We start from the raw sequence: 225,763 nt of genomic DNA on the forward strand, positions 1-225,763 counted from the left end.
AGGGATCGATGGGAGGGGTGGTTCCGGCAAGTCGACGCTGGCCGCACTGTTATCGGCAAACTGTACAGGGACGGTCATCGTGCACACAGATGACATCGCGTGCAGTCGAACATTTTTTGGCTGGGATACCTTGCTCGCCAAGGAATTACTGGAACCTATCCGGCGAAATGGGCTTCCATTCACCTTCCAGCCGAACCACGACAAGCCTCGCGATATCGCTGTCCCTGACCAGACGACGTTGCTTCTCGTGGAAGGTGCCGGGTCGATCCGCCGTTCATTGCGGATGTTGTACGACGCGACAGTGTGGGTCGACACCGCACCGGAGACAGCGCGACAACGATTGGTCGAGCTCGGCGAGGATCCACAGGGCTATCACGACGACAGGATGATCGAAGAGAATTCGTTGCTGAACGCGGACCGCCCTTGGGCGCACGCAATGTTTCACGTGTCTGGAACCAACTCTGCGACCAACGGCACAGTCCTGGTGCGCCGAACATAACCCCGTCGACCTCGAACGGCATTGGCATCACGAGTCGTCCACGGGGTTGTCTACGACGGGTCGCTGCCCAGTTGCGGCATATTCTCCTGTACAGAGCGTCGGTGTCTTGTCATGTACATGGCGTCGGTGTCGCCAGCGATCGCGCGGCCCGATTCTGTACGAGTAGCAACCTGGATCAATCCGAGCCGAAACACACTACCGGGCACGGCGAGCCGCGACGAAGGGTGAGATCGAGTCTCTCGGCGATATCGTGAGGCGCGAAAAGGGCCGAACCAGAATAGCTCTCGATCTCTTCCAGACTCCACCATCTGAAACCGTGTAGGTGCTCATCGCGAAATTCTGCGTCGGTCAGTGCCCCTCGTGGTTCGAATTCATGAACTCGAACCAGGAAATAGAAGTTGTCGACGCCGCTGAATCCGGGAAAGTGCTCTGGATCGATGATCGTTTGGCGCCAGACGAGCGGCTGCGTCGTGCGTAGTTCGAGCCCTACCTCTTCTCGAAGCTCTCGCTCGAGTGTGCCGCGTGGGGTCTCACGTTCCTCACAACGGCCACCGGGCGTGATCCAATAGGTTTCATCGGATCTAGATCGAAACTTGCACAACAGTATTCGATACGAATGATCCACGATCAGCGCTCGCGCAGAACGTCTGATCGACTCCGAAGGTCCGCCGGTGCTCATGTTTCTTCCTCAAATCCCGAACAGAATTTCCTTCCGTTCGGTGACACCAGTGCGAGTACACCGGATTTCGATGTACTCGCACGTGGGCCACTGCTTGTTCGACCTCAGTGGGAGACCGTGTGATGCTCCGGCTTCGGAGCATTTCCCGTACGTTCAGTTTCCGAGTATCGCGGAACGGTTTTCATCAATACAGGACCGCCGACGGCGATGAGCAGGAGCAAGATTGCCGGCAGCGCCGGCATCCAGCCGATTCCGAATCCGTCGACGATGAGCGTGATCGCAGCCGGCCCGGCGAGCATGCCGACGTAGCCGATCGCATTGACAATTCCGATGTTTCTTCCGGCGTTCTCGGGGTCACGACGGCCGGCAGCAGAGAGCATCAGCGGAGCCATGCATGCCAGCCCGAGCCCCAGGAGAACGAATCCCACCAGGGCGAACGGAGCTGACGCACCCCCGATCGCGAGCAAGGCACCGACGAATCCGATCACACCACTGACGGCCACGATGACGCGCGCACCGAAGTACTCGGCGAGCCGGTCGCCGAAGAGGCGCCCCACGAATTGTGCGCCGGAGTAGAAGGTCACAGCTGTCGCAGCCATACCTGCGCTGGTATCGGCATGGCGCCGGACGAACTCCTGTCCCCAGTCCAGAATTGCGCCTTCGCTGAGCATCGATGCCAGCATCAAGAGGCCGAATCCGGCCATGATCAGCAAAGTCGTCGTCGACGCCGATCTCTCGGTTGTCGATTGCTTCTCGATCGCGACTGCGGCAGCCGGGGGAAGCAGCTCATCGCGAGTCAACAGCCAGCGACCGAACACAGCTCCGAGAACCGACATCGTGACACCGATCGAGATGTAGGCCACGGCGGGGCTCTCGACATAGTGACGGGCGATTGCACTGGCCACCAGGCCGATGACGAATCCGCCTGCCGGATAGGCCGCGTGGAACGCAGACATGATGGGCCTGCCGTAGTAACGCTCCACCTGCACACCGTGTGTGTTGAAGGCGGTATCGAAGGCACCTCTCAACAGGCCGATCATCACGCCGAGGAACATTGCGCTGGCAATACCCTGCAAGAACGCGAACGGGATATACATCAACGGGTAGATGATCATCGTCGGCATACAGGTGGCTCGCGGACCGTACCTGTCGACGAACGGCCCGATGAGGAAGCAGCCGACTGCAGCGCCGACGCCGATCGCCAGTGCCACCAGCCCGAAATTCGAGTCTCCGCCCTCCCCCGACCACCCCAGGTGAGCACGGAGCGCAGTGGTGTTCGTCGACCACGTGAGCATGACCGCTCCCAATTGCGCGAATCCGAAGAATGTCGCAACCCGGGCGAGCCGAATTCGCTGGAGGCTCAGCGCCGGCCGGTCTTCCGAAATGTTCGTAGTCATTGTGAGTCCTCAATCTGCACACGCGTGCCCCTCAATAGGGTTGCGAGGCACGTCATGTACTGCAATCAGCGTTGTCCAAATCACGTTACGGAGTCGCCATCACAACAACGATGCGCAGTGCGAGAACTAATTCACCATAAATATGCACATATCGCGCACATCCTAGGCCAAACAGTCCCCGCAGCCGCACGCCCGCCAGGTCGACACTGCGCACTGCATCATTGCGCGTAACGACACCGGGGGATAACATTCACCATTCTCGTGCGGTTAAACGTATCACCGCACGTGGAAGAGTCAATAGGGCAAGAATCAGCGCACTGGTAATTGATCGACCGAGCCGTGTGCCCGAAGGTGAGCCTCGTGCCGGTGTAAAAGTAGCTACAGCGAGCCTGCACTGTTTTGCAACGACGCGTGGACGGTCACCCGCGAGACCGCACTCGCAAGCCTCCTGGCCGGCGCTGACCGCCTACTGATCCCCGGCGGCGATGAAGTCGCCACTGTTGCAAAGTCGTTGGCCGCCGCGGCCGTCCGGAATCCGATAGCTGGAGAACGCCTTCGCAACGCAGCAAACCGTGTCCGCGCGCTGGTCAATGCGACCGACCTACGCGATTTCCCAGGCAAACAAAAGCGAGGTTGAACGCGTCGTGGCCGACACCAAACGCTGGCGACCGCCTTCCGCGACACTGCACACAGCAGTTACTCCCCCACCCGCTTCGCCCGCACAGTCACTCCCCCACCCGCTTCGCCCCCACAGTCACTCCCCCACCCGCTTCGCCCCCACCATGCGCCTCGCTATCTCCAAATACCTCTCCACCAACTCGTCCGGAGACAACTCACCGTCCGGTCGGTACCAGACCGCGACGGCGACGCACATCGTCACCACGGCTCGGCTGGCGTCCTCGGGATGGTCGGCCTCGAACACTCCCGAAGCGACGCCGTCGAGGACGATCCGGTCCACCTGCTTCTGCTGTTCGTCGCGCTGGGCGATGTAACCAGCCCGGCTGTCGGGCTCCATGCTGCGGATCTCCGAGGAGGCGACGAACGACTGCTCGCGTCGAAACATGTGGAACCGCAACAGAGATTCGATCACCGCGTCGAAGCGATCGGAGGGATCGTCCCCGGCATCGAGTTCGGCGGCGCGGCTTCGCTCCAACAACTCCGTCATCACAACGGTCGCCAGACCGATCAGCAGAGCTTGCTTGGACGGGTAGTGGTGGTAGAGCCCCGGCACCGACAGCCCGGACCGCGACGCGACGTCACGGATCGAAGTCCCGTGATAGCCCTGCTCGACGAACGCCTCCAACGCCGCAGCGAGCGGTTTCGGTAGTCCCAGGTCTTCGTAATCGCGCCAGGACCCGCGTACCGGAAGCTCGTTCGTCATACCGATACCGTAGATCGCTCTTGCGCCGCCGCCGAACACGTCGGAGCCATTGGTTAGAGTCGGTGTTCACCGAAAGACAGGGACCAGTCATGATCCATGTTCGCCACACCGCGGTTGCTGCCGTGCCGGTTGATGTCGCCTTCGACTACATCGACGACTACCGCAATGTCCCGACGTGGATGTTCGGTGTTTCCGAGTTCACCCCGTTCGGAGAGTTCGATCAGGGACTCGGCGCCACGTTCGACGCGGCCATGCAGATCGGGCCGAGCACGTTGCGCTCCAAACTCGAGGTCACCGAGTGGGAGAAGAATCGGATCATCAAGCTGTCCTCGCTCGGCGGTGTATCCAACTCGTCCACGTGGGAGTTCGCCGCGATCGACGATTCCAAGACCGAGCTTTCCGTCGACTTCGCCTACAAACTGCCCGGCGGCATTGCCGGCAAGGCACTCGGCCGATTGATCGGGCCGTTCGTCGAAAACGCTGTCAAGAACAGCGAGGAAACACTGCGCCACAGCCTCGAGGAGCAGTTCGCGGCCCGCGGCGAAGGCTGAAACTACCCGCGGTCGCCTTCGAGTCCCAGCGCGTTGGCCCACACCTGAGTAGCCGTCTTGACGACGTCCTCGAACGGGACGGGGTTGCCGTCGGCGCCAGGTTCCTCGGAGACGAATGAACTGTAGGCAAGACGGCTCACCATCGCCGACAGTGCTCGGGAAGCCAGCAGCGGGTCCAACGAGGCGTCTGCCTTGCCAGCTGCTTGCAAGCGTTCGATGGCTCGGGCATTGCGAGAAATGAAGGTCTCGGCTCGGTCCCGACGCAGTTTCGCGAAGGCCGGGTCGATGTGCGATACCTGCTCGAGTAGGCCCATGAGTTTGGCGTTGCGGCGAAAAGCCGTCAGGTAGGCACGGTTGCTCGATTCGAGGACCGCATACGGATTGTCGACGTCGCGGACCCGTCCCATGCCTGGGTGCAGCATGTCTTCCTGCGCGACGTCGAGAACTGCGGCGAAGATCTGCTCTTTGTTGTCGAAGTAGGTGTAGAACGTGCCGGTGGAGCAGTTCGCTTCCTTGGTGATGTCCGTGAGACGGGCGTCGAGATACCCTGCGCGCTCGAACACCGTTCGAGCCGCTGCGACCAGAGAAGCCCTGGTCCGGACGCCGCGGGCAGTCACCGGCAGGTCACGCAGAAGCTCCGTCGCAGCCATGGATGGTGGCGGACGGTCTTCCCAGTTCTCCTGAGGTTCGGCGCGAGAGGTCACCAGCTACTTATACGGCAAAGCCGGCGACATCTCGGCATCGGCGTCAGGTGATGGTGATTCCTCCGTCGACGGCGATGGTCTGACCGGTGACGTATCCGCCGGCCTCGGACGCGAGCCACACCATGGTGGCCGCGAGCTCTTCCGGATCGCCCATGCGGCCGAGGATCAGGCGCGGAGCCATCGCGTCCAAGTAACCGTCGTTGTATTGGTCTGTCATTTCCGACTTGAAGAAGCCGGGCGCGATCGCGTTGACGCGAATGCCCTTGCGCGTTCCCCACTGCTGTGCGAGGTCGCGGGTCAATCCGACGACGCCTGCCTTGCTCGCCGCATAGGCGGCCTGCGGGAGTCCGGCGGTCGTCAATCCGAGAATGCTCGAGATGTTGACGATGGAGCTGCCCGGGAGCATGACGCGGCCGCAGGCCTGCGCTGCCCAGTAGGACCCGTTGAGGTTGATGTCGATGACGGCGCGGAACTGGTCCGGGGTCTCGCGGGTCGCCGGAACGGCAGTTCCGACGCCGGCGTTGTTGACCAGCACGTCCACGCGGCCGAACTTCTCCATCGCGGCGTCGACCATGTTCTGAGCCTGAGCCGGATCGACGATGTCGGTGGCCACGCACAATGCTTCGCGGCCTGCGTCACGCACGAGCTTGGCCGTGTCTTCGAGCTTGTCGACGCGGCGAGCAGCGAGGACGACGTCCGCGCCGGCCTCTGCTGCGGCTTTCGCAAACGCCACCCCGAGGCCCGACGACGCACCGGTCACGATGACCACTCGATCGGTCAGAGAGAACTTGTCGAGAACAGACATGCGCGGTGATGCTCCTGTGTCGTCGGGTTCGGGAAGTGGCGGTTGCAGTGACGTATCGACTGCAGTTGCGAAATTACAGGCCGAGATCGCGGCCGATGAGTTCCTTCATGATCTCGTTGGATCCGGCCCAGATCTTGGTGACGCGGGCGTCCATCCACGCGCGAGCGGCGCGGTACTCGGTCATGAAGCCGTAGCCACCGTGCAACTGAACGCAGTGATCGAGGACCTCGTTCTGCACCTGCGCGGTCCACCACTTAGCCTTGGCGGCGTCGATGGCGGTCAGCTCGCCGGCAGCGTGTGCCGCGACGCAGTTGTCGACGTAGGCCTGGGTGACCTCGATGCGGGTGACGAGATCCGCGAGAAGGAATTTGTTCCACTGCAGCGAGCCGATCGGCTGACCGAAAGCCTTGCGGTCCTTGGCATATTGCAGCGTCTCTTCGAGGATCGGAGCGGCGTGCGCGATGTTGGACACCGCAGCGCCGACGCGCTCCTGCGGCAGCATTTCCATCATGTGGATGAAGCCGCGGTCGATCTCACCGATGATGTTGGTGGACGGCACGCGAACGTTCTCGAAGAACAGTTCGGCGGTATCGGACTCGTGCTGGCCGACCTTGTCGAGCTTGCGTCCGCGCTCGAAGCCTTCCATGCCGGTCTCGACGGCAAAGAGGGTGATGCCCTTGGACTTCTTCTCGGGACTGGTCCGAGCCGCCACGATCACGAGGTCGGCGTTGTAGCCGTTGGTGATGAAGGTCTTGGAGCCGTTGATGATCCAGTCGTCGCCGTCCTTGACCGCAGTGGTCTTGAGCGAGGCGAGGTCGGATCCACCGGAAGGCTCGGTCATGCCGATGGCCGTCAGCATCTCACCGGTGCAGAACTTGGGCAGCCAACGCTGCTTCTGCTCTTCGGTGGTGAGCTGAACGAGGTAGGGAGCAACGACGTCGGCGTGAATGCCGAAGCTCGAGGCAACAGCTGCACTGGCGCGCGAGAGCTCTTCGGCCAGAACCGCGTTGAAGCGGTAGTCGCCGGCTTCGCTTCCGCCGTACGCCTCCGGAACCTCGAGTCCGAGGAAGCCGTTGCGTCCCGCTTCGAGCCAGATTTCACGATCGATGAAGCGCTGGTCGATCAGCTTCTCTGCGACCGGAAGGATGTTCCGGTTGACGAATTCGCGAGCAGATTCGCGAAATGCCTCGTGATCGGGTCCGTACAGAGTGCGACGCATGACGAGTTGCTTCCTTTCGGCGTGGCAAAGCCACACGTAACGATGTTCCTAAGCATTCGCTTAGAATCTAAGCACCTGCTTATGGTGAATCGAGAGCGGGATATTGTCAACATCGAAATCCGTCACACATGGAGGAAACCGTGAGCGATTCACCTGACGTGGTGATCAGCCCCTCCAAAGCTGCGGCCCGTATCCGCGCGGCAGCCGTGGACGCTTTTGCCTCCGCGGGCTACGGCGGCACCACCACCCGTGACATCGCCGCGCGACTCGACATGAGTCCCGCCGCCATGTACCCGCACTACCGCTCGAAAGAAGAGCTGCTTTTCGCGATCAGCTTCGAAGGCCACACCGAAGCGTTGAAGGTGGTCGAGGGCGCCGACCGACCTGGTGAAGAACCGTCCGTTCGCTTGCAGGAACTGATCAGCACCTTCGCCAGTTGGCAGGCCGGGCACCACTCACTCGCTCGCGTCGTCCAGTACGAACTCACTGCCCTCACACCAGAGCACTACCGAACCGTCGTCGCTCTTCGCCGCAGCACGACGCGGGTGGTTCGGGAGGTTGTCGACGCCGGCGTCCGGTCGGGCGACTTCACGATCCCTGATGCCGAAGGCGTCACCCTCGCCCTGATGTCCCTGTGCGTCGACGTGTGCCGCTGGTTCCCAGCCGGCAATTACACGAATCCGGAAGACATCGGAAAACTGTACGGAGACCTGGCATTGAGGATGGTGGGCGCCGCCCGAATCAGGTGACGCCGACCGCAGAAAGGACTCGGCCAGTGGCCAACCGCACCTATCTCTACTCGACTCCTGTTGCTCCGCATGAGAATCCGGCTGCCGCTCGCGCCCGAGGTCTCACCGGTATCTCCGAGTGGTCGTACGCGATACCGCTGGTCCCGAGGATCCTTGTGTCCGTGAATCCCTTCGCCCAACAGTCGATCATCTGGGACGACACCCCCGACCTGATCGCGGTCACCGCGCCCTGTGGTCCTGGTATCGCCCGGCTCGAAGACTTCCTCGGCCGAATCGATCACCCCGAACTCGGCACGATGGCCGGCGATGCGCTGCGTTTCCTGCGCAGCCACACCGAACCCGACCACTACTTCGTCCTCGAGTGCGGCGAGATCTTCGACATGGACGACGAACCGTTCGCCGAACAGGGCACGGCCCTGATGACCGGTCTGGCGGACATCGACGCCGAGATGGAGGCGGCGCTGGCCACACTCGCACCCGCCAAGCCGCGCTTCTGGGAGCGACTGTTCACGCCGACTCAGGAGAGCGTCGAGGAACCGCTACGCGAACTCGGCCTCGGTTACTGGTCCGAGACCCTGTACTTCGATCTCGACGTCCCGCGATAGGCGAACCGAGCATCCATCAGTTTCAGACCAGTTGGTCCGCAAACAGGTACCCTCGGATTTCGTGTCCGACTACGCCACCGATCTGCCAACCGCTGCGTCCACCGTCCTCGGCGGTTGGGGTCGCACAGCCCGAACTACCTCGCATGTCGTTTCGACTCCTGATGTAGAGGCGATCGCAAAGGCCGTCGCCCGCGTCGCAGAAGACAACGCGGACAAGCCGTTGCACCTCCGACGTGGAGTCATCGCTCGTGGTCTGGGCCGGTCTTACGGAGACAACGCGCAGAACACCGGCGGCTTGGTCATCGACATGACCGCCTTCCGTCGAATTCACAAGATCGATGCCGAGTCCCGTCTCGTGGAGATGGACGCGGGAGTCTCTCTCGATCAGCTGATGCGCGCGGCGCTACCATTCGGTCTCTGGGTACCGGTACTCCCCGGAACACGCCAGGTAACCATCGGCGGAGCGATCGCCTGCGATATTCACGGCAAGAACCACCACACCGAGGGCAGCTTCGGAAATCATGTCCGCTCGATGGATCTGCTCACTGCTGACGGCAGTATCCGAACACTGGAGCCGCAAGGCCCGACATCCGAACTCTTCTGGGCTACCGTCGGCGGGATCGGACTGACCGGGATCATCCTGCGCGTCACCCTCGAGATGACACCGACCGAAACGGCATACTTCGTCAACGACGGCGCACTGACCGCAGGCCTGGACGAAACCGTCGCTTTTCACAGCGACGGCAGCGAAGCCGACTACACGTATTCGAGCGCCTGGTTCGATGCAGTCAGTGCGCCGCCGAAGCTCGGCCGGGCCTCGATTACGCGTGGTTCGTTGGCGACCGTCGACCAGCTTCCGCTGAAATTGCAGAAGAATCCGTTGAAATTCGATGCACCACAACTGTTCACGACACCGGATGTTTTCCCCAACGGCTTGATGAACAAGCTATCGGCGTCAGCGATCGGCGAGTTCTACTACCGCACTGGTGGCAACTACATCGGGAAGGTGCAGAACCTGACGCAGTTCTACCATCCGCTCGACCTCATCGGTGAGTGGAACCGTGCCTACGGGTCCAAGGGATTCCTGCAATACCAGTTCGTGGTGCCCGTCGACGCGGTGGACGAATTCAAGAGCATCATCCGCGATATCCAGCGTTCGGGACACTACTCAGCTCTCAACGTCTTCAAACTTTTCGGCGAGGGAAACGCAGCGCCACTGAGCTTTCCGATGTCCGGGTGGAACGTCGCCTTCGACTTCCCGATCAAGTCAGGCCTGGGTGAGTTCGTCGCCTCCCTCGACAAACGGGTACTCGAATTCGGCGGTCGCCTCTACACCGCCAAGGACTCTCGGACTACCGCAGCAAGCTTCCACTCGATGTATCCGCGAATCGACGAGTGGATCCAGATACGCAGAAATATCGATCCGACAGGTGTTTTCGTGTCCGACATGGCCCGAAGACTCGAATTGGTCTGAGGCGCCGATCAGTCGGAGATCTCACCCAACCGACGCTCCAGGTAGGCCCGCTCCGGTTCCGTACCAACGAGTTTCAGAGCTTGTCGGTACGCGGATGCCGCTGCGTCGGTGCGCCCCAACCGAGCAAGTAGTTCGGCTCGTGCAAGGTGATACGGATGGTAGTCGGCAAGTTTGGGCTCCGCTGCCAGTTCCTCCAGCGCAGTCAGCCCGACTTCCTCGCCGTCGCGCATCGCCAACGCTACTGCCCGATTGACGGCCACGACCGGCGACGGAGTCAGCGTGAGGAGCACTCCGTAGAGAGCGCAGATCTGTGGCCAGTCGGTGCTCTCCACATCGGCGGCCTCGTCGTGCAATGCGGCGATAGCGGCCTGCACCCCGTACGGCCCCGGCGCTCCCCCGGTCAACGCGACTACGACGAGGTCGCTGCCTTCCTCGATCATCGGCTGGTCCCAGCACCCGCGATCCTGATCTTCGAGGAGGACGATCCCGCCGGCGGCGTCGGTACGGGCATCCCGACGCGCGTGGACGAGAAGCATCAATGCAAGCAACCCGGCGATCTCGCGCTCATCGGGAAGCAATGCGCGCAAGATCCTCGCCAGCCTGATCGCCTCCACCGCCAGGTCGACGCGTTGCAGATCCGGACCCGAACTCGCTGCGTACCCCTCGGTGAACACCGAGTAGATCACCTGCAGAACACCGGGCAAACGTTCCGGGAGTTCTTCGGCGCTGGGAGTGCGGAAGGGAATCCGAGCCTGACGGATTTTCTTCTTCGCGCGCACGATCCGCTGCGCCATCGTCGCCGAAGGAACGAGGAAGGCCCGAGCGACTTCGGGCGTCGTCAACCCGCCGAGGCAACGCAAGGTGAGTGCGATTCGGTCGTCCTCGGCCAGCGCTGGGTGCGAGCAGGTGAAGAACAGCTGCAACCGCTCGTCGGGAAGTTCTCCGTCGACCGTGGGCGGCGCCGGGTCGGCACGATCGGCGTCCACCTGCATCACCGCCAATCGCGCCGCATAGGCCTGATCACGACGAAGCCTGTCGACGGCTTTACGACGCGCCGTGGTCAGCAGCCAGGCGCCGGGTTTAGCCGGCACTCCGTCCACGGGCCAGTGCACCAACGCGGCCTCGACGGCTTCGGAGGTGACTTCCTCGGCCAGATCCAGATCACCGAAGCGGCGGACGAGCGAGGCCAAGAGTCGTCCGCGTTCCTCCCGGAACACTGACTCGATGGAGTTCTCGGCCTGCTCGTCCACGGCGAATCAGTCCCCGAACCCGGCCAGTGGACGCACCTCGACGCTGCCGCCGTCGCGCGCGCCGGGGCACCGCGCGGCCCAGGCCAGCGCCGCATCCAGATCAGGGACGTCGATGACGTCGTAGCCGCCGAGGATCTCACGGGTTTCAGCGAAGGGTCCGTCAGTGACGGTCTTTTCTCCGGACTGCGAGACCCGAACCGTCGTCGTAGTCGTCAGATCGGCGAGGGCATCGCCGGACACCCAGATCCCGGCATCCTTCATTTCCTTGTCGTATTGCTGCCAGTCCTCGAACGTGCACTGGGGTTCGGTGTCTCCGCCGGGTGCGGTGTAGATGAGCAACATGTACTTCATGACTGACTCCTTGGTCTGTTGTTTTTCTTGCGGCTTTCCTGCCTTACAACATGACGACGAACGGTTCTCCCCGGAATCGACAGGCGACTCGAAAAAACTTTTGGCGGGTTCGTCCGAGGCGCTGCCGTTAGGCTGAGTGTATGACCGAACGCGACCGGGACGCCGCTGGGAAACCCCTCAATTCGCGGCCCCGTGACGGACTCGGACGTCCACTGCCACGCGACGCAGCGGGCGGTGTCCCGCGCATTCCGGACGATGTACGCCTGCCACCAGACGAGTCGATCACCGAGGCGCAGCGCCTCCTCGACCACGGCATGCCTTTCCACGCACACGAGATTCTCGAAGGAACGTGGAAAAGCGCGCCGCCCGAGGAACGTGACCTGTGGCAGGGACTGGCTCAGTTGGCCGTCGGGCTCACCCATCTGCTTCGGGGCAACAACACCGGCGCCGTCTCACTCCTCGGCCAGGGTCACGACCGCATCAGGCACTACGAGGTCGAGAGTCCGCACGGCCTCGATATCCCCGGTCTACTGACGTGGTCCGAGCACCTGCTCGCCGAAATCGATCGCCCCGGCGATTTCCCCGCCCCTCCGATTCCGAGGTTGAGAATCCCCTGATGCCCATCTTCCCCATGTTTCCGCTCGGCTCCGCTTTGCTACCGGGTGAGGTGTTGCCCCTGAACATCTTCGAACCTCGGTATCGCGCACTGGTCGAGAACGTTCTCGAAGCTGCCGACGGCCCACTGTTCGGAGTAGTGCTCATCGCTCGTGGCCACGAGGTCGGTGGCGGCGAATCACGTCACGACGTCGGCACTCTGGCTCGGATCGAGTCTCATGTCGCCATGGGTGCCGGGCGGTATCAGTTGTATTGCCGGACCGAAGACCGCATCCGGGTCAATCGATGGCTGCCGGACGATCCCTACCCACTTGCCGAGGTCGAATTGTGGCCTGACGAGAACAACGGAACACCAGTCACTGCTTACGAATACGACTCGCTCCTCGAGCGCATCGAGTTCATGTACGGAATGTTGGGAAAGCTCGCACTTCGGGCCGGCGAACAGACTCCGCGAATGCCCGTCCCACCGGATCCCTTGGATCCGCTGGGTTCTCGGCTGTATGCCCTCGCCAGGAGCATTCCGATGGGTGACGCCGATCGCCTGGCGATTTTGACCGCGCCAGGCGCCGACGAACGTATTCGCACACTATCGGAGGCAGTCGAGAACACCATCGAGGTCGCGCAGTTCAATCTCCTCTGAGCGCAACTACGCCATCGTCTGACCCATGTCGATGACGATCTTCGTCCCGGTGACCGCGCGGGAGAGGTCCGTCGCGAGGTAGACGACGGCGTTGGAGATGTCCTCGACGGTGGTGCGCGGGACGGACGTGAGCGGCCACTTGTACGAGTTCATGTACTCCGGATGAGTAGTGAGTACCTTACCGACGTTGGGATCGTTGCCCATCTCGGTCTCCACCGCGCCAGGGTGGATGGTGTTGACTCGAATGTCGAAGCTTCCCAATTCTGTTGCAGCAGTGCGAGCCAAACCCACGAGGCCGTGCTTGGCCGCCGAGTAGTGCGCGCAGCCGGGCGCTTCGGCGACGCCGGCAGCACTGCTCACAATCACGATGGAACCACCGTTGCCGGCTTCGATCATTGCAGGAACCGCAGCTGTCATCGTGCGCCAGACACCATTGAGATTGATGTCCACCAGCGTCGACCACTGTTCTTCAGGCATCTCCCAGAAACGGTTCCACGTAGCGATGCCCGCATTGGCAATCACGACGTCGAGGCGACCGAACTTGTCGACGCCCGACGCCACCGCCGCCCGCAGCGCCTCGAGGTCACGGACGTCCGCTACAGCGGTGACGATCTCGCGCCCCTCCGCTCGCACGAGACGAGCCGTTTCTTCGAGGTCGGCTTCAGTCGCGGCCGCGTAACCCACGTCTTCGGACACCGACGCGCACACGTCGACAGCGATGACGTCTGCACCTTCCTGCGCGAGTCGAATCGCGTGATTGCGTCCCTGACCCCGCGCTGCACCGGTGATGAAAACGACCTTGCCTGCCAACAGTTGTGTCATGGCCGGGACGTTAGACGCTGATGAGGCCGCCTGCCTGTGAGTTCCCGCTCGACGGGAATCAACCGTCGACGATGACGACGTGAAGATTCCTCGGACCATGGACACCTTCGACGCGCTCGAGTTCGATGTCGGAGGTCGCCGACGGGCCGCTGATCATGGTGGTGGGGCGCTCCGGTGTCAGCTTCGCAATCGCCTCCGGCACTCCCACTTCCACACTGCTGCGATACACGACGCAGATGTGTGTGTCCGGTACCAGTGTCAACGCACGGCGTCCCTGCGATGGACCGGCGTCGAGGAAGATGGTGCCGGTTTCGGCGCACGATACCTTCGAGCCGGTGACAACGGCGTCGAGGTTCTCGAGTTCAGGAGCCGGTACGTCCGGGCTGTCCACCACCAGCGTTCCGTCGAATCCGGCTACCCATGATCGGTCGAGGCCGGCGGGGATCCCCAGAGTGTGTAGTCCGTGCTCTCTCAGTATTCCGGCGACGGCCTCGGCGATTTCTGTTGCAGCGCAATGGTGAACGTGCGCCTTGTAGTCCACCAGACGGTCGACGAACAAATCGATGAGTTCCTCGTCGGACATGGTTCTGCCAGTCCGGTAGTTTCGCGGTATCTCGCCTTCGCGGGCGGGCGCCAAGGTGATGGCATCACGAATGCGTCCGAGCACCACGTCACGTGAATTCATCTGTCTGCCTTCCCGTCACGACGAGCCTCGTCCAATGCCGCGCGGCCTTCGTCGGAGTCCCACCAGGATCGGAAGGTCTGCTTGGGCGGTGCGGGAATGTCTCTGGCAGCTGTCCAACCGTTCAATGGAGGTGGCAACGTAGAGATCTTCCCTTTCCTGCCGGCCACGACGCGTCCGAGCCCGGCAGCTTTCTGAGCCAACGTCCACCGGCCCTCGGTCGACATCGCCAGAGAGGCGGCTTTCATCGCCAAAGACTCTGCCGTGACACCGGATTGCTCGACCTTCTGGTGCCGCAATTCGACGAGCAGCGAGGGTATGTCGATCTTGACCGGGCAGGCGTCGAAGCACGCACCGCACAGACTCGAGGCAAAGGGAAGCGTCGAGTTGGGATCGTCTTTGCCATGCATGCCCGCGAGCTGCGGAGTCAGCACCGCGCCGATCGGTCCCGGATAGGTCGATCCGTAGGCGTGACCGCCGGTGCGCTCGTAGACCGGGCACACGTTCAGACACGCCGAGCACCGTATGCAGCTCAGGGCTTCCCTCCCGATCTTGTCGGCAAGCGCGGCAGTCCGACCGTTGTCGAGGAGGACCAGGTGGAACTCCTGTGGACCGTCGTCGGGCGTGACGCCGGTCCACATGGAGGTGTACGGGTTCATCCGCTCCCCCGTCGAGGACCGCGGCAGCAGTTGCAGGAAGACCTCCAGATCCTGATACGTCGGCAGAATCTTCTCGATGCCCATCACGGTGATCAGTGTTTTCGGCAGGGTCAGGCACATTCGCCCGTTGCCCTCCGACTCCACGACGGTCAGAGTGCCCGTGTCCGCGATGCCGAAATTGGCGCCGGAGACGGCGACCGGCGTCGTCATGAACTTGTGGCGCAGAAACTTTCGTGCAGCAGCGGCAAGTTCGGCCGGGTTCTCCCCGAGGTTGGGGTCGACATCTGGCATCTCACGAAGGAATATCTCCCGAATCTCGGACCTGTTGCGATGGATCGCGGGAACCAGGATGTGCGACGGTTTGTCGTGGCCGAGTTGGACGATCAATTCCGCGAGATCGGTCTCGTAGGCGGTGATTCCGTGGGCTTCGAGATGCTCGTTGAGACCGATCTCCTGCGTGGCCATCGACTTGACCTTGATGACCTCGTCGGAGCCGGTGGCTTTGACAAGTTCGGTCACAATGGCGTTGGCCTCGTTGGCATCCGCCGCCCAATGCACATGCCCACCGCGCGCGATGACTGCAGCCTCGAACTGTTCGAGCAGTTCCGGCAACCGCGCCATGACGTCGGCCTTGATCGCCGAACCCGCGTCACGCAGCTCTTCCCAATCGGGCAGCTCTCCAGTCACGTTGATGCGCTTGGCACGGATGGTGTGCGTCGCCTTGCCGATATTGCGTCGCAGTTGCGCGTTGGCCAGCTCGTGATGTGCTGCGACGGGGAATTTCTCAGTACCTCGCAGGAACCCTGCACCCTCGGGCGACCTCGGCGGGAAGCTGGGCAGACCCAGCGTCACAGCGCTCATGCGTGCACCCGGCTTTCCACCGACGCCAGAATCTCCGCGAGGTGAATGGTCTTGGCGCCCATCTGCAGTCGTGACATACCGCCGCCGATGTGCATGAGGCAGGACGAGTCTCCGGCGCTGCAGAATTCGGCGCCGGTGTCCGCAACGTGGCGAATCTTGTCCGCGAGCATGGCCGTCGAAGTCTCCGCATTCTTGATGGCGAAGGTGCCGCCGAATCCACAGCAGGAATCTGCTTCGGGGAGTTCGACCAGATCGATGTCGCGGACGTTGCGCAGCAACTGAAGTGGCTTGTCCCCCACCCTCAACATGCGCAGTGAGTGACAGGTCGGGTGATAGGTGACCCGGTGCGGGAAGTACGCGCCCACATCGGTGACCCCGAGAACGTCCACGAGGAATTCGGAAAGCTCGTACGTCTTTGCCTTCACGGTCTGCACCTGTCCACACAGCGACGCGGTGCCGTAGCGCTCGGCGACGATCTCGTGTTGATGACGGACCGAACCGACGCACGACCCCGATGGTGCGACAACCGCGTCGATCGACGCATCACCGAAGGTGTCGGCGTAGTTCGCGACCAGCGGTAGTGCGCCCGGCTGATAGCCGGTATTGACGTGCATCTGCCCGCAGCAAGTCTGCCCGGACGGAAACACGACGTCGTGCCCGAGACGGGTGAGCAGGAGGGCGGTGGCCTTGACGGCGTCGGGAAACATCGTGTCCCCGATGCAGGTGGCGAACAGCGCTACTCGCATGTGGTTCCCCGCAATCTGTCGGTGTGGTCTGACCACAGTAATACATCCCCGTACAGGCCACCCCATAAACGGCGTCCACCCGGTTATGCTCTTGCCTCATGCCGACCGAGCCGAGCCCGCGAGCGTGGGAACAAGTACTGAGCCACCTCGAACGTCGGCTCGTTTCAGGCGAGGTGTCTCCTGGCCAGCGCCTGCCGGGAGAGAGAATTCTGGCAGCAGAGTTGGGCGTCGGACGGTCATCGGTCCGAGAAGCGTTGCGGGTCATGGAAGCACTCGGCCTCCTCAAGGCGCAGACTGGCTCCGGCCCGACGTCCGGCGCGATGATCGTGGCCAAACCGACCGGCGGTATGACCATGCTGATGCGGATGCAGGTTGCAGCACAGGGCTTTCCGGTCTCGGATGTGGTGAAGACACGACTCGTTCTCGAATCCGAGGTGATGCAGTCCCTGGCATCGCGGACCCCGGCACCCGACCTCCGCGCGGCCGTCGAACTGCTCGACTCGATGGAGGACGCAGCTCTCTCGGCCGGGGAATTCTTGCTACTCGACGCACAGTTCCACGTGGCGCTCGCCGACGCGGCGGGCAATCAGGTGATCGCAGCCATGATGACCGGCCTGCGCGAGTCCATCGAGGCCTACGTTCTCGCGGGCGTCCAGATCGACAGCTGGCCGAGCACCTGCAGGCGACTGCGTGACGAACACCGAGGATTGGTGGATGCGGTCAACGCGGGTGACGGCGAACTCGCACGTCAGCGCATAGTCGGACACATCCGCGGTTACTACTCGGAAAGCGCGCACTCCAGCCGGTGACAGGGGGTGGTAATTGCGCCTCCAGAAGTCGTGTACTGTTGGTTTCACACCGACGCGGGGTGGAGCAGCTCGGTAGCTCGCTGGGCTCATAACCCAGAGGTCGCAGGTTCAAATCCTGTCCCCGCTACAAAGAAGAGGCCCGTAGGTTGCGAAAGCGACCTACGGGCCTTTTGCTGTGCGCCTTTATTAACCGCCGGGGGTTAATAAAGGCGCACAGCAGTACCTCACACCACCACGTTGTGAAAATCGATCTCTGCGACCAGCATGCCCGAGAACCACCGATCCAGGTCCTCGTCGGTGACGGACTCGGGCATGGCGTCCACCTCGCACGCCAGCACCGCCACCTGAGACACGAACGGCGGAGCGACATGCATGTCCACCCAGTCCTGCAACGCTGGTTCGCGATCTACCTTCACTGCCGCCGCCTCCCGGCACCACGACAGATACAGGGTTTCCGCGGCGTACATGCCCACCAGCGCCGCCGCCCTGCCCTCTTCGCGAGCGAGAGTCAAGGCGTGCGTCGACAGCACGGCCGACTCCTCGACCAGCGCCGCTGCGTCACCCTCGTACGGGAAGCGGGAACGCAACTGCGCGAAATACTCGCGCTGCTCGCCCACCAGGTTCGACATCGACGTCACGTGGTCGAGCGCGTCGTCGAGCGTCGGGGATTCGGCGACCACCAACCCCAACACCTTGACGGCCGTCAGTACGAATGCCTCTTCGATCACGAGGTACCGGCGGAATCCCTCATCACTCAACGTCCCGCCGATGGTGTCCTCGATGAATGGAACCGCCCGCGCGGCAGCGAGATTACTCTGCTGCCGCGCGAGCAGGTCTGAGGAGCGACTCATTCGCCGGCGACCCAACTGATCAAGCCGTCGAACAGGTCGGTGTATCCGGGCCACTGCTCACAGAACTCCGGCGGAGCCCAGTGCGGCGAGCAGTCCGAGGTGAAGACGATCGACCGTCCGGCGCCGTATTCACCGGCAGCGACAAGCGGATCGCCGTTGATGGTGGCGGGAACCACGGCACCGTCCTTCGCGACGACGCGGTTGTATCCCAGGAGCGCCGGCCAGGAATCGCCGGCACCACCGAGAGCCGGGTGAGCAGCATCGACGACGGTGGGAACGATCCCAGCCGGTGTCTCGACGCGATCGTCTTCGGCCAGCATCGTCACGGGCAGTACCTCGGCGATCGCGGTCTGGCGGAAAGCTGCTCGCGCCTGGAACCCGGAGAACGAGAGGTAACCACCGATCATCATCAGTGAGCCGCCGGCGTTCACCCAGTCACGAAGCGCGACAAGGCGATCCTCGCCGGCGCGGAACTGGTCGAACACGCCGGGAGCCAGCTGCAGCGAGTTCGCTCCGATGTCGGAGAGAACGACGACGTCGAACTGCGACAGTGCTTCTGCGGTACCGGGGAACTGCGTCGGCACCAGGTGTGCGGGCATGTGTGTCACGTCGTGGCCACGTGAGGTGAGCGCATCCCGAAGCGGGCCGACTCCCTCGACGTAGGAATGGACACTGAACTCGTCGACGCCCTTGACGTGCGTCGACGTCGTCATCCAGCTCTCGCCGGCGATCAGTACTCGTTTACCCATGACTGCTTCTGTTTCCTTTCGCGGCCTGCTCGAAGAGCGACCTCGGGTTGTCTCGCATCAATGCGGACACTTGCTGGGGATCTACGCCTGCGCGCACCAATCGGGCGGCGAAGGCGAGTGGTACGTAGGAGAATCCGTTTCCGCCGTGCTTTCTGAGCATTGATTTGAGGAAGAGGTCGTGACTGAGCAGGAGCTGTGATGCGTGACCGGAGGTGACCAATCCGGCTACCGCAGTGGCTGTTTCCGCCGGATGCGGAGAAAGACCCTCGCCGGGGAAATCGAAAGGCATCCCGATCATGTCGAACTCGAGAAAGACACCGCGGTCGGCGAGCGATCGTTGGTAGTCGGCGTCGTGTCCGGACGGGTCCATGTGGCACAGGACCACTGCTTGCGGATCGACGCCCATCTCGTCGACCACGATGTCGACGACGTGATGTCCCACGCGCTGCCAGCCCGGAAGGTGGACGAACAGGGGCACGTCCACCTCGCGCTGGGCGATGCATGCCGCCCGCAACGCTTTCGCCTCGTTCTGAGTGAAGAGCGGGGAGACTCCGATCTCCCCGATCACGCCAGGAGCCAATTCCTTTGCCGGATCGAACTCCTCGACGAGCGAACCTGCCAGATCGTCGACACCGAGTTCGTGGACCTCGACCGGATGGGTCGTCTCGAGGTACCACCCTGAACCCATGATCACTCGCACGTCTGACTTTCGCGAGAACTCCGCCAGCTTCTCCGGTGCCCGGCCCAGTCCCGGCGGTGTCAGATCGACGATCGTCCGACCACCGAGGCGGGCGAAGTCCGCAAGGTCTTCCACCACGGCCGATCCGTCGTCGACTCGACAATTGTCGAGACTGTAATACGGATTGTCGTGAAGAAGCCAGGCATCCTCGGCGCGTACCGGACCGGCCAACCGCTGTGCCACAACCGGATCCGGGGCCTCGGTGTACGCACCGGTGACGTCGTTGTGCAGATGTTCGTGTGGGAGAACCAGTCCGAGTTCCGAGCTGTCCACGGTTCCCGTGACAGTACGAACCTTGCTCATGAGCGTGCAGGCCCCGACGGTGCGGACTGCAGGTGTCGCCACAGCGCGCTCAGTGTATGTCCGCGCATGTTGATCCAGATGGCCAGTAGCAGAACGACACCGGTGATGATCGGCGTCAGGAACGGGCTCACGCCGAGCAGGGTCAATCCGTTGGCGATGATTCCGGTCAGGACGGCGCCGATGACGGTACCGATCACGGTGCCGCGACCGCCGAAGAGATTGGTGCCACCGAGAACCACCGCGGTGATCACGGTGAGCTCGAATCCCGTTGCGGAGTTGGCCGAACCCGAGCCCAGTCGAGCCGCGATCAGCAGTCCCGCGATACCGGCAGCCAAGCCGGTGAAGACGAGCGTCATCATGAGCACACGACGCGTGTTGACGCCGGACCGTCGCACGGATTCGACGTTGGAGCCGATACCGGTGACATAGCGCCCGAAGCGCATGCGGTTGAGCGCAATTGCTCCGATGACCACGACGACGAGAGCAATCCAGGCGCTGGCGGAGAACCCGAGGAACTCAGCAGTTCCGAGCTTCGCGAAGTAAGTGTCGGCAGGAACCGGAACGGAGAATCCTTCGGTCCGATACAGCGCGATACCGCGAATGACGGACATCGTCGCCAGAGTCACGATGAACGGCGGAATACCCTGATAGGCAGCGAGCCATCCGTTGACCAGGCCCCAGGCCGCACCCATCACCGGGGCGGCGACGAAGACCAGGGACGAATCGACGCCGGCCTGGATAAGCTCGGCACTCATCGCCGCGACGAACGCGACGATCGCACCGACGGACAGGTCGATCTGACCTGCCGTGATCACGAAAGTCATCGCCACCGCGATGATCAGAACCGGAGCGATCTGGGTTGCCAGGTTCGACAGGTTCGTGAATGTCAGGAACGACGACGTGGTCGCCGAGAAGACGGCTGCGACAGCAACTGTCACCGCCAGCATCGCGAGGGTGGGCTTGTTGACGCTGTCCCACAAGGAGGGTTTCGCGGCGAGCTTGCGCTCGATCGGCGCCTGGGTCTTCTCGAGAGTGGTCATGCCGTGGCTCCCTGTGTTGCTGCCGATGTCCGTTGCGGCACCGGAGTTCGAGTGATGAGTCCGACGAGGGACTCGATGTTGAGGTCGCCGATCGGAACGTCGTCGACACTCTGCCCCTCGTACATGACCGTGATTCGGTCACACACGCGGAACAGGTCCTGCAGGCGGTGTGTCACGAGAATGACGCCCACGCCGGCCGCTGCGACGTCCGTGATCAGCTTGAGCACCGACTCGACCTCGGCGACGGCAAGCGCTGCGGTGGGCTCGTCGAGGATCAGTACGTCTGGGCGGAAGGAGACTGCGCGGGCGATCGCGACGGTTTGCCGCTGTCCGCCGGACAGTTGCCCGATCTCCTGGTAGGTCGACTTCACCTTGACATGCAGGTCGGCGAGAATGTGAGCCGCCTTCTCGTGCATGGCATGCCGGTCGAGGAAGGGGCCTTTTCGCGGTTCTCTGCCGAGGAACAGATTGCTGGCGACGTCCAGCGTGTCGCACAGAGCCAGATCCTGGTAGACGATTCCGATCTTCTTCTGCTGGGCGTCGAGAGGCGTCGAAAAGCGCACTGGTTCACCGTTGACGCGCATTTCGCCGCCGTCGTGCTGAACCGCACCGGCGAGAATCTTCATCAGAGTGGACTTACCGGCGCCGTTGTCGCCGACCACTCCGAGTACTTCACCCTTCGCCAGCCGAAGGTCCACTCCTTGAAGGGACTTCACCGGTCCGTACGACTTGGTGATGCCCGAGAGTTCGATCAGTGGAGGTGCCATGATTACTTCTCCAAGTAGTACATGTAGTCGGCCACGTTCTCCGGGGTCACGATCTGGGTGGGAACCGGGATGTTTGCCGGAGCGCCGCGTCCGCAAGCCAGGTCGATTGCCGAATTCATTGCCTCATGGCCGAATTCGAAGGTGTTCTGCTGGACCACGCCTTTAAGCCAACCGGCTTTGAGTCCGCCTACCGCCTGATCCGAAAGATCCCAACCGACTGCTTCGATGCGATCCTGCGCCTTCTGACTGTTGACCGCCGCGACGAGACCGATCAGTGCCGGCTCACCGGTTGCGTAGACGTACTTCATGTCGCCACCGCCGGTCAGCAGGTTCTCCGCTGCGGTCTGTGCGTTCTCCTGAATGTTACGTCCGTCCACGACGGTGCCGACGGTCATTCCGCGGCCGGTCACGGTCTCCGTGAAGCCCTTCTGCCGCTCCAACTGGACAGTACTGTTGAGCGCGCCGACGATACCGACCGTTCCGGTGTTGTTCGCGACGTCGGCCAAGGTGTTTCCGATCTTGGCGCCACCCTCGGCGTTGGCCGTACCGACCTGAGTCGACAGTGCCGGATCGTCGATGGTCGCGTCGACCGCGACGACGGGGATGCCCGCGTTCTTGGCCTTGACCACCGACGGCTTGATTCCGTCCGTGTCGATTGCATCGACGATGATCGCGTCGACTCCGGCGGCGATCAGATTGTCGAAGGCGTTGGCCTGCGCGACGGAATCGTCGTTGCCGCTGATGATCTGCAGGTCGACGCCTGCCTTGTCCGCGACGTTCTTCGCGGCATTGTTGATCTGGTTGAAGTACAGCGCCTGGAGGTTGATGGTCACCAGACCGACCTTGAGCTTGCCGTTCGTCCCGTCACAGCTTTCGGCGACCCGGGTCGGCTGCGGGATGGACGAGCCCCCCGATGCGTCCTTCGAGTCACTCGACGAAGCCGAGTCACAAGCGGTGAGCGTGAGCGCGACTGCAGCTCCCAGCGCCAGAGGCAATGCACGTTTCATCATCGAGTCTCCAAAAGGGTGTGAGGGGTCAATGTTGCTGTGAAGCTGTCCAATTCATCTCGGGTGGGGCATCCGCGGGGGCCTGCGGTGGCGCAAGCCAATGCAGCCGATGCCCCGGCGAGTCGTGCGGCGTCCACCGGTGATCGCCCGGCGTCGACAAAAGCGATGTACGTACCGCCGAAGCAATCACCGGCCCCGACTGCATCGACGACGTCGACCGCTACTGCCGGTTCGCACGTCACCTCGCCGTCCGGTGTGGCCAGTGTCCAACCTCGCGAGCCGTCGGTCACCAGCAGATGGGTGTGGTGCTCGGCGGCCAGAGTCTGCCACTGGTCGAAACCGATCCCGAACTCGCCTTCCCACAGGGCACGCCCTACGACGACGTGGTCGGCCAGAGCGAACGCGCGCAGTGCCGCGGCTTTGTTTTCACAACCGTCCAGATCGATTACCAGACTTACGCTTCCCGGTAGTTCATCCGGGAGGAAGACCGCACGGTATCCGTCGAGGAACAGTCGTCCACCGCCGGCAGCGGCCAATCGGGTGACGACAACTCCGATGCGTTCGGCATCGTTCGGGTCGTCCTGGCTGATGATGGAGCGATCGCCGTCCTGCGCGATGAGAACAACTGCCGTCGACAGGAACGCATCTCGCGGCGACCAACTGGTGTCGACGCCGTCTGCCTCGAGGGCTTCGAGAAACTCGGTGGACCGCGCGTCCGGGCCCACGGCACCGGCAAAGATCACTTGCGCGCCCATTCTGGCCGCGGATACCGCAGCATTTGCATTCATTCCACCGTCGATCTGACTGATGGCCGTTGCCTGAACGCGCTCACCGAGTACCGGTACGTGTGGGACATGTACCGTCACATCGTTGTTGGCGTATCCACAAAATACAATCATGGTTACTTTCCTGCGGCCCGGGACAGTTCGCGGACCTTCTCGCCTGCGACCCGTCCCCACCAGCGTCCATTGTCCTTCACCGAGGATGCAACTATCGCGCCGTCGCATTCCTTCATCAGCGCTGCGACATTGGCAGCCGTGATGCCGGAGCCGATGATCACCGGAAGAACGGTGTTGTCTCGGATCACGGAAACCTCGTCGACCGAAGCGGCGTCACCGGTGCGCGAACCCGTCGCGATCAGAACATCTGCGTCGAAGAACTCGGCGTCTTCGGTCTGTTCCGCGACAGTGCGGTCCGCGACAATGGCATGCGCACCGTGTTTGACGTGCACGTCAGCGAAGATCCGGACCGGGTCGGCGCCGATGCGATGGCGGAAGCGCGTCGTCTTGGCGGCCTGGCCCTCGATGAAGCCCTCATTGGCAATGTAGGCATTTGCCCACTGATTGACGCGCACAAAACTCGCGCCTGCCGCCCACGCTGCGGCCACTCCGCACTCGCCGGCGTTGGACAGGATGCTGACGCCGACAGCCTTGCCGAACTCGCCGACCACCGCTGCCGTGATGACTCCCATGCTCGCGGCGGTTTCGTATCCGTGTTCGCCGGGCTTGAGGAACGGTATGTCCCAGTGATTTTCGACGATCACACCGTCGAAACCGTTGTCGACATACGCGTGTGCTTCCTCGACGGCGAAGCGAGCAATTTCCGAAACCGGCTGCCCGGTGTAGTGCGGGCTGCCCGGCAGGGCCGGGAGGTGAATGGCCCCGATGAGAGATGGCGTGCCAGTGAACATCTCTGCCAGCGCCGAGGGCTTGGGCGGAAAGACTCCGAGCGGTGATGCGGTCACTTCAGCTACCCCATTCCATGCGCAAGATTTGCGCTGTATGTCCATGCACAAGATCTGCACACGATGTAATCGATTGCCTTGATGAATTAGCAGGTTATGCGATCAACACCGGGTTGTGTCAAGGATTTCACAATTCGAATTTGTAAACGATTGCCTCAATCGCGTTACATGCGGGACACTGGACCGCGCGGTTCGATAACCTCGGACCCGAATCGAGCAGAAAACGGGGGACGCATGCGCAAGGCGACCATTCGCGATGTCGCGGAACTGGCCGGGGTGTCGACGGCCACCGTGTCGCGGGCACTGTCCGGATCCCGCCCTGTCTCGGACGAGCTTGCAGCGACGATCAAACGAGCCGCGGATTCTCTCGGATACTCGGGAAACATCATCGCCAGCTCGCTGCGTCGTAATCGGACGGACACTGTCGGAATGGTGGTTCCGAGTATCGCGAACCCCTTCTTCACTTCGCTGGTGGTCAACGTCGAACACGTCCTCGCTCGGCGCGGACTACAACTGTTCCTGTGCGATTCTCGTTCCGATCCCGACGTGGAAGCGCAGCGACTCAAGTCGCTCGTCTCCCGGCAAGTGGACGGAATCATCATCAGCCCGTGCCACGGCGAACTGAGTGCCGAGGCCGTCCGAGCCAGCGCGGCAACGCTTCCGGTCGTTCAACTGGACCGGTTTGCAATGGATACCCAGACGGACTGGGTCGGCGTCGACGACGACGCCGCTCAATCCCTGGTGATGGAGCATCTGTCGGAGCGTGGCGCGCAATCAGCCGCCTTCATCAGTTCCGAGCTGACCAATTCGTCAACAGAACTTCGCCGGGCCGGCTTCTTCCGCCACGCGGATCGAATGGGCATCGAAACTCGTGACGAGTGGACACAACTCGGCGAGTACTCGATCGAGTGGGGGCGCACGGCATCCAACATCATCCTGACCGGCAAAACTCGCCCCGACGCCCTGGTCTGCGCCGACGACTTGATCGCACTTGGCGTGTTGCAGACGTGTCACACATTGGGCATCGACGTTCCCGGCGACGTTCTGGTCACCGGTTTCGACAACATCCCATTCTCCGAATTGTGCAACCCACCGTTGACCACCGTCGGGCAGCCGCAGGAAAGAATCGCGGAAGAAGCTGTGCGACTTCTGGATCAGGCGATGAACAACTCTTCCGAGTCGACAGCCCACATCGCGCTTGCTCCTGAACTGATTGTCCGTCAGTCCACCGTCGGCCAAGCGGCGGCAACCGCACCGTAAGCAGCGTTCGCATCGTCCAGTTCGGAAACCTTGACGCTTTCGTTGGCCGCATGCATCAGCGAGGGAGTGCCAGGGCCCCAGATCACGACGGGAGCACCAGGGGCGGCGGCGGCCAGTACCGAAGCGTCGGTGAAGTACGAAACCGGTTCGGTTGCAACAGGGATAGGCAGGGTGGCCAACCACGGGTCCGACGCGTCGGTACGCACACCTCCCAGATGAATCGACGTCTCCACCGAGTCGACTTCTGGTTGGGCTCGCCACCACGCGAGCAGGTCGGCGCCGTCTCCCACCGTGCGGTGATCGATCACCGCACGTGCACTGTCCGGCACGATGTTCGGAGCCGAACCCCCGCCGACCAAGCCGAGGTTCCAGGTTTCGGCACCCAGAAACGCGTCGGACGACAGCGGAAGCTCACGCCGGGCTCGGTCGACGACGTCAAGCAGTTTGAGGACGGCGTTGGTTCCTCGCTGCGGTGTACTCCCGTGCGCGGCTTTTCCTTTGACGGACACTTCGAGCCACAGTGCGCCGCGGTGCCCCAGGTTGATTCGGTTGCCCGTCGCCTCGGGAACGATGACGGCCCCGACCTCGAGATTCGCCACGGCGTCGGCCGAACGAACAGCCCCGAGCGATCCGATTTCCTCGTCGCTCGTCAGCAACAGCGCGACCGGGACTCCACGTTCGAAGGCTTCGACAACCGCGGCAGTAGCGGCAACAAGGCCGGCCTTCATATCCGATGTCCCTCTGCCGAGGAACAATTCGCCGTCGACCTGTGCGGCGTACGGGTCGAACTCCCAGTCGGAGACAGTGCCCACTGGCACCGTGTCCACGTGGCAGGCGAACAGGAGTCTGGCTGCCGAGGGTGCAGCTTCGTTGGTGATCAAGGCCCAGGGATGATTGCCGGTCAGGTCTGACTCCACCTTCGCCTGTGGCGCACGTGAGAGAACCAACGAGACAATCGAATCCATCGCCCGCCGTTGAGGAGCGGCCTCCCCGAGACCGTGTCGAGAGCTACCAGTTCCGAGAGAAGTCCGAGGGAATCCATGTACCTATTCTTGCACTGCCACGGATTCAGTGCGCTGCCAGCTGGGCGATGACAACGTAATTGTCGTCGGTCGACTCTCCTTCGACGACATCACAATTGGCGAGGATCAGCCGTCCCGGAACCGATTCGCGCAACTCGTGAGCGCCCAGCAGCGAACCTTTGTGCAGCGGCCCGACTGTTTCGACGTCATACTCGAGTGTGCCGTTCGGTGTACCCAGGAGAATTCGATCGCCCGGCTCCACTACCCGGAGCGCCCGGAACGGTGCTTCGCGAGTGGTGTAGTTGTGGCCGACCACCACAACTGTTTGTGTGGTCGACGTTCCCGGCATTCCGCTTTCACCCCACCACACCGGCAGTTCGTCGACGGGATTCAGTTGCTGCCCACTCTCGCCGCCGCGCATCAGTTTCTCCGAGTGCAACGGACTGCTCAGGTACGTGACCCCGGACGCAGACCTCAACTCGACCCTTTCGGGTTCTGCCGGATCGACGGTCACCGAAGCCGGTGCAGCCGCGATATGCGACTGCACCGGCGAGCGGTCAGGTAGCGATCCCGCGTTCTCGCCCGAACATCCGGATACGAGGAGGGCGAGGATCGCTACCGCCGAGAGGCCGGCGCTACGCAGACGTGTTGCCCGGGCCGTCATGACGCTTGCGACGAACAACCACCGTCGTAGCTGCTGCGGCGGCAGCGCCTACGACACCGACGCCGATCAGTACAGCCGGCAGGTTGGAGTTGCTGCTACCGCTGGTGCTGCTTGCAGTGTCGCCGAGAGCAAGGTCGACCGGGGGCAGGCTTCCGGCGAGCGCCGGATCGCCGTCGGCATCGGTGACGTAGTAGTCGACGACGTCGAAGGCTCCCTTGTTGTTGTAGTAGCCGACCAGCTTGACGCCGGTCTTGTTCACTACAGCGGTGGTCTCGTCGACCTTCGTGACCCCGGAGCCGTCGTCAGTGTGCTCACCGATGATCACTTCACCGCCGACGCCTGTTCCGTTGTCGATCTCCTTCTCGCCCTTTGCCTTGAGCTCGTCGACGATCTTCTGCGCTGCATCCGCTTCGGCCTTTGCGGCGGCTGCAGCGGCCTGAGCTTCCTTGGCCTTTGCTGCCGCGGCGTCGGCTGCGGCCTTCGCGTCTTCGGCGGCCAGGTAGAGATCCTGCGCTTTCTTGCTCGCCGCTTCGGCAGCTTCGGCCTTCTTGGCGGCTTCGGCAGCCTTTTCGTCGGCGATGGCTCGCTTGTCGGTGGCAGCCTCGCCCGCAGCATCGGCTTCGGCCTGGGCCGTCTCCGCGGCCTTCTGCGCAGCGTCGGCATCCTTCTGCGCGGAAGCCGCAGTAGCCGCCGCTTCATCTGCGGCCTTACGGGCGGCGGTAGCAGCTTCTACCTCGGTGGCAGCTGCGGACTCGGCTGCCTTGGCCGTGGTTTCAGCGGCGGTGGCCACCTTCTGAGTTTCCTTGACGGTGATCGCGAGCTGCTTGGCGTTCCAAGCCGCGGCCAGCGCCTGAGCCTTAGCGACGGCTGCCTTCGCGAAATCCCAGTTCTTGAAGGCTTCCTCGGCTTCCTTGTTCTTGTCCGCAACCAGCTTGGCGTTTGCATCCGCGGCAGCCTTCGCCTCATCGGCCTTGGCCTGCAGAGCATTAGCCTCGGCGCGCGCCTTTGCTGCCTCTTCGGTCTTGGGCCCCGAACCGGCGGCCTTCGCAGCCTCCTCGAGTTCCGCAGCCTTGGCTGCGGCCGCGTCGGCTTCTGCCTGAGCTGTTTTTGCTACCTCCTTGGCATCGGCCGCCGCGGACTCCGCAACCTTGGCCGCCTCTTCGGCTTCCTTGGCAGACTGTTCCGCGGCCCCGGCCTCCGCCTTGGCCTTGGTCGATTCGACCGCCGCCTTGGTTGCCTCGACGCTCGCCTGGGTCATTGCCTCGGTCGCCTTCACCGAAGTGTCTGTCGCTGCGGACGAGTCGACCCCTGCCGTCGCGGCTGCTTCGGCGGCCTTCGCTGCCGCGTCGGCAGCTGCCTTGGCTTTTGCTTCGGCTTCCGCCAGTGCTGCAGCGTCCGTACCAGCGGTTTCGGCACTGCCCGTGCCGGCGACCCCGGCTTCAACCTTCTCCGGCGTGGTCTCGGTGCTCGTCGCCGCGTCGGCGTCGGTGGTGGCAGCTGCCTCTTCCTCGGCGCAGGTCACCAGCGGATCAGCGCTCGGGGTACACACGGTTTCCGGCTCTGCCGATGCAATTCCCGTGCCGCCCACCGCCAATCCGAGAGCTAGTACGGCACCGGCGGCCGCAGAGCGGACCCTCCGAGAATGGGCGATGGACTTCTCCGACATAGCGCTCAACCTTTCGGCCTTCTTTACGAAGACGGCAATTCCGGCGTGGACAGCCTTTACTTCGTCGGCTGACTTCCAGACGTTACGACCGGTCGGTCCGAAAAATTGAGAGCTGCTGCTCTACCCGCAAGAATCAGGACCGCGGAACGCGCCCCATCAGGTAGAACTCCGGATTGGGCAGCATGCCGGAGAAACTCGCCATGCGATTGCTGAGCCCGAAGAATGCAGTGATCGCGGCGATGTCCCACGCGTCCTCGTCGCCGAAGCCGTGCACACGAAGGGCGTCGAAGTCGGCGTCGGCGATTTCGTGTGAGGCGGAGTTCACCTTGGTGGCGAAGTCGAGCATCGCGCGCTGACGATCGGAGATCTCTGCGGTGCGATAGTTGACCGCAACCTGGTCGGCAACCAACGGCTTCTTCTCGTAGATACGCAGAATTGCGCCGTGCGCGACAACGCAGTACGTACATTTGTTGGCCGCAGAGATCGTGGTGACGATCATTTCTCGATCACCCTTGGTGAGTGCGGAATCTTCCTTGAGCATGATCGCGTCGTGGTATGCGAAGAATGCCCGGAACTCGGCTGGGCGCCGAGCGAACATCAGAAAGACGTTGGGCACGAACCCCGACTTCTCCTGGATCTCGAGAATCTTGGCGGCGATGTCCTCGGGCACCTCGGTCAATTCAGCCTGCGGAAAACGGATGCTCACTGTGCCTCCTGGTCAACCATCGATGTTCGATTCAAGATAATGATGATTAACTGAGTTGTCCAGATGCATTTCCTGCCCTACTTTTTCGGGCACGGATAGTCGGGTACGGCCCAAGTGATCTGCGTAGCGTGAAACCCGTGAACAGGAAGACACGATGATCGACGGACTGAACCGCGCGCTCGACTACATCGAAAGCAATCTGAGCGGCGAGATCGAGACAGCCGAGATGGCAAGGCTGGCAACCACCTCGGAGTATCACTTTCGGAGGATGTTCTCGGCCCTGGCCGGCATTCCCGTATCCGAATACATCCGTCGACGTCGACTCACCCTGGCTGGTGCCGAGTTGTCCGTCAGCAGATCAGGAGTGTTGGAGACCGCCGTGAAGTACGGCTACTCGTCCGCGGAGGCCTTCACACGAGCGTTCACCGCATTTCACGGCGTGAGCCCCGGCGCGGTCAAACGCGCTCCCGCCGTTCTCAAATCCCAACAGAAACTTGTCATTCACGTGACACTGGAAGGAGCCACACCGATGGACTACATGCTTGTGGACAAACCTGCCCTGACGGTAGTCGGGTTCAAGACCCGGGTTCCATTGGTTCACGAAGGTCCCAATTCTGCGATCGAAGATTTCACCCGCTCCGTGGACAAGGTTGCGTTGCGAGGGTTGCGCGAGCTCTCCGATCAGGACCCGGCGGGAATCGTCAGTGTCGTCGACAATTTGGCGCATCCCAGAACCGAAGGCACAGAACTGGATTACTACCTGGGAGTGGTCACCGGCAAACCTTCACCCACGGGTTTCGATGTGCTGACGGTCGACGCACACACGTGGGCCGTCTTCACCGCCGACGGGTCGGAAATCGAATCTGTGCAGTATTTGTGGCGAGATATCTACACGGAATGGTTCCCTGCCAACCCTTTTCGCTCCGTACCTGGTCCCGAGATCATGCGTACCGAATACAACGACGATTTCACCGTCGCACGGTTCGAGCTCTGGATTCCGGTCGAGAGCGAGCTGAGCGACGTCGGGGCGTAAAACAGCCGCCAGGTCGGATGGAAGTCACGACCCGGCGGCTGAGCCATCAGATGAAACAGACTGTCAAAGAATCAGTTTCGCTCCGGTAGCAGCAACCACGTCCTCGACGCTGATGCCCGGCGCCGTCTCCACCAGGCGGAGACCGTCGTCAGTCACGTCGATCACGGCCATGTCGGTGATGATTCGCTGGACGCAGCCCTTACCGGTCAGCGGAAGCGAGCACTCCTCGACGATCTTGTGCTCACCCTTCTTCGAGACGTGCTCCATCATCACGATGACGCGCTTTGCGCCGTGGACCAGATCCATCGCGCCGCCCATGCCTTTGACCATGTGGCCAGGGATCATCCAGTTCGCGAGGTCTCCGGTGGCACTGACCTGCATGGCACCGAGCACGGCAACGTCGACCTGGCCGCCGCGGATCATGCCGAACGACGCTGAGGAGTCGAAGAACGACGCACCGGGGAGAACGGTGATGGTCTCCTTGCCCGCATTGATCAGCTCGGGATCGAGTTCGTCCTCGGTCGGGTACGGCCCCACGCCCAGAACGCCGTTCTCCGAGTGCAATACAACGGTGATATCGGTCGGGAGGTAGTTCGGAACCAGCGTCGGCATACCGATGCCGAGGTTCACGTACTGCCCGTCCTCGAGTTCGCGCGCGACGCGGGCCGCCATCTCTTCGCGGGTAAGTTTGGTGGGTAGTACAGAAGTCATGCTCGTACCGTCCGATTCTCGATGCCGACCGTCACGGGGCCGACGTGGACAACACGCTGAACGTGAATGCCCGGCGTGTGGATCTCGGCGGGGTCGAGCTCACCCGGCTCTACGAGGTGCTCGACCTGCGCAATGGTGATGCGCCCCGACGTTGCTGCAGCCGGATTGAAGTTCTGGGTACTCGCGCGGTAGACGAGGTTGCCATGCCGGTCACCTTTCCAGGCATGGACCAGTGCATAGTCGGCGACGATGCCGCGCTCCATCACGTAGGTGACGCCGTCGAAGTCACGAGTTTCCTTGGGCGGACTGGCAACTGCGATGCCGCCGCTGCCGTCGTAACGCAGTGGCAGGCCGCCGTCGGCGACCTGGGTGCCGACGCCGGCCGGGGTGAAGAACGCGGGGATGCCCGCTCCCCCGGCGCGCATGCGCTCGGCGAGCGTGCCCTGCGGCGTGAGTTCTACTTCCAGCTCACCAGAAAGGTACTGACGCGCGAACTCCTTGTTGGAGCCGACGTACGAGCTGACAGTACGACGGATACGCCCCTTCTCCAGAAGCACTCCGAGCCCGAACCCGTCGGTGCCGCAGTTGTTGCTCACCGTTTCGAGTGATGTCGCGCCCTGCTCGAGGAGCGCATCGATGAGGATTTCCGGCACTCCGACGAGCCCGAAACCTCCGACAGCGATCGTGACGCCGTCCGGCACGTCGGCGACGGCCTCGGCAGCAGTGGGAATGACTTTGTCCATCATGTCGATCACAGTAGCGCGACCCGTACGTATTGTGAACCCCCGTCCGCATAACGAACATTTTTCGCCCCCGGCATTGCCTGGGTCACATCTACGAACTATTCTGTTCGCAGAGCGCAACACATGTACACATTGCGAACAACTTCACGTAACCGAACGACGAGGTTCCCTATGCTGCATCTACCGCCGAGGTACCAGCGGCCGACTGGCGTCAACGCCCCGGCCGATTTCGCGGACTACAAGACGACTTCCCTTCGCCACCCGAAGCAGCCGCTGAAGCTGCTCCCCCAGCGGCTCACGGAGCTCACCGGGCCGGTATTCGGCGAAGATCGCGTCGGCGCCGGCGAAAACGACCTGACCATTGCCAACGGCGGCGAAGCACAGGGACAGCGCATCGTCGTTCACGGCCGCGTACTCGACGGCGACGGAAAACCCGTCCCCCACACACTGCTCGAGGTGTGGCAGGCCAACGCCGGTGGACGCTACCGCCACACCGGCGACAACTGGCCCGCGCCGCTGGATCCGTTCTTCAACGGCCTGGGTCGCTGCGTCACCGACGCGAACGGCCACTACAGCTTCACCACGATCAAGCCGGGCGCCTACCCGTGGATGAACCACGACAACGCCTGGCGACCGGCACACATCCATTTCTCGCTGTTCGGCACGGCATTCACGCAGCGCCTCGTGACGCAGATGTACTTCCCCGACGATCCGATGTTCTTCCAGGACCCGATCTACAACGCGGTACCCGAAGCAGCACGTCACCGCATGGTCAGCGTCTTCGACTACGACGCCACAGTCCCCAACTGGGCTCTCGGGTTCCGCTTCGACATCGTCCTGCGCGGCCGTAACGCCTCCGTATTCGAGAACGAGGAAGACCACGATGACTGATCACACCGCGAAGCCCGCACCCACTTATCCGGTCGTCCCCGGCGACTTCACCACCACCCCCTTCGGTGTCACGCCCTCTCAGACCGTCGGGCCGTACTGGCACATCGGCCTCCCCTGGACGGACGGCCCCGACGCCGCTCCCGCCGATGCCCCCGGACGAATCACGCTGGCCATCACGGTGATCGACGGCGCCCGTACACCCGTCGCCGACGCGATGATCGAAACATGGCAGGCCGATACGCTCGGACGCTTCAACCATCCGGACGATCCCCGTGGCGCAGTGGAGCTCACTCCGGCTGGTTTTCGCGGATTCGCCCGCAGCGCAGCGGATCCCACGGGCACTGCACTGGTCCACACTGTCAAGCCCGGTGCGCAGCCCACTGAAACGGATGCGGACGAGGCCCCACACGTGAACGTGTCGGTCTTCGCTCGCGGCATGCTCGACCGCCTGGTCACCCGCTTGTACTTCCCCGAAGACGCCGACGCACACGCAACAGATCCGGTGCTGTCCTCACTGAGCGAAACCGAACGCGCGAAGCTGGTTGCAACCAAGGTCGACGGTGGGTACTCCTGGACGGTCTATGTTCAGGACGAGGACGCGAACGGCGTCGAGACGCCCTTCTTCGAGCTGTAAGAGGAGTACACATGCCCACTCGCGGCGCACTGTTCGACCCGGTGTTCGGGGCCACCCGCGTATCGGAGCACCTGTCCGACCAGGCGTGGGTCACCGCGTTGCTCGACGTGGAGGCCGCACTGAGTTGTGCGATGGCCACCGTCGGATTGGCGGACGGGGAACATTGCGCCGCGGTGGCTGCTGCCGCGGCCGAACTCTCACAACCGGGCGGTCTGGACATCGTGGCGCTCGGCCGCGCGTCGGCCGCCGGCGGAAATCCCGTCATTCCGCTGGTGAAGATGCTGCGCGAAAGGGTGGGACAGGAAGGTGTGCCTGCCTCCGTGGTGCACCCGGGCGCCACCAGTCAGGACATCATGGACTGTGCGCTGATGCTGTTGACGCGACGCGCGGGCGCGGTGGTTCTGGCCGACCTGACCCGCGCCGCCGATTCCGCCGCCCACCTCGCCCGCATCCATCGCTCTACTCCGATGGTCGCGAGAACCCTAGGACAACAAGCACTTCCGACCACCTTCGGGCTACTGGCATCGAGTTGGTTCACGGCACTCGACGCCGCAGCGATTCGCCTCGAGATCGTGCTGTCCACGTTGCCGGTTCAATTCGGCGGCGCCGCAGGCACACTCGCTGCGTTGTATCCCGACGGGCTCAGGATCGCCGATGCACTGGCAGACGAACTCGGCCTGGCCAGGCAGGTTGCTCCCTGGCACACCGACCGCGTGACCATCGCAGAACTCGCGACCACGCTCGGTATCGTCGCCGGCGCCGTTTCCAAGCCCGCCACCGACATCACCGTCATGGCGTCCACCGAACTCTCCGAGGTCGCCGAAAGCGCTCCGGGCGGCTCATCGGCCATGCCGCACAAGCAGAATCCCGTCGCGGCCATCACCGCCCGCGCAGCAGCGCGACGTGCTCCCGCACTGGTCGCCACAGCCCTGTCTAACATGGATCACGAATTCGCCCGCGCCGCAGGCCCCTGGCACGCCGAGTGGGAAACCGTCACCGATCTCCTGCGTCTGGCAGGCGGAGCGGCGCACCAGCTTTCCGTGAGCCTCACCGGCCTGCAAGTACACACCGAGTCAATGGCTCGCAATCTCGACATCACCGGTGGCCTGATTCTCGCCGAGCGTGTCACCAAGGCCCTGTCCGCACACACTGATCGAGCGCGCGACATCGTCACCGCGGCAGCCACTTCCGGAACCAGATTGGATCGTGATCCCGCCATCGCAGAGCACCTGAGCGAAACCGAGATCGCCGAACTACTCGACCCCGCACACTATCTGGGCCACGCCACCGATCTGGTCGACCGCGCCCTCGCCGAACGCCCCACAGGAGGATCTCGATGAGCGTCGCGCTCAACTTTCAACAGACCGGCAATCTCGATGCCCCGGCAGTGGTTCTCCTGGGTTCACTCGGATCCGATCTGTCCATGTGGCAGCCGCAGATTCACGCGCTGTCGAATCGCTACCGCGTCATCGCCGTCGACCATCGCGGCCACGGCAAGTCACCGGTGCCTGCGGGCCCCTACTCCATTGCCGATCTCGCCGGCGATGTCATCGCTCTCCTCGATTCGCTCGAACTCGAGTCCGTACATCTCGTCGGGCTCTCCCTCGGCGGCGCTGTCAGCCAGTGGATCGCCGCACACCACCCCACTCGCGTCGAGACGTTGACCTTGATGTGCACGTCCTCGCAGTTCGCCCCTGCTCAGCCGTGGATCGATCGTGCTCGGGCTGTCCGTGCGGACGGTATCGCGTCCATCGCGGCCGCCGTCGTCGGACGCTGGTTCACGCCGGGACTGGCCGAGAATGATCCGGAGCTTGTCGCCCGTCACGTCGCGATGGTCGAAGCCACACCCGACGAGGGCTATGCCGCCTGCTGCGAGGCGCTTTCGACGTGGGACGGCCGCGACGACCTGGCCCGCATCGTCGCTCCGACGCTCCTCGTCGCGGGCGAGCAGGATCCGGCGACGCCTCCGTCGACGTTGGGTGCGATCGCCGACGGCATCGCCGATGCGGTACTGCACGTGGTCGATCCGGGCGCACACCTGGCCAACGTCGAACAAGCCGGGCACGTCACCAAACTACTTGCAACGCATATTGCCTCGCACACATCTGCGCTCGCCCAACGTAGCGCCGCGGTGTCGGCCGGCATGACCGTACGACGCCAGGTGCTCGGCGACGCCCACGTCGACCGTTCCATTGCCGGTGCCACCGAGTTCACCGCCCCTTTCCAGGACTTCATCACTCGCACGGCGTGGGGTGACATCTGGTCGCGCCCCGGCCTCGATCACCACACCCGCAGGCTCCTCACTCTCGCGATCCTCACCGCCGTCGGCAACGAACACGAACTCGACATGCACATTCGCGCTGCGCTGCGTGCCGGGATCGATCCCGACGAACTCGTGGAAGTATTTCTCCATACCGCGGTCTATGCGGGTGTGCCGAACAGCAACTTGGCTTTTGCGCTGGGAAAGCAAGCACTCGCGGACCTCTCGGCCGAACCTGAGGAGAACGAGACAACATGAGTGAGAACAGCAGCGAGCAGGCGCCGGGACCGTCCCCGGACTACGTGCAGTCGCTGGCCCGTGGGCTTTCCGTCATCAAGGCTTTCGACGGTGAGCACCCGCGTCGCACCCTCAGCGAGGTTGCCAGGCACACCGATCTCACGCGTGCGACCGCTCGCCGCTTCCTGCTCACACTCGTCGAACTCGAATACGTACGTACTGACGGTTCGGTGTTCTGGTTGACGCCTCGCGTCCTCGAACTCGGCTACAGCTACCTGTCCAGTCTGTCTCTCCCCGAGATTGCCGGGCCGCATCTGGAAGCTTTGTCCGCCAAGGTCCGTGAATCCACGTCCGTGTCGATCCTCGACGGTGACGACGTCGTCTACGTGGCTCGTGTTCCGGTCAGCCGCATCATGACGGTGTCCATCACCATCGGCACGCGCTTTCCCGCCTATGCGACGTCCATGGGCAGGGTCCTGCTCGCGGGCCTACCCGACGACGCATTAAACGCATACCTCGCCCGAGTGTCCTTCGCCCGCCTGACCGGCAAGACCATCTCCACGGCCGACGGACTACGCACCGAACTCGAGAAGATTCGCGCCGACGGATTCGCGATAGTCGATCAAGAACTCGAAGAGGGTCTGCGCTCTCTTGCCGCACCCATCCGGGACGCAACCGGTGACGTGGTCGCGGCCGTCAACATCTCCACCCAAGCCGCCCGCTACAGCGCCGAAGCTGTTCGCGGTGAACTGGTTCCGGCCGCAGTCGCCACTGCGGACGCCATCTCCGTCGATCTCGGACGTACTCAGTCGTCCAACAATCACTCGGCTGCCACCCGCTGACCGAGCAGACCCAAGGAAGAACCAATGCCTGACGTTGTCATCTGTGAACCGCTCCGTACCCCTGTCGGCCGCTTCGGCGGTGTCTTCCGTGACGTAGCCCCGGAAGATCTCGCCTCGACGCTGATCACCGAACTCGTCACGCGTACCGGCATTTCCGGCACGGAGATCGACGACGTCATTCTCGGCCAGGCTTCGCCGAACGGTGAGGCTCCGGCGATCGGACGCATCGCGGCGCTCAACGCGGGTCTGGGCATCGATGTTCCCGGCATGCAGGTGGATCGCCGGTGCGGGTCGGGATTACAGGCAGTCATCCAGGCCGTCATGCAGGTTCAGTCCGGTGGCAGTGACCTGGTCCTCGCGGGCGGTGCCGAGTCGATGAGCCAGGCCGAGTTCTACGCAACCGGAATGCGTTGGGGCGTCAAGGGTGAAGGAGTTGCGCTCAGCGATCGTCTCGCGCGCGCCCGCGTCACAGCCGGCGGACGTGACTTCCCGGTTCCCGGCGGAATGATCGAAACGGCAGAGAACCTGCGCGCCGAGTTCTCCATCAGCCGCGAGGATCAAGATGCACTCGCGGTTCAGTCCCATCAGCGTGCCGTCGCAGCACAGAAGAACGGCGTCTTCGCCGAAGAAATCGTTCCGGTATCCGTTCCGCAGCGCAAGGGCGAGGCCCTGCTCGTCGACACCGACGAGCATCCACGCGCCGACACCTCGATGGAATCGCTTGCGCGCCTTCGTCCCATGCGCGCAAAGATCGACCCCGACTCCACCGTGACTGCAGGTAATGCCAGCGGTCAGAACGACGGCGCAGCACTGGCGATCGTCACCACCGCCGACAAAGCTCGTACCCTCGGACTGCGACCGCTCGCACGCCTCGCGAGTTGGAGCGTTGCGGGCGTTCCGCCGCGCACCATGGGCATCGGCCCCGTACCGGCGTCGGAGAAGGCACTCGGCCGCCTCGGGCTGTCCCTGGCGGACATGGACGTCATCGAACTCAACGAAGCCTTTGCGGCACAAGCACTTGCAGTCCTGCAGAGTTGGAATCTCGAGGCCGACGACCCACGCATCAACCCCAACGGCTCCGGCATCTCCCTCGGACATCCGGTCGGAGCCACGGGTGGACGAATCCTGGCCACCCTGTTGCGCGAGATGGACCGTCGCGAAGCGCGTTACGGCCTCGAGACGATGTGCATCGGCGGCGGGCAGGGCCTGGCTGCGGTCTTCGAGCGCCTGTCCTGATCAAGCCCCGACGTGCGCGACGCCGGAGTCACCGAGTTCGCCGCGTAGGCCGTCGAGAAAGACACGCAGCAGTTCGGTGAGTTCGGCCTGCTGCTGCTCGGTGAGAATCGACGTCAGTTCGGCTTCACGGCCGAGAACTCGGTCCACCAATTGCTCCACCAGCTCGTGACCGGCGGCAGTGAGGGTCACGAGCACTATTCGTGACCCTTGCGCGGCGGAGGACCTCTCCACCAGACCCGCGTTCTCCGCGCGTGCGAGTCGCTGCGAGATCGCACCGGCCGTGACTCCGGTCTGCTCGGTGATCTGGCGAGTCGTCAACTGATACGGCTCGCCGGATCGCCGCAGGACACTGAGTAGGTCCAGCGTGGCTGTGTCCGCACCGGCCGAGGCGAGTACCCGTCGGCGATCCTCACCGAGCAGCTTGGCGCACATCCACAGCCTGGTGACGATGCCGATACCCTCCACGGGCGTGCCCGGCCTTTCGCGAAGCCACGCCAAGGCAACCGCGTCCACCGCGTCGTCCGGGTTGTAGTCGCCCACCACTGCACACCTCGTTTAGCTCTAAATGATACGTTCTTCGTATAGGTCTAAACGTAGCTCACGGAGGTAGGCATGACACGCACAGTTCTGGTAACCGGCGGCGGAACAGGGATCGGGCGCGCAGTTGCAGCGGCGTTCGCCCGGGACGGAGACACCGTTTTTGTCACCGGCCGACGCACGGAACCACTCGAAAAGACCGCGGAGGAGTTGGGCGATAATGTTCACGCCTTGACTTGTGACAACTCCGACCCGAAAGACCTGAAGCGGCTGCAGGATTCGCTTCCGGGAACCATCGACGTCGTGGCGCACTGCGCCGGCGGTAACACGGACTTCGATCGTGAAGCGCCGTCAGATCTGGAATCCCTGGCCGCCGGGTGGCGGGCCAATCTGGACTCCAATCTGATCTCGGCAGTGTTGACCACAGCAGCAGTTCGAGATCGAATCCCCAGTGGCGGTGCCGTCATCACCATCGGATCGATTGCCGCCGACAAGGGAGCTGGAGCGTACGGCGCTGCCAAAGCAGCAGTTGCGACGTGGAATGTCGATCTGGCCGCCGAACTGGGCCCAGAAGGCATCACGGCGAACATCGTCTCCCCCGGTTACATCGCCGACACCGAGTTCTTCCGGGACTTTCTGACGGACGAGCGTCGCGCGATGCTGATCGAATCCACCAGCACCAAGCGCGCCGGAACCCCGGACGACATCGCATCAGCCGTCCATTTCTTGGCCTCACCGGGTGCCCGGCAGATCACCGGTCAGGTATTGGCAGTCAACGGCGGCGAGAGAACCAGTCGCTGATCACGCCAGGTGGCGCTCGAAGAACGAGTCGATTCGCTTCCAGGCATCCTGCGCTGCAACAGGATCGGGACCGATTCCGAGAATGCGCTCCAAAGGACGAAGCACCTTGGGTCCGGCCTCCGCGTCGTTGAGGAACGCGTGGCCGGCGGTGGGGTACTCCTTGACGTCGTTCTCGATACCGGCATTGCTGAGCGCCGTCTCCAGCTTCGCTGCAGCACCCCGGAGCGAGAAGTCCTTGCCTCCGAAACTCCCGACGATCGGGCACGCATCCACCACGGCCTCATCGAGTTTGCGTGGAAGCTGACCGTAATTGACCGAGGCAGCGTCGAAATCTCCGGCGCTGACCATCGCGAAGCCGCCGCCCATGCAGAATCCGATGACACCGATCTTTCCGGTGCAGTCCCGGGATTCCACCAGCCAACTGCGAGCGACTTCGATGTCGGTGAACGCCTTGCCGTGTCCTCGAAGCATCGACGTCATGGTGGGCACGAGGCACCGCTTCGCCCCGCCCGCGCTGTAGAGGTCGACAGCAAGCGTCAAAAACCCCGCAGCGGCCAGCCGCTTGGCTTGCCGCTGCATCACCTCCTCGAGCCCGAAGGCCTCGTGAATCATCACTACCCCCGGCCACGGGCCGGGGGTAGTGGGGGTTTCGAGTATCGCTCGCAGCGGTTGTGATCCGCCGACTACTGCGGCGCGGCCCGTCAGATCTATGTCCACCATGTTTCGATGCTAGGCCGACGCAGGGTCCGTACGCTCGGAAGCGAGGTCAGGGGAGTTGTTTTCCCTGGCCCGCCGCAAGCCCGGTCAAGACCTCGGCGAGCTGCGGCAAGGCGTACGGTGCGCTCAGTGGACCGAAATTGTCGACAAAGGCATTCGAGAGCAGAAGTTCGACCGGCGCATAGGCTCGCGCCTTCACCGCGGGGAGGTTCTGGAAAACTGCGAAGTTCTCCAACCTCGTCGTCGCTTCCTGATCAGAAGCGAGGCTGAGCAAAATGTCTGCGGGTGCGAGTACCTCCGCCTGCTCCATCGACAGCGCAGTCATCTGCTCGGCGTTGTATCCGCGATAGTCGAGTCCGAGTTCGCGCAGCAGAACCCCGGGCGCACTGGCATCCCCCTGCACATACAACTGATCGCCGTACATCGAGCCGATCATGATCGTCTTGCCACCCAAGCCGTTCAGGGAAGCTGCGGTGTCGGAGATCAGAGCGTCGGTCCGGGCGATCGCTGCAGCAGCAGCCTCGTCGACAAAAGCGGCCTGCCCGACCGTGGCGACGCCGTCACGCCACGAGGTGGTCCAGTCCAGCGCGATAACCGGCGCGATCTGACTGAGCCTCTCGGCTGCCGGTTCGAGATAAGTCTTCATTCCGATGATGAGGTCCGGCGAGTAGCGCGCGATGATTTCCGGGTTGATTTCGCCTGTGGTGCCGAAGCTTTCGAGGTCGGCTATTCCCGCGGTGCTCTGCCACGGCAGTGCACCGCGGTCCCACGATCCTGTGTTGCCGTAGGCGACTGGGTGAACGCCGAGCGAGAGCAGGAATTCCAGATCCGTGAAGTCGCTGGCAACAACGATCCTTTCCGGCTTTCCCGAGATCGTGGTGGTTCCGAGCGCATTGATCACCTCACGTTGTTCGCCGGCATCAGAAGCATCTGATGTAGTCGAACACCCCGCAAGGATGGCGGCCGCTGCCACTGCGCCGACCCCGAAGAACCCACGGCGACTGAGCTGGTCCACAAGTTCAGACGTCGTGGATTCACAAATCGTTCCGTACATGTATGCACTCTCCTTCTCGGCGACTGCTGCGCGCGCCGAGGGCACAGCGAAAGAGAGGTTAGCCCACCCTCATCTTCCATAGGGTTCCTACGTTTGCGATTCCGAGAGATCGGAGCGATAAAGATGGACCGTTCTCGAGCGGACAAGTACATTCCCGCTGATCTATCACCGCAGGCAGTTGGGCGAGCCACCAGTCCCTGCCTTCGGCGATCGGGTCGCTCCAGCGTCGAAAATCAGTCGAAGGTCAGTTGCCATTCCCTCCTCGAAAGCTTCCGAATTACCGTCTTTTGCACGTCGCCCACCGTTCGACTTGCGCGGCGTGGGAGGATAGACATATCGAGATCGGGACTTCGATGTGAGGGCCCGGATCGAGTTTGTAGGGAGTATCGGTATGGCACAGGGCATCGTGAAGTGGTTCAACGGCGAAAAGGGCTTTGGTTTCATCGCTCCCGACGACGGAACACCGGACGTGTTCGTTCATTACTCTGAAATCTCGGGCAACGGCTACAAGTCGCTCGACGAGAACCAGCGTGTGGAGTTCGAGGTTGGCCAGGGCCAGAAGGGTCCTCAGGCCACCAATGTGCGCGCTGTCTGATCAGTGACACAAGAAGAGGGCCGCACCCGCAAGGGTGCGGCCCTCTTCTGCATCGGATTCACCTCTGAATCACTGATCCTGAATGACGGCCAACGCTCCAACGATGTTCGACTCCGCCACCGACTTCGAGATTCCGAGGTCAGCCAGAACCCCTGATCCGTCTTCGAGTTCGAGCAGTGCCAGCAGGATGTGCTCGGTGCCGATGTAGTTGTGGCCCAGGCGAAGAGCCTCACGGAACGTCAGTTCCAAAACCTTGCGCGCACGAGCGTCGTACGGAATAAGTTCTGGTAGTTCGGAAGTCGGAGCCGGTAGTACACCGGCCACCGCGTCCCGAACGGAGCCAAGCTCCACCCCCTGCGCGACTATCGCCTTCGCAGCCAACCCGGCAGGCTCCTCGACAAGCCCCAGGAGCAGGTGCTCAGGCTGGATCTCTGCGTTGCCGGCAGCGCGGGCTTCGTTCTGCGAGGCCATGACGACGTTCTTCGCCCGGGGAGTGAACCGGTTGAACCCTTCGTTCGGATCCATCGGCTTCTGATCACTCGGCGCCTTGGGAACAAAACGCTTCTGCGCAGCCTGCTTCGAGACACCCATGCTCGCGCCGATCTCCGTCCACGACGCTCCCGACCTGCGCGCCTGGTCGACGAAGTGGCCGATCAGATGGTCTGCAACTTCACCGAGATGATCAGCGGCGATCACGGCGTCGGACAGTTGGTCGAGCGCATCGGTGTGCACCTTTTTGATCGCGTCGATGAGGTCGTCGAGCCGGACCTTGTTGGTCAATTCCACTGGTTTGCTCATGCGTCAACCATAGGTTGACGCACTCGAAAACGTCAACCCTAGATTGACGCTCTAGAAACGCCGGGACTTTCTCCCCTTCTTGCGAGTAACTCACCATTTTCGCCAGTTCCACGACGTAGCGCTCGCATCTCGGGGTGGTCGCCTACGAGTTTCGGACGAGAACGCAGCCTCGAACTTCGAAGGTCGTCAGCTGATTCGAGACCGGATCGCGAGCCGGAACTTGCTACGGGCGCATGGCTTCCACGGACCGCAAACCCCCATCCCAAAACGTCCGGCAGATACGTGGAGCAACGCCCGCCTGCCTGCCTCACACCAGCAACCCCAGCGGGCTGGATCAAACTGTTCGAGGCCTACCGACTGATCGACTACATCAGCTCGAAAACGGCGTCGGCGGACATCACGTCAGCTGAAATGGGCAACACCATAAACCGAATCACCCGTCGAGTTGAGTATTTCTACGGTTACGAGTTATTGCTCTTCGCGAGCACAATAGGTCCCACCAACAGCCGACCGTTCTCACAATCCAACGTACGAAGAAAATTCAGACTGAGCACAGAAGGCGACACGATGGCGACGCAAGATTCACCGAGGCCAATCCCCTTAAGCATCGTGACGGTCCACGGTATCGGCCGACAGCGCGAGCACGAGACCGCACAGAGCGTCGCCAGGTGCCTGCATCTGGGGGCCACCGCATCCAGAGGGACGATGGTTCAGCGAAGCCGCGGCGGTGACGACCTAAGCAGCGCGCTCTGGACGCTGAGTATTCCGAATCTTCCTGACATCGATCTGGAAATTCGAGACGCTTGGTGGGACCAAGTTTCCCAACCTCCCTCCGTTCGAACCGTATTCTGGTGGGTCACCAAATCCTTGCCCATAATCATCGCTGCAGCATCAGCGCTATGGATCATGCGTTTCCTGACTCTGAACGAAAAGAAAACGCACAAAAGTGCTCTCGAATACCTGATCGGCCAGTTCTACATCATATTTGTAAGCGTTTCCGTCTCGCTTTTCTCCGCGATGGTGGCAATCATCTCCATCCCGTTCTTACTCGTCGCGTCGATATCTCTGATATTCAGACGAGTACGAAAATTCTCCCATTATCTATTTCAGGAAGTAATTGGAGACGCCTGGCTCTACGTCCACCAATCCGATGACATTCGCGCCCATGTGGCAGAAAAATACGCTCATTTCACTGCCGGTTACGAATGCACGCTCCTGATCGGGCACTCGCAGGGTGCCGAGATCGTCCGGCGACTCATTCGAACCGAACTGTCACCGGCATTCACAGTGCTCGTGGGATCCGGAGAAGGACTGCTCAGCTACCTACGAACCGTCCGACGGCATCCATGGCTGACTTGGCCACAGTGGCTAATGGCTGGCGGGTTTCCTGCACTTTTTTACTGGCTGACTCCGGATTTCGGACCCATCCTCACCGACTTCAACAGGGCGTGGCGCGATCTGACGGCCTGCGTGGATAGCGGTGGACAGCATTGCGTCACAACACCCCCTGAACTCGCAAGTCTTGATTCCATTTTCCGCGACGACGTACCTATAACTGTCACAGTTGTCGCGATCCTTCTCGCCTGCTTCTTCGTCTCCAGAAAGATTCGCCATCCAGCGGACATGATCGATAGTGAGGGTGTACCCGAAGCGATGGTTATCCGCAGCCCACTCGACCCAGTCGCCTTCGGCACCGGAATAGGAACCGGCAACTTTCAACGCAACCTTCCCGCAGTCTGGAAACCACGCGAAGTATTAAATGCTCACACCCGCTACTGGGATAGTCCCATGACAGGTCTGTACCTCATCCAAGCCATACACGGCCACGACAACTTCAAGGTCCAAGAACCCCCAGCACCGAAACGGAAAACGCAGATTCTCGTCCATACCGCCGGCATCGCAATAGCCTCGGCCTGCGCGATCGCTTTGTACTACATCGGCTACGCCCAACTCACACTGCTAGGAGTCAGTTAACCGACGGCATGTATCCCGCTTTAAAGTAACTCGCAGCTCCCGAGCAAGCCGAGAAGACAATTCGGTCTCTACGCACCCACTCTGCGGCGGCTGGATCCCAAGACTCGCGGGCGACCCGATTCGACAAAATGAGATCATGGCAACGGCCTGCCACCGTCAACGCCGAATCGAGAGTCAATGCAGTACCAGACAACCTCAACACAGTTCGAGCAGTCGAGTCATAACCGGCAGCCCACCTTGAGGAAGGCGCAGACGTTACCGACGGCAGAACCAATCTACAACGCTCTGACTCCTGAGAATGGCCTCCACTTCATGTCACTGTGAACACTTGCGATCTTCCGCGGGAATCGACTGAAATATTCGGCGAATGACAAGTCGGCCTCACCAACTCCAATTGCTGAACCCCGCCATCCAACGCAGTACGATCGCCTTGCGCGAAACCGCGCGCCTTGCGCACCACGATCTCGGCCTGCTTTATCCCTTTTTTCCAAGGCTCTTAACGTCGCGACATGCTGAGCAATTAGCCGGAAAAGAACTCACGCAGAGCCGGGAGAATGGCGTCATCAGAGACGCCGTGACCCTGGCCGGGGATCTCCAAAGTCTTTGTCCCCGAAACTTTTGCGGCGATTCGCATTGCCGAAGCAGGCGCCCATTGACCACTATCGCCGCCGTACATAACCAACGTGGGGACGGTAATCGAGGCCAGCCAGTCGAGCGACTCGCAGCCGTGGTCACACACAGCGACGTCATAGGGCAAGGTGTGCGCGATGGCGCACATGTCGGGCCAATCGGCACTCCGCTTGATCTCGTCGACCATCTCCGCGGATGCACCGGTCAGATCCAGAAAACGCGTCACAGCACCTTCACTGTCGCCGCCCGCAATCAATCGCTCCAGGTCACTTTGGGCAGTCTCGTCACGCTGGTCGTCGTCCATGTACGGCGCCTCGTAGACGGCGAGCTTACGCATCGGAACGGCCTGCGCAGCGGCTTCCAAAGCCAGCGCGGCACCCGACGACAATCCGTAAACGAGCGGTGTTTCGCCGGCGGCAGCGACGACCGCTCGCAAGTCCTCCACCTCGGCGTCGATCGAGAACGCGCGACTGTCACCGCTGTCCCCGCGTCCGCGCCTGTCGTACGAGTACACCGCGAAGTCCGCCGCCAACGCAGCAGCGAGAGAATCGAACCATCCTCGATCGCAGAACGCTCCGGCGACCAGAACCACTGCTGGTCCGGCACCGGAGCGTTCGTATGCGATGGTCGTACCGTCGCGGGATTGCACTACCGCTGGGGATTGCTCTGTTTGCACGTCGATCTCCTCAGGTCTGGTCAATGCCTACCTGATTAGACCGCCCGCGTTACCTAAACTCATCGGTCCGGTCGGCAGAGGCTTCAGCTGATCTTGTTGTACAGGGCATCCCAACCCTGTGCCACGTACGAAATCGTGTAGATCGAACCGTAGAACGTAGAGCCACCCAGACTGGTGACGTTGCCCGCCTGCACTGCCGGGAGTCGCTGCCACAGCTTGCTCGCCACCAATGCCTGGTACGCCGCACTGTCCTCGTTTTCGGTGATCATGAAGCCGTCGACGCCGGCCAGCACGTCGAGGCCTTCGAGGCTGACGCCGCCCTCGGGATCGAGCCCCTCCGAGGTGGCGGTTTTGCCACCGATGTCGCCGAGCGTCATGTCGCTGGGCTTGTCGCCCTTCTCGGAGGTACGGATGCTCGTGACGTACAGCGTGTTCGTGTCCGGCATGAACGAGACACTGGCGACGGTCTTGGACGCAATCTTCTCAGCATGACGACTGCGGATGTCGGAAATCAGATTGTCATAGTCGAGCGTCAATCGATCGAGTGTGGCCGTTCGACCGAGCCAGCCCGACAACCGCGAGAGGTTTGTGCGCCAGTCGTCGGTGAACTCTGTCGTCAGAACCGGTGCGATGGTGGACATCTCGGCCACCGGCCACCACTCGCTCTCGTAGTTCAGGCACACGATCAGGTCGGGCTCGAGCGCCAAGATCTGCTCGCGGTTGGGGATCTCCGACAGGAACGGTACCGACGAATCGATAGGCACCCACGGTGTCGCCTGGGCGTACGTGTAGCCGACGAGCGGAAGTTCCAGAGCTACAGCAGGTTCCAGATCGAGCCGCGAGTCGATCGCGACAACCCTCTTCGGATTGACAGGAATGTCGTACGTTCCGAGAGGTGTCGTCACAGAACGCATTTCGGTTTCACCCGAACTGCTCCCGCTGTCACCGCAGGCCGCCAGGAACGCGCCCAGCCCGGCGATCCCGGCACCGAAGCCGAACTGCCGACGTGTGAGGTCCGAAACGAGGCGGTTGTCGGAGTAGCCCTCGGGAAGCAAGAGCGTGGATTGAGCGGGCATGCGTGTCGAACCTCCAAAAGAAATGAATCATCCACTGTTGCGAGCGGATAAGGATGCCCTAACAGCGTACGCAGGGAGGGTCGTCGCGATCGGCCCAGAAATAGTCGAATCAGGCCAATTCGCACCCCTTACTTGTCGAGTTTGCGCATCTCGACGAAGTAGACCGCACTGAACGCGAGGTAGGTGCCGACGATTCCGAGGACCGAGATGATCAGGACGAGAGCGAGAAACATAGCCATGATGGTCTCCACTGACACGGGTTGTTCACGATGTCGATCGAGAGAAAATGGCTTCGAACTGCGGCGCTGCGACTCGAAGCGGTGCCGAAACTTTGAGTTACACACACCACGCTAGCCCCAGGCGTCTCGAGTTTTGATGAACTCGAGGTGAACTCTCCTACGGCTACGTCACACTTTTCTGTCGGACGGTCAGTTCGGTCCGAGCACCTGTCCGGACCATTCGACCAAAGGCGTCAGTGCGCGCCACGCTGTGCGAACTTCCTTCAATGTCCTGGCGCTGTCCAGCCACGACGGGCTTGGGTAACTACGACCAGCAGTCAGCGACTTGTGACGCAGCAATTCGATCCGCGGGTGATCGACCGTGTATCCGCGAGGCGCCGTCTTGAGCTTGTCGCCGCCGATCGTGAATCCGGCCTTCTCGACGGAGGCCAGGATCTTCTCGAGCTCCGGGCCTCGAACGTCGTCGTCGACAGCCGCACGATAACGCGCGATGGTCTCCGAACTGCTGGCGTAGAAACCACCGGCCACCATCAACCCTGCCGCGTCGATCTGCACGTAGTAGCCACAGCTCTCGGCGAGACCGACGAACGCTCCCTGGTGCGTCTTGTACGGGATCTTGTCCTTCGAGAATCGAACGTCACGATACGGCCGAAAGAGCTTGGCCGTGCCGAATTCGTCCTCCAACGCCGCGGTCAACGACGCCATCGGACGACGAACCACTTCGTCGTACGTCTCCTTGTGCGCTGCCCACCAGGTCTTGCTGTTGTCGGCCTCCAAGTCTTCGTAGAAGTCGAGTGCAGCAACGGGTATGCCAGTGAACGCAGCCATGGCGTAAGCCTAGCCCGGGCTGACAAGCACCACCGACGTGTCATCCGAATGGACTCTTGCCGTGCCCGCGAATTGCCCGAAATATGGCCAGGTGGAACAACAATTACTCACAGGGGGGAATACATGACACCGAGACTGTCGGCATTCACGGATCTACTGGCCCAGGAAGTCTTCCAACCAACCCCGGTAGTCGTGGAAGCCCCATTGAACATTCCCGTTCTCATCGCCGTCATCGCGTTGGTGACTGCGATAGCAGCACTTGCTGTGGCACTTTCGGCTCGCATGCGCGCCACGCCCACACCGCGATCCGCCGCGGCTCAGCAACACGGCTCAGTGCAAGCTTCACAGAGCCCTCCACCAGCACCACCCGCAGGCTGGCACTCACAGCTATAGAGCACAACTGAGTGAACCGCGTACCTCTGGCATCAACGAGGTGCTGCCCTGCACCGATGCCCGGATCGGCCCGAATCCGTAGACTGCATGGAGATGATTTCCGAAATACAAGCATGGGAACTGACCGATACCAACCGAGACTGGTTGATTCACCGACCCGTCGAGATCGCGATCTACGTGGCACTCGCAGTCGTTCTGCGCTTCGCACTGCACCGCGGGATCGATCGAATGTCGAAGCCTCGCAAGTCTCCGAACGCCAAGGTGAACGAGCGCCGATCGCAGCGAGCCCGGACCATCGGTTCGGTACTCAAATCGACGGTGTCCATCGTCATCCTCGTCTGGTGTGTGCTGCAGATCCTCGGCATCCTCGGGATCAACGTCGCGCCGTTCATCGCATCCGCCGGCGTCATCGGTCTTGCCATCGGTTTCGGTGCACAAAACCTGGTGCGTGACTTCCTCTCCGGCATCTTCATGTTGCTGGAAGATCAGTACGGTGTCGGCGACGTCGTCGATCTCGGCGACGCGGTCGGCACCGTCGAAACAGTGGGCCTGCGCGTCACCACGATTCGAGATGTGAACGGCACCTTGTGGTATTGCCGCAACGGCGAAATCCTGCGAGTGGGCAACATGAGTCAGGGTTACGCCACTGCAGTTCTCGATCTCCCCATCGCCCACAATGCGAACGTGCACAAAGCGTGTGAGGTGGCGACGCGAGCTGTCCTCGAGGCGGCAGAGTCCGAACCGATCAGGGCGGACATGATCGACAAGCCGGAGATGCTGGGAGTCAATTCGGTTACTGCCGAGGCAATTACCATTCGAGTGACGGCGCAGGTCAAGCCTGGGCGCCAATGGGCAGTCCAGCGCGCATTTGCGCGCTCGGCTCTGACTGCGTTCGAAGAGCAGGGTATCGAGGCACCGTACCTGCCTGTTCTGCGATGACGGTTGAGACGGAAGCGTCTGCCCTTTCTATCAAGTGCGCGAGCCCCCGGCGCGGTCGATACCGCCGGGGGCTCGCTGGTGCCTGAAGCATGATTCAGACGGTGGAGGTCGAGACCTCCCGATCTGCCGATCTGTTGCCAAACGCCTTGTGCAGGAACATCGTCAGTGCAATGGCTACCACGATTCCGATCAGCGGCGGGATTCCCACCTCGAACTCACCGGAAAGCCAAGCGAGGAACGCTGCGACGGCATAGACGGCGAGGTTGCGCCAGTGGACCGGCTGCGGGGTGTACCCCTCGGGGATGCCTCGCCGCCACCGGCACAGGAAGTCAGCGATGATCACGCCGCCCAATGGCGGGATGAAAGTTCCGAGCAGACTCAGGTAGTCGACCAGATGGTTGTGCACACCGGTCAGAGCGAGCGCCGTGCCGATCACACATCCACCGATGACGAACGGGGTCTTGCGAGGCTTTCTGAACAGTTCGGCACCGGCCACTCCGAAGGCGTATGCGGTGTCTGCGTTGCTCTTCCAGAGGTTTCCGAACAGCAAGACCAGGCCCCAGCCGACAAGCCCGAGGTTGTAGAGGATCAACACGAAGTCACCCTCGTGGAACGTGATGGCTCCGATGGCGCCGAACAGGATCATCAATCCGTTTCCGAGGAGGAACCCGATAACGCAGGCCCACACCGCTTGTGATCCGGAACGGGCAAACCTGGTCCAATTGGGCGCTTGCGTTCCCGCCGATACGAACGTGCCGACGACAGTGGTGATTGCGAGCGCGATCGTCATGGTCGTCTGCGGTTGAACCGAGACCAGGCCGGAGAATCCACCGACCTCTTCGAGGGACCGGAACACGACCCAGCAGGCCAACGCCAGGATCAAGGGCGTCGAGACGAGCGAAACCCAGTACATTCCGCGGTAGCCGTAGCAGGCGGTGACGCACATCAAGATGCTCGCCGCGATCATCACCGACGCCCGCGCGAGATAGGACTCCCAGCCCAATGCCTGCGCGGTGAGATCACCGATCGTGCCGATGATGACTCCGTACCAGCCGATCTGAGTACCGCCCAGCAGGATCGAAGCGAGCTTGGACCCGCGAGTGCCGAAACTGTAGCGCGCCATCACAACTGTAGTCAGTCCGGTTCGGGCTCCGACGAACCCCATCATGGCGACGTAAACCCCCAAGATGGCGGATCCGGCGGCGATCACCACCATCAGTTTCCAGAACGAGAACGCGGTACCGAGCGCTGCTCCGGCCAACATCGTCGGTGTGAAGATGGTGAACCCCAACAACACCACCGCGAGCGAGAAGAACGGCTTTCGTGCATGAAGCGGAACCGGAGTAACGGGATAGTCAGGATCGACCGGGGGGCCTGCGCTCTCCGAATCGCCTGCGACCGTGGCAGGTTCGACGGCGCTGCTCATACAACTTCGCCGATGTCTTCGAGCCACAAGCTCGGGCGCTCGGCCAGCATGCGGTCCATCAGTGCCACACACTCCGCGTCGTCGACGACGTCGACCTGAATTCCGCTGCTGCGCAACCATTCCTCCGATGCCTCGAAGGAACGATTTTCGCCGACCACGATTCGAGGGATCTCGTACAGGCGCGCCGTTCCGGCGCACATGAAGCACGGCGACAAAGTCGTGTAGAGGACACACTCGCGATACACCGAGGCCGGCAGTCGTCCGGCGCGCTCGATGCAGTCGGTCTCTCCATGACGGATGGCGCTGTTCATCTGGACCCGACGGTTACGTCCGACTGCGAGAACCTCGCCCCGGTGAATCAGCGCCGCGCCGATCGGCACGCCGCCCTCCTCCCAACCGATCTTCGCCTGTTCGATCGCAAGTCCGAGAAAATACTCATCGGTGTGTGCCGGATGATTCATGTGCGCTCCTGGAGTCTGACCAAAATCGTCGATTGTGGCTCGTGTCACAATCCGACCACGGTGGTAACAGCCCGACAAGGGACAACCTGTCAGTTCGGCAGAACTAGCTCTATGACGAAGTGCCCCCTCGGCGGACGATATAGAAATGCTCCCGACTCTGCGACAAGTTCTTGCGATGCCCTCGTTCAAGGCCGCCGCGATCGAGGTGCTCGCGGGCGACGTCGATACCGCGGTGGTCCGCTGGGTCCATTCGTCCGAGGTGTACGAGATGGGTGGGCTGCTGTCCGGAGGTGAGGTCCTTCTGACCACGGGCCTCGGTCTGCACGGGCGATCTCCCGAGCAGCTCACCGCCTACATCGACCAATTGGCGGACGCGGGATGCGTCGCACTCGCGATGGAAGTCGGGCGCTCGTTCCTCACGGCCCCTCCCGAACTCGTCGAAGCTTCGCGCCGACGGGGACTCGCGTTCTTGGCCCTGCACGCAGTAGTGCCCTTCGAGCGGATGGTCGAAGACTTTCACGACCTCATGCTCCGCCGCACTCTCGGTTCGGCGCAAGCGGGCGAGCCTGTCTGGCAAGAACTTCTGAGTCTCGTGGTTGCAGGCCAGGGCATGACCGCGCTGCTCGACAAGGTGTCACGACTCGCGGGGTGCGGCGTCGATCTGCTCGACGCGGATGGCAGAACCGTCGAGCGCAGCACAACCGGCGCAGAGCGATCCGAGACCGAACGCACTATCCACGACGTACGCGGCCCGACGAACTCACTCGGTCGACTTGTCCTGTGCGGGCCGGCAACCACACGCCGAACCGCCGTCGCAAACTGCGCCGCCGTCGCGGTAGCTCTGGAACTCGGCCGTCACGGCGATCTCGGCCCAAGACAGTCACTCGCCCAATCGGTGATCACCGACGTGGTGGGCGGTGTGCTCACATCGCACGGCGACTTGTCCGAGCGACTGACAGCGGCCGGGTGGACGCCGTTGTCGGAGGGGCACCACGTCCTCGTCGCCGCTGTCGACATCGATCGGCAAACCCCGGTTCGAGAGCTCGCTGACCAAGTACGCGACGCCGTGCGGGCCGTGCTCGGCTCCTGTGTCGTCGGGACTGCGGCCAATCACGTCATCGTGCTCGCGCACGGGTGGGCGTCCGCATCCCCCGCTCGAGTGCGGACTGCGTTCACCGAAGCCGACGAGCTGCTACGCCGCGGGCCGGGCGGTTCCGCGGTACGCACGCTCGGAGTGGCGACGCCGGTCGCGGATCTGTCGGGCGTCGGGGCTGCGGTCGCGCAAGCTCGCGAAGTCGTCCAGATCGCGCGGCGCTTCGGCTCCCGGACCGGAGTGATCCTCGCGAGGGACGTCGGCGTCCAGCGACTGCTCGCCGCCGGAACGACACCCGCTTCGCTGTCCGTGTTCGTAACCGAGCAACTCGGTTCGCTGATCGCATACGACACAGCACATTCCGCCGATCTCGTCCGAACGCTCGACGCGTACCTCGCACATCGGGGCGGCAAGGCGAGAACCGCGGATTTCCTCGGCATTCGGCGTCAGTCGCTTTATGCACGGCTCACGCGTATCGAGAAGCTGATGGGTGTTTCCCTCGACGATCCGGCACAGGTGGTGTGTCTCGGACTTGCCCTGACCGCATGGCGCATGCGCACCGGCCTTGATCCGCAGGCCGCGTTCGAGCGTCTTCCCGGGTGAGCGCCTACCTCTGCGATGATGGACGTATGACCGGAGCAGCGGAGTTGATGATCGAGATCCCTGCCGGGGAGGTGCATCTTCGGGACGACCGCAAGGGCACTGCGTGGACCTCGAGAGTCGAATCCTTCCGCCTCGCGCGCCATCTCACCACCAGGGCGCTGCTTCACGGAGATTCGTCGGACGATTCGAGCAAACCAGCGGTCGACCTTTCATGGAAGGACGCCATCGCAACCTGCAACACACTTTCGGTCGCGGACGGTCTGACACCCGCATATCGAGACGTCGACACCGATTCTCCGCAGTGGGACCGGGGCGCAACTGGCTACCGGCTCGCCACCGAGGCCGAGTGGCAGTACGCATGCAAGGCCGGCACCTCCGGCTACCGCTACGGCGAGATCGACGAGATTGCCTGGTACAGCGACAATTCAGAGGGCAGAGCGCATCCCGTCGGAACCAAGACACCCAACAACTGGGGCCTGTACGACATGATCGGCAATGTCTGGGAATGGTGCTGGGATCTCTACGACCCCGAGGTTTACGGCACGTACCGGATCTTTCGCGGCGGCAGTTGGGCCGAAAGCGAGCGCGGTTGCGGCGCTACCGTGAGGCGGCGAAGCCATCCGACGTTTGCAATCGACGACCTGGGATTTCGCCTAGCTCAAACGATCTGAGGGCAGACGGCTGAGGACTTCGAGCACAGCCTCGATCTCTTCTCGACCGCGAAGCCGAACTATCGGCAACGACGGCACATCGACAAGAACCGTGGCCATTCGCTCGGCGTTGCGTCCATCGCTTCGCCAGGCCCACCGAACCACATGATCCGGATCGAAGAGAATGGTGTGCAGAGGCGGTTCCATGTTGCGGTTCCACAACACCTCTCGCTGCAGACGCCGACGTACGGTTCGTGTGATCACCTGGCGCATCACCGTCCGCCGAGGCAAATCCAACCACAGCATCAGGTCCGCACGCTCGGCCAGAAGCTCACGCACCGCACCGTACTGCCACTCGGTCACCCAGGTCGGCTCACTGGAAAAGCGTCGTACTTCGGTTTCGAAACTGTCGAGCGGAATCCAGTCGGGCCCGTGGAACAGCGAGTCCAGCTCAGTGTGTTCGATCTCGAGAAGCCGCCCGATTCGACCGGCGAGAGTCGTCTTTCCGGCACCGGAAGTCCCCGCGACAAGGATCTTCTGCGGACGAATCGTCAGCGCGGTGGGGTCTACGAAAGGCACCGATACACCCTAGGGGCCTTACACTTCGCAGTCCACCCATTCGATGTAACCGGTGCCGTTGATCGACGCACCGTCGAAGCTTCCCCGGTAGGTGTACGCGCCGACGTATCCCTTGCCGTGACCGTAGCGCCACTCCGAGTCGATCTCCGCCTCGAACTCCACGACCGTCCTACCGTAATCGCGCACCTGCCAACGCAGTACGCGCGGCACACGCATCTCGCGACCCTGTGGGTCGACGTGCAATGCGTCGGCGTACTCGAGCACGTCGAACTCGACGTCGTCGAAGACCTTCGCACTACCGTCGACAGTCCGAATGTAGGCGAGCTTGCACGCCGTAACGCCTGACGCTCGAACATCGGTGAGCAACAACTGATGCCGGTCGTCCAGTTGAACGATCTGGTAGGTGAAAAAGTCAGCCGGGAGCTTCCACGACTCGGGAAGGGCGCGGCGAGTCAAAGATTGTGGTGTCATGCACCGCGCGTATTCAACGGTGCACGGAGCCGAAATGCTCACCGCTCCATCCGGACTCGAGATCGTCCCCGAACACTGCGCCAGGAGACTGACGTGGTCGTAGACCGGATTGCGCACGAACCACGACGCTTGGTCCGTTGCCACGATCTCGAGATCGACGTCGAATGAGTCGTATCGCCCGGTGACACGGAAGTTCGGATAGCTGTTCTCGATGATCAGGTTGTCACCGAAGGCGATTCGCGAACCATCTTCTTCGAATGCACACTCATCGGCAGCGTCGTACGCCCGGTAGAAGTGATGGCCCGGCGCTGCGGTGGAACTCAGCACGGTTGCGGTGTTTCGCGCGTCGGGTGCAGCGAGATAGTCGTTGTCGAACACCACCGTCCCGGTTGCACCGATCAACGTCATGGTGTTGAGGTAACGGAAAGGCCCTGGCAGCCGGGGAACGAAGATCCCGTAGTGCGTCCACGCGAACTTCCGCGAAGCCAGGTGCGGACGCATCATGTCGGGCCGATCGAACGGGCGAACCGATTCCGCCGTTCGCTTGTCGATCAGCGGTAGCGCGCCGTCCAGCAAGGCCCGAACCGCGGGTCGCCACAATCGGCGCGAGCGGGTGGCGGGAACAGGGTCGGAACGATCAACGGTTTGTCCGGTCACGCCCCTAAGTTAATGTAACCAGACGTAACAAACAAGTGTCGAATTTTCCTCGACGACCTCACACCCTGAACACCCGCGCCCTGCGCACGCGGCGAATAGCATGTGAGAATCCGCGTACCGGAACCGGTCGCAGAGAGGGCGCAACAATGCAGCACGAAGAGTCGTCGTTCACCGGAGTGGCCGGCACCAAGATCGTCTACGACGTGTGGACACCGGACCGCGAACCCACCGGGGTTCTCGTCCTGTGCCACGGACTCGGCGAACATGCGAGGCGCTACGACCACGTGGCTGCGCGACTCGGGGAACTCGGGCTCATCGTGTACGCACCCGACCATCGCGGGCACGGACGCTCTGGCGGCAAGCGCGTTCACCTCAAGGAATTCTCCGACTTCACCGACGACGTCCACACGTTGTTCTCGATCGTGACGGCGGCACATCCCGGCAAGGACAAGTTCCTGCTCGGGCACAGCATGGGCGGCGCGATCGCCCTTTCCTACGCCCTCGACCATCAGGCCGATCTCAAAGCCCTCGCCCTGTCCGGACCTGCGGTGGTCATCGCAACCGGCACTCCGAAGATCGTGATGCAGCTGGGCAAGATCGTCGGCAAATACCTCCCGGACGTGCCCGTCGAGAACCTGGAAGCTGCTGCCGTATCGCGTGATCAGAAGGTCGTCGACAAGTACAACGCCGACCCGCTGGTTCACCACGGCAAGGTTCCCGCCGGCATCGCGCGCGGCATGATCACCGCCGCGGAAGGCTTCCCGGCGCGGCTGCCCTCGCTCACCATTCCCGTACTGCTTCAACACGGCTCGGACGACCGTTTGACGGACCCGGCCGGCAGCAAGCTCGTCGCAGATCTGGCCGGCTCTTCGGATGTCACCTTGAAGGTGTACGACGGCCTGTACCACGAGATCTTCAACGAGCCTGAGCAGGAAGAAGTTCTGAACGATCTGATCGAGTGGCTGCGTCCGCGGGTCACCGGAGCATAGTCATGTCTACGTGCGGGATCCTGCTGGCGGCAGGGGCCGGATCCCGCATGGGCAAACCCAAAGCGCTCGTCACAAACACCGAGGGTCAGTCTTGGCTCCACCACGGGGTGACGACACTGCAGTCCGCAGGCCTCTCACCGGTCATCGTGGTGCTCGGCGCGCAGGCAGAGGACGCCCTCGAACTACTGCCCACCACCGATGTCATTGTGGTGATATCGGATTGGCAACACGGAATGAGCGCGTCACTGCGCTGCGGACTCGAAGCCGCCATGCGAATCGACGACGCAGATGCGGCAGCGATCTCTCTGGTCGACGTCCCGGACCTCAACGCCGACACCGTGACGCGGATCGTGCGTCAGATTTCCCCATCACGAAACATACTGCGAAGAGCTGTCTTTCACGGAAGACCCGGCCATCCCGTCCTGATCGGACGCGACCACTGGCCGACGCTTGCAAAGTCACTCACCGGGGACGGCGGCGCCAACACCTACCTACGCAAGAACGGGGTCGAGTTGGTGGAGTGCAGCGACCTCAGCAGCGGCGTCGACGTCGACTACCCCGAAGCCTGATCGCACGTCACAATCCTCCCAGGTGGTGGGTGTCCGTATTCGGTGTAAAGATGGCCCGATGAAACGTACCGTCGCCGCCCTGCTCGACATCGAGATCGACGAGGCGACCAACCTGGAGTTCAAGATCGCGGTGACGCGCGCGCCGGGTGTCGAACTGCTGGAAACGATGTCGTTCGTCCATGACGGCAATCCGCTCGAACCCCGCGAGATCACCGCCGAACACGGTACCCGGATTCACCTACTCGACTGTGCCCCAGGCAAACTGATCGTCAGCTACGACGCAACCGTCATCGGCCGCGAAGAACCGGCGTCGGTCAGCGACTACGACGTGTCGAAATATCTGCGCCCCAGCCGGTATGCCGAGGCCGACAAGTTCTTCGGTTTTGTCGCCGGGCAATTCGATCTCGCCACTCCCCCGGCCGAACTCCTCCTCGAAGTCACTCGCTGGGTGAGTACACATTTGAGTTATGTTCCCGGCACCAGTCGCGGCACCGACAGTGCGGTCGACACCTTGCTCGCCGGCGCCGGAGTGTGCCGCGACTACTCGCACCTGACCATCTCACTGCTGCGCGCCGTGGGGATTCCCGCTCGACTGGTGGCCGTCTACGCGCCGGGCTGCGATCCGATGGATTTTCACGCCGTAGTCGAAGCCAATATCGACCACGTCTGGCGCGTGGTCGATGCAACGCAATTGGCGCCGCGCAGCAATCTTGTGCGCATCTCGACCGGCCGAGATGCCGCAGACACAGCCTTCCTCGACAATCACGGCGGTTCGATCACGTTGCACGCCTCGGAAGTTCGCGCAGTCGTCGACGGCGTTCTCGACAACGACGACTACGCAACACTCACATCGATCGGCTGAAAAGCAGCGTCAGGCGCTGATCTGGTTCTGCGATGCCATCGTTCGCTCGAGGAACTTGATCGTGAGATCGACGATCGCCTTCCCCTCCCGAAGAGCTTTCCCGATCACCGGGAAAGCATGGATCTGCCCACTCCAGATGTGCGTCTCGACGGCTTGTCCTGCCTTGATCAAGTTTTCGGTCATGATCTCGACGTCCGGACGCATCAGTTCGTATTCGGCGGACACCAGGAACGACGGCGGAATCAGACTGGCGTCGGCGTTGATCGGCGACTGCGCACCAGGAATCTCGTCCGGACCCTCGAGCCACCGGTCCTTGAGCTTTTCCACCTGTGACATCGGTAGGTAGGCATCACGTTTCATGAAATCGGGATCATGGTCCTCGAGGTTCACGTTGAGAAGAGGGGAATATCCCACCACGGCAGCGGGCCGCGTGATTCCGCGCAGTGCGGCAATTTCGGCGACCTTCATGGCCAGGTATCCGCCCGCCGAGTCACCGGCAACCACAATCTTGTTCGGGTCTTCGGCTGTCTCGAGCAACGCGGTGTACGCGGCCATTGCGTCCTTGACCGAGGTGCCGATGGAACCTTCCGGCAGCTGTCGGTAGCGCACGGAGATCACCGGTACGCCGGCCTTCGCAGAGAGCAAACCGCACAGTGCCCGGTGCGTTGCCAGACCGCAGAAGACGAATCCCCCTCCGTGGAAGTAGAGGATCGTGGCGCCGGCCAACTCGCCCTGCGCTTTGCGTGGATGCTGCACCTTCTCGCTGGGCACACCCCCCAGCGTGAAAGGCTCGATATCGAGGTTCTTCGGCTTCGGCAGTTTGTCCGCCATCGCATCGAGTCGCTCGAGTTGGCGGATACCACGTTCGGTGGTCGGCCAGAGGGTGAACATCGGCTTCACGAACGTCCTGGTCAGGCAGAAGATAACCCGCGCTCGCGGACTCACGTTCCAATGCCATACCGTCGAATCTCGCGTCCGCATAGCGTCCTCCCAGGTCAAGCCGTTTTGTGCATTTGAGTTACACATACTTGTCGGCTGCTGATGTGAACGATAACTGACGCTGCGTCAAAATGACACGACGGGTATGGATCAATTGCTCGAGCGTGTGCAAGTTCTGGTCGCGATCACGGCCGGGAGAGATATGCGCACAGTCCGCGGTGCCCTCCACGCATCATCGCTTCATGATTCCACTCGAACAGCGGCTTCGCGACCTTCGCGGCCAGACCAAGCGCTCCGGACACCGCTACCTGTTGCCGAAATTCGGCTGTGCAACCAGATCCAGCGGGGCGCACCGCCCAGCTACTCCACCCGGTCATTGCGCCGGTGAGACGCACTTTCAGAAAGCGGTCAACTGAGTCTTCCACCTCGCGTCGCCCGAAGACCAGCAGCGTCAGAGGGACAGCGCTGCGGATGGACATGGAGCCTGAATGCTCGTCGATCGTCCAGACTCGGCGTATCTGAGGCCACCACTGCGAATACCGTTCGGCATCCGCGAGAACCTCGTAGACGCGGTCAGCAGAGGCAGGAAGCGTCCAGACGCTGTGGAAGTCGAAGTCGGTCACGGCGTCCGAGCTAGCCGGTACGCACGGTGAGATCGCCGAACAACGAATACGCGACGACACGAATAACCGGTGCACCTGGGCCGGGATCCTGTCGACCCCCGTCGAATTCCCGATCTCCGAAAAGGTCGAAGCCACCCAACTCGACTGAAACACCCTCCGGAACCCGCAGCCTCGTGTCCCCGAAGATCGACACGATGGTGATCGTCGAGGAGGACGCTGTGATGGTTGCCGATCGCAGATCGAACTTGACGTCCCCGAACAACAGCAGAGCGAGTGTCTTTTTCGCCAAAGACCAACGGCCGGAGCGCTTCGTGTCACCGAAGACACCGACGATCGTTGCTTGCGGCGGCGACACCACAGCAGGTGGTGCCGCACTGAACGGCACGATCTGCTCGAGCTGCCCTCGATCTGCGGTGGGCGACCACACCACTGCCGCCTTGTCCGAGTACTCCTCGAGGGTCAAACGCCCCTCACCCACCGCGACTTCCAGACGCGCTTGGGCATCGACACGCAATTGATCGACGTCGTGGCCTTCTTCAGCAGCAGTCACCCAAGCACCGTAACCCGAACCTCGGGTGCTTACACGCCGGGCTTGCTCAGTATTCGAATGTCTCCACGCGTCGCAGGATCTCCTCCGCGATCTTGGCGGGACTCCCGCCCACGTCGACGACGATGGCCTGTTCGTCCGGGTCGACGGCCTCGAGTGTCGAGATCTGGGAGTCGAGCAGCGAGGCGGGCATGTAGTGATCGAGGCGAGCGGTCAATCGCTGGCCGATCTGATCCCGCGAACCGGCGAGGTGCACGAACACGACGTGCTCACCGCGAAGCACGTCGCGGTAGCTGCGCTTGAGTGCCGAACACGTGACGATGCCCGGCTGACCGGCGTCGGTATGGCTCTTGATCCAGACGGCGATCTTGTCGAGCCAGGGCCAGCGGTCTTCGTCGTTCAACGGATGCCCGGTCGCCATCTTGTCGATGTTCGCCTGCGGGTGGAGATCGTCGCCTTCTTGAAGGTCCCAACCCATCGCTCCGGCGAGCATGCCGCCGACCGTCGACTTTCCCGAACCCGAGACACCCATCAGGACGAGCACGGGATACTGCTTCTGCTGTGCCGCTTCGCTGTTCATGTGCTCGCCTACCTAGATGAATGCGCTCAACACGAGCACTCCGGCCAGGCCCGATACCGAGATGATGCATTCCATCACGGTCCAGGTCTTGAGGTTCTGTACCACGCTGACGCCCAGATACTCCTTCACCAACCAGAATCCGGCGTCGTTGACGTGCGAGAGGAAGAGCGAGCCCGCACCGATCGCCAAGACCATCAGCGAGACATGTGCGGACGAGAGGTCTGCCGCAACCGGAGCGAGGATGCCCGACGCCGTCACCGTTGCCACCGTTGCCGAACCCGTTGCGACGCGGATCAATACCGCTACCAGCCAGGCCAGGAACAGCACGGGGAGGCTGCTGCCCTTGATCGCGTCGGCGATCACTCCGGCGATACCGGTGTCGATCAGGACCTGCTTGAAACCGCCACCGGCGCCGACGATCAACAAGATGCCTGCGATGGGAGGTAGGGAACTCTCGAGTGACTTCGAGATGGCCTTGCGGTCCATTCCGCCGCCGCGACCCAACAGCACCATTCCAACCAGAACCGCGAGACCCAAAGCCACAACGGGTGTTCCGAGGAAGTCGAGGACGGACTTGGGTAGTGCCTCGGAATCGGGTGCGATCACGTCTGCAAATGCCTTGCCCAGCATGAGAACAACCGGCAGGAGGATCGCTGCGAGAGTAGCCGCGAACGAGGGACGCTGCTTCTTCTCTTCCTCGCCTCGATCTTCGCCTGTGACAAAAAGATCCGGGACCTTCACGTCGACCCACCGCGCGGCGTACTTACTGAAGACCGGTCCGGCGAGAACAACAGTGGGGATCGCGACGAGGACACCGAGCGCGAGGGTGAGGCCGAGGTTTGCGTTCAAAGCCGAGACTGCAACCAGCGGCCCTGGGTGCGGGGGAACCAACCCGTGCATGGCCGAGAGGCCGGCGAGGGTGGGGATCGCGATGCGCATCAGGGACAAGCCGGAACGCCGCGCGACGAGGATGATGACCGGCATCAACAGGACGAGACCGATTTCGAAGAACATCGGCAGACCGATCACTGCGCCGACCAGAGCCATGGTCCACGGAAGCGCCTTGGTGCTGGAGCGGCCGACCAGCGTGTCGACCACTCGGTCGGCACCGCCGGAATCGGCGAGGAGTTTGCCGAACATCGCGCCGAAACCGATCAGGATTCCGACGCTTCCCATGGTCGACCCGAAGCCGGTGGCGAACGCCGCGACCGACTCGGCCGATCCGAGGCCGGCCGCCAGACCGACACCAACCGCACCGATGGACAGTGCGAGGAAGGGGTGCAGGTCGAGCCAGGTGATCAGCGCGATGATAACCGCGACGCCGGCGACTGCAGCGATGATCAATCGTGCGTCGCTACCAGCGGGGACGACCTCGGCCGCCAGCAATGCTGTGGTGTTCATAGGGACTCCCAGTCCGATGAGTGATTGAGGTCACTGTTCCTTAATTAACCTACAATTTCAAGAGCAGACACTAATTTGTAGTATTTATTCGGCTTCCACCGGGCTTACTCCATACGCATGGGACGATCTACGTATGCCTTCTGTCCCGTTTCAGCAGTTACACGACTCGATGCTGGAACAGCTCGGCCAAGACATAGTCGGTGGTGTGCTCGCTCCGGGTACCACGATCTCCGCCGACGAGGTGGCAACGCGCTACGACGTGTCGCGAACCGTCATCCGCGAAGTTGTCCGCGTTCTCGAATCCCTCGGACTTGCCTCGGTTCGTCGACGCGTCGGAATCACCATCCTGGGCTCCGAACACTGGAACTCGCTCGACCCCAATGTCATCCGCTGGCAACTGGCCGGTCCTGATCGGTTCGAGCAGCTGTCTATCCTCAGCGAACTCCGTTCCGGCATCGAACCTCTGGCTGCGCGACTCGCCGCAACTCGCGCCACACCTGAGCAGTGCGGCGCTCTCACTGCAGCCGTCATCGGCATGTCAGCTACCTCTCGCGCTGCCGATACCGGCGCCTATCTCGGCCATGACTCCGACTTCCACCGCACCCTGCTCGCCGCCTCCGGTAACCCGATGCTGCGGGCGATGTCGCAGATCGTCGTCGAGATACTCGAAGGCCGCACCCGCCACTCGTTGATGCCCCACGAGGCCGACCCCGAAGCGATTCACCTGCACGGAGTGGTCGCATCTGCTATTCAGGCCGGGGACGCCGACGCCGCGGAAGCCGCCATGCGCTCGATCGTCGCGGAATCCGCAGAAGCGGTCGAAACAATGCGCGAAAGCCCCGAACCGCCGCCTCATCTGTAAGTCGAGCCACAGACTCGGCGGAATTGGCCCGCAACTGCTCCGCAAGTGGAACGCTTGGCGCCATGACAGCACTCGCTACCCAGAACAGCGCACTCTGATGGCCCGCCCGGTACGCGTCGTCGTCCTCGGTGCCGGATCGTGGGGAACCACGGTGGCCGGCCTCGCTGCCCGCAACACCCCGACCCTGTTGTGGGCACGCAATTCCGAAGCAGCCGACGAGATCAATTCGCAACGGACCAACTCCAAATACCTTGGTGAGCGCAAACTTCCCAAGGGGCTCAAGGCAACCTCGGATCTGGTCGAAGCCGCCCGAGAAGCGGACGTACTCGTGTGCGGGGTGCCATCGCACGCCGTTCGCTCCACCCTCGCCGAGATCGCCAACGAGGTTCGGGCGTGGGTCCCGGTGTTGTCACTGTCCAAGGGCCTCGAGCCCGGCACCCGGCAGCGTCCCACCGAAGTGATCGCCGAGTGCCTGCCCGGCCATCCCGTCGGATTGCTCGCGGGCCCCAACATCGCCAAAGAGATCGTCGACGGCATGGCCGCGGCATCGGTCGTGGCGACCCAGGACGATCGCGTCGCCGCCGCGCTGCAACCCCTGTTCGCGTCGTCGGTCTTCCGCGTCTACCGCAACACCGACGTGCTCGGCTGCGAACTCGGCGGCATCCTCAAGAACATCGTTGCCATCGCCTCGGGCATGGCCGACGGCCTGGGAGTCGGTGACAACACTCGTGCGATGGTGCTCGCACGCGGCCTCGCCGAGATGACTCGACTCGGTGAAGCGATGGGCGCCAACCCGCGCACCTTTGCCGGCTTGACGGGCGTCGGCGATCTGATTGCCACCTGCATGGCTCCGACTTCTCGCAATCGTCGCGTCGGCGAAGCTCTGGCGCAGGGATTGACCGTCGAGGAGGCGGTCGCCAAGCTCGGCCAGGTTGCCGAGGGCGTGAAGACTGCCCCCACCGTCATGGATCTGGCCCGTGAATACGGTGTCGACATGCCGATTGCCGCGGAGGTCGAGGCCGTCATCGGCGGTCGCCAAAGTGCCAGCGACGCATATCGCGGACTTCAGAAGGTTGCCCCGGGCGGCGAGCACGAAGTGGCGTGAGGAAGATCTACAGGTATCTAGCGATTTGGCTAGATACCTGTAGATCGCCCGAGATCACGAAATTGGAGCGTCGACGAAGATGTCGATCGCCAACGGTGACTGACCGCCGTACTGCGAGAAATCCGAGATCCCCGCCTCGCGCAAGATCTCGACGTCGAGCACCGTACGACCGGTATCCGTGCCGGCGGGACGCCCGAGAATCTCGACAGCCGCATCGGCCATGATCTCGGGTGAACGCGAGTGATCGATACTGTCGTCTCCCCCGAGCAGGTTTCCGACGGCGGCCGTGGCGATCATGGTCTCCGGCCACAGGCAATTACTCGAAATCGGTGCACCTGAATACTCTGCGGCGATGCCCAAGGCCGCCAATGTCATTCCGTATTTGGCCAGCATGTAGCCCGGATGAGCACCCAACCAGTGCGGCGAAAAGTTGAGCGGTGGCGACAGCGTCAATACGTGCGCGTTGGCCGAAACCCGAAGGTACGGAAGGCACGCGCGGGTGAGCGCGAAGGTGCCACGGACGTTGACCTGCTGCATCAGATCGAATCGCTTCATCGCGAGATCTTCGGTTTTCGAGATGTCGAGGACGCTCGCGTTGTTGACCACGATGTCGATGCCACCGAAGTGCTCTACCGCTGCAGCCACGGCCCGCGCGATGTCGTCGTCGTTCCTCACGTCGCCGACGACCGGAACGGCATGACCCTCGAGCTCGTTCAACTCGTCCACAGCCGTGTGGATAGTTCCGGGCAGCCTGGGATCCGGCGTATCGGTCTTGGCGAGCAACACGATGTTTCCGCCGCGGCGCGCTATCGCACGGGCGATGGCAAGTCCGATGCCACGGCTTCCCCCGGACATGATCGCGGTTCGCCCGCGGAAGTTCTTGTAGTCCAAAACGAATCCTTGTCATCGTCGACGGTCTTCGTCGTTGCGGGTGTGGCCGTGTGAAGTCCCCACACGACCACTCGTCGACTTCCACGATATGAGCGCCTTCATGCGATGACTACGTCCGCAGAGCATCAACAATCGTTGGTCCGTTGTCCTGACGGGACAACGGATCAATCCGGTCAGCCACCCACCGGGCGCAGAATCCACCATCCGCCGAGCACGAGCACCGCGACGTTCACGAGCAGGAACAACCCGACCCAGACGATCGCGGGTATCGGTGAGAGCCTGGCCAATTGGTCGGCGTCCGAGTCCGGTGCCCCGCCTCGTCGCATTCGCTGCCGTTGAAGTTCCACGACCGGGCGTGGTCCGGCAAAGAGGAGGAAGAGCGTCAGGAAGTACGCTGCGGCCACTTGCTGCTCCTGGGTCCCCCACCAGACGAGCCCGAACAACACGGCTCCCACGACTGCAAGTGAGAAGACTCCGTAGAGGTTTCGGATCAGGACCATCATCACCGCAATGACGAATACGCCGATCCACAGCACCGAGACCGCACGCTGCGCGCCCAACAACCCGGCCGCGCCGAGTCCGAGAATCGACGGACCGACGTAACCCGCGAACGTCATCAGAATGACGCCGAAGCCGGTCGGTTTGCCCGACGAAATAGCAACACCCGACGTATCCGAATGCAGGCGAAGACCTTTCAACCGTCGACCGACCAGGACTGCGACGATCAGATGAGCGCCCTCGTGTGCGATGGTGACGACGTTGCGGGCGATCCGCCACAGGTGCGGTTCGAGAACGATGATCACGGCGATCAACGCGGCCAGTTGAACCACCCAGGCCGGCGGATTGGGACTGAGCGCCGCCACCCGATCCCACGCGGTTTCGAGCGCGTTCACTCCGCTTGTCCGCGCAGGTATCGGCCGAAGTGCGGGACCGTGAATCCGATGGATCCACGTTCTGCCGAATAGATCAGTCCCTTCTTGATCAGTCCATCGCGTGCCGGCGACAGGGAAGCCGGTTTGCGCCCCAACTCGACGGCGATCTTCGCGGTTGCGACGGGTCCGTCGTCACCGGCGAGATCGGCCATGGCGCGCATGTACTCACGCTCCGCGGGCGTTGCTCGCTCGTATCGCGATCCGAAGAAACCGACAGCGAGTTCTTCCTCAGCCGTCGGCGCGCCGACGCGCACGTCTTCTGCCGTGATAGGACTCGACGCCGCCACATCCCACGTGGCTTTTCCGTAGGCCTGAACGAAGTACGGGTACCCGTCAGCCGCTTCGTACAGAGCGTCGAGCGCGGATTCGGTGAACTCGACGTCCTCACGCTCGGCAGGTGCAATCAGTGCCTGATCTGCAGCTTCACGCTCGAGGCGGTCGATCCGGTGGTAGCTGAACAGGCGCTCCGAGTAGCTTTTCGACGCCGACAGCACAGCAGGTAGATGTGGAAGCCCCGCACCGACGACGATCAGCGGTGCCGCGTCCTGACTCAACTCGTGGCAGGCCCCGCAGATCGCCGAGACATCCGCGGCACCGAGGTCCTGCATCTCGTCGATGAAGATTGCGATCCCGACGCCGACATCCCTGGCCAGCGCCGACGCGTCGAGCAGCAACTCGACCAGGTCGATCTCGATGTCGCCGCTGTCCGCGCGACCTTTGATCGCAGGTGCGTCGATGCCTGGTTGCCAGCGCTCGCGCATTCCCTTGTCCGCAGTGGCGCGTAGGGCAAACGATTTGAGGACTCCGAGGAACTGCTCGACCCGCTCCGGATCGCGATGGGAGACCGCGATCTCTCGGACTGCCATGTGGAGCGCTGACGAGAGTGGGCGTCGTAAATCCTGATCGGGGCGCGCCTCGATCTTGCCTGTCCCCCAGCTTCGGGAGATCGCGGCCGAACGCAACTGATTGAGCAGGACGGTCTTGCCGACGCCACGCAATCCGGTGAGGACAACACTTCGTTCCGGGCGGCCACGCGCAATTCGCTCGAGAACGACGTCGAAGGCGTCGATCTGCTTGTCGCGCCCGGCGAGTTCCGGCGGGCGTTGACCGGCACCGGGGGCATACGGATTGCGCACGGGGTCCATGCCCATCGACGGTACAAGCCGAGTAGACGAATATCCCGCTCTCTAGCGCGTGTCCTAGAGAGAACTAGGAACCGCAATATCGGCTCGAACCTTGTCGAACCGGGCTCCGGCGTCGTCGTCTAACCGTCCAGGGTTGACGCTCGGGCGAAGTCCCCGGCCACGTGGGCTCCAATTGCTCCGGACAGAATGATCGCCGGATGCGTCGCGGCCAGATAGAGCCCCGACACGCCTTCGGCGAAGCCCAGCAGCGGGCGGCCACCACGCGGGATGGGACGGTCAGCGACTTCCGCCTCGATCAGTTCCACTTGGTCACCGTCCTCGAGCTGACTGCGGATCGCGTGCAGCGTCGGCCCCGCAAGCTCACGAGCATCTCCGGAGAACCCGACCGGAACATTTTCAGCCGCAATCAGTGTCGTGTCGTCCAATTGCCGGATCTCGAAATCCGGAGAGGAGAGTATTCCGTTCACCAATGGGTAGGGCGTCGAGAATCTGATGAGGCAACACGGGGAGGCGTCGACCTCGACGTCCACTCCCGCCGACGCCGCGAGTCCAGGAATCGCGGTACCCGCAGCGAGCACGGTGGCCGATCCGTAGACGGGACCGTCGGCAGTCATTACTCCGCACACTCTCATGCCCTCCGCGAGCACCCCGAGCGCACTGACATCGGAATACACTGTGGCACCGTACTCTTCGGCACCTCGCAGGAGCGATCGAGCGAACGCAACCGGGTCAACGCCACCGTCATCAGGCGCGTACGCTGCGACCGAGGGGGCCGTCCGCAATCCCGGCTCACGAGCAAGGATTTCCTCTTTACCGATGAGGTCGACGGGATGGCCGAGTGCTCGATGAGCATCTACGAACGCTCGAGTCTCCGCTTCCGTCTCTTCCCAGGTGATCGCGCCTCTGCGGCGCAAACCGATTGGCTCGACGAGTTCGCGCTCCAGGCGGTCGATTTCGACTGCAGCGCCTTGCCGGAACGGATCTGAGTAAGTTTCTGCGGCACTCTTCGAGAGGCCGACCCAGGCAAAGGAGTTGCCGGTCACCCCTCCCGCCACCGAGCCGTGCTCCAGCACGGTGACTCGGAGACCAACGCGCGCCAGGTGATACGCGATCGACGCGCCGACGACGCCGGCACCAATCACCAGGATCGGACTGTCGTTTCGACCATTCGGATGCGTCACCAGTGGACCATATCTGCGAGCCGCAACGTGGATCCACTCAATTTGGATGCGAGGACTTCGGCGGTAAACGGAGGACTAAGCCTCGGCGCACATCGGGACCGATACGGTGTGCTCATGCTCTGGCGTTGGTTCGCAGTCGTGATCGTCATCCTCGCTGTTGCCGGCATTTGGCACGTGACCATCCCCGACCGTCCTGTTGCCGCAATAGTCGACGCCGATACGCTGGGGTGCGCGACCCCGTATCCGATCGGCCCGCTCCAGACGACACCAACTGCGACAGTTCCAGACGATTTCGTACCCGTCGCCGCCGTCACGTGCGACCCGTTTGTCAGCGACAACGTGGCAGCCGACCGAACCGTCAGCTTCTCTGCTCACCGTTGGGAGGGCGATTTCAGTCGGGCGGTGGAAATGCTGAACCGCTCGTCCGCGCACAAGACTTGGTTCCCCGAAGGCTGCGGTGACAACTACAGCCTGGCTGTCCTGGAGCAATTCTGGTTGGTCGACGATCGAGGCCGAGCAACTCGGCCGGGGTATCCCTCCGATTCGTGTGGACTACCGAAACCCGGTGGCCTGGCCGCCATCAAGGAACTGACACCGGTCGGCAGTACCGAACACCGAATAGCGTTGTCCGACGATCAGATCTACGAACTGTCGCATTGCAGGCCGACCTACCGACCAGCCACGACAGGTACAACGGCGCTGACATCGCTGTCGGCGGGCAGCGTTTTCTGCCGATTCTCCTCCACCGAATTCGTAGGCACATCGTCTACGACGGAAACCTTCGACGGACTTCCACCCGCTCCCGACTGTGACGCGGTGGCCACCGAGGTGGCGTCGACGATCTACGTGGACCGTCCCACGAACGAGGAACGATTACTCACCGTCGAGATCGACGGCTGTCGGCGCGTCATCGCCGACGGATACGCACCGATGCAAGCGTCGGACGAGCTGTTGGTGTCTTTCCGGTAGTGCTGCGCCACAATGCAGTTGATCTCCCGCCCGGATGCGTAGGTCCCGATGTGACCAGTGACAGCCCGCAATCCTGTCAGGCGCCCGGGAACTGAAGGTGCGCTTGGGTCTTTCCCAGAACCGTCTGGCCCTTGTGCGTGACTGTGACATCGATCCGCGTTGTCCGCATCGTGGCGTCGATTCGCGCGATCTTCGCAGTGATGGAGAGATCAGCACCATCGACGGCATCGACTACGACGGGCCGAGTAAAGCGAGTTTCATACGAGATCACACCGCTCGGGTCACCAACCCAGTCGACGATAGCCTGCAAAGCAATTCCGGCAGTGAGCATTCCGTGCGCCAGAACTCCCGGTAGCCCAGCCGCAGTAGCGATTGCGTCGTTGAAATGGATCGGGTTCATGTCGCCGGAGGCACCGGCGTAGCGAACTAGGTCATCACGAGTGAGGACCAGATCAACCTTCGCGACGATGTCACCGAGGACGAGGTTTTCGAAAACCGGCACGACGGGTACGGTCATGCGCCTTCTCCTCGCGCCAGCAGCGTCGAGGTGACCGTTGCTACCAAAGCGTCGGTCACGTCGTGGATCTCGGAAACTGTCGACAGGATCGCACTGCCTGCACGCACTGTCACCCCTGTAATCGTCAGTGTCGTAGACAGGTCATCGCCGGCGACTATCGGACGCTGATGCTCGATCTTCTCGGAAGTATGGACCACACGAGTCGGATCGAGCCCGGTATCCGGCGTGCGCAGCAGTGCCATGATCGCTCGTTGCTGGACAACGGTTGTGAATGTTGTCGGTGCGATGACATCGACGAACCCGGCCTCCCTGGCGACACCGACATCATGGTGCAAGGGATTGCTCGAACGCACCGCCAGAGCGAACTCGCGAATCTTCTCGCGCCCGACAAGGTACGAAGATGAGGGAAACACCCGGCCGGCGAGCGCTGGGTTCACAGGAGACATCCCGGAATACTAACGGCGGCCGACTTCGGGTTGATTCGTGGCCTGAGGTCTCGTCGGCCCGAGAATGCGATCGAGGAGACGCTCAACCAACTGGACCGCCAATTCTGCTGTGGCGTAGCCGGGAAGCATCCCCTGGGCGAGCCCGGCGACAGCCGCCAGAATGAGCTCGGCGTCGAGGTCGGGATCCATTGACGGCGCAACCGCGTCCCGATTGGTCACTCGTTGAAGCTGGCCGGAAATGAGCGCTGTCAACTCTCTTGGGGCAGTGAGGGTTTCCTCGGCGGCGATTCCTTGTCCGGTCAGTGCGGCAGCGTGGAAGGCGCCGAGAACAATCGCTTCCTCCCGACGTTGTCGATCGAGTGGGAGCATGCCAACAAGGAACGCTGAAATAACCTCGCGGGGTGTCGCTTCCGCGCCAAGAACAGACAACTCCTGCATCAAGCGAGCACCCGCATCCTGACGCACAGCTTGATGCGTCGCGAGAAGGAATTCCCGCTTCGTGCCGAAGTAGTACTGCACGAGTCGCACCGAAATCCCGGCCTCGGCAGCAACGGACTGAAATGTCACCGCCGCGAGCCCACCGTCGACAATTACTCGCCGCACCGCGTCGGTGATCTCCCGTTGCCTCACTTCATGGTCGACCAGTCGCGGCATGAGGCTGTCCTTCCCCTTTCGAATGGATGACTTTGACTCGTTAATGATACGCACGTACCGCATTAGTGATACGATCATACCATCAAAATTGAAAGCAGCGAGAGGGAGGCTCATGCCGAAGATCGGACGATTCAAGAACGAAGCATCAAAGCAGGCGTACGAGAGCATCTACCGAGAACTGGAGAGCACCTGGCCGGTTCCGTCGACACAACTCGACGTGCCGACATCGTTCGGAACCACCCATGTCCGTAGGTCGGGGACCGGCACGGAGACGCCGATCGTCCTGGTGCACTCTCTCGGGGCCAACTGTCTGCAATGGCACATCGTCATCGAGGACCTGTGCCGAGACCGAGTCGTGTACGCACTGGACACGATCGGCACACCAGGCCTCAGTGTCCAGACTTCTCCACTGACCGGGGAGTCCGACTTCGCCACCTGGATCAGCGAGGTATTGAACGAACTCGAGGTCGATCGCGTCCACCTGATCGGCTACTCGCAGGGCGCGTGGCATGCCGTTCTCGTAGCACTTCATTCTCCTGAACGACTGGCGAGTGTGACGCTCATCGAACCGGGTGGAGTCTTCGACAAGCCCTCGTGGCGTGTGCTGCTGAAGATGGTCCGCGCCGGTATGCGCCGCACCGACAAGAATATTCGCAAGCTCAACGATTGGCTGTCCCCCGGGTACGTTCTCGGCGACCTCGAGTTCGCCCTCGCCAAGGAAGCGCTGAACTACCGGCCCGGTATCGGGTGGGCACGAATGCTCAAGGATGCAGAAGTGCAGTCGATTTCGGTTCCCATGCTCGTAATCTCCGGTGCTGAGACGGTGGTCTCCAACCCCGAGCAGGTGGCCGCGAGGTTAGCTGATCTTGTACCTGAAGCCGAAGTGGAGATCTATGCCGGAACCGGCCACGGAATCCTGGGACACATACCCGATCGGGTGATTCCCCGACTCATGAAGTTCGTCCGCAATCATGACGACGCGAAGCGGACGTGATCTCGCGGACCAGCCGCCGACAAGGTGGTGATGAAGCCGGTCAATCAGCTGGCCAAGGCGGTACAACTGACAGAGGAGAACATTCCTCTCCGACCACCGCGGTCAGGTAATGGTGGCCGTTGCCGCCGCCGTTTTGGTCGTGGCGGGAGGTCTGTGGTGGACGAAGACCATCTCCTTCACCGAAACTGCAGTAGTTCAGTTCAGCAGTAATCGAACCGGACTCTACGACGGGTCCCCGCGCGATGCGTCCATCGGCGATCGGGAAGCCTCCAACGGCATGTCTGTTCCTGCTGAAAAACTCGCGCGGATACTCGGTGGCAGTGCCCGACTACGAGTCCGATCTGACGATCACAGATGCGTGCGCACCTGGGCTCGCGGTGACTGCCCGAGGTCGAACCCCCAACGCTGCCCGAGCATTGGCGACCGACGCCGCCGAAGCTCTCTGTTCGATCTTCGAAGAAACCAACGCAATGACTTCCGGAGGGTTCACGTTCACCGTCGATCCACCGGGAAACTGACGCAACTCCAACAAGTCGACGGCCCCAGAAAGCGTTCTGCCGATTAGTCAACACTTACGTCACGTCCAAAGAACTTGGTTATCAACTAGGCTACCTCCACTTCGTTCACGAGTTGGGGAGCATAGTCAGATCAAGCTACCCGTAAACTTCGACTTCACACTTCAGCCAAAGAGTTAATGGAACTATTTTCCAGTTAATTCACTAAGGTTAAACCACGATGGTTGATATCCAGCTGTCGTGCATGCGACGAGCGCATTGGTGTAGGAGGTCATCGCATCAGTCACATCGTTGTCGGGCGTAAATCTTCTATCAGCGGCGTCAGTGAAGTGCTGAGCCTTGCGGTCGGCGTCCTGGATCATTTTGGTAATGGCCAAACGGATATCCGAACTAGCTGTATGAGGCACGGACGTTAGTTACGCGGTGCCGGCGGTAAGCGGCAGGCGGTCGTCCTCCGCGTGCTGAATGCGGTCGGTGATAATTATAGTGAATGTTCCACACCTCGACGGCAGTGCGCCGCTCGGCTTCGCTGATGTATTCGCGGGAGTACAGCAGTTCTTCGGCGAGGATGCGGTTGTAGCGCTCCACTTTCCCATTGTGTTTCGGCGTGTACGGCTTGATCCGGTAGTGCCGCGCTTCCCGCAGTGAAGCAGTGAAATCTGCTGCCCGATAGCATGATCCGTTGTCGGTGATCACGCGCTCGATCCGGGTGATGCCGTGCGCCGCGAAGAAGAGTCGGGCGTTGTTCATGAAATCGATGGCTGTCGCGGCAGTTTCGTTGTCTCTGGCCTCGGTGTACGCCAAACGGGTGTTGCCATCGATCGCGGAATGCAAATAGGTGTAGCCGACGCGGCCCTGCTTGTTCTTCGTTTTCCGACGTTGTGATCGTTTGGCCTGCTCGGAACCTCGCCCGTGGACGCGCCAACCTCCGCCGTCAGGGATGCGGCCGACCTTCTTCACGTCGACGTGCACCATCTGACCAGGCCGTTTCGCGGCGATGACCTGGGGTTTGCGGTTCGTTTCGCCGTTCGGGTCGATGAACCGGCGGCGATTGAGACCAAGATCCCGCAGGAGTTTCGTGACCGTCCGGCGAGCGATGACCGTTCCGTCCATTCGGAGTTCGAACGTGATGCGCGCGGCCGACCATTTCCGGGTCCGGCGCATCGCTTCGATCTCGGCCACGATCTCTGCGGCGGTGGCGGTGGGTTGATGGTTCGGTGCGCTGGATCTGTCTTGTAATCCCAGTTCACCGTATTTGCGGTACCGGTTGACCCACGTGGAGGCGCATTGTCGGGAGATGCCCATTTCGGCGGCGACGTGGGCGATCGGACGAGTGCGGCACCGCTCGATGAGTCGTCGTCTTCCCTCCACAGTCAGCGGAGCATTACGGTGTGTCACAGGGCTGGTCCCTTTGCTGTTGATGGTCTGTTTCGCAACTTCCATCCTGCCGCGAAGGGCCAGCCCGTCTACTTCAATCCAGCGTCAGCAACGTCCATACCCACAACAACTAGCGTCATTGATAGTCTTCGAACCGTCTTCACTTTCGACACTAGTCGCAATCATCGTCAGGTCAGTCAACTGCCGAGCAAGCGTTGTTGCGCTAATCGAGGACGATTCCCCGCGAAGAAGTGCTTTGTAAGTCGAATACACACCTATTCCCCACCGTTCCAGACCTACCTCGCCACCGCATACAATCCGATCGCTTTGTGATTTCTCAGGGAATTCCTCGGAAGTTGAAGTGCTAATATTTTCTACAGCATTCGCGGTCTCGGGAATCGCATTTGTACTCTTATCCGAGCACGCAGTCAGTAACATTCCGACGCAAGAAATAGCTATAAGATGGCGGGGCTTGATCACGGTCATCCTTAGGTGTTACTGTTCGCCAGTTTGGACATTGGCCTGCTCTTATTTCCATAGAACTGCGGCTAGGTCGTACGGTATCGTACATCCGCGGGTCCGGGCGTGAATCACAAAGGGTCGTCCTAACTTCGATGTCTTCACGATTGGACACCGAGCAATGCACCGACACCGCTGAGCGAGGAAAGTCGCTGGTGCGAAAGCTTCGGTATAACTGCGGGCAGATCTGGCGTTCGGCCTCTGCCTCCCAGACAGTCCGGGGAAGTTAACCGAGTGACGATCTTCCGGGCCGCCACGGGCGCGGGTCGTCGAAATCTGCGATAGGTGGTCTCTACCTGAGCACTCACAATCCGGTTGTGGACGGTAGATCAGGACGAGTCGACATCGGAGCGAATGAACACCGAAGTGCCCAAGCATGTTCGACGTTTGGGCACTGTCGGGCTTGTTAACCGTCAGTCGAGGTGGGCTCGGGGTTTTCCTGGATGTATCGCAGATTGCGAACCCGTACGCTATCGCAATGGACTTGATGGTCTGGATCGTCACGACGCCATTTCTTGCAGCAGCACTGGCGGGCGTGATGCGACGAACGCTGGGGACGAGAGTCGGATGGCCGCGAACCCTTGCGGTCGCGGTGATAGCACTCTCGGTGGGGGTTCCACTGTCGGGATACGTCGCAACACTTGCAGGAATTGCCAGCCAGGACGATCAACTTCTGGTGAGCGTAGGAACAGCGCTCATATTCTTCGGAGTTGTCGCGCTCTGGGTGTTCGCAGCATGCCTGGCCGCATTGGTTTTCCTCGAAGTTGTCCTTCCAACAGGGTCCATCCCCGGACCGCCAGAAGCATTGCAGCGCAGCCGCAAATCGTGGCGACGAACCAAGCGATACGTCCAGATCATGGGCATCGTCGTGCGAGCGGGAGGCGGGCCCGCTCTCCGTGCTGGGCCATCAGCGCCTCAGTTCGGGGACGCGCTGGTGGAAGTAATCAACCGGTGCGGTGTCACTTTCGTCAAGCTGGGACAGATCCTCGGCACGCGAGACGACCTCATACCACCCGAGTTGGCTCGCACTCTCTCGTCTCTGCAAAGTTCGGCACGACCGGCTGATCCAGTCCGCATTGCGAAGCTACTGGCATAGGAACTCGGCGACGCACCAGAGTCGGTGTTCGCATGGTTCGATGTGGAGCCGTTCGCCGCCGCCTCTGTCGCACAGGTACATTCCGCGCGCACCGTTGAAGGCGTCGACGTTGTGGTGAAGGTTCAACGCCCCGAGGCGAGCGCACAAGTGAGCGTGGATTGCGATATCTTCCTTCGCGTGTCATCCCGCGCGGAGACCCGTTTTCCCTGGGCACGCGATATCGGCGTTCACCGACTCGCCGGGGGCCTCGTCACGTCACTGCTCGAGGAACTCAACTACCGCACCGAAGCAGCGAATACCGGCGCGATTGCTTCCACCATGTCGAACCGCCCGGATATCGTCGTTCCGCATATCTACCCCAACCTCAGTAGCGGACGGGTGCTCGTGATGGAACGTCTTCACGGCACACCGCTCTCCGACGGTGAGTCGGCGCTCACCGGCCTCGACCGCGACACCCGCAGCAGCATCGCCAACGAACTTCTTGCGTCGTTGCTCGACGGGATCTTTGTCCACGGCGTGTTTCACGCGGACCTGCACCCCGGCAACATCATGATCCTCGATGACGGCCGGGTCGGGCTCCTCGACTTCGGCGCAGTAGGGGTTCTGGACGGCGAGACACGGATCTTGTTCGCCGTGCTCCTCAACGCTGCCCTCGCAGGTGATCCGGTGGCGACAGTCGACGCGATGCTGATGGCATTCGACGTGCCGCCCGAAGTTGATCGCGGAGCACTACGTCACCAGGTGGGCCGAGAGATCACCCTGCTCAGTGTCCAAACCAATGTTTCCATGGCATCGTTCGCGCGAATGTTCACTGTGCTTCGCGAACACCGAATCGGAGTGCCGGGAGACGTCGCCGCCGCTTTCCGTTCGCTCGCGTCCTTGGAGCGCGCCCTGCGGCTCCTGGATCCGCAGATCGACCTCGTCGCTGCTGTTCGGGCCGAAGTACCCCGACTGTTGACCCATGTCGCCAGCCCGACTGCAGCCGCGCAGGCAATCCTGTCGACGACGGCGGTCACAACCGCGGTGGTCCGGCGCCTGCCTGGTCAGCTCGATCAGATCGCGACCTCGATCGCGTCGGGAAGCTTCACACTTCGCACTCGCTCGGTTGCACACCCCGACGACAGGCGATGGCTACGACGGTCGGCGAACAACGCCCTGGGTATGGCGGCGGGAGTGACCGCGCTGATCGTCGCGGCGATCCTGCTGTTCGTACCTGGCGGACCACAACTCACACCTCAGCTGTCGGGCTATGCACTCGCGAGTGCGGTACTGGGCTTCGTCGGCGTCGTTCTGTGCATGCGGACCGTGTTCCGTTTGTTCACACTCGACAACAGGTAACCGAGAACTGATTTTCATCGCTTGATCTCGATGTCGTCGAAGTCGAGCGCCAGGAGGGTCGGCCGCGAGAGAACGCGACTGCCTGGGCCCCGCGGGAGAACGCGCCGTCGAGTGGGAAAGGTGAGACCGTCGAACTGACGGTGATGGTCACAGTAGAGAGCAGCTTTCGCCCAGCTGCCTACCGGTTCGGCGACGAAGTCGTGACGGCGGATGAGGCCACCGTTGTCGACATAGAAGGTCTGCTGCCGGCAATGGGTGTCGATTTCTGGCGCAAATGTTGCTTGTAGTCGTCGCCATTGCTGCCCGGATTCCTGCCAAGGTTCGGCTTCGGTGACAGTGATGTCGTCGCGGGCGAGCAGCAGCGGTGCGTTCAGATAGTTCCAAAAGGCGTAGCCGGCAAAGTAAGCGGTGTCGAGCGCGTCCCAGTGGAGGTTGCGCCGGACTCCACTCAACCCGAAAAACTCTGGACGTGGGTCGGTTCGCCTCCCGAGTTCTTCGCCGTCACGAGTTTCGATCCGCACGACGCCCTTGTCGAACACAGCGCACTCGCCGACACGCGGAAAGTCTTGGAGGACAGTGCGTTGCTCGGCGACTTCAACCTCGACCGTGAACTTCGCCAGCTTGTTGCCGGGGAAGCGCTGAGGCAGCAGACCGCCCAAACGTCCCCGTGCCGTGATCGCTGAAACAGACTGCCAACGTTCGACTCCGCCATGTGCGGTGAGGACTTCATCGAGTAGTTCGGTCATATGTCGACGCTCTCCGTCCCCTGACGGAACTGTGGAAATCAGCGATCAGACGGACGCGTAGTTGTAGTTGCGTTCCTCCCGCGGTACCACTGCCACCCCGCGGTGATGATGACAGCGCCGGCAAGGGACCCGAGGATGCCGCTCGGGCGCAATGATAATCCGTCGCCTGCAATCAAACTCACGAGCAAACCGCCGACCAGCGAACCACCGATTCCCGCGATGAACGCGAAGGTCCAGTCCACTCGTGCGGTCGTTTTCCCCAGAATCAGCTGGGCTCCCGCTCCGATGACGATCCCGAACAGGAGTATTCCGATGATGAGCATGAGCTGAGACCCTTTCGTGGAGTGACGACGCAAGGCGCGAACGACTTACTCTGCGCCATCTTTCCGGTATGTCTCTTATGTCGTGGTGAAATCCGTGTGAAAGGTTGTCGCCACCCACTCCACACTGCTAGGACGACGCCAGTGTCGTCGCCCAGCGGTAGTCCGCCTTACCGGCCGGGGTCCTCTTGACTTCATCGACCAGCACGATCGTGCGCGGCACCTTGTAACCGGCCAACGTCTTACGGCAATGTTCCTGAACCGCTTCGAGAGTCAGCTCGTCGGACTCGGGATAGGTCGCGATCACCGCGGCAACCTGCTGCCCCATGCGCGCGTCGGGTGCGGGGACGACAAGCGCGTCGGAGATCGCCGGATGCGCGTGAAGGGCAGCCTCGACCTCTTCGGCGAAAACCTTCTCGCCGCCGGTGTTAATGCACTGTGAGCCGCGGCCCAGGAAGACAATCGTGCCGTCCGCTTCAACCTTGCCCATGTCGCCGAGCACCGAAAGACGGGTGCCGTCAGCGCGGGTCGGGAACGTGCGGGCGGTCTTCTCTTCATCCTTGTAGTACCCGAGCGGGACGTTTCCGATACGCGCGATGTAGCCCACGTCGTCGGAGCCGGCGGGGATCTCTTCGAGCCGCTCGTCGACCAGGATCATGTTCGGCGAGGGCGGCATTCGCAGATTTCCCGCCTCGTCGATGGAGAAGGCGCCGTCATTACCGGACTCCGAGGCTCCGAAGTTGTCCCGCAACAGCAGGTCCGGCTTCACCGCCAGCATGCGATCTCGAACGCTGGTGGACCAGATCGCACCACCTGACGTGATCGAGAAGAGACTGCTGAAATCGACCTCGTCTTTGCGTCGTTCCATCTCGTCGACCAACGGCAGTCCCATGCCGTCACCGACGATCAGGATCACCTGTACCGAATCCTTCTCGATCGCTTCGACGACCTTCTCCGCAACGAATTCTCGTCGTAGAACCACGCGGGCACCGAGGGTGAGGAAGGTGAACAGCGAATACAACGCTGCGCCGTGCATGAGGGGGGCGGCAATGAGGAACGAGAGTTCCGGAAATTCCTTTGCAGCGCTGGCTATCTCGGCGAGGTCCTGTCGAGCTTCCTCGCCGTACGGATTTCCGCCGGAGAGCGGCTTACGGAAGAAGTCGTCGTGACGCCACATGACACCCTTCGGGTATCCGGTCGTCCCGCCGGTGTAGAGCAGGTACACGTCGTCGCCCGAACGAGAATCGAACTCCCCTACCGGTGACATCTCGCGAGCGTCGTCGAAGGAAACCACCGACACTTCATGCGCTTTCGCGGCAGCGACCAGTTCGGCCTCGACCTCGCCGATCACGATCACCGTCTTCACCTTCGGGCATGCACCGAAAAGGGAAGCAAGGACACGCTGATGCTCGGGGAGTTCCACGACCACTGCGACCGAGTCGGAGTTGGTGAAGATGTACTCCAGCTCGGCGGGCGTGTACCGGTAGTTCACATTGATCGGGACCGCACGGATCTTGATCAACCCGAGGATCGACGTGACATGTTCGACGCTGTTCTTCAGGAACAGGGCTACATGATCGCCGCGCGAGATGCCGGCTTGCGCGAGCAGGTTGGCCGTTCGGTTGGCTTCCGCGTCCAGCTCAGCGTAGGTGAAGTTCTCTCCCTCGTAAGTCAAGGCGACGCGATCAGGCACCGAGCTGGCGACGGTTTCGAATACATCAGCGAGGTTGAACTGCATCGTCTTCCCTTTCAGAGTCTGCGCCGCGATACCGAGGCATACAACCCTGAATCTAGAACACGTTCCATGTCACCCGAGGCAAAACGGAGCGATTAGCTGACCATTACCTGGACCTGACCTTGATCGGCGCAGCGACGGCCGAGCCCGCACCGCCCGACACCCATTCGGCGAGCAAGGTCTGCCACGACCCGCAATGGCAGCGCAGGTAGGTGACCGTCCCCTCGCTGGTCCGATGCCGAGATTCGATCTCCCAGCGGTGGATGCAACTTATCGGCGCGAAATCTGTTTTCTTCATACGACGAGCATGATGTAATGGCATTGTGCATCTCAACCCTTACGGCGAATATGCGGTGACGCTGGCCGCCGACCTGGCCAATCGAAATCCCGAGACCTTGGCCGAACTCGTCGAACGCTGCGTCGATGCAGGCATCATTCTCGATTTCCCCATCGCCGAGAAGGACCTCGACGAGACCCTCGACCTTCTGATCGAGTGGTCGAAAATCGTCGACGTCACGGAGGAGGCAGCCCGCGCCGAGTTGGTGAACGTCATGCTCGAGCAAGCGTCGGCGTATCCGCGCATGACCAACCACGCAAACGACGGGTGGCATCTGCACTACCGCGATCCGCAACAGTCGCTCGCCGAGGTCCTCAAAGCCCTCTTCTCGGTAGGCACGGCGCTGCACCTCGTCGGCCGCGGAATGCACAGATTAGGTCGGTGCACCCTGGACGAGTGCACCAACATCTATGCGGACACCTCACGCAACGGCAATCAGCGGTACTGCTCCCCCACGTGTGCGAATCGCGACGCGGTGCGACGCCACCGCGCGCGCAAGTGAGCCGGACCGATTACGACGCGGGACCTACTACCTCGAAATCCGAGCCACCTTGGTAGTCGAACTGGAAGCTGCCGCCGCTGCTTCCCGAGCTGATTCGATTCCACGCGTCGATCAAGTCCTGGACCGTGTTGTATCCCAGGTCCTCCAAAGATCCTGAGAGACTTCCGGTTCCGGCGCCCTCGAACCAGCCGCCGACCACAACGGCCTGCGGAATCGCGATAGTGGGGTTGGTCGGATCGAGCAGTCGAACGCACGCTCCCGCAACGGCGTACACCCCGGCCGGCAGATTCCCGACGGTCCGCGTGATCGTCTGCCCAGGCGAAACGGCAAACAGATCGAGGATGTTGCTGACGGTCGGATACACCAACACGCCGGGCTGGAGCAGCTTTGCCGGATCGCGGATCACGTCGGGGACATCCCTGGCGTTGAGGATCGCCACTGTGCAGTTGATGAAGCTGAACCGCGGGTTCGGATTGGTGATGGTGAAGGTGATCGCATTGTCCGCTGCGCTCACCGACACCGGAGGCGGGAGAATCGCCGGTGCTGCCGACGCCGTCGCCGGAGTCATGACAACAAGTCCCACGACGGCGGCCGACGCCGCGACAATGCTTCCCAGAGCGCGTTTGAATCCACGACTTCGCATTTCCGAACCTCCAGACAAGTCGGTCAGATCACCAGATGCCTGAAGAATAGACCGATCAGTCGGAAAATTGGGGAGACAGACGGTGAGCTACCCGAAAAGTCCTTCGAGGCTGCCGCTGCCGAACAGGTCGCTCAGGCTTCCGGTATTGATGCCGCTGAACGGTCCACCGATGACAACGAGGCTCGGCACGCCAGGAACAGGCTTACCCAACGTCTCCAGATCGAGAAGATCGGAGCAGGCACCGAGCACGGCGTAGGTTCCGTCCGGAACATCGGTCACGGTGTTGGTGACCGTCTGCCCCTTCACGACGGCGAACAGTGAGGACGGGTCGGTGATCTTGGGGTACACCACAAGGTTCGGATCGAGCAGCTTGAGCGGATCATCAAGCACGGCAGCAGAATCCGCGGCGTTGACGACAAACGCCTGGCACAACGGGGCAATGCCCGTGTTGTTGTTCGTGATCGTCAGCGCCAGATCGTTTCCGGTCACCTTGTACGAGACGACCGGCGGGACCACCTCGGCCGACGCAGTTGCAGGATTGACCATCGCGACGCCTGCCGCGGTTGCAGCGGCGACTGCCACGGTTCCCACGACGCGACGTACTCCACTCGTGCCCAGCTTCATCGAGAATCCTTTCGTACTGCGCCTTGAGTTCGGCAACAGTGCGCAGCCTAGATCGGATCTAGAGCCCGAAATGGTCCAATTGTCCCGTCGGGAGGTCATGCCCGAAAGATCAGGACAAACGTCCCCTTCTCGAAGAGCTCGCTGTTCGACTCAGTTCCCACTGGAGACGAAGGGCGTTCGCACCGGTCCGCCGACCGAACCGTGCGGTGCTACCAATCCACGCTTTTCGAGGATCGGACGCACACCCTCACCGAACTGATACGCCTCTTCGAGATGGGGATAGCCCGACAATACAAAGTGATCCAGACCGATCGCCGCGTACTCGGCAATCCGATCAGCCACTTCTTGGTGCGAACCGACCAATGCGGTGCCTGCACCCCCTCGCACCAATCCGACGCCGGTCCACAGGTTCGGCGCAATCTCCAGCGACCTCGCTCCGACGCCCTCCTTGTAAGCCGAACCGCCGCCGTGCAATTCGAGCATCCGACGCTGACCTTCGGAGCCGGATCGCGCAAGACTCGCCTGAGCCTGCTCGACGGTCGCCGGATCGAGCGCACTGAGCAGCCGATCCGCTTCTGCCCATGCCTGTTCCGAGGTGTCCCGGCTGATGACATGCAGACGGATTCCGTAGTCGAGGTGACGACCTTGAACTTCCGCGAGGTCGCGAATCCAGGCGATCTTGGCGGCAACAGCGGACGGCGTCTCACCCCAGGTGAGATACGTATCCGCGTAACGCGATGCGACGGTTCCGGCCGCCGGCGACGATCCACCGAAGAAGATGGGCGGTACCGGATCCGGAATGCGCTGCAGCGTAGCCTTTTCCACGTTGACGTACTCGCCGGAGAAATCAACCGGACCGTTACCGGACCACAACTGGCGGATCACGTCGAGGAACTCGCCGCATCGTGCGTACCGTTGGTTCTTGTCGAGGAAGTCACCGAACGTGCGCTGCTCGTGGTCCTCCCCGCCGGTCACGACGTTGAGCAGCAGACGACCACCCGACTGCCATTGGAAGGTAGCGGCCATCTGAGCGGCCAGCGTCGGGCTGAGCAATCCCGGTCGCAGAGCAACCAGAAACTTGAGCGTCTCGGTGGTCTCGACCATCATCGCTGTCGTCAGCCATGCGTCTTCGCACCACGCGCCGGTGGGTGTGAGAACGGCCTCGAAGCCGTTCGTCTCGGCGGCCGCGCCGATCTGATTGAGGTATTTCAGCGTCGCCGGACGATCACCGGACATCGAGCTGCCGTGCCCACCCGCCATCAGATTCCGGGAATCACCGTAAGTAGGCAAGAACCAGTGGAAGCGCAGTGACACGGTGATTCCTTTCGTCGACGAACAGGCAGAACTCTTCTGTCATTACAACCACAGTCCACCTCGAAGAACAGGGTTGAAATCACCCTGATCGCTAGGGGTGCCCACTTTCGGCTCCGGCGATACCTTCGTGAATTTGCACCGCGACCCGGGGGCTCCGATGACCACGTTTGCCGAAGTCGAGCACAATTCACCGTTCTCGAACGAGACCGACGACGAGCGGCGATCCAGACTGAGAACCGTCGTCGCCGCGAGCCTGCTCGGCACGACGGTCGAGTGGTACGACTTCTTCCTCTATGCGACGGCCGCGAGCCTCGTCTTCAACCAACTGTTCTTCCCCAACCAGAGTTCCTTTGTCGGGACCATGCTTTCTTTTGCGACCTTCGCGGTCGGCTTTCTCGTTCGCCCCATCGGCGGAGTGGTGTTCGGTCACATCGGCGATCGCATCGGGCGCAAGAAAACGCTTGCCCTCACGATGTTCATCATGGGTATCGCGACGGCGCTCATGGGTGTCCTTCCGACCGCAGCTCAAATCGGGGTCGTTGCACCGATTCTGCTTCTGCTGCTTCGTATCCTGCAGGGATTTGCTCTCGGTGGTGAGTGGGCCGGAGCCGTTCTTCTGGCGGTCGAACACAGTCCGGAGAAGAAGCGCGGGCTGTTCGGCAGCATCCCGCAGATCGGACTGGCTCTCGGCTTGGCTTTGGGCACAGGAATGTTCGCACTACTTCAAACGGTCTTCGACGACGAACAGTTTCTCCGTTTCGGCTGGCGCATAGCCTTTGTTCTCAGCTTGGTGCTCGTGATCGTAGGGTTGGTGGTCCGTTTGAAGGTCGACGAGACGCCGGCATTTCAGGCCGTTCGCGACCTCGAACAACGCTCGTCCGCCCCGCTCAGGGAAGTCTTTCAAGGAAGAGTCGCGCGAAACACCGTACTGGGCATGCTGTCTCGCTGGGGCGAGGGCGCCGCGTTCAACACCTGGGGCGTCTTTGCAATCACGTATGCAACCAAGACTCTGCATTTCGAAAAGGTTCCGGTACTTCTCGTGGTCACCGTGGCCGCAGTAGTGATGGCGATCTTGCTGCCGTTTTCCGGTTCACTCACTGATCGGTTCGGCCCGCAACGGGTCTACATCGTGGGCATCGCCGCGTACGGCCTCGCGATCTTCCCCGCCTTCGCACTGTTCGGTACCGAGAATCTCCTGCTCTTCGGAGTCGCGATGGTCGCGGTCTTCGGAGTGATTCATGCCTTGTTCTACGGCGCCCAGGGAACGCTGTATGCGAGCCTCTACCCCACAGAAATCCGGTACACCGGGTTGTCGGTCGTCTACCAGTTCTCTGGTATCTACGCCTCCGGCGTCACACCTCTGATCCTTACTGCACTGATCGGCGCCACCGGCGGTTCACCGTGGCTGGCCTGTGGATATCTGGTGGCCACCTCGGCGATCAGCGTCGTCGCCACTGCGGCGATCAGGAAGCGTGATCTGCATCTGTAGCGATCACATCTGAATATTCACCTCTCTTGCACATTTACTAGATATGCATAGAAATACCTGCGAAGAAGAACAGATCGAGATACGCCTGCGCATCGGATACATCGGTGTATCGTTTGGGGTCCCACCCTGACGGAGGCGCCGATGACGACTGGAACGGACAACTCGCCGGCCAAGCGTGTCACCAAACGCCGTGGTCAGACCCGGCAGCGTCTGCTCGACGCGGCTGCAGATGTCTTCTCCGAATCCGGGTTCGGGCACGCCACGGTCGAGCAGATCTGCGAACGCGCCGGATACTCCCGAGGCGCGTTCTACTCCAACTTCGATTCACTCGACGAATTGTTCTTCGCGATGTGGGAGCAGCGATCTGCATCAATGCTCGCCGATCTACGGCTGGCGACGGAGTCGATCACCGCCGGTAACATCGTCGACATCCATGCCGCTGTCGCCCGGATCGTGGCGGTGGTTCCGGTCGACCCGCAGTGGTACCGGATCAACGCGGAATTCACAGCCCACGCGCTCCGTAACCCGGCACTTCGCAAAGCCCTTGCCGACCGTGAAGACGCGATCCTTCGCACCCTGTTGCCCATTGTGGAGTCCGCACTCAGCGATGTCGGGCGAACAATCGTCGGCGACCCGACGGCGTTGGGACGGGCATTGGTTGCAGTGCACGACGGCACCAGCGTGCAGTGCCTCGTCGATACCGACACCAACGCCGCCTTTGCACTGCGCCGCGATATCTTCACTCGAATTCTGCTGTCCTACAGCGAAATAATCCAGAACAACCAATCGGAAGAGGAGTTGTCGTGAGCGAACAAGCTGACGTCATCGTTGTCGGGGCAGGGCTGGCGGGACTGGTCGCCACCTACGAACTGACGCGCGCGGGCCGCAAAGTCCTTGTCGTGGAACAGGAGAACGCTGCCAACCTCGGCGCGCAGGCATTTTGGTCTCTCGGCGGACTCTTCCTCGTGAACAGCCCCGAGCAACGCCGACTCGGCATCAAGGACTCCCTCGAGTTGGCAATGCAGGACTGGATGGGCACAGCGGGATTCGACCGCGACCGCGAAGATCACTGGCCGCGTCAGTGGGCCAAGGCATACGTCGAGTTCGCAGCGGGCGACAAGCGTCAGTACCTGCACGATCTGGGGCTTCGCCTGATGCCGAATGTCGGCTGGGCCGAACGTGGCCGCGGAATGGCTCTCGGACACGGAAATTCGGTGCCTCGCTTCCACCTCACCTGGGGCACCGGACCTGGCGTCGTCGATGTCTTTCTGACCAAGGTCATTGCTGCCCAGAAACGTGGCCTCGTCACGTTCAAGCACCGCCACCAGGTGGATCAGTTGGTGGTCACCGATGGCGCGGTCACCGGTGTACGAGGAACCGTCCTCGAACCTTCCAGTGATCTGCGCGGTGTGAAGAGCTCACGCACCCCCGTCGGCGAGTTCGAGTTCGCCGCACAGGCCGTCGTAGTGACATCCGGTGGAATCGGCGGCAACTACGAACTGGTGAAGAAAAACTGGCCCGAGCGACTCGGCAAGGCACCCAAGCACATGCTGACGGGAGTACCGGCGCACGTCGACGGGCGCATGCTCGAAATCACCGAATCCGCGGGCGGAAACATCGTGAACCGCGACCGCATGTGGCACTACACCGAAGGCATCCAGAACTGGAATCCCATCTGGCCGAACCACGGAATCCGAATCATTCCCGGACCGTCCTCGATGTGGTTCGACGCCACCGGCAAGCGTCTGCCGGTCCCCAACTTCCCGGGCTTCGACACGATGGGAACTTTCAAGTACATCCTGGACAGCGGCCACGAGTACACGTGGTTCATCCTCGACCAGAAGATCATCGAGAAGGAGTTCGCACTCTCGGGATCGGAACAGAACCCGGACTTCACCAACCGCGACTTCAAGCTCCTCCTCGAACGAATCAAGAAGGGCGCGCCGGGACCGGTCGAGGCGTTCAAGCAGAAGGGCGCCGACTTCGTTGTGCGCAACAACCTTCGTGATCTGGTCGACGGCATGAACGCCCTCACCGACGAACCGCTCCTCGACTACGAGGACATCGAGCGCGAGATGATCGCCCGCGACCGCGAAGTCGACAACAAGTACAGCAAGGACTTCCAGGTCACCGCCATCCACGGTGCCCGTAATCTGTTGGCAGACAAGATCGTGCGCGTCGTTGCACCGCACAAGATCCTGGACCCCAAGAACGGCCCACTGATCGCGGTCCGGTTGCACCTGCTCACACGCAAGACTCTCGGCGGCTTGGAAACCAACCTGGATTCGCAGGTCATCAAGGCCGACGGCAGTGTCTTCGACGGCCTGTACGCAGCCGGTGAAGTCGCGGGCTTCGGCGGCGGCGGAGTCCACGGTTACAGCGCACTCGAGGGGACCTTCCTCGGCGGCTGCATCTTCTCGGGCCGCGCAGCCGGACGAGCATTGGCGCGCGACCTGTAGCCCCGAAATCAGGCGAGCGAATGCGTGACCAGAATGTGGTGGGCACGCATTCGCCGCGCCTCCTGCACGGATTGATGGTGGTGATGGTGCGTCGGCCCGCGCGCGTGGCGGACCAGATCGTGAACAGTTCGGATGACGGTCGGCATTGCGACCCTCCCTCAGGAGATTGTGACTGCTGCTCTTGCCTGTGGAATCACTGTCTGGACACCGCCACTCGCGCCACCTCCTCCGGATCGATGAGGTGGGTATGGTCGTCGTCACCGACATCGATCTGCACGACGTCGATACGTGCGTTGAATGTGGTTGCGCCACTGTAATCGACACTGACAGGCATGCCGTAGTCATCCCCGATGTCGGTGGTCTCGTCCGCGGAGAAGACCATCGGTTGCGTCTGCTCGACGCGACCTGAGCCCACTTCGCGACCGTCGTGATAGATCGTGACCCCACCGCCTCTCGCGAGACCACCTCCGTCGTAAGTGAACTCAGCTCTGATCTGGTGTGATCCTGCCGGAATGTCAACGTCGGAAGCGATGACGAACTCGGTCATGCCCAATAGGTTGTAGACGAATTTGGCGCGGCCTTCCCGCGCGTAAAGTGCCCAGCCACCAAATCTGCCTCCCTGCGCGATCATCACACCGTTGGCAGTAATGCCATCCGCGACGTCGACTGCTGCTGTGACACTGAATGATCGGTTCTTGATACTCAGCACGCTGTGCTCGCTCAGCCGTTTCATTCCGGGAAACAGAACCTGTCGATTCCCGGACACCAACTGCGGACGCCCCGCGATGTGAGGGTTGAACCTCTCGAATCTTCGGTCGTCGATCGGAAGCACGTTGTACTTGACCGCTTCGATCAACCACAAGCGTTGCAGTGCAGCGAGTTTCTCCGGCATCTCGGCCGCCAAGTCTTTGGACTGCGTCCAATCCTGAGACCCGTCGTAGAGCTCCCACACGTCGTCGTCGAGTGCGGGGAGTGCCTCCGCGAACAGCCACGGAGTGCTGTGTCTGGTGACCGCACTCCAACCCTTGTAATAGATTCCACGGTTGCCGGCCATCTCGAAGTACTGCAGATCGTGACGTTCGGCGACTTCGGCGTCGTCGAAGGTGTAGACCATGCTGGTCCCCTCGATGGGTGATTGCTGGACGCCGTTGACGAAGGTCGGTTCCGGCAGTTTCGCGACCTCGAGGATCGTCGGTGCGACGTCGATGACGTGGGTGAATTGCGACCGCGTCTCCCCCTTGGTCCGAATCCCTGCAGGCCAGTGCACGATCGTCCCGTTGCGAGTGCCACCCCAATGCGACGCAACCTGTTTCGTCCACTGGTACGGGGTACACATTGCCCACGCCCACCCCACGGAATAGTGGTTGTATGCGTCCTTGGTACCGAATTTGTCTTTCACTTCCGCCATGAACTCGGGCGTCTCGATGGCGGCGAGTCCGTTGAAGTTGGCCATCTCGTTGAAAGCGCCGTTGATCGTCCCCTCTGCGGACGCTCCGTTGTCTCCGATGATGTAGTACACGAGGGTGTTGTCGAGAGCTCCGAGTTCTTCGATCGCATCGACAAGCCGGCCGACATGGAAATCGGTGTGTTCGAGAAATCCTGCATAGACTTCCATTTGGCGTTCGAGGACGGGCTTCATCTCCTCACTCATGTCCTCCCACGCCGGAATGGCCTCGGGACTCGGGGTGAGGACCGCATCCGCGGGAACGACTCCCCGCTGCTTCTGCTGCTCGAGAATCGATTCGCGTTGAGCGTCCCAACCTCCTGCGAACCGGCCCTCGTACTTGTCTGCCCACTCCTTCGGAACATGGTGCGGTGCATGTGTGGCGCCGGGTGCAAAGTAGACGAAGAACGGCTTGTCCGGAGCCAATGACTTCTGCATCCGAACCCAGTCGATCGCGTGATCGGCAAGGTCCTCAGTGAGGTGGTAACCCTCCTCCGGTGTCTTGTCCGGCTCGACAGGCGCGACGCCCTCGTACAGCGCCGGGTAATACTGGTTGTTCTCCCCGCCGATGAATCCGTAGAAGTGCTCGAATCCGCCTTCTCCCGTCGGCCACGACGTGAACGGACCCACCGGGGATGTTTGCCACGGCGGAACCTCGTGACACTTGCCGAACTGCGCCGTCGAGTATCCGTTGAGTTTCAACGTCATCGGCAGTGCGGCTTTGGTATTCGGCCGCAGGCCGGAAAGACCAGGAGCCGAGGTAGCGGTTTCGGTGATCGATCCCATGCCGACCGAATGATGGTTGCGCCCGCTCAGAAGAGCGGCGCGGGTCGGAGCACACAGTGCCGTCGTGTGAAACCGCGTGTACGTGAGCCCATTACTTTGCAATCGCTCAGCAGTCGGTGTGTCCGCTGGTCCTCCGAAGGCACTGCTCGCGCCATATCCCACGTCGTCCAACAGGACCACCAGAACATTGGGTGCGCCGGCCGGCGGTAGTAGCGGAGTGATCGGCGGAAACTCGGTGTCCGGATCCTTCGCGTCGTACGTCACCAGACCAAGATGTTGTCGATCCGGAATCGGTAGTACGGCGCGGCTCTGGTCTGTCGGATCCGTCATGACGTCTCGCCTTCTGTCTCTCACATGGCTCTTTCAAGCGTTTCAGGATCACGACGACGTCGACATCATCCGTTTCGGGTGAAGGCGCACCATTGCCGCAGCGTGGAGGCTTGAAGTGTGGATCAGCCCGGACGTTTCGCTCCCACCCTGATCGGGCATGCCTTCCTCGTCCCCCGGCGCCGTGTACGTGCCGGCCTGACCCAGATCCTGTGCGTCGTCGTGGGACTGGCTGCCGGACTGGGGATGCCGTACGTCCGGAGCGGCCCGATGATTCCCGCCCGTCAGGTCAGCGAGATGCTCGTTGCCCTCGGACTGGGGCTATTGGGTGTAGTGGCAGTGATCTTCTCGCTGCTGTTCCTCGTCGTCCAATGGGCCGCGACCACCTTCACCCCTCGCTTGTTGTTGTTCCGCGACGACCCCATCGTGTGGCGGACGTTTGCCTTCGCGATAGGCCAGTCGGTTTTCGACATCACGGCAGCGCTCGCCATCAGCAACGAAACGGATGTGTCCGTGGTTGTGCCAAGTCTCGCAGTGCTGGCACTCTTGGCCACGCTGACGCTGATCAGACTGCTCCAGCTGCGCGCATTCTCGGCCATCCAGTTGGCTCCTGTACTGACCTCGATCTCGAGTCGTGGCCGAGCAGTCTTCGCCGCCGTGTACCCCACCACTGATCTGGAGTTGCCTCCTCTACCAACACTTCCGGTGATCACGACAATCGAGTGGCATCGACCGCCGGCCGTTCTGCAACAGATCCTCGTCGAAGATCTCCTGCAGAGCGCTCGGAACTGCCGATCCATGGTGGTCCTCCGAGTGTCGCCGGGTAGCACGCTGCGAGACGGATTGCCGCTCGCCGACGTCTACGGCGGACCCATGCCCGCCAACACGATCCTTGACGCCTTGGTCAGTGGGAGTGAGCGGACCTTCACCCAGGACCCCCTACTCGCGATTCGGTTGTTGGCTGACATCGCGCTCAGAGCGCTCTCACCCGCTATCAACGATCCTGCGACGGCCGTGCAGGCTCTGGACGAGATCGAGGACCTCCTCTCTCTGGTGACCTCCGTACGCGCAGATTCGATCCGGGCCGTCGACGAGCATGGTGATCTGCGTGTGGTGATTCCACTGCCCGACTTCACGAGCTTCGTCAGGACCGGACTGGACGACGTCATAGCCTCGGCATCGAACTCGCCACTCGTTCTGGGCCGACTTCGCGACCTACTTTCGCACGTCGCCGCCCAATCGGAGTCTCGGAACCGCGATATTCTCGCCACGCGCGCTCGCTGGATTGATCAGCTGTCACAAGGCTTCCCGCGACTCGAACCCCCGTTGTGAACCCGTACAGATTTGCAGGCCATCGCGTCAAAGCATCGTCAAGATCAGTCTCAGAGCTACGGGAAATGACGATACTGACTCGGTGAGACATGCAGTGATACTCGGACACCGTGGAGTCATATCGTCGACCATCCGCGCCGGCGGCGAACCTGAGAAGCAAAAGCTCTCCGTCGCAACCGGACTGGCGGGTCTGTCGCTCGACGCGATGGCCTCGGTGTCGTACGGTCCAGAAGCCATCGTGTTGGTGTTGGCCCTCGCCGGCGGCGCGGGGATCGGGTTCACCGTGCCGGTGACGATCGCCATCGCCGTGCTGCTTGTGGTCCTGGTGGCGTCGTATCGCCAGGTGATCGCCGCATTTCCCGAAGGCGGTGGCGCATATGCCGTCGCGAAGAAGCATCTGAGTCCTCGCGCAAGCCTGACTGCCGCCGCGTCGTTGATCGTCGACTACACCCTCAACGTCGCGGTATCGATCGCAGCCGGTGTCGCGGCTCTGACCTCCGCCTTCCCTGCGCTTCTTCCCTACACGGTCTGGATCGCACTGGCGATACTCGGCGGCATCACGGCACTGAATCTGCGGGGCATCGCAGATTCCGCGCGGGTATTCATGTTGCCCACCGTGGTTTTTGTCGTCAGCATCTTCACGGTGATCGGTGCCGGACTACTTCGGGAAAACCCTGCTGCCGCAACGGCTCCCTTCGTCGTCGACAACGCACACACGATCGGCATTCTCCTTCTGCTCAAGGCATTTTCGAGTGGTTGCGCCGCATTGACCGGTGTCGAAGCCATCGCCAACGCGGTACCCAGTTTCAAGAAGCCTCGCGTGCGTAGCGCTCAGCGTGCCGAAGTAGCTCTGGGAATCCTGTTGGGCACCATGTTGATCGGCCTTGCCGTGTTGATCGAGAAGTTCTCACTGGCCCCAGTCCCTGGAACAACGGTCCTGTCGCAACTCACTTCCGCTGCCCTCGGAAATGGTGTGGGCTACTACGTCGTCCAATTCTCCACTGTGATTCTGTTGGCGTTGGCCGCGAATACCTCGTACGGCGGACTTCCCAACCTGATGCGAATCCTCGCCGACGACAACGTGCTCCCGCACCGCTTCAGCCGGAAGTCGACGCGCGACGTCTTCACTTACGGCGTCTTGTCGCTCGGTGGCGTCGGTGCTCTCCTGCTCATCGGATCCGGCGGAAACATGAACACCTTGGTGCCGCTGTTCGCCATCGGTGTGTTCATCGGATTCACGCTCGCGCAGTTCGGCATGGTGCGCCACTGGCTCGCCGAACAGACGCCGGGCTGGAAGTGGCGCCTAGCGCTCAACGGTTTCGGCGCAGTGTTGACCTCGATCGCAGCAGTGGTGACCACCGCCATGAAGTTCACCGAGGGAGCCTGGCTGATCGCTCTCGCCCTCCCTGCGCTCGTCCTCGGTATGGAACGCATCCGCGGTGCGTACACACATATCGGTACGCGGTTAACCGTTCAGGGTGAGAACGATTCTCTGTCTATCGGATACAAACCAGCGGTCCTAGTACCGGTGTCCGAAATTACGTCGCTCTCCACCCGCGCGATGGCCGCGGCAACGGCGATGTCGTCACAGCCCATCGCAATTCGAGTCTGCCTGGCCCACGAATCGACGACGGACTTCACACGCCGATGGCAAGCCCGACACCCGAATTCGCGTTTGATCGTCATCGAGGACACCGAGAATTCCGTGGGGAACACCCTCGCCCGCTACATCCGCACACACTTCCCCCACCGAGAGACCTTTGTTGTCGTCGCCACCATCGACCCGGCGACCAGATGGCACCGGTTCCTCCCGAGCCAACGGACCGATGAGATCGCTCATGCACTGCGCAAACACACCGAGGCCGTGGTGTGCCAGATTCCGGTTCGGATAGATCCGGCTCACCGCGATCCAGCCCTGCGCGCATGAGCCGACGCTCAGAGCGAGGTCCCGAACAGCATGCCAGTGCCACCGGGACTAGCCCATATGCCGAGATCCCGATCAACGCCATGGTCGACCGACCACCAGTCGCCTGATCGAACCGCGTGTGCTTTGACCTTCATCTCTTGCCCTTTCCCTGACGTGGCTCGGCCATTCCGAGCTGGTTGCGGATCGCCTTGGCCGTCAACTCGGGAATTTCCGAGTGCCGGGCAACGACTGTTCGTCGTGATCAGAAAAGCGTCAGTACTGAGAGCTCGAGCGGGCTCTCGTCGATCTGGACAGAAGTATCCGGTAGTCACGATTGTGAAGCGGCCGTAGCGTTCGCCATCGCATGAGTCGCTCCACCCTCATGCCTACACCTCGCACTCGACGCCCGACAGCCTCAGGTTCGGCCATCCGTCCGTATCCCGCAGGATCTGTCGATCGTGAGTGGAAACCACCACGGCTGCCTCAGTAGCGCTGAGCGCCTCGGTCAACTCATCTACGAGAGCAATGGACAGGTGATTGGTCGGCTCGTCCAAGAGCAGCACGTGCGGGCGGCACGCGAGCGCAAGGGCGAGATCGAGTCGGCGTTGCTGGCCCATCGACAGCTCGCCGATCCGCTTGCTCATCTCATATGCGCGCAGGAGCCCCAATGATGACAGCGAGACTGCAGAACCCGTCTGAATCGTCCCAACCGCCACGAGTTCGTCGACCCGTGAAGAGTAAAACTCGCCCACCCGCTGTTCTGGAGGCAGCGACGATTCCTGTTGGAGCAGTACCACCCGCGCACAGTGCGCTGTATGAGAGCGCCCTGTCGTCGGATCCAATTTGCCTGCCAGCACCGATAGGAGTGTGGATTTTCCGGAACCGTTCGGTCCCGTCACCACATGCTTGGACCGCCCGTCGACGCGCAGCGATGTCGGTACGACTAGGCGACCAGCTACGGTTACCCCGCTTGCAACCAGCAGGGAAACTCCAGGCCGAGTCGGCAAGTCGGGAAACCTCAGCCTTTGAGGAGGCTCGGGAACGGGAAGGCGCTGCGATTCCAAGGTCTCGCGGCGACGGTGCACGCTTTGCACGAGGCCGGCGGCCCGAGTTGCGCGCTGATGTTTCCCTGCCCCTTTGCCTGGACGCCATCCACTGACGAGACGATTCTGTGCAGTAGTGAGATCCTCACGCAGTCGTGCCGTCTCCACCTTCTGTCGCTCGTAGTCTTGCTCCCATCGCGCGCGCTCACCTTCGCGGCCCGCCCGGTAGCCCGCGTATCCGTCGCCGTACACGCGGGGGCGGCCATCCGGTGTCGGGTCGAGCGCGAAGACGTTCTGCGCGACGTCGGCCAGAAATGCGCGGTCGTGGCTGACCACAACCACCCCTCCGGCTCGGGCACGGAGCCTCTCGGTGAGGTAGTCGAGTCCTACGCAGTCGAGGTGGTTGGTGGGCTCATCGAGCAGCAGGAAGTCATCGCTCGCCCCGAGCAGGCATGCCAGACGCACCCGATAGCGTTGTCCGACAGAGAGTTCGGTCAAGCGACGGGAGTGGTCGGTTTCGGCGCTGAGGGCGGCGAGTGCGATGCGCACCCGCCGCTCGGCGTTCCAAGCATCCAGTCTCTCCGCTTGTTCGAGCGCAGTAGCGAACCGCTCATCGGCCTTGATCTCCCCTGAGGCAAGACCGAGAGATGCGGCATCGAGTTCCGCCAGAGCGCACAGCGAATCGGCTATCGCATCTGCTACGACCCGGCCGACGGTGCGTGTGTCGGTTGTGAGCATCTCCTGCTGCGCGAGACCAAGTGTGCCGACACGTGTAACTGTGCCGCTATCCGGTTGAAGTGTTCCGGCGAGGACGTGTAGAAAAGTTGACTTTCCGCGGCCGTTCTCGCCCACAACCGCCCAGCGCGAGGAACACGTTACCGCGAGGTCGACCCCGCTCAGGACAGGTACGCCGCCGAATGAAACGGCGACGTTGGACACGACAAGTTGCGCATGCGAGCGCGCAGGAGTGATCGTTGAATCAGGCATTTGAATCCCTAAAAAGGGCGCGCTACAGAGACATACCGATGCTCGACCGAGCGCGCAGAAGTTGACGGAGACCCACAGGGGTCAGAGGTTCACGATCGACCGCCCGGCTCGGATTGCTCGACGAGCTCGGGGAACCAAATGAAATCCGTCACTCAAAGATCAAATGCATGTCGTCACGATAGCAGGAACCGGATGGACCATGCCCGGCAATAACCCACTGGCGGCACGTCGACCAATCGATCAATTCCAGCCATTGCCAACGAGGCATTCCCGCTGCGGGGCTTTGGATCAGGTCTCGTGTGTGTGTGTGTGTGTGTGCAGGCGTCACCATCCACTCACCTGCCGTTATTGTGAATGTTCTCGGATCATCCCGCGCAAGCTGTTGCGTGCACCCATCAGTTCATCGTCGGTTTCCCGAACTTGATTGACAAGCTCCGCGACTTGGTTTGTGAGCCTGGCGTTTTCATCCTGGCATCGCACATTCGCTGCTGCCAGTTCGTCGACCCGTTGACGCAGGGTTTCGTTCGATTCGAATTCCATTTGTTTGCCAAGGTTTTCGCGCAGGATCGTCTTCAATCGGTCGAGTGATGGACACGCTTCGCTCCCCTCCTCAAATTGCTTGAGGCAATAGCCGCGCAGATCGAGCACTTGGTAATCAGACGTTCGAAGGCGACCGCGAACGCTCGACTCAGATTGCGGCATCGACTGCGGGCAGTCTTCTGCAACACTGTGGAGATGACGTAGCTCAATGGACGATGGTGGCACCCAGCGAATGAGGACAACTGGATTTCCGGAATACTCTCAGTAGGGTCCGACGAAGCGCCTTGTTAGAGCTGATAGGCACGCTCGACGACAGCGCCGGCACGCGAGAATGGCCAAATAATACAGGGTGGGTTTCTCTCAAAGGAATCACAACAAAAAGCTGCACGGTCTGCTGCCTTCGAATCTGCTGCGAAAATCTATCTAGACGCGGCGCGGGAGCATCGTTGAGTACGCTGACAACTTTCGACACAGGGTGTTGCGAAGTATCAAACGGGTCATAACTCGAATTGCCGGTCAATGGCAGGGACGTTAAAGGGGTGCGATGTCGAGGTTCGCGCAGTTCATCGACAGTGAAGTCGTTCAGCGTTGGGCGTCTACGATCGCCACCATCTTGTTTCCTGTGCTTATTTTACCTTCTGCAGTCGACGCCGCAGTCGAGGACGCCTCCGCATTGAACTGGGCACTCCTATTGATCGTGATCGGTGGATCTGTCGCCTTCCTTGCGACCGCCATTACGAAGTGGCGCAAGCACTATTCCCGACGGAAAGATGCCTGACCTCCGGCAGTCGCCGGTTACTACTTGATTCCAGCTGCATCAAGGACCGATCGATGAACACCGACTTCGTCTAACTGTCCGATTGATCGAGACACCACTTCGGCTCTAATCACATGTTCAGAGTTGAGCGGGTCAAAACAGGATCTAGTCGATACGGATCGTGTGTTCTCGCCGTACGAGATTCCACCCTGTCGTCAAAACGAGCGCCCCGACGGCAGTTCCAAAAATGGGTCCGCCAATGAGCAGTCCAGTTATGAATCGGTAAACCGAGACCTTTTCGATCTGGGTCGATTCGAGGTCGTGCGGCCGGTAGCTGAATGTGTAGATCGTGAAGGGTTGGGAGGCGTACCACCACAACACGGCAGCACTTACGAGTCCGCACACTAAGCCGAAACCGGCGAAGGCCAGCAGAGTAACGGTCGCCGAGCGGCGTTGCCCCTTCAAAACTTCTCTTCCATCGCCACACACGCACGCTACCCAATGAGAAACCGCACACGAACGGTGGAAGGGTTTGAGCAGAACACCGCCACCTAGTGGGCCCCAACTCACCGGGATCAGGCAGGTGGCCGATGCGGTTTCACCGAGTACCCATTCTGGCAGCGGATGGAAATGTCGATGCCAACGAGTACCCTAAGTGCATCTAGTGGTTACATTGATTGCGATTCGCCGACATATTGCGGTCGAGGCCTTCAGGTTTCCGAGATGCGCGTCTACAGCAAAGCCCCGACCGGCGGGGTGAGCCGACAGACGGGGCCTGTGCAAGATTGGAGCCGTGGTGGATGGCTTCGCACTGGCACACAACGCAGCGGGCAAAATTCCGGTCCGGATCGATCCGGCTCACCGCGATCCCGCCCTACGCGCGTAAGCAGACGCTCAGAGCGAAGTCCCGAACAACATGCCGAGCAGATACGTCGCGCCGGCAGCGCCGTAGCCGATCGCAAGTTGGCGTAGAGCCCTCTTGAACGGCGGCCCGCCCGAGAGCAACCCGACCACAATGCCCGTCGTCAGCAACGCGATCCCCACGAGAACAGATGCGACGATCAGAGCCGTCATGCCTTCCAGGCCGAACAGGTACGGCAGCACCGGAATGATTGCGCCCGAGGCGAAGAAGCAGAAACTTGCCGCCGCTGCGCCCAACCCGGTTCCGACGGCTTCATGGTCGTCGACAACGTCCGCGGCGCCGAAGGTGCTGTTCGCGAGGACCTCGGCGGCGCGCTGATCCGCTTCCTCGGCGGGCATGCCGCGGGCCCGGTAGACCAGGGCCAATTCGTTCGCGTCGACGTCGAGCAGTCCGACAGCTTCGCTGGCAGCCGGACCAGGATTGGACGCTTCCAACAACTCTCGCTGCGAGCGGACGGAAACGTACTCGCCGGCTCCCATCGACAGGGCGCCGGCCAGAAGCCCGGCCATGCCGGTGATCAGAACGATCTGATTGGAGACGCCGCTACCGCTGATGCCGAGCACGAGAGCGAGATTGCTGACGAGGCCGTCGTTGGCTCCGAAGACGGCGGCACGAAACGTCCCCGAAAGTCTGTTCCGACCCCGAGTGGCCAAGGCCCGCACCACTTCTTCGTGGATCTTCTCGTCCGCGCCCATCGATGCAGTCGCGTCGGCGTCGTTGGGATACGGGGATCGCGTCTCCGCGCGCTGTGCAAGAGCGAGCACGAAGACGGAGCCGAAGCGCCTGGCCAGAAAGCCCAGTATCCGAGTGCGGATATCGCCGCGAAGTGGTTTGCCGACGTGATCGCCGAGTAGCGCTCGCCAGTGCGCCTCGTGTCGACCCTCCGCGTCGGCCAGGGCGAGAAGGATTTCGCGCTCCTCGCCGCTGCGCCTACTCGCGAGGTCTCGGTAGACGGCGGCCTCGGCTTGTTCGTCGGCGAGGTATCGTCTCCAGCGCTTGACATCTCGCGGGTCTGGATCGGGTCGTGCGGCCGGAACTGTGGACATCGTGTTCCCCTTTCCGGTGAGGCGGTCACGCTTCGAGTACGCGGTCCATCCACGTCGTCAGATCGTTGATGACGTCGTCGCGGTTGGTCTCGTTGAAGATCTCGTGTCTGGCACCCGGATAGGTGTAGTAGGTGACGTCTTCGATCCCCGCCGAGTTATACCGTTCGACTGCGACGTCGGTACGGCTCAGTGCGGCGTTGAGAGGATCCGAGGTGCCGACGAAGACCAGGATCGGAAGGTCTTGTCGCACACCCTCGACGTCGACGAACCTCGGTCCCGCTGCGATAAGTCCACCCATGCCGGCGTCGTCCAGGCTGAAACCGCACAGCGGATCGTTGATGTACAAATCCACCTGCGCTTCGTCACGGCTGAGCCAGTCGTGCGGAGTACGGGCCGGTTCGAATTCCGCATTGAACTGGGCGAGGACGTCCGGGCCGTCGTTGACGAGGCTCTCGATCAGTTGATCGACCGCGGTGGTCCCCGACAGTGCGACGGCGTCGATCAGGTGCGAATGATCGAGGATGTACTGCTGCGAAGCGAACGAACCGAGGCTGTGGCTGAGCAGTACGACGGGCAGGCCGGGGTGTTTGTCGCGGATGATGCCCGTGAGGGTCACCATGTCTGCCACCAAGCGGTTCCAGCCGTCGTCGCCGATGTTGCCTGGGCCGGCGTGCATGCTCTCACCGTGGCCGCGGTGGTCCGCCGCGTAGACGTGGAAACCGCGAGCATTCAGGGCTTCGGCGACGTGTGCGTAGCGTTTTGCGTGCTCACCCATACCGTGCGCGAGTTGAACAACCCCTCGAGGTTCCTGCTCGGTGGGCCATTCGTGGACATGAATGACCACTCCGTCGTCGCTGGTGAAGGTGAACATGCGCTACTCCCGGTGGTCGCGATCCGGACAGGTCATTTCTCATGCTAGATCCGCAGCGGCAATCCATCCGGGAAGTAGGTCCTGATCACCGGCGAGCCTGATTCGTTTCTGCACATCCGGCCTCGGATTCGGATATACCGGACACGGATGTTCCGGAGCCAGTTGTCGACCAGCTTGAGGAGTACAGAGCGATGAATCCCAACCGCGTGCGCAACGTCGGCTTGTTGGCGGCTCCACTTGCTGCTCTCGCCCTTCTCAGCGGTTGCGGCTCGGATGAAACGGGAACGGCCGAGAGTTCACCGGCACCCGCCTCAACGACGACCGCCTCTGCGCCGACGACCCAGACCGGCACCGCTTCACCTTCGACGACCCATACCGATCACACCCAAACCACAACCTCGACGGCACCCAATCCCGAAGGCTGCGCGATCGGGGAACTGAACGTCACCCTCGGCGAGTCGAGTGGCGCCGCCGGTTCTGTGGAGCTTCCGGTGGTCTTCACCAACACGGGCGGCCGCACGTGCACGCTCGACGGTTTCCCCGGCGTCTCGTATGTCACGGGAGCGTCCGGAAGCGAAGTGGGTGCTGCAGCCGGCCGCTCCGGATCCGGTTCACTCGTCTCCCTTGCCCCTGGCTCTGCCGCAACGTCTTTGGTGCGAGCTACGAACGTCGAGAACTACCCGGCAGATCAGTGCGGCGTGACCGACGTTGCGGGACTGAGGGTTTACCCGCCCAACAGCTACGACTCGGTCTTCCTTGCCTATCCCACAAAGGGTTGCTCGATGACCGGCGCGAACATCAACCAGCTGACGGTCGCGCCGGTCGCCCGCTGAATCACGGCTTGAGGCGTCGTAGACCCCAGAGCGCCGGCAGGAGGAACAGGCCTGAAAGGATCAGGACGAGTGCAGCTTCCGTGAACTAAAATCGCCGGACCTGGTCGACTGAGTGGTACCACGTTTCGTAGTGGTCCACTCCCTGCGCGAGCACACACTCACGGTAGTCGGCATCGAGTTGGGCCAAGAATGCCTTCTGGCGAACGTAGAAATCCACGTCACTCTCGTCGGATCGCTGATCGTATTCATTGCCGGCTGTATCGGTAGTGCACGCCTGATAGTCGATCTCGACCGGCTTCCCGTTGGCATCGGTGTATCCACTCCGTATTACCCACGCCATCGAGGAGTCCATGACGTAAGTTGCGTAGAAAGTGTCGTGGTCGATACCTTGCGTCAGCACAGTCGGCTCGGCATAGTGCGGCCGTGCCAGATTCTGAAATCCCACCATCAAACCTGCGACGGCCACTAAGGTGACGGCCACCGCGGCGATGGGTGATCGCACCAGCAGTGATACCGCAGCTCCGGCGACCAACGCCATGAAAGTGTATGCACCCAAGACGATTCCGCTGGAATTGAACAGAGGGAAGAGCATCGAACTCATTCCGTACGACTGAACGGGTCCGACGTTGACCACATAACTCCAACTCTCGAATCCAACCCGAGCGGCTTCGAGAATGAAACCGAGGATCGCGGCTGCGGCAGTGAGCGGAAGAAAGACAACAACGACTCGCATCCAGAACCATCGTGCTCGACTCACCGACTGCGTCAGACCGAGAACATGTGTTTGCTGATCGATGTCGCGGGAGAATACCGTCGCGCCCACCAGCGCCCCGAGTAGTACCGGTAAGGCGGCGGCGATCGTGTTCACGCCGGTAACGGCGGTATCCGCCCAGCAGTCCCATCCGACCCCGACACACCCGAAGTACGTTCCTCGGCCCTCTGCACCCAAGCTACTTCGAGTTCCGATCCCGCCGACTATCGCTGCCATAGCCAAAGCTGCGATGAATCCAAGCGACACAACGAGCGATGTCCGGTGGTGCCGCCACGTAACCCAGATCATGCCGCCACCATCGTTTCTGCGCTCAGGTGCCCGAGCACCACGTCGTCGAGAGTTGCGTCGTCGATCACCCAGCCGGCCCGAGGGCTCGGACGGATTCCCTCCACCACGTGAGAATTCGACCGCATCCCCTTGTCGGTATGAATGACCGCACCGGCGCCGACCACGTCCGAAGGATCGCCGTCCCCGATCAATACGTAATGGGCAGCGATCAATTCATCCAACGGACCGGACAATCTCGCGTTTCCGCCGCCCAGCAGAAGAAGTCGATCCGAGACGTCTGCCAATTCGGAGACGATGTGTGACGACAGCAGAACTGTGGTGCCGTACTCGGCAACGTCTTCGAGCAGAGTGGTCGCCACAGACCGCCGCGCCACGGGATCAAGATCCGCCAAGGGCTCGTCGAGTAGAAGCAACTGCGGTCTGCGTCCGAGCGCCAAAGCCAGTGCAACCCTGGTTCGTTGACCTGGCGACAGGGCTTTCGCCTTCGCATCGAGAGAAATTCCAGCGCGCTCCACCAGATCCAGAGCGTACTTCGCATCCCACTCGTCGTTGGTATATGCGCCGAATCGAAGAAGTTCTGCAACAGTGAATTTGGGATACAGCGGCTTGTGCTGAGCGAGTTACGACAGGCCTGGGCAGATGCCGTCCTGATCCGGCGTGCTGCCCAGGACGGAGATCGAACCGTGGTCAGGCATCGTCAACCCGACCGCCAAGGACATCAGTGTGGACTTGCCCACTCCGTTCACCCCGACCAGGGCAGTGATGCTTCCTGTCGCGACCTCGAATGTGCAGGCGTCGAGCACCTTCTTCTTGCCGAAGCGCTTGTCCACGTCCTGCATCGTCAGTGCCGATTCTTGCGCAGTCATGTTGTCTCCCCCTGCTTTCCGGACGGGTCCGATTCGATGAACGTCTTCTCGAGCTCCAAACTCACCAATGCTTCGATGTCCGTGCGCTCGAGTCCGGCGGCCACGGCATCTGCAACCCAACGCGCCAACTCACGACGTAGCGCAGAGCTTTCCGCCATACCGGGCTTGGCCAGGGACTTGACGACGAACGTGCCCAATCCAGGCCGCGGAGCAACAAGTCCGTCGCGCTCGAGTTCCTTGTAGGCCTTCAGGACTGTGTTCGGGTTGATCGCGAGCGCTCCCACGACGTCCTTGGCTGTGGGCAGCCGATCCCCGACTTGGAGATCACCGAGCCTGAGCGCCTGCTTCACCTGAAGGACCAATTGCACGTAAGTGGGAATGCCGGATCGGCGGTCGATACGGAAGTCGATCATCCGAACCCTTTCACTAGTTCATTAGTGGAATAGATATTTACCCTGCCTTGACCTCCCGGGTCAAGCCAGACGACCCCTGTAAAGTGCAGATGCCCCGGTTCACCGGGGTGCCACGCTGCTCGTGTGAAGTTCGGTGAAACCCCGGCACTGTCGACGCAACTGTGAATTCGCCCGTCACTACTCGAGGCGAACGAGTCAGGTCACCGGCCTCGTGGCGACACGATGGTTCTCGGACGAAGGACCGCTCGTGGCGCTTCGCCTCGCGGCCGCGCTGCTCGCGACCCTTCACCACTAGCGGAGGGGTGGCTGTGAGTACTCGGCCGACACGTAAATTCAGATCTGTACTTGCAGCACTGACGGTGAGCACCGCACTGCTTGCCGGTGCGTGCAGTAGCTCGACGTCCGATGCACCCGCAACCACAGCCGCCTCGGACGGCTCGTTCCCGGTGACTGTTGTTTCCGGTCCCACGGATTCCGGCACGGACATCACCATCGAGTCACGTCCGCAGTCGATCGTGTCACTCAGTCCCAGCGCCACCGAGACCCTGTGGGCCGTCGGCGCGGGCGATCAGGTGAAGGCCGTCGACAATCAGTCCGACTACCCGGCCGGTATCCCGGTCACCGATCTCTCGGGCTTTCAACCGAACGTCGAAGCCATCCTCGGCTACGCACCGGATCTGGTGATCGCATCGGATGACATGAACGATCTTGTCTCCGGACTGCAAAAGGCGAAGGTGCCGACACTCCTACTACCGGCAGCGACGAGCATCGACGACGTCTACGCCCAGATCGAGCGCGTCGCGAAGGCCACCGGCCACGAGGACAAGGGCACCGAAGTTGTCGACACCATGCGCTCGGACATCGACGCCGCTGTCGCCAGTGTTCCTGCGCGCCAACAGCCGCTGACGTACTTCCACGAACTCGACTCCTCGCTCTACACCGTCACGAGTTCGAGCTTCGTCGGGCAGATCTACTCGCTGTTCGGAATGAAGAGCATCGCCGACGCCGCGGGGCAGGGTGACTATCCGCAGTTGTCCGCCGAATTCGTGGTGCAGGCCAATCCCGATCTCATCTTTCTCGCAGACTCCCAATGCTGCGGAGTGACAGCAGAATCCGTCGCCGCTCGACCCGGGTGGAGCGGCATGAAAGCGGTTACCGGCAACCAGATCCATGTGCTCGACGAAGACCTCTCCAGCCGCTGGGGACCTCGTGTCGCCGACCAGGTGAAGGCCGTCGCGGCCATCGTTGCCCAAGTTCCCGCGGCCTGAGCACTCGATGATCAAAGCCGGTATCTCCCAACATCGGACCGCCGTTCTGCTCGGCGCCGCGCTGATTCTGTGCGCCGCCTTGCTGATCGGTGTTCTGGTGGGGCCGGCCGGTTTGACGCCTGATCGGACCATTCTCGAACTTCTGGACGGAATACCCGGCATCCATATAGATTCCGGCCTCACCGCAACACAGCAGGCCATTCTCTGGCAGATCCGGCTTCCGCGAGTAGTCCTGGGCGCGTTGGTCGGAGCAATGTTGGCCGTAGCCGGCGCCGCCTACCAGGGCGTGTTCCGAAATCCCTTGGCAGATCCGTATCTCCTCGGAGTTTCCAGCGGAGCCGGACTGGGCGCAACCCTCGCCATCGTTTCGGGTGGAGCGCTGGGCATGTTCGGAATTCCCATGGCCGCCTTCGTCGGTGGTGTGCTGGCCGTGTTCGCAACTTACTCGCTCGGCCGGAGCATAGGCGGGCCGCAGAACGCGGTAGTCATCATCCTCGCCGGTGTCGCAGTCGCAGCGTTCACGAATGCAGCGCAGACTTTTGTCCAGCAACGGTTCGACGATTCACTGCGCGAGGTCTATTCCTGGCTACTCGGCGGACTGTCCACCGACGGTTGGTCGGAAGTTCTCGTTGTCCTGCCGTACGTTGCGCTGGCCTCAGCCGTCATCCTGGTACACCGGCGCGTACTCGACGTGATGGCCGTCGGTGACGTCGAAGCCGCCAGCCTCGGCGTCGACCCGGCCAGATCACGCCTGGTGCTGGTGCTCGCCGCAACTCTGGGAACGGCCGCGGTCGTGAGTGCAAGTGGACTCATCGGCTTTGTCGGAATCGTTGTTCCCCATGCGGTTCGACTGGTCGTCGGCCCGTCTCATCGACTGCTTCTCCCCCTGTCACTCATGCTCGGAGCGGCGTTTCTCGTCCTCACCGACGTTGCCGCCCGCACGGTCATGGCACCGGCCGAACTCCCCATCGGAGTTGTGACCGCGATGATCGGCGCTCCGTTCTTCCTTCTGGTTCTGCGCCGCAGTCGAGTTTCCACATGACCGACACCGCAGTGCGATGCCGCGACCTCCGAGTCAACCTCGGCGGCAAAGACGTCGTCGACGGCATCGATCTCGATGTGACACCCGGCGATTGGGTTGCCGTGGTCGGGCCGAACGGCGCCGGCAAGACGACCTTGATGCATGCCCTCGCTGGATTGATTCCGTCCACCGGTGAACTCACCGTCGGGGGACTCAACCCACGCAGTTCGAGCCGCAAGGCCATGTCCGCCGTCGTCGCGCTGATGCCTCAGCGCCCGGTGGTACCCGAGGGCGCGACGGTTGCCGAACTGGTTGCGCTCGGCCGCACTCCCTATCTACGACGCTTCGGAACCGAAACCGCCACTGACCGTTCGGTGATCTCTTCGGTGATCGAGAGGCTCGACCTCACCGAGTTCGCAGATCGACGAGCCACCGAACTTTCCGGTGGCGAATTGCAACGCGTGGTCCTGGCTCGGGCATTGGCTCAAGAACCGCAGGTACTGCTCCTGGACGAACCCACCAGTGCCCTCGACATCGGCCACCAGCAGCAGGTTCTCGACTTGGTGGAGGAACTGCGTGAAGCCGACAACATCACGGTCATCGCCGCGATGCACGACCTCACTCTCGCGGGTCAGTACGGTCGACGAATCGTGTTGCTGGACAAGGGCAGCGTGGTTGCCGACGGCACTCCCTCATCGGTGCTGGAGGCAGACCTCCTCGGCCGCGTGTACGGCGCCCGGGTCGAAATCCTGGACCGGCCCAGCGGTCCCATAGTTGTTCCGATTCGGCAGGAGGGCACCCGCTGATGGAACTGATGTTGCTCGGCACCGGTGCTGCTGACGGTTGGCCGAACCCGTTCTGTACCTGCCCCTCCTGCCTGGAAGCCTTGTCGAGTGGAACCATTCGCGGGCACACTGCTGCCCTGGTGGACAACAGAATCCTGTTGGATTGTGGTCCGGAAGTACCGCGTGCCGCGTCGCGATTCGGTCGCACGCTGGCACACGTCGAACACATCCTGCTGACGCATTCGCATCCCGATCACCTCGGCCCGATGGCATTGCTGTTCCGGTCCTGGGCATCGCGCAGCGAACCACTCGAGGTTCTCGGACCACCCGACGCGCTCGCTCTCTGCCGAGACTGGGTGGGCCCGGATGACCCGGTGACCTTCACACCGCTCGAGACCGGCCAGTCGATCATGTTGGGCACCTATCGTGTTCGCACACTCGAAGCCGCGCACGAAGTAACCACCCTTCTCTACGACATCACCGACGCATCCGGAACCCGAATCTTCTGGGCCACCGACACCGGGGCTCTGCCCGAATCCACTGTCGACGCCCTTGCCGACGCGCGTTTCGACGCCGTCTTTCTCGAAGAGACCTTCGGCCACAAGACCGACCACGGCACCGGGCACCATGATCTGCCGAGTTTCGCGGAGACGGTGAGCCGACTACGCAACTGCGACGCGATCACCGATCGAACCGATGTGGTCGCCGTACACCTCGGGCACCACAACCCGGTCGAAAACGAACTCTCGGAGGAACTTCGCTTGTCCGGGGCGCGGGCGGTTCCGGATGGAGCTGTGCTCGAGATCGGGGTAGGACAGAGCCATCGAACTCTGGTCACCGGTGGCGCCCGCTCGGGCAAGTCCACTTACGCGGAGGGCCTGCTTGCCGGCTACCGGAACGTCACGTACATCGCCACGGGGGATCCGCAGGACGACGATCCCGACTGGATCGAACGAATTGCGTCGCATCGCGCGCGGAGGTCGTCGACGTGGACGACGGTAGAGACCTCCGAAGTGACCGAGATTCTCGCAACCGCAACAACACCGATCCTGCTCGATTGCCTAGGCACGTGGTTGACCGCATGTCTGGATCGACATCGGGCGTGGGCGACAGAAGATCTCAGCGCCGTCCACGCAGATATCGACCGGTTGGCCGACGCCTGGACCGCCTGTCCGGTTCCGATTGTCGCCGTCACGAACGAAGTGGGAAGCGGCGTCGTCCCGGACACGAAGTCCGGGAGGCTGTTCCGCGATCTACTCGGTCTGGTGAACAGCCGAATCGCCAGTGAATCGGAGTCCGTGGTCCTGATGACCGCCGGGCTCCCCCTGAGCCTGCGCGTGTGACGTCAGAGCAATCCGGTGAGCTGACGCGCACAATCGAGTAGGAAACCGACCAACTCTCGATCCTCGTCCGTCACTCGCCCGCTCGCTCCCTGAACACACAACCCGCCGGCCACCTGGTCTGCGTGATCTCGAACCGGTACTGCCACCGCGGATCGACCCAGGCGACATTCCTGGTTCTCGAATGCAAAACCCTGCAGGCGAACAGACCTCAACTGCTCATACAACGCATCGAAATCACCGAGGGTGAACTCCGTGACCCGGCGAAGTTCCAAACCCGAAAGCAACCGCTCGTCGTGCGCCAACAGAACCTTCCCCAGCGCATTCGCGTGAAGGTTCTTGGCCAGTGCCGCTATTCCAATGATCTCGTGATCCGGATCCTTGTCGACGAACCGCAAGCGCCCACCGGCGAATGACGCGACGTGCAATCCGAACCTCGTGTGTGTCCGCATGTCCTCGACGCGCTCGTGCAGCGTCGGCGCCGGACCACTCGACGACGCCGCATGCGAGAGCTCGGCAGTCCGACGCCCCAACGCGAACCCTGACAGGTCCGGCACCCGCACGAGAAAGCCCTCCGCCACCAGCAGATTCAGCATCCGGTACGCCGTGGCCGATGGAACGCCTGCAAAAGTGGCGATCTCCTTCGCTGTTGTTCCCGGTCCCAGATGAGCCACCGCCTCGAGCATCCCCAGCGCCTTCTGAACTGCACGCGGTTGTTGTCCACTGAAGTGGGTCTCTTCGCCGATCTGTTTGCCTGATCGTGGACCAGCGGTTGCACGGTCCGCGGTCACCGCCCATGCTCCGGCGAGTCACCCTCGGCGGTCCCACGATCCGGAACGAGTCGCCTTCGCCCGTCACCGTCGATCAGCAGAGTGCCAGCACCGGGCAACAGGTCCGCCGTCTCGACGCTGTCGAAAGCGCCGACCATCAGAAGGCTTTCAGGTCTGGCTCTACGGAGCAATGCACTCCACACTGTCCCCGACACCGCAACAGCTAGAGCAGCGATCGGCAGTGCCCACATCCCGTGAACCGCACCGTCGAGAACGATGTAGACCAGTAGACCAGCACCGGCGGTACTCACGGACAGGGTGCATATCCGGGTCAGCGACGTATGTTCCCCGATTCGGCGCAAGAACTTCCACGAAGCAAAGGCCACCAGCGTGTAAGCGCAGACCAACGCGGTCTCCACCACCCCGTCGAAGGATCCCGAATCGTCGCGAACCGTATCCGAATAGATGAATACTCCCGCCGCACTTACCGCGACGAACGCAAGTACCGCAACGTACGGGGTGCGGAACCGTCTGTGCACGCGAGCGAGCGGCGCAGGCAGTACCCGTTCGATCCCCATCGAATACAACAACCGCGAACCCGCCTGCGCACAACCGAGAGTGGATGCGAACCAGGAACACGTCATTCCGATCTTGACTGCCAGAACCACCTCCGCGCTGGCCCCCGATGCCGTTCCCTCGAAGTACGCTCCGACGATCGTCGCGCCGTGGCCGGTCATCGCCGCCCAGGCCGCAAAAACGAAGAGGACCCCGCAGATGATCGGCGAAATGAGAACCGTGCGTGTGACGCTGATGAGTGGTCGCTTCGCTTCCGGGCCGAAGAAGGCCGAACTCTCGAAGCCCGCCATGCTGAGCACCGTCAGCATCGCGAGAAACGGAACTGCACTCAGCGACGGATTCGGCAGGGCAACAGCAGTTGTCGTGTCAATGTGCGTCGCCAGCATGACCACGACGATGAGAATCAACGAGCACGCTTCGACGACCAGGATCGCTCGGGTGGCGAACCGGACGCCGCGCACTGCAATCCACGCGACGGCCAGGGCAATCGCCACCGTCGTGATCACCGTCGCGGCAGTTCCTCGCACGTCGGGGCCGACGATGGCGATGGTATCGAGGAGACTCGGAACCGCCTGCGAGAAAACCGAAACCGAGATTCCGAGATACCCGAGTACCAGTGCGGCGCCCGCCGTCAGCGTCGCCCGGATACCGGAGCCTTGGAAGACGAAGCTGTACAACGATCCTGCTGCGGCCAGTCTCCGCGTGAACTGAGTGATGCAGAACGCAACGAGAAACACCGCCGAAGTTGTCGCAGCAATCGCAGCCAACCCGACGTAGCCGGGACTGTAGGTGATCATCCACAGGGCGATGAACACCATTCCCGTTGCCGGAGCGATCGTGGAAAGTGATTGCCCCAACAGGTCGATCGGGGTCAGACGTCCTCGTCCGAGACCACGGAGCGGCGAGAACACGGGCTCACTGTGTTGATCCGCATTCTGCGCTCGCGTGATCGCCGCACGCAGTGCCGCACTCACGGCCATGTGTCACCGTCCGTCGCGTCCAGGCCCGAACCTACGAGCGAATTGTCAGAATTCGGTCAAGTTAGTCCGCTTATGTTTCCGCGCAGTTTCCAAGATGGCGCGCACAGAACTTTCAAGTGAGAATCCGACTCTGTTTCCCCCCAGCGTCATGCCGGATCAAGGGCGGCCGACGGTATCCGCCCCCTCCGGCAGCACCTTGACCTGCGAGTTCTCCGATTCTCACACGACAACTGCTCTCTCAGTTGCACCTCGTCCAGGCGTAGCGCGGTCGACGCGGGTTCGCAGCATCGCCCGTACAGGATGTGTCCCACACACCACCGGCACTACCCGAGAGGAACGGAGGAAGCATGCACTTGGTCAGCGCCACCACTTCGGCGATCATCGGATTTGTTCTCCTGCTCGCCGGCATTCCCAAGCTGAACGACCACGACGGGGTCCTTCGTTCGGTGCGCGGATACAAAGTGTTGCCGGTGCGACTCGAAGTACCGATCGCTCGCATCCTTCCCGTCGCGGAAACCGTCGTAGGCATCCTCCTGGTTCTCGGCGTGGCCCATCGCCTCGCCGCCTTGGTTGCTGCCGTCATGTTCGCGTCGTTCTTCACGGGCCTCACGATCAACCTCCTGCGTGGGCGAAGCGATCTGGACTGCGGATGTTTTGCATTCGGAGTCGGCGAGATTCCGCGTATCGGATGGTTCCACGCCGTTCGCGCCGGAACACTCGCGGTGATCGCTGTGGCACTGTCGGTCACCGCCGGACAGGCTGAGATCGGCGTCCAGGCCGTGGCGGCGACCTTCGGATTCCTCCTCGTCCTGGCTGGAGTTGCTCTCGCACAGATTCGTTCGGTGGTCCACCTCGGACGACGCCCAGTCGACGACTATCTGTCGAGCGCCTCCATCCGCCTCCGAACCGCCGAAACCGCGTCCCGGTACGGCTCGTGAACTTACATCCCCACCACTGAAAACTCGAAGGCAGGACCACCCCGATGACCAATTTCCTCCTTGTCGCGACAGTGATCCTGGTGATCGCCGTAGCCGTACTGTTCTTGATGGTTCTTGCTCTGGCTCGTGAAATCGGCCGCGTACAAGTACGTCTCGGACCTCTCGGTGCCCGGATGATGGATACCGGGCCCAAGGTCGAACAGGCCGGCCCGTCGTTTGCCGGTCTCATCGATCAGGAAGGACGGACCGTCGGAGTCGGTGGTCACCGCGACAAACCGCAACTCCTGCTGTTCACAGCACCGAGTTGCTCGACGTGCAAGAGCCTTCTTCCCGGCGTAAGGGCAATGGCCCGAGCCGAATCGGATCTCGACGTGATCATCATCTCCGACGGAACACCCGAAGAGCATCGCGAGTTCCTGGCCGGAAGCGGGATCGGTTCCGAGCTCAGTTACATCGACGCTCGAGACGTCGGTATCGCATACCAGGTGGGCACCACTCCGTACGGCGTGATTCTCGACGAGCACGGCAAGATCAGAGGAAAGGGCCTGTGCAATCACATGGCTCAGGTGGAAAGCCTGCTCAATGCGCTCGAATCCGGCACCCCCTCACTCCAGCACCTTCATGCCCAGGCGAAATCCGGCAGCGCGGCCTGATCTTCCTGCACAGTTCGATCCTCTTCACGAATCAGGAGAAAATCGTTGGACGACAATGAATTCCCGCAGCACAACATGACGGAGAATCGATATCCCGTCGACGAGGCGACAGTTCAGGCCCAGGCCGAATGGATGGCGGGCCAGGGCGGTTCGCTTACCAGCCGAACCGGACGTAAACTCTCCGAACGAGTTTCGCGGCGATCCATGATCAGTCGGATCGGCAAGTGGACCATGGGTGTGTCAGGAGTGGCACTGATCAGCACACTTCCCGTGACACGTAGTGCCTTCGCCCAAGAGCCCGAGGTTCCTGCGCCGGCACCTGGCCCCGAACCTCTTGTCCCTGTCTACGACGGTAAAGATCCGGCCGAGTGCGAGTACTGGCGCTGGTGCAACATGGACGGAACGTCCTGTGCCGCATGCAACGGCGGCGGTGTCACCACCTGCGCCCCCGGCAGCAAGCCCGGCGCAGAGTTCTGGGTCGGATGCTGCACCAACCCTGATACCGGCAAGACCTATCTGATCGCCTACTACGACTGCTGCGGTGCGCCTTCGTGTTCCAACGCATTCTGCGGCGAACCGGACATGCAGGCCGTGATGTACAACCCGGTCTCCGGAAGCTACGACCAGGAAATCATCTGGTGTGTCTCCGACGAGTCCCAGGCATACACCTGCACGATGGCGCCCATCATCGGTGAGGACTGCCAGACTCGACCGGCCGAGCGCCCCAAGGTCGGTGCCGGATCATGAGCAGTCCGCGAACCCGAAAACTGGCGCGACCCGCCGTTGCCGTCATCCCACTCACCGTCGTACTCGCGCTGGCCGGTTGCAGTTCGTCCGACAACGACGAACCTTCCAGCGCAGGTGATGTCACCTATCCGACAGTTCCGTTCACTGCACCGGGCGAGGGGATCTCCCTCGGTCACGACGACCAGGAAATCGGCGACACCATTCCCGAGCCGTTGCACGTCGGTTCGATCACCCCGATCGCAGCTGACCGCTTGCTGGGCGTCGAAGGTGGATTCGGCCAACTCGAGCTCAGCGTCAACGTCATCGATCCGAAAACTGGTGTGGCCGAGAGCCGAATCACCGTCGGCCCGGGTATCTGGGATCCGGTCATTCACGGATTCGTCGGGGATTCCGCCGAAGATCCTGCGGTGCTCGCTGCCGAGGTGTGGCGGCCCCGAGGTTCCCGCGGCGCAGCAGATTTCACGGTCAGCACCTACTCCGGAAACCTGCTGGAACCAGCCGAGGTCATGCTTCCGGACGTCGCACGCGTACATTCCCGTCCCGGCTCGAACGCCGTGACCTCCGACGGCAAGTTCTTCGTCACGTGGGACGACGGTTTGTACGGCATCAGAGTGGTCGACCTCGAGAAGAAGGAAGCGACCGGTGCACTCCAGATAGTCGGCTGCGGTCCGTTCACGTGGATGGTCGATCACGCGCTGTACAGCGTCTGCGAGGACACCCGGGAACTGCTGCACGTCACGATCGGTGACGACGGTGTTCCGAAGGAAACCGCCCGAAGCAAGGTCCTACCCGAGGATTTTGTCTCCACCCGCAAGGTCACGTGGGCATCGAAAGCGAATAAAGCCTTGCTGGTCAGTGAGAACGGCGATGTGTACGTCTTCGACTTCTCCAACGGACTACCTCAGGAAGGTGTCAAGCCGATCGGAAACGCCGGGCAGGACTCCGGTCGATTCTCGGAGAACGTCATCAACGCCGACGCAACCCGGCTCGCAATCGCGTACACGGACACGGCTATTCATCCGGACTCTGCTCGGGGAGGCTCACTGGTCAAGATCGACTTGTCCGACGCAACGACCTTCGCCCCAGTGAAGAGCTTGACGCTTGCAGACCTCGGCCTGACAGACATCAAGAGCATGACCTTTTCCGTCGACGGCGCCACGTTCTACGTGCTCGGTACCGGACCTGAGGTCGAAGGCTCCGCTCCGCAGAAGATCGTGGGTTACAACGCGAGCACCGGCGAGCAGGTCAGTTCCGTCGATGTCTCGGGCAACGTCGGGGATGTCAGCGGGTTGATCACACCAGAAGTACTCCGATGAGTCGTCCCGGATCCGGTGTGGTGATGGGCCGGCGCCGCTTCCTGAGTTTGGGAGCACTCGGCGCCGGAGCACTCGGGCTCGGCGCAATGGGGACGATTGCCGGATGCAGTTCCACTGCAGCATCTCCGACGCCCACAACCGATCTCGACTACATCCTGCCCACCGACCCCGAAGTTGCCGCCGCAGAATCGGCGCGAGCCTGGAACGGGACCACCGCTGCGTTTGCCCTTGCCGCCGGATTCTCGACGGTAGATCTTGGCGGACGCCTCGTGAACACGTGGACGTACGGAGGCGCTGCGGTGGCTCCGGAACTTCGCCTGAAGTCCGGTGACCGGGTGAACGTCAGCGTCCAGAACGGCCTCGACGCCGAAACAACACTGCACTGGCACGGAATTCGAGTCCGCAACGACATGGACGGCGCGGCACCCACCACGCAGGCCCCCATCGGTGCCGGTTCGAGTTTCGAGTACAACTTCATCGCAACGGATCCGGGAACGTACTGGTACCACTCGCACAGCGGATTACAAGCCGATCGGGGGCTCTTCGGCGCCATGATCGTCGAGGATCCGAACGACATCACCGGGGCCGACGCCGATGCCGTTCTGGTGCTCGACGACTGGCTCGACGGATTGGGTACCACCCCGGATTCCGTCCTGATGGCCCTGAACCCGGCAATTTCGGGCGGGCACGGCGGACACGGCGGTGGGGCAACAACTCCGGCGGAACACTCGGAAGCCGACATGTCCGTCGCGCAACAGTTGGTGAGCGGCGGACACGGTTCTTCCGAACCACTCGGCGGGATGACTCAACACATCGCGTATCCACTGCACTTGATCAACGGGCGGCCACCCAACGATCCTGCTGTCGTGACTGCAGCGCCCGGTTCGACCCTGCGACTGCGAATCATCAACGCAGCCGCCGAAACTCCGTACCGGTTTGCTGTGGCCGGTCACGAGATGACAATTGTCGCTACCGATGGCTACGACGTGGAACCAACTCCCGCCGACACCATCATCGTCGGAATGGCGCAGCGCTACGACGTGCTGGTGACGGTGAAGTCGGGAACATGGCCGGTGGTGGCGAAGGTCGAGGGCCGAGATGGTTATGCGTCGACCGTCCTACGCAGCACCGACGCGTTGGCGCTGGCGAACCCGGATGTGGGCGGAAACCTCTCGGAACTGGCCGGCCGACTGGTCACCGAAAGCGAACTCCGGCCCACGGAATCCGCACGGCTCGAGACGAAATCGCCTGATCGCGACTACCGCATCGAGTTGATCCAGGCCGGCGATCGGTACGTCTGGGGAATGGCGGGGGCCGATGCAGGCAAGCTCGTCATGAAACAGGGCGAACGGGTCCGGATCACGATGAAGAACGCGTCCACGATGTGGCACCCCATGCACACCCACGGCCACACGTTTGCGGTACCGGATTACGGCGGACTTCGCCGCGACACCGTCAACGTCCTACCCGGCACCGAGCTTGCCATCGAGTTCGACGCCGACAATCCCGGCGAGTGGATGTTCCACTGCCACAACGCCTACCACTTCGAGGCCGGCATGACGGCAAATCTGCGTTACGTCCGCTGACAAGTCGAAGAATGGAGAGAACACCTCATGAAGAAGCTCGTTCCCGCTTTCCTGGCCGCGTGCGCTGCCCTGAGCCTCACCGCCTGCAGTAGTGATGCCGGTGCGTCGTCGGACGAACCTGCAGTCGTGATCGAGGTGAAGAACATGGCGTACACACCGGCATCGGTCACCATCGAGAAGGGACAGACCGTCGAATGGAAGTTCGACGACAGCGGACTCCCCCACGACGTGGTCGGCAACGGTGATCTCGACGGGAAACTGAAGAGCGAGTTGCTCACCGAGGGAACCTTCTCGTACACGTTCGACGACGCCGGAACCTTCACCTACCACTGCACGCCCCACCCGATGATGGTGGGCACCGTGATCGTTCAATAGTGAGGAGGTGGATCGCCGGCTTCGGCCTCGCCGTCGCGGCGACGTGTGTCCCAGCTTGCGGCACAGAAGATCCCGTCCCCGACGTGGTGGTCGAGATCAGCAATGTTCAGTTCAGTCCGATGGACGTCACCGTGGAGCACGGCGGCACCGTCGAGTGGCGCTTCGACGACGGCGGACTCCTGCATCACGTGGAATCACCCGGCCTGTTCGACAGCGGTATCACCGGAGACGGAACTTTCCGGCATACGTTCGAGAGCGTCGGAGTCTACGAATATTCGTGCTCCGTCCACCCGTACATGATCGGAGTCATCACAGTGCTGTGAACTCTGGCTCATCACTTTTCGCTGCGACTTCGGCTCGACACTTTTCCTGAACCACAAACACTTCGGAGGATCTGATGACTACTGTTCTCTCACACGGCCCACTGCAGACCGACGTCCCTGACATCCGGCCGACCCTTCAAGGATCGGTCGGCACCGCGACCCGTGTCAGCCTCGTCGCGGCGGGCGCCGCTGCGGGTGCCGGCCTCGCACTCGTGGCCACGCCATCTGCGACAACAGCTTTGACCACAGCTGTTATCGGCGCCGGGCTGGTTACGTCGCTGGCCGCGAACTGGTCGACCTGCGGAATGTCCGTCGCCGGAGTTGTTGCGGCGCCGAAGCAAGTCGATCGGAAGGGATCCTCGACTCCCGTCCGCCGACTCGGCTGGCACGCTCTGGGTTCGGTCACGACGGGAGCCGTCACCGGGGCATTGATCGGCGCTCTCGGTGCGGCGATGTCCGGGTACGTGCCGGTCGGCTGGGCGCTGGGCGTCTGGGCCGTCGTCGCGGTTGCATACGGGCTGCACGAGTTGGGTGCGGTGAGCATGCCGACTCCGATGCGGCGCCAACAGCTTCCGCGCCATCTGCGCCGCACGATGGCGCCCTGGAAGGTCTCGCTGATCTTCGGCGCGATCATCGGTCCGGGATTTCTGATCTTCATCCGCTCGAGTGCGTACTACCTCCTGGCACTCGGCGTCATGGCTTCGGGTTCACCGGCTCTCGGGGCGGCGCTGTTCACAGTCGTATCCCTTGGCCGCTGCATGCCCAGCCTCGCGGCAATCGTGCACACCAAGCGCGGTGGCTCGATGCCGGGATTCCTCTCGATCATGTGCGTCGTGGACCGTCGCGTGCAGAGCGTCACCGGCGCGGCATTGATCGCACTGGGAGCATTCGCCGCCGCAGCACTGATCTGACTCTCGACCGAGCACCCTTCACCTCGAGTGAACACACGCTCCGACTCTCCGGAGCGTGTGTTCACTCGACAGAAACCGTGCGCACTCACCCCGCGTCAGGGAATCGACAGCGCCACCTGGACCGAGTCCTCCGACGGCGACGTCACCTTTGCGTCCCGGCTCCACAGCATGTCGAGCGCCGCCTTGGGCTTGGCAAGGACCCACTCCCGCGCGGCGTTCTTGATCAGCGTCGGAGTTGCGCACCCGCAATCGCTGTTCACCCCGTCTGCGTCGATGCCGACGTCTCGGCACAATGCCACGGCGCGTGGCACGTGATACCCCTGAGTGACGATCAACGCCTTGGTCACCCCATACGTATGTATGGCCCGGAAGCAGGTGTCGTAGGTGTCGAGGCCGTACGGATCCCCGACGATGCGACGCGCATCGATTCCCTGCTCCACCAGGTAGTTCGTCATCGCGGCGATCTCGTCACCCGAGCCGCCGTTCGCGTCGCCGGAGACCAGGACCGCTTTAGCCTTTCCCGCTTCCACCAGTTCTACTGCTGCGTCCAGCCGCCCTTTCAGGAAAGCCATCGGCTTGCCGTCCTTGATCTGCGCGCCCAGCACGATCACGACCGGAGCATCGGGAGCATCGGCGGCGTCCGACGTGTGGCCGGCCGACGCCACGGAAATCCACACGATCGAGCCCGCGTAGACAACCGCTCCGAGCACCGCAATGCCTGCGACCCAACGAGGCCACCGGCGCTTGCGCGGCGGTTTCACTGGATCTGCAGCGGCTTCGTCCATTCGTCGATCAAACCACACGGTTTCTTCACCGCTTAGGCGCTCGGTCGATCCTCCATCCCTCCGCGCCACTGCGCTCGGCCCACAAATCCGAGTACTTCCCACCTCGCGCGATCAGGTCTTCGTGGGAGCCGACCTCCTCCACCCCACCGTCTTCGAGGTAGACGATGCGATCTGCTCCCTCAATAGTCGACAGGCGATGAGCGATGATCACCACCGTTCGACCACGGGCCAATCGGTGAATTGCCTCGGTGATGGCGACTTCGTTCTCTCCGTCGAGGGCGGAAGTCGCTTCGTCGAGAAGAACAATCGGAGTGTCCTTGAGGAATGCCCGCGCAATCGAGACCCGCTGACGTTCACCGCCGGACAGCAGTGATCCGCCTTCACCTACCCTGGTCTCCTCACCGCTCGGCAAACGGTCGATCACTTCGCCTAGCCTGGAGTCCACCACTGCTTGACGGACCTCCGACTCGGTGGCATCCGGACGCGCCAACCGAACGTTCTCCAGGATGGTTCCGTCGAACAGGTAAACCTGCTGTGAGACAGTCGATATCCGAGACATCAATGCTCTCGTTCCGATCTCGCGAACATCGGCTCCCCCGATGGTTACCGCACCTTCGTCTACGTCCCAGAATCTGGAGATCAGCCGAACCAGAGTTGTCTTTCCGGAACCGGAAGGACCGACCAGAGCAGTGACCGAGCAGTCCGGGAATTCGAGACTCACGTTACGAATCACGCGATCCGGGCCGTAGCCGAAGGAGACCGAATCGAACCGAATATCATACGACGTAGGCTCTTTCGGCACCTCAGGTTCCGCCAGCACCGGTACATCGATCATCTCTCGGACAGATCCGAGCGACACCCGGGCCAGTGAGATACCTTCACCGAATCCTGCGAGCATCTGCATCGGCTCCACGAACCTCACGGCCAACACGAGAACAACGATCACGCTTGCTGTGTCGATGGACCCGGTGGTGACCAGCAGTGCCGCCAGTACCAGGACGGTGAGAAAGGCAACCTGAACGACGATCATGAACCGCAGCAGATACTTGTCGACCGATCCGATTTCCTGCAGGTGTGCGTCCCGGTTGGACACAAGAGCTTCGTCCAACCGAGTCCAGCCTTCGCCACTCTTACCGGCCGAACGTAGAACTTGCTGCGCCTGTGCATATTCGACGACGCGCGATGCCAACTCGGATTCGCTCTTGCCGATCGCCTCGTATTCGGGAACAACCGCACGCTGCACGTTGCGGTAAGCCCGAATCCCCAGTGGAACGAAGACGACCATCGCGAGGGACAGTCGCCAGTCCACAAACAACACAGCGATCGCCACTGTCGCTGGAGTCACCGTGACGGTGACGAGTTGCGCGATGATCATTCCCGGGATGCTCATCAAGATAGCCGTGCCCTCGGTGACCAGGCGAGTGAACGCTCCACGGTTTGCCTTGCTGAACCACCCGAGCGGAACCTGCACCAAGTGATCACCGAGGCGATGCATGATTCCACCGGCAAAACCCTCGATTCCGATGCGGTATGCCCGATTCTCGGCGATCCACCGTACGGCGCCACAGGCCACCGCCACGAGAGCAGCCGTGACAACCCACGGCACTGCGGCGTCGTAATCGCCGCGAACCACCGCTTTCAGGATCGGAATCATCAGTGCAAAGACGACACCCTCGAGTATCCCGGCGAGCGCGAAACCTGCTATCTGACCTCGCATCCCATTGTCGCGCCCGAGGATTTCGTCCAGGTCTCGAATCATTGCGGCGCCTTTCGCGGAGAGATGTCTTCGACGAGGGGGTTCTGGAGCGCCCACATCCGCGCGTAGGTTCCGCCGAGCGCCGACAACTGTTCGTGCGTACCTTTTTCCACGATCCGTCCGGCGTCGAGAACGAGTATCTGATCTGCGTATCGGACGGTGTGCAGTCGATGAGCGATCACCATCAGGGTGCCGCCGTCTGCACTGATCTCGCCCAGTGCGCGTTGAACGGCCGATTCACTGTGGGGATCGGCCTGCGAAGTCGCCTCGTCCAGGATGACGATCGGCGGGTTCTGAAGGATGGCGCGGGCGATCGTCAGGCGTTGCTTCTCCCCACCCGACAGCTCACCGCCCGAACCACCACCGATCTCGGTGTCGTACCCGTCCGGCAGTCGCATGATCACGTCGTGAATCTGCGCCCGCCTCGCCGCTGTCTCCACTTCCAGATCCGTTGCATCCGGTCGACCGAGCCGAATATTCTCGCGCACGCTGTCCCGCAGGAGCACAACATCTTGGAAGACGATGGCCATTGATCTCAAGACTTCGCGACTGGACTGATCTCGTAAATCGCTTCCGCCCAGTCGAATAGACCCGTCCGTGACGTCCCAGAACCGCGGAAGTAGACGCGCCAAAGTGGTCTTTCCGGAGCCGGAGGGGCCAACGATCGCGGTCACGGTGCCCGGTTGCATCTCGAAGGAGATGTTCTCGAGGACGCGCTGCCCAGTAGTGTATTCGAAGCCGACGCTGTCGAATTCGACCAAAGTGCTGCGAGCAGGCACTGCATCCTGAGGTTCGGCCAGCTCTGGTTCGCCGAGGATGCTCTCGACGTGAGTCGCTCCCAGTTGGCCTTCGCGGTAGAGGTTGGCCATCGTTCCCATGTGCAGAACCGACGACGGAACACCGATTCCGACGACCAGAAAGGCAACAAGAGCTACCGGGGTAATCCAACCCCCGGACAACATTGCAGTTCCCGTCGCCGTGATGACCACGATGAGTACCGCCGGTGAGAGGAGGATCGACATCGCGACCACCGGCCTTCCCATCCCCGACATCCATCGCACGCACACCGCAACCATCGAATCGACAGCGCTCGAGTAGCGCGCGAATGCGCGACTCCCACTCCCGTACGTCTTGACAACCTCGATACCGTCGCCCAGTTCTACTGTCGCAGAGGTCAATGTCGACATTGCAAGATTCCAGGAGTCGACGTTCGTTCGATAGGCTCTGCGCATCGACGGCGCGGCGAGAGCGAGACACACTCCGATGTAGCCGACCAGGACCAGGCTGAACTTCCAGTCCATCGCCACCAGATAGATCAGGGCCACTATCGGCGACAGGATCGCGGGCACCACGTCGGCGGGAAGGTGAGCGACGAGAAGATGCATCCGCTTCACGTCGTCCGTCATCGCCTGCTTCACTTCACCGGTGCCACCATTTGCAAACCACCCCAGAGGAACTCGGGACAGATGCCGAGCGATACGCGAGCGGATCGAGTATTTGAAATGCGCGTCGGCGGTGTGACACACGGTCAGTGCTGCGTTGTAGACGACAAAACCGAGAATTGTGCCCGCTGCACCGATTGCTGCCCACATCCAGACCAGGTTCAACGACGAGCCGGTCAGGAGCACCCGCGCGATCTCGACCACCGCAACGTAGGGCAGGAATCGCAGTGGCACCGACAGTGCCGACAGACCCGCCCCTAGGAGGAGTTGATTTCTCACCGGCGCGATCATCCTGCCCAAAGCGTCTCGGTCGACGAGTCCAGGCGAGTCTTCCGGGGCTGCGGACTCGTTCACTTTCATTGCCGCACTCACTCTTCGACGATGATCGTGCCGGTCATGTTCGGATGTGGTGTGCACGTGTAGGTGAACGTTCCGGCTTTGTCGAAGGTCTGACTGTAGGTTCCGCTTCCTTGGAGATCGCTCTTGATCCCCAACTCGGCGAACACGACATCGTGCGGCATTCCCTGGTCCTCGAAAATCCACGTGACGGTCTGTCCTGTGTGCACGGTGACGGAGTTCGGTGTGTACGCAAGGTTTTTCACCGAGATCTCGACCGGCGCTTGCTCGGTAGATCCCGTCGAATCGTTGCCGCACGACGTCAGTGTGAACACCGCTGCAACAGCGATCAATGTGGTCAATCCGGTGCGAACTGACATTCTGCTCTCCTCATCGAACGTAGTGGAGGTCGGCAGTCATCCCGGCCTCGAAGTGGTACGCGTTGTGACAGTGAAACATCCACCGTCCTGGATTGTCGGCGTCGAAGTCGATCGCCATTTGTGTACGCGGAAGTACGATCACAGTGTCTCGGCGAAGCCCGCCGTAGGAGGGAACCGAGAAGGTGTGCCCATGGGTGTGCATCGGGTGCCACATGTCGGTGTCGTTGTTCATGACGATTCGTATTCGCTCGCCCTGCTTCATTCTCAACCGACCTGCATCGGCGCCCGCCATTCCCCAGACGTATCGATCGCCGGCCTGAATGAGATCCACCGAATACGCACGATCCGGTGCCCTCTGCTCCAGCGCTCCTGACGGGCGAAGCTCCGATTCCAGAACGAGCCGACCGCCGGAACCTGACAGCACTGCAGGCGAAGTCAGGTCGACGACCGCTACCGAATCCGGCGTCCGAAGCAGGCACGCGACGCCACCTGACTTCCCTTCCACCTTCGCGGCGATGGGCCACGAGCCGGACTGCACCGTCACCAATACGTCGTATCGCTGCGCGGGTGCGATCAGAATCTCGTCTCCGGCTGTGTAGGCAACGTCCTGCCCGTCAGCACTGACAACGGTCATCTCGTGCCCGGCGACCGAGAAACGGTACGGAGTCTCCGCCCCGGCATTGATCACCCGCAATCGAAGCCGAGTTCCGGCCGTCGCGCTGACGACGAAGGGATCTTCCACAGGCCGTCCGTTGATCAGGTGCAGTGGATACGTGATGTGCGTTGCCATTCCACCGAGCGCCTCGGAATTACCGTGACCGCTGGCGAGAAGTTCTGCGGCAGAATCAATCTCTGCATCATCGACTTCCGGTGGAGTGCCGCCGTGCCCGTGGTGTCCTCCCTGCACGTCCGGTGACAATGCGCGAAGCACTGCATCCGGGGTTGTTCCCAGCCCGTCGAGCCAGTCGTCGATCACGATGACGACGTCCTCGTCGGCTCCGGTCCGGTCGTTCGGGTCCTCGACCACGAGTGCACCGAATAGCCCTCGATCGGCCTGCAAGCCTGAATGGGAGTGGTACCAATATGTTCCGTGATCCGGGGCCACGAAGTCGTAGGTGAACTCGGCACCTGGTTGGATTCGTTCCTGGGTGACCGGCGGGACGCCGTCCATGTCGTTGCGGATCGCAATGCCGTGCCAGTGCACCGAGGTCTCCGTCGGAAGGTCGTTCTGCAAAAGAACGTTGAGCCGGTCTCCCTTGGAGATTCGAAGCTCCGGGCCAACTGCTTCCGCACCGTACGACCATGTGTCGACCTCTCTGGCGCCCAGACTCACCCGAGCCGGTGCAGCTGTCAGATTCCGTTCGACTGTGCGCCCGCTATGAAATCTCGCCTGTTCGGCAGCACGAACTTCGTCGTCGAACGGTGAAATCTCAGAACTGGATTCGTTCGCCGAACCACGGCTGCACGCACTCAATGCCACAGAACCCAAAGCCGCAGAACCCACAGCCGCAGAACCCACAGCCGCAGAGCCGAGCGTCACCGCTCCCCATCGCAGAGCCAGGCGCCGACTCAACGCACTCGAACTCATGCCGTCAGCGCCGTGAATTCCTGATAGCGCGTCGCGGCAACAGCTTCGGTTCCGGTGCCGGTCAGATTGCCGGCAGCCATGGCATCCATGTCCTCGATCATCCAGAAGGTGGCGAAGGGATGAGTGGCAAGCCACATGTCTCCGTTGACCTTGGCCACTCGGTTCTCCTGCACCGCTGAAAGACTCGGGAATCCGGGAACACCGGCAACCTTGCCGAACTCGTACACGCCCTCGTCGAACACGGCTATGATCCGAGCATCCTGCGCCGGGATCGCCTCGTCGGACAGGGGCGCATACGGCAGTCCTCCAGCCGCATTCGCTCGCTGGGATTCCGGACGCCCGAAGCCGCTCTCCGCCAACAGCAACGACGGCGGCGCCTGCTCGGTGGTGGTGGCAAGGATTCCAGAACTGCTCATCAGCACCGACACGGTGTTCGCTTCACCACCGGACCGAGCAGAGACGTCAGCGATCTTGCCCTCCAAGGCGACGGTCAGCTTGTCGGCAACCGACTGACGATCAAAAGCGCGTCCGAAGAAGGCAAGATTCTCACGCCACGGAGTGGTGACGGCCGGGACCGGCACTGTGGGGACGGTCGATGCGAGGGAGTCGTAGTAGCTCCGATCGCCCATCGACGTGAAGATGACCAGTCCGGGATCCTGGGCGAGGACCTGCTCGATCGGGGGTGCACCGAGCGGCGGCACCGTGACCACCTCGGTACCCGCTGACGCCAAGATGTCCTGGCCGATCTCCGATCCCCACGACGTGAAGACCACATCAGGGGTGATGCCGACGGCAAGGAGACCGAGTGCGGCGTATTCGTCGAGGGAAACAATTCGCCCGAGGTCGCCTGGAACCGACGTCTCACCGAATTCATGGGACACAACACGCGTTCCCTCGGCAGGTTCCGTCGTCGGTCCCGCCTCACTCGAGCTACAGGCGGCCGCAGTCAGGGCAACGACACTGACCAGCAGCGAAGCACCCAGCCTCGATAGGTAACCGGGTCGCGTTTTCAACTTCATGGTGTCCTTCAGCTTCGAAAAATCGGGGGGTTCGCATAAATCCGAGCACTGCTCGGATTTGGCAAGTAAACCTCACCTAAGTTCATCCGTCAATCGCTTGCGTCGACTACGCACACCGATCCGACGCCGCTAAGCTCGGTCGGACCATGACTGCGCCATCACCTGACAAGAAGTCCGCCGCGACATCAGAGCGCCGCCGGAGTTACAACACCGGGATCACTGCGGACGCGGTGCTGACCGTGGCGTTCGGGCTCAGTCGCGAGCACGGAGTCGAGGGCTGGTCGCTGCGGCAGCTGCTCGGCGAACTCGATACGTCGTTCTCCGTCGTCTATCGACTCGTCGGAGATCGGGACGCACTCTCGGCTGCGGTGGTCGACAGTGCGGTGTCGGCCGTGAACGTGCCATCCGCACAGGAAGATTGGCGTCGATGGCTGACACATCTGCTCTTGCAGATGCGAGAGGCATTGATCGAGTGTCCAGGCGCGGCGCAGTGGCTGCTGATGAACGGAGTTGCCACCCAGCGCAGCCGGGAACTCATGGAGGCAGGATTGGCATCGCTGATCGACGCCGGGTTCGGGGAAGAAGCCGCTCAGGCTTACACCGTCGCCTTCACCTCGACAATCACACTGATCGCCATGAACGACGCCAGGCGCATTCCCAGCGGACAGCCTTCACCCGATCACAGCGCGATGCTGGAACGACTGAGTAACGACGGACCCTCAGATCCTCGTTCATCGATGGAGACACTGATCGGGAAGTTCGCCGGTCCACCGGATGCTGCGGAAGCAACACGGGCAGAACACTATCGCTACACACTCGACCGTGTCCTCGACGGCCTCGAGGCGCGGCTGTACGCAATCAAGGAGTCACAGAAATGACCGCGGGGTCGCTGTCGCACTTGTGCGACAGCGACCCCGCGGATGATCTGGATTCTCGGTATGCCTAGCGGAACAGGTTCGCGACGAACGGAATCGTGTCAGCCTGTGATTCGACCAAAGCGCCGCTGTGATCGGTGTTGTAGGTCTTGAACGTGACCGGTTCACCGTTGGCGACCAACGCTGCAACCAGCGAAAGTGCAGACGGTGCAGGGACATCCACGTCAAGCAGGCCCTGGCCGATGAAGATGGGGCGATCGTATCCACTGGTCGGTACACCCATGTAATCGTTCAGCAGACCCTGGAAGTTCGGGATCTGACTGAGCGGGCGGGAAAAGATGTCACCGAGGACCAGATCCTTGGAAGCCTCGTCCAGGTCTGCGGCGCAGAGCTTTTCGGCCGAGTCGACCTTTTCCCTTCCCAAGTCGTTCAGGTAGGAATTCAAGTCGATCTCGGGGTGCGCTTCCCGCAAGCCCGCGAGGATGTAGAGCGCGTACGACGTCAATCCGCCGCCGAGGGCGATGGGAGGGAAGCCCGGACCGGCAGGCAGGAGGGTCAACTCGATGTTGGCCGGCACTCCGGTACCCACCCCGCCGCGATAGTCGAGAGAATCCCCACCGTATTCAGTGGCGTAGCGCGCCGTCGTGATGGCCGCTCCGCCGCCCTGCGACTGTCCGACCACTGCCCACCGATTCGAGATGGTGGGGTCGATCACCCGAGCAGCCTTGACCGAGTCGACGACGCTGTGCGCCTCCACCTTTCCGTCGAGATACGGCATCAGCCCCGGTGTTCCCAGACCGACGTAGTCGGTGGCGACTACGGCGTAGCCCTCGGAGAGCCAACGCCCCAGGTAGGGGTAGTCGCGCTCGGGCAGGCCAGGCCCGACCAGCGAAGGGGCACAGGAATCGTCGAGTCCCGTGGTGCCGTGCGCCCACGCGATGACGGGCCAACCACCTTCCGGTGCCGGGCCGGCCGGGACGTAGTACGCGCCACTGCTCAGCGCAGGCCCGCCGTTGGAACCGATGGTCCAGTACGTGAATCGCTTGGCGTCGGCGGTACCCGGAATCCACAGATCTTTCGGTAGCGGCTCACTCGACACCACAGTGCCGGTGGCTTGCGACGCGCTCGGTGCCTGTGCGGACGCGATGGGCGCAGCAACGGCGGAGCCGATCGTTGCAGCACAGAGGGCTGCGATGGATACGCGGGCAAACGACTTCGACTGGAATTTCACGTCTGACGACTCCGGTTCGTGCGGTGGGCGACCTCGTTGGACGTTATCGTAGATTTTGTTTAACCGATCGGTCAAGCAAAATCTTGCAGCTTCGTGAAACGTATATGTCGAGATTCACGCCCTAACTCCGACCTAGCATCGAACCGCACGAAAAAACAGTAGGAGGATGGGCACATGGCACACGTACAGCGTTTCGACCACATCGGCATCACCGTCGCGGACCTCGAATCAGCGACGGCATTCTTCGTCGGTCTGGGTCTCGAGGTGGAGGGCACCGGATCCGTGGAGGGTGAGTTCGTGGAAACCGTCTGCGGTATCCCTGGAGCCAAGTGCGAAATCGCCATGCTGCGCCCGCCGGGCGAAGGATCACGGCTCGAGCTCTCGTCCTTCGTCACGCCCGAGCACGTACCCGGATCGCCTGCTCCGATGGCCAACGAGATCGGGATACGCAACGTGTCTTTCGAGGTGGGCGATCTCCAGGCGGCGGTCGACGCGGTGGCTGCGGACGGTTACGGACTCATCGGCGGGATCGGCGAGTACGAGAACCGCGTGCGCATGGCCTACGTCCGGGGGCCTGAAGGGATCATCGTGTCCCTGTTCGAGCAGATCGCCTGAAGCGTCACGGCATTCGGAGCGTCAGATCGCCTTCCAGGAGCTGGCCAGAGCGCCCATCGCAGCCGCGAATTCGGCGAACGCCGCGTCGATTCTGACGCGGTCACCGGTGGTCACCAGATCGAGCGTCAACCCGCGAATCTGTGCCAACACGATCGTCGCGTAGCGATCAGCGCGATCGGGTGGACATCCGTGCACGAGCGCAGCTTCCGCCAAACCACCCAACCAGTCCCCCACCACATGGTCGAGAAACTCGCGATACCGCTCCGGATGCAACAACGCCTGTCCGTAGATCTCGAACATCAAGCGAAAGTTCGGCAACGATTCCGCTGATGTGCGCCCATTCCAGTAACTCGTCAACATCTCGACGATGTCGGTCCCGGAAGAGATGTCGAGAGAAGAACTGTCTCGCAGGGTGGCAACTACTTCAGTGAGCAGTTGTTCCTTCGAACCGAAATGATGGATGAGTGTCGCATGACTGATCCCCAGATCCTTGGCCAATGGCCGCATGGACAGTTCACCGACGCCGTTCGCCGTGACGTACGCGGTTACCTGCTCGAGCAATTCGGCACGGCGATGCTGGTAACGCAGTTTCCGGCCGTCGATCGGCATGCTGTCCTCCACCTGCAGGAGCCTACGCAGTACCGGAAACACGGCAGTACCGGAAACACGGCAGTACCGGTTACACGGTGACGTGGTGGCGATCCGATCGACTGATCGTCACAGCGGCGACGACAACACCGATCACCACGCCGATGAGAGTGTCCGCGACGCGAGCCACTGCCGCTTCGGTCCCGATCGGAGCACTGAAACCGATGAGGAGCAGTGCCATCGGGGTGACGGCCAGTGATGTCAGTGCATAGTTCTTGATCACGAGCAGCTCAGCAGCAGTCTGCAGAATCACGACCACGGCAACCGCTTGCCAGTAGCCGAGCGTCAATGCGATGAGAGCAGCAGCGACGACGGCGCCACCGACATTTCCCACCAACCGCTGAATCCCACGCTGGACGGTCTGCTTGTAGTTCAGCCCCTGCATCGCGGCGATGGCACCCATCGACGCCCAGAGCGGATGCTCCAACCCGGCTCCCGCCGCGAGCCAACCGGCCAGAGCCGACGCTGCCACGATGCGGAGAGCATTCATCCGCACCGGGCGCGAATACAGCCGATTCAATCCTTCGAGAAAATAGCCTTCGGGCGCGGCCAGGTTCTTTGCCGGTGCGAGATCGTGTTCGATCATGCTGGAACGCTTGAGCTTCCGAAGCTCCTTCTCGTGCCGAGCAATGCTGCGAATCAGGGTGGCGTCGCCGTGCAACTGCCACTCCTGAACTGCCGCTTCTGCTTCGTCGAGCACCGCCACCAGTTCGCGTCCGTGATCGACGGTCGACTTGATCCGGCCGCTCGACGCAATAACCAAGCGGGCGTTGGCAATCGATCCGAGCGCCGGTTCCACTCCGCCTGCGCCGGACTGTTCGAGACGCCCCACCGCAGAAACTGCACGGGCAACTGCCAGGCGGGCAGGTCCCATCGGCAGTACGAGCGCTGGGAGCATCGCGGCCGCCCAACCGACCAGAACTCCGAGCGCACCGGCAATGACCAACCGCGCCAAATCATCAACGCTGGAGGCATATCCGGCTGCACCGGTCGCCGCGAAGACGAGGATGACGGGCCCTGGTCCGGTGATCCGGAAGCCCGACATGAAGCAGTACGACGCACCCGCAAGCAAAGAGAGGATGCCGATCTGCAACCACATCGGAACGCCCGCGACACCCATGGCGCCGCCGAAGGCAATCGAAACCACCAGTGCAGCACCCACCATTGCCAGCTTGCCGGCCAACCGTGGGTACGGCTCGTACCTGCCGAACGCGGCACACAGCGCACCCAAGGCCGCGAAGCCGGCCAATTCCCGCTGCCCGAGCAGTCCGCCGACCACGAGGACTACGGCGGTGGCGAGTCCGACTCTGATCGCCGGGGCGATGGTCGCGTCCGCGGATCCGATACGAAAAGCCGCTCGCCACGTCGCCCCGGAGACGGTATGTGCAATGGCCTCACTCGAATGAGTGAGACGGCTGGGCGTCCTGGCTGCGGTTTCGGTTCGGGTCACCCACCCAGCATACATTTATTTCACTAGTAAATTACTTGTGAAGTAATGTGAAATCTGTCGCTAAGATGGGGCCATGGGCGCGGCGAACAGATCCGAAGACGACTTCATCGACAAAGTCCGTCGCGAATGGAAGCGCGCCTACCCGGAGTTCGACACCGCCCCCGTCGAAGTGATGGGCCGGATCGCCCGCATCAACGCGCAGTCTCTTCACCAGCTCGACCGCGCACTGGCGTCCAGCGGGGTCTCTCGCGCCGAATTCGACGTGATGAGTGCACTCGCTCGCAGTGACCGTCCCCTGCGGGCGAGCGAAGTCACCGCCGTCACGATGGTCAGCGGCGCCGCCACCACAAAACACGCAGACCGCCTGGCCAAGCTGGGCTTTGTCGAGCGTCAGCGCTTCGAACACGACGGACGAGTGGTTCTGCTTCAACTCACCGATGCCGGTCGCGCATTGGTCGAGGCAGAGTTTCCCCGACGCGTCGAGCGAGACCGTCAAGTACTCACCGGACTCGACGAGGACGAACGTGCCCAACTGACGGCACTGCTCAAACGCATCTCACTCAACATCGACTCGGGGATCTGGGACTGACCTACTTCGGCAGCGGTACGTTCTGCAAACGCACCTGACCGCGCGCCACCTCCTTGCCCGATTCCGGATCGGTGATGACCACCGACCACAACTGCTGAACCCGGCCCTGCTGTATCGGCACAGCCACGACGTCCACGCGCCCACCCGTACGCGCCCGCAGGAAATCCGTTCCGTTGTGCACTCCGACGGCAAATTCGCCACGGTCCGCCACTGCAGTACTGGCCCCGATGCTCGCGGCGGACTCGACGGCGGTCGTGTAGACACCGCCGTGGACTACGCCCCACGGCGTGTGATGCTCCTCGGACAGATCGATGTGCCCGACAACCTTCGTGCCGGACACCTCGTCCAGTTGCAATCCGGCAGCGCTGACAAATCCGCTTGCTGCCTCGAGATTCAATTCCGTCATGACGACCCCTCATCTGCTCCGTTGGATTTCTCGACCTACCTTCCGCCCTCGAATACATGCCGTCAAGTGCTAAGTTGGAATTCCCAACTAACATTTCCAACTAACAGGGGCCCAGAGATGACGGCGACAAAAGGACGCAACTGCTCCATCGCCAACGCCTTGGAGGTCGTCGGCGAGAAGTGGTCACTGTTGGTGCTCCGAGAAATCGTCCTCGGGCAACGACGGTTCGACGAGATCGCCGCGGGCACGGGTGCGAGCCGCGACATCCTCGCCGCGCGTCTACGCACCCTTGTCGACGCCGACGTCCTCACGAAGCGACGCTACGAAGACCATCCACCGCGCTACGAATACGTCGCCACCGAATCAGGGAAGGCGCTCTATCCCATTCTGATGGCGCTCATGGAATGGGGGGACGCCTTTGCGACGACGGGTCCACCGCCAACCGTCGTCGAACACCGTTGCGGTGAGATCCTGCACGCCCAAGTTGTGTGCGCGCACTGCAAAGAGCCGCTGGCCGCCAAAGACGCGCATGTAGTCGAACTCTCGCCGCCTACTCGATAGCGTCAGCGTCCGGGCGGAAACCCGCCTGTTGCGATCGGACCCCAGGAGTCGACGGTGACGCGGATCAGGCTCTTACCCTGCTTGCGCATGGCTTCGCGGTACTCGTCCCAGTCCGGATGATCACCGGCGATGGATCGGTAGTAGTCGACCAACGGTTCCACCGAGTCCGGGAGGTCGATCAACTCCGCGGTTCCGTTCACCTGGACGTACGGGCCATTCCACTCGTCGGAGTGGATACACAGAGACACCGCCGGGGTGCGGCGGACATTCGCGGCCTTGGCCCGTTCCGGGTACGTGGAGATGACGATCCGACCCTCGTCGTCGACCCCGCACGTCACCGGAGAGATCTGCAGCTCGCCGGATTTCTTCACCGTGACGAACGTGGCCCGATGGCGCGGCCTGATGAACTCGAGGAGTTCGGCAAACGACACACGATCTGCGCTGGCGATCTTGGACATGACCTCAGCCTAATTCGATTTACGAACTGACGCTCAGGGCATCTCGATGGTCTGTGCACGTGCGATTTCGTCGATTGCACGAATAATGTACGCGCTCTGAGCTTTCTTCACTCCGGTCGACAAACTCCCGATGACCAGAACCGCCGAACGCAGGTACGCGCCGTGCCCGATGCGGAACGAATCGTCTTCCAGATCCGAAATCCCGAGCGCCCCGGTGTAGACCGCAGCGAGCGCCTGCACGTCCAGATCCGGCAGCCACACGATCGTGGACTTGGCGCAGGCGGTGAGCGCATCCTGCACGTCCTCGCTGGACAAGCCGTCTGGATGCGTGTCCTCGAGCAATTCGCGCACGATCGCCGCGTGAACCGAGCTGACCTGCTCGAACGAGAGCCCGCGCAGTTCCTCGACAGCCACGAGTAGTCCGTCACGATTTGCCGCCCGCACCGCGGCGAGTGCGTCGGCCGTGGCATCGGCGATGTCACGGGCGACCTTCGGCCAATGCGTCGGCCAGCTCTGTTCTGGCGTCCGCTGTTCTGGCGTCATCGTGGTATCTCCTCGGTCCTCGTGTTCATGCGGAAGCCTTCCACATCCCACCGACAGGCCAGGCGATCCGTCAGCGCAGCCGCTCCAACAAGGACATTGCGTTGTGCGGCGCAAAGCCTTTCATGTCGTTGTCGAAGTAGACGCACACGTCGAGGCCCTCGTCCATCCAATCCCGAAAGCGCTTGGACCACTTGTCCAGAGCTTCGTCGGTGTACCCACTCGCATACAGTTCCTTGTCCCCGTGCATCCGCACATAGACAAAATCGGCAGTAGGAGTGGTGATGCGGGGATACCTGCCGGCTGTGTCTGCGACGACAAAACCGATGGAGTGCTCGCGCATCAGGTCCACGGCTTCGTCGGTCTCGAAGCTGGCGTGCCGCGCTTCCACCGCGTAGCGAATCGGCACGTCCCTCTCGGTCTGGGCGAACACTCGGTCTTCGGTGAGTTTGTCGTCGTGCTGTGCTGCCAGATCGGCTGCAGCCTGCGTGGTACGGGGAAGACCGTCGAAGAAGTCGGCCAATCGCTGCGATTCGAACTGCAGCGTCGGAGGTAGTTGCCACAGAATCGGCCCGAGCTTGGGGCCGAGGGCGAGTGTTCCGGCGGCAAAGAAGTTGGCGAGTCCGTCACGGGCGTCGAGCAGCCGTTTCATGTGTGTGATGTACCGGCCGCCCTTGATCGCGAACACAAAATCTTCGGGAGTTTCGCTGCGCCATTTGGTGTAGCTTTCCGGCTTCTGCAGCGCGTAGAACGAGCCGTTGATCTCAATCGACGTCAATCTCTCTGCGGCATAAGACAATTCTTTGCGGTGAGCAAGACCTTTCGGATAGAAATCTCCGCGCCACGCGGGATACGTCCACCCGGAGATACCTACCCGAATATCTGCCATCGATTCAGACTAAGCGGCACTCGAGCGTTTTGGCACTCCGTGTTTCAAACTCCGGCGCTGAGCGCGACGGATACCGGTACGACGGTCAGGCACACCACCGCACCGATGAACAACGCGATCACGAGGCGACGGTCCCACTTTCCGCGTGCACCACTGGCAGCGAGCATGAAGATCACAAAACCTACACACACGGACACGATAGTCACGATCACCGGAGTTCCAACCATGCCGTGATTGTCCCCTACCCATTGCCACCGAGCGCCCTACGGGTACACGATCGAAGTACCCATCCCGAGCTAGGAGTGGAAATGCCGAAATACCTCTGGCAAGTGACGTACTCACCCTCCGGCGCCGCCGGTCTACAGCAGGAGGGAGGCACTGCGCGGCGCGACGCGATAACGCGAATGGTCGAAAGCATCGGTGGCACTGTCGAATCCTGCCACTTCGCACTGGGCGGTCACGACATGTTCGTGATCGGCAACCTGCCGGACGACGTCGCGGCAGCCGCATTGAGCATTCGCACGGCTGCGGCAGGTGCAGCACGCTCGGAGTCGATCACACTGCTCACGCCGGAGCAGATCGACGAGGCAGTCAAGCGACCGACCGACTACCGCGCGCCGGGCAAATGACGACGGAAGGAATAGATCCCGGCAGCAGCCGAGTTGCACCCGCTGTGACGGAGACTACGAAAACACCTGACCTGGGCACCTACGGAATCTGGCGAGGAGCGGCTGGTTTGCCGCCCGAGCTGGGAACTGCGATCGAGAAACTCGGTTTCGGCACCATCTGGATCGGCGGCTCCCCACGCGCCGATCTACGGATCGCCGAGAAACTTCTCGACGCGACCGAGCACATCACCGTGGCAACCGGAATCGTCAACATCTGGTCCTCCCCTGCGGCTGAGGTGGCGGAGTCCTATCACCGACTCGAAGCCGCGCACCCGGGGCGATTCCTGCTCGGCGTAGGCGTCGGACATCCGGAGGCGACCGGCGACTACACCAAGCCGTACGCCTCACTCGTGTCGTACCTCGACGAACTCGACGCGGCCCAGGTCCCGGAATCGCGGCGCGTCCTCGCCGCACTGGGGCCGAAGGTGTTGAAACTGTCCGCCGCTCGCGCCGCCGGCGCGCATCCGTACCTGACCACCCCCGAACACACGGCCGAAGCTCGCGAAATCCTCGGCCCTTCGAAGATCCTGGCCCCCGAGCACAAGGTTGTCCTGGAAACCGATCCGGAGAAGGCCAGAGCAATCGGTCGCCCCGCCGTCGCCAACCCGTATCTGTATCTGCGCAACTACACGAGCAATCTCGAGCGCCTCGGTTTTGCGCCCGAAGAGTTGGCCAACGAGGGGAACGATCGCGTCATCGACGCCCTGGTTGCGCGGGGTACCGCGAAGTCCATCGCGGATCGACTTCGGGAGCATGTCGCGGCGGGTGCCGATCACGTTGCGATCCAAGCACTTCCCGCCGAAGGTGATCCGATCGCGACCTACGAAGCACTGTCCGCCGAACTCTTCGACTGACCGGACAACCCTTGACTTGGATAAGTAGTGTCCGAGTATACTTGGACACGACTTATCCGAGTAAAGGAGAAAACATGAAGATCGTCATTTTCGGAAGCGGACTCATCGGAAGCCAGGTCGCCGCCAAGCTCGCTGACGCCGGGCACGACGTGAAGGCGCTCGGTCGCGGCGACGGGATCGACATCACCACCGGCGCAGGTATCGCCGAGGCAGTCGAGGGTGCCGACGTCGTCGTGGATCTGACCAATTCCCCGTCGTGGTCGGACGACGACGTCTTGGCCTTCTTCCGCGACGGAACCGGCCACATCCTCGCCGCGGAAGAGAAGGCAGGCGTCGGGCACCACGTCATCCTGTCCATCGTGGGTGCCGATCGACTGCCCGATTCCGGGTACATGCGAGCCAAGGTCGCCCAGGAAGACCTGGTCAAAGCGGGCCCGACCCCCTACACGATCGTCCGATCGACCCAATTCTTCGAGTTCGTCGCCGGAATCGCCGACGCGGGAACCACCGACGGCGCCGTCCACGCAACGCCGGGACATCTGCAACCCATCGCGTCTCGAGACGTCGTGTCCCACGTCGCCGAGGTAGTGACCGCCGCGCCGCGAAACGGCACGGTCGAGATTGCCGGACCCGAACCGCTGGGCATCGACGAACTGGTCCGGCGCTTGTTCCTCGTCACCGGCGACAAGCGTTCGGTGATCTCCGATCCCGAAGCCGGCTACTTCGGCGCGAAACTCGACAACTCGGCACTGACCCCGACACCAGGTGCAGATGCATGGATCGCGCCGACAACATACGACGCGTGGCTTGCCGAGAAGGCCTGACGTCGACAACTCGAGCGACGTCCGGCCCTCACCGCTTTCCGCGGCGTCGATAGAGTCCAATCATGAAGCTTTCCGGAGGCGTGGAGTGGTCACTCCACTGCTGCGTGGTTCTGAGCCAGTCCGAGGGGCCGGTACCCACAGCCAGACTCGCCGAACTTCACGGGGTGTCGAAGACATACCTGGCGAAGCATCTGCGAGCGCTCGCGCACGCCGGTCTGGTCAATCCGACCGAGGGCCGAGACGGCGGGTACGTTCTCACCCGGGCTCCCGAGAAGATCACCGTTCTCGACGTCGTACAGGCCGTTGACGGCACCGAACCTGCGTTCCGGTGCACGGAGATTCGACAGCAAGGAATCCTCGCCGCCCCACCGGAACAGTGCCGTTCCGCCTGCGGAATCGCCAAGGTCATGGCCGACGCCGAAAAAGCCTGGCGCGCATCACTGTCGGGGGTCACTATTGCAGATCTTGCTGCAACCCTGGACCTTCCGGCACTCAGAAGGATCCTGACCACACCGATCACACCCTAGAGCAGCCCACACCCCACGAGACGGCAATCCATCGTTCAACTATCGGGTACCTTGTTCGGGGATCAAATCTTGACGAAGAATCTTCCGGGAATTTTCGCAAGATCTCGGAGGGGGTTTCATGGGAGTCAGTGGCGCTGCGGGGTTGGGGCAGAACATTCGTCAAACAACTGGACTGTTGAGTCGCTGGTGGTCTCTTGCATACGACGGCGAATGGTTCCCGAGGTTCCTGGCTGCTCGATCGATGTTGGGGACAGCCAGGGTGGTCGTCACCTTTTGGTGCGCTGTGTTCGTGGCACTCGCCGTACTGGCTCAATTCGTGAAGGGTGGCGCAACCGAGCTCCCTGAACGGCTCGCGGCGGGCGCAGCATGCATGATCGCGCTCTACTGCATGATTCGCTGGTCACTCGGACGGTCTTGGCCGAGTCACCATCAATCCGTTCGTTTCGTTTCGCTCACCAATATCTGCTTGTCCTTGATACTTCTCGCCGGAATCCATTCGAGCTTCCTGGCATTGACCGGCACCGTTCTGTTCGTGGTCGTCGCGAACTATTCGTCGGTATTCCACAGCCCTCGAATAGTCACAGCACAGATCACCGGCGCGCTGTTCATCGTTGCGCTACTGACAATTCGAGCTGTAACCGATCCGGATACCGACTCTTCGCTGTCGGTGTCCACTGGATTCGTCATCGGGTGTGTTATCGCTTCAGCTTCGATGACCGTGCATTTCCTCGTCCTGTATTTGACCGACGACGCACGACACTCTTGGCGCGATCCACTCACCGCTGCCCTGAATCGACGTGGGCTGCACAATGTCTGGCAACAGTTGTTCGGTGTCGGCGAACTCCAAGGACACGTAGTCCTTGCGGTGGTGATCGATGTCGATTCGTTCAAGAGCGTCAACGACAATCTGGGTCACGCAGAAGGTGATCGGATGCTGGTGACAGTCGGCCGGCGCCTGAACTCGGTGGTCGGAGAGGTCGGGCTGGTTGCGCGGACTGGCGGCGACGAGTTCGTGATTCTCATGCCCGTGGAGCCACGTCGCATCGAACAAACCGTGGTGGACATTCACAATTCGATATCGCGGCCTGCCGGCCGGCAGTCGATTTCCGTGAGCGTCGGAGCCAGCGTGTGGCTGTCCTCGACAATCCCGGACGCTTCGGGAACCATCGATCGGATTCTTGCCGATGCCGACAACGCGATGTATCGGGCGAAACGACGAGGTGGAGACCAGGTAGCTTGGGCAGTAACGCATCTGAGCTGAATCGGCACGATTACCTGCCGATCGAATTCAGAGCGCCGCTTCGCTGTCGTTCGCCGGATCCAGCTGATCCTGGGTTGCCGCCCAACTCGCCAAGAGTTTGAGTGCGTCAGCCGTGGGCGTCCCAGGCGCCGCGGTGTAGACCAGCAGTGTCAGCCCGGGATTGGACGGCAGTTCCATCGCCTCGAAGTTCAGCTCCAGGTCTCCGACGACGGGGTGACGAACCTTCTTGAATCCCGTCCGATGAAAGCGCACATTGTGTTTCGCCCATCGGGTGCGGAATACCTCACTGCGAGTGGCAAGTTCGCCGATGAGCTCGGTCAACGCCTTGTCATGAGGATTGCGCCCCGCTTCCGAGCGGAGCATCGCGGCGATGTCGTCTGCCGCGCGCTCCCAATCCACGAAGAAGTCCTGCGATGCCGGGTCCAGGTACACGAACCGGGCGTTGTTCGCCGGCCTACGTGGATCGGCCAACACCGGCGAATACAACGCGCGCGCCATACGATTGGCCGCCAGCATGTCGTGCCTGGCATTACGTACCCACGCCGGCGCGTCGGTGATGGCGTCGAGTATCTGCTGAATCGCCGGGCTCACGCCCTTGGGGGCGGGCCGCTTTCTACTCGGTGCGCCTGCACTGGCGGCCTTCGCGAGGTCGTACAAATGGGCAGTTTCGGCTTCGTCGAGTTGCAGTGCTCGGGAAAGGCTTTCGAGCACCGAGTCCGACGCTCCCGCCAGATTTCCGCGTTCCATGCGCACGTAGTAGTCGATGCTCACACCGGCGAGCAGAGCGACTTCCTCACGGCGCAACCCCTTGACGCGACGGTTTCCGCCGTAGGCCGGCAGCCCTGCCTGCTCGGGTGTGATGCGAGCACGACGGGAGCTGAGGAATTCGCGGATCTCGGCTCGGTTGTCCATGCAGTTCACGTTACTCGAGCGGAGAAGACCGAGGGAGGTACTGCCGTTACCTGGAACAACAGACACTCCCGCGCCCGCGAGGCGCGGCGTTGACTGATTGCAGTCGACCGGTCCACGCCGAAACGTCGACTTCGAAGCACGCGACACCAGAAGCAAGAGGGGACACCATGCGAGCAACCATCATGTACGGCGCCGGAGACGTTCGAGTCGAGACCGTGCCCGATCCGGCACTGCAGCAGCCGACGGACGCGATCGTGCGGGTCGTCAGGGCGTGCGTTTGCGGCTCTGACCTGCACCCGTACCACAACATGCCGGCCACGCCCGGTGGTTCCCCGATGGGCCACGAATTTGTCGGAGTGGTGGAAGAGACCGGTCGCGAGGTGTCCACGTTGAAGAAGGGCGACTTCGTCATCGCCCCCTTCGCCTGGTCCGACGGGACGTGCGACTTCTGCCGCGAAGGCTTGCAGACGTCTTGCCGACACGGTGGATTCTGGGCCGGAAACGGGATCGGAGGCGGTCAGGCAGAGGCCATCCGAGTGCCGTTGGCAGACGGCACCCTGGTCAAGGCGCCGGTCGGTGAGGATTCCGAACTCCTACCGTCACTGCTCACACTCTCCGACGTCTTCGGCACCGGCTATCACGCGGCGGTCAAGGGTGGCGTCAACCAACGCACGACGGTCACGGTCATCGGCGATGGAGCCGTGGGGCTGATGGCAGTGCTCTCCGCCAAACGCCTCGGCGCCGAGCGCATCATCCTCATGGGGCGCCACAAGACCCGCACGGATCTCGGTCTCGAGTTCGGAGCCACCGACGTGGTTGCCGAACGTGGAGACGAGGGCATCGAGAAAGTCCGCGAACTGACCGGAGGCGACGGCACTCATGTCGTCCTCGAAGCGGTAGGTCACATGCCTGCCTACGAGCAGTCGCTCGGAGTTGTCCGACCGGGCGGCATCATCAGCCGAGTCGGAGTACCCCAATACGAAGAAGCTCCAATCGGATTCGGGACACTCTTCGGACCCAACATCACACTCACCGGTGGACCGGCCCCGGTGCGCGCGTACATCGAAGAGCTGATGCCGGATGTGCTCGATGGAAAGATCGAGCCGGGCAAGGTCTTCGACCACACCGTCGGACTCGACGACGTAGCGGAAGGCTACCGAGCCATGGACTCCCGTGAATCGTTGAAGGTCCTCGTCCGCCCGTAGTCCACCACTTGCGAAAGTCCACCACTTGCGAAGAAGATGCGCGTGACCCACATTGCCACCCGTCCTGTTGCCGGTCGCATCAATCCCACCGCGATCCTGGCGATCATTCTGATCAGCTATTTCATGATCCTGCTCGACAATTCGATCATCTTCACCGGGCTACCCAGCATCCAAAGCAGCATGGGTTACTCGGCAACCGGGCTGTCCTGGGTCCAGGACGCCTACACCCTGGTGTTCGGCGGGCTTCTCCTGCTGGGTGCTCGTCTCGGGGACATCTTCGGCCGTCGTCGCGTATTCGTGGCCGGTCTCGCGATCTTCGCGATTGCGTCGTTTCTCGTCGGGGTCGCGCCGAACGGTTGGTGGCTCATCGCAGCGCGCGCTCTCCAAGGCGTCGGAGCCGCAGTGGTGGCCCCGGCGTCGCTGTCACTGCTGACCGCCAGCTTCCCGCCCGGCCCGGAGCGAACGCGCGCTGTTGCCTGGTACGGCGCTGCTGCGGGAATAGGCGCCAGCCTCGGACTCGTGATCGGCGGCGCCCTTGCCGACTGGGTGTCTTGGCGCGCAGGCTTTTTCATCAACGTTCCGATCGGTATCGCGATGATCGCTCTCGCTCCCCGGTTCATTCCGGAAACCGAGCCCAACTCCGGACGTTTCGATGTGGCCGGCGCTGTTCTCGCCACACTCGGGATGACCGCGCTCGTCTTCGGCACCGTCAACTCGGCCGAAGTGGGGTGGACCTCACCGATCACCGTTGCGACACTGGCGGCCGGGGCGATACTACTGACCTTGCTCTTCCTCAACGAAGCGAGAGCGGAGCAGCCGATCATGCCACTGAGGTTGTTCCGTAGCCGGGAGCGATCCGGGGCGTACGCCGCCCGAATGCTCTATCTGGGTGCCATGATCGGATTCTTCTACTTCACGACTCAGCTACTCCAAGGCGTCATGGGCTTCAGCGCGTTCCAAGCAGGCATCGCCTTCTTCCCGATGACGATCGTCAATTTTGCTGTGGCGATGCTTATTCCGCGACTGACACCGCGATTCGGAAATTCCGCAATTCTGTCGGTTGGCATTGCCGTCACCCTGGCCGGGATGGCGTGGCTCAGTCTGGTCCATCCCGGCAGCACGTACCTCACTGCGATAGCACTTCCGATGATCTTGATCGGCGCCGGACAGGGGTTGGCTTTCGCCCCTCTGACTTCTGCCGGCATCTCCGGGGTACAGGCCGAGGATGCCGGTGCCGCATCAGGATTGGTCAACACTGCACACCAACTGGGCAGTGCTCTCGGACTCGGCATCCTCGTCGCAGTTTCCGCGGGCGCCGGAGCCTCTGCCGACGACGCTACAACGGCACTCACCGATCACGTATCAACGGCTCTCACCGCAGGCACCGCCCTGCTGGCCGCTTGTCTCGTCATCGTCCTCGCACTGATCGTCCCGGCTACGAGAACGCGAAGTACCAAAAAGCAATTCGAACAGGAGAAAGGAAGCCGAGATGTCGCACTCGTGGACCGAGGCTGAACTGACCAAGATCGGCGACGCCGAGGAGTTGCAGATCTCCTCGTACCGCCGAGACGGAACCGCAAGGCCGTACGTCACGATTTGGGTTGTCCGTACCGACAACCAACTGTACGTTCGCTCGGCCTACGGAACCGACAACCCGTGGTTCGTCCGAGCAACGGCAAGTGGAACGGGCCGAATCCGAGCAGGAGGAATCGAGCGGGACGTGGCGTTCGAGTCCGCCGCACCCGATGCCCACTCGTCGATCGACTCCGCCTATCACACCAAGTACGACCGCTACGGCCCGCAGATCGTCGGCTCCGTCACCGGCCGCGCCGCCGCACCCAACACCATTCGACTTGTTCCGCTGACGCAGAACTGAACCGCCCCTTTCGATTCCGAGGAGACCTCATGGAAATCTTGAAGCCCCAGCCCACCAGCAAAGCACCCAGCGACTGGTTCACCGGCGACGTCTGGTGGGACGTCATCTACGCCGGACAGGAGCCGTCGAGGATGCGCGCCAACATGGTTCGCTTTGCACCGTGCGCGCGAACCGACTGGCACTCCCATGCAGTCGGACAGACCCTCCACATCGTCTCCGGTACCGCGCTGGTTCAAGCTCGCGGCGGCGAGATCGTCGAAGTCCACCCGGGTGAGACCGTCTACACCCCAGCGGGAGAGGAACACTGGCACGGCGCGGCACCCGACCGTTTCATGAGCCACCTCGCACTGTGGGAAGGACCCGGCGACGGAGGCACCGAAACTACATGGGGCGACAAAGTCACCGATGAGGAATACGGCGGTCCCCGCGCCAAACGTCGTTGAGACCGGACACCTCTCAGATACGGCGCATCACGGAAACAACTTTGCCCAGGATGACCGCGTGATCGCCGTCGATGACGCTGTACGCGGGATTGCGAGGCTCGAGGTACACGTGACCGTCGCGACGCCGGAGCACCTTCACCGTGGCCTCGCCGTCGATCATCGCGGCGACGATCTCACCGGAATGAGCTTCGTCCTGGCGGCGCACCACGACGACGTCACCGTCACAGATCGCTGCGTCGACCATCGACTCACCACGCACCCGAAGTCCGAACACCGTGCCGGAGCCGACGAGCTCGCGAGGAAGCGCAAGCACCTCGTCGGCGTGCTCCTCCGCGAGGATCGGCGCGCCGGCCGCGATGTCACCGACGACCGGAACCGTCACCGTATTCGACGACGACTGTTCCTTCGCGCTTACGAGGAACGGCCGCACGTCCAGCTGCCGAGCCATGGCCGCTCCTCGGCGGAGGAAGCCCTTCTCTTCGAGACTCTTGAGGTGCTTGGACACCGTCGACGTCGAGCGCAGACCAACCGCGTCTCCGATCTGCCGTGTGCTCGGCGTGCACCCGTTGGCAGCCACGAGATCCCGGATGGTCATCAGAATCTGCTGCTGGCGGAGCGGCAGGGAGGAGGCGTCGAGGCCACCGAACATGTCGAGATCGTCGTAATCGGTCACGATGAGAATCGTAGTGAGGGGTCCCGACATCCAGGCCAGGCAGCCGGAGTCCGCCAGAAACGGCACAGGCAGTTTGTTTCCCGAGCGGCGCATGGCACGCTGAGCTGATGGAGCCTCTCGAACCGATGCGCCCGGTCAGTGTTGCAGTCGACACGCGGATCAAGACTCCACTCTGGAAGATGGTGGTGCTCTATCCGGCAGTGACATCGGTGTTCATGTTTGCCGCGCTCACCACCCGAACGGGAATTGGTCTTGTCGTACTCGGACTGGCCATTTTCGTAGTCGGCGCGAGCACTTACGCGATGTCGGAGCGACGGATGCTTCGAGAGAACTCCGGGGTTCGAGTTCCATACTTCGCCGGACCTCCTGTCGCCCCGCGGCACGTCGATCTACTCGCGGCAGCAGGGATGCCCCTGCTTACGAGTGGAGCTGTGTTGACCGTGCGAGCGTCCGAAGCAGCGCGCCCCTGGGTCTTCATATCGGTGTTCGTGATAGCGATGGTCCTGGCAATAACTGTCCCGATGGTTGTGCATAACGCGCGGGTCAAGCGGACAGAATCAGCCTGAACAGTCACGCCATACCGACATCTTGCAGCGTCACGTTCAGCCTTCCCAGACGTCGGACCGACGTCTGGGTCGTGCGACCGGTCCATCCCCCGGTGGAGCCGACTATGCGCTGGCGACCTTGCTATCAGGCACGACAGCAATATCGACCTTGCTGAACTGCAGCACACCGTCTTCGATCTCGGCGTCGTGCATCAGCTTGCGGTCGCGGTAGTAATTGTTGACCACTTTCCACGCACCGCGGGCACCCTGACGCGGCATCTCTCCGTCGCCACGCTGGATGTAGCCCGATGTCAGGGCTCCGCCCATGAGAGATTCTTCCGCGAAGTCCTCAGGTTCGGCGTGAACCTCGAAAGTCGTGTAGTCGCGCTTACGCATGATCTTGAGTACGCGACACAGATAGGACGCGGCCAGGTCGGCCTTGAGCGTCCAGGATGCGTTGGTGTAGCCGAGGATCATCAGGAAGTTCGGGATGTCGGAGTAGAGCACGCTCTTGTAGGCGACCGTCTCGTTGAGCTTGACGGGCTCGCCGTCGATGCTCATGGTCGCCCCGCCAAGGATCTGCACGTTCAAGCCGGTCGCCGTGACGATGACGTCGGCCTCGATTTCGCGGCCCGACTCGGTCACGATGCCCTTCTCGGTGAACGTGGCGATACGGTCGGTGACGATGTCGGCCTTGCCGCTCTTGAGCACCTTGAACAGGTCTCCGTTGGGAACCACGCACAGGCGCTGATCCCACGGGTTGTAATTGGGGGTGAAGTGACGCAGGTCCACGTTCTTGCCGAGTTGCAAGCGGATCTGGGTGAGGAACAGCTTCTTCGCCAGCTTCGGATTGGTACGTGAGAGCTGAAAGCTGGCGCGTTGCAGTGCGATATTGCGGGCTCGACCGATCTTGTAAGCGATCTGGTCGGGAACGCGTGCAAGCTTGAGACCCTTGGCCACAGGGTCCTCGGACGGTAGCGCCTGGATCCACGTGGGCGAGCGCTGCAGCATGGTGACGTGACCGGCAGTGGGGGCCATCGACGGGATCAGGGTGATCGCGGTGGCACCGGAACCGATGACCACTACCTTCTTTCCGGTGTAATCGAGATCCTCCGGCCAGTGCTGCGGGTGCACGATCTGACCGCGGAAGTCGTCCTCACCGGGGAAGGCGGGGCGGTATCCCTTGTCGTAGTTGTAGTAACCACAGGCGCCGACGAGGACGTTCGCGGTCCACGTCTCGGTCTCCCCCGTCGCCTCGACCAGGACGGTCACGGACCACTGAGCAGTCGCGCGATCGAAGTCCATTGCCACGACCTTGCGGCCGAAGTTGATGTGGTCGGTGACGCCGTATTCCTTGGCGGTTTCCTCGACGTAGTCACGGATACTGGCGCCGTCTGCGAGCACTTTGGTTCCGATCCACGGACGGAAACCGAATCCGAAGGTGAGCATGTCGGAATCCGATCGGATGCCGGGATACTTGAACAGGTCCCAGGTGCCACCGATGTTCTCGCGGCGTTCGAGGATCGCGTAAGTGCTTCCGGTCTGCTCACGAATGAGGTGGCAAGCCGCGCCGATTCCGGACAAGCCAGCGCCGATGATCAGTACGTCGACATGCTGTGTCATGAGGAAACTCGTTTCGTAGGTCGTCGCGAAGCTACATCTGGCGTCGGCAGTGACCGAGAACGATCGGCCGGTTCAGGCCGGGTTCCCTAAGGTCAGCGCCAATGTACAGGGTATGTGCAACTGACGGTAACAGTCAATATCTCGACCCGACTGGGTACAGACCATTGAGAGTGCGACGCACCGGCCTCGCGGAAACTCGATCGAGACGCCTGAATGCCTCGAGCCATTGGGGAGTCGTTCACGTCGTCGACGGAACGCCTAATGGCTCGTCTACGCGGGATACTCATCGCCCAAATATTCAGCGCCCTAGCATAATTCGAAGGTCCACGATCAGGTGTCGAACGCACGAGTCTCCATGGGAGGACGGGCAACTGCGATATCGCCGTAACCTTCGTGCGCATCAGCGGAAAGGTCACTGCGATAGCTAACCTGCTGACGAAACCACGCTGAAAGCAACGGTTTTGGTTTCGCAGCGAAGAGAGCGGGCGGAGTGGACCTCCACCGGAGATGTAGTCGCTATGACACTCTCCAGCACAGTCACCGTGTACACCACTCATAGCGATCGAGAGTTCGCCAATGCAATCGCTGCCGGAATCAGCGCCAGGGCTTATTCCGAGCCACAAACCGCAGACATGAGCCTGTTAAGGCATCACACCAGCGATCACGGTAGAGCGCTCGTTCTCCTACCACTCGGGGGCGTCGATTGGCAGGTAAAGGAGCTCTCCGCGCTCGAGGGATCGGTCCTGGTCGGCGATCTCAGTAGCGGCAACTCCATGATTCGGGGGCTCGCAGCGGGCGCCCACGCCGTGCTCAACTCTCAACTGCCATTCGCATCCCTGCTCGATGAGCTGCAGGCTGCGATCAACCCCAACTCCGCTCGGTCTGCACACGACAAGTCCTCGCTCGTACAACGCATCCGGTTGCGCACCGAAGAATTCGCACGAATCAGCAGTCTCACCGATCGCGAGTTCGAGATCGTGGGCCTTCTCTACGGAGGCTCGAATGTCGACTCGATTGCTCGAACCGCCCACATCGCACCGACCACGGTTCGCGCCCACATCCGAAGCATCCTGCAAAAACTGGGGGTGCATTCCCAGCTGGAGGCATGCGCGATGCTCCGCCGCTCTGGTCACGACGCACGCAGACACCCACTGGAACTTCGGATCGGACGCTTCTAGCAGGAAGTGCCCCAGACACACTCGCCGAGATGGGGTGCCGCCCCTGATCGAACTCGACCTTCGAAAAGATCGTCAATTTTGACGATTCGATGACGCGCCCGGACGTCGAATATTAGGTCCTACACGACACCGAAGACACGAGTGAACATCGAAAGGTGCATTCAATCAATGGAATACACACGCACAGTGCCGCGGCATCTTGTCCACAGACATGCTGTTGCCGAGGTTTTCTTGACGGACTACCGGATCGAATCGGACTCGGCGTACCAGGTTGCTGTGCAACTCCCGGTCTCGCACCGGATATTCGACGTATCGAGCGAGCAACACGATCCGCTCGGGGTGGCAGAAGCATTTCGACAGGCAGTGGTGCTTCTGTGCCACACCCGATACGAGATTCCACTGCACTACAAGTTCCTCATGGAAACGTTCAGCTTCGAGATGCTGGACGCGCTCGACGTGCAATCAGTCGCGAAGCCGTTGAGTTTCTCGATGACAGTGGACAACCTCACTCATCGCGACGGAGCGGTTTCGGGGGTCGAAGTGTCGGGGATCCTCAGCGAGGGCAACCGGCACGTCGCCAGATGCAACGCTGTTGCGCGAGGAGTCAGCCCCGAGGGATACCGTCGAATTCGGCAAGGACGAGAAGACCACCGCCCGAGCCGGCGCATCCTTCCTTCCGGAGCCGCGGTGGTCGGATCGGAGCGAGTCGGACGCCTAACCGATGGAGATGTGCTCATCAGCACTGATCCTGCTCGGCACGCGATGTTCTGCGCTCCCGATCCGCGCAACCACTCCCTTTTCGATCACCCCGTCGACCACATCCCAGGAATGATTCTTTTCGAGGCCGCCCGACAAGCGCTCCGATTTCACATCGGCAACCCAGCAACAAAGATCGCCTCACTCTCGGCGGTCTTTCCGAGGTTCACTGAATGGGAAACGCCGTGCGAGGTGTCAACGATCCCCCTTGACGCGTCGGGCCATGTGCACCGAGTTCGGTTCACTCAAGAACTGGAAACCACCGCGGAACTCGAAATTACAGTTGCGGACCAATCATGAGAGGGAACGAACACGTTCTTCTCGTCGCGTCTTCCACGTCAAGCGCTCGGTGCTTCCCACTCTCTCGGTGCAAGCGCCGCCAGTTGCATGACGTGCGCCAACTTGTCCTCGCGGACGATCGTTGGCAGCACCAGGTTCCACATCTGACTCAACCGCTCGTACAGATCGGTTCTGCCCGTCAGCATTTCCGAGAGAATCTGCACTCCGGTGAACGACCCCACCACAAATCGAGCCAACGCGTCGATATCGGTGCCCGGGACGATATCGCCGGCTTCGGCCGCTTGGGTTGCCACCTGCTTGATAGCCTCGATCCAATCGAGGTACGGCTGTTCGATGGGGCCTTGAATACTGCCGATCTCCATCGTCAACCGCATGCCACCTCGCGCGATGGGCTCGGTCACAAGCTGCCGAGCCATCTCCTGCGAAACGAGCACCAGGGTTTCGACCGCGATGTCGGAGTGCGCAGCAACCCGCCGGGTACCCTCCATCGCCATACCGTGCTGCGCTGCGATGACCGCGTGCGCAAGCTCCTCCTTGGACGCGAAATGAAAATACATCGCCCCCTTCGACACACCCCCGTGCTGCAAGATCGTGCCCAAACTGGCGGAGTACCCGAACTTCTCGAAGCTCTTCGCAGCACCCAAAATGACGGCCTGGCGCGTCAGGACAGCACGCTCCTGCATGATCTACCCAGCTCTCGTTGCCGACGGAATGAATCTCAACGATACGTCGAAAGAGCCCGCAGCAACGCTCTCGACACGGACACACCGTGACGACTCTGGTACTCGGGGCCACTGGTTTCATCGGCTCGGCAGTGATGAAACAGCTGGTTTCCCGCGACGGAAACGCTGCAATCGGTTTCGTTCGCACGGCCACCGCAGCCAAACAGTTCGGCCGTGAAGGAATCGCCACCGTGATCGGCGACATCAACGAAAGTGCTTCTCTACGAGTTGCAATGAGTCAGGCGTCGACCGTCATCTGTTGCGTGTCGTACGTGGGCGACGACGAACAACAGTGCGTTCACGTCAACCAACACGGCGTACAGAACGTTGCGTCGATGGCCGCCGCCGTCGGCGTCGAACGCTTGCTCTACGTCAGCACCGCGGCCGTGTACGGGCCGGGACCGTTTCGAGACTTGCCGGTCAACGGCGCACCTCTCAGCCCCTTCTCACCGGCCAGTCGCACGCGCGCTCGCGCCGAGAAGTTCGTGCGCGACGCCGGAGGCCTGGTCGTCCGGCCGCATCTCGTGTACGGACCCGGCGACAGATGGTTTCTTCCGACACTGACGCGAATTGTCTCTCGCCTCGACTCGATCATCGACGGCGGTAGCGCTGTCCTGTCGGTAGTCGACGTAGACCTACTCGCCCGATCCATCTACGAGTTGTCGATAGAACAGCAATTTCGCTACGGCTCAACACTTCACGTCAACGAGCCTGTCCCGCGGACAGTCATCGACCTTCTCGAGCAACATGCGCGGGAGACCACCTGGACTCTGCCCCAGAACTCTATCCCCCGCGCCGACGCGGTGAAAGCTGCTGCCCAGCTGAGTCTCGACATGCACCAGATCGACATGATCAGCCTCGATCACTGGTTCCGGTCGAGACTGTACTGATGGCACACGGATCACTCTCGCCAAAACACCTGCCTCCCAAACTTTTCAGTTCTCATTCGGGATCATCCTGCGCAATGAACAGGACCCATGGCGCTGTCACTGCAGACGAACAGAGAGAGCTCTGATCGACGAAAACCACGGCTGCACAAAGATGGCAGTGATCGCGCACACCAAAGAAGCGGCGTTCACGCGACTGGCAGCAGCCTGGGGCTCCCTTCCGTCCGCCTTCGCCGCCGAATGCAGTGTGTGGCGATCATGTCGTGCGCGACGCGGCCGTCGGGATTTCCGATATCAAGGGAGAAAGCTCTCCATCTCGCTGACCTCGGCTACCGTCATCTGAACCAGAAAACGGGAGAACAGATGCTCACTGCGGATAATTTGCTGTCGGGCCCGCGCGGGCGCCGGATGCTGCTCGCGTATGCGATCGACGCCGAACGCGCCCTGCGTCCCGAGCCAGGCGACGACATGTTCCGCATCAACGCTCACCGGGCGGCGTATCACCTCGACGTCGGACAAGGAACCTCCCGAGTGTTGTTCGGCCCGGGCGCCGAAGAGGCCCGGCAGACCATAGTCACCGCGGAGGACGTGGCGCGCAGCCTCACGGAAATATCGCTCCCCGACGTCACCGCCGTCGATCTACGCTCCGCCCTCGCAGAAGCGGTCGATGCGGCGCGTTACTGGCAGGATCCCGACGGAGAAGACGTCCTCGTCGCCACCGAAGTTATGCGAGATGAGCTTCGACGCGTCGCCGAGCACATCGCCGGCTCCGAATGCGCGCGGTGGTGGTCAACCTCGCTCGCCTCATCCGACCAATGGTCGATCCTGAGCAGAGGTGAGGAATCTCCGGACACAGACGAAGTGCCTGCTGCGCAACAACTCCTCAGCGAGTGGCGCACGAGCACCCTGGAATCTGAAGCGAGAGCTGAACGTGACCGCCCGGTGGATCCCGCGGCGAACTGGTCAGGTTATTGGTGGTCGAATCCACCCACTCAGGGTTCGACGAGGGCGCTGTTCGACGGGACTCCGGCGGGCTTGTGGTTCGTCGAAGACAGCATGGGATGGGAGCGGGTCGTCGTGCGAGCATTGCGGCCACCGACTGGCGCACGCATCTACGAGATCGACAGCGCGCAAGCCTGGTCGGAGCTGTGCAGACGGTTCCCGCTCGAGGTCACCGCAGAAACGCGGCAGGTTTGGTACCGGACTACCGGCCGATCAGGCAGGTGGGTCATCCCCGACTGGGTGCAGGTCGCGGAAAGATTTGAGGGAGTGCACCTTACCGTGACGGGATACCTCGCGGCAGCAGGAACCGCGATCGAGGTCGATACCGACACGGCGAGCGTCATCGCGGGCTGGGCACCCGACGAAACATACTGGTTCACCGATGCTGCCACCTACATCTCCGAGCCGTGTGTTTGGGTGCTGCACGACGGCCCGGAAGTGACCGACCAGCCCGCATGGACGCTGGAATCGCAGCAATGACCCGCACGTGAGGGTCTGCTGGGCATGAGATTCCGTGAGGAATCGATCGCAGTTGCCCTCCGTGTCGGGGCAACTGCCCCGTGCGCGGTCGGCAGGAGCACTCACGTGCACGCCGACATGCCGAAGGGCGGTACCCGCCCAGGGCGATCCGAACCCGAGTGCCCTAGATCACAAAGGTAAACCTATCCACAAATCGCCAAATGTCCTACATTTGACTCATGCCGGATTCCCGTATCGCACCCACCGCACGCAACATCCCACTTTCAGTGCAGATCGCGGAACAACTGCGGTCCCAGATCACTTCTGGCAACTGGGAATTAGGGGAGAAGATCCCCGGCGAGCATCAACTTGTCGAAATGACCGGCGCGAGCCGCAATACAGTCCGGGAGGCCATTCGCGGCCTCGTCCATGCCGGCCTCCTCGAAGCACGCCCGGGAGACGGAACCTACGTCTGCGCGAGCTCAGAACTCGAGATTGCGCTCCAACGACGTGCAGCGGCGGAGAACGTGCTCGAAATCTTCGAAGCCCGTGAAGCTTTGGAGCTCTACGCCGCCCGACTCGCAGCCGAACGAGCCCTGCCCGAAGACATCGACCGAATGACTCGGGCTTTGGATGGCCGAGACGCTGAGCCCGACGTCGCCAAATCCGTCGAGTACGACCTCGACTTCCACCTGGAGATGTTCGCAGCGAGCGGGAACCAACTGATCACGGACATCTACCGCAGTCTCGATCGCTCTGACACCATGAGCATCCCACAAGGTAAGTCCGACAAGGAGACTCGACAGCTGTTCATCGGACCTTGGACCGACGACGACCCACACCGGCAGCTGCTTGCGGCCATCCGTGACCGCGATCCGGACGGCGCAGCCGCCGCAGTGGTCCGACTGATGGACCACAGCCGATCCCTCTTTCTGCAAAACATGCCGAAGTAGCTGACACACAAGAGGTTCAGCGCACAGACAATCTCAGAAGGGCACACCTATGGCTAACGTCATCTCCGACACCGAAAACGTGGCGTCTGCCCCGAGCGCGATACCGATAATGCGCCGAGGACTCGTTATCGCTGGCATTCTTCTCATCGCAGCCAATCTTCGAGCCTCAATCACAGTCGTCGGCCCGCTACTCGGTGAGGTACGCACCGATCTCGATATCTCGTCGACAACAGCATCAGCGCTGATCAGCCTTCCACTGCTGTGCTTCGCAGTGTTCTCCCCCGTTGCCCCGGTCATCGCAGCTCGGTGGGGAATGGAACGGACACTCGCAGCAGCACTCGGCATGCTCGCCTTAGCGATCGTGATCCGCTCTGTTCCGTGGATGCCTGCGCTGTGGATCGGTACCGTATCGCTCGGCATGTCCATCGCAACAATGAACGTTCTACTGCCGGCGCTCCTCAAACGAGACTTCCCGACCGAAGCCGGCCGTTTGACCGGCATCTTCTCGGCGGTCTCTGCAGCCGTCGCCGCAACCGCATCCGGACTTGCCGTGCCGATCGCCGGTCTCACCGATCACGGTTGGCGGATCGCATTCGGAATCTGGGCTGCTATGGCTCTCATAGGATTTGGGGTGTTCCTTCCCCAACTTCGCCGACGCACGCTTCCGAAACACGATCATGCTGCGGCTTTGGATTCCCATCCAGGCGGCCATCGCTCCCCCTGGCGCTCAGCACTCGGGTGGCAGATCACAATATTCATGGGCGTCCAATCTCTCTTCTTCTACACCGTTCTGACATGGTGGCCCACCATTGAAGAATCACACGGCACTACCGCGGCTACCGCCGGACTGCATCAAGGCATCATGCAAATATTCTCGATCGTCGGCAGCCTCCTCACAGCAGTGCTCCTGCACAAACTGCCCAAGGATCAGAGAGGAGCCGTCCTCGGGCTGGTGTCGGTCGCCGCAGTGGCAGTTCTCGGCCAACTCCTCCTCCCCTCCTGGGCCCTGCTGTGGAATGCATTCCTCGGCATCGGCATCGGCGGATCGATTGTCATTGCCTTGTCCTTCTTCGCAATACGCACTGTCAATCACGGTCAAGCAGCGGCACTCTCGGGTATGGCACAGTCCGTCGGATACCTTCTGGCCGCCACCGGTCCCCTCGTTTTCGGTGCACTGCACGACGCCGTCGATTCCTGGACGACTCCTCTGATCGCGTTGCTGGTGCTGCTGGCCGTGCAACTCGTCTTCGGCTCCCTCGCCGGCCGCAACAAGACACTGGGGTAAGCGAATCACGGTCGCCTCGAATCCACCCACCAACCTCCCCAGACCCGTGACGCGACCCGAGCTGTCGTCGACGTGCCGAGGTCCGAGGATGTCGACGAGACAGCGGGGCTCCCTCAACGGCCTACCGAATTGCACCCGGCCCATCCCCGACTGGTGGATCGGAGTCGGAAGTCGATAATGAGGGCATGAACGAGACACAACCCCACAACCTCGAACGAGAGCGCTGGCGCACGCTGCCAACTCCACCGTCGACCGAGTTGATCGAGATGGTCGGGGACGGACCTTCGAGCGCAGACTTCGACCCTGCTGCACCAATGGCACAGCAGGGGTGAGACAGTCACGACATTCCGGTATCCCGCAGGGTGATGTTCAACCGTCCGGACGGCAGACCTATGTCGGGAATTGCACTTCCCGCAATAGCTTTCGGCACTCCGTGATATGCGAACCGAGACTCTCCACCGAAGACGAAGAGATCACCCGAATGGAGTTCGACATCGGTGTACGGCTTGTTCCGGTTCTCGGAATTCCCGAATCGAAAGACACAACTCTGCCCGACACTCAGTGAGACGACGGGAGCGTCGCAGCGCTCGTCCTTGTCCTGGTGCATGCCCATCCGAGCGCCCTCGTCGTAGAAATTGATCAGCGCGGTGTCCGGCGTGTACCGCTCCCCCGCAGTCGGATCATCATAGGCAGCGGCAACTGCGGCCCGGCCGAGGTCGACGAGCCAGTCAGGCACCGCTGCGACAGGCGCACCGTTCACGTCGTCGGCGGTGCGCGTGTACTTGTACGGCTGCCAATGCCAACCGAGACAGACTGTTTGCACCGACATCTTGTGCCCACCAGGGACAACAGCGGAGCGCATCGGTACGGGTGCGGTCGCCCACCGTCGGCACTCGGCCACCAAGAAGCGTTGCTGTTCGACGCTGAGCCAATCCGGAACGAGGATCGCCCCCGGCGCCACTTCCAATCGTGGCCGAGGAATCAGAGCGTTCATGGTTTCCACGCTAATCGGTTTCGAAGCATTGACACCCTCGGCATGGGCTCGTACCGTAATCAACAGGTTGGTTGATAAAGGAGATGGTTGACAAGTGATCGTGGATCCAGGGGCAGACGAGCGTCTCGACAAAGCGTTCATGGCGCTTGCCGACCCGGTACGACGGCGGATCATCGCCCGCCTGAGCACCGGCCCCCAAACGGTCAACGAGTTGGCCGAGCCGTTCGAGATCACGAAACAGGCCATCTCCAAACATATTCAGGTACTCGAAGCCGCGGGTTTGGTCACTCGCAGCCGCGAAGCCCAGAGGCGGCCGGTACATCTCAACGCCGCAACTCTCGAGGCTTTGACCGCCTGGATCGACCGCTATCGACTGATCCACGAACAACAGTTCCGCAAGCTCGATCACCTACTCAGCACCACACAGAAGGAGACTTAGCCATGGCTACCACCAATCCCGTCACCATCACGGCTCCTGAGGGCGTGCCGTACATCGACATCACCCGCGAATTCGACGCACCCGTCAGTGCCGTCTTCGCAGCTCATTCGAATCCCGATCTGGTCAAGCAGTGGCTCGGCCCCAACGGATACGAGATGGAGATCGACGAATACGAGTTCGTGAGCGGCGGTCGATACAAGTACGTCCATCGCAACCCCGAGGGCGAAGAGTTCCGGTTCAACGGTGTATTTCACGTCGTTCGCGAGAACGACTTTGCCATCCAGACCTTCGAATACGAGGGATTTCCCGACGTCGTCAGCATCGAATCGATCACGTTCGAGGATCTGGGCAACGGACGCACCCGCCTCTCCGGCCATTCCGTATATCCGAGCCTCGAAGCGCGAGACGGAATGATCGAGAGCAATATGGAGCTCGGCGTCACCGAAGGTTACGAACGCCTGGACAAGATCGTCGCGCAACTCTGACCACCTGTTTGCCCGAACCTCCTCAGCGAAAGGCAGTTTCATGGACTGGACCCTCGAAGTAGTCATCGTTCCCGTCAGTGACCTCGACCGCTCCATCGAGTTCTACCGTGACAAGGTCGGTTTCGATCTCGACCACCACACCGTCAACGAACACATGACGGTCGCCCAGCTCACTCCGCGTGGTTCGGGCTGCTCGATCGTCATCGGGAACCTGCCGTCGCAGACCGAGATGACCCCTGGTTCGTTGAAGGGATTGCAGTTGGTCGTGGCCGACGCTGCAGCGGCTCGCCAAGAGCTCATCGGCCGCGGCGTCGATGCCAGTGAGGTCACCGTCTTCGACGAGCGTGACGGGGGCACCTTCTTCGGATTCGCCGACCCGGACGGCAATACCTGGGCTGTCCAGCAGCTGAAGGTCCGCGGCGACAAGCCGCTCATTCCGAAGGAGTACCGCGACCGCTTCGGCGCGTAGCAACTGCCTTCCAGGCTGCGTAACCTTCGGGCATGCAGACGGCACAGGGGCGATAGCCGGCCGCAATCGCGGTCGGCTCGTCCGCGAAGAACACCCGACTGGCGACATACCCGCCACGCGCGATTGCCTGCGCGGCCCCTCGACAGTCGAGTCGCCCGTAGATCTTCGTTTTCCGGTGCCCGCCAAGCACACCGGGCGTCGAACTCTCGTAGGGTTTGTTGCGAGCGTCGCGGAGAATGTACGTCTTACTCGGCATCGTGAAGCACCAATCCCAATGTTCGACGCGTACCCGAGTGCACCACGCTGACACCATGTCGCACAGGGGCTCTCGACCACCCACGAGAACTCTGCACCGGTCGATCCCGCGTGGTGAAGATCAAAGCGTGACCTTGCCCGAGAACTGTCACCGTCCCTTTCGACTGGGCGCGCGGCCGCTGTTCCACGAGCAAGAACTCGCCGCCGACGTGGTCGATGCGAGGTCTGTCGAGCCCGATCACGACTTGCAAGGGAAACACCAACTCTCCGTACAAGTCCCGATGCAATGCATTCCAGTCACCAGGTCCGTAGGACAGAAGGATCGGGGTAGGGCGATTCTGACCGGCGTCGTGACACTGATCGATCCATTCTTCGAAAGAATCCGGCCACGGTGCACCCTCGCCCAGCTTGAACGCCCACTCCCGCGCCACGGGCAGGAGGTGTCGGTAGAAGGCGGATCGCATAGCCGTGATCGGCTCCGGTACGGGATCACCGAAGTACCGGTACTCCCCTTGGCCGAAACGGTATCGAGCCATGTCGACGGTGCTCCGGAACCGGTCGACCTCCGAGTACCAGGAAGCAATTTCGCGACATTCCGACTCGTCGAGTATCGGCGTCGTCTGGGCACACCCACTGGAGTCGATTCCCTCGATCAGCGCAGGCCAATCGAGGGATTCAACACGAGCAGACAGAGCGGTGAAGAGGTCCATACGTCGTAGACGACGCGGCGGTCAGGAATGTGAGAATGCCAGCAGCTGGTCAGCCAGATCGTTGTACGTACGGGCGATCCCGGCATAACTGAGCACGGGTTCCGGATTCCAGGTGCCGATCTTCCCCTCCTTCACCGCGGACAAGTTGGACCACGCAGGATTGGCGCCGAGCGTATCCAGTTGCAAACTGGACGGGCGATCGTCGAGGAAGATCATGTCGGCCGGATAGTGGTCCGCCATCTCCCAAGCCAGTTTCTCGACGTAGACCGACGACCCCTCGGCCGGATCGACGACGGCAAGGCCCAATCCCGCCAGATCTGCGAGGATCGGGAAGCCCGAACGACTGACACGAATCGTGTCCGGATCTGCGGACGCGAACAAAACCTGTGAATTATTCAGCGAAGAAGCAACTTCGGAGATCCGTGCACGCGCAGCGTCGTAGTCTTTTCGCTGAGCCTCCACATCCTGGTCCGCCCCGAGTTCCACGGCCAGTTCCACGATCTCTTGCACGGCTCGGTCGATGGTTCCTGCTGCCGTTTCCACGAACAGTACTGTCGACAAGCCTTTCACCGCATCCAAGTTCGCCTCGTCGAGTAGTGCCGAACCACGCAGCTGAGGGACTATGACGACGTCCGGCTCCAGCGCAGCGATCTTCTCGAGTTCCACTTGTCCCCAGAGCTGCCCGACCATGTCGGTTTTCGAGAAATCCAAATTGCCGGAGATGCTGGTGTCCGCTGATCCCGGCGATCGTGTAAGTGCCCCGAAAACTCCGACAGGCACCAGTCCATAATCCCACAGAGCACCCGCGATACCGGTGTAGGTGACAAATCTCCTTGGTGGTGAATCCAATTCGATCAGATTGCCGCGATCATCGGTGAAGGACCAGCCTGCATCGCCTTCGCCCCCGGCGTCTGCGTCCCAACGCGAGCAACCGGTCGCTGCCAGCGCAGCAGCCAATCCTGCTGCAGCGCCGAGGAACCTGCGGCGATTCCAGTCCATCTCGATACGCCGGTGCGGTCGTGGAGTGAACAGCGTGGTCATGTGTGTGCCCTTTCGGCGATTGGTTGAACTGTTGCAGGAGTTGACGAACGAGAAAAGAGAAGGATCGACACCAAACCCGTGAGCATTCCGACGCCGGCACAGAAGACCAACGGCCACAGCAAGGCGAACTCGTCCGGACCGACGAAGAGCGAGCCGCACAACGCAATTCCGACGGCAAGCCCGAGTTGACGCGACGAGTTGGCTGTTGCCGAAGCCGTCCCGGCGCGCTCTGCCGGGGCGTCCGACATCGCGGCACCCGGCAGCACCGGCGACACCATCGCCGAACCGACACCGGTCAGAATCAGCCCGGCGATCAGTGCGGGCCAGAGCGGCTCGGTGAGAACGTACAGCATGGCCACGCAACCGATTCCGCAAAGGATCGTCCCGAATCCGAGCGACAGTCGAAGGTCGACTCGCTGAAGCCGTGATCCACACAAGGCCGATACGAAGACAAAAGCGAGCGGTTGAATCGAGAGCACGAGTGCGGCCGCCGATGCCGACAGTTCCAGCCCGTTCTGCAGCCACAGTGAAAGGACTACGAGCGGGCCGTAGGCCGCGAGGTAGTACCCGAAAGCAGCGACGAGGACGCCGTCGAATTTCAGGGATCGGAACAATGCCGGATCGAGCATCGGACTGCTGCCTCGACGCTGCCAGAACACAAACGCCGTCAGCGCACCGATTGCGATCAGGAAGGCAAGAGCTGTCGACGACGAAGCCCACCCGATGTCGCCGCCCCACGTCACGCCGAGAACCGCGGCAACGGCAGCGAGGGTGAACAAAACGATTCCGGCCCAGTCGATGTTGTCGTCGCCGCGCTCACTGTCGGCGAAACAGAACACAGCCATTGCGAGCGCCACTGCGGCCACGGGGATTCCGGAATAGAAGACCGCACGCCAGTCGAAGAACTGCGTCAGCAGCCCTCCTGCAACATTGCCGATTCCCGCCGCCAATCCAGCGACGGCACCCCACGCGGCAAAAGCCACGTGCCGATCGCGGCCCGAATATGCCTCGCCGAGCAGAGGCAGGAGTGTCGCGAACATCGCCGCACCGGCAATTCCTTGCGCGCCGCGAGCAACGACCAGAACCGTGACGTCCGGAGCAATCGCGCACACGGCCGTTGCAACCAGGAACACGACCAGTCCGCAGATGTAGAGGCGTTTGCGTCCCCACGCATCGCCGAGTGCGCCCATGCCCACAAGAAGCGCGGCAAGAGCCAGCGTGTAGGCGTCGACGACCCATGACATCGCGCCCGTACTGCCGTCCAAACCGACTGCGATGGCCGGCACCGCGATCGTTGTGATCGTGGCGTACGTCAGTAACAGGAAAGTTCCGATGCATGCGGCGATGAGCGGCAGCCATCGTCGTGCCGACATGGTCAACCTCCGGGTAGGGCGGTAAGTGCGCCCTAACTATGAAGGTTCAAGTGAACTTGAAGTCAAGCGCCGCTTCGACACGAATGTCGAGCTGCTCGAGCAACCACGGGCACTGCATCGGACGCTCTTGCCGACACGTCAGGTGATGCTCGAGGATCAGCTTCGCTCGCGTAGCAGCGGCGATCTGTGCCTCGAGTGTCGACACTTGATTTGCGAGAACCGTCGAGAACTGGTCGGACGTGGTGTCGGTTTCGATGAAGGACCGCACCTGTTCCAAGGACATTCCCGTCTCGGTGTACATCCGGATCAATGCCAGCCGGCGCAGCTCACGCTGCCCGTACCAGCGTTTACCGCCAGTTCGCGACCGCGCGGACAGCAGTCCTTCGTCCTCGTAATAACGCAAGGTCGACGCCGCAATTCCGAACGATTTTGCAACCTCGCCGATCGGGATCAAGTGCTCACGCATTCACCGATCGTAGGCTGAACGCGTAGGCGGTTCCGGCAGTTATGTGTGACTTGGCATACTGACTAACGGAAGGGGTCGCGTAAGTGATCTCACGGCAAAATGCTGGATGCGCTCGTTGAACGAGGGAGAGCTGTGCTGGATCCAACGCGACCTGTCGGGCCGTACTCGTCAGGAGTGCCCGCCACTGCCCTCGAAGTCCGCATGCCGGACCTCGAACGCTTCGGCCTCGCCCAGTTGTGGCGTTCCGCGATCATCGCCGTCGTGTTGTCGACGTCGATCATGCTGGCACTGATCGTGTGGCCTTTCCGCAAGCGTGGACGCACGTGGGCTGACGCCGCCTCCGACGGGATGGTCGACGGCTTCATCGCGCTGGGTCCCACCTTCGTCAAGCTCGGGCAACTGGTCGCGTCGTCGTCAGGCCTGTTCCCCGCCCCCGTCGCCAATGCATGCCTACGTTGCCTCGACGACGTTCCGTCATTTCCTGCCGAGCAGGCCAGAAGCGTCGTGCACGAAGACCTCGGATACTCCGTAGACGACCTGTTCGCGAAATTCGACGACGTACCTCTCGCGGCCGCGTCGGTAGCGCAGGTACACGCGTGCGTTCTGCACGATGGCCGCGAGGCCGTCATCAAGATCCAGCGTCCGGACATCTATGCGCGGATGCTGATCGACCTGAGGGCGGCGTACTGGGGCGCGAACATCCTCGAGAAGTTTGTCGAGTTCCTTCGAATTGCCAATGCCACCGCCATCATTCGCGATCTGCACAACGCAACGATGACGGAGTTGAACAGCGCGGTCGAGGCCGACCGGCAGACCACATTCCGGAACAACATCAGCGCATTCGGTGACAACAAAGGAGTCACGACACCGGAGGTGTACTGGGACTACTGTGGTCCCCGCGTCATCTGTATGGAACGCATGCGCGGCGTTCCACTGGATCGGTTCGTCGCCGGTCCGGACGGCATCGACGAAGCCCGCATGCTGATCCGACGCGGAGTGAAGGTCTGGCTCGAATCAGTCATCGTTCACGGTCCGTTCCACGGAGATGTACACGCGGGAAATTTGTGGGTCCTCGACGACGGCCGGATAGCGATGCTCGACTTCGGCATCGTCGGCGTCCTTCCCGAGACCTGGAGATCCATTCTTTCCGACATGTTCCGAGCCACCCTCATCGACGGTGATTTCGCCCGTGTCGCCCGCGGAATTCGATCCTTGGGATATGCAACCGACTACGAAGTCGACGACGATCAGCTCGGTATGCAGGTCGCAACGGCTCTGGCCCCAATTCTCGGCCGTGACCTCGGTGAACTCAAGCTCAGTGAATTGATCATGGCACTGATTCAGTTGGGCAAGCAGTGGGGTGTTGCGAGTCCCGAGGAATTGGTTCTTTTCGGTAAACAACTCGGATACTTCGAGCGATATGCGACGGCGTTGGCACCTGGTTGGGTGATCGGACAAGACCTTTATCTGTTCAAGAACGTTTTTCCAGAGGCAGTCGCCGAAAAGGTGCAGGAACTCGGCATCACCATGCCTGACGAATAAATTTGTCCCCTATTTCCTTATTCTGCATTTCGTCTGTCGGGGTTAGCCTGTAATGACCCACTGGCCGAGGAGCAAATGTGCAGCCACTTTCTGTAGCCCTCCCGCAAGCGTCGACAGGTCCGAGGAATAACGGGCCGAGTGTCGGCACCACCCTCGGCGCCCTCATGCATTCCACGGACAAGTCCGTGATCGAGCTTCTGGAAAGCCCCGACGGACTCGATGTCGAAATCCGTTCGATCGCCCTCGTCGAGTCCTCCGATATCGACGGCACCGACAGCCGTGGTGCGATCTCCGACATCTACCTCCCCGTGGGGGTTCCCGAATCGACGTTGACGCAGTGGTTGCGAAAGTTCGAAGGCAGGCCGGCGAGGCGTCGTCCGAAGCTCTTGCTCGTCAAGAATGCGCGCGAGGCGACGACGCTTCTGACCGCCGCACGCAACATCGGAATCGCAGTGGCCGCGGTACATCCGCAGGCTAGTTCCGGACACGTCTATTCACTCGTACAACGACTTCTGACACAGAGCATGTACCGTTCGCGGGCCGTCTCAGGAGCTGTGGCCGGTGGCGATTCGGATCTGTTCGCGCTCTCGGAGACGATCGCCGAATTGACCGGCGGACTCGTGACGATCGACGACACGGCACTCCATGTCATCGCATATTCAGCTGCTCACGAAGGTGAAGACGAACTCCGTCAGCTCTCCATACTGGGCCGGGAGTGGCCGATCGAATACACCGAATGGATAGAGCGCAGAGGCGTGTTCGAGCATCTCAGGCGATCGGACGAGGTCATCAGTCTGCCCTCCGAGCCGAGCATCGGAGCCGCGCACAGGTTGGCTGTGAGCATCACCCGCCCGGACCTGTCAGCGCCGACGGGTTCTGTTGCACACCAACACAATCTCGGCAGCATCTGGGTGCAGCGCGCCTCTGAACCTCTTTCCGACGACGCCCAAGCGGTATTGCGGGGTGCAGCGGCAGTCGCCGCACGCATTCTCATGCGAACCTTGGACGCCTCCAGCCGCGAGAATGCCCAATTGCAAAGGCTGTTCGGCGTTCGCTCCGGCGGAGTCGACATGCACTCGCTGGCCGGCTCCTTCGGCATCAACACCGACGGACCGTCTGCGGTCATCGGATTTGCGACATCACTCGCGCCCGGATCGAATCTCGATCGAATCACCAACGCCTTGCGCCTGCGCGCCAGCGCATTCCGCAGCGACGCGGTCACAACGATCATCGACAACCGGATCTACGTGCTGTTTCCTCAGGCCGAACACGAGGTCGCGATCAGCGACTGGGCTTACGACACCGTGGGAGTAGTCGAGGCCCGTGCGGGCATCAGCGTGCGCGCCGCCGTCGCGGTCCCGATCGCGCGATTGCACGGCGTACCCGAGGCGCGTCGAGAAGTGGACCGCGTGCTCGATACCACCGATGATCACGAAACCTCGAAGGTCACCACACTCGCGGCGTCACGCACCGCGGTGTTGCTGGGCGAGATACTCGACCTCGTTGCTGATCACGAGCGATTGCGGGACCCTCGTATCGACAGACTCGTCTCCTACGACGACAAGAACGCCTCTGACATGCAGTTCACGCTCACGGCCTACCTGACAGCTTTCGGGGATGTGAAGAAGGCCGCCTCGTCTCTGAAAGTACATCCGAACACGCTGCGCTACCGCATTCGGCGCGCTGAACAGATCATGGGCATTTCGTTGGACGAGCCGGATACGCGACTGCTCACCGAACTGCAACTCGCCATCTTGGGACGCACCCCGGACGAGTCTGAAAGATACGAAACGTCCGATCAGTGAGATAGGCCTCGAGCCCGTCCTGAACTCTCGAGTAGACAACTGAGGAAGTCGAAGAACAACTCTTACCTCAGGAGATACCTTGCGCACTCGTGGAGCCGTCATTCGCCAAGCACCAGGCACATACGAGGTGGTCGATCTCGAACTCGATTCACCCCGCAGCGGCGAACTCACTGTCAAAATGGTCGCCTCAGGCCTGTGCCACTCGGACGATCACATCGCCAGCGGCGACCACGGAGTCGGCCGCTACCCCATCTGCGGCGGACACGAAGGCGCCGGAATCGTCGTCGAGGTCGGGCCGAACACGGAAGGATGGTCCGAGGGCGATCATGTCGTGTTCTCGTTCCTCGCCGCCTGCGGCCGTTGCCGTTGGTGTGCAAGCGGAATCCAGAACCTCTGCGACAACGGCGCCGCCATCATGACCGGCAGCAGACCCGGCGAAACCTCAAGTTACAGAATGTCTCTCGACGGTCAGCCCGTCGCACAAACCTGCGGCCTGTCCACCTTCAGTGAATACACCACGGTCAGCACTCTCTCGGCTGTGAAAGTCGACAAGCACCTGCCACTCGACGCTTTGTGTCTGCTCGGCTGCGGCGTCGGAACCGGTTGGGGCGCCGCGGTCAACTCCGCTCAGGTGTATCCCGGGCAGACGGTCATCGTCATGGGCGTCGGCGGAATCGGAATCAACGCGGTGCAGGGCGCCTCGCATGCCGGCGCCGCCCACGTGATCGCGGTGGACCCGGTTGCGTTCAAGCGCGACAGTGCATTGAAGTTGGGCGCCACCCATGCCGTGGCCACCATGGAGGAAGCCACCGACATAGCGCGCTCGTTCACCAACGGCCAGGGCGCGGATTCGGCCATCGTCACCGTCGGTGTCACCACCGGAGAACATGTCGCGCAGGCATTCTCGTCGATCCGCAAGGCAGGAACCTGCGTCGTCACCGGCCTCGGGAAGATGACGGACGTCGGAATTCCCGTGAGCCTGATGGAACTCACGCTGTACCAGAAGAGAATTCAGGGATCCCTGTTCGGTGCATCCAATCCCACCGCCGACATTCCCTGGATGATCGATCTCTACACCAGCGGCAAGCTCGAACTCGACGGACTGATCACCAACCGATACACCCTCGACCAGATCAACGACGGTTTCGCCGACATGCATGCCGGTCGCAACCTCCGTGGAATCATCGCCTTCTGAGCGAGTTCTCTCCGGACTTTCGATCGAGAGCAAGTCCGGAGAGATCCTAACTACAGCTTCACCAGGCGTTCATGGTGTCGAGGATTTGTCCTCTGGCCATCCACAATTCAGCAGACCAATACGGCCACGAGTGAATTCCGGCGGGCGGAAAGCTGTACGTCGCTGGGATTCCCAAGGATTTCAGGCGAATTTCGAATGCACGCGCGTGCACCCACGAGAGCGCCTCGAGCCCCATACCCGTCGCCGTGTGGAAGTAATCGATCGGCGCAGAGGGATGATCGTACGGTCCCGGGATGCCGTTGGACGACGAAATGTACATCGACAGTCCGCGAAGCGATTCCGCGTTGACGAACGGGTCGTTGCGAAGCCATCCGGATGACCACGGCGGGCCCCACATCGAATCGACGTTGTACCGGCCGGCGTCGAACATGGCTACGCGGATCGCTTCACGCATACCCGGACCCGAGATATTGATGTAGCCGGACAGCGAGCCGGCGAACTTGAACTGATCCCGATGATGCCCCGCCAGGTTCAACGCGGCACTGCCGCCCATCGACAACCCGATGATCGCATTGTTGGTTGGTGAAACGCCATACCCTGCAAGGAAGTCCGGAAGCTCGCGGGTGAGGAACGTTTCCCACCTGTACGTTATCGGCTGAGCGTTGAAATTGGACGGCGCGTACCAATCCGTGTAGAAACTCGACTCACCGCCGACCGGCATCACCAACGTGATGTTGTCATTGCGGTACTGATCGAGTGCGTTCGTTTCGAAACTCCAAGCATTTCTGTCGTTTTGCGCGCGAAGACCGTCGAGCAGGTACAACGCGGCGTTGCCACCGCGCGCGGCCCACTGCACCTGAACCTTGATGTTTCCCATCGAAGACGGGACCCACAACTCGTCGTACCCACCCCATGGCGCCGAGCGCGCCGGAGTAGCACTCGCGGCGGTCGGACCGAACATACCGCCGAGCAGGAATATCGACAACAACGCCGCTACGAGCACCCGCACCCGCCGTGTATTGCGTTCGGGCAACGTGAATCTGATTCTCTGCAAGGTTGTGTCTTTCCCCGAAACTGCGCATCAAGAAACTCGCTTCGGTAAGTGCATCGTCGGTTCCACTGTCGACGTGTTTGTCCCTTTCCGGGGGCTCCGGTGTTACAAAGTCGAGGTCATCGCAACAATCGGACAACTGTCGTGCCGAGCGAATCCAGGTGGCGAAAAGCACAATTCACGAAGCACGCTGAATGCGCTCACTCAGCCGAGTGACGAAGCGATCGCATCACGACCTGCGGCAGCACACGCTTGGTCCTGCATTCCGTCTGGAGCGCCACCGACACCGATACCGGCGATCGACCCGGCTCCAGCCTTCAATGTGACTCCACCTGCAAGGAAGAGAGTGCCGGGAAGGTCGGCGATGGTTGATCCTTCGCCTTTGGTACGCTGCGAGAGGTCACTGGTGTCGGCTCCGAAAGCTGCAGAGGTGTATGCCTTCTCGCGTGAGGCTTCCACCGTGTGCTGGGCTGCGTTGTCGCCGCGCACCATGGCGATGACATTTCCCGCGCGGTCTACGACGGAGACGGTGACGAAGCCGAGACCGTCGGCGCGGCATTTCGCCAGGGCCGCACCAGCAGCCTTCACTGCTGCGTCGGCACTGAGTCGATTCTGAGTGACAATCGCCGAATCACCGGTCGCGGCAGGCTGCTGCGTGGCAGTAATCGACGTCGTGCTCGATGCGTTCGCCACCGGTGTGTCGGTGGTCGAGCATGCGGCGCTGGCAAGGATTGCGACAACCGGAACGGCGACAGCGAGCGTACGGGGAAGTCGTGTGTAAATGCGGTGGTTCATGTCGGGCACACTTTCAATCGAATGGTTCGAAACCGTCCACTACAGCGTCGCGTCCGGGGGCGGGTGCGCACATCGGGCGCTCGGGTGACGAACCGTGCCCCCTACGGCTACCCGGATATCATCCGAATGGTTGATACAACGGCCTGGTGCCCTCCGTAACATTCGAGGGATGAGTAACGGAGCCATGAACGCCGACGCCGAACGCGGCCTACGCGGCCCGTTGGCGTATGCGATCCACGCGTCGTTCTTCGTACTGCTGTCTACATCGGGAGTTCGGTACGTCACAGTCCACGGGACCAGCGGTCGGTTCGGGGTGGTACTCGTCCTGGCCGTGGTCCTCGCCCTGCTCTACGCCGTCATGGCCACGGTGTCCTCGCGAGATGTGGTTCGCCAACGGCTGTGGATGTGGCCGGTACTGAGCGCATGGGCAGCGCTGGTCTGGCTTGCCCCGAGTTTCGCGTGGTGTGGGTTTCCCGTTCTCTTCCTTTGCATTCGTCTGTATCCGAGCAAGATCGCCTACCCCCTCGTCGGGATCCTGGGCGTCCTCGCCGGTATCGCGTTCTACCGGGTCACCGGTCGTGCCGAATTGGTGACACTTCTCGGGCCGCTGTGCACCGCGGCACTGGTCGCGGCCGCGTACGGGCAGATGGAACGAGATGCCCGAGAACGCCTTCGGCTTCTGCGTCAGGTAGCAGAAGCGCAATCTGCATTGGCAGATACCGAACGCGCTGCCGGCGTTGCCGCTGAGCGAGAGCGCCTCGCGCGCGAAATCCACGACACCGTTACCCAGGGACTGGCGAGCGCCCTTCTACGGCTCGAGGCAGCCGAACAAACGTGGAATACAACGGGTTCGCCGTCTCGAGCCGATGTCGATGCCGCAGCAGAGAACATCCGAACGAGCTTGATGCAGAGTCGCGACCTCGTCCACGATCTGGCGCCGACCAAGGGCGGTACGGGCGACTTCGACGCCTTGGTCGTGGCCGCCGCCCGCCAGTTCGTCCCGGCCGTTCGGATCCGCACCGTCGGTGAAGCCGTCATCTTGCCCTCGGACGTAGCTCATGCCGTCGTGCGAGTGGTCTCGAGCGCGTCCTCCAACATCGCCCGCCACGCTCGCGCCGAAACGGCGGGCGTGACGATCACGTATCTCGACCACTCCGTCTCCGTAGACATCTTCGACGACGGCGTCGGCTTCGATCCGGGAAAGCTCGCCGACCATTCTCGGTACGGTGGATACGGCCTGCGTGCGATGCGAAGCCGCGTCGCACAGCTCGGCGGATCGTTCACCGTGGAAAGTGCACCGGGAGACGGCACCGTCGTCGCGGCCCAGTTCCCTCTCGAACGGAGGATCCGGTGACCACCACCATTCGCGTGTTCCTCGTCGACGATCATCTGGTCGTGCGAGCCGGGCTGAGAGCGCTGCTGAACACTCAGCCGGACGTCGAAGTAGTAGGCGAAGCATCGTCCGGCGAGGAGGCGGCCACGGCGATACCGTCGGCCTCACCGGATCTGGTGATGATGGATCTGGACATGGGCACCGGCATGCACGGTGCAGAAGCGATCAAACGCCTGCGAAGCGACGGTGTCGATGTTCCCGTACTGGTTTTCACGACGTATGACACCGACGCCGACGTCGTGCGGGCCGTGGACGCCGGTGCCATCGGTTACCTACTCAAGGACTCGACTCCTGACGAGATCTTCGGCGCGGTGCGCGGCGCGCTCGCCGGGCGCAGCGTCCTCTCCCCCGCCGTGGCCTCTCGTCTCGTCCAGCAGATGCAGCGCCCGCAGGAAGCGCTCACCGCCCGTGAGTCCGAACTGCTCAGCCTGCTCGCCGAGGGGATGACCAACCGCGAGCTGGGTAAAGCGCTCTTCATCAGCGAAGCGACGGTGAAAACACACCTCGGGCACATCTACGCCAAACTCGGTGTCGATAACCGCTCTGCCGCAGTGTCCGTCGCACTACGTCGCGACGGAATACGCTGACCTCGGTGGCAGCCGAACAGCTCAGCCGCCCATCGCCTTACGCACTCCGTCGATCAGTTCGAGGAATTCAGCCTTGGGAGCAAAGTCGACATACTCCGAGTCGTCGATCGCTCCGGGAACGTGACCGGGTGCCCAGTAGAACACGTCGCCGGCATCGTAGGTTTGCCGACCTGCTTCGGAATCTGTGTAGATCCTTCCTTTCAAGACGTATCCGTAGTGCGGACATTGACAGCGCCCGCCTTCCAATTGTGCGAACGGTTCGGCGAAGTCTGCACCAGCAGGAATTTTGACGAAGTTGACGATCATGTCGCCTTCTTCTCGCATCCGCAATTCGAATTCGCCGTCCTGCAACACGATGGGAAGATCGTGAGCCGAGATGGTGCGCATAGGAGTACCTTTCGACTTCAGAAGGGGAAGGTCTGCGCCGCTGGCCGGCTGGTTCGCCACTGCCAGGCGGTGAATTCGTCCCAACTGCTTTGAGTTCCGAATCTCGCGCCGTTTCCGGAGGCACCCGTGCCACCGAATGGTGCATAGGCATCGTTGTTCAAAGTCTGATCGTTGATGTGCACGATGCCGGTACGCAGTCGGTCCGCGATCCGCTCGCCGCGTTCAACCGATCCTGTTTGAATGGCAGCAACCAGACCGTATTCGCTGTCATTGGCCGACCTGACTGCCTCGTCTTCGTCCTTGACGATCACGACGGGCGCCACGGGCCCGAAGATTTCTTCACGGAACGCGGGCATGTCCGAGGTGACTCCGGCCAGGACGGTCGGCTGATAGAAGAGCCCTTCGTATGTTCCACCGGCGCGGATTTCGGCGCCGGCCGCCTTGGTGCCCTGGACGATTCGATCGACGTTCGCAATCTGCCGCGCGTTGATGAGCGGTCCGAGAGCGACGTCGCCTGTATTGGGATCCCCGACCGGCAGGACCGCTGCGCGCTTGGCCAGCAGGTCCAGGTACTGATCGGCGACCGATTCCAACACGATGTGGCGGCCTGCGGTCATGCAGACCTGCCCCTGATGCAGGAACGAACCCCACGCACCCGCCGAGCTCGCGGCATCCAGGTCTGCGTCGTCGAGGACGATCAGCGCATTGTTCCCACCCAGTTCCAGCGAGACACGCTTGAGCGTGCGACCGGCAGTTGCCCCGACCTGACGGCCGACGGCGGTCGAACCCGTGAAGGACACCATCGCGATGCTCGGGCTCTCGCACAATGCCTGACCAGGTGCCGCGTCACCGGCGAGCACATGCAGGAGGCCTTCGGGAAGACCTGCGGACGTGAACAATTCCGCGATGACCGCACCCCCGCTGATCGCGGTTTGAACATCCGGCTTGAGAACGACGCCATTTCCGAGCGCCAAGGCGGGGGCGACAGCGCGCATGGCGAGGAGAAGCGGGAAATTCCACGGGCTGATCACGCCGACCACACCCAGGGGCACCCGGCGACCGATGCTCGTGCGCCCCTCTTGGCTGGCGGGCAGAAGGTGCCCGAACGGCTGTGTCGGCAGCGCCGAGGCTTCCCACAGTTCGGCGATGACAAGATCAACTTCGAATGCGGCTTTCCCTGGTACGGAACCACCTTCACGGATCAACCAGCGCTCCACCTCGGCTCGCTCGGCTTCCAAAATCTGCGCTGCCTTACGGATCACCGAAGCGCGAGCCTGCCCGATCGTCGCCGCCCACGCCGGCTGCGCGGCCGACGCGATGTGTGCCGCTCGATCGATATCCGCAGCAGTCGCCGTGCCGATCACACCGAGCACCTCGCCGGTAGCCGGTTCGAGCGACTCGACGGTGTCACCGCCTCCGTCGATCCATTGGCCGTCGAAAATCTTTCCGTGCCATTGCTGATGAGCGAGCAGATTCGTCATGCGTTCCTCGATTCGTAGCTTTCGCTGCGGTCCTCGCTGTTCGTGGACCTGAGCTCTTCGCGAGCCTGAAAAGCGATCTGGAACACACTCTGCCCCGGTATTCGGGCTCCCAGTTGTCGTGATCGGACACGTTTGTTGTTCGGATGCGACAGATCAGTGACGTTCGCGGACGTTCGGATCAGGCGAGTTACGTACTTCCGACGGCGCCGCACCGAATTCCGCTTTGAATGCACGCGAAAACGCTGGTGCGTCATGGAAACACCATCGTGCGGCCAGGATTGAGATCGAATGACCCCGCAGTGAGACGTCGGTGAGATCGCGGCGTACGCGGATCAACCGTTCGCGGCGAATCAGCGCACTGAGGGTCAGATCCCCGTCACCGAAGTGACGCTGAACGGTTCGCGGCGACAGGTGCAACGCACCGGCGATCGACGCGACCGAGAGGTCTGGTGAGTCGAGATTCCGAAGCGCATATCGCAAGATCTCCTCTCGCGTCGAACGTCCGGGTGTCGCGGGCGCAGATCCTTGCATCAGAACTGCCGAAGCGAGATTGACTCCAGCATCTCCGAGAAGCCCGGCTGCGCTGCCGTCGACCTGTGATGCAACAGCGCCCGAGATGAAATTTTCCAGCAATGCACCGGACCCACGCCGACCGTCGTGGGTGCGCTCGAGCGCGCAATTCAGTTCTCGCTCGGTCAGACTCACCGCACTGCGCGGTAGGGTCATGACGGTGCACGACCAGTGACCGTCGAAACGCAGCGCGTACGAATGCTCGACGTCGTAGAGAATCATCGCGCCGGGCGGGGCCGTCAACTCGCGGTCCGATTGGCGCAGTATCGCGCTCCCGGTTCGGACCGTGCAGATCTTGAGCAGATCACTACCGTGTCGCTTTGCTGCGCGTGCGCTCCGCCGCAGTATCTGCGGTGAACCGGAGATGTCGAAAGCGCCTACGTCCCCGAGACTTACGCCGCTGACCGTACCGACAGGCGCGGCATCGACGGAACTCTCGGGGCACAGGCCACCGAAGGTCTCCGACATCTCGCAGTGCCACTGCTGCACAGATTCCGGCAGGCTCGCAGGCGTGGCAGACACGGCAGACATGGCGGGCTACTTGATCGAAGATCCGTGCTGCGTCAACGGCATGACCTCGATGGTCATGTACGGGAACAGGGGCAGGTTCCAGAGAATCTCATGGAGTTCGTCAGCCGACTCGACATCGAAGATGCTGATGTTGCTGAACTGTCCCACAATTCGCCACAGATGCACCCACTTTCCCTGTCGCTGAAGGTCTTGCGAGTACGCCTTCTCCGTTGCGACGGTATCGGCGCGTACTTCCGGATCCAGGTCGCGCGGAATATCGACGTCCATCCGAACGTGAAAGAGTGCCATGTTCTTCTATCCTCTAGTTCCTGGTCCAGGTCTTGACGGCGTCCATGTTCAGTTCGACTCCCAGGCCAGGTCCGGCGGGGAGGTGCAACTGACCCTCGGAATACTTCAGGGGTTCCTGAAGCAACTCTTCACTGAAGAGCAGTGGGCCGAAAAGCTCTGTTCCGAAGTTGATTCCGGGCTCGGCGCACGCGAAGTGCAACGAAGCGGCGGTGCCGATCGGGCCTTCGATGGACGTCGCACCGTGGCACGCGATACCGGCGGCCTTGGCAATCGCGACGATGTCGCGGCTGCGCTGGAGGCCACCACATTTGGTGGTCTTGAGGGCGATGACATCGGCGGCGCTCCGGCGGGCGATTTCCAGAGCGTCGTGTGGGGTCTGCACACTCTCGTCGGCCATGATCGGAATCGGTAGAAGCCTACTGAGTTCGGCGAGGACCTCGATTTGGTCTGCCGGAGTGGGTTGTTCGATCAGTTCGACTCCACCCTCGGCGAGTTGCGGCAAGTACCGCAGGGCAGTGAAGCGATCCCACCGTGCGTTGACGTCGACACGGACTCCGGCGTGGCCGTCCAGCGCCTGCGCGATGTTGACGATGCGCGCGACGTCGACTGCTGGATCGAGTGCTCCCATCTTGAGTTTGAAGCTGAAATTGAGCCGGGATTCGAGCTTTTCGTGAGCTTCCTCGATGATCTCGTCCGCCGGCGCAGCACCCAGTGCCCACGTGACGTCGACACTCTCGCGGAAAGCCCCGCCGAGGAGCGTGTGCACGGGGACTCCCAGGCTACGCGCCCAGGCGTCGTGCAACGCCACGTCGACGGCGGCCTTCGCGAATCGTGCATTGGCAACAACTTTTTCGATGTCGGCCATGATCGCGGTGATGTGATCCACGCGCCTGCCGACCACCACGGGAGCGATGTACTTCTCGATGATGACCTGCATCGTCTCCACCGATTCGCCGCCCCACCACGGCCCGCCCGGAACGACACCTTCGCCGTATCCGATCACTCCGTCGGAGGTGCGAATCGCGACCAGCAACAACGGCTGCGCCGTCATCGACGTGGTGGCGAACTTGTGGGGGCGAACCAGCGGAACGTCGAGGATGGTCGTCTCGATGGAGACGATCGACAGGTCTGTCATCAAATCACTTTCTTCAGAGCAGTTGTGGATCAGGCCGGATCGAGCACGAAGTCGTATGTGACCCGGTTGGTTCCGTCGGCACCTGGCTTCGGATCGAGAATCAGTTCGGGCTTCGTCGCCGTTGCCACGTCGTTCTCGATCCACTCTCCATCCTTGAAATAGAGCTGGGTGGTGATGGTGCGCTTACCGGGAGCCTTCACCATGAGGTGCAGGTGAGCCGGACGCCACGGGTGCCAGCCGGCCTTCTCGATGAACCAGCCGGTGGGGCCGTCGGTCGGGATCTGGTACGGCGCAGGCTGAATCGTGGTGATCTCGAAGCGTCCCTCGTCGTCGGCGACGATCGTTCCGCGGAGGTTGCCGTCGGGGATGTGCGGCGCGAAATGGGAGTAGTAGCCTTCGTCGTCCGCGTGCCAGAGTTCGACGGTTGCACCGCCCAACCCCTTGCCGTCGAGATCGCGAACCTGGCCCTCGAAGACCAGCTTCGATCCAACCTCGTTGTCACGCATCGGAAGTTCACACTTGGCAGGCAACGTCTTGGCATCGGCAACGTAGTACGGGCCCTCGATGCTTCCCTTGGTGCCGTGCTGGCCGCGGTACGCGACCTCCTCGACGTTATGCTCGAGGAAGACGTCCAGCCACAGGGGCCACTCGCCGAACTGGCCGATGTCGATGAGCCACTGCTTGAGGACGCGGTACTCGGGGTAGGTGATGCCGTGCTTGTCGATGACGCCTGCGAGTGCCTCGAGCACGTCCTTGGCGATGGCCGAGACGCGTTCGGGCGGGGTGTCCGCGCTGACTCGTTCCTGGAGGAACTTGTCGGTGGCGGCAGTACCCGAACCTACTGCGGTGGGGCTCTCGGAAGTGGTCATGTGGTCCTCCTCGGGGCCGTATGTGGCTGTTACCGGGTGGGTGCCGTACTGCTGGGCTGCGTCGGCTCCCCAAGTTTGGATTGTACGCTCTGCGTACATCTGTTACGCTGTGCGTACGCTTGTACTGTGCGCCCAGTCACAAGGTTTGTCAACCTTCGAAGGCGCCGATCGGGCATACCCGCAGATGAAAGGCCATTCCGTGAGCGAGAACGATCGCGATTACATCCAGAGCATCGAGCGTGGATTTGCTGTGCTGACGGCCTTCGACGAGAAGAACCCCAACCCGTCGCTCGCCGATCTTGCCGCCGAAACAGGTCTCTCCCGCCCAGCGGTCCGGCGCATCCTCCTCACGCTGCAGAAGCTCGGATACGTCACCGGCAACAACAGTCGGTGGTCGCTCACCCCACGCGTTCTGAGCATCGGGCAGCACTTCTCGGCATCACATGCCTTGACGGAGGCGGCGCTCCCTCGTCTGTTGGAGATCGCAGAACACACCCACGAGTCGGCGTCGCTCGGGGTGCTCGACGGTGTCGACGTGGTCTACGCCGCGCGTGTACCCGTCCGGCGGATCATGAGCATCAACGTCAGCGTCGGCACCCGAGTGCCTGCATATGCCACCTCCATGGGTCGAGCCCTGCTAGCTTGGGCGCCAACCGAAATCGTCGACAACGTCATCGCGAACTCCACGTTCGACGCCCTCACACCCACCACGATCACCGACGAAGGCGCATTCCATACCGCCCTCCGGGTGGTGCGCGAACAGGGATACGCGCTCACATCGGAGGAACTGGAAGACGGCCTGATTTCCCTCGCTGCTCCCGTCCGCGACGCCGGTGGAAGCGTCGTCGGAGTGACAGCGTGTTCGACCTCGGCCGGACGAACATCCCCGGAAGCTTTCCGCGCCGACGTCGCGCCTTTCCTCGTCGAAAAGGCGAACCAACTCAGCGCGGACATGGGGTACCGAAGCTAGCGCCTCAACACCTCGGAAGGCAGCAATCCGTACTTACGCCGAAACGACGACGCGAACCGTCCGGTGTGCGTGAAACCCCATCTCACAGCGACATCGGTGACCGTCGTCGAGTCGTCGGCATCCACCAGATCTGCATGGACCCGCTCGAGACGGATGTCGAGCAGGCATTCCGACGGACTCCGGCCCACGTACTGCCGAAATCCCTCCTGCAATCTCCGTACGCTGACGCCCGCCACCTCCGCCATCTCGGCTGCGGTCCACACGCGGGCCGGGTCGTCGTGCATCTCGTCGAGCACCCGCTTGACGATGCGTGGCCTGGCGTGTCGCACCGCGTCCTCGCTTTCGGGCATTGCGGCAAGGACGAATGCCGTGACCACGGCGCCGGAGAGCTGACCTGCCACCAGTTCGTTGTGCAGCACGCCGACCGGGCCGAGTATCTGATCCGACAGTGAGCGAACAAATTTCAGCCATCTGGCTCCGTCGTCGCCCCGAAGATCCACCTGATCAGGCAAGTGCATTCCGGGTCGACCGAGAACCTTTTCCATCTCACGGTCGAGGTACTGACGGTCCATCCGGACTCCGACGATCTCGCAGTCCGCACTCCACCGCGTAATTCTTGTCGTGATGTCGGGTGGACATACCGTCGCAACACCCTGCGTCGAGAGCACGTGCGAGCCCGCGAACACCGACTCGAGCTCGCCCGAGAGCGGGATGTTCACCCCATAGGCACCGGGATGATCGGATTCGACGGCGACGTCAGCTCCCCACCGAATATGAGCGATCCTCAGCGGTCCCAACTCGGTGGTGCACACCCCGACTCCACTGGCCGCATGCCGAGACAACGGCGTCAGCGTGTGCGGAAAATAGGCGTCCGAAACCGCATGACACGCCTCGTCCCAGTCGCGGGGAGCAGTACCGATCATGGAGTCGACCATCGTCCTTCTTCACCTTCCAAACCCGTGACCAGCCACATTGCCGAGCAAGGGCGCTGAACATCATTGAACACTGTGTCCCCGGTCACTTCCAAGAGAAAACGGGTACGGGCCGCGATCGGGTGCGCAATCCGGATAGCCACCGCGCTGTACGGATCGACCGAAGCCTGCGCCCGCCGTACGTTCGTCTTCACTCCCGGCGCGAGTCGCCCACTACTTCCCTCCCGCACTTCGCGGCACTCTCACTCAACCGCCATCCGACAAGGAGGTCCGGTCATGGAACAAAATCAGCTTCGAGGAATCTTCGGTCAATTCGCGAGCGGCGTCACCGTCATCACCTGTACCAATGCCGACGGTCAACCACACGGAGCCACGGTCACCGCATTCACGGCCATTTCCCTGGAACCACGGCTGTGCCAGATCACGATGACTCGCAAGTCCAAGGCGTGCGGCTACCTCGGCAACGCGCCGTTTGCGGTCAACATCCTTGCCTCCGACCAAGTGGACACGGCCATGCATTTTGCCGGCCGACCGCAGCGCACCGAACCGAGGTGGATCGACGGACCGACCGCTCCCCTGCTCGACGGCGCCGCAGCAACCATCTCGTGCGTCCCGTGGAGGGAGTACGACGGCGGTGACCACATCATCTTCATCGGCGAGATCGTCGACGCTCAGTCGAGTGGCAAGGATCCGCTTCTGTTCTACCGAAGCACTTTTCACGATCTAGGCGCTACCTCGTCGACCACAGTCTGGAACGGAAGTCAGGACGACCCCCACAGCGGCTGGTTCGACGCCACCACTTCGTTCACCCCGATTCATCTTCAGCCCGCACCCCAAACGATCTGAAAGGCTTTGCCATGACGACCACCGAAATTCCTCCCACCGGCGTCGATCCCGCAGATTCCGGAGCGCCACAGGTCAATCCGGCCGCCGATTGCGAAGCCAACCGCACGAAGAACTTCGCCACCCGACCGATGACCGGTGACGAGTACATCTCGAGCCTGCAGGACGGTCGCGAGATCTGGCTTCACGGTGATCGCGTCAAGGACGTCACGACACACCCCGCGTTCCGGAATCCGATCCGCATGACCGCGAGGCTGTACGACGCTCTGCATACGGGCGAGCACGTGGACGCCTTGACCGTTCCGACGGACACGGGCAACGGCGGTTTCACCATGCCGTTCTTCCGCACTCCGACGTCCTCGGCCGATCTGCTCAAGGAACGCGATGCCATAGCGACGTGGGCTCGTATGACCTACGGCTGGATGGGCCGTTCCCCCGACTACAAGGCGAGTTTCCTGGGCACCCTCCACGCCAACAAGGAGTTGTACGCACCGTTCCAGGACAACGCCGAACGCTGGTACCGCGAATCGCAGGAGAAAGTTCTGTACTGGAACCACGCGATCATCAATCCCCCGGTGGATCGCCAACTTCCACCGGACGAGGTCGGTGACGTCTTCATGAAGGTGGAGAAGGAAACCGACGCAGGTTTGATCGTCAGCGGCGCCAAAGTGGTCGCCACCGGATCGGCGATCACGAACTACAACTTCATCGCTCACTACGGTCTGCCGATCAAGAAGAAGCAGTTCGCCCTGATCTGCACGGTACCGATGGACGCGCCGGGTGTGAAGCTGATCTGCCGCACCTCGTACACCGAACATGCTGCGGTGATGGGCAGTCCGTTCGATTATCCGCTGTCGAGTCGCATGGACGAGAACGACACCATCTTCGTCTTCGACAAGGTGTTGGTTCCGTGGGAAAACGTCTTCATGTACGGCGACGTCGACCGGATCAACGCATTCTTCCCTCAATCGGGCTTCCTGCCGCGCTTCACCTTTCAGGGCTGCACTCGCCTGGCCGTCAAGCTCGACTTCATCGCCGGACTGTTGATGAAGGCACTCGAAGCCACCGGCGCCGGCGGCTTCCGCGGAGTCCAGACCCGTGTCGGTGAGGTGATCGGGTGGCGAAACCTCTTCTGGTCGTTGACCGAATCGATGGCACGCGATCCCGAACAGTGGGTCGGCGATTCGGTGATCCCGAAGCTCGAGTACGGCCTCACCTATCGAATGTTCATGATCCAGGGGTACCCGCGGATCAAGGAGATCATCGAACAGGACGTCGCGTCGGGCTTGATCTACCTGCCTTCGAGTTCACTCGACTTCAAGAGCCCGGACGTGCGTCCGTACCTCGACAAGTACGTTCGCGGTTCCGACGGCATCACCGCCGTCGACCGCGTGAAAGTCATGAAGGCGCTGTGGGATTCGATCGGGACCGAGTTCGGCGGCCGACACGAACTCTACGAGCGCAACTACTCCGGCAATCACGAGAACGTCAAAGCCGAACTGCTGTTCGCAGCCCAGAATCGTGGACACGCAAGTTCCATGAAGGGACTGGCCGAGCAGTGCTTGAGTGAATACGACCTCGACGGCTGGACGGTCCCTGACCTCATCGGCAACGACGACGTCTCGTTCTTCAAGAACCGGTAGCTCACGCGGTACGAATACTGCACCCTTGGTCAGGACTAGGCAATTGCCTAGTCCTGACCTGAGACACACGATGTCAAGGTGAATCAGCTGGAGTACGCCCATGACGGATATGTTTCTCGATTCGAAACCCAGAAACTACTGTGCGAGTTGGGTTGCGGGTGGCAAGCGACGTGCAGGATCGAGGGTTCAGCGGGCAGTCGGGAGTTCGACGGCGCCGTTTTCGAGGAGAACGTGTGCGTCGATCATCTGACCGCCCCGTTCGACGTAACCCATCAGGTTCGCTCCGGACCCCCAGCCGAGCAGTCGCTGTACCTCTTCGGAAAGATCAAGCAGTTTTTCACGCGGGATTGACAGGTATTGGTTCTCTTCCTGACGTAAGCAGGCGAGGTCGAATGCCATCGTCAAGCCGGTCCGTGGCGCCTCGGACGAGTTGTTACCACCGCCGTGGTACGTAGAACCGGTCCAGATGAGGGCAGCACCGGCCCGCATTACGGTCGGCGCCGCTTCGGCTTGTTTCGGGCCCCGTTGGTCGTCCCACCGATGGCTTCCGGGTATGACGAGGGTGCCGCCGTTTTCTGCTGTGAAATCGCTGACCGCCACCATGATCTGCAGTCGGCCCTCGCGTCCGTAGTCGGGGTGGCGCCACAGAAAGCTCGTGTCGTCTCGATGGAGACGCTGGGCACCCTGCCCTGGGTGGATTTCGATTGCCTGAGTGACACCGATCTGGATATCAGGCGTGATTTCGATCTGGTCGTCTCCGACCCAGACGGACAGGGGCACCTGAAGGATCTTCTTGGCGGCCCCGTAGTAGAGCGGGTGGAGCGCGATCTCGGGCATGAGGTCGATCCGACCGAACAGCCCTCCTGCTCTTCGCGTTTGGGTTCCGGCGAAGAATTCGTCTTCTCCGTAGCCGGTGCTTTCAAGGACGGGGCCAAGTTGGGCGCGCAGCTCGTCGAGCTGGGGGGTGTCGAGGAAATCTTCGACGATGACACCGCCGTCGCGGTGGATCACGTCGACGATCTCGTCGACTGTTGTTGTCGAGGGCAGGGCGGTGAGGTGATTGGCCATGGTTGTCATTGATGTCTCCTTAGATTGCGGATTGAGGGTTGGCGGAGAGTGTTTCGATTTGGGCGAAGATGCCCTTGTCCCCGTGCCCGGCTGCGCATGCACGTTGCAAGTTGTCGAGATTCGCCGTCATCAGAGCGGCGCGTTGGCCTGCTCGCTGCATCGATTGTTGCCAGGCTTCTACTGCGGCTGCGTATACGTTCAAGGTTGCCTGATCGGTCTCGTACTCTCCGGATTCGAACGCTTTGAGTGCTTCGTGAAGGAGTTCGAGAAGTTTGTCGGTCCACAGGTGCAAACTGTGGCGCATCTCCGCGATCGCGACGTCCTCGGACCGCACGTACGCTGCTGCTTCGTGGAAGGCACCGAGCGCGACGTTGAAGAATGCGCCTGCCATGGCCGCGTCGATCACGTTGGCGGCACCGGGACGGGCTCCGACATATCGTGATTGGGCGGCGATGGGTGTCAGAAGGCTCTGGACGTCCTCCCACACGTCCTCGTCTCCGGAATAGTTGATCCCTGAACTTTCGGTTCCGATGTCCTCCGGGTATGCAGCTATGGCTCCGTCGAGGTACCGAGCGCCTCGCCCTGCGATCCACTCGGCGAACTGGTTCGCTTCCTCCGGCGTACCGGTTGCGGTGTTGACGATGATTTTTCCGGCAATCGAATCTGCTTCTGTAACGACATCTTTGGCGATCTCGTAGTTCAGGAGACTGATGACGATTAGCGGGCTGGCCGCAATCGCAGATTGTGGAGATTCGGCGACTGTGGCTCCAGCCGCAGCGAGGGGTAACGCTCTGTCGGCGGTTCGATTCCACACCGTCACCTTTGTCCCGCTGCGTATGAGCGCCTGAGCGAGAGCTGTTCCCATCAAGCCGGTGCCGAGTATTGATACGTCCATGTTGTTCATCCTTTGCCTGTCGTCAGTGCACGGAAGTCGGACTTGCGGAATAGCCTGGTGCGCAACCAGTATTCGATTGTGCTGGCCGGCCACAGGGTGTCGATTCGACCGTCAGCGGATTGATACCAGCTGTCGCAGCCACCCGATGCCCATACAGTTCGGCGCATGCGTTCTTGGGTGGCGGCGTAGCTGCCTGTCTGGACGGTGCGATCGAGTTCGAGGGCAGAGATACTTTTTCGGCGCATGTACTGCACTGCCGAAGCGATGTATCTGGCTTGTGCTTCGATCATGAAGATGATCGAGTTGTGACCGAGACCGGTATTCGGGCCGTTGAGGAACCACAGGTTCGGGAACGCGGCGGATGCAAGCCCGAGCTTTGTTGCGGCGCCCTCGCGCCAACTGTCGGAGAGTTCGACTCCTTCGCGGCCGAATACTTTCATCGGTGCCAGGAAGCTGGTTGCCTGGAATCCGGTCGCGAAGATCAGGGTGTCGACTTCGTGTTCCGCTCCCTCTGAGTCAATGATCGAATGCGGGCGGATCTCGGAAACCCCCGAGGTGTTCAAGTGCACATTTTCCCGTTGCAGCGCGGGGTACCAGTCGTCGGATATCAAGCGACGTTTACAGCCGGGATCGTAATCTGGGGTGACCTTCTGCCTCAAGTCCGAATCCGGCACTTGCTGTTGAAGATTGGCGAGCGCCTGGGATCGGTACTGTTCGACGAGTTTGCGATTTCCGAGGAAGGCGCTGGCGAGCTTTTCGAATGCCCAGTAGGTCCGCCATCGCAGCCACCGTTGACGATAAGGACGCCGTGAGAATCTTTCGCGGGTGGCGGGCGACAGCGCGGCATCACCACGTGGCATGACCCAGTTGGGTGATCGCTGAAACACATGCAGGGTCTCGGTGTGCGGGGCGATTTCGGGGACGAACTGGATCGCACTGGCGCCGGAACCTATCACCGCGACACGCCTTCCCGACATGTCGAGGTCATGTCGCCACTTGGCGGAGTGGAATGCGGCACCCTCGAATGATTCCAGTCCGGGTAGCTGCGGGATGTACGGATTACTCAAGCCCCCTGAGCCGTTGACGACAACGGCCGCCGTCACTGATTCGCCGGATGCGAACTGGATGTTCCACCGGAGCCGGTCCTCGTCGAACCGCATTTCGGAGACCTCGACACCGAAGCGAATGTGCGGCAGCAAATCATACTGCGCAGCAACAGATCTGAGATAGTCGAGCAGTTCCGACCATGGCGGGAAGATACGGGTCCAGTTCGGGTTCTGAGCGAAGGAGTAGGAATACAACACGCTGGGCACATCGCAGGCTGCCCCTGGGTATGTGTTGTCGCGCCAGGTTCCGCCGACATCGTCGGCGCGTTCGTACAGGACGAAGTCGTCGATGCCCTTCTTCTTCAGTTCGATCGCCATGCACAGCCCGGAAAACCCGGTTCCGATGATCGCGATGTGGCCGTCGTTGACCCGTGATGACATGTGCTGTGCCTTTGTTCAGAGATGGATCCACGTCGACTTCGTCGACGTGAATTTGTCGAGTGCATGGATGCTCTTGTCCACACTGTGGCCTGAGAGTTTGCGACCGCCGAAGGGGACGGAGAGATCCCCTTCCTCGTAGCAGTTCACCCAGACAAGACCTGCGTCGATTTCGCGCGTGAGCCGGTGGGCTCGTGTGAGATTCGACGTCCACACCCCCGCTCCGAGACCGAACGGTGTGGCGTTAGCCAACCTGACGGCGTCAGCGTCATCAGTGAAACGGGTGACTGCGAGGATCGGTCCGAAAACTTCTTCGATGAACAGGCGGTGCTCGGCCTGAACATCGGTGAACACGATCGGATCCAGGTACGCCCCCGAACCTGCTCGTTCCTGCAGCGAACCGTGGGCGAGCGTTGCGCCTTCTGTGTGAGCAGTTCTCGCGTGTTCGAGGACGTCCGCGCGATGCGCCCGACTCGCGACGGGCCCGATGTGGGTATCGGGATCGAAAGGGTCACCGACAGTGCAGCGCTTGATTTCCGAAACCACCTCGGCGACGAATTGATCCGCGATCGTTTCCTCGACCAACAAGCGAGCACCTGCAGTGCACATCTGTCCGGCGTTGAAGGTAATTGCCCACGCCACGGTGCGCGCTGCAACGGCGAGGTCCGGAGCATCGGCGAATACCAACTGTGGGCTCTTGCCGCCGAGTTCGAGATGAACGGGTTTCGCATTCGACTCACCCGCGTAGATCAGCAGCTGTTTGCCGACATCCGGTGATCCGGTGAAGGTGAGACAGTCGACGCCGTTGTGGCGAGCAAGGGCAGCTCCGGCCTGTCCACCGCTACCTGTGACAACTTGCAGCACGCCGTCGGGAAGTCCTGCAGCCGAACCCAGCTGAGCCAAGCGAAGCAAGGACAACGGTGACTGTGTAGCGGGCTTGATGACCATGCTGTTGCCTGCAAGCAACGCAGGGGCGATCTTCCAACTACTGAGAGTGAGTGGGAAGTTCCATGGGGTGATCGCCGCGACCACCCCCACCGGCTCACGGCTCACCAACGCGACCGCATCGATCAGGCCGCGTGGCGACTCGTCGTAGAGTTTGTCAGCCAGTTCTCCATACCAGCGGAAGGTGTTCTCGACGGCGCGCAGCTCGATATCACGTGCCACCTGGATCGGCTTACCCATCTCGAGTGTGATGAGCGCAGCGAGTTCGTCGCGGTGCTCGTAGACGAGCTCTGCCCACCGCTGCAGTACCGCACCACGCTCGTGCGCACTGATCCTCGCCCACCGGCCATCGAGAAACGCCGCGCGAGCACCTTCGACGGCTCTGTCGACGTCGGCGTGAGTGGCCAGCGGGACGCTGGTTACGACGGTGTCGTTATGCGGGGACAAGACATAGTGGCGCTCACTCCCGTCACCGTTGAACCATTGACCGTTCAGCCACATAGCCGATGGTGCTTCGATTGACGTCGCGAATCGTGTCCATTCCTCGCGGGTGTTCATGTGCGTTCCGTTTCCGAGTAGAGGGTCGGCATTTTTTCCGTTTCTGGGAGGAGCGGCTTGCCGGCATGAATCGGTGGGACGCGGCCTGCCCATGGGACGGCTTCCTCGAGTTGCGCGGCCACGGCAAGCAACAGATCGTCACGGCCGGGAGCTGCGGCGAGCTGCACTCCGATCGGCAGTCCGTCACACATTCCTGTGGGGATGGAGATAGCCGGTTGGCCCGTGACGTTGTAGATGGCAGTAAAGGGCGAGTACTTCGCCAAGGTGTCCACCCACTCGCCGGCGGTGATACCCCGCCGGTTGGAGTCGAGTTCGCCGACGTGCCAGGCGGTCGTCGGTGTGGTGGGCGTGAGAGTGAGGTCGAAGAATTCGAAGAAGCTCGCCGTGCCACGGGTCAGGTGATTCTGGTAGCGGCGGGCGCGGGCGATGTCCGCCCATTCCACGGTGAATCCGTGACGAACCATGGCGGCAGTCGAGCTCTCCAGCGAGGAGTACATGTCCTCGATGGCGCGTACTCCGGTCAGTGCGCGCATGGACTCTGCGATCGACGCAGACCAGAAAGTGAGATTGAGATCCCGAAACAGTTCGGGGTCAACATCTGGTGCCGCATTCTCGACGTGGCCGCCGAACTGTTCGAGCAAGCGCGCGATGCGCATCACCTCGGCTGTCACGGCGGGGTCCGCAGCGTGACGACTGCCAGGTGATTCGGTCGACACAGCGATCCGGAGGCCTTTCGGTCGCCGGCCGACTGCTCGGCTGTAGTGGCCGGGGCTTCGACGCGGCTGAAAGTACCGGTCCCCCGGTGCGCTGCCGTGCACTACGTCCATCAACGCGGCGGCGTCGCGAACTGTCCGGGTGACCGCGAACTCAGTCGTGAGGCCGAAGAGCGGTTCATCCGAATCCGGGCCGGGTGGAACGAGCCCGCGGGTCGGTTTGAGTCCCACCACCCCGCACAGTGCGGCAGGGATTCTTATGGATCCGCCGGCGTCGTTGGCGTGCGCCCACGGCAAGGCCCCGGCGGCAACGAGCGCCGCGGAGCCACCGCTGGATCCACCGGCGACCCGCTGTGGGTTCCAGGGGTTGCGGGTAGGACCGTTCACTGCCGATTCCGTCGTTGCGCTGAATCCGAATTCTGGTGTGGCAGTGCGACAGGTCACGGACAGTCCGGCAGCGCGCCACCTAGCCATCAGATCGGAGTCACGTGTGGCGATATAGCCTGCGGTTGCTGCGCTACCGTTCTCGTTCGCTATCCCCGCCGCAGTGCACAGGAGATCTTTGAGCGCGAACGGAACTCCGCTGAAAGGACCGGATGTGGAATACGTCGGTGGTGGGTCGAGTGGAGGACCGACGGTGGCACCGAGGTGCGTGTCGACGTGGGAGATTGCAGCTAGTGCGGCTTCGCGCACTTCAGCAGGGGTTACTTCTTTCCGGTCGAGTCGACATTTCAGATCCGTGGCGTCCATGTCCGAGTATTCATGCAACTCCATCGAGCACTTCCTTTCGCGCGAGAGCGACCTGGACCAACCATGCGAAGACGGGGTCCTTCCGGCGCCATTCCGGATGCCATTGGACGCCGACGATCGGTCTCCCGCGCATCTCCACCGCTTCGACGACACCGTCCGGAGCCCACCCGCTGGGAGTGAGGCCCGGGCCGAGCCGGTCCACTGCTTGGTGGTGCAAGGAGTTGACCTCTACGTGTGCGCCGTATATCTCGAACACCGTCGAATCAGTGGCGATCCGTACGGGGTGGGTCTCCTCGGCTATGCCCAGTCCTGGTGACTTGTGGTTGATGTCTATGGTCGGAAGATCAGGCACGAGCGTGCCTCCCAATGCCACATTCAGCATCTGCATCCCGCGACAGACACCCAGCAGTGGAGTACCGAGTTCTACTGCACCCGATATTAATTCGATCTCATACGCATCTCGACGCGGGTCACTGTCCGGGTCGGTGGGCGCGGCGTCGATACCCAGTGTTTCGGGGTGAACATCCTGCCCACCAGAGATGACTATTCCGTCGAGCCGCTCAATCAGGTCGATTCCGCTTGCCTCATAGGGAATTTGGACGACCAGGGCGCCTTCGGACGACAGCCGGGTGGGAAAATCGGAGTAGTGCATGTCGAACTCGAGATGGCGGTACCGAGGTTCGACGGCCAGGCGTTCCGCGCTCGAGCGCCGACCGGTCACTCCGATCAATGGGCGACGCGCACGCTCAGGCGAATTCGACGACGACACGATTCACCCCTCCTTCACGAAGCGCTGCGATTCCTGTGTTGATCTCGCCGAAGGGGACTCGCAACGAGATCATCTCGTCGAGTTCGAGTCGGCCCTGGACGTACAGCTCGGCCAATCGCGGAATATCGGTCGGGAATTGGTTCGACCCGAGGAGGGAGCCTTGCAATCGCTTCTCCTGGAAAAACAATTCCGACGCTGTGATCCGCAGCGGCTCGTCATCAGGAACCATGCCGAGGACCGTGGCCACTCCGCCGGGAGCGAGCATCGAGAATGCCTGCTCGACAGTGACTCTGCGGCCGATCGCCTCGAATGAGTAGTCCACCCCACCCGGACACAACGCGCGTACGGCGTCGACTGGTTCGATCTCAGCCGCGTTCACTGACGCAGTCGCCCCGACTCGAAGAGCCTGATCGATACTTCGCTGGTCCACATCGATCGCGATGATCCGGGCCGCGCCGGCTAGCCGGGCGCCCTGAATTACCGAAAGCCCCACGCCTCCACAACCGATGACGGCAACCGACGACCCTGGTTCGATGCGAGCACTGTGCCAGACCGCCCCGACGCCAGTGATGGTGGCGCACCCGAGCAAACTCGCGCGATCGAGAGGTACCGAATCGTCGACGCGGACGACGCTGTTCTCGTGCACGAGCATCTGTTCGGCGAATCCACCGATGCCACCCATTCGTCCCACTGCGCGCCCGGCCTTGGTCGTCAACGCCGGCTGGGGCCGCGAGCGGAGGCGGGAATGATTGGAGCAGAGGGTGAGTCGACCTGCAATGCAGTATCGGCATCGGCCACAAAAAGCTGTCATGCACGTCACGACGTGGTCGCCAGGCGCTACAGCCGTGACGTCTGACCCAACCGATTCGACGATGCCCGATGCCTCGTGACCGAGCACCTCCGGAAGTTCTGTTCGCCAGAGCGCGTCCACGTAGTGCAGATCGGTATGACACAGCCCGACGGCTGCTGTACGTATGCGAACTTCTCGAGGTCCGGCCACGTCGATGTCGAGTTCTTCGAACTCGAGCCGACCAGGGGCAGCGTTCAGTATTGCTGCTTTCATCTTCAGACCTGTCCTCGTTGTCAGACGTGCTCGAAGTAGCGTTCGAGCTCCCAGTCGGAGACTCCTGCGGCCGGGTCTCCCCCAGTGGTGAAGAACTGCAACCATTCCCACCGGCGCGTGCCGATCCAGTACTCCACCAGCTCTCGCCCCAAAACCTCCGTCAGGTTTACATCGCCACTCAATTCCGCGATCGCTCGAGAGAGGCTGGCTGGCAACTTCGGGGTTCCCGGCGGCAATCCCCAGGCCATGACGGTGCATTCGAGGCCAGGATCGCTGTGATCGCGCAGACCGATCAGACCGCCGGCAAGGAACGATGCCATCGACAGATAGATGTTCACGTCCGCCGACGGGACGCGATACTCGACACGAGAGAGCTTCTCGGTCGTGCAGACGGCTCGAACGGCCGCACTCTTGTTGTCAACACCCCACGTGACGGTGGTGGGAGGTCCGTCGAATTCTGCGATTCTGCGGTATGAGTTCACGGTCGGATACTGGAAAGAACTGGCCGCCGCCATTGTGTCGAGGACGCCACCGATGAAGTTCCGCATCGTCTCCGACGGGCGCGAGGGCTCAACTTCATCGAAGAAGGCGTTCCGTCCGTCCTGTTGAAGCGAAAGGTTGATGTGAGCGCCCTGCCCGAACTGGTCCGGCGACCACCGAGCCATGAAGGTGATGGTGCGACCGTGCTCGTAGGCGACTTCCCGCATGATCTGCTTCGTTCGTACGTACCAGTCCGCTGCGGTGAGAATGTCGGTCGGTGGGAGATTTACTTCGATTTGGCCGTGCGCGGACTCGTCTGCCCAGCCTTCCCAAGGGATTCCGGCCCGTTCGATGCGGTCAGCTATTGCGTCCATGAGCGTCGTGTAGTCCCGTGATCTGCTCAACAGGTAGATCGCGCCCTGGGTACCGCCGAGTGGATGCAGGTTCGTGAAACGCTGTTCGCGGGCCTGCTCGATCGACTCTTCGAACACCGTGGCCTCGATCTCCACGGCCGCCTTACCTGTAAATCCAAGCTCGGCAAGCTCTTTGACCACACGTGCGAGCGTGGATCGCGAACACACCGGAAGCGGTGCCCCGTGTTGATCGACCAGATCACACATCACCGTGGCGAGACCTGGTAGTGATGCGTCGGTTGACAGAGTCGTAAGATCGGGACGAAGGAAGACGTCGTGCATCTCACCGCGCCAATCACCGAAATCGAATCCGAGCTGAGCGGTGTTCCCGAGATCGACTGCGAGGGCGATATCAGCGAATCCCCAGCCCGATTGCGCTCCGGACTCAAACTTTTTGGGTGACAGATGTTTTCCGACCAAGGCACCATCCAACGTCACGGTTTGTGCGCGAATCGTGCGAACGGAATTGTTGCCGATCCATTCACCGAGGTTCGTCGTGTCAAACATGGAGGACCGCCTTCATTGATGCTCCCGCGACGACCGACAATTGTCGGTTCGTGCCTTTGATGTAGAACTTCCCTGCGCGCAGGGAATAGACGAACAACTCGAAACCCGCTAGCAGTCGACGTAGATCCATCTCGAGCCCGTGAATTTCATACGCATCCGTTGTCGGCCCCACGTGCACGGCTGCGCCCGTGTCGAGAGCAGCCAATGACAATCCGGGCATTCCAGGCAGGCCCGAAGCTTTCTCCCAGAATTCACACGCTGCGATGTCCAGCGTCGGTGGCTCTGGTTCGATAAGAGGGGTTAACGCGGCAACATTCGCAGTGCCCGCCAGGGGCTCGTCCTCGGATATCGCCAGTTCGTCGACGCTGATTCCGACAACAGGAACTGTCGACCCCTCGGGGCTACTGACGTGCACGCCGGTTGCTGTTCGAGTCAATCGCGCGCTTTGCGGATCACTGGTCGACTGCAGGTCGACCTCGGGGGGCATTGCCTCGAGAGCTTTCCTGCCTGAGTCGGAATCGAGAGCAACGCGCAGGCGGGTCACGACAGCTCGTACCAACGGGGGTGGGTCGAACTCCATCGTGACGGCGACGTCGGGCGCACACCGGGTATGGGATTCATCGGGTCGCGGTGGATCTGTATCCACCCGCTCTCGGATGTCGGTCATGGGGTGGTCCCTCCAGTTTCGGGGCATGGGGCAAGCGATTTGGTTGCGCGTCAGAGAGACGCGGTTTTGTGCGATGTCGCAGCTCTCGCCCTGGTGTGATCTGCCAAGCGCTATAGTCGAGCAATGAAGTCAGTCACATGACTAACTCATGTGACTGAGATTATGGCGGATCGGAGCTAGCGTCAATAGGCAAACTGCAAGAGATCCCGAAGAGCGGCAACGACGCACCCGGAACGCACCGGGCGGATAAAGGATCGACCAGGGTGTCACGCACGCTGAGTGACATCGATACGCTCGACCCCTGGAGTCCCACGACAACGAGAAGGTGAACGGTAAAGCGAATGGCGTATCTGACAGCATCCGAGCGGCGGACTGCGATCGTCAAGGCCGCCGCCCGAGTCATCATTCGCGACGGACTGGCCGCGGCGACCACCCGCCGCATCGCCGACGAAGCCGGAGTCAACCTCGCTGCGTTGCACTACAGTTTCGACGGCAAAGGAGAGATCTATACCGCCGTGGACGACATGTTTCGTGCCACCACAGTGGGATCACGCCTGGTACCGACAACTGGCTGGACACGTCAAGAGATCATCCGTTCATTGCTCGAACGCTTCCAAGATCTTCTCCACGCCGATCGGGACGTCCCGATCGCCCAATACGAGCTGCTGCTGTGGGCGCTGCGCAATCCGGACAAGGCCGAACTCGCCAGAGCCAGCTACACGACGTACATATCCGCCTTCGCCGATGAGCTTCGGCACGCAACCGACATCGCCGGCAGCGACGCCACACTGCTCGCCCGCTACACGATCGGCGCAATCGACGGAATCTACATGCAAAATCTCGCAACTGGCGCGACCGGAGTGAGCGCACCCGAACTCGACGCCATCTCGTCCGCAATCGTCGGCATCATCGATTCGATCCACCCGCCCCACTAGAGTTTTCCCGTTTCCCACCCGGCGTTGCAATCGACAGCGCCGGGCCGCAGTCGTGCCCGTCATCATCCGAATCCCGCAGCTGCATTCAAGGAATTTCCCGGAACTCATTGACGAACAGCAAGGGCGAAGCTAATCTCAGTCGATCGACTCAGTCATGTGACTGACATCACCATCTCCTGAGGGCTATCCCGATCCTCACACGCGCGATCGCGGCCGATCCCGGCATATAGCCCCTGCCCGCACTCGACAGTGCACAAATTCAAGGACGCACATATGAATCACTCGTCGAATAATGCTGTAGCACAAACTGATACGGAGTCCATCAACCTTGAATCCGGCCATCTCAGCCGCCTTCAACTGACCTCGCTGGCCATCTCGTCAATGATCCCTGCCGTCGGCATGGCGTCGTTTCCAATGCTGCTGGTCCTCAACGCAGGACTCGGTGGTTGGGTAGCTGCTCTGCTCGCAGCGCTGACAGTCATCTGCGTCGGCAGAGCAGTAACCGTCTTCGCTAGCCGGTATGTCGCCTCCGGATCGCTCTACTCCTACGCCGGCGAAGTATTCGGGCGATGGGCACAGTCACTGATCGCAGCCTCGTTGTTCCTCGGGTATCTGGCGATGGTCGCAAGCATTTTGCTGGTCATCGGCGCGTACAGCGGTAGCTTCCTGCAATCTATCGGCATCGACGGCGGCCTCGATCGCCCTGCACAAATCGCGATCTACCTCGCCTCCGCAGCAATTGTCGCGGCGATCACCTGTCGCGGCCTAGATGTTTCGATCGTAATCGCGGTCCTACTCACCGCGATTTGTCTTCCACTCTTGCTGGCCATTACCGGGGCGAGCGCGATTCACACTGGTCTACATCTGCAGGAACAACTGACTCTTCAGGGCGCGTCCGTCAGCGGGATCGTGGCCGGCATCGCATCCGGAACTGCGTTCCTGGTCGGTTTCGAGGGGAGCGCGGCCCTGGCCGCGGAGACCCGCGACCCGAAGAAGAATGTGCCGGCCGCCGTGATGAGTGTCCCCATCGTGCTTGGAACCTTGTACGTGATCGCAACCTTCCTACAGGCACCAGGAATCACGGAGACGTCCGACCAAATCCTTTCCGGCACATCATCCCCCGCCGCCCTGGCCGAGAATGCGGGCTTACCGACCGCAATGGGACAAATGACGGACCTCGTTGTCGCCGTAGCGACCTTCGCCGCACTGATCGGATTCGTCAACTACGGATCCCGCTTCGTCGCCACTCTGTCAGCCGAAAAGCTTCTACCACAAAGGTTCACACGCATACACTCCCGATTTCACAGCCCTGTTTCCGCAATCCTGCTGATCATTCTCGGTGGCCTCTTCGGCATTTGCACTTTGGTGATCGGCGTCACGGGCCCACTTCCTTCCATCTATAACGCAGTGTCAACTCTGGTCGTCTATTTCTGGGTGAGCCCATACGTCGTCATCAGCATAGGCGCCGTGATGCTCCTCTTCCGCGAGCGCGCAGCCACCGCCGTGACAATCGCAGCACTGATCGCCGGTGCCGTCGCAACCTCATGGATCTATCTCAACGGAATCTTCTTCCCCGCACCGTCTCCAGTCAGTGCCATGTCCTACGTTGCGCTCGCAACCATCACGCCGGCCACTATCGCCTTTTACCTGATGGGGCGTCGAAGCCACGCTGACGCCTCCCAGCCGCCACCTCACCTGAACTCGGAACGAGCGACGGCCCGAGAGCAGTAGACGAACCTCAAATTCAAGCCACCAAACCGGCTTCCCCGTCGCGAGGCACGGGCCCACCGGTGCATGAAGACCACGCCGCCTAACCTGCACTGGAACTAAAAGCGGAAGCGCCGTCGGCGCCAATTTGCTCGAGTTGGATCAGTGGGCCAAAGACATGGTCCTTGAAGCCGTCGCTACGTCGCGTACGCGTCATCCTTCGGGCGCAACCCTTCGGCTACTACGCGTGCGCGGCAGCCAACAACGCTGTGGCGCATGGAATGCCCTTCGACCATGCACTCACTGACGGAGACCTTCGGATTGATACTGAGCGTTCCGGATTCCTGATCAACACCGAATTCGGAGTCCTCGGTATCAGTCCGACATCAGGACCCACATACTCGAACACCGGCCGACCTGGGCGGAAATACACACTATGCCCAGGCCTGCTGCCAGCCCTGGAATCCTGGGTCATGACTGACGCCGACGGCCATGATCCAATGTCGAGGCGTTCGACGCGGCTGATTCCGTACGCGGCAAAAGAATCGCAGGCATGTTCTCAACCGCTCAATATCGGAACGCCCTTTCTGGGAACTCGTGTTCGGGGTCATCGGCTCGCGAATGCTCGAGCGCGGTGCCCACGCCCGACATGCGAACATTCGCATACTCGACTTTGACAATCATTTACATTAAGCAGTAGATCTATAGCCATGCACCTCAACACCCGCATGTCGCGGCGCCTCACCCTTGCCACATCAGTTGGCCTCTCACTCGCCCTCGTCACGGGCTGCTCGTCCGACAACAAGGACTCGGCCCCGTCGGAGACCACCACGACAACCGCGTCCGCACCCACCGAACAAGCCTCGGCAACACCGCGTCTCGCAGTCTCCTACGACGGTGGCGTCCTGGTGCTGGATGCAACTTCGCTCGACGTGGTCGGCGAGACCAAGATCGACGGCTTCACGCGACTCAACCCGGCCGGCGACGGTCGCCACGTCATGATCTCGTCGGGTGAGGCGTTCAAGGTGCTCGACACCGGCACGTGGTCCTCAGCCCACGGCGACCATTCCCACTACTACACAGCCGATCCCGCGATGTCCGAGGTCGAGTTCGCAGCCAACGAACCCGGACACGTCGTACGCCATGCCGGAAAAACCGTTCTCTTCAACGACGGCTCGGGACTCGTCGAGATCTTCGATCCGGCGCAACTGGCAAAACGCCAACCCCGCGTCGAGACGTACACCACGCCAGAACCCCATCACGGCGTTGCGGTCGCACTTGCCGACGGCAGCCTGTTGACGACCATCGGAAATTCGGAGTCCCGCAACGGCATTGCCATCCTCGATGCCGACCGCAAGGAAATCCTGCGCAACGAACAGTGCCCCGGTGTCCACGGCGAAGCAGTCGCTGCCGGCGAAGCCATCGTGCTGGGCTGCCAGGACGGGTTGCTCGTGTACAAGAACGGAGCGATCACCAAGGTCCAGAGTCCGGATGCATACGGCCGCATCGGAAATCAGGCAGGCTCGGAGGAGTCGGACATCGTGCTGGGTGATTACAAGACCGACAAGGACGCCGAACTCGAACGTCCGCAACGGGTCTCGCTGACCAACACGACGACGTCCGAACTTGAGCTCGTCGACCTCGGCACCAGCTACACCTTCCGCTCACTCGGCCGCGGACCACACGGAGAGGCACTGGTGCTCGGCACCGACGGCGCCATCCACGTCATCGACCCGAACACCGGCGTCGTCACCAAGAAGATCGCCGTCATAGACGCATGGACCGAGCCCACCAAATGGCAAGAGCCCAGGCCCGCGCTCTTCGTAGAAGATCACACCGCTTACGTCACCGACCCAGCGTCGAAGAAGCTGATCGCAGTCGACCTCGAGGACGGCAGCATCCTGACCGAGACCACTCTCGATCACGCCCCCAACGAATTGACCGGTGTCACCGGCTGATTCAGATCCTCACCTCAGGCCCCCATCTCACACCGAGATGAGGGCCTGAGCCGTTCTCGTGCTTCGCCTACTGACCAGGGAATCTCATACCCAGGCAATCCCCGAGGTGCTACGACGCGCACCTCAGAGAATCGAAGCCGTTGTCGCCAGCTCTGCTGGAGCTGAGCGATGAGCAGGACCACGATTGACCGCGGCACAAGTCAGCATGGAATAACTCCGTGTGGAGGTTCGTTGGAGATGGTGTCGGTGTTCGGTTCTTTGCCCCGGGTACCACCCCAGAATTGCCACTTCGAGTGGCCACTTGCCGAGAGGCGCAAGACGGGCACCGACGCGCCGGAGCCGCTGGACACCTTTTGGTGCCAGCGGCTTTGTCGTCTGAATGATCAGGCCGGGTTTTCGCCGGCAGCGACGTCGAGGATCCACGTCACCCCGAACGCATCGGTGAGCATGCCGAAACCGGGGCTCCACGCCGCGGCGGCAAGACCCTCGATGATCGATGCACCAGCAGAGAGTTCGGCCCAGTAGTTCTGCACCTCTTCGAGGGTTTCACCGCGAACCGAGACGAAGAACGGTTGGTCGGTGATCGTGGTGCCGTTCTCGCGGTGTGTCGAGCCTGCGTTGCCGGCCGAGCCGCCCGACTGTCCAGGGATGTCGTATGCCATCACACAGAAGCCGTCCTCTGTCTCCACCTGGCCGAACACGACGTTCTCAGCGCCGGGCACCTCCTTGGGCATCCCGAAGTCGCCGTAGGTTGCGATCGTGACCTGGCCACCGAAGACGGACTGGTAGAACTCCAGAGCCGCGCGGGCGTCTCCGCGGAAGTTGAGGTGGGTCGTTGTCTTGATGCTCATGTCTGCTCCTGGTACGAACGTCGCTCGGGTTTTCCCTGACAACGTCGACTCTCACAGCCGTATAGGACTGTTTTCGTCCTAGACTCGTCGTAGTCTCACCGCATGGCGACCACCACTCGACTCTTGAATCTGCTGTCCCTCTTGCAGACGAGACGCGACTGGCCGGGCGCTCTACTCGCCGAGCGGCTCGACATCAGCCATCGCACGGTCCGCCGCGACATCGACCGGCTCAGGGAGATGGGTTACCGCATTGCGGCGACCATGGGCCCGGACGGCGGATACCGACTCGACGCCGGCAGCGAGCTGCCACCCCTGCTGTTCGACGACGATCAGGTCATCGCACTGGCAGTTGCGCTGCAGGCGGCGACGCTGACCGGCGTCGGTATCGAAGAGGATGCGGTTCGAGCGTTGACCACTGTGCGGCAAGTGATGCCGTCGCGTCTGCGCCATCGCCTCGACGCGCTCACGTTCACCACGATTTCGGCCGGTTCCGGCGACGCAGACTCCGTGTCCCCAGAGGTGCTCGTAGCGATTTCCGCTGCAGTCCGCGCTCGCGAGGTGTTCCGCTTCGATTACTCGAACGACCACTCAACCGACAACAGCGAAATAACACCCCCGCGCCGAGTGGAGCCGCATCATCTGGTGACCTCCAAGCGTCGCTGGTACCTCGTCGCGTGGGATCTCGCGCGAGACGACTGGCGAATCTTCCGCGCCGATCGCATCACCCCACGCACCCCGAACGGTCCCCGGTTCACGCCGAAGGAAATCCCCGGCGGCGACGTCAGCGAATACGTGTCCGCGCGCTTCAAAGGATCGGAACATATCAACAATTGGCCGTGCCACGGCAAGGTCGTTCTCCATCGACCAGCCAGTTATGTTCTTCCCTTTGTCGGGGACGGCATCGTCGAAGATCTTGGCCCCGAGCAGTGCAGTCTCGAAGCCGGATCATGGTCTTGGACGGCGCTGGCAGCCTCCTTCAACCAATTCGACACCGACATCGATGTCGTCGGCCCGCCAGAACTTACCCACGCTTTCGCGCAACTCGCCGCCCGCAACGCCGCGACTGCTGAGAGTTAGTCAGTCGTCTCGAATGAGATCCAGGTCTCCAACGCAACCGTGCGCCCGCGGGTTCGTGATAGCTTTCAAGTCCTCAGAGGACCTGAGGACTTGAAGACCTGAACGAAGGGATGCCCAAGGAGATGAAGAAGGGGCAAGTTGCATTTCTCACCGGCACACACGTCGTGAACGATCTGTACCAGGGGGCTGTGCCTGCGCTGTTGCCGTTCATGATGCTCGAACGCGGATATTCCTATTCCGCGGTCGCCGGAATCACGCTCGCCGCGACCGGACTATCCAGTGTCGTGCAACCTGCATTCGGCATGCTGGTCGATCGAAAGAGCCGAAACTGGCTGGTACCCACAGGTTTTGTGACGGCCGCAGCAGGCATTGTCGTGGCAGCGATGAGCACCACCTACATCGTCACTTGGCTGGCAATTGCCGTGGCCGGCATCGGCATCGCCGCATACCATCCTCCCGCCACAAATTTGGCACGCGCGGCTGGAGGTCATTCACAGAAAGCCATGAGCGTGTTCTCCGTGGGCGGTACGTTGGGCGCCTCGCTGGCGCCACCGTTTGTCACGCTCGTGGTTGGCTCACTCGGTTTGTCCGGCGGCTATCTACTCGCAGTTCCTGCAGTGGTGGCGGCTATTTGGTGGATGGTCGCCCAGTCGCGATCGGCCAACACGGGTGCGGCCGAGTCAGCCCAGTCGTTGAGTGCGCAACTGGCAGCGAACGGTCCCGTGTCAGACGATTGGCGCTCGTTCACACGACTCGTGCTGGTAACGGTCTGTTGGTCAATTCCGTACGTGACCACTCTGTCGTTGGTCTCACCGTTCGTGCTCAACGCACTGAACGGATCGTCCTCGAGCGCTGCAATCGTGTTGTCCTCCTTCACATTGGCAGGAGCGGCCGGAACGCTACTGGGAGGAGTCCTCGCGGACCGTCGTGGTCGACGCGCATCCATCCGACTCGGCTACCTGCTTGCGGTACCTTCACTGGCACTGCTCGCTGCCGCCCCGCACGTCGCAGTTGCCGAATTGGGAATCGTCTGTCTCGGATTTGCTATGTTCCTGCCCTTCGCGCCACAGGTGACATTGGCGCAGGACTACCTACCGAATCGCCCCGGCACAGCAAGTGGGGTGACGCTCGGACTCGCGATGTCCGTGGGGGGCATCGCATCTCCGCTGTTCGGCTACCTGGCAGATCACTTCGGACCGCGCATGGCGATCGGGGCGACAACTGCAGTGCTGTTCGTCGGCGCCGTCATCGCATTCACCTTGCGCGATCGACGACTCGACCCGGAAGACGAGACGGAGCGCGAACTGGACAGCATCGCCCTTCGATAAACCGAAAGACGGCCCCGTAGTCTGAAGATTCATCGGAGGACATGAAGTATTACTCGGTGAGCCGCTCCATTGCGGTTCACCGAGTCAGTCAGGAGCAGTCACATGGCAGTGCGCCAGATCAAGCAGCAGTCGCTGGTACAGAAAGCCGCGGACGAACTTGCGCGCCTCATCGGCGACGGCGAGTGGCCTGTCGGGACCAAAATCCCGAACGAGCAGGATCTGAGCACACTCCTCGGAGTCGGGCGTTCGACCGGCAGAGAGGCCGTTCGCGCACTGATTGCGTCGGGCCAGCTCTACTCGCATCAAGGGTCCGGCACCTACGTCATGTCCTCGACACCGGTCACAGAGCTCGAGAGAGAACTCAAACGCTCGGACCGCCGCGAAGTCTACGAAGTACGCAGACTTCTGGAAGTGGAAGCGGGCCGCCTGGCTGCCATGCGCCGGACTTCCGCCGACGTCGATCTGTTACAGGCAGCACTCGAAGCCCGTGAAAATGCTTCGACACCAACAGAATTTGTCGACGCTGACATGGAACTACATCGCGCCGTGGTGAATGCTGCGCACAACAGCGTGTTGTCGATGGTGTTCGATTCATTCATCGAAACGCTCCGCAACTCGGCCCTCGACGTGATCACCGACGTCGCGGCGCGGGACCCCGAATCGATCGACGACGAAGCCGCTGCCCACCGAGATCTAGTGGAAGCCATCGTCGCGGGTGATGCCGACGCTGCCAGCGCGGCAACGCGCAGGAACATGGACGGGCTCGACTGACCCTCTCTATCGTTGTCAGGCATGACGTCCACATCGCTCCCTCCACGCGGTCTCCGGATCGGTCTGTCCGCCATCGCGTGGCTAAACCTGCTCTCTGCGCTCGTAGGAATGGCGGGCCTGACGATCGGCGGCGGGATGGGCCTGCCTCCTGAGTGGATCGAGGGAACCGTCTTCCCTTCATATTTCTGGCCCGGAATCCTCCTCGGCGTTGTCGTCGGAGGCATCCAGGCCGCCGCGCTCTTCGCTCAGCACAACAGGTTCCGTCTGACGTGGGGCCTGCACGCGGCCGCCGGCCTGACCATGATGATCTGGATCTTCGTCGAGATCGCCATCGTTCTCGCCTGGTCGCCACTGCAGGGCATCTTCTTCACCACCGGACTAGTCCAGACGATCCTCGCCGTTCTCGCACTCGGCGCCTGGCCTCGCCCCTTCCTCCAACGAGTCGAGTAGCGACGGAACCTGTTCTCGGACAATAGAATCACGACGGCCGGGCCCACCTCACCTTCTCGAAAAAGCCCTTGACTCGAAAGTATGTTCGAGTATGATGGGAGGTGGAACGGGGGGTTCTCATGACGATCAACATCACCGACGAAGATACTGTCACCGACGTGGTCAACAACTCCGCCGTGGGTGTGCGCGGACGATTGTGGCGGCTTCACCCCAGCGACGTCCGCGAGATCGCCATCACCGCGTCAGCGGAAATCCTTCGCCTGGAAGCCATTCGAGTGGCCGCTGTCGACACCCTGACGTTGAACCCGGACGAACAAGTACTCTGCTACCGCGGCACCGGACAATGGCTCGCGAACCACACCATGCTGCAGATCTCCACCGGCAGAAGAATCGCAGCCCTGGGCAAAGCGCTACGGTCGTTTCCCGAGATCGAAGACCAATTCGATGCCGGTGACCTCACTTTCGAGCACGCAGCACTGATCGTGGCGTTCTGCGAATCCCCACCCAAGGCAATGCCCGACGCCGCACTACCGTACTGCCGCGACACACTCCTCGCCGCAGCATCGGGAACCGAAGCAACCACCGTCAAACTGCGCTACGCCATCAGCGTCCTCGAGCACATGTTCGAATCCGACGACCCACCACCAAGCGAAGACACCGACCGCAACGAACTGCGCATCTCCCCCACCCTCAACGGAAGAGTCGCCGTCCGAGGCGATTTCGACGGAGTGACCGGCGAAATGCTTCTCTCCGCCCTCTCCAACCTCTCCATGCCCACCCCCGCCGAAGACGGCACACCCGACAAACGACCCGCCGCCACACGCAACGCAGACGCCATGGCAGAACTCATCCGGCGCTACCTCGACAACGCTGCCACCGGCATCGACGGCGGCCAACGCCCACACCTGAACGTGCACATCAACGCCAAAGACCTGGCCTACCACCGTGAATGCGCCACAACGGGTGATGGCTCAACACCTGTCCCCTCCGAGGACGACGATCCCGGTATGCTCGATCTCGACTTTCACGATCTCGACAAACAAGATCTCGATGTCGGCCACATGCCCTGGATGGGACCACTGAGCGTCGGCCGCACCCGCATGATCGCCTGCGACTGCATGCTCTCCAGCGTCCTCCTCGACGGAAACGGTGCCCCACTCGACGTCACCCCACTCAAAAGGCTTGTCACCGCAGCACAACGCACCGCACTGATCGCCCGAGACAAAGGATGCGCCTTCCCCGGCTGCGACTGCGTCCCCGCCTGGACCGACGCCCACCACATCAAACACTGGGCCAAAGGAGGACCAACCGTCATGGACAACCTGGTCCTACTCTGCCGAACCCACCACACCCTGATGCACCGAAAACCCGGATTCACCGGCAAATGGGAAATCCGAATGGGCACCGATCACCTGCCCTGGTTCATCCCACCACCAGGCATCGACCCCGACCGGAAACCCCGCCGCTCCACCACACGACTCTGAACCCGGAGGTCACCGAGCACACGCCTCGGTGACCCATTCCGGCGTGCTTCGATAGCCGGAAAGGGCGGCACGGTGTCCCCTATTGCTAGCGTTGAGCGTGTGTTTGCACAGGGAACCAACGCGCTGACGGTAGACGGCCGACCGACGCTCGCGCATATCGATTTTGCCCTTATGGATTCCTATCGATTTCCCGACCGGCAGGGCTTCCCCGATTCATATCGCGCATTCATCAGGCACGCAGGTTGGGCGCGGACCTTCGGACTCTGGCTCATCTATCCGCCCGTCCTTCCCGGATTTGCCGACGGCTGGCAAGGGCGCGCCCGCAACCTCACCGCCCATCTTCATTCGGTCTACAGAGAAGGACAGGATGACGAGTTCGATTGGATGATCGAACCCGACGGCGATTGGTCACTCCCCGACTCGCTGCAGGTTTTCGGATGGAGCGAAAACGGTGACGCCCTCCTGTGGGACACAGCATCACGCGACACCGACGGAGAGTTTCCGGTTTGGGAATCACGCTCGTTCAACTCTCTCCACCGCCTCGGCGGGAGCATCCACGAAGCACTACCGTCCATTCGCACCCGGGCTATGGGCCTGTTCGGACCTCGCACCTCCGACATCGAGCCACTCCAGCCCACCCAACTCTGACGCGCGACCCAAATTATCGATAGGCCGCGGACACAGCCACGAATACGAAACCTACGACGACGACCAGGGACAGATAGCCGAGAACGAGTCCGGCCACTGCCAATCCGCGCCCACTTTCGCCGGAACGGCGAATCTGGTTCAACGACACATGCCCCACTGGAATAGCAAGAACTCCACCGAAGATTCCAAGTACAAGTGCGACGATGGCCAAGGCATTCGTGCCGACCGCTGGTCGCGCTGGATAGCGCGCTGCAAGTTGATCTGCGAGTACCGGAATCCCGTCCGATGTGAAGCCCACTTGTGCAAAAACGGGTTGGCCATCGGCGGTGTAGCCGACCACCCCAGGGAGCGGTGCCGCCACCTGCCTGACAGACCCGAACGTCGAACGAAGGCTCCTCCCTAACAGCAGCGCCGCGGCCATATACAGCAACAGCCCCGCCACAGATCCGGCTATCCAGGCTCCACGAAACGCCGGCCCGTCGACGTCGAGGATCCTCCCCGCCGCCCTCACACCGGATCCTGCTGCACCGACCGCGATACTCAAATTCACTGCGCCAGGAATAACGGCAAGCATGGCAATGGCACCGACACCAAGCGACAATGCCGGGCCACCGCGTCGCCGCCACGCCAACGAACTCATCAGCGCTGCAAACAAAGTCACAGCGGTGCCCAGAAGCCCAGTCACAAATCCGACAACGACTCCCGTCTCGAAGTCCCCACCTAGATGACGAGCAACCCACTGTGCCCAGGCCCGCGCGAATGGCGGCCCGAGCGTCAGCGAGACAACGACCGTTGCAACCGCAGCGCACGCCACGACACTGATGACCCGCAGAATCCACCCCAGATAACCGGAATGCGAATTATTCTGCGCAACAGTAGTTTCCGAGTCGATCACCAGGATTCCTTCGTTCAGAGTGTGAGAACAGAACGGCTCTAGCTGTCACTCCACACAGAACCGTGGCCGGACCGGCTCACTCATCTGATCAAGTTCTGGCGCCCGTGTCTGTAGTTCGTTCGCACGACCAAACCGGCGATAGCAACGATTACATATTTGTGTTAGCGTTGTTTCCATGGGTTCGAGAGCAAAGATTCTGGCCGCGGCGACCGAGCTGCTCAACACCTCCCCCAACGGCGACATATCCACCCGCGCCGTGTGCGAGATGGCCGGCGTCGGCGCCCCCGCGCTCTACCGTCAGTTCGGCGACAAGGACGGACTGCTCGCAGCCGTCGTCGAGGCGGGCTTCTTCGAATACCTCGAAAGCAAACGGGCTGCGACACCTTCCGATGACCCCGTCGCCGATCTGCGGGCCGGCTGGGATGCGCACACCGCCTTCGCGCTCGCGCATCCCGCTCACTACCGCTTGATGCACTCACCTTCCGCCCAGAGCGCCGACACCGCCCTGCAGGCCCAGGCGCTACTTCGATCCGTTCTCGAACGATGCGCTGCGGCAGGTGTTCTGACCGTATCGGTCGACGTGGCTACGCAGATGGTGATGTCCGCGAATGCGGGCGTCGCTCTGATGCTCGTCGTCAGGCCGGAACAGTACCCCGATCCGACGCTGTCACAGCGAGTTCGCGACGGAATCTTCGCGTCCATCATCGACGAATCCGGCGCCCACCCGGAAACCTCACTCAACAGAGTTGCATCTACTCTCGACGCCCAACTGGCCGCTGCAGATTCAACTTCTCTCTCCGCCAACGAAGTCGGCCTACTACGAGAGTGGCTTCGCAAGCTGTCCGATGCAACCGAAACCAGTTCAGGAGTTACATCATGACTGACACCACCACCCGCGTCGCCATCGTCACCGGAGCGTCCGGCGGCATCGGGCGAGCGACTGCCGAGAAGCTCGCCGCCGACGGAATGGCTGTCGCCGTGCACTATTCAGGAAACATTCAACGCGCCCAGGAAACAGCTGACGCCATCGTCGCTGCGGGCGGTCGCGCCATAGCGGTGCATGCGGACGTCGCCGACGAAGGTGAAGTCGCGGCCTTGTTCGATACGGTCGAGGAGGAGTTCGGGGGCATCGACGTCGTCGTCCATGCGGCCGGAATCATGATTCTCTCCACCGTCGCAGAACTGAACTTCGACGATTTCGATCGGATGCATCGGACCAACGTCCGAGGGACCTTCGTGGTCGACCAGCAGGCAGCCAGACGTGTCCGGCGCGGTGGTGCGATCATCAATTTCTCCACCTCCGTGAAGAAGCTGGCATTTCCGACTTATGCCGCGTACGCCGCCACCAAAGGTGCTGTCGACGCGATCACTCTGGTTCTCGCGAAAGAGCTACGGGGACGCGATATCACGGTCAACGCCGTAGCCCCAGGCCCCACGGCCACCGATCTGTTCCTTGACGGGAAAGACGAAGCTACAGTGGAGAACCTGTCCAAGCTGGCTCCCCTGGAACGCCTCGGCACACCGGCGGACATCGCGGAGGCTGTCGCGTTTCTCGCCGGCCCAGCTCGTTGGGTCAATGGCCAGGTCATCTACGTCAACGGCGGCGTGATTTAGCAAAACCATCGTCTAAGGACCACACCTTGGCAATTCCGACAAAACAGTCAAACCAGTCGACTTTGGTTGTAATGTGCAAACAATGGATAACCAGGATCGAGGGTCCGCCCGGACGTCACGACGGCAGTTCATCAGCGTTGCAGGGCTGGCGGCAACCGCGGTCATAACCCTCGCGACCTCCTCGACCGCCGGCGCCGCCGGCCCCACGGCACCCAATCCAGGTTCGCGGGTCGGCGATCCTGCTGAAGCCCAAGCGGTGCAACGCGTCGCAGAGACACTGCTGAACAGCGGCGTTCCCGGCCTTGCCTTCGCTATCGTCAAACCGGATGAGAAGAACCGCAAGGCGAGTGTCACCACTACGTACCACTACGGCCAGGCCGACGTCGAAAACGGCGTGAGAGTCACTCCACGAACGCAATTCGAGATCGCCTCGGAGACCAAGACCTTCACCGCTTCACTACTGGCGAAACTGATCTCTCGGGGAGAAGTCGGACTGGACGACCTGGCGAGCAAGTATTCGGATGGCAACCCGCTGCCCAAAGGCATCGGCGGCGAGGAGATCACGCTTCGCCAACTGGTCACCCACCGTTCCGGCCTGAGCGACGACCCGCCCAATCTTTCGGCGGGGTGTGCCGATCCCACACGATCGTGCACGGACGAGAAGGCGAAGTACACCAGAAATATGCTCTGGAAAGGACTCCAAGACGCCGGCGCCTTGGAGTTCGCCCCCGGTAGCCACTGGCTGTACTCGGACTTCGGGTTCGGACTGCTCGGCACACTCATGGCCGACAAAATCATTCCGGGACAAGAGAAGCCACCATTCGCGGCGGCAGTCGCCCGCGAAATCACCGACCCGCTCGGGATGATGGGTACCGTGATCGAGACCAAAGCAACCGACCTTGCCGTTCCGTACTACCTCGACGGCACACGAGCGCCTCTGTGGAACAACACGGGTGCGATCGCAGGCGGGGGTGGGCTGGTCAGCACCGCCGAGGACATGTCGATCTGGGCTGCAACAACTCTCGGCTACGGAAACAACCCGCTCAAACCAGTCCTGACCTCGATGCTCGAGCAGATCGACACGCAAGCTCCGGAGAATCCTGCATTCGGAATGGGAATGGCGTGGCAGCTCCAACCCCCGACGCCGAACTTCCCACAACGGTTCGCCAAGAAAAACGGAGACAGCTCGGGATCCAACTGCATCACCCTGCTGGTTCCCGACAGCGGCTGGTCGATCACGATTCTGGCGAACGGTGGAAATGCGGCGATGATCGACCCTGCAGCCGTGAACCTGATGCATGATCTGGTTCCGAGACGACCCATATTCGGTAGCTCGACGGGAAGTTCGTCGGGCAGCGACGTCGGCTTCCAGACCGGGTCATTCGGATAGGCCCACTTGCCTACAGGCGCTACATCTTCGTCGAGCGCGCCATCACGAAGCAGTAGAGCCCGTAGGTGATGATGCCCAATCCGGCAAGGATCAGCAGCGCCACTCCGTACGGCTGCGCGCCCAGCGTCTTGAACGCTCCGTCGAGTCCGGAGGACTTGCCGGGTTCGGAACTGTTGACCGCAAGAAGAACCAGAATGCCGACTGCAGCGATGGCCAAGCCCTTGGCGACGTACCCGACGGTTCCGAGTCGGCGCACGAAGTTGCTGGGTGTGCCTTTCAGATCATCGAGGAAGTTCTGGCTCGCGCCCTTGTACACGTGGTACACACCAACGGCAATGATCGCGATCCCGCCGATCACCAATGCGATAGTTCCAAGCGTGTTCTCCATCAAACGCGCCGTGATCCCCGCACTCTGACCGCTGCTGGACTTCCCGCTACCGCTGGCGAATCCGAATGCAGTGAAAGCAAAACCGAAATAGACGAGCGAAATGCCCAGAGCCTTTGCGCGGTTGAAGAACTCTTTCTTCTTGTCGTCAGAGGACGGCGACGACGAGCTTCCCAACGCAGCTTCGGCCAATCTCCACAACGCCATGGCAAGGAAGGCCACGACGCCGACCCACAGAGCGAAGACACCCCCTGGCTTTCCTGCCAACTCGGCCATCGCACCCGATTGGTCCGCAGACCCGGATCCACCGAGAGCAAGGCGGATCGCGATATATCCGATCAGCAGATGAACCACACCGCTGACGACGAATCCGGCACGGGCAAAGCGCTCGAAGACATTGTTCTGTGCGACGTCAGCCGCCGTGGACGCGACGCTCTTCTGGTCGTGCGGTGACGATTCTTTATTCATCATGATCGTCGAACCATATACGGGCAGACGCTTCCCTCGAACGCCTGCATCAAGTGTTTCGAGATCAAGGGTTTCGAGGGTTCTGATCCGGCGTCGACCGCGGTTCTTCGGGGTTGGGAACCTTGGGGTCGATCGTGTCTGCATGATCTCGTTGCTGGTTCAGTTCCTCGCGAGAACTCGTCGCCTCTTTCCGATGCTGCGCTGCATGATGTTGCAGCGCAGACGCTTCCGCCGCTTTGGCGTCGGCCTCTGCCTGCACCATGCGCGCTTTGGCTGCTGTCTCTTCTGCCCGCGCCTCGCGCTCGCCTACTTGCAGTGACTTGTCTGCGACGTCTTCGCGGATCTGTTCTGCCTCGATGTGACGACGCTCGTCACGCCTGTTTCGCGCCACCCACAGGAGTGCGGCCACGATCGCTATCACCACGACCACGGCAACAATTATCCAGATAATGCTGCTGGTACTCATACTGCGAGAGGTACCCACCTGCGACTTTCTCACACGCAGGCAAACAAATACGCTGAAATTACAGGTCGGTCGGATGTGTGTTGGCTCCGCATAAAACCACGCACAGTTCACCGTCGGACGGCGGCGACACCGTTCCGTTCAGAACCGGAGCCAATGCTGCTGCGGTTCCCAACTCCACCAGAATCCGGAACTCCCGCCACATGAATGCCCGCGCCTGTCGGATCGAATCATCTTCGACCACAACACTGTCTACCGAACTCTCATGCAGTGTCTCCCAGGCGATGGCACCAATTCGTGTAGCCCCCAACGAGTCTCCGGCGATACTGTTTACTTCGATATCCACCGGACGCCCCGCATCGAGCGAGGTGCGCAAGGTGGCAGCCCCGGTCGGCTCGACGGCTACCACGTGATCTTCGGGACGAGCCGCCGCGACGATTCCAGAGACCAATCCGCCGCCGCCGACTGCAACGCAATACGTGATCGGTCCGGATGCGTCGTCTTCGATCTCGAGAGCGATGGTGCCGGCCCCACTGACGATGTCGGGCAGGTCGTAGGCGTGCAGTTCGAGCGCACCGCTGGTGCGTGCGATGTCCGCCGCAGCGGCAGCAGCGAGTGCATACCGGTCGCCTACCTTGTGAACGGTTGCACCCAACTCTCCGAGAGCCTTCACCTTGGCATCAGGCGCTGTCTCCGGCACCACCACTGTGCAGGTGAGTCCTCGTCGCCGCGCTGCCCACGCGGCCCCGATTGCAGCGTTGCCGCCAGACGCGATCACCACGCCGGCATCGGGCATGGTGCCGTCGGCGACCGCTCGTTCCACTGCATTGAGACTGCCGCGCACTTTGAAGGAACCGCCGTGCTGGAGGTACTCGAGCTTGAACAGAACCGGTACCTCACCCTGTGGCGTCGGTAGCGCAGTGCGAAAGATCGGAGTACGCCGCGCCAGTCCTGCGATACGAGTCCGCGCAGCTTCGACGTCCGAGCGCTCGATTGCCACTGGACCTGCATTGTTGTCGGCGGTGAGAGTCATGTACCAACCCTACGGTTCGCAACGTCGACCCGAAGCAGTCGGCCCATCGTCATCATGATGTCTGTTTTTCACCAAGGAATGCCCGCATCTGACCGAGACAATGCAGCTCGGGGTGAATAAATTTACTACTACAAGCACAACGACGACATCAAGGAAAGGCACACCCCATGTCGAAGATCGCAGTATTCGGTGGAAACGGTTTTGCAGGAAGCGCAATCGCGAAAGAAGCCGCTTCACGCGGCCACGAGGTAACCGTCGTCGCTCGCAGCGCGCAGTCCGGAACCGACACGAATGTCGTGCAGGGTTCTGTTCACGACAACACGATCGTGGAGCAGATCACGGCAGACAACGACGTCGTTGTCGTTGCCATCCCCGCTCGCGAGATCGACGGCAAGCGCCTGCTCGACGCCGTCACGCCCCTCGCAGATGCCGCCGCACGCAACGGTGCTCGCATTGCCGTAGTCGGTGGCGCCGGCAGCCTGTTGGTCTCCGAGGGTGGGCCACGCGTCGTCGACACCCCCGACTTCCCGGACGCATACAAGGGTGAGGCACTCGCTCACGCCGACGTCCTCGATGCGCTCCGCGCGACCGACAGCAATGTCGACTGGTTCTACGTGAGCCCGGCCGCTGCGTTCGGTGCCCATGCCGGCGTCGCCCCGAAGGGATCGTTCCAGTTGGGTGGCGACATTCTCCTGACGGACGCCCAGGGCAACTCCGCCATCGCGGGCGAAGACTACGCACACGCTTTTGTCGACGAGATCGAGACTCCGGCCCACCGTCGCCAGCGTTTCACCGTCGCACACTGAATATGAGCAACCTTCGTAGGCGCGCAGCCTGGATGACTGTTCCCGCTGCCGCCGCACTCCTGCTCACCGCGTGCTCCAACGACGCGGAATCCGCAACGCCCAGCAGTTCTACGACGTCCACGAGCGTTGTTGCCGAACAGGGCGATCAACTCGAATCCAACAAGACCGTCGTCACGGACTTCTACGAACTGGCGTTCAACGGCCGTCAGGTTCAGCAAGCCGCCGACCGGTACCTTGGCGACGTCTACATCCAGCACAACCCCACCGCCGCCGATGGGGCAGCCGGATTTGTCAGCGGCATAGGCGGTTACGTCGAGGCCACACCCGGATTGCATGCCGAGATCACTCGCGTTTTCGCCGAGGGCGATCTGGTTGCCCTCCAGTCCCACACCACGTCTGCACCCGGCGACCGCGGCCAGGCGGTATTCGACATCTTCCGCGTCGACAACGGCAAGATCGTCGAACACTGGGATGCCATTCAAGACGTGCCGGAAACGTCCGCGAATCCGAACACGATGTTCGACGGACCCACCTCGTCGCCGTCCAAGTCGTCAGAAGTCTTGGAGCGCAACACGGCCAACGCGTTGACGTTCCTGCAGCTCGCCTTCAACGAAGGCAAAGCCGCCGAGGCTGCCGACCAGCTGGTCGGTCCGACCTACACCCAGCACAACCCCTCGTTCGCTGACGGCAAGGACGCATTTGTCACCGCACTGGCCGGGATCGAACCCGTTACCGGAGACAAGGCCACCAAGTTTCCACGGACGGTAGCCGAGGGCGACTTCGTCTTTGTTCAGACCTTCGCTTCGTCCGGTGAGGGAACGGCCGGCAGCGGCTCGATGGACATCTTCCGATTCGACGAGAACGGCAAAATCGTCGAGCATTGGGACGCCGTCCAGGACTACCCGTCGACGACTGCAAGCGGCAACACCGTGTGGGACGACGGTCGCTGAGACGACAACTCCGAACAGTTCAGAGAGGGATGCGGATCAGCCGACGTTGATTCGTTCTGTGTCGCCGTCGTAGTAGTCCAACAATCTCTGATCCATCACCCGGCGCCACAGCGGTGGAATCCACGCGATCACGATCATCATTGCGTAGCCGGCCGGAAGTTGCGGCGCTTCGGCCGCGCTACGCAGACTTTGGTACCGCAGCTTCGGGTTGGCGTGGTGATCGCTGTGCCGCTGCAGTTGGTAGAGAAACAGATTGCTCACGACGTGATCGCTGTTCCAACTGTCAGCGGGGCTGGCGCGAACGTACGAGCCGTCGGCACGCTTGCCACGCAGCAGGCCGTAATGCTCGAGGTAGTTCGCGGCTTCGAGGAAGGTGAATCCGGCAACTGCCTGCAGCAGGAGCCAGGGCGCGACCTCCCAACCGAAGATACCGATCAGCGTCGCGAAGAGGACAACACTCATCGCCCAAGCGTTGAGAATATTGTTCTCGAAGCTCGAGGTTCGTTTGCCTTTCCTCTGGAGTCGAGCGCTCTCGATGCGCCATGCCGAACGCAGCCCGCCGAACACACTTCGTGGCAAGAACCTCCAGAAGCTCTCACCGAACCGTGAGCTGGCCGGGTCCTGCGGAGTAGCTACACGCACATGGTGGCCGAAATTGTGTTCCACGTAGAAGTGCCCGTAGAGAGATTGCGCAAGCGCCACTTTCGCGAGCCACTGTTCGATCTTCTCGCTCTTGTGGCCGAGTTCGTGGGCCGCGTTGATACCGACGCCGGCGACGACGCCCACCGTGAACGACATCGCGATCTTCTCCGCGATTCCCATCGGAGCGTTGATCCAGCACCAGCAGGCGAAGACCAGACCGGCGTATTGCAAGGGGAGGAACGCGTAAGTGCACCAGCGGTAGTAGCGGTCCTTCTGCAGTCGTGGGATCGCATCGTCCGGCGGACTTTCGCCGTCTTCACCGGCCAGCATGTCGATGATCGGGATGACGATGACCAGTAGCCACGCGCCGGTCGCCCAGAACAATCCGAGACGAAGGTTGTCGACGAGAATCCAGGAGAGGAACGGGCTGAGTGGAATCAGCAATCCGAGCGGCCACAGGTACCTCTTGCGGTCGCGCCAGCGCGGATTTTCGCCGGACGGCGAGTCGGTGTTCTGGACAGCGTTCGATTCGGTACGCCGTGCGTCGGAAGTCGCTGTCATTCGCCGATCTCGCCTTTCGTCCCCTCGAACGATTCGCCCCACGCACCGTTCACGCTCAGCAAACCAGAACTAATGTCCGGACGGGTATGGTCCCGAAATCCAGAGCGCCCTGCTCGAAAGACGGCACGAGCGCTTGTACTCACCAAAAACACCCCCGCACATCACTGCTCACCCCGACAGTAGATACGGACAAAATACCCCACGGATCTGCGGGGATGGCGACCACCTCCGCACGTCGCCGAGGATCGATGATCCCTGCCAAGGCAAGGTCGAACCGCGTCGCCCTCGTCGAAGTAACGGTAACCGGCAGTGACAGAAATCATAAGCAGAGGACAGGATTTCCGCTCGTAGTGGCGACCAAAAAGACTGCGCGCCCTCAACTGGTCAGTTGCGGGCACGCAGTGAAAAGGTGAGCAAGCGTCAGAGCGTTGCAAACACCTTCGTTTTCACTTCGTTCAGCCAACCGTTCGCGGTCACGAAGTCTGTGACGCTCGACTGCAATCCGAAGACGTGCCCGGCCTGCGCCGCCGGCAGCCTCGTGAAGAGGTTGTCGTCGAGGACCGCCTGAACCGCCGCACTGGTCGACCCGTCCGCGTTCAGCGGATACAGCACGACCGTCACGCCGTTCAGGATGTCGGCCAACTGCTCCATCGGATAGGACGCGTATCCGGCATCGGTGTAATTGGTCGGAACACCGGGCCCGTACGCCAATCCGAGTTCGTTGACCACCAAATTGCCGATCGCACCGGTGGGCTGCTGAACCGAGAAAGCGCCGGGCGCGTCTCCGAGTGAAATGTGAATCCACTTGTTGGTCGCGATCACGTCGGCGTACTCGCCACGGACACGTTCGAGATTCTCTTCGTAAGCAGTCCGCGTCGACTCGAGCACGTCGGTCTTGCCAATTGCCTCAGCAAGCTCGGTGGTGATCTTCTTCCAGTCGCCTCGGCTCTCTCCCTTGACGATGACGGTGGGTGCAATGCCGGACAGACGGTCGAACGCCGCTTGGTCCACCTCGTCGGCGTCGCCGACAATGATGTCGGGATCCGCCGCAGCGATCGCTTCGAAGTTCATTTCCCCGAAAGGCCCGATGGTCGGGAGCCCGTCGACGAAGGCCTGCTGCTCCGGCGTGAATTCACTGATCCACTTGCCGTAGTCCTGCACAGCAGCCGGTTTCACTCCGAGGGACATGAGCTGCCAAGGAGTGTCGTACGACGCGGCGACGACGCGCTCAGGTGAAACCGGAACCTCGATGTCCCCGTACGCCGACGCGACGGTCCGGACGTCCGTCTGCTCGGAGTCGGCCGACGACGAGGAACAGCCGGTCACCACCATCGCACCTACGACGGCAACCGCCGCCGCTGCAATGACTCTGGAACCGAAAGAAAATGATCGAATTGCGCGCACGCAGAACTCCTACAGGGTGATTGTTTAGCCAACCCTAAGTTCATTCTGCGGCACGGCACAAGTCCGATCGAGATGCTTTGAGTCGCTGTTCGGACTAGTCCTGTAGCCAATCGGTCATTGGCGCGCGCGGATGATCGATCAGGCTTGCAAACTCCCCCGGCGTCACGCCCATCGTTCGAAGAAAAGCCGCACCGAACGCGCTTTCGGAACGAAAACCCGTCTTCCGCGCCACAAACGAGATGCTTCGACCGAGTGCCAGAAGTTGCATCGCGTGATGAGCCCGCAATCGCATACGCCATTCCGAGAAGGTCAATCCGGTTTCGGCCGGAAACCGTCGTGTGAGAGTCCTCGTACTGACCTTCGCGTCGGTGGCCCACTCCTCGACCGATCGGGTGTCGGCCGGGCTGGCAACCAACTGATCTGCGATCTGCCGAAGCCACGGCGTCGTCGGCAGCGGCACATCGAAAATCAGTCGCGGAACGGGTTCGACGAGGTCGATGGCAAACGCCTCGGCTCGTCGACGAGCCGCGTCGGTCAAGTCGTCTCGGGTGAGGTGATCGAGTACTTGTTCGAGCAGCGGAGGGGTGGACAAGGCCACCACACGATCCAACCCGGTCACATCGGATGCCACCAACCACGTGCACGACAATTCTGTGCCGCTGCGCGCTGTCACCTCGTGGGGAACAAAGGACGGGATCCACAGACTGACTCCGCTCGGCACCGTGTACACAGTCTCCGGAGTACGGACCTCGAGGACACCGTCGATCGCCCACAGCAATTCGTGATCGCTGTGGCGGTGCATCTCCCACGTGTAGTCGGAATCGACGGCCAGCCGATTGGTCGCCAACCGCAAGTACCCGTCGGCACTGACGCGCAGCGGTCGAACGACGCGTTGCCACTCGGACAGTTCGTCGAGCGGACTGCTGAGCGGGTAGTCGATCTGCTCGCTCACCGCAGCGTCGACAGTTCGGGATGTCCGAACAGGCCAGGCAACCCACCGGTGTGCAGGAAGACCGTTTTTGATCCCGCCGTGATGGCTTCGTCCTTCACGAGTTGGATCAATCCCGCAAAGGCTCGGCCGGTGTACGTCGGGTCGAGGAAGATGCCCTCCGTACGAGCCAATAATCGAATCGCGCCGGCTGATGCTTCCGTGAGCGTCGAATATCCTTGTCCAACTTGGTTTCGCAGGATCTGAAGATCTGCGGCTCGCATAGCCGGACCAGGCATCTCGTCCAACAACCCAGCGACAGTCGACACTGGATCGGCAACAGCCCCGACATCAACGCCCACAACTCTGTCGACGCCCAGATGCGCGACAAGTCCAGCCATCGTTCCACCCGATCCGAGTGCAACCACGACGCGATCGACGCCGGAGAGTTGGTGCTCGATCTCGCGTGCGCAGTCGACGTAACCCTGCGCGGCCACCGCGCTGGTACCACCGAAGGGAATGACAAAAGGAACTCCGCCCGAGTCAGCAACGGCCTGCGCCGCGGCGTCGAGCGCGGATGCCGTGTCCCCACCGGCCCAGACGATCTCAGCGCCCGCGAGTGCATCCAGAACGAGATTTCCCTGCGCGGATTCCGGCTCGGCACCACCGAGCACCAGCACACAACGCAATCCCAAACGGGCTGCTGCGGATGCAGTCAAGCGAGCGTGATTGCTTTGCGGTGCACCGGTAGTGATCAGAGTCGTCGCGCCGACGGCCAAAGCCTGAGCGCAGGTGTACTGCAGCTTTCGGATCTTGTTGCCGCCGCCGCCCAGGCCGGTGACGTCGTCACGTTTGATCCACAGGTCTTCCGGCCCCAATCCGAGTGCCTGCGCGCAACGCGCCAGAGGTTCGACGGGCGTCGGCCAACTGCCCAAGCTGATCGGCTGTACGGCGGAACTCAACATTTGACGAGTCTAGTTCGACGGTCCGTCTACAGTCTGGGCTCGCCTACAGTCTGGATATGGGAACTTTCACGACGACCACACACGACGTGCCGCTGACCGTCAGCCGACCGGATTCGCCAGGAGAACCGAAGCATGCGGTTGTGGTTCTCCAAGAAGCGTGGGGCGTGAACAAGCACATCGAGAGCATCCTCGAGCGTCTCGCCGATGGCGGCTACCTTGCCGTCGCCCCGCATCTCTACCATCGCGGCGCACAGACCTCCTTCACCGACTTCCCGTCCGCGAAGGATGCGCTCATGGCACTCGACGGCACAAGCATCGGCCACGACGTACGTGCCGCCGTCGATTACAGCCGATCCGAGGGAGCAGACAAAGTCGGCTCCCTCGGATTCTGCATGGGCGGCACCGCATCCCTGTGGTGTGCCGCCGTACCCCTCGTCGATTCCGCTGTCACGTACTACGGTGGCGGCGTTGCAGAAGCCCGATGGGATGGGATTGCCGCAGGCACCGAACTTGCAGCGCAACTGCAGGTCCCGTGGCTCGGTCACTACGGCGACCTCGATCCCAGTATCCCGCCGGAGAGCGTCGAGCAATTGCGCGCAACCGCGTCCGATCTCGCCCGGGTGTACCGCTATGCCGACGCCGGCCACGCGTTCAACAACGACACTTCGGCCAGCCACTACGCCCCGAACTCTGCTGCCCTCGCGTGGACCCGCACTATGGAGTTCTTCAACGAAACCCTTTGATTGCCAGCGCGAGTCAGGGCACCCGCTTGACCACCGTGCCGGTGATCTCGTCCTGAACCTGCTCAGCCGTCACCGCTCGACTCTGTGCCCGACGTGAGCGGGTGAAGTAGTAGATGCCGATCACGGCGAGGACAAACGGTACTCCGAACACCAAGGTCATCTTGAAATCCTCGACCCACAACGTCGTGACGAGGATCGCGACCATGAGGACACCTCCCAGTATCGTCCCCACCGGGAAGAACGGAATCGTAAAGGAGAGTGTCCGTCCTTCGCTCGCCATCCGCTTGCGAAAGAACCAGTGCGTCACGAAGATCAGCAGCCACGTCGCCATTGCCCCGAACATCGACAGCGAGATCATCAAGGTGAATGCCTGCTCGGGAAAGAGAACGTAGACGATTGTTGCGACGGCGATACCCGACGTCGACAGCAGCAAGGCATTGACCGGTGAGCCGTTGGCCCTGACCTTGCCGAGAATGGCCGGCGCGTCACCAGCACGGGAGAGCGAGAACATCATTCGCGAAGACACGTACAGCTGACTGTTCATCGCGGACAGCGCGGCGATGATCACCACGAAGTTCAGCACACTGTCTGCGCCCGGAATCTTCACAACCTGCATCACCGTGACGAAAGGGCTTCCGCCACTCAATATCTTGTCCATCGGAGCGATTGCCAGAATCAAAGCAAGGGTTGCGATGTAGAAGACGAACAGTCGGACGATCGTCACACGGAATGCCTTCTTCACCGCCACCGTGGGGTTTTCCGCCTCACCGGCCGCAATGGCGATCATCTCGATGCTCAAGTAGCTGAAGATCGATACGATCACGGCAAACCACATGCCGGACAAACCATTCGGAAAGAATCCGCCACCGGCCGTATAATTGTGAAATCCGTAGTCCGGGTTTCCGCTACCGAACACGACGTACGCTGCCATCACGATGAACGCCACGATCGCGAAGACCTTGATCGTCGAGAACCAGTACTCCATCGTTCCGAAGGCCTTGACGTTGAACATGTTCACGCCGATCAGCACTCCGGAGAACAACACGATCCACAGCCACGACGGTACGTCGGCGAACCAGAACTGCATGTATTCACCGATCGCGGTGACCTCGGTCCCGACCGCGAGGACGATGCATGACCAGTAGAGATAGCGAACGAGGAAGCCGATCAACGGTCCGACGTAGAATTCTGCGTACGCACCGAACGAACCTGATGTCGCATGTGCAACAGTCATTTCAGCGAGGGCACCCATCAGCAGGAGGGCGATCAACCCGCCGATCGCGTAACTGATGATGACGCTCGGGCCGGCAAATCCGATGGCGAACTTACTGCCGAGGAAGAGTCCGGTGCCGATTGCACCGCCGAGCGCGATCATGCTCATCTGCTTGGGGCCGAGTTCGCGTTTGAGACCTGATTCTCGCTGCTGAATGTTTTTGAAATCACTCATGAAAGCTCCTTGCGAAAGGCGGTACCTCCCGGTCCGCGGAAACTTGGAAGAATCAGGTGACTGCGTCGCGCTCACGGAATTCGGGGCGATCCCAGGACTTGTTCTCGAGGATGTCTCGCAACACGTCGACGGCGTTCCACACGTCGGCGTATCCGAGATAGAGCGGAGTGATACCGAACCTCAGCACTCCTGGTTCGCGGTAGTCGCCGATGACGCCCCGCGCGATGAGAGCCTTCATGATGGAATAACCCTCGGGATGAACAAAACTCACGTGCGAGCCACGACGCTCGTGCTCGCGCGACGTGATCAACTCCAAACCGTAGGCAGCGCAACGCTCCTCGACGAGGCTGATGAAGAGATCGGCCAGCGCGAGCGACTTGCTGCGGATGTCGGCCATGTCAGCTTTGAGCATGATGTCGAGACCACATTCGACGAGTGACAACGACGTGATGGGTTGAGTACCACTCAGAAACCGTCGTATTCCTGCGCCCGGTTCGTAGGCCGACTCCATCGCGAACGGTCGCGCGTGCCCCCACCACCCGGACAGCGGCTGGATTCCGGTGTTCTGATGGCGACGGTTGACCCAGATGAATGCAGGTGAACCCGGACCGCCATTGAGGTACTTGTACGTACACCCGACCGCGAAGTCGGCGTCGGCACCGCTCAGATCGACAGTGACGGCGCCGGCCGAGTGTGCGAGATCCCAGATCATGAGGGCGCCACGTTCCTGCACTGCTGCAGTGACTTCCGTCATCGCATACAGGTTTCCGGTGCGGTAGTTGACGTGCGACAACATCACTACGGCGGTGTCCGGTCCTACTGCTTCGGTGAGGTCGCCCGGTTGGTCGATCAGGCGTAGTTCGTATCCCTGATCGAGCAGCGAGATGATGCCCTCCGCAATGTAGAGGTCAGTGGGGAAATTGTCGCGCTCGGAGACGATCACCTTCCGGCTGGGATCCTGAGCAGCCGCGATGGACAGCGCGGAGGCCAATGCCTTGAACAGGTTGATCGACGTCGAATCCGTTACTACCACTTCGCCTTCACCTGCTCCCAGCAACGGGGCAAGTTTGTCACCGAGGCGGACCGGGAGGTCGAACCATCCAGCCTCGTTCCAACTGCGAACCAAGCCGTTGCCCCACTCGTCGCCGATCACTCTCGCGGCGCATTCCTGCGCGGCAATGGGACGCGCGCCGAGCGAGTTTCCGTCGAAGTAGAGAACGCCCTCCGGAATCGCGAACTCGCGGCGGAACTCCCTCAGGGGATCCACTGCGTCGGCCTTGACGCAGTCTTCCAACGAAAGTGTGGTTGTCGATGTCATGACGATTCTTCTCCTGCATGTGTCGGCGTTGAGGGTGATGAAGGCAGAGTCCGGAGCACGGCGCGTACCGGGCTGGCATCGAGGTCGAGGAACTTCAGCGGCAGTGCGATCAACTCGTAGTAGCCTTCGTCGACGTCGTCGAGGCAAAGTCCTTCGAGGATCGCGACGCTACGATCGCTTGCCGCGTGGTGCCCGTCCATGGTCTTGCTGTCCATCGGATCGAACGAGGCGCCGTCGATTCCGATCAGAACTCCACCGCGGTCGGCGAACCAGTGGGTCAGCTCCGGAGATACACCGGCGAAGTCGTTGTCCCACTCGCGCGGGTACTTCGGGTACGTCCTCAGAATCAGCCGCTGCGGCAGATGTCCGCCGAGTCGCTCCACCGTCTCTTCGACGGGCCTGATGCAGGCGGCACCGTCGACCCCCGTCATGTCGACCACCAGTGCTTCGCCGAGATAGGGCTCGAGGGGAACGGAACCAATGGTCGCGCCGTCGATGCGAGTGTGCGCCGGCGCATCGGCGTGAGCACCGATATGCGGAGTGGTGGTGATTCGGTTGATGGTGACGGCGTCACTGCCGCCGAGGTCGGACGTGACAGCGCGGGTGAAGGCGGTATCGCCTGGCCACACGGGCGTCGATTCGGAGATCGGCGGGCTGATGTCGATCAACCGCGCCCTCCAGTCGCCCGTGTGTCCGTCGCCCGTGTGGCGGCCGATCCTCGGAAACATCCAGACCCCTTCGTCGCAACAGTCGACTGTGTCGATCTCGACCGTTTGATAATTCGATGTGTTTGGCAAAAGCTAGGATCATCGACGGGCGCGGTCAATAGATGCTGAATATTTTCGCGACGGCAGGGAGAAATCGGATGATAAATGCGATCGAACGGGCAGCTGCCGCAGCTCGGCCGAATCATGTTCGGCTCGACGACGTCGATACAGCGATTCTCCGCGAACTCGTCCGGGATGCACGCATCCCCAACAACGCACTCGCCGAGAAGGTCGGGATAGCGCCGTCGACCGCTCTGGCGCGGATGCGTGCGCTACGCGAATCGGGCGTCATCAAGGGGTTTCACGCAGACATAGACCTCGAGCTACTCGGCCTCGAGATCTCGGCGATGGTGTCGATTCTGATTCACTCCCACGCCAGGAGCCGGATGACGGAAATTGCCGAGCACCTGAGCGGATTGGATTCCGTTCAGCGAGTGTTCCTGATGAGTGGGGACCGTGATCTCCTGGTACACGTGTCGTGTGAATCCCCCACTCGGCTTCGCGATTTCGTCAGCGCGCACCTCAACGATCCGGCCATCGCCAATACCCAGACCAACCTGATCTTCAGCGAACTGAGTCAAGGCGGCTGAACTGCAGCTGTCGCCAAGGCGTCTTCGAGTGCTTCCGAGATCGGCACCTCGATTCGAACTTCTCCCCACTAGAGTCGAACAGCATGTTGCCACTCGGGTTGTCCATGCTCTGGGAATCGGTGGAGTCGGAAGCCGCTCTGAAGCAGCGATTCGGATTCAACAGCTTCGGCGCAGCCACCCATTGGGTCTCGGCGGTACTCGAGCAGACTTGGGGATTGACGGCCCTCGAGTGCTCGCGAATGGCGATCAGTGACCAGAACGCGATTGTGTGGGTTGCGAGCGACCGAGGTGGGCTGGTGGTGAAGTGGTCGCGCGACACAGAGCGCTTCGCGAACCTGGAGGCGTCGACGCGCCTGCTGAGCGCACTCGCCGCGCAGGGCGTGCCCGTTCCGTCACCAATCACGTCCCTGAACGGATTGGACCGGGAAACACTGTTGGACCGGGAAACACTGGAAGGGCCTTCGTGCGCAGTGTCATTCACCGTACTGCCGGAGTTGGCGGGAGATTGGTTGGACGTGCAAGACCGCGCGGCGGTCCGTTCGGCAGGAGCATGTCTGGCAGAAATACACCGAACGCTCGGCGCCACCCATGTCGACGGATCGGTTTTCTCGTCGCGCAGCACCGGGTTGAAGGAGCGCATCGGTGGTTGGCTCGCGAATTTCGACCGCGGGTTCGCGCCTGAGGCAACGCGTAGGCTCGTGGGCCTCCTGGCGCGTGCGTCCGAGCTCGATGACCAAACACAACTGGTACACAACGACTTCCGTGCAGCCAACATCTTGACTCGAAACTCTCGGACCACCGGAGTACTCGACTTCGACGACGTGGTGATCGACCACCGGGTGAGCGACCTGGCCAAGGCAAGCGTCTATCTGGGCACCCTGTTCACCGATTGGCGACCGACACCGATCGCGGTACGGCAGAGCCTGCGCGCCGGCTACGAATCCGTCCGTCCCCTCAGCCGATCCGAGACAGAATGGTTCGAGATCCTCGAACTGTGGCACGGCCTGATGGCGATCCCGGGTGAGAACGACACCGCCGGTTGGGCATCAGCGTTGTGACAAAAGTGGGGACGCCGGTACCGGCGTCCCCACTTCGCTTCTGATCACATCAGGATCCGGCGCGGATCCATTCTTCGAGATGCGGCGCCTCGGTACCGATCGTCGTGCCGTCGCCGTGACCGGTGTGAACCTTGGTCTCGGCGGGGAGCGCGAACAGCTTGTCGCGAATGGACCCGATGATGGTCGGGAAGTCGGAGTACGACCGCCCCGTTGCGCCGGGTCCACCGGAGAACAAGGTGTCGCCGCTGAACAGTTCCCCCGCCTCGGGCAGGTAGAGGCAGGTCGACCCCGGGGAATGGCCCGGTGTGTGGATGGCCAGAATGTCCGTACCCGCCACAGCAATACGCTGATCATCTTCCAAGCTCAGATGCTTCACCCCGGGGTGAGTCATCTCCCAGAGGACATCGTCGGCCGGGTTCAGGTAGATCGGAGCGTCGAGCTTCTCGGCCAGCTCCGGCGCAACCGTGACGTGATCGTTGTGACCGTGGGTGCAGACGATTCCGATCACCTTGCGTCCACCGACAGCGTCGATGATCGGCCGCGCGGTGTGCGCTGCGTCGACGATCACCACTTCGTTGTCGTCACCGATCAGCCAGATGTTGTTGTCGACGTCCCATGTTCCGCCGTCGAGGCTGAACGTGCCCGAGGTGACGACGCGATCGACACGCAATGTCACAGGACCACCACCGAACGAAGGACCTCGCCGCGGTGCATCGTCTCGAAGGCCTTCTCGACCTCGTCGAGCTTGATGCGCTCGCTGACGAACTTCTCGAGCGGCAGACGCCCCTGCTGGTACAGGTCGACCAGAACGGGGAAGTCACGCTCGGGCAGGCAGTCGCCGTACCACGACGACTTGAGGGCTCCGCCGCGCGAGAAGAAGTCCACCAGAGGCATTTCCAGCTTCATGTCCGGCGTCGGAACTCCCACCAGCACTACGGTTCCCGCGAGGTCGCGGGCGTAGAACGCCTGCTTCCAGGTCTCGGGACGGCCGACTGCGTCGACAACCACGTCGGCGCCGAAACCTCCGGTCAGCTCCTGGACTGCTTCGACGACGTCGTCGACCTCGGTCGCATTGATCGTGTGCGTGGCACCAAGTTCCGTGGCCCACTCCAGCTTTCGTGGATCCCGGTCGATGGCGATGATGGTATTGGCACCGGCCAGGCGTGAACCCATGATCGCTGCGTCGCCGACGCCGCCACACCCGATCACAGCCACCGAATCACCGCGTCCGACGTTGCCGGTGTTCATCGCGGCACCCATGCCGGCCATGACGCCGCAACCGAGCAGTCCGACGACAGCCGGATCGGCCGAGGCGTCGACCTTGGTGCACTGGCCTTCGTGAACCAGCGTCTTGTCTGCGAATGCGCCGATGCCGAGTGCCGGCGTCAGTTCGGTGCCGTCTTCGAGCGTCATCTTCTGCTCGGCGTTGAACGTGTCGAAGCAGTACTGCGGGCGGCCACGCTTACACGCACGACACTGCCCGCATACGGCACGCCAGTTGAGGACGACGAAGTCGCCCACCTCGACGTGAGTGACACCGGGGCCGACGCTCTCGACGATGCCCGACGCCTCGTGCCCGAGCAGGAACGGGTACTCGTCGTTGATTCCGCCGTCGCGGTAGGTCAGGTCGGTGTGGCACACACCGCACGCTGCAATGGCGACCACTACCTCGTTGGCGCCGGGATCGGGAATCGTGATGGGGACGATTTCGACGGGGGCACTCTTGGATCGGGCGATGACGCCGCGTACCTGCTGTGGCATGGCTTTGCTCCTGGCTTCGTGCGATTGAGGACGTGTCGTCACATGGCGCCGTGTTTTCACATTGCGATATGTGCACTCGTTGAAAGGTTAGCCCGAAGCAGGTGCCCGCAACCCTGGTCGAACTGACTGACCGACCTGGCCGAAAGGACTAGGGTGCAGGCTTCACGCCGGCCTCCGCGCCCGCGGCGGCCGCCGCACCCCGACTCTCGACGCTCAATTTCCGCAGGACCCCGGCAACATGAAACTTGACTGTGCTCTCACTGACGCCGAGTCGCTCCGAGATTGCCTTGTTGCGCCGTCCGGCCACCAGATGCTCGAGTACCTCGAACTCCCGCGGTGCCAGTTCGGTGAGTACGTCGCGGTTCGGCAGCGCGACTGGGGCGTCGAGCGGGATGGTTGTGCTGATCCGGTTCCCCCACCCGGGCGTCGACTCGGATTCGACGGTTCCGCCCAAAGTCTCTACCCTCGAACGTAATTGGCGTTCCACGTCGATCACATCGGCTTCACCACCACCGTCGTCGCGGATGTCGATCGAGAGCGAAGCCGCGTCGAGGGTCCAGGCCACCCGGATTCGCGAGAGCGTCTGCTGATCCGACAAGGCCAAGACCGCGCCGCGGACGACCGCGCGGGCGCCGTGCGCCACTTCACCGGGTAACCCACGCCCGTCGACGGGTGGCTCCACCAACTCCAACGCGATTTCCCGATGCTTGAGCAGCGAACGCAATTCCCCACGCATCCGCGCAAAAGCGGTGGTGGTCGACTCCTCGGCCAACTCGCGGTGCACGTCGACGGCCGAACGCAGGCCGATCAGGGCCGAAGCCGCAGTCTCCCTGGCCGAGGTTCGAGCACGCGTGTCGTCGAGATCCGCCGAGCGCAGCGTCGCCAGCATCGTCTCGAGGGTGGCCGCATGCACCTCCGTCATCTCTGCCACGGTGCGTGCACGCTCGGACGACGCTGCCCGCGACTCGGCGAGATATGCCGGACTCGCGTTCCGCACCTGGAGCTGAATTCCGGTTGCAGTCACCGCGAACAGTGCCTGGATCAATTCGAGGGATGCCGCCTTCACCGGTCCGGGGTGCGGCGTCAGCACGAGTAGGGTGTCTGTTCGATCGAGCATCGCGAGCACTTCACGGTCCCGGCCGGCGATAGCGCATTTTCCCCGAAATATCTGTCCGACAGTGAGATCCGTGCGGATACGGTCGAGTTCGGCGATGGTCACACGATCGACGACAGCTGGATCCCCGGCAACCTTGCGCGGCCTACCGGTGCACTCACGGGTGAAGATCACCAGAGAGGTGTGCGGCGCCATGTCCGCGATCAGCGTCGAAAATCGTCGGCCGATTTCGGGAAGTGGTCCCACCAACACGTCTCGAAGGGCGGTGATCAGTAGCGCATTGTCGGTGGTGCTCACCGTTCAACGATAACCATCCGGTTCACTGGTGCAGCGTGGTCTTCATGAGCATCACGTTGTAGTCGGACCACGTGGTGGCGAGAAAGTAGAGGTCCTGCCCCTGCGACCAGGGGTGCATGTACGCGCCGTAGAGTCCCGGAACCTCGTCGGTGCCGATCACGACGTCCGGTGCGCTCCACGGGCCGGTCAGGTCCGAGGCCGTCCGCAGCACCAGCGCTCCCCACTCGTTGGAGTACATCGCGACGAACTTTCCGAGATAGTTGTTGTACTGCACCGACAGTTCGCTGACATCCCCGTCGAGAACTACTGCAGCGGCAGCAGGATTGTTGGGGACCCATGCCTTTCCGTCCCAGTATTCGTACGCCGCGACGTCCGCGATGGAGGCTTCCTTGACTCGCGAGAGACGCCCCTCGCCAAAGCGTCCGGCGGGGGTGCCGAAGTTGTAGACGTAACCACCGTCTTTGACGAAGGACCCCATCTGGAAGTTGTCGTTACCTGTCAACGGCAGATTGGGCCGGGACGAGGCCGGTTCGATCTGCCAGGTCTCACCGTTGTCGTGCGAGGACGCGATCTGCGAGAAGTTGGTGACCCACTCGCCCGACCCTCCCCACGAACGTATCGACATGTAGTTGACGTACTGAACGCCGCCCACGGAGATACCCGTCGTCGGAATGCTGCTGGTTTCGACGCCGGTGACTTTCAGACTTCCGATGATCTCGCGCGAGTGATTCGGTCGGTCGGTCGGTGAGGAGTCGATGTTCATGCCGTCGGACAGATTTCCGTCCGAGCTACGGAACAGGACGTTGCTGCGCCAGTCGCCGACCACCCCGGAGCACAGAGGGTCAGATCCGATACCGACGGTGTCACCGAAAGCTGTCAGGACCTGACCTGCGCCGTTGTCCCACATGATGCCCAGATCCGTGCCGAGAACGTTGAACCGCTCGACGGTTTGGTTGGGGCTCAGCGCGCCCGTGATGTACTCGACCGCCGAGGTGCGGCCTTGCAATTCCGGCAGTTTGCCATCCGTGCCGTTGAGCCAGGGAATCGGATTGGTCGGCCCACCTGATTGATCCAAGCTCCCGGTGACATTGCAATCCCACGGGGATGCATTGGCCTGGGTCGCCCCCAAGACCGCGGTCGACGCGAGTACACACGTCACTGCTGCTGTCGATATCTTCCGCATCCGGCGCATCGCTCCCCTTTCGCGGAGGAGATCCGGACTCTACGAGGTGTGTTGCTCGACCGGATCGGTTCATCCACCCACGAGAACACAAGGTAACAGGTAAATCGGTCAATCAGGACAAAACGGGCTTATTCGGTGGAGATGGATTTCAACCATTTCTCCATCACGGCTGCGGCAATCTCGAGTCCCTGCGACTCGGCTGCACTCAACTGCTGCATGAAGATGCGCGGACCGTCCGCTCCCAGCGAAGCATGCAGCGAATCGCGGTACTCGGCCAGTTCCATCCACTCGCGCGCCACCGCGGAGGACGCTTCGAGGTGAAACTGAACGGCGTAACTCTGCTTGTATCGGAAGAGTTGATTCGGATACTTGGCTGAACCAGCGAGCCGCACCGCGCCGTTCGGAATGTCGAAGGTATCCGAATGCCATTGCATTGCAGGAAATGTGGAGGGCAGATCTCCCCACACGGGATCTTGCCGGCCCTCGACAGTCAAGGTGATCTCCTCAACTCCGACTTCAGGCACAGCGCCCGTGTAGACGCGAGCACCCAGCGCCGCGGCGAGCAACTGCGAACCCAGACACACTCCCCACACCGGGACGTCGCTCTCGACCAGATCGCGAATGTATTCGATCTCGGATGCCAACCACTCGACCTCGCCCTGATCGCCGACGCCCATCGGCCCGCCCATCACGATCACGGCGTCGAACCGTCGATGTGCCGGAAGCGGGTCGGTGCCCAGAAGAACAGTCTGCACGTCTCCGTAGCTCTCCAGGACAGGCGAATACGCCGCTGGGGGTTCACACTGCGCGTGTCGTAGTTCCAGAAAATGCATGTAGGCAATTCCTCTCGAATCCGGTGCCGAAAGCCTATGGTTCTATTCGACATAAGGCACATCGACGGCGTCGGATGTGCTCTGCGCTCGAATCTCCGCTTTCATCGCCCCTTTACCGACAAGGAACGTCTGTGCGCGCACCACACCTCTTTTCGACATCGATTCGCCCGCCCTCAACTGCCGTTCGCATCGGACTCAGCGCATTCGCCTTGGCGTCACTTGCCGCGTGCTCAGGAACAAGCACCGACAGCGAGGCCGAATCAACATCCACCGCGACCACCACTGCAACCTCGACAACTCAACCCACGACGACTCAGGCTCCATTGACCACCTCGGTGATCGGTACGACGAATTCTCCACTGGCCACGACCCCAGTCGCCGCGGAAGTGACGCCCGCTGCAGCTCCCGCGGTCATGCCCAACGTCGTGTGCATGAATCTTCAAGACGCACAGGACACCATTCAGTCGGCCGGAGTCTTCTTCTCCAGAAGTGCTGACGCAACCGGCGCGGGTCGACGCCAACTGGTCGATTCCAACTGGATTGTCGTCGATCAGACACCCTCTGCCGGAAGTCCTTTCGGGGAAATCGAAGCCGTGCTCTCGGCCGTGAAGATCGGCGAACCGAACCCCTGCTGATCGGCTGAGTTCTCGAACTTCGCAATTCCGGGAACACTGCGCCTTACTTGACAACTACCTCCGACCTCCTTCACTGTAGTCAACATTACGAGTATCCAATATATTGGATGCGAAAGGTTGGATTGCAACATGAAGGTGCCACGAATACGGCAGAGCGCCAGCTCTCCGGCGTCCATGAGCGACCCCGTCATCGGAATACTCGGAGGCATGGGGCCCGCCGCTACTGCCGACTTCTACTCCAAACTCGTTGCGCTGACACCAGGTTCGACGGATCAGGAGCACCCCAAAGTTGTCATCTGGGCCGATCCCACCGTTCCCGACCGGACATTGGCACTCACCGAGAACGGCCCTGACCCCACCCCCTGGCTGATCCGCGGTGCGCGCGTTCTCCGAGAGTCGGGCGCGACGACGCTCGCCATCCCATGCAATACCGCCCACGCCTTCCTGCCCGCCATCTCGTCCCAACTGGGACTTCCCGTCGTCCACATGATCGACGAAGTCACTCGGCACATCCGGACGCTCTCACCCGCCGTCACATCCGTCGGACTATTGGCCACCACGGGGACGGTCCGCACCGGGTTGTATCAACAATGGCTGTCGGAATACTCGATCGACGTCCTGGTGCCCGGACCTGCGATCCAGGACGAACTGGTGATGCCGGCGATCCGAGCAATCAAGAGCGGCAACGTCGAAGACGAGACCACCGACAAGCTCGTCAGGGCCGCTGATCTTCTCGTCGAATCGGGCGCGCAGGTCGTCGTGGCCGGATGCACCGAGATTCCGCTCGGACTGCCCGCCGACGCCACAACCTGTCAGATCATCGATCCGGCAACAATTCTCGCCCGCGCTCTGCTCCGGCGGGTTGCAGATGCCCGGAGACACCCTTCGATGGTCGTTTCGGGCTGACCTGCAGCGGGGAGGCTGCAGAGTACGATATCCAGTATGTTGCGTGGCGGTAAACCGGTTGAGCGAGCACGAATGAGCGACATCGCTCTCGAACGCATTCGCGAAGCGATCGTCACCGGTGAACTGGCGCCGGGCTCGAAGATCAAGGACAGCGAACTCGCCGAGTATCTGGGACTGAGCAGAACTCCGGTCCGCGAAGCGCTCGCAAGGCTTGTCGACACCGGACTCGTGGAAGCGAAACCCGGTGCGTACACGCGCATCACCACCCTCGACCGCGGCGACGTCGAGGCAACACTCGCAGTCATCGAAGCTCTCGACCAACTGGCCGTCGTCACCGCTGTACCGAATCTCACCGACGAGATGATCGGGGCGATGCGTTCGGCCAACAAGGACTTCGCTGCCGCCGTCAAGCGAAACGACATAGGCCGAGCCCTGACCGCTGACGATCGCCTACACAGCGTCATCATCGATGCTGCGGCGAATCCGCTGTTGAAGAAGCTGATCCACCAAGTGCACCCACAAATTCACCGCATCTACTACCGCAAGTTCTCGAGCCTCCTCGGGAGCCAGGACTCCGTCGATCATCACAACAGGCTGATCAAGCTGTGCGCAGACCACGATGCCGAGTCGGCAGCGACGCTGTCAGCCGAACATCGACGCCATCTCGGCGGGCTGATCGGCGAACTTTTCGACGCCGACGAGTTCGCGCTCTCGGACTGACCGAGTCCGGGTACAAGTTTCGGCGCTTGCCTATATTGGTCATTGCCGATATAAATGACTGGTGCATGCATTCGACGTTCTCGGAGACCCAGTGCGGCGACGAATCATGGAACTCCTGTCCGGCGGCGAGCGCTCGGCGGGTCAGATCGCCGAAGTCGTGGCAGCGGAGTTCGGAATCTCGCAACCGACCGCGTCCGGACACCTGCGAGTACTCCGAGAAAACGGATTCGCCACCGTCCGCAGTGAAGGCACCAGGCGTCTCTATGCCGTCGAGCCCGCGCCATTGCAAGAAGTGGACCAATGGCTCGACGGATTCCGGCAGTTCTGGAGCGGCCCTCTCGACGCATTGGCCACAGAACTCGCACGCGGGAAACGACGCGGCTCGAAGCGGAGCAGATCTTCACAATCGAATTCTTCCGACGAAGGAGACTCACAATGACCGAGATCGCGAACCAGGACACCAGCCTCACCGCGGTGGAGCGGAGCATGGGTAACCGCGACATCGCAGAAGGTTCGGCTCGAACTGCCGTACTCAAGCGCCGCTACAACGCGTCGGTCGACGACGTCTGGGACGCCATCACGACCCCTGACCGCATCAACCGCTTCTTCCTCCCGGTGAGCGGAAACTTCCAGGTGGGCGGCTCGTACGCCTTCGAAGGCCAGGCAAGTGGCGAGATCCTGGCCTGCGACGCCCCACACCTGCTGCGACTGCAGTGGACACCGCCCGGCGATCGTGGATACAGCGATCAGGTCGAGATCCGGCTGACTGCCGACGGCCCCGACGCCACCTGGCTCGAGTTGGAGCACGCCTCCGTCGCCGATGTCTTCCGTAACGACCCGGACACCGGCTGCTACGGCGTCGGAACCGGCTGGGAAGGCCCACTTCACTACCTGGGCGAATACTTGCGCGGCACTCTCCCTGATGCGCCGAGCACCGAGTGGTACACCTTCGACGAAGCAGAGGAGCTTCGTCTGGCCAACTTCCGAGGGTGGGAGTGGGCAAAGATCGAGGCAGAGCACGGCGGCCGATAACGCCCAATTCTTCGAAAACGGTCACAGGATGGCCGTTTGCTTTGTATCGTGACCGAGCTGGACGTATGTCCAGCAGTTTTGGTGGCTCCCTTTCGTGCCACACCTGCTTCGGTCCACGAGAAGAGAGCTCCACATGGCGCCACAACCCGTAGTCGACAACGCGGCCACGACGCGACGCACGCACATCATCCGGACAGTTCTCGCTGTCCTCGTCATCGCACCGCTGTCGATTGCGGCGTTCTACATGTGGGCACTGTGGGATCCGGGCGACACGGTCAACCGCTTGCCCGTCGCCATCGTCAACGCCGATGCGGGCACAGAACTCGACGGAACACGTCTGCAAGCCGGCGATGAAGTTGTTGCCGCGCTCGTCGAGAGCGGAGACGTTGCATGGAAGGTCGTCTCGGAACAGGAAGCCGCCGACGGCGTCAACGACGGCACCTATTACTTCTCGGTCGTCATTCCGAAAACTTTCAGCGCGGATGTGGCCAGTGCCGCATCGGGTTCGGGCCGCAAGGCCGAACTCGACGTCTTGTACAACGACTACAACAGTCTGGTCGCCGGCCCGGTCGGTGAAAGCATCATCGCTCAGGTGCGCTCGGCGGTCTCCGAGTCGATCGGCGAGCAGTCCATCGACCAGGTGCTGGTCGGGTTGGGTGAACTCGGAACAGGATTCGGTGAAGCAGCAGCAGGAGCGCAACAGCTGTCCGATGGATCCTCCGAAGCGCTTGCCGGAACCAACGAGCTCTACGCTGGAAGCAAGGAACTCGCCACCGGCATGGGCGAAGCAAATCAGGGCGGCAAGGAGCTGGCCGCCGGAGCCGGCGAGCTGGCTGCCGGAGCTCGCGAAGCTGCTGCAGGCTCGGGCGAGCTGAGCAGCGGACTCAACCAGTTGGTCGGGGGCACCGACGAACTCGGCGCAGGCGCCCGACAGATCAGCGAAGTGGTCGACATGGTCACCACCCCGGTACTCGACCTCGCGGGGTCCTCGGACGCCGTCGTCGGTCAGATCGACGCCCTCACGTCGATGCTTCGAAACTCGGCCGATCCGGTCTCCGCCGGACTCGTCGAAGCCCTGGGTGGACTGCGGGCTTCCCTGACTGCACAACCGTCGGACGACGACGTGATCGGTCAGCTCGGTCAGCTTCGCGACGGCGCGCGGGAAATCTCGCGGCAGCTCACTGATCCGAGCAGCGACTACCGTGGTGGGCTCCTTGCCGCCGCGGCCGGTGCAGGTGAACTCAACACCGGCCTGGGCCAACTGTCCGACGGTGCAGGCCAACTCGCTACCGGTGCACAGGAACTCTCCACCGGGCTGGGGCAGTTGGACACTGGAAGTATTGCGCTCCGTGACGGTCTCGGGCAGCTATCGGCCGGCGTCGGCGAGCTCGACGCGGGCAGCGCGGAACTCGCCACCGGTTTGTCCGACGGTGCCGCCCAGGTACCGCAGTTCACGGACGACGAGCGCGCCACCACGGCCAATCTCCTCTCCTCCCCGGTTGCCGTCGACGCGCGGAACAACTATCCCGCAGCCGGTTTCGGGCCGGGAGCCGTCCCTGCCGTGATCTCGGTGGCACTGTTCCTGTGCGGAATTCTCACGTGGTTCGTCGTCCGCCCACGACGCGGACGTTCACTGAACTCGCACACCAGCGTGGTACGTGAGGGGCTGCGCCGCTACCGCATTCCCGCCCTGGTCACCTTGGTCGCGGCGCTCGTGTTGTCGGTGGTGTCACTGACCGTGGCAAACGTCGAACCACCTAGTGTTCTGGCGATGATCGCAGTGATGATCCTGGTGGGTGCCGCCGCGGTCAGCTCGGGCAGGCTCTTCACCGTTGTGTTCGGTGCCGTCAACGGAACCTTCATCGCTCTGGGCGCCTTGATGATTCAGATCTTCGCCTTCGGCGCGGTATACCCCATCGAACAGATGCCGACGGTTCTGCAGTGGCTGCACGCTCTGATGCCACTCACGTGGGCGCGCAACGCCATGCGCATGGTCCTTGTCGGATACTACGGCCCGAAATTCTGGGTGGCGGTAATCGCTCTGGCTGCCTTGGTGATCGGAGCCGTCCTGTTCACCATCTGGTGGCGCCGCCGACAAGAACCGCCGACCGACGCCGATGACGACGCGCCGATCACCGAGGAGATCGTGTACCTCCAGCAAACGCAAGCGTGAGCCGGATCAGCGAACGAGCGTCGTACGCATCAACATGACGTTGTAGTCGGCCCACGTGGTGGCAAGGAAGTACAGATCCGAACCACTGGACCACGGGTGGATGTATGCGGCGTAGATACCGGGAACCTCGACCAGATTGACCAGTGTCTCCGGTGCCGTCCACGGACCGACCGGACTGGGAGCGGTTCGCATCACGATCGAACTGAACGCGTCGGCGTACATCGCCACGAACTTGCCGAGGAACTCGTTGTACTGAACGGAGACCTCACCGATGCGGCCGTCCATGACGGGTACGGCCGCAGCGGGATCGGCAAGGATCCAGCCGTTTCCGTTCCAGTACTCGTAGGCGGAAAGATCGAGGATCGCCCCCTCGGGCACGCGAGAAAGTCGAACCTCGCCGGATCGTCCCGCGGGGGTTCCGTAGTTGTAGACGAACCCGCCGTCCTTCACCATCGAGCTCATCTGGAAGTTCTCGCTACCGGCGACGGGGGCGACACCCGGGGGAAGAACCCCACCGATGTTGGGGCGCAGAGTTTCCGGACGAGTGGTCCACGTCTCGCCGTTGTCCGAGGAGGTAGCAATCTGTGAGTAGTTTGTACTCCACTGCCCGGCCTCGCCCCAGTTGCGCACCGACATGTAGCTCAGATAC

General features: G+C 61.8%; 233 protein-coding genes, 1 tRNA gene and 2 pseudogenes (1 of these 236 running past the window's edge). 108 read left to right on the plus strand and 128 right to left on the minus strand.

Features of this window, described 5'->3' with window-relative positions; all coding sequences use genetic code 11:
- The first annotated feature begins 79 nt into the window (after positions 1-79).
- Entirely contained in the window at positions 80-499 is a 420-nt protein-coding gene (locus EHW12_RS25955) for a hypothetical protein (protein ID WP_125052065.1), read from the plus strand.
- 175 nt (positions 500-674) lie between these two features.
- On the opposite strand, the gene EHW12_RS25960 is transcribed toward EHW12_RS25955, so the two are convergent.
- The 3 genes from EHW12_RS25960 to EHW12_RS25970 all read right to left on the minus strand — a co-directional run bounded on the left by EHW12_RS25960 (position 675) and on the right by EHW12_RS25970 (position 3,956).
- On the minus strand, positions 675-1,178 hold the full coding sequence (locus EHW12_RS25960; RefSeq protein ID WP_021331880.1) for an NUDIX domain-containing protein: 504 nt from the start codon (positions 1,176-1,178) through the stop codon (positions 675-677).
- 104 nt (positions 1,179-1,282) lie between these two features.
- Positions 1,283-2,575, minus strand: coding sequence for an MFS transporter (locus EHW12_RS25965; RefSeq protein ID WP_021331879.1), 1,293 nt, complete (start codon positions 2,573-2,575; stop codon positions 1,283-1,285).
- A 754-nt stretch (positions 2,576-3,329) separates the two neighbouring features.
- Positions 3,330-3,956, minus strand: coding sequence for a TetR/AcrR family transcriptional regulator (locus EHW12_RS25970; protein ID WP_030536574.1), 627 nt, complete (start codon positions 3,954-3,956; stop codon positions 3,330-3,332).
- 89 nt (positions 3,957-4,045) lie between these two features.
- Here EHW12_RS25970 and EHW12_RS25975 point away from each other — a divergent pair, with 89 nt between their 5' ends.
- Positions 4,046-4,507, plus strand: coding sequence for an SRPBCC family protein (locus EHW12_RS25975; protein ID WP_064443685.1), 462 nt, complete (start codon positions 4,046-4,048; stop codon positions 4,505-4,507).
- A 2-nt stretch (positions 4,508-4,509) separates the two neighbouring features.
- On the opposite strand, the gene EHW12_RS25980 is transcribed toward EHW12_RS25975, so the two are convergent.
- The 3 genes from EHW12_RS25980 to EHW12_RS25990 form a co-directional block, all read right to left on the minus strand.
- Positions 4,510-5,157 (minus strand): TetR/AcrR family transcriptional regulator, encoded by a 648-nt coding sequence (locus tag EHW12_RS25980; RefSeq protein ID WP_007730038.1) that lies wholly within the window; start codon positions 5,155-5,157, stop codon positions 4,510-4,512.
- Between the two features lie 97 nt (positions 5,158-5,254).
- A complete protein-coding gene (locus tag EHW12_RS25985) occupies positions 5,255-6,016 on the minus strand; it encodes an SDR family oxidoreductase (protein WP_003939707.1) in 762 nt (253 codons plus the stop codon).
- Between the two features lie 73 nt (positions 6,017-6,089).
- Positions 6,090-7,235 (minus strand): acyl-CoA dehydrogenase family protein, encoded by a 1,146-nt coding sequence (locus EHW12_RS25990; RefSeq protein ID WP_007730036.1) that lies wholly within the window; start codon positions 7,233-7,235, stop codon positions 6,090-6,092.
- A gap of 140 nt (positions 7,236-7,375) precedes the next feature.
- Here EHW12_RS25990 and EHW12_RS25995 point away from each other — a divergent pair, with 140 nt between their 5' ends.
- The 3 genes from EHW12_RS25995 to EHW12_RS26005 all read left to right on the plus strand — a co-directional run bounded on the left by EHW12_RS25995 (position 7,376) and on the right by EHW12_RS26005 (position 10,063).
- Positions 7,376-7,984, plus strand: a complete 609-nt coding sequence (locus tag EHW12_RS25995; RefSeq protein WP_021331878.1) for a TetR/AcrR family transcriptional regulator — start codon at positions 7,376-7,378, stop codon at positions 7,982-7,984.
- A gap of 26 nt (positions 7,985-8,010) precedes the next feature.
- Positions 8,011-8,589 (plus strand): hypothetical protein, encoded by a 579-nt coding sequence (locus EHW12_RS26000; RefSeq protein WP_064443681.1) that lies wholly within the window; start codon positions 8,011-8,013, stop codon positions 8,587-8,589.
- Positions 8,590-8,650: 61 nt separating this feature from the next.
- Positions 8,651-10,063 (plus strand): FAD-binding oxidoreductase, encoded by a 1,413-nt coding sequence (locus EHW12_RS26005; protein ID WP_125052069.1) that lies wholly within the window; start codon positions 8,651-8,653, stop codon positions 10,061-10,063.
- Between the two features lie 8 nt (positions 10,064-10,071).
- Here the strand turns inward: EHW12_RS26005 and EHW12_RS26010 are convergent, their stop codons facing one another.
- Complete coding sequence (locus EHW12_RS26010; protein ID WP_003940594.1) at positions 10,072-11,313, minus strand: RNA polymerase sigma factor; 1,242 nt, start codon at positions 11,311-11,313, stop codon at positions 10,072-10,074.
- A 6-nt stretch (positions 11,314-11,319) separates the two neighbouring features.
- The gene (locus tag EHW12_RS26015) at positions 11,320-11,664 is read right to left on the minus strand and encodes a YciI family protein (protein ID WP_007730031.1); all 345 of its coding nucleotides are present in this window, start codon (positions 11,662-11,664) and stop codon (positions 11,320-11,322) included.
- Positions 11,665-11,804: 140 nt separating this feature from the next.
- Here EHW12_RS26015 and EHW12_RS26020 point away from each other — a divergent pair, with 140 nt between their 5' ends.
- Together EHW12_RS26020 and EHW12_RS26025 are read left to right on the plus strand one after the other, a co-directional pair.
- On the plus strand, positions 11,805-12,281 hold the full coding sequence (locus tag EHW12_RS26020; RefSeq protein WP_003940372.1) for a DUF309 domain-containing protein: 477 nt from the start codon (positions 11,805-11,807) through the stop codon (positions 12,279-12,281).
- Positions 12,281-12,919 (plus strand): LON peptidase substrate-binding domain-containing protein, encoded by a 639-nt coding sequence (locus EHW12_RS26025; protein ID WP_003940076.1) that lies wholly within the window; start codon positions 12,281-12,283, stop codon positions 12,917-12,919. The genes EHW12_RS26020 and EHW12_RS26025 overlap by 1 nt, the downstream gene beginning before the upstream one ends.
- 6 nt (positions 12,920-12,925) lie before the next feature.
- On the opposite strand, the gene EHW12_RS26030 is transcribed toward EHW12_RS26025, so the two are convergent.
- Genes EHW12_RS26030 through EHW12_RS26045 form a run of 4 tightly spaced genes read right to left on the minus strand, consistent with a single transcriptional unit; the run spans position 12,926 to position 16,689 of the window.
- Entirely contained in the window at positions 12,926-13,741 is an 816-nt protein-coding gene (locus EHW12_RS26030) for a mycofactocin-coupled SDR family oxidoreductase (RefSeq protein ID WP_007730029.1), read from the minus strand.
- A gap of 58 nt (positions 13,742-13,799) precedes the next feature.
- Positions 13,800-14,426 carry an LUD domain-containing protein gene (locus EHW12_RS26035; protein ID WP_058037934.1) on the minus strand — a complete coding sequence of 209 codons (627 nt, stop codon included), beginning with the start codon at positions 14,424-14,426 and terminating at the stop codon, positions 13,800-13,802.
- Complete coding sequence (locus EHW12_RS26040) at positions 14,423-15,943, minus strand: LutB/LldF family L-lactate oxidation iron-sulfur protein (protein ID WP_047272064.1); 1,521 nt, start codon at positions 15,941-15,943, stop codon at positions 14,423-14,425. The genes EHW12_RS26035 and EHW12_RS26040 overlap by 4 nt, the downstream gene beginning before the upstream one ends.
- A complete protein-coding gene (locus tag EHW12_RS26045; RefSeq protein ID WP_003940529.1) occupies positions 15,940-16,689 on the minus strand; it encodes a (Fe-S)-binding protein in 750 nt (249 codons plus the stop codon). The genes EHW12_RS26040 and EHW12_RS26045 overlap by 4 nt, the downstream gene beginning before the upstream one ends.
- A 98-nt stretch (positions 16,690-16,787) precedes the next feature.
- Here EHW12_RS26045 and EHW12_RS26050 point away from each other — a divergent pair, with 98 nt between their 5' ends.
- Entirely contained in the window at positions 16,788-17,498 is a 711-nt protein-coding gene (locus EHW12_RS26050) for an FCD domain-containing protein (RefSeq protein WP_125052071.1), read from the plus strand.
- Positions 17,499-17,551: 53 nt separating this feature from the next.
- Positions 17,552-17,625 (plus strand) — tRNA-Met (locus EHW12_RS26055).
- A gap of 97 nt (positions 17,626-17,722) precedes the next feature.
- Here the strand turns inward: EHW12_RS26055 and EHW12_RS26060 are convergent.
- Genes EHW12_RS26060 through EHW12_RS26095 form a run of 8 tightly spaced genes read right to left on the minus strand, consistent with a single transcriptional unit; the run spans position 17,723 to position 24,698 of the window.
- On the minus strand, positions 17,723-18,349 hold the full coding sequence (locus EHW12_RS26060; protein ID WP_058037937.1) for a TenA family protein: 627 nt from the start codon (positions 18,347-18,349) through the stop codon (positions 17,723-17,725).
- Positions 18,346-19,098 carry a glutamine amidotransferase gene (locus tag EHW12_RS26065; RefSeq protein ID WP_003939869.1) on the minus strand — a complete coding sequence of 251 codons (753 nt, stop codon included), beginning with the start codon at positions 19,096-19,098 and terminating at the stop codon, positions 18,346-18,348. Before EHW12_RS26065 ends, EHW12_RS26060 begins: the two co-directional genes overlap by 4 nt.
- A complete protein-coding gene (locus tag EHW12_RS26070; RefSeq protein WP_228232250.1) occupies positions 19,091-20,182 on the minus strand; it encodes a phosphotriesterase in 1,092 nt (363 codons plus the stop codon). The genes EHW12_RS26065 and EHW12_RS26070 overlap by 8 nt, the downstream gene beginning before the upstream one ends.
- The gene (locus tag EHW12_RS26075) at positions 20,137-21,180 is read right to left on the minus strand and encodes an ABC transporter permease (RefSeq protein ID WP_003939698.1); all 1,044 of its coding nucleotides are present in this window, start codon (positions 21,178-21,180) and stop codon (positions 20,137-20,139) included. The genes EHW12_RS26070 and EHW12_RS26075 overlap by 46 nt, the downstream gene beginning before the upstream one ends.
- A complete protein-coding gene (locus EHW12_RS26080; protein ID WP_003939830.1) occupies positions 21,177-21,947 on the minus strand; it encodes an ATP-binding cassette domain-containing protein in 771 nt (256 codons plus the stop codon). Before EHW12_RS26080 ends, EHW12_RS26075 begins: the two co-directional genes overlap by 4 nt.
- Positions 21,948-21,949: 2 nt before the next feature.
- On the minus strand, positions 21,950-22,957 hold the full coding sequence (locus EHW12_RS26085) for a substrate-binding domain-containing protein (protein WP_019745494.1): 1,008 nt from the start codon (positions 22,955-22,957) through the stop codon (positions 21,950-21,952).
- A complete protein-coding gene (locus EHW12_RS26090) occupies positions 22,954-23,853 on the minus strand; it encodes a PfkB family carbohydrate kinase (protein ID WP_125052073.1) in 900 nt (299 codons plus the stop codon). Before EHW12_RS26090 ends, EHW12_RS26085 begins: the two co-directional genes overlap by 4 nt.
- Positions 23,854-23,855: 2 nt before the next feature.
- Entirely contained in the window at positions 23,856-24,698 is an 843-nt protein-coding gene (locus EHW12_RS26095) for a BtpA/SgcQ family protein (RefSeq protein ID WP_003940276.1), read from the minus strand.
- Between the two features lie 234 nt (positions 24,699-24,932).
- Here EHW12_RS26095 and EHW12_RS26100 point away from each other — a divergent pair, with 234 nt between their 5' ends.
- Positions 24,933-25,958, plus strand: coding sequence for a LacI family DNA-binding transcriptional regulator (locus EHW12_RS26100; RefSeq protein WP_003939717.1), 1,026 nt, complete (start codon positions 24,933-24,935; stop codon positions 25,956-25,958).
- On the opposite strand, the gene EHW12_RS26105 is transcribed toward EHW12_RS26100, so the two are convergent.
- The 4 genes from EHW12_RS26105 to EHW12_RS26120 form a co-directional block, all read right to left on the minus strand.
- Positions 25,919-26,923: a M20/M25/M40 family metallo-hydrolase gene (locus EHW12_RS26105; protein WP_241199048.1), complete on the minus strand. Its 1,005-nt coding sequence runs from the start codon at positions 26,921-26,923 to the stop codon at positions 25,919-25,921. The genes EHW12_RS26100 and EHW12_RS26105 overlap by 40 nt on opposite strands.
- Before the next feature lie 103 nt (positions 26,924-27,026).
- Positions 27,027-27,644 (minus strand): sortase, encoded by a 618-nt coding sequence (locus EHW12_RS26110; protein ID WP_042924965.1) that lies wholly within the window; start codon positions 27,642-27,644, stop codon positions 27,027-27,029.
- A complete protein-coding gene (locus EHW12_RS26115; RefSeq protein WP_125052075.1) occupies positions 27,616-29,310 on the minus strand; it encodes a hypothetical protein in 1,695 nt (564 codons plus the stop codon). Before EHW12_RS26115 ends, EHW12_RS26110 begins: the two co-directional genes overlap by 29 nt.
- Before the next feature lie 133 nt (positions 29,311-29,443).
- Positions 29,444-30,016 (minus strand): peroxidase-related enzyme, encoded by a 573-nt coding sequence (locus EHW12_RS26120; RefSeq protein WP_125052077.1) that lies wholly within the window; start codon positions 30,014-30,016, stop codon positions 29,444-29,446.
- Between the two features lie 154 nt (positions 30,017-30,170).
- Between EHW12_RS26120 and EHW12_RS26125 the strand changes: the two genes are divergently transcribed.
- Positions 30,171-31,049, plus strand: a complete 879-nt coding sequence (locus tag EHW12_RS26125) for an AraC family transcriptional regulator (protein ID WP_042446982.1) — start codon at positions 30,171-30,173, stop codon at positions 31,047-31,049.
- Positions 31,050-31,112: 63 nt separating this feature from the next.
- On the opposite strand, the gene EHW12_RS26130 is transcribed toward EHW12_RS26125, so the two are convergent.
- Positions 31,113-31,760 carry a CoA transferase subunit B gene (locus tag EHW12_RS26130; RefSeq protein ID WP_007730017.1) on the minus strand — a complete coding sequence of 216 codons (648 nt, stop codon included), beginning with the start codon at positions 31,758-31,760 and terminating at the stop codon, positions 31,113-31,115.
- The gene (locus EHW12_RS26135) at positions 31,757-32,503 is read right to left on the minus strand and encodes a CoA transferase subunit A (protein ID WP_030536554.1); all 747 of its coding nucleotides are present in this window, start codon (positions 32,501-32,503) and stop codon (positions 31,757-31,759) included. Before EHW12_RS26135 ends, EHW12_RS26130 begins: the two co-directional genes overlap by 4 nt.
- A gap of 171 nt (positions 32,504-32,674) precedes the next feature.
- On the opposite strand from EHW12_RS26135, the gene pcaH reads away from it, so the two are divergent.
- From pcaH to EHW12_RS26165, 6 genes are read left to right on the plus strand one after another with little or no spacing between them, the layout of a single operon-like run.
- Positions 32,675-33,394, plus strand: coding sequence for a protocatechuate 3,4-dioxygenase subunit beta (pcaH, locus tag EHW12_RS26140; protein WP_007730015.1), 720 nt, complete (start codon positions 32,675-32,677; stop codon positions 33,392-33,394).
- Positions 33,387-34,028, plus strand: a complete 642-nt coding sequence (gene pcaG, locus EHW12_RS26145; protein ID WP_042924957.1) for a protocatechuate 3,4-dioxygenase subunit alpha — start codon at positions 33,387-33,389, stop codon at positions 34,026-34,028. Before pcaH ends, pcaG begins: the two co-directional genes overlap by 8 nt.
- An 11-nt stretch (positions 34,029-34,039) precedes the next feature.
- On the plus strand, positions 34,040-35,368 hold the full coding sequence (gene pcaB / locus EHW12_RS26150; protein ID WP_125052079.1) for a 3-carboxy-cis,cis-muconate cycloisomerase: 1,329 nt from the start codon (positions 34,040-34,042) through the stop codon (positions 35,366-35,368).
- On the plus strand, positions 35,365-36,546 hold the full coding sequence (gene pcaD / locus EHW12_RS26155; protein WP_125052081.1) for a 3-oxoadipate enol-lactonase: 1,182 nt from the start codon (positions 35,365-35,367) through the stop codon (positions 36,544-36,546). The genes pcaB and pcaD overlap by 4 nt, the downstream gene beginning before the upstream one ends.
- Complete coding sequence (locus EHW12_RS26160; protein WP_125052083.1) at positions 36,543-37,367, plus strand: IclR family transcriptional regulator C-terminal domain-containing protein; 825 nt, start codon at positions 36,543-36,545, stop codon at positions 37,365-37,367. Before pcaD ends, EHW12_RS26160 begins: the two co-directional genes overlap by 4 nt.
- Before the next feature lie 24 nt (positions 37,368-37,391).
- On the plus strand, positions 37,392-38,603 hold the full coding sequence (locus EHW12_RS26165) for an acetyl-CoA C-acetyltransferase (RefSeq protein WP_054828150.1): 1,212 nt from the start codon (positions 37,392-37,394) through the stop codon (positions 38,601-38,603).
- Here the strand turns inward: EHW12_RS26165 and EHW12_RS26170 are convergent, their stop codons facing one another.
- Positions 38,604-39,143 (minus strand): MarR family transcriptional regulator, encoded by a 540-nt coding sequence (locus EHW12_RS26170; protein ID WP_099698127.1) that lies wholly within the window; start codon positions 39,141-39,143, stop codon positions 38,604-38,606.
- 72 nt (positions 39,144-39,215) lie between these two features.
- On the opposite strand from EHW12_RS26170, the gene EHW12_RS26175 reads away from it, so the two are divergent.
- Positions 39,216-39,941, plus strand: a complete 726-nt coding sequence (locus tag EHW12_RS26175; protein ID WP_054188428.1) for an SDR family oxidoreductase — start codon at positions 39,216-39,218, stop codon at positions 39,939-39,941.
- On the opposite strand, the gene EHW12_RS26180 is transcribed toward EHW12_RS26175, so the two are convergent.
- Both EHW12_RS26180 and EHW12_RS26185 read right to left on the minus strand, forming a co-directional pair.
- A complete protein-coding gene (locus tag EHW12_RS26180) occupies positions 39,942-40,661 on the minus strand; it encodes a dienelactone hydrolase family protein (protein WP_050654570.1) in 720 nt (239 codons plus the stop codon). It abuts the gene before it with no gap.
- 46 nt (positions 40,662-40,707) lie between these two features.
- Positions 40,708-41,757, minus strand: a complete 1,050-nt coding sequence (locus tag EHW12_RS26185; RefSeq protein WP_241199049.1) for an ABC transporter substrate-binding protein — start codon at positions 41,755-41,757, stop codon at positions 40,708-40,710.
- Between the two features lie 346 nt (positions 41,758-42,103).
- On the opposite strand from EHW12_RS26185, the gene EHW12_RS26190 reads away from it, so the two are divergent.
- A complete protein-coding gene (locus EHW12_RS26190; RefSeq protein ID WP_003939930.1) occupies positions 42,104-42,307 on the plus strand; it encodes a cold-shock protein in 204 nt (67 codons plus the stop codon).
- A gap of 69 nt (positions 42,308-42,376) precedes the next feature.
- Here EHW12_RS26190 and EHW12_RS26195 read toward each other — a convergent pair whose 3' ends face one another.
- Complete coding sequence (locus EHW12_RS26195; protein WP_125052085.1) at positions 42,377-43,105, minus strand: Clp protease N-terminal domain-containing protein; 729 nt, start codon at positions 43,103-43,105, stop codon at positions 42,377-42,379.
- 282 nt (positions 43,106-43,387) lie between these two features.
- Here EHW12_RS26195 and EHW12_RS26200 point away from each other — a divergent pair, with 282 nt between their 5' ends.
- Entirely contained in the window at positions 43,388-45,079 is a 1,692-nt protein-coding gene (locus EHW12_RS26200; protein WP_125052087.1) for a hypothetical protein, read from the plus strand.
- Positions 45,080-45,599: 520 nt separating this feature from the next.
- Here the strand turns inward: EHW12_RS26200 and EHW12_RS26205 are convergent.
- The 3 genes from EHW12_RS26205 to EHW12_RS26215 form a co-directional block, all read right to left on the minus strand.
- Entirely contained in the window at positions 45,600-46,385 is a 786-nt protein-coding gene (locus EHW12_RS26205; RefSeq protein ID WP_125052089.1) for an alpha/beta hydrolase, read from the minus strand.
- An 83-nt stretch (positions 46,386-46,468) separates the two neighbouring features.
- Entirely contained in the window at positions 46,469-47,461 is a 993-nt protein-coding gene (locus EHW12_RS26210; protein ID WP_007729992.1) for an ABC transporter substrate-binding protein, read from the minus strand.
- 428 nt (positions 47,462-47,889) lie between these two features.
- A complete protein-coding gene (locus EHW12_RS26215; protein WP_003939783.1) occupies positions 47,890-48,528 on the minus strand; it encodes a DUF2461 domain-containing protein in 639 nt (212 codons plus the stop codon).
- 123 nt (positions 48,529-48,651) lie between these two features.
- On the opposite strand from EHW12_RS26215, the gene EHW12_RS26220 reads away from it, so the two are divergent.
- On the plus strand, positions 48,652-48,921 hold the full coding sequence (locus EHW12_RS26220; RefSeq protein ID WP_125052091.1) for a hypothetical protein: 270 nt from the start codon (positions 48,652-48,654) through the stop codon (positions 48,919-48,921).
- Between the two features lie 93 nt (positions 48,922-49,014).
- Positions 49,015-49,860: a mechanosensitive ion channel family protein gene (locus EHW12_RS26225; protein WP_003939801.1), complete on the plus strand. Its 846-nt coding sequence runs from the start codon at positions 49,015-49,017 to the stop codon at positions 49,858-49,860.
- 94 nt (positions 49,861-49,954) lie between these two features.
- Here EHW12_RS26225 and codB read toward each other — a convergent pair whose 3' ends face one another.
- Positions 49,955-51,286, minus strand: coding sequence for a cytosine permease (codB, locus tag EHW12_RS26230; protein WP_125052093.1), 1,332 nt, complete (start codon positions 51,284-51,286; stop codon positions 49,955-49,957).
- Positions 51,283-51,747, minus strand: a complete 465-nt coding sequence (locus EHW12_RS26235) for a nucleoside deaminase (protein WP_003940577.1) — start codon at positions 51,745-51,747, stop codon at positions 51,283-51,285. Before EHW12_RS26235 ends, codB begins: the two co-directional genes overlap by 4 nt.
- Before the next feature lie 175 nt (positions 51,748-51,922).
- Here EHW12_RS26235 and EHW12_RS26240 point away from each other — a divergent pair, with 175 nt between their 5' ends.
- Together EHW12_RS26240 and EHW12_RS26245 are read left to right on the plus strand one after the other, a co-directional pair.
- Entirely contained in the window at positions 51,923-53,443 is a 1,521-nt protein-coding gene (locus EHW12_RS26240) for a PucR family transcriptional regulator (RefSeq protein WP_231916016.1), read from the plus strand.
- On the plus strand, positions 53,440-54,114 hold the full coding sequence (locus tag EHW12_RS26245; protein ID WP_037128695.1) for an SUMF1/EgtB/PvdO family nonheme iron enzyme: 675 nt from the start codon (positions 53,440-53,442) through the stop codon (positions 54,112-54,114). Before EHW12_RS26240 ends, EHW12_RS26245 begins: the two co-directional genes overlap by 4 nt.
- On the opposite strand, the gene EHW12_RS26250 is transcribed toward EHW12_RS26245, so the two are convergent.
- Both EHW12_RS26250 and EHW12_RS26255 read right to left on the minus strand, forming a co-directional pair.
- A complete protein-coding gene (locus EHW12_RS26250) occupies positions 54,097-54,672 on the minus strand; it encodes an AAA family ATPase (protein WP_125052095.1) in 576 nt (191 codons plus the stop codon). The two genes, EHW12_RS26245 and EHW12_RS26250, sit on opposite strands and share 18 nt — an antisense overlap.
- 18 nt (positions 54,673-54,690) lie before the next feature.
- On the minus strand, positions 54,691-55,800 hold the full coding sequence (locus tag EHW12_RS26255; RefSeq protein WP_042924941.1) for a DUF6670 family protein: 1,110 nt from the start codon (positions 55,798-55,800) through the stop codon (positions 54,691-54,693).
- Positions 55,801-55,946: 146 nt separating this feature from the next.
- Between EHW12_RS26255 and EHW12_RS26260 the strand changes: the two genes are divergently transcribed.
- From EHW12_RS26260 to EHW12_RS26270, 3 genes are read left to right on the plus strand one after another with little or no spacing between them, the layout of a single operon-like run.
- Positions 55,947-56,789, plus strand: a complete 843-nt coding sequence (locus tag EHW12_RS26260; RefSeq protein WP_125052097.1) for an alpha/beta hydrolase — start codon at positions 55,947-55,949, stop codon at positions 56,787-56,789.
- A gap of 2 nt (positions 56,790-56,791) precedes the next feature.
- A complete protein-coding gene (locus tag EHW12_RS26265) occupies positions 56,792-57,358 on the plus strand; it encodes a nucleotidyltransferase family protein (RefSeq protein ID WP_042924938.1) in 567 nt (188 codons plus the stop codon).
- Positions 57,359-57,416: 58 nt separating this feature from the next.
- Entirely contained in the window at positions 57,417-58,220 is an 804-nt protein-coding gene (locus EHW12_RS26270; RefSeq protein WP_125052099.1) for a transglutaminase-like domain-containing protein, read from the plus strand.
- A 9-nt stretch (positions 58,221-58,229) separates the two neighbouring features.
- Here the strand turns inward: EHW12_RS26270 and EHW12_RS26275 are convergent, their stop codons facing one another.
- The 5 genes from EHW12_RS26275 to EHW12_RS26295 form a co-directional block, all read right to left on the minus strand.
- The gene (locus EHW12_RS26275; protein WP_030536535.1) at positions 58,230-59,201 is read right to left on the minus strand and encodes an alpha/beta hydrolase; all 972 of its coding nucleotides are present in this window, start codon (positions 59,199-59,201) and stop codon (positions 58,230-58,232) included.
- Between the two features lie 143 nt (positions 59,202-59,344).
- Positions 59,345-59,782, minus strand: coding sequence for an SRPBCC family protein (locus tag EHW12_RS26280; protein ID WP_030536534.1), 438 nt, complete (start codon positions 59,780-59,782; stop codon positions 59,345-59,347).
- Between the two features lie 10 nt (positions 59,783-59,792).
- Entirely contained in the window at positions 59,793-60,332 is a 540-nt protein-coding gene (locus EHW12_RS26285) for a LiaF domain-containing protein (RefSeq protein ID WP_030536533.1), read from the minus strand.
- Between the two features lie 46 nt (positions 60,333-60,378).
- Positions 60,379-60,909, minus strand: coding sequence for a gluconokinase (locus EHW12_RS26290; protein ID WP_003940404.1), 531 nt, complete (start codon positions 60,907-60,909; stop codon positions 60,379-60,381).
- A gap of 12 nt (positions 60,910-60,921) precedes the next feature.
- Positions 60,922-62,310 (minus strand): gluconate:H+ symporter, encoded by a 1,389-nt coding sequence (locus tag EHW12_RS26295; protein ID WP_003939838.1) that lies wholly within the window; start codon positions 62,308-62,310, stop codon positions 60,922-60,924.
- A 133-nt stretch (positions 62,311-62,443) separates the two neighbouring features.
- Between EHW12_RS26295 and EHW12_RS26300 the strand changes: the two genes are divergently transcribed.
- Together EHW12_RS26300 and EHW12_RS26305 are read left to right on the plus strand one after the other, a co-directional pair.
- Complete coding sequence (locus tag EHW12_RS26300; protein WP_030536531.1) at positions 62,444-63,172, plus strand: FCD domain-containing protein; 729 nt, start codon at positions 62,444-62,446, stop codon at positions 63,170-63,172.
- A 97-nt stretch (positions 63,173-63,269) separates the two neighbouring features.
- Positions 63,270-64,277: an NAD(P)H-dependent glycerol-3-phosphate dehydrogenase gene (locus tag EHW12_RS26305; protein WP_003940093.1), complete on the plus strand. Its 1,008-nt coding sequence runs from the start codon at positions 63,270-63,272 to the stop codon at positions 64,275-64,277.
- A gap of 54 nt (positions 64,278-64,331) precedes the next feature.
- Here the strand turns inward: EHW12_RS26305 and EHW12_RS26310 are convergent, their stop codons facing one another.
- The 4 genes from EHW12_RS26310 to EHW12_RS26325 form a co-directional block, all read right to left on the minus strand.
- Positions 64,332-65,168, minus strand: a complete 837-nt coding sequence (locus EHW12_RS26310; RefSeq protein WP_125052101.1) for an NAD(P)-dependent oxidoreductase — start codon at positions 65,166-65,168, stop codon at positions 64,332-64,334.
- 173 nt (positions 65,169-65,341) lie between these two features.
- Positions 65,342-66,061 carry a M50 family metallopeptidase gene (locus EHW12_RS26315; protein ID WP_003940327.1) on the minus strand — a complete coding sequence of 240 codons (720 nt, stop codon included), beginning with the start codon at positions 66,059-66,061 and terminating at the stop codon, positions 65,342-65,344.
- A complete protein-coding gene (locus tag EHW12_RS26320; RefSeq protein WP_063315718.1) occupies positions 66,058-67,245 on the minus strand; it encodes an ATP-binding protein in 1,188 nt (395 codons plus the stop codon). Before EHW12_RS26320 ends, EHW12_RS26315 begins: the two co-directional genes overlap by 4 nt.
- 119 nt (positions 67,246-67,364) lie before the next feature.
- Positions 67,365-68,426 (minus strand): FAD-binding oxidoreductase, encoded by a 1,062-nt coding sequence (locus EHW12_RS26325; RefSeq protein ID WP_125052103.1) that lies wholly within the window; start codon positions 68,424-68,426, stop codon positions 67,365-67,367.
- Between the two features lie 114 nt (positions 68,427-68,540).
- On the opposite strand from EHW12_RS26325, the gene EHW12_RS26330 reads away from it, so the two are divergent.
- Positions 68,541-69,395 (plus strand): hypothetical protein, encoded by an 855-nt coding sequence (locus tag EHW12_RS26330; RefSeq protein ID WP_125052105.1) that lies wholly within the window; start codon positions 68,541-68,543, stop codon positions 69,393-69,395.
- Positions 69,396-69,471: 76 nt separating this feature from the next.
- On the opposite strand, the gene EHW12_RS26335 is transcribed toward EHW12_RS26330, so the two are convergent.
- The 3 genes from EHW12_RS26335 to EHW12_RS26345 are packed head-to-tail and all read right to left on the minus strand — an operon-like array spanning position 69,472 to position 71,012.
- Positions 69,472-69,912 carry a MaoC/PaaZ C-terminal domain-containing protein gene (locus EHW12_RS26335; RefSeq protein WP_058037951.1) on the minus strand — a complete coding sequence of 147 codons (441 nt, stop codon included), beginning with the start codon at positions 69,910-69,912 and terminating at the stop codon, positions 69,472-69,474.
- Positions 69,909-70,358, minus strand: coding sequence for a MaoC family dehydratase N-terminal domain-containing protein (locus EHW12_RS26340; protein WP_019745537.1), 450 nt, complete (start codon positions 70,356-70,358; stop codon positions 69,909-69,911). The genes EHW12_RS26335 and EHW12_RS26340 overlap by 4 nt, the downstream gene beginning before the upstream one ends.
- A 9-nt stretch (positions 70,359-70,367) precedes the next feature.
- The gene (locus tag EHW12_RS26345; RefSeq protein ID WP_003939902.1) at positions 70,368-71,012 is read right to left on the minus strand and encodes a TetR/AcrR family transcriptional regulator; all 645 of its coding nucleotides are present in this window, start codon (positions 71,010-71,012) and stop codon (positions 70,368-70,370) included.
- 112 nt (positions 71,013-71,124) lie between these two features.
- Between EHW12_RS26345 and EHW12_RS26350 the strand changes: the two genes are divergently transcribed.
- Both EHW12_RS26350 and EHW12_RS26355 read left to right on the plus strand, forming a co-directional pair.
- Positions 71,125-72,006 (plus strand): alpha/beta fold hydrolase, encoded by an 882-nt coding sequence (locus tag EHW12_RS26350; RefSeq protein WP_125052107.1) that lies wholly within the window; start codon positions 71,125-71,127, stop codon positions 72,004-72,006.
- A 314-nt stretch (positions 72,007-72,320) separates the two neighbouring features.
- A complete protein-coding gene (locus tag EHW12_RS26355) occupies positions 72,321-72,524 on the plus strand; it encodes a hypothetical protein (RefSeq protein ID WP_125052109.1) in 204 nt (67 codons plus the stop codon).
- 387 nt (positions 72,525-72,911) lie between these two features.
- On the opposite strand, the gene EHW12_RS26360 is transcribed toward EHW12_RS26355, so the two are convergent.
- Entirely contained in the window at positions 72,912-73,919 is a 1,008-nt protein-coding gene (locus EHW12_RS26360) for an IS481 family transposase (protein ID WP_125050221.1), read from the minus strand.
- Positions 73,920-74,895: 976 nt separating this feature from the next.
- On the opposite strand from EHW12_RS26360, the gene EHW12_RS35470 reads away from it, so the two are divergent.
- On the plus strand, positions 74,896-75,513 hold the full coding sequence (locus tag EHW12_RS35470) for a hypothetical protein (protein ID WP_241199050.1): 618 nt from the start codon (positions 74,896-74,898) through the stop codon (positions 75,511-75,513).
- 12 nt (positions 75,514-75,525) lie between these two features.
- Positions 75,526-76,851: pseudogene (locus EHW12_RS35475) on the plus strand (AarF/UbiB family protein); the annotation flags it as partial.
- A gap of 14 nt (positions 76,852-76,865) precedes the next feature.
- Here EHW12_RS35475 and EHW12_RS26370 read toward each other — a convergent pair.
- From EHW12_RS26370 to EHW12_RS26385, 4 genes are all read right to left on the minus strand, one after another.
- Positions 76,866-77,597, minus strand: coding sequence for a hypothetical protein (locus EHW12_RS26370; RefSeq protein ID WP_042447058.1), 732 nt, complete (start codon positions 77,595-77,597; stop codon positions 76,866-76,868).
- A gap of 38 nt (positions 77,598-77,635) precedes the next feature.
- Positions 77,636-77,920, minus strand: coding sequence for a hypothetical protein (locus EHW12_RS26375; RefSeq protein ID WP_003939785.1), 285 nt, complete (start codon positions 77,918-77,920; stop codon positions 77,636-77,638).
- 127 nt (positions 77,921-78,047) lie between these two features.
- Positions 78,048-79,655 carry an AMP-binding protein gene (locus EHW12_RS26380; RefSeq protein ID WP_125052111.1) on the minus strand — a complete coding sequence of 536 codons (1,608 nt, stop codon included), beginning with the start codon at positions 79,653-79,655 and terminating at the stop codon, positions 78,048-78,050.
- Positions 79,656-79,758: 103 nt separating this feature from the next.
- A complete protein-coding gene (locus tag EHW12_RS26385; protein ID WP_039973125.1) occupies positions 79,759-79,950 on the minus strand; it encodes a hypothetical protein in 192 nt (63 codons plus the stop codon).
- A gap of 25 nt (positions 79,951-79,975) precedes the next feature.
- Between EHW12_RS26385 and EHW12_RS26390 the strand changes: the two genes are divergently transcribed.
- Entirely contained in the window at positions 79,976-80,491 is a 516-nt protein-coding gene (locus EHW12_RS26390) for a CGNR zinc finger domain-containing protein (protein WP_003940315.1), read from the plus strand.
- Between the two features lie 10 nt (positions 80,492-80,501).
- Here EHW12_RS26390 and EHW12_RS26395 read toward each other — a convergent pair whose 3' ends face one another.
- From EHW12_RS26395 to EHW12_RS26405, 3 genes are all read right to left on the minus strand, one after another.
- Positions 80,502-81,134, minus strand: a complete 633-nt coding sequence (locus tag EHW12_RS26395; protein WP_125052113.1) for a hypothetical protein — start codon at positions 81,132-81,134, stop codon at positions 80,502-80,504.
- Positions 81,135-81,221: 87 nt separating this feature from the next.
- On the minus strand, positions 81,222-81,758 hold the full coding sequence (locus EHW12_RS26400) for a hypothetical protein (protein WP_241199052.1): 537 nt from the start codon (positions 81,756-81,758) through the stop codon (positions 81,222-81,224).
- Positions 81,759-81,908: 150 nt separating this feature from the next.
- Positions 81,909-83,072 carry an LLM class flavin-dependent oxidoreductase gene (locus tag EHW12_RS26405; RefSeq protein ID WP_042447073.1) on the minus strand — a complete coding sequence of 388 codons (1,164 nt, stop codon included), beginning with the start codon at positions 83,070-83,072 and terminating at the stop codon, positions 81,909-81,911.
- A gap of 157 nt (positions 83,073-83,229) precedes the next feature.
- Here EHW12_RS26405 and EHW12_RS26410 point away from each other — a divergent pair, with 157 nt between their 5' ends.
- The 3 genes from EHW12_RS26410 (at position 83,230) to EHW12_RS26420 (ending at position 87,020) form a co-directional block, all read left to right on the plus strand.
- Complete coding sequence (locus tag EHW12_RS26410; protein WP_125052115.1) at positions 83,230-84,561, plus strand: MFS transporter; 1,332 nt, start codon at positions 83,230-83,232, stop codon at positions 84,559-84,561.
- A 141-nt stretch (positions 84,562-84,702) separates the two neighbouring features.
- Positions 84,703-85,368: a TetR/AcrR family transcriptional regulator gene (locus EHW12_RS26415; RefSeq protein ID WP_042924910.1), complete on the plus strand. Its 666-nt coding sequence runs from the start codon at positions 84,703-84,705 to the stop codon at positions 85,366-85,368.
- Entirely contained in the window at positions 85,365-87,020 is a 1,656-nt protein-coding gene (locus tag EHW12_RS26420; protein WP_007729934.1) for an FAD-binding dehydrogenase, read from the plus strand. Before EHW12_RS26415 ends, EHW12_RS26420 begins: the two co-directional genes overlap by 4 nt.
- Before the next feature lie 8 nt (positions 87,021-87,028).
- On the opposite strand, the gene EHW12_RS34755 is transcribed toward EHW12_RS26420, so the two are convergent.
- Together EHW12_RS34755 and EHW12_RS26425 are read right to left on the minus strand one after the other, a co-directional pair.
- Positions 87,029-87,166: a hypothetical protein gene (locus tag EHW12_RS34755; protein ID WP_164490600.1), complete on the minus strand. Its 138-nt coding sequence runs from the start codon at positions 87,164-87,166 to the stop codon at positions 87,029-87,031.
- 47 nt (positions 87,167-87,213) lie between these two features.
- The gene (locus EHW12_RS26425) at positions 87,214-89,580 is read right to left on the minus strand and encodes an arylsulfatase (RefSeq protein ID WP_125052117.1); all 2,367 of its coding nucleotides are present in this window, start codon (positions 89,578-89,580) and stop codon (positions 87,214-87,216) included.
- A 117-nt stretch (positions 89,581-89,697) separates the two neighbouring features.
- Here EHW12_RS26425 and EHW12_RS26430 point away from each other — a divergent pair, with 117 nt between their 5' ends.
- Complete coding sequence (locus EHW12_RS26430) at positions 89,698-90,909, plus strand: DUF2254 family protein (protein WP_125052119.1); 1,212 nt, start codon at positions 89,698-89,700, stop codon at positions 90,907-90,909.
- A gap of 94 nt (positions 90,910-91,003) precedes the next feature.
- On the plus strand, positions 91,004-92,836 hold the full coding sequence (locus tag EHW12_RS26435) for an APC family permease (protein WP_125052740.1): 1,833 nt from the start codon (positions 91,004-91,006) through the stop codon (positions 92,834-92,836).
- A gap of 365 nt (positions 92,837-93,201) precedes the next feature.
- Here EHW12_RS26435 and EHW12_RS26440 read toward each other — a convergent pair whose 3' ends face one another.
- From EHW12_RS26440 to EHW12_RS26465, 4 genes are all read right to left on the minus strand, one after another.
- Positions 93,202-94,845 carry an ABC-F family ATP-binding cassette domain-containing protein gene (locus EHW12_RS26440; protein WP_003939805.1) on the minus strand — a complete coding sequence of 548 codons (1,644 nt, stop codon included), beginning with the start codon at positions 94,843-94,845 and terminating at the stop codon, positions 93,202-93,204.
- A gap of 345 nt (positions 94,846-95,190) precedes the next feature.
- On the minus strand, positions 95,191-95,493 hold the full coding sequence (locus EHW12_RS26445) for a hypothetical protein (RefSeq protein ID WP_037128715.1): 303 nt from the start codon (positions 95,491-95,493) through the stop codon (positions 95,191-95,193).
- A 1,543-nt stretch (positions 95,494-97,036) separates the two neighbouring features.
- Entirely contained in the window at positions 97,037-98,110 is a 1,074-nt protein-coding gene (locus EHW12_RS26460; RefSeq protein WP_125052121.1) for a VIT1/CCC1 family protein, read from the minus strand.
- Positions 98,111-98,135: 25 nt separating this feature from the next.
- A complete protein-coding gene (locus tag EHW12_RS26465; protein WP_003939910.1) occupies positions 98,136-98,981 on the minus strand; it encodes an alpha/beta hydrolase in 846 nt (281 codons plus the stop codon).
- Between the two features lie 191 nt (positions 98,982-99,172).
- Here EHW12_RS26465 and EHW12_RS26470 point away from each other — a divergent pair, with 191 nt between their 5' ends.
- Complete coding sequence (locus EHW12_RS26470) at positions 99,173-99,814, plus strand: DUF4232 domain-containing protein (RefSeq protein ID WP_003939793.1); 642 nt, start codon at positions 99,173-99,175, stop codon at positions 99,812-99,814.
- An 85-nt stretch (positions 99,815-99,899) separates the two neighbouring features.
- Here the strand turns inward: EHW12_RS26470 and EHW12_RS26475 are convergent, their stop codons facing one another.
- From EHW12_RS26475 to EHW12_RS26485, 3 genes and pseudogenes are all read right to left on the minus strand, one after another.
- Positions 99,900-100,874: an ABC transporter permease gene (locus tag EHW12_RS26475; RefSeq protein WP_125052123.1), complete on the minus strand. Its 975-nt coding sequence runs from the start codon at positions 100,872-100,874 to the stop codon at positions 99,900-99,902.
- A pseudogene (locus EHW12_RS26480) lies at positions 100,871-101,740 on the minus strand (ABC transporter ATP-binding protein). Before EHW12_RS26480 ends, EHW12_RS26475 begins: the two are co-directional and overlap by 4 nt.
- Positions 101,737-102,153, minus strand: a complete 417-nt coding sequence (locus tag EHW12_RS26485; protein WP_125052125.1) for a GntR family transcriptional regulator — start codon at positions 102,151-102,153, stop codon at positions 101,737-101,739. The pseudogene EHW12_RS26480 and the gene EHW12_RS26485 overlap by 4 nt, the downstream one beginning before the upstream one ends.
- A gap of 308 nt (positions 102,154-102,461) precedes the next feature.
- Here EHW12_RS26485 and EHW12_RS26490 point away from each other — a divergent pair, with 308 nt between their 5' ends.
- Genes EHW12_RS26490 through EHW12_RS26505 form a run of 4 tightly spaced genes read left to right on the plus strand, consistent with a single transcriptional unit; the run spans position 102,462 to position 106,570 of the window.
- The gene (locus tag EHW12_RS26490; RefSeq protein WP_003940083.1) at positions 102,462-103,421 is read left to right on the plus strand and encodes an ABC transporter substrate-binding protein; all 960 of its coding nucleotides are present in this window, start codon (positions 102,462-102,464) and stop codon (positions 103,419-103,421) included.
- Between the two features lie 7 nt (positions 103,422-103,428).
- Positions 103,429-104,463, plus strand: a complete 1,035-nt coding sequence (locus EHW12_RS26495) for an iron ABC transporter permease (RefSeq protein ID WP_125052127.1) — start codon at positions 103,429-103,431, stop codon at positions 104,461-104,463.
- Positions 104,460-105,248: an ABC transporter ATP-binding protein gene (locus tag EHW12_RS26500; protein WP_003939852.1), complete on the plus strand. Its 789-nt coding sequence runs from the start codon at positions 104,460-104,462 to the stop codon at positions 105,246-105,248. The genes EHW12_RS26495 and EHW12_RS26500 overlap by 4 nt, the downstream gene beginning before the upstream one ends.
- Entirely contained in the window at positions 105,248-106,570 is a 1,323-nt protein-coding gene (locus EHW12_RS26505; RefSeq protein WP_125052129.1) for a bifunctional adenosylcobinamide kinase/adenosylcobinamide-phosphate guanylyltransferase, read from the plus strand. The genes EHW12_RS26500 and EHW12_RS26505 overlap by 1 nt, the downstream gene beginning before the upstream one ends.
- 2 nt (positions 106,571-106,572) lie before the next feature.
- Here the strand turns inward: EHW12_RS26505 and EHW12_RS26510 are convergent, their stop codons facing one another.
- Complete coding sequence (locus tag EHW12_RS26510; RefSeq protein ID WP_019745572.1) at positions 106,573-107,358, minus strand: IclR family transcriptional regulator; 786 nt, start codon at positions 107,356-107,358, stop codon at positions 106,573-106,575.
- Complete coding sequence (locus tag EHW12_RS26515; RefSeq protein WP_125052131.1) at positions 107,355-108,893, minus strand: APC family permease; 1,539 nt, start codon at positions 108,891-108,893, stop codon at positions 107,355-107,357. Before EHW12_RS26515 ends, EHW12_RS26510 begins: the two co-directional genes overlap by 4 nt.
- 347 nt (positions 108,894-109,240) lie before the next feature.
- Between EHW12_RS26515 and EHW12_RS26520 the strand changes: the two genes are divergently transcribed.
- From EHW12_RS26520 to EHW12_RS26555, 8 genes are all read left to right on the plus strand, one after another.
- Positions 109,241-109,831, plus strand: a complete 591-nt coding sequence (locus EHW12_RS26520) for a MauE/DoxX family redox-associated membrane protein (protein WP_125052133.1) — start codon at positions 109,241-109,243, stop codon at positions 109,829-109,831.
- 44 nt (positions 109,832-109,875) lie between these two features.
- Entirely contained in the window at positions 109,876-110,484 is a 609-nt protein-coding gene (locus tag EHW12_RS26525; protein ID WP_047271944.1) for a redoxin domain-containing protein, read from the plus strand.
- 75 nt (positions 110,485-110,559) lie between these two features.
- Complete coding sequence (locus tag EHW12_RS26530; protein WP_029256402.1) at positions 110,560-111,231, plus strand: methylamine dehydrogenase light chain; 672 nt, start codon at positions 110,560-110,562, stop codon at positions 111,229-111,231.
- Positions 111,228-112,547 (plus strand): hypothetical protein, encoded by a 1,320-nt coding sequence (locus tag EHW12_RS26535; RefSeq protein WP_125052135.1) that lies wholly within the window; start codon positions 111,228-111,230, stop codon positions 112,545-112,547. Before EHW12_RS26530 ends, EHW12_RS26535 begins: the two co-directional genes overlap by 4 nt.
- Positions 112,544-114,133, plus strand: a complete 1,590-nt coding sequence (locus EHW12_RS26540; protein ID WP_007729699.1) for a multicopper oxidase family protein — start codon at positions 112,544-112,546, stop codon at positions 114,131-114,133. Before EHW12_RS26535 ends, EHW12_RS26540 begins: the two co-directional genes overlap by 4 nt.
- A gap of 27 nt (positions 114,134-114,160) precedes the next feature.
- Entirely contained in the window at positions 114,161-114,508 is a 348-nt protein-coding gene (locus EHW12_RS26545) for a plastocyanin/azurin family copper-binding protein (protein ID WP_003940240.1), read from the plus strand.
- Positions 114,508-114,831, plus strand: coding sequence for a cupredoxin domain-containing protein (locus EHW12_RS26550; RefSeq protein WP_080712742.1), 324 nt, complete (start codon positions 114,508-114,510; stop codon positions 114,829-114,831). The genes EHW12_RS26545 and EHW12_RS26550 overlap by 1 nt, the downstream gene beginning before the upstream one ends.
- A gap of 74 nt (positions 114,832-114,905) precedes the next feature.
- Positions 114,906-115,742, plus strand: coding sequence for a hypothetical protein (locus tag EHW12_RS26555; protein WP_042447112.1), 837 nt, complete (start codon positions 114,906-114,908; stop codon positions 115,740-115,742).
- 95 nt (positions 115,743-115,837) lie between these two features.
- Here EHW12_RS26555 and EHW12_RS26560 read toward each other — a convergent pair whose 3' ends face one another.
- Genes EHW12_RS26560 through EHW12_RS26585 form a run of 6 tightly spaced genes read right to left on the minus strand, consistent with a single transcriptional unit; the run spans position 115,838 to position 123,048 of the window.
- Positions 115,838-116,527 carry a YdcF family protein gene (locus EHW12_RS26560; protein ID WP_037128722.1) on the minus strand — a complete coding sequence of 230 codons (690 nt, stop codon included), beginning with the start codon at positions 116,525-116,527 and terminating at the stop codon, positions 115,838-115,840.
- Positions 116,528-116,552: 25 nt separating this feature from the next.
- Positions 116,553-118,286, minus strand: coding sequence for an ABC transporter ATP-binding protein (locus tag EHW12_RS26565; RefSeq protein WP_125052137.1), 1,734 nt, complete (start codon positions 118,284-118,286; stop codon positions 116,553-116,555).
- Positions 118,283-120,097, minus strand: coding sequence for an ABC transporter ATP-binding protein (locus EHW12_RS26570; protein WP_232508899.1), 1,815 nt, complete (start codon positions 120,095-120,097; stop codon positions 118,283-118,285). The genes EHW12_RS26565 and EHW12_RS26570 overlap by 4 nt, the downstream gene beginning before the upstream one ends.
- Positions 120,094-120,441: a plastocyanin/azurin family copper-binding protein gene (locus tag EHW12_RS26575; RefSeq protein ID WP_003940254.1), complete on the minus strand. Its 348-nt coding sequence runs from the start codon at positions 120,439-120,441 to the stop codon at positions 120,094-120,096. Before EHW12_RS26575 ends, EHW12_RS26570 begins: the two co-directional genes overlap by 4 nt.
- A 10-nt stretch (positions 120,442-120,451) precedes the next feature.
- Complete coding sequence (locus EHW12_RS26580) at positions 120,452-122,029, minus strand: multicopper oxidase family protein (RefSeq protein WP_125052139.1); 1,578 nt, start codon at positions 122,027-122,029, stop codon at positions 120,452-120,454.
- Complete coding sequence (locus tag EHW12_RS26585; protein WP_125052141.1) at positions 122,026-123,048, minus strand: ABC transporter substrate-binding protein; 1,023 nt, start codon at positions 123,046-123,048, stop codon at positions 122,026-122,028. Before EHW12_RS26585 ends, EHW12_RS26580 begins: the two co-directional genes overlap by 4 nt.
- Positions 123,049-123,194: 146 nt before the next feature.
- On the opposite strand from EHW12_RS26585, the gene EHW12_RS26590 reads away from it, so the two are divergent.
- Entirely contained in the window at positions 123,195-123,926 is a 732-nt protein-coding gene (locus EHW12_RS26590; protein WP_125052143.1) for a TetR/AcrR family transcriptional regulator C-terminal domain-containing protein, read from the plus strand.
- 64 nt (positions 123,927-123,990) lie between these two features.
- On the opposite strand, the gene EHW12_RS26595 is transcribed toward EHW12_RS26590, so the two are convergent.
- A complete protein-coding gene (locus EHW12_RS26595) occupies positions 123,991-125,154 on the minus strand; it encodes a lipase family protein (protein ID WP_081558503.1) in 1,164 nt (387 codons plus the stop codon).
- A 174-nt stretch (positions 125,155-125,328) separates the two neighbouring features.
- On the opposite strand from EHW12_RS26595, the gene EHW12_RS26600 reads away from it, so the two are divergent.
- Positions 125,329-125,769 (plus strand): VOC family protein, encoded by a 441-nt coding sequence (locus tag EHW12_RS26600; protein WP_125052145.1) that lies wholly within the window; start codon positions 125,329-125,331, stop codon positions 125,767-125,769.
- Between the two features lie 21 nt (positions 125,770-125,790).
- On the opposite strand, the gene EHW12_RS26605 is transcribed toward EHW12_RS26600, so the two are convergent.
- Positions 125,791-126,390 carry a TetR/AcrR family transcriptional regulator gene (locus tag EHW12_RS26605; protein ID WP_125052147.1) on the minus strand — a complete coding sequence of 200 codons (600 nt, stop codon included), beginning with the start codon at positions 126,388-126,390 and terminating at the stop codon, positions 125,791-125,793.
- Between the two features lie 58 nt (positions 126,391-126,448).
- Complete coding sequence (locus EHW12_RS26610; protein WP_037128727.1) at positions 126,449-127,882, minus strand: FUSC family protein; 1,434 nt, start codon at positions 127,880-127,882, stop codon at positions 126,449-126,451.
- A gap of 58 nt (positions 127,883-127,940) precedes the next feature.
- Here EHW12_RS26610 and EHW12_RS26615 point away from each other — a divergent pair, with 58 nt between their 5' ends.
- Positions 127,941-128,456 carry a MarR family transcriptional regulator gene (locus EHW12_RS26615; protein ID WP_003940222.1) on the plus strand — a complete coding sequence of 172 codons (516 nt, stop codon included), beginning with the start codon at positions 127,941-127,943 and terminating at the stop codon, positions 128,454-128,456.
- A gap of 1 nt (position 128,457) precedes the next feature.
- Here EHW12_RS26615 and EHW12_RS26620 read toward each other — a convergent pair whose 3' ends face one another.
- Positions 128,458-128,862, minus strand: a complete 405-nt coding sequence (locus tag EHW12_RS26620) for a PaaI family thioesterase (protein WP_003940256.1) — start codon at positions 128,860-128,862, stop codon at positions 128,458-128,460.
- Positions 128,863-128,979: 117 nt separating this feature from the next.
- Between EHW12_RS26620 and EHW12_RS26625 the strand changes: the two genes are divergently transcribed.
- Entirely contained in the window at positions 128,980-129,423 is a 444-nt protein-coding gene (locus tag EHW12_RS26625) for a helix-turn-helix domain-containing protein (RefSeq protein WP_050656046.1), read from the plus strand.
- A 2-nt stretch (positions 129,424-129,425) separates the two neighbouring features.
- On the opposite strand, the gene EHW12_RS26630 is transcribed toward EHW12_RS26625, so the two are convergent.
- From EHW12_RS26630 to EHW12_RS26645, 4 genes are all read right to left on the minus strand, one after another.
- Positions 129,426-129,881, minus strand: coding sequence for a PPOX class F420-dependent oxidoreductase (locus EHW12_RS26630; RefSeq protein ID WP_007729721.1), 456 nt, complete (start codon positions 129,879-129,881; stop codon positions 129,426-129,428).
- A 33-nt stretch (positions 129,882-129,914) separates the two neighbouring features.
- Entirely contained in the window at positions 129,915-130,424 is a 510-nt protein-coding gene (locus tag EHW12_RS26635) for a hypothetical protein (protein WP_003940463.1), read from the minus strand.
- 70 nt (positions 130,425-130,494) lie between these two features.
- Complete coding sequence (locus tag EHW12_RS26640; protein WP_125052149.1) at positions 130,495-131,310, minus strand: DUF72 domain-containing protein; 816 nt, start codon at positions 131,308-131,310, stop codon at positions 130,495-130,497.
- Between the two features lie 44 nt (positions 131,311-131,354).
- Complete coding sequence (locus tag EHW12_RS26645; protein WP_003940600.1) at positions 131,355-131,537, minus strand: hypothetical protein; 183 nt, start codon at positions 131,535-131,537, stop codon at positions 131,355-131,357.
- Between the two features lie 81 nt (positions 131,538-131,618).
- On the opposite strand from EHW12_RS26645, the gene EHW12_RS26650 reads away from it, so the two are divergent.
- The 5 genes from EHW12_RS26650 (at position 131,619) to EHW12_RS26670 (ending at position 135,444) form a co-directional block, all read left to right on the plus strand.
- Positions 131,619-131,939: a GYD domain-containing protein gene (locus EHW12_RS26650; protein ID WP_007729728.1), complete on the plus strand. Its 321-nt coding sequence runs from the start codon at positions 131,619-131,621 to the stop codon at positions 131,937-131,939.
- 44 nt (positions 131,940-131,983) lie between these two features.
- Positions 131,984-132,832 carry an LLM class F420-dependent oxidoreductase gene (locus EHW12_RS26655; protein WP_206434786.1) on the plus strand — a complete coding sequence of 283 codons (849 nt, stop codon included), beginning with the start codon at positions 131,984-131,986 and terminating at the stop codon, positions 132,830-132,832.
- Between the two features lie 74 nt (positions 132,833-132,906).
- Positions 132,907-133,656, plus strand: a complete 750-nt coding sequence (locus EHW12_RS26660) for an SDR family oxidoreductase (RefSeq protein WP_054188455.1) — start codon at positions 132,907-132,909, stop codon at positions 133,654-133,656.
- Between the two features lie 62 nt (positions 133,657-133,718).
- Complete coding sequence (locus tag EHW12_RS26665) at positions 133,719-134,183, plus strand: Rrf2 family transcriptional regulator (RefSeq protein WP_125052153.1); 465 nt, start codon at positions 133,719-133,721, stop codon at positions 134,181-134,183.
- Between the two features lie 118 nt (positions 134,184-134,301).
- A complete protein-coding gene (locus EHW12_RS26670; RefSeq protein ID WP_125052155.1) occupies positions 134,302-135,444 on the plus strand; it encodes a GGDEF domain-containing protein in 1,143 nt (380 codons plus the stop codon).
- A gap of 27 nt (positions 135,445-135,471) precedes the next feature.
- Here the strand turns inward: EHW12_RS26670 and EHW12_RS26675 are convergent, their stop codons facing one another.
- Positions 135,472-136,356 (minus strand): helix-turn-helix transcriptional regulator, encoded by an 885-nt coding sequence (locus tag EHW12_RS26675; RefSeq protein WP_007729733.1) that lies wholly within the window; start codon positions 136,354-136,356, stop codon positions 135,472-135,474.
- Between the two features lie 167 nt (positions 136,357-136,523).
- Between EHW12_RS26675 and EHW12_RS26680 the strand changes: the two genes are divergently transcribed.
- The 4 genes from EHW12_RS26680 to EHW12_RS26695 are packed head-to-tail and all read left to right on the plus strand — an operon-like array spanning position 136,524 to position 139,880.
- Entirely contained in the window at positions 136,524-137,561 is a 1,038-nt protein-coding gene (locus EHW12_RS26680) for a zinc-dependent alcohol dehydrogenase family protein (RefSeq protein WP_075834558.1), read from the plus strand.
- 36 nt (positions 137,562-137,597) lie between these two features.
- Positions 137,598-139,076 carry an MFS transporter gene (locus tag EHW12_RS26685; RefSeq protein ID WP_241199053.1) on the plus strand — a complete coding sequence of 493 codons (1,479 nt, stop codon included), beginning with the start codon at positions 137,598-137,600 and terminating at the stop codon, positions 139,074-139,076.
- Positions 139,051-139,437, plus strand: a complete 387-nt coding sequence (locus tag EHW12_RS26690; protein WP_054825998.1) for a DUF2255 family protein — start codon at positions 139,051-139,053, stop codon at positions 139,435-139,437. The genes EHW12_RS26685 and EHW12_RS26690 overlap by 26 nt, the downstream gene beginning before the upstream one ends.
- Before the next feature lie 29 nt (positions 139,438-139,466).
- Complete coding sequence (locus EHW12_RS26695; RefSeq protein WP_007729736.1) at positions 139,467-139,880, plus strand: cupin domain-containing protein; 414 nt, start codon at positions 139,467-139,469, stop codon at positions 139,878-139,880.
- A 13-nt stretch (positions 139,881-139,893) separates the two neighbouring features.
- On the opposite strand, the gene lexA is transcribed toward EHW12_RS26695, so the two are convergent.
- Complete coding sequence (gene lexA / locus EHW12_RS26700) at positions 139,894-140,583, minus strand: transcriptional repressor LexA (protein WP_206434787.1); 690 nt, start codon at positions 140,581-140,583, stop codon at positions 139,894-139,896.
- Positions 140,584-140,660: 77 nt separating this feature from the next.
- Here lexA and EHW12_RS26705 point away from each other — a divergent pair, with 77 nt between their 5' ends.
- Entirely contained in the window at positions 140,661-141,119 is a 459-nt protein-coding gene (locus EHW12_RS26705; protein ID WP_125052157.1) for a hypothetical protein, read from the plus strand.
- Positions 141,120-141,221: 102 nt separating this feature from the next.
- Here the strand turns inward: EHW12_RS26705 and EHW12_RS26710 are convergent, their stop codons facing one another.
- Complete coding sequence (locus tag EHW12_RS26710) at positions 141,222-142,721, minus strand: NAD(P)/FAD-dependent oxidoreductase (protein ID WP_003940522.1); 1,500 nt, start codon at positions 142,719-142,721, stop codon at positions 141,222-141,224.
- Positions 142,722-143,239: 518 nt separating this feature from the next.
- Here EHW12_RS26710 and EHW12_RS26715 point away from each other — a divergent pair.
- Entirely contained in the window at positions 143,240-143,899 is a 660-nt protein-coding gene (locus tag EHW12_RS26715; protein ID WP_073512573.1) for a LuxR C-terminal-related transcriptional regulator, read from the plus strand.
- A gap of 168 nt (positions 143,900-144,067) precedes the next feature.
- Positions 144,068-144,955: a ScbA/BarX family gamma-butyrolactone biosynthesis protein gene (locus EHW12_RS26720; protein WP_125052159.1), complete on the plus strand. Its 888-nt coding sequence runs from the start codon at positions 144,068-144,070 to the stop codon at positions 144,953-144,955.
- A 38-nt stretch (positions 144,956-144,993) separates the two neighbouring features.
- Here EHW12_RS26720 and EHW12_RS26725 read toward each other — a convergent pair whose 3' ends face one another.
- Positions 144,994-145,638 carry a ScbR family autoregulator-binding transcription factor gene (locus tag EHW12_RS26725; protein ID WP_003940238.1) on the minus strand — a complete coding sequence of 215 codons (645 nt, stop codon included), beginning with the start codon at positions 145,636-145,638 and terminating at the stop codon, positions 144,994-144,996.
- Between the two features lie 86 nt (positions 145,639-145,724).
- Between EHW12_RS26725 and EHW12_RS26730 the strand changes: the two genes are divergently transcribed.
- From EHW12_RS26730 to EHW12_RS34760, 5 genes are all read left to right on the plus strand, one after another.
- Positions 145,725-146,567: an NAD-dependent epimerase/dehydratase family protein gene (locus tag EHW12_RS26730; RefSeq protein ID WP_125052161.1), complete on the plus strand. Its 843-nt coding sequence runs from the start codon at positions 145,725-145,727 to the stop codon at positions 146,565-146,567.
- Positions 146,568-146,927: 360 nt separating this feature from the next.
- A complete protein-coding gene (locus EHW12_RS26735) occupies positions 146,928-148,046 on the plus strand; it encodes a hypothetical protein (protein WP_125052163.1) in 1,119 nt (372 codons plus the stop codon).
- Between the two features lie 218 nt (positions 148,047-148,264).
- On the plus strand, positions 148,265-148,978 hold the full coding sequence (locus EHW12_RS26740; RefSeq protein WP_003940486.1) for an FCD domain-containing protein: 714 nt from the start codon (positions 148,265-148,267) through the stop codon (positions 148,976-148,978).
- 49 nt (positions 148,979-149,027) lie between these two features.
- On the plus strand, positions 149,028-150,263 hold the full coding sequence (locus tag EHW12_RS26745; protein WP_050656055.1) for an MFS transporter: 1,236 nt from the start codon (positions 149,028-149,030) through the stop codon (positions 150,261-150,263).
- Positions 150,264-150,448: 185 nt separating this feature from the next.
- The gene (locus tag EHW12_RS34760) at positions 150,449-150,595 is read left to right on the plus strand and encodes a hypothetical protein (RefSeq protein ID WP_003939737.1); all 147 of its coding nucleotides are present in this window, start codon (positions 150,449-150,451) and stop codon (positions 150,593-150,595) included.
- Positions 150,596-150,600: 5 nt separating this feature from the next.
- Here EHW12_RS34760 and EHW12_RS26750 read toward each other — a convergent pair whose 3' ends face one another.
- Positions 150,601-151,257: an alpha-ketoglutarate-dependent dioxygenase AlkB gene (locus tag EHW12_RS26750; RefSeq protein ID WP_125052165.1), complete on the minus strand. Its 657-nt coding sequence runs from the start codon at positions 151,255-151,257 to the stop codon at positions 150,601-150,603.
- A 94-nt stretch (positions 151,258-151,351) separates the two neighbouring features.
- On the opposite strand from EHW12_RS26750, the gene EHW12_RS26755 reads away from it, so the two are divergent.
- From EHW12_RS26755 to EHW12_RS26765, 3 genes are read left to right on the plus strand one after another with little or no spacing between them, the layout of a single operon-like run.
- A complete protein-coding gene (locus EHW12_RS26755) occupies positions 151,352-151,696 on the plus strand; it encodes a metalloregulator ArsR/SmtB family transcription factor (protein WP_003939956.1) in 345 nt (114 codons plus the stop codon).
- A 2-nt stretch (positions 151,697-151,698) separates the two neighbouring features.
- Positions 151,699-152,181 (plus strand): SRPBCC family protein, encoded by a 483-nt coding sequence (locus EHW12_RS26760; protein ID WP_003940319.1) that lies wholly within the window; start codon positions 151,699-151,701, stop codon positions 152,179-152,181.
- Positions 152,182-152,221: 40 nt separating this feature from the next.
- Complete coding sequence (locus EHW12_RS26765) at positions 152,222-152,650, plus strand: VOC family protein (protein WP_007729747.1); 429 nt, start codon at positions 152,222-152,224, stop codon at positions 152,648-152,650.
- Here EHW12_RS26765 and EHW12_RS26770 read toward each other — a convergent pair.
- The 5 genes from EHW12_RS26770 to EHW12_RS26790 are packed head-to-tail and all read right to left on the minus strand — an operon-like array spanning position 152,613 to position 156,495.
- Positions 152,613-152,906: an Ada metal-binding domain-containing protein gene (locus EHW12_RS26770; protein ID WP_007729748.1), complete on the minus strand. Its 294-nt coding sequence runs from the start codon at positions 152,904-152,906 to the stop codon at positions 152,613-152,615. The two genes, EHW12_RS26765 and EHW12_RS26770, sit on opposite strands and share 38 nt — an antisense overlap.
- On the minus strand, positions 152,896-153,615 hold the full coding sequence (locus EHW12_RS26775) for a 2OG-Fe(II) oxygenase (RefSeq protein WP_007729749.1): 720 nt from the start codon (positions 153,613-153,615) through the stop codon (positions 152,896-152,898). Before EHW12_RS26775 ends, EHW12_RS26770 begins: the two co-directional genes overlap by 11 nt.
- Positions 153,616-153,636: 21 nt before the next feature.
- Entirely contained in the window at positions 153,637-154,656 is a 1,020-nt protein-coding gene (locus EHW12_RS26780; RefSeq protein ID WP_007729750.1) for an ABC transporter substrate-binding protein, read from the minus strand.
- Positions 154,653-156,029: an MFS transporter gene (locus tag EHW12_RS26785; protein WP_125052167.1), complete on the minus strand. Its 1,377-nt coding sequence runs from the start codon at positions 156,027-156,029 to the stop codon at positions 154,653-154,655. The genes EHW12_RS26780 and EHW12_RS26785 overlap by 4 nt, the downstream gene beginning before the upstream one ends.
- A gap of 46 nt (positions 156,030-156,075) precedes the next feature.
- Positions 156,076-156,495 (minus strand): MerR family transcriptional regulator, encoded by a 420-nt coding sequence (locus EHW12_RS26790; RefSeq protein ID WP_125052169.1) that lies wholly within the window; start codon positions 156,493-156,495, stop codon positions 156,076-156,078.
- 132 nt (positions 156,496-156,627) lie between these two features.
- Here EHW12_RS26790 and EHW12_RS26795 point away from each other — a divergent pair, with 132 nt between their 5' ends.
- The 3 genes from EHW12_RS26795 (at position 156,628) to EHW12_RS26805 (ending at position 161,037) form a co-directional block, all read left to right on the plus strand.
- Entirely contained in the window at positions 156,628-158,037 is a 1,410-nt protein-coding gene (locus tag EHW12_RS26795) for an AarF/UbiB family protein (protein ID WP_030536471.1), read from the plus strand.
- A 77-nt stretch (positions 158,038-158,114) separates the two neighbouring features.
- Positions 158,115-159,842: a helix-turn-helix domain-containing protein gene (locus tag EHW12_RS26800; protein WP_230793260.1), complete on the plus strand. Its 1,728-nt coding sequence runs from the start codon at positions 158,115-158,117 to the stop codon at positions 159,840-159,842.
- A 79-nt stretch (positions 159,843-159,921) separates the two neighbouring features.
- Entirely contained in the window at positions 159,922-161,037 is a 1,116-nt protein-coding gene (locus EHW12_RS26805; RefSeq protein WP_042447159.1) for an NDMA-dependent alcohol dehydrogenase, read from the plus strand.
- Positions 161,038-161,095: 58 nt separating this feature from the next.
- Here EHW12_RS26805 and EHW12_RS26810 read toward each other — a convergent pair whose 3' ends face one another.
- Positions 161,096-162,022 carry an alpha/beta hydrolase family protein gene (locus tag EHW12_RS26810; RefSeq protein WP_306671697.1) on the minus strand — a complete coding sequence of 309 codons (927 nt, stop codon included), beginning with the start codon at positions 162,020-162,022 and terminating at the stop codon, positions 161,096-161,098.
- A 270-nt stretch (positions 162,023-162,292) separates the two neighbouring features.
- Positions 162,293-162,883, minus strand: a complete 591-nt coding sequence (locus EHW12_RS26815) for a heme-binding protein (RefSeq protein ID WP_003940245.1) — start codon at positions 162,881-162,883, stop codon at positions 162,293-162,295.
- A 184-nt stretch (positions 162,884-163,067) separates the two neighbouring features.
- Between EHW12_RS26815 and EHW12_RS26820 the strand changes: the two genes are divergently transcribed.
- The gene (locus EHW12_RS26820; protein WP_125052742.1) at positions 163,068-164,237 is read left to right on the plus strand and encodes a sensor histidine kinase; all 1,170 of its coding nucleotides are present in this window, start codon (positions 163,068-163,070) and stop codon (positions 164,235-164,237) included.
- Positions 164,234-164,863 carry a response regulator transcription factor gene (locus EHW12_RS26825; RefSeq protein ID WP_125052171.1) on the plus strand — a complete coding sequence of 210 codons (630 nt, stop codon included), beginning with the start codon at positions 164,234-164,236 and terminating at the stop codon, positions 164,861-164,863. Before EHW12_RS26820 ends, EHW12_RS26825 begins: the two co-directional genes overlap by 4 nt.
- A gap of 21 nt (positions 164,864-164,884) precedes the next feature.
- Here the strand turns inward: EHW12_RS26825 and EHW12_RS26830 are convergent, their stop codons facing one another.
- The 6 genes from EHW12_RS26830 to catA all read right to left on the minus strand — a co-directional run bounded on the left by EHW12_RS26830 (position 164,885) and on the right by catA (position 170,124).
- Positions 164,885-165,250 carry a hypothetical protein gene (locus tag EHW12_RS26830; protein ID WP_065351503.1) on the minus strand — a complete coding sequence of 122 codons (366 nt, stop codon included), beginning with the start codon at positions 165,248-165,250 and terminating at the stop codon, positions 164,885-164,887.
- A 17-nt stretch (positions 165,251-165,267) separates the two neighbouring features.
- Complete coding sequence (locus EHW12_RS26835) at positions 165,268-166,731, minus strand: benzaldehyde dehydrogenase (RefSeq protein ID WP_125052173.1); 1,464 nt, start codon at positions 166,729-166,731, stop codon at positions 165,268-165,270.
- Between the two features lie 153 nt (positions 166,732-166,884).
- On the minus strand, positions 166,885-167,832 hold the full coding sequence (locus EHW12_RS26840; protein WP_125052175.1) for a helix-turn-helix domain-containing protein: 948 nt from the start codon (positions 167,830-167,832) through the stop codon (positions 166,885-166,887).
- Positions 167,833-167,838: 6 nt separating this feature from the next.
- Complete coding sequence (catC, locus tag EHW12_RS26845; RefSeq protein WP_003940264.1) at positions 167,839-168,120, minus strand: muconolactone Delta-isomerase; 282 nt, start codon at positions 168,118-168,120, stop codon at positions 167,839-167,841.
- 13 nt (positions 168,121-168,133) lie between these two features.
- Positions 168,134-169,255 carry a muconate/chloromuconate family cycloisomerase gene (locus EHW12_RS26850; RefSeq protein ID WP_003940572.1) on the minus strand — a complete coding sequence of 374 codons (1,122 nt, stop codon included), beginning with the start codon at positions 169,253-169,255 and terminating at the stop codon, positions 168,134-168,136.
- 29 nt (positions 169,256-169,284) lie between these two features.
- On the minus strand, positions 169,285-170,124 hold the full coding sequence (catA, locus tag EHW12_RS26855) for a catechol 1,2-dioxygenase (protein WP_003940427.1): 840 nt from the start codon (positions 170,122-170,124) through the stop codon (positions 169,285-169,287).
- A 199-nt stretch (positions 170,125-170,323) separates the two neighbouring features.
- On the opposite strand from catA, the gene EHW12_RS26860 reads away from it, so the two are divergent.
- The gene (locus EHW12_RS26860; protein ID WP_003939932.1) at positions 170,324-171,094 is read left to right on the plus strand and encodes an IclR family transcriptional regulator; all 771 of its coding nucleotides are present in this window, start codon (positions 170,324-170,326) and stop codon (positions 171,092-171,094) included.
- Here EHW12_RS26860 and EHW12_RS26865 read toward each other — a convergent pair.
- On the minus strand, positions 171,091-172,029 hold the full coding sequence (locus EHW12_RS26865) for an AraC family transcriptional regulator (protein ID WP_007729772.1): 939 nt from the start codon (positions 172,027-172,029) through the stop codon (positions 171,091-171,093). The two genes, EHW12_RS26860 and EHW12_RS26865, sit on opposite strands and share 4 nt — an antisense overlap.
- A gap of 273 nt (positions 172,030-172,302) precedes the next feature.
- Between EHW12_RS26865 and EHW12_RS26870 the strand changes: the two genes are divergently transcribed.
- Positions 172,303-172,872: a flavin reductase family protein gene (locus tag EHW12_RS26870; RefSeq protein ID WP_007729773.1), complete on the plus strand. Its 570-nt coding sequence runs from the start codon at positions 172,303-172,305 to the stop codon at positions 172,870-172,872.
- Positions 172,873-172,883: 11 nt separating this feature from the next.
- Positions 172,884-174,512: a 4-hydroxyphenylacetate 3-hydroxylase N-terminal domain-containing protein gene (locus tag EHW12_RS26875; RefSeq protein WP_125052177.1), complete on the plus strand. Its 1,629-nt coding sequence runs from the start codon at positions 172,884-172,886 to the stop codon at positions 174,510-174,512.
- A 186-nt stretch (positions 174,513-174,698) separates the two neighbouring features.
- On the opposite strand, the gene EHW12_RS26880 is transcribed toward EHW12_RS26875, so the two are convergent.
- From EHW12_RS26880 to EHW12_RS26920, 9 genes are read right to left on the minus strand one after another with little or no spacing between them, the layout of a single operon-like run.
- A complete protein-coding gene (locus EHW12_RS26880) occupies positions 174,699-175,589 on the minus strand; it encodes a phytanoyl-CoA dioxygenase family protein (protein ID WP_030536462.1) in 891 nt (296 codons plus the stop codon).
- Between the two features lie 10 nt (positions 175,590-175,599).
- Positions 175,600-176,475, minus strand: coding sequence for an NAD(P)-binding domain-containing protein (locus EHW12_RS26885; RefSeq protein ID WP_020971038.1), 876 nt, complete (start codon positions 176,473-176,475; stop codon positions 175,600-175,602).
- A 5-nt stretch (positions 176,476-176,480) separates the two neighbouring features.
- Positions 176,481-177,962, minus strand: coding sequence for an NAD(P)/FAD-dependent oxidoreductase (locus tag EHW12_RS26890; protein ID WP_029256439.1), 1,482 nt, complete (start codon positions 177,960-177,962; stop codon positions 176,481-176,483).
- 15 nt (positions 177,963-177,977) lie between these two features.
- Positions 177,978-179,462 (minus strand): aldehyde dehydrogenase family protein, encoded by a 1,485-nt coding sequence (locus EHW12_RS26895; protein ID WP_030536461.1) that lies wholly within the window; start codon positions 179,460-179,462, stop codon positions 177,978-177,980.
- Entirely contained in the window at positions 179,459-180,949 is a 1,491-nt protein-coding gene (locus EHW12_RS26900; RefSeq protein ID WP_064688363.1) for an amidase family protein, read from the minus strand. Before EHW12_RS26900 ends, EHW12_RS26895 begins: the two co-directional genes overlap by 4 nt.
- Positions 180,936-181,694 carry a gamma-glutamyl-gamma-aminobutyrate hydrolase family protein gene (locus EHW12_RS26905; RefSeq protein ID WP_029256441.1) on the minus strand — a complete coding sequence of 253 codons (759 nt, stop codon included), beginning with the start codon at positions 181,692-181,694 and terminating at the stop codon, positions 180,936-180,938. Before EHW12_RS26905 ends, EHW12_RS26900 begins: the two co-directional genes overlap by 14 nt.
- Positions 181,672-182,757 (minus strand): Zn-dependent alcohol dehydrogenase, encoded by a 1,086-nt coding sequence (locus EHW12_RS26910; protein ID WP_019745639.1) that lies wholly within the window; start codon positions 182,755-182,757, stop codon positions 181,672-181,674. The genes EHW12_RS26905 and EHW12_RS26910 overlap by 23 nt, the downstream gene beginning before the upstream one ends.
- A gap of 20 nt (positions 182,758-182,777) precedes the next feature.
- Positions 182,778-184,157, minus strand: coding sequence for a glutamine synthetase family protein (locus EHW12_RS26915; protein ID WP_030536459.1), 1,380 nt, complete (start codon positions 184,155-184,157; stop codon positions 182,778-182,780).
- Complete coding sequence (locus tag EHW12_RS26920; protein ID WP_019745641.1) at positions 184,150-184,824, minus strand: hypothetical protein; 675 nt, start codon at positions 184,822-184,824, stop codon at positions 184,150-184,152. The genes EHW12_RS26915 and EHW12_RS26920 overlap by 8 nt, the downstream gene beginning before the upstream one ends.
- A gap of 341 nt (positions 184,825-185,165) precedes the next feature.
- Here EHW12_RS26920 and EHW12_RS26925 point away from each other — a divergent pair, with 341 nt between their 5' ends.
- From EHW12_RS26925 to aztD, 3 genes are all read left to right on the plus strand, one after another.
- Entirely contained in the window at positions 185,166-185,759 is a 594-nt protein-coding gene (locus EHW12_RS26925; protein ID WP_019745642.1) for a TetR family transcriptional regulator, read from the plus strand.
- A 273-nt stretch (positions 185,760-186,032) separates the two neighbouring features.
- Positions 186,033-187,490 carry an APC family permease gene (locus tag EHW12_RS26930; protein ID WP_037126447.1) on the plus strand — a complete coding sequence of 486 codons (1,458 nt, stop codon included), beginning with the start codon at positions 186,033-186,035 and terminating at the stop codon, positions 187,488-187,490.
- 686 nt (positions 187,491-188,176) lie between these two features.
- Complete coding sequence (gene aztD, locus EHW12_RS26935; protein ID WP_125052179.1) at positions 188,177-189,424, plus strand: zinc metallochaperone AztD; 1,248 nt, start codon at positions 188,177-188,179, stop codon at positions 189,422-189,424.
- A 383-nt stretch (positions 189,425-189,807) separates the two neighbouring features.
- Here the strand turns inward: aztD and EHW12_RS26940 are convergent, their stop codons facing one another.
- The gene (locus EHW12_RS26940) at positions 189,808-190,275 is read right to left on the minus strand and encodes a VOC family protein (RefSeq protein WP_030536456.1); all 468 of its coding nucleotides are present in this window, start codon (positions 190,273-190,275) and stop codon (positions 189,808-189,810) included.
- Between the two features lie 102 nt (positions 190,276-190,377).
- Between EHW12_RS26940 and EHW12_RS26945 the strand changes: the two genes are divergently transcribed.
- From EHW12_RS26945 to EHW12_RS26970, 6 genes are all read left to right on the plus strand, one after another.
- On the plus strand, positions 190,378-191,352 hold the full coding sequence (locus EHW12_RS26945; protein ID WP_070162549.1) for a WYL domain-containing protein: 975 nt from the start codon (positions 190,378-190,380) through the stop codon (positions 191,350-191,352).
- A 122-nt stretch (positions 191,353-191,474) separates the two neighbouring features.
- A complete protein-coding gene (locus tag EHW12_RS26950) occupies positions 191,475-192,680 on the plus strand; it encodes an MFS transporter (protein WP_051720855.1) in 1,206 nt (401 codons plus the stop codon).
- A gap of 102 nt (positions 192,681-192,782) precedes the next feature.
- Complete coding sequence (locus EHW12_RS26955; protein ID WP_003939850.1) at positions 192,783-193,451, plus strand: FCD domain-containing protein; 669 nt, start codon at positions 192,783-192,785, stop codon at positions 193,449-193,451.
- 21 nt (positions 193,452-193,472) lie between these two features.
- Positions 193,473-193,901 carry a hypothetical protein gene (locus EHW12_RS26960; RefSeq protein WP_225320164.1) on the plus strand — a complete coding sequence of 143 codons (429 nt, stop codon included), beginning with the start codon at positions 193,473-193,475 and terminating at the stop codon, positions 193,899-193,901.
- Positions 193,902-194,020: 119 nt separating this feature from the next.
- Positions 194,021-195,385, plus strand: coding sequence for an HNH endonuclease signature motif containing protein (locus EHW12_RS26965; RefSeq protein WP_125052181.1), 1,365 nt, complete (start codon positions 194,021-194,023; stop codon positions 195,383-195,385).
- 99 nt (positions 195,386-195,484) lie between these two features.
- Positions 195,485-196,033, plus strand: a complete 549-nt coding sequence (locus EHW12_RS26970) for an SMI1/KNR4 family protein (protein WP_228401412.1) — start codon at positions 195,485-195,487, stop codon at positions 196,031-196,033.
- Positions 196,034-196,046: 13 nt separating this feature from the next.
- On the opposite strand, the gene EHW12_RS26975 is transcribed toward EHW12_RS26970, so the two are convergent.
- Positions 196,047-196,928, minus strand: coding sequence for a DUF4190 domain-containing protein (locus EHW12_RS26975; RefSeq protein WP_007730891.1), 882 nt, complete (start codon positions 196,926-196,928; stop codon positions 196,047-196,049).
- 175 nt (positions 196,929-197,103) lie between these two features.
- On the opposite strand from EHW12_RS26975, the gene EHW12_RS26980 reads away from it, so the two are divergent.
- From EHW12_RS26980 to EHW12_RS26990, 3 genes are all read left to right on the plus strand, one after another.
- Entirely contained in the window at positions 197,104-197,808 is a 705-nt protein-coding gene (locus EHW12_RS26980; protein WP_007730890.1) for a TetR/AcrR family transcriptional regulator, read from the plus strand.
- Positions 197,805-198,542 carry an SDR family oxidoreductase gene (locus tag EHW12_RS26985; protein WP_081558526.1) on the plus strand — a complete coding sequence of 246 codons (738 nt, stop codon included), beginning with the start codon at positions 197,805-197,807 and terminating at the stop codon, positions 198,540-198,542. Before EHW12_RS26980 ends, EHW12_RS26985 begins: the two co-directional genes overlap by 4 nt.
- An 82-nt stretch (positions 198,543-198,624) precedes the next feature.
- Positions 198,625-199,932, plus strand: a complete 1,308-nt coding sequence (locus EHW12_RS26990; RefSeq protein WP_007730888.1) for a serine hydrolase domain-containing protein — start codon at positions 198,625-198,627, stop codon at positions 199,930-199,932.
- Between the two features lie 19 nt (positions 199,933-199,951).
- Here the strand turns inward: EHW12_RS26990 and EHW12_RS26995 are convergent, their stop codons facing one another.
- The 3 genes from EHW12_RS26995 to EHW12_RS27005 form a co-directional block, all read right to left on the minus strand.
- Positions 199,952-200,788 (minus strand): DUF1206 domain-containing protein, encoded by an 837-nt coding sequence (locus tag EHW12_RS26995; RefSeq protein WP_039973191.1) that lies wholly within the window; start codon positions 200,786-200,788, stop codon positions 199,952-199,954.
- Positions 200,789-200,849: 61 nt separating this feature from the next.
- Positions 200,850-201,251, minus strand: coding sequence for a hypothetical protein (locus tag EHW12_RS27000; RefSeq protein ID WP_020971062.1), 402 nt, complete (start codon positions 201,249-201,251; stop codon positions 200,850-200,852).
- A gap of 58 nt (positions 201,252-201,309) precedes the next feature.
- Entirely contained in the window at positions 201,310-202,281 is a 972-nt protein-coding gene (locus tag EHW12_RS27005) for a serine/threonine dehydratase (protein ID WP_007730885.1), read from the minus strand.
- Positions 202,282-202,448: 167 nt separating this feature from the next.
- Between EHW12_RS27005 and EHW12_RS27010 the strand changes: the two genes are divergently transcribed.
- Together EHW12_RS27010 and EHW12_RS27015 are read left to right on the plus strand one after the other, a co-directional pair.
- On the plus strand, positions 202,449-203,087 hold the full coding sequence (locus EHW12_RS27010) for an NAD(P)H-binding protein (RefSeq protein WP_007730884.1): 639 nt from the start codon (positions 202,449-202,451) through the stop codon (positions 203,085-203,087).
- Between the two features lie 32 nt (positions 203,088-203,119).
- Positions 203,120-204,037 carry a nuclear transport factor 2 family protein gene (locus EHW12_RS27015; protein ID WP_007730883.1) on the plus strand — a complete coding sequence of 306 codons (918 nt, stop codon included), beginning with the start codon at positions 203,120-203,122 and terminating at the stop codon, positions 204,035-204,037.
- A 36-nt stretch (positions 204,038-204,073) separates the two neighbouring features.
- Here EHW12_RS27015 and EHW12_RS27020 read toward each other — a convergent pair whose 3' ends face one another.
- The 4 genes from EHW12_RS27020 to EHW12_RS27035 form a co-directional block, all read right to left on the minus strand.
- Positions 204,074-205,240, minus strand: a complete 1,167-nt coding sequence (locus tag EHW12_RS27020; RefSeq protein ID WP_125052183.1) for an alkane 1-monooxygenase — start codon at positions 205,238-205,240, stop codon at positions 204,074-204,076.
- A 420-nt stretch (positions 205,241-205,660) separates the two neighbouring features.
- Positions 205,661-206,644 (minus strand): ABC transporter substrate-binding protein, encoded by a 984-nt coding sequence (locus EHW12_RS27025; RefSeq protein WP_030536016.1) that lies wholly within the window; start codon positions 206,642-206,644, stop codon positions 205,661-205,663.
- Between the two features lie 94 nt (positions 206,645-206,738).
- Positions 206,739-207,596 (minus strand): AraC family transcriptional regulator, encoded by an 858-nt coding sequence (locus tag EHW12_RS27030; RefSeq protein WP_007730877.1) that lies wholly within the window; start codon positions 207,594-207,596, stop codon positions 206,739-206,741.
- Positions 207,593-208,537: a D-cysteine desulfhydrase family protein gene (locus EHW12_RS27035; RefSeq protein WP_007730875.1), complete on the minus strand. Its 945-nt coding sequence runs from the start codon at positions 208,535-208,537 to the stop codon at positions 207,593-207,595. Before EHW12_RS27035 ends, EHW12_RS27030 begins: the two co-directional genes overlap by 4 nt.
- A gap of 56 nt (positions 208,538-208,593) precedes the next feature.
- Here EHW12_RS27035 and EHW12_RS27040 point away from each other — a divergent pair, with 56 nt between their 5' ends.
- Positions 208,594-209,280: a dienelactone hydrolase family protein gene (locus EHW12_RS27040; protein WP_007730873.1), complete on the plus strand. Its 687-nt coding sequence runs from the start codon at positions 208,594-208,596 to the stop codon at positions 209,278-209,280.
- A 13-nt stretch (positions 209,281-209,293) separates the two neighbouring features.
- Here EHW12_RS27040 and EHW12_RS27045 read toward each other — a convergent pair whose 3' ends face one another.
- From EHW12_RS27045 to kynB, 3 genes are read right to left on the minus strand one after another with little or no spacing between them, the layout of a single operon-like run.
- Complete coding sequence (locus tag EHW12_RS27045; RefSeq protein ID WP_007730871.1) at positions 209,294-210,727, minus strand: amino acid permease; 1,434 nt, start codon at positions 210,725-210,727, stop codon at positions 209,294-209,296.
- Between the two features lie 52 nt (positions 210,728-210,779).
- A complete protein-coding gene (gene kynU, locus EHW12_RS27050) occupies positions 210,780-212,045 on the minus strand; it encodes a kynureninase (protein ID WP_125052185.1) in 1,266 nt (421 codons plus the stop codon).
- Positions 212,042-212,773 (minus strand): arylformamidase, encoded by a 732-nt coding sequence (gene kynB / locus EHW12_RS27055; protein WP_030536022.1) that lies wholly within the window; start codon positions 212,771-212,773, stop codon positions 212,042-212,044. Before kynB ends, kynU begins: the two co-directional genes overlap by 4 nt.
- A 137-nt stretch (positions 212,774-212,910) precedes the next feature.
- Here kynB and EHW12_RS27060 point away from each other — a divergent pair, with 137 nt between their 5' ends.
- Both EHW12_RS27060 and EHW12_RS27065 read left to right on the plus strand, forming a co-directional pair.
- Entirely contained in the window at positions 212,911-213,402 is a 492-nt protein-coding gene (locus EHW12_RS27060; RefSeq protein ID WP_007730865.1) for an Lrp/AsnC family transcriptional regulator, read from the plus strand.
- A gap of 83 nt (positions 213,403-213,485) precedes the next feature.
- Positions 213,486-214,460, plus strand: a complete 975-nt coding sequence (locus EHW12_RS27065) for a phosphotransferase (protein WP_030536023.1) — start codon at positions 213,486-213,488, stop codon at positions 214,458-214,460.
- 49 nt (positions 214,461-214,509) lie between these two features.
- On the opposite strand, the gene EHW12_RS27070 is transcribed toward EHW12_RS27065, so the two are convergent.
- The 5 genes from EHW12_RS27070 to EHW12_RS27090 all read right to left on the minus strand — a co-directional run bounded on the left by EHW12_RS27070 (position 214,510) and on the right by EHW12_RS27090 (position 219,570).
- A complete protein-coding gene (locus tag EHW12_RS27070) occupies positions 214,510-215,136 on the minus strand; it encodes an MBL fold metallo-hydrolase (RefSeq protein WP_030536024.1) in 627 nt (208 codons plus the stop codon).
- A complete protein-coding gene (locus EHW12_RS27075) occupies positions 215,133-216,221 on the minus strand; it encodes an S-(hydroxymethyl)mycothiol dehydrogenase (RefSeq protein WP_030536025.1) in 1,089 nt (362 codons plus the stop codon). The genes EHW12_RS27070 and EHW12_RS27075 overlap by 4 nt, the downstream gene beginning before the upstream one ends.
- A gap of 148 nt (positions 216,222-216,369) precedes the next feature.
- Entirely contained in the window at positions 216,370-217,632 is a 1,263-nt protein-coding gene (locus tag EHW12_RS27080; RefSeq protein ID WP_030536026.1) for a LuxR C-terminal-related transcriptional regulator, read from the minus strand.
- A 22-nt stretch (positions 217,633-217,654) separates the two neighbouring features.
- Positions 217,655-218,824, minus strand: a complete 1,170-nt coding sequence (locus tag EHW12_RS27085; RefSeq protein ID WP_064074987.1) for a DUF4185 domain-containing protein — start codon at positions 218,822-218,824, stop codon at positions 217,655-217,657.
- 119 nt (positions 218,825-218,943) lie between these two features.
- Positions 218,944-219,570 carry a type 1 glutamine amidotransferase gene (locus EHW12_RS27090; protein ID WP_007730853.1) on the minus strand — a complete coding sequence of 209 codons (627 nt, stop codon included), beginning with the start codon at positions 219,568-219,570 and terminating at the stop codon, positions 218,944-218,946.
- 209 nt (positions 219,571-219,779) lie between these two features.
- Here EHW12_RS27090 and EHW12_RS27095 point away from each other — a divergent pair, with 209 nt between their 5' ends.
- The 6 genes from EHW12_RS27095 (at position 219,780) to EHW12_RS27120 (ending at position 225,114) form a co-directional block, all read left to right on the plus strand.
- Positions 219,780-220,283: a PASTA domain-containing protein gene (locus EHW12_RS27095; protein WP_030536029.1), complete on the plus strand. Its 504-nt coding sequence runs from the start codon at positions 219,780-219,782 to the stop codon at positions 220,281-220,283.
- 129 nt (positions 220,284-220,412) lie between these two features.
- The gene (locus EHW12_RS27100; protein WP_230587515.1) at positions 220,413-221,189 is read left to right on the plus strand and encodes an amino acid racemase; all 777 of its coding nucleotides are present in this window, start codon (positions 220,413-220,415) and stop codon (positions 221,187-221,189) included.
- Between the two features lie 36 nt (positions 221,190-221,225).
- Positions 221,226-221,909, plus strand: a complete 684-nt coding sequence (locus EHW12_RS27105; protein WP_030536031.1) for a GntR family transcriptional regulator — start codon at positions 221,226-221,228, stop codon at positions 221,907-221,909.
- Between the two features lie 61 nt (positions 221,910-221,970).
- Entirely contained in the window at positions 221,971-222,348 is a 378-nt protein-coding gene (locus EHW12_RS27110; RefSeq protein ID WP_003942971.1) for a metalloregulator ArsR/SmtB family transcription factor, read from the plus strand.
- Entirely contained in the window at positions 222,345-222,941 is a 597-nt protein-coding gene (locus EHW12_RS27115) for an SRPBCC domain-containing protein (RefSeq protein WP_003942993.1), read from the plus strand. Before EHW12_RS27110 ends, EHW12_RS27115 begins: the two co-directional genes overlap by 4 nt.
- A gap of 133 nt (positions 222,942-223,074) precedes the next feature.
- Positions 223,075-225,114: a YhgE/Pip domain-containing protein gene (locus tag EHW12_RS27120; RefSeq protein ID WP_030536032.1), complete on the plus strand. Its 2,040-nt coding sequence runs from the start codon at positions 223,075-223,077 to the stop codon at positions 225,112-225,114.
- Positions 225,115-225,120: 6 nt separating this feature from the next.
- Here the strand turns inward: EHW12_RS27120 and EHW12_RS27125 are convergent, their stop codons facing one another.
- Positions 225,121-225,763: the 3' portion of a DUF4185 domain-containing protein gene (locus EHW12_RS27125; RefSeq protein ID WP_116057768.1), read on the minus strand. 557 nt of this gene lie beyond the right edge of the window; the window shows 643 of its 1,200 coding nt (coding positions 558-1,200); its start codon lies off the right edge, out of view; it ends in the stop codon at positions 225,121-225,123.

The organism is Rhodococcus sp. NJ-530 (assembly GCF_003860625.1).
GTDB classification, from domain to species: Bacteria; Actinomycetota; Actinomycetes; order Mycobacteriales; family Mycobacteriaceae; genus Rhodococcus_F; species Rhodococcus_F qingshengii.

Bases quoted from the DNA above. Each gene is read 5' to 3' on its own strand.
- EHW12_RS25960 (WP_021331880.1), bottom strand. From the start codon at position 1,178: ATGAGCACCGGCGGACCTTCGGAGTCGATCAGACGTTCTGCGCGAGCG.
- EHW12_RS25965 (WP_021331879.1), bottom strand. From the start codon at position 2,575: ATGACTACGAACATTTCGGAAGACCGGCCGGCGCTGAGCCTCCAGCGA.
- EHW12_RS25970 (WP_030536574.1), bottom strand. From the start codon at position 3,956: ATGACGAACGAGCTTCCGGTACGCGGGTCCTGGCGCGATTACGAAGAC.
- EHW12_RS25975 (WP_064443685.1), top strand. From the start codon at position 4,046: ATGATCCATGTTCGCCACACCGCGGTTGCTGCCGTGCCGGTTGATGTC.
- EHW12_RS25980 (WP_007730038.1), bottom strand. From the start codon at position 5,157: ATGGCTGCGACGGAGCTTCTGCGTGACCTGCCGGTGACTGCCCGCGGC.
- EHW12_RS25985 (WP_003939707.1), bottom strand. From the start codon at position 6,016: ATGTCTGTTCTCGACAAGTTCTCTCTGACCGATCGAGTGGTCATCGTG.
- EHW12_RS25990 (WP_007730036.1), bottom strand. From the start codon at position 7,235: ATGCGTCGCACTCTGTACGGACCCGATCACGAGGCATTTCGCGAATCT.
- EHW12_RS26015 (WP_007730031.1), bottom strand. From the start codon at position 11,664: ATGAAGTACATGTTGCTCATCTACACCGCACCCGGCGGAGACACCGAA.
- EHW12_RS26020 (WP_003940372.1), top strand. From the start codon at position 11,805: ATGACCGAACGCGACCGGGACGCCGCTGGGAAACCCCTCAATTCGCGG.
- EHW12_RS26025 (WP_003940076.1), top strand. From the start codon at position 12,281: ATGCCCATCTTCCCCATGTTTCCGCTCGGCTCCGCTTTGCTACCGGGT.
- EHW12_RS26030 (WP_007730029.1), bottom strand. From the start codon at position 13,741: ATGACACAACTGTTGGCAGGCAAGGTCGTTTTCATCACCGGTGCAGCG.
- EHW12_RS26035 (WP_058037934.1), bottom strand. From the start codon at position 14,426: ATGAATTCACGTGACGTGGTGCTCGGACGCATTCGTGATGCCATCACC.
- EHW12_RS26040 (WP_047272064.1), bottom strand. From the start codon at position 15,943: ATGAGCGCTGTGACGCTGGGTCTGCCCAGCTTCCCGCCGAGGTCGCCC.
- EHW12_RS26045 (WP_003940529.1), bottom strand. From the start codon at position 16,689: ATGCGAGTAGCGCTGTTCGCCACCTGCATCGGGGACACGATGTTTCCC.
- EHW12_RS26050 (WP_125052071.1), top strand. From the start codon at position 16,788: ATGCCGACCGAGCCGAGCCCGCGAGCGTGGGAACAAGTACTGAGCCAC.
- EHW12_RS26060 (WP_058037937.1), bottom strand. From the start codon at position 18,349: ATGAGTCGCTCCTCAGACCTGCTCGCGCGGCAGCAGAGTAATCTCGCT.
- EHW12_RS26065 (WP_003939869.1), bottom strand. From the start codon at position 19,098: ATGGGTAAACGAGTACTGATCGCCGGCGAGAGCTGGATGACGACGTCG.
- EHW12_RS26075 (WP_003939698.1), bottom strand. From the start codon at position 21,180: ATGACCACTCTCGAGAAGACCCAGGCGCCGATCGAGCGCAAGCTCGCC.
- EHW12_RS26080 (WP_003939830.1), bottom strand. From the start codon at position 21,947: ATGGCACCTCCACTGATCGAACTCTCGGGCATCACCAAGTCGTACGGA.
- EHW12_RS26085 (WP_019745494.1), bottom strand. From the start codon at position 22,957: ATGATGAAACGTGCATTGCCTCTGGCGCTGGGAGCTGCAGTCGCGCTC.
- EHW12_RS26090 (WP_125052073.1), bottom strand. From the start codon at position 23,853: ATGATTGTATTTTGTGGATACGCCAACAACGATGTGACGGTACATGTC.
- EHW12_RS26100 (WP_003939717.1), top strand. From the start codon at position 24,933: ATGCGCAAGGCGACCATTCGCGATGTCGCGGAACTGGCCGGGGTGTCG.
- EHW12_RS26105 (WP_241199048.1), bottom strand. From the start codon at position 26,923: ATGGATTCGATTGTCTCGTTGGTTCTCTCACGTGCGCCACAGGCGAAG.
- EHW12_RS26110 (WP_042924965.1), bottom strand. From the start codon at position 27,644: ATGACGGCCCGGGCAACACGTCTGCGTAGCGCCGGCCTCTCGGCGGTA.
- EHW12_RS26115 (WP_125052075.1), bottom strand. From the start codon at position 29,310: ATGTCGGAGAAGTCCATCGCCCATTCTCGGAGGGTCCGCTCTGCGGCC.
- EHW12_RS26125 (WP_042446982.1), top strand. From the start codon at position 30,171: ATGATCGACGGACTGAACCGCGCGCTCGACTACATCGAAAGCAATCTG.
- EHW12_RS26130 (WP_007730017.1), bottom strand. From the start codon at position 31,760: ATGACTTCTGTACTACCCACCAAACTTACCCGCGAAGAGATGGCGGCC.
- EHW12_RS26135 (WP_030536554.1), bottom strand. From the start codon at position 32,503: ATGGACAAAGTCATTCCCACTGCTGCCGAGGCCGTCGCCGACGTGCCG.
- pcaH (WP_007730015.1), top strand. From the start codon at position 32,675: ATGCTGCATCTACCGCCGAGGTACCAGCGGCCGACTGGCGTCAACGCC.
- pcaG (WP_042924957.1), top strand. From the start codon at position 33,387: ATGACTGATCACACCGCGAAGCCCGCACCCACTTATCCGGTCGTCCCC.
- pcaB (WP_125052079.1), top strand. From the start codon at position 34,040: ATGCCCACTCGCGGCGCACTGTTCGACCCGGTGTTCGGGGCCACCCGC.
- pcaD (WP_125052081.1), top strand. From the start codon at position 35,365: ATGAGCGTCGCGCTCAACTTTCAACAGACCGGCAATCTCGATGCCCCG.
- EHW12_RS26160 (WP_125052083.1), top strand. From the start codon at position 36,543: ATGAGTGAGAACAGCAGCGAGCAGGCGCCGGGACCGTCCCCGGACTAC.
- EHW12_RS26165 (WP_054828150.1), top strand. From the start codon at position 37,392: ATGCCTGACGTTGTCATCTGTGAACCGCTCCGTACCCCTGTCGGCCGC.
- EHW12_RS26175 (WP_054188428.1), top strand. From the start codon at position 39,216: ATGACACGCACAGTTCTGGTAACCGGCGGCGGAACAGGGATCGGGCGC.
- EHW12_RS26180 (WP_050654570.1), bottom strand. From the start codon at position 40,661: ATGGTGGACATAGATCTGACGGGCCGCGCCGCAGTAGTCGGCGGATCA.
- EHW12_RS26190 (WP_003939930.1), top strand. From the start codon at position 42,104: ATGGCACAGGGCATCGTGAAGTGGTTCAACGGCGAAAAGGGCTTTGGT.
- EHW12_RS26195 (WP_125052085.1), bottom strand. From the start codon at position 43,105: ATGAGCAAACCAGTGGAATTGACCAACAAGGTCCGGCTCGACGACCTC.
- EHW12_RS26210 (WP_007729992.1), bottom strand. From the start codon at position 47,461: ATGCCCGCTCAATCCACGCTCTTGCTTCCCGAGGGCTACTCCGACAAC.
- EHW12_RS26215 (WP_003939783.1), bottom strand. From the start codon at position 48,528: ATGGCTGCGTTCACTGGCATACCCGTTGCTGCACTCGACTTCTACGAA.
- EHW12_RS26220 (WP_125052091.1), top strand. From the start codon at position 48,652: ATGACACCGAGACTGTCGGCATTCACGGATCTACTGGCCCAGGAAGTC.
- EHW12_RS26225 (WP_003939801.1), top strand. From the start codon at position 49,015: ATGATTTCCGAAATACAAGCATGGGAACTGACCGATACCAACCGAGAC.
- codB (WP_125052093.1), bottom strand. From the start codon at position 51,286: ATGAGCAGCGCCGTCGAACCTGCCACGGTCGCAGGCGATTCGGAGAGC.
- EHW12_RS26235 (WP_003940577.1), bottom strand. From the start codon at position 51,747: ATGAATCATCCGGCACACACCGATGAGTATTTTCTCGGACTTGCGATC.
- EHW12_RS26240 (WP_231916016.1), top strand. From the start codon at position 51,923: ATGCCCTCGTTCAAGGCCGCCGCGATCGAGGTGCTCGCGGGCGACGTC.
- EHW12_RS26260 (WP_125052097.1), top strand. From the start codon at position 55,947: ATGCAGCACGAAGAGTCGTCGTTCACCGGAGTGGCCGGCACCAAGATC.
- EHW12_RS26265 (WP_042924938.1), top strand. From the start codon at position 56,792: ATGTCTACGTGCGGGATCCTGCTGGCGGCAGGGGCCGGATCCCGCATG.
- EHW12_RS26270 (WP_125052099.1), top strand. From the start codon at position 57,417: ATGAAACGTACCGTCGCCGCCCTGCTCGACATCGAGATCGACGAGGCG.
- EHW12_RS26275 (WP_030536535.1), bottom strand. From the start codon at position 59,201: ATGCGGACGCGAGATTCGACGGTATGGCATTGGAACGTGAGTCCGCGA.
- EHW12_RS26290 (WP_003940404.1), bottom strand. From the start codon at position 60,909: ATGAACAGCGAAGCGGCACAGCAGAAGCAGTATCCCGTGCTCGTCCTG.
- EHW12_RS26295 (WP_003939838.1), bottom strand. From the start codon at position 62,310: ATGAACACCACAGCATTGCTGGCGGCCGAGGTCGTCCCCGCTGGTAGC.
- EHW12_RS26300 (WP_030536531.1), top strand. From the start codon at position 62,444: ATGCCTTCTGTCCCGTTTCAGCAGTTACACGACTCGATGCTGGAACAG.
- EHW12_RS26305 (WP_003940093.1), top strand. From the start codon at position 63,270: ATGGCCCGCCCGGTACGCGTCGTCGTCCTCGGTGCCGGATCGTGGGGA.
- EHW12_RS26320 (WP_063315718.1), bottom strand. From the start codon at position 67,245: ATGGACCCCGTGCGCAATCCGTATGCCCCCGGTGCCGGTCAACGCCCG.
- EHW12_RS26330 (WP_125052105.1), top strand. From the start codon at position 68,541: ATGCTCTGGCGTTGGTTCGCAGTCGTGATCGTCATCCTCGCTGTTGCC.
- EHW12_RS26335 (WP_058037951.1), bottom strand. From the start codon at position 69,912: ATGACCGTACCCGTCGTGCCGGTTTTCGAAAACCTCGTCCTCGGTGAC.
- EHW12_RS26340 (WP_019745537.1), bottom strand. From the start codon at position 70,358: ATGTCTCCTGTGAACCCAGCGCTCGCCGGCCGGGTGTTTCCCTCATCT.
- EHW12_RS26345 (WP_003939902.1), bottom strand. From the start codon at position 71,012: ATGCCGCGACTGGTCGACCATGAAGTGAGGCAACGGGAGATCACCGAC.
- EHW12_RS26350 (WP_125052107.1), top strand. From the start codon at position 71,125: ATGCCGAAGATCGGACGATTCAAGAACGAAGCATCAAAGCAGGCGTAC.
- EHW12_RS35470 (WP_241199050.1), top strand. From the start codon at position 74,896: ATGGACTTGATGGTCTGGATCGTCACGACGCCATTTCTTGCAGCAGCA.
- EHW12_RS26370 (WP_042447058.1), bottom strand. From the start codon at position 77,597: ATGACCGAACTACTCGATGAAGTCCTCACCGCACATGGCGGAGTCGAA.
- EHW12_RS26375 (WP_003939785.1), bottom strand. From the start codon at position 77,920: ATGCTCATCATCGGAATACTCCTGTTCGGGATCGTCATCGGAGCGGGA.
- EHW12_RS26380 (WP_125052111.1), bottom strand. From the start codon at position 79,655: ATGCAGTTCAACCTCGCTGATGTATTCGAAACCGTCGCCAGCTCGGTG.
- EHW12_RS26385 (WP_039973125.1), bottom strand. From the start codon at position 79,950: ATGAAGAAAACAGATTTCGCGCCGATAAGTTGCATCCACCGCTGGGAG.
- EHW12_RS26395 (WP_125052113.1), bottom strand. From the start codon at position 81,134: ATGCGAAGTCGTGGATTCAAACGCGCTCTGGGAAGCATTGTCGCGGCG.
- EHW12_RS26400 (WP_241199052.1), bottom strand. From the start codon at position 81,758: ATGAAGCTGGGCACGAGTGGAGTACGTCGCGTCGTGGGAACCGTGGCA.
- EHW12_RS26410 (WP_125052115.1), top strand. From the start codon at position 83,230: ATGACCACGTTTGCCGAAGTCGAGCACAATTCACCGTTCTCGAACGAG.
- EHW12_RS26415 (WP_042924910.1), top strand. From the start codon at position 84,703: ATGACGACTGGAACGGACAACTCGCCGGCCAAGCGTGTCACCAAACGC.
- EHW12_RS34755 (WP_164490600.1), bottom strand. From the start codon at position 87,166: ATGCCGACCGTCATCCGAACTGTTCACGATCTGGTCCGCCACGCGCGC.
- EHW12_RS26425 (WP_125052117.1), bottom strand. From the start codon at position 89,580: ATGACGGATCCGACAGACCAGAGCCGCGCCGTACTACCGATTCCGGAT.
- EHW12_RS26440 (WP_003939805.1), bottom strand. From the start codon at position 94,845: ATGCCTGATTCAACGATCACTCCTGCGCGCTCGCATGCGCAACTTGTC.
- EHW12_RS26460 (WP_125052121.1), bottom strand. From the start codon at position 98,110: ATGTCCACAGTTCCGGCCGCACGACCCGATCCAGACCCGCGAGATGTC.
- EHW12_RS26465 (WP_003939910.1), bottom strand. From the start codon at position 98,981: ATGTTCACCTTCACCAGCGACGACGGAGTGGTCATTCATGTCCACGAA.
- EHW12_RS26470 (WP_003939793.1), top strand. From the start codon at position 99,173: ATGAATCCCAACCGCGTGCGCAACGTCGGCTTGTTGGCGGCTCCACTT.
- EHW12_RS26475 (WP_125052123.1), bottom strand. From the start codon at position 100,874: ATGATCTGGGTTACGTGGCGGCACCACCGGACATCGCTCGTTGTGTCG.
- EHW12_RS26485 (WP_125052125.1), bottom strand. From the start codon at position 102,153: ATGATCGACTTCCGTATCGACCGCCGATCCGGCATTCCCACTTACGTG.
- EHW12_RS26495 (WP_125052127.1), top strand. From the start codon at position 103,429: ATGATCAAAGCCGGTATCTCCCAACATCGGACCGCCGTTCTGCTCGGC.
- EHW12_RS26500 (WP_003939852.1), top strand. From the start codon at position 104,460: ATGACCGACACCGCAGTGCGATGCCGCGACCTCCGAGTCAACCTCGGC.
- EHW12_RS26505 (WP_125052129.1), top strand. From the start codon at position 105,248: ATGGAACTGATGTTGCTCGGCACCGGTGCTGCTGACGGTTGGCCGAAC.
- EHW12_RS26515 (WP_125052131.1), bottom strand. From the start codon at position 108,893: ATGGCCGTGAGTGCGGCACTGCGTGCGGCGATCACGCGAGCGCAGAAT.
- EHW12_RS26520 (WP_125052133.1), top strand. From the start codon at position 109,241: ATGCACTTGGTCAGCGCCACCACTTCGGCGATCATCGGATTTGTTCTC.
- EHW12_RS26525 (WP_047271944.1), top strand. From the start codon at position 109,876: ATGACCAATTTCCTCCTTGTCGCGACAGTGATCCTGGTGATCGCCGTA.
- EHW12_RS26530 (WP_029256402.1), top strand. From the start codon at position 110,560: ATGACGGAGAATCGATATCCCGTCGACGAGGCGACAGTTCAGGCCCAG.
- EHW12_RS26535 (WP_125052135.1), top strand. From the start codon at position 111,228: ATGAGCAGTCCGCGAACCCGAAAACTGGCGCGACCCGCCGTTGCCGTC.
- EHW12_RS26540 (WP_007729699.1), top strand. From the start codon at position 112,544: ATGAGTCGTCCCGGATCCGGTGTGGTGATGGGCCGGCGCCGCTTCCTG.
- EHW12_RS26545 (WP_003940240.1), top strand. From the start codon at position 114,161: ATGAAGAAGCTCGTTCCCGCTTTCCTGGCCGCGTGCGCTGCCCTGAGC.
- EHW12_RS26555 (WP_042447112.1), top strand. From the start codon at position 114,906: ATGACTACTGTTCTCTCACACGGCCCACTGCAGACCGACGTCCCTGAC.
- EHW12_RS26560 (WP_037128722.1), bottom strand. From the start codon at position 116,527: ATGGACGAAGCCGCTGCAGATCCAGTGAAACCGCCGCGCAAGCGCCGG.
- EHW12_RS26565 (WP_125052137.1), bottom strand. From the start codon at position 118,286: ATGATTCGAGACCTGGACGAAATCCTCGGGCGCGACAATGGGATGCGA.
- EHW12_RS26575 (WP_003940254.1), bottom strand. From the start codon at position 120,441: ATGTCAGTTCGCACCGGATTGACCACATTGATCGCTGTTGCAGCGGTG.
- EHW12_RS26580 (WP_125052139.1), bottom strand. From the start codon at position 122,029: ATGAGTTCGAGTGCGTTGAGTCGGCGCCTGGCTCTGCGATGGGGAGCG.
- EHW12_RS26585 (WP_125052141.1), bottom strand. From the start codon at position 123,048: ATGAAGTTGAAAACGCGACCCGGTTACCTATCGAGGCTGGGTGCTTCG.
- EHW12_RS26590 (WP_125052143.1), top strand. From the start codon at position 123,195: ATGACTGCGCCATCACCTGACAAGAAGTCCGCCGCGACATCAGAGCGC.
- EHW12_RS26600 (WP_125052145.1), top strand. From the start codon at position 125,329: ATGGCACACGTACAGCGTTTCGACCACATCGGCATCACCGTCGCGGAC.
- EHW12_RS26610 (WP_037128727.1), bottom strand. From the start codon at position 127,882: ATGTATGCTGGGTGGGTGACCCGAACCGAAACCGCAGCCAGGACGCCC.
- EHW12_RS26615 (WP_003940222.1), top strand. From the start codon at position 127,941: ATGGGCGCGGCGAACAGATCCGAAGACGACTTCATCGACAAAGTCCGT.
- EHW12_RS26620 (WP_003940256.1), bottom strand. From the start codon at position 128,862: ATGACGGAATTGAATCTCGAGGCAGCAAGCGGATTTGTCAGCGCTGCC.
- EHW12_RS26625 (WP_050656046.1), top strand. From the start codon at position 128,980: ATGACGGCGACAAAAGGACGCAACTGCTCCATCGCCAACGCCTTGGAG.
- EHW12_RS26630 (WP_007729721.1), bottom strand. From the start codon at position 129,881: ATGTCCAAGATCGCCAGCGCAGATCGTGTGTCGTTTGCCGAACTCCTC.
- EHW12_RS26635 (WP_003940463.1), bottom strand. From the start codon at position 130,424: ATGACGCCAGAACAGCGGACGCCAGAACAGAGCTGGCCGACGCATTGG.
- EHW12_RS26640 (WP_125052149.1), bottom strand. From the start codon at position 131,310: ATGGCAGATATTCGGGTAGGTATCTCCGGGTGGACGTATCCCGCGTGG.
- EHW12_RS26645 (WP_003940600.1), bottom strand. From the start codon at position 131,537: ATGGTTGGAACTCCGGTGATCGTGACTATCGTGTCCGTGTGTGTAGGT.
- EHW12_RS26650 (WP_007729728.1), top strand. From the start codon at position 131,619: ATGCCGAAATACCTCTGGCAAGTGACGTACTCACCCTCCGGCGCCGCC.
- EHW12_RS26660 (WP_054188455.1), top strand. From the start codon at position 132,907: ATGAAGATCGTCATTTTCGGAAGCGGACTCATCGGAAGCCAGGTCGCC.
- EHW12_RS26665 (WP_125052153.1), top strand. From the start codon at position 133,719: ATGAAGCTTTCCGGAGGCGTGGAGTGGTCACTCCACTGCTGCGTGGTT.
- EHW12_RS26670 (WP_125052155.1), top strand. From the start codon at position 134,302: ATGGGAGTCAGTGGCGCTGCGGGGTTGGGGCAGAACATTCGTCAAACA.
- EHW12_RS26675 (WP_007729733.1), bottom strand. From the start codon at position 136,356: ATGGACAACCGAGCCGAGATCCGCGAATTCCTCAGCTCCCGTCGTGCT.
- EHW12_RS26680 (WP_075834558.1), top strand. From the start codon at position 136,524: ATGCGAGCAACCATCATGTACGGCGCCGGAGACGTTCGAGTCGAGACC.
- EHW12_RS26685 (WP_241199053.1), top strand. From the start codon at position 137,598: ATGCGCGTGACCCACATTGCCACCCGTCCTGTTGCCGGTCGCATCAAT.
- EHW12_RS26690 (WP_054825998.1), top strand. From the start codon at position 139,051: ATGTCGCACTCGTGGACCGAGGCTGAACTGACCAAGATCGGCGACGCC.
- EHW12_RS26695 (WP_007729736.1), top strand. From the start codon at position 139,467: ATGGAAATCTTGAAGCCCCAGCCCACCAGCAAAGCACCCAGCGACTGG.
- lexA (WP_206434787.1), bottom strand. From the start codon at position 140,583: ATGTCGGGACCCCTCACTACGATTCTCATCGTGACCGATTACGACGAT.
- EHW12_RS26705 (WP_125052157.1), top strand. From the start codon at position 140,661: ATGGAGCCTCTCGAACCGATGCGCCCGGTCAGTGTTGCAGTCGACACG.
- EHW12_RS26710 (WP_003940522.1), bottom strand. From the start codon at position 142,721: ATGACACAGCATGTCGACGTACTGATCATCGGCGCTGGCTTGTCCGGA.
- EHW12_RS26715 (WP_073512573.1), top strand. From the start codon at position 143,240: ATGACACTCTCCAGCACAGTCACCGTGTACACCACTCATAGCGATCGA.
- EHW12_RS26720 (WP_125052159.1), top strand. From the start codon at position 144,068: ATGGAATACACACGCACAGTGCCGCGGCATCTTGTCCACAGACATGCT.
- EHW12_RS26725 (WP_003940238.1), bottom strand. From the start codon at position 145,638: ATGCAGGAGCGTGCTGTCCTGACGCGCCAGGCCGTCATTTTGGGTGCT.
- EHW12_RS26735 (WP_125052163.1), top strand. From the start codon at position 146,928: ATGCTCACTGCGGATAATTTGCTGTCGGGCCCGCGCGGGCGCCGGATG.
- EHW12_RS26740 (WP_003940486.1), top strand. From the start codon at position 148,265: ATGCCGGATTCCCGTATCGCACCCACCGCACGCAACATCCCACTTTCA.
- EHW12_RS26745 (WP_050656055.1), top strand. From the start codon at position 149,028: ATGGCTAACGTCATCTCCGACACCGAAAACGTGGCGTCTGCCCCGAGC.
- EHW12_RS34760 (WP_003939737.1), top strand. From the start codon at position 150,449: ATGAACGAGACACAACCCCACAACCTCGAACGAGAGCGCTGGCGCACG.
- EHW12_RS26750 (WP_125052165.1), bottom strand. From the start codon at position 151,257: ATGAACGCTCTGATTCCTCGGCCACGATTGGAAGTGGCGCCGGGGGCG.
- EHW12_RS26760 (WP_003940319.1), top strand. From the start codon at position 151,699: ATGGCTACCACCAATCCCGTCACCATCACGGCTCCTGAGGGCGTGCCG.
- EHW12_RS26765 (WP_007729747.1), top strand. From the start codon at position 152,222: ATGGACTGGACCCTCGAAGTAGTCATCGTTCCCGTCAGTGACCTCGAC.
- EHW12_RS26770 (WP_007729748.1), bottom strand. From the start codon at position 152,906: ATGCCGAGTAAGACGTACATTCTCCGCGACGCTCGCAACAAACCCTAC.
- EHW12_RS26775 (WP_007729749.1), bottom strand. From the start codon at position 153,615: ATGGACCTCTTCACCGCTCTGTCTGCTCGTGTTGAATCCCTCGATTGG.
- EHW12_RS26780 (WP_007729750.1), bottom strand. From the start codon at position 154,656: ATGACCACGCTGTTCACTCCACGACCGCACCGGCGTATCGAGATGGAC.
- EHW12_RS26785 (WP_125052167.1), bottom strand. From the start codon at position 156,029: ATGTCGGCACGACGATGGCTGCCGCTCATCGCCGCATGCATCGGAACT.
- EHW12_RS26790 (WP_125052169.1), bottom strand. From the start codon at position 156,495: ATGCGTGAGCACTTGATCCCGATCGGCGAGGTTGCAAAATCGTTCGGA.
- EHW12_RS26815 (WP_003940245.1), bottom strand. From the start codon at position 162,883: ATGAACCACCGCATTTACACACGACTTCCCCGTACGCTCGCTGTCGCC.
- EHW12_RS26820 (WP_125052742.1), top strand. From the start codon at position 163,068: ATGAACGCCGACGCCGAACGCGGCCTACGCGGCCCGTTGGCGTATGCG.
- EHW12_RS26830 (WP_065351503.1), bottom strand. From the start codon at position 165,250: ATGCGCACCATCTCGGCTCACGATCTTCCCATCGTGTTGCAGGACGGC.
- EHW12_RS26835 (WP_125052173.1), bottom strand. From the start codon at position 166,731: ATGACGAATCTGCTCGCTCATCAGCAATGGCACGGAAAGATTTTCGAC.
- EHW12_RS26840 (WP_125052175.1), bottom strand. From the start codon at position 167,832: ATGTCTGCCGTGTCTGCCACGCCTGCGAGCCTGCCGGAATCTGTGCAG.
- catC (WP_003940264.1), bottom strand. From the start codon at position 168,120: ATGGCACTCTTTCACGTTCGGATGGACGTCGATATTCCGCGCGACCTG.
- EHW12_RS26850 (WP_003940572.1), bottom strand. From the start codon at position 169,255: ATGACAGACCTGTCGATCGTCTCCATCGAGACGACCATCCTCGACGTT.
- catA (WP_003940427.1), bottom strand. From the start codon at position 170,124: ATGACCACTTCCGAGAGCCCCACCGCAGTAGGTTCGGGTACTGCCGCC.
- EHW12_RS26865 (WP_007729772.1), bottom strand. From the start codon at position 172,029: ATGGTCGACTCCATGATCGGTACTGCTCCCCGCGACTGGGACGAGGCG.
- EHW12_RS26870 (WP_007729773.1), top strand. From the start codon at position 172,303: ATGGAACAAAATCAGCTTCGAGGAATCTTCGGTCAATTCGCGAGCGGC.
- EHW12_RS26875 (WP_125052177.1), top strand. From the start codon at position 172,884: ATGACGACCACCGAAATTCCTCCCACCGGCGTCGATCCCGCAGATTCC.
- EHW12_RS26880 (WP_030536462.1), bottom strand. From the start codon at position 175,589: ATGACAACCATGGCCAATCACCTCACCGCCCTGCCCTCGACAACAACA.
- EHW12_RS26885 (WP_020971038.1), bottom strand. From the start codon at position 176,475: ATGGACGTATCAATACTCGGCACCGGCTTGATGGGAACAGCTCTCGCT.
- EHW12_RS26890 (WP_029256439.1), bottom strand. From the start codon at position 177,962: ATGTCATCACGGGTCAACGACGGCCACATCGCGATCATCGGAACCGGG.
- EHW12_RS26895 (WP_030536461.1), bottom strand. From the start codon at position 179,462: ATGAACACCCGCGAGGAATGGACACGATTCGCGACGTCAATCGAAGCA.
- EHW12_RS26900 (WP_064688363.1), bottom strand. From the start codon at position 180,949: ATGGAGTTGCATGAATACTCGGACATGGACGCCACGGATCTGAAATGT.
- EHW12_RS26910 (WP_019745639.1), bottom strand. From the start codon at position 182,757: ATGAAAGCAGCAATACTGAACGCTGCCCCTGGTCGGCTCGAGTTCGAA.
- EHW12_RS26915 (WP_030536459.1), bottom strand. From the start codon at position 184,157: ATGTTTGACACGACGAACCTCGGTGAATGGATCGGCAACAATTCCGTT.
- EHW12_RS26920 (WP_019745641.1), bottom strand. From the start codon at position 184,824: ATGACCGACATCCGAGAGCGGGTGGATACAGATCCACCGCGACCCGAT.
- EHW12_RS26925 (WP_019745642.1), top strand. From the start codon at position 185,166: ATGGCGTATCTGACAGCATCCGAGCGGCGGACTGCGATCGTCAAGGCC.
- EHW12_RS26930 (WP_037126447.1), top strand. From the start codon at position 186,033: ATGAATCACTCGTCGAATAATGCTGTAGCACAAACTGATACGGAGTCC.
- aztD (WP_125052179.1), top strand. From the start codon at position 188,177: ATGCACCTCAACACCCGCATGTCGCGGCGCCTCACCCTTGCCACATCA.
- EHW12_RS26940 (WP_030536456.1), bottom strand. From the start codon at position 190,275: ATGAGCATCAAGACAACGACCCACCTCAACTTCCGCGGAGACGCCCGC.
- EHW12_RS26945 (WP_070162549.1), top strand. From the start codon at position 190,378: ATGGCGACCACCACTCGACTCTTGAATCTGCTGTCCCTCTTGCAGACG.
- EHW12_RS26950 (WP_051720855.1), top strand. From the start codon at position 191,475: ATGAAGAAGGGGCAAGTTGCATTTCTCACCGGCACACACGTCGTGAAC.
- EHW12_RS26955 (WP_003939850.1), top strand. From the start codon at position 192,783: ATGGCAGTGCGCCAGATCAAGCAGCAGTCGCTGGTACAGAAAGCCGCG.
- EHW12_RS26960 (WP_225320164.1), top strand. From the start codon at position 193,473: ATGACGTCCACATCGCTCCCTCCACGCGGTCTCCGGATCGGTCTGTCC.
- EHW12_RS26965 (WP_125052181.1), top strand. From the start codon at position 194,021: ATGACGATCAACATCACCGACGAAGATACTGTCACCGACGTGGTCAAC.
- EHW12_RS26980 (WP_007730890.1), top strand. From the start codon at position 197,104: ATGGGTTCGAGAGCAAAGATTCTGGCCGCGGCGACCGAGCTGCTCAAC.
- EHW12_RS26985 (WP_081558526.1), top strand. From the start codon at position 197,805: ATGACTGACACCACCACCCGCGTCGCCATCGTCACCGGAGCGTCCGGC.
- EHW12_RS26990 (WP_007730888.1), top strand. From the start codon at position 198,625: ATGGATAACCAGGATCGAGGGTCCGCCCGGACGTCACGACGGCAGTTC.
- EHW12_RS26995 (WP_039973191.1), bottom strand. From the start codon at position 200,788: ATGATGAATAAAGAATCGTCACCGCACGACCAGAAGAGCGTCGCGTCC.
- EHW12_RS27000 (WP_020971062.1), bottom strand. From the start codon at position 201,251: ATGAGTACCAGCAGCATTATCTGGATAATTGTTGCCGTGGTCGTGGTG.
- EHW12_RS27005 (WP_007730885.1), bottom strand. From the start codon at position 202,281: ATGACTCTCACCGCCGACAACAATGCAGGTCCAGTGGCAATCGAGCGC.
- EHW12_RS27010 (WP_007730884.1), top strand. From the start codon at position 202,449: ATGTCGAAGATCGCAGTATTCGGTGGAAACGGTTTTGCAGGAAGCGCA.
- EHW12_RS27015 (WP_007730883.1), top strand. From the start codon at position 203,120: ATGACTGTTCCCGCTGCCGCCGCACTCCTGCTCACCGCGTGCTCCAAC.
- EHW12_RS27020 (WP_125052183.1), bottom strand. From the start codon at position 205,240: ATGACAGCGACTTCCGACGCACGGCGTACCGAATCGAACGCTGTCCAG.
- EHW12_RS27035 (WP_007730875.1), bottom strand. From the start codon at position 208,537: ATGTTGAGTTCCGCCGTACAGCCGATCAGCTTGGGCAGTTGGCCGACG.
- EHW12_RS27040 (WP_007730873.1), top strand. From the start codon at position 208,594: ATGGGAACTTTCACGACGACCACACACGACGTGCCGCTGACCGTCAGC.
- EHW12_RS27045 (WP_007730871.1), bottom strand. From the start codon at position 210,727: ATGAGTGATTTCAAAAACATTCAGCAGCGAGAATCAGGTCTCAAACGC.
- kynU (WP_125052185.1), bottom strand. From the start codon at position 212,045: ATGACATCGACAACCACACTTTCGTTGGAAGACTGCGTCAAGGCCGAC.
- kynB (WP_030536022.1), bottom strand. From the start codon at position 212,773: ATGTTTCCGAGGATCGGCCGCCACACGGGCGACGGACACACGGGCGAC.
- EHW12_RS27060 (WP_007730865.1), top strand. From the start codon at position 212,911: ATGATAAATGCGATCGAACGGGCAGCTGCCGCAGCTCGGCCGAATCAT.
- EHW12_RS27065 (WP_030536023.1), top strand. From the start codon at position 213,486: ATGTTGCCACTCGGGTTGTCCATGCTCTGGGAATCGGTGGAGTCGGAA.
- EHW12_RS27075 (WP_030536025.1), bottom strand. From the start codon at position 216,221: ATGCCACAGCAGGTACGCGGCGTCATCGCCCGATCCAAGAGTGCCCCC.
- EHW12_RS27085 (WP_064074987.1), bottom strand. From the start codon at position 218,824: ATGCGCCGGATGCGGAAGATATCGACAGCAGCAGTGACGTGTGTACTC.
- EHW12_RS27100 (WP_230587515.1), top strand. From the start codon at position 220,413: ATGAAGGTGCCACGAATACGGCAGAGCGCCAGCTCTCCGGCGTCCATG.
- EHW12_RS27105 (WP_030536031.1), top strand. From the start codon at position 221,226: ATGTTGCGTGGCGGTAAACCGGTTGAGCGAGCACGAATGAGCGACATC.
- EHW12_RS27115 (WP_003942993.1), top strand. From the start codon at position 222,345: ATGACCGAGATCGCGAACCAGGACACCAGCCTCACCGCGGTGGAGCGG.
- EHW12_RS27120 (WP_030536032.1), top strand. From the start codon at position 223,075: ATGGCGCCACAACCCGTAGTCGACAACGCGGCCACGACGCGACGCACG.